The organism is Aeromonas sp. FDAARGOS 1414, assembly GCF_019047065.1.
GTDB classification, from domain to species: domain Bacteria; phylum Pseudomonadota; class Gammaproteobacteria; order Enterobacterales; family Aeromonadaceae; genus Aeromonas; species Aeromonas veronii_A.
In genome coordinates, this window is sequence record NZ_CP077210.1 from 2,357,806 (window position 1) to 2,588,491 (window position 230,686).

The 230,686-nt window shown below is 57.4% G+C and carries 202 protein-coding genes, 10 tRNA genes, 4 pseudogenes and 1 riboswitch (1 of these 217 cut by a window edge); of the genes and pseudogenes, 84 read left to right on the forward strand and 132 right to left on the reverse strand.

Annotated elements, in window-relative coordinates; all coding sequences use genetic code 11:
* Nucleotides 1–316: the beginning of a class I SAM-dependent DNA methyltransferase gene (locus I6L44_RS10345; protein WP_216951750.1), read on the reverse strand. 1,535 nt of this gene lie to the left of the window's left edge; 316 of the gene's 1,851 nt are visible here — the first part of the coding sequence; it begins with the start codon at nt 314–316; its stop codon lies beyond the left edge, outside the window.
* A gap of 712 nt (nt 317–1,028) precedes the next feature.
* Between I6L44_RS10345 and I6L44_RS10350 the strand changes: the two genes are divergently transcribed.
* Complete coding sequence (locus I6L44_RS10350) at nt 1,029–2,204, forward strand: hypothetical protein (protein ID WP_216951751.1); 1,176 nt, start codon at nt 1,029–1,031, stop codon at nt 2,202–2,204.
* A gap of 557 nt (nt 2,205–2,761) precedes the next feature.
* On the opposite strand, the gene I6L44_RS10355 is transcribed toward I6L44_RS10350, so the two are convergent.
* Together I6L44_RS10355 and I6L44_RS10360 are read right to left on the reverse strand one after the other, a co-directional pair.
* Entirely contained in the window at nt 2,762–3,823 is a 1,062-nt protein-coding gene (locus I6L44_RS10355; RefSeq protein WP_216951752.1) for an HNH endonuclease, read from the reverse strand.
* Nucleotides 3,807–4,397 (reverse strand): class I SAM-dependent methyltransferase, encoded by a 591-nt coding sequence (locus tag I6L44_RS10360; RefSeq protein WP_323912661.1) that lies wholly within the window; start codon nt 4,395–4,397, stop codon nt 3,807–3,809. Before I6L44_RS10360 ends, I6L44_RS10355 begins: the two co-directional genes overlap by 17 nt.
* Nucleotides 4,398–4,758: 361 nt before the next feature.
* Between I6L44_RS10360 and I6L44_RS10365 the strand changes: the two genes are divergently transcribed.
* Both I6L44_RS10365 and fdhF read left to right on the forward strand, forming a co-directional pair.
* Nucleotides 4,759–5,193 carry a hypothetical protein gene (locus I6L44_RS10365; protein ID WP_216951753.1) on the forward strand — a complete coding sequence of 145 codons (435 nt, stop codon included), beginning with the start codon at nt 4,759–4,761 and terminating at the stop codon, nt 5,191–5,193.
* A 480-nt stretch (nt 5,194–5,673) separates the two neighbouring features.
* A complete protein-coding gene (fdhF, locus tag I6L44_RS10370; protein WP_216951754.1) occupies nt 5,674–9,840 on the forward strand; it encodes a formate dehydrogenase subunit alpha in 4,167 nt (1,388 codons plus the stop codon).
* A 145-nt stretch (nt 9,841–9,985) separates the two neighbouring features.
* On the opposite strand, the gene I6L44_RS10375 is transcribed toward fdhF, so the two are convergent.
* From I6L44_RS10375 to kbaZ, 19 genes are all read right to left on the reverse strand, one after another.
* Entirely contained in the window at nt 9,986–12,442 is a 2,457-nt protein-coding gene (locus tag I6L44_RS10375; protein WP_216951755.1) for a polysaccharide lyase 8 family protein, read from the reverse strand.
* Between the two features lie 70 nt (nt 12,443–12,512).
* The gene (locus tag I6L44_RS10380) at nt 12,513–13,232 is read right to left on the reverse strand and encodes an oligogalacturonate-specific porin KdgM family protein (protein ID WP_101150273.1); all 720 of its coding nucleotides are present in this window, start codon (nt 13,230–13,232) and stop codon (nt 12,513–12,515) included.
* A 40-nt stretch (nt 13,233–13,272) separates the two neighbouring features.
* A complete protein-coding gene (locus I6L44_RS10385) occupies nt 13,273–14,826 on the reverse strand; it encodes a sulfatase-like hydrolase/transferase (RefSeq protein ID WP_216954427.1) in 1,554 nt (517 codons plus the stop codon).
* 324 nt (nt 14,827–15,150) lie between these two features.
* Complete coding sequence (locus I6L44_RS10390) at nt 15,151–15,747, reverse strand: DJ-1/PfpI family protein (protein WP_216951756.1); 597 nt, start codon at nt 15,745–15,747, stop codon at nt 15,151–15,153.
* Nucleotides 15,744–16,385, reverse strand: coding sequence for a bifunctional 4-hydroxy-2-oxoglutarate aldolase/2-dehydro-3-deoxy-phosphogluconate aldolase (locus I6L44_RS10395; RefSeq protein WP_254204212.1), 642 nt, complete (start codon nt 16,383–16,385; stop codon nt 15,744–15,746). The genes I6L44_RS10390 and I6L44_RS10395 overlap by 4 nt, the downstream gene beginning before the upstream one ends.
* The gene (locus I6L44_RS10400) at nt 16,382–17,335 is read right to left on the reverse strand and encodes a sugar kinase (RefSeq protein WP_216951757.1); all 954 of its coding nucleotides are present in this window, start codon (nt 17,333–17,335) and stop codon (nt 16,382–16,384) included. The genes I6L44_RS10395 and I6L44_RS10400 overlap by 4 nt, the downstream gene beginning before the upstream one ends.
* Before the next feature lie 254 nt (nt 17,336–17,589).
* Complete coding sequence (locus I6L44_RS10405; RefSeq protein ID WP_216951758.1) at nt 17,590–19,062, reverse strand: DUF2264 domain-containing protein; 1,473 nt, start codon at nt 19,060–19,062, stop codon at nt 17,590–17,592.
* A 97-nt stretch (nt 19,063–19,159) separates the two neighbouring features.
* The gene (locus I6L44_RS10410; protein WP_216951759.1) at nt 19,160–20,395 is read right to left on the reverse strand and encodes an anaerobic sulfatase maturase; all 1,236 of its coding nucleotides are present in this window, start codon (nt 20,393–20,395) and stop codon (nt 19,160–19,162) included.
* Between the two features lie 180 nt (nt 20,396–20,575).
* Complete coding sequence (locus tag I6L44_RS10415) at nt 20,576–21,622, reverse strand: glycoside hydrolase family 105 protein (RefSeq protein WP_216951760.1); 1,047 nt, start codon at nt 21,620–21,622, stop codon at nt 20,576–20,578.
* A 15-nt stretch (nt 21,623–21,637) separates the two neighbouring features.
* On the reverse strand, nt 21,638–22,393 hold the full coding sequence (kduD, locus tag I6L44_RS10420) for a 2-dehydro-3-deoxy-D-gluconate 5-dehydrogenase KduD (RefSeq protein ID WP_213393752.1): 756 nt from the start codon (nt 22,391–22,393) through the stop codon (nt 21,638–21,640).
* 65 nt (nt 22,394–22,458) lie between these two features.
* Nucleotides 22,459–23,289 (reverse strand): 5-dehydro-4-deoxy-D-glucuronate isomerase, encoded by an 831-nt coding sequence (kduI, locus tag I6L44_RS10425; RefSeq protein ID WP_216951761.1) that lies wholly within the window; start codon nt 23,287–23,289, stop codon nt 22,459–22,461.
* Between the two features lie 169 nt (nt 23,290–23,458).
* Nucleotides 23,459–23,899: a PTS galactosamine/N-acetylgalactosamine transporter subunit IIA gene (agaF, locus tag I6L44_RS10430; RefSeq protein ID WP_167566946.1), complete on the reverse strand. Its 441-nt coding sequence runs from the start codon at nt 23,897–23,899 to the stop codon at nt 23,459–23,461.
* 61 nt (nt 23,900–23,960) lie between these two features.
* Nucleotides 23,961–24,863, reverse strand: a complete 903-nt coding sequence (locus I6L44_RS10435) for a PTS system mannose/fructose/sorbose family transporter subunit IID (protein ID WP_216951762.1) — start codon at nt 24,861–24,863, stop codon at nt 23,961–23,963.
* Nucleotides 24,853–25,617, reverse strand: coding sequence for a PTS N-acetylgalactosamine transporter subunit IIC (gene agaW, locus I6L44_RS10440; protein WP_216951763.1), 765 nt, complete (start codon nt 25,615–25,617; stop codon nt 24,853–24,855). Before agaW ends, I6L44_RS10435 begins: the two co-directional genes overlap by 11 nt.
* Nucleotides 25,618–25,666: 49 nt before the next feature.
* Nucleotides 25,667–26,167, reverse strand: coding sequence for a PTS N-acetylgalactosamine transporter subunit IIB (gene agaV, locus I6L44_RS10445; protein ID WP_216951764.1), 501 nt, complete (start codon nt 26,165–26,167; stop codon nt 25,667–25,669).
* Between the two features lie 391 nt (nt 26,168–26,558).
* Nucleotides 26,559–27,413, reverse strand: a complete 855-nt coding sequence (locus I6L44_RS10450; protein WP_216951765.1) for a tagatose bisphosphate family class II aldolase — start codon at nt 27,411–27,413, stop codon at nt 26,559–26,561.
* Nucleotides 27,404–28,603 carry an N-acetylglucosamine-6-phosphate deacetylase gene (gene nagA / locus I6L44_RS10455; RefSeq protein ID WP_216951766.1) on the reverse strand — a complete coding sequence of 400 codons (1,200 nt, stop codon included), beginning with the start codon at nt 28,601–28,603 and terminating at the stop codon, nt 27,404–27,406. The genes I6L44_RS10450 and nagA overlap by 10 nt, the downstream gene beginning before the upstream one ends.
* 136 nt (nt 28,604–28,739) lie before the next feature.
* Nucleotides 28,740–29,933 (reverse strand): SIS domain-containing protein, encoded by a 1,194-nt coding sequence (locus tag I6L44_RS10460; protein WP_216951767.1) that lies wholly within the window; start codon nt 29,931–29,933, stop codon nt 28,740–28,742.
* Nucleotides 29,934–29,945: 12 nt separating this feature from the next.
* Complete coding sequence (gene kbaZ, locus I6L44_RS10465) at nt 29,946–31,241, reverse strand: tagatose-bisphosphate aldolase subunit KbaZ (protein WP_216951768.1); 1,296 nt, start codon at nt 31,239–31,241, stop codon at nt 29,946–29,948.
* A 279-nt stretch (nt 31,242–31,520) separates the two neighbouring features.
* Between kbaZ and I6L44_RS10470 the strand changes: the two genes are divergently transcribed.
* On the forward strand, nt 31,521–32,327 hold the full coding sequence (locus tag I6L44_RS10470; protein WP_216951769.1) for a DeoR family transcriptional regulator: 807 nt from the start codon (nt 31,521–31,523) through the stop codon (nt 32,325–32,327).
* A gap of 191 nt (nt 32,328–32,518) precedes the next feature.
* Here the strand turns inward: I6L44_RS10470 and I6L44_RS10475 are convergent.
* From I6L44_RS10475 to I6L44_RS10485, 3 genes and pseudogenes are all read right to left on the reverse strand, one after another.
* Nucleotides 32,519–33,670, reverse strand: a pseudogene (locus I6L44_RS10475) (IS3 family transposase).
* 526 nt (nt 33,671–34,196) lie between these two features.
* Nucleotides 34,197–34,272, reverse strand: a tRNA-Thr gene (locus I6L44_RS10480).
* An 89-nt stretch (nt 34,273–34,361) separates the two neighbouring features.
* Nucleotides 34,362–35,102, reverse strand: coding sequence for a phosphatase (locus I6L44_RS10485; RefSeq protein WP_216954431.1), 741 nt, complete (start codon nt 35,100–35,102; stop codon nt 34,362–34,364).
* A 469-nt stretch (nt 35,103–35,571) separates the two neighbouring features.
* Here I6L44_RS10485 and I6L44_RS10490 point away from each other — a divergent pair, with 469 nt between their 5' ends.
* From I6L44_RS10490 to ruvC, 5 genes are all read left to right on the forward strand, one after another.
* A complete protein-coding gene (locus I6L44_RS10490; protein ID WP_042020647.1) occupies nt 35,572–36,225 on the forward strand; it encodes a TetR/AcrR family transcriptional regulator in 654 nt (217 codons plus the stop codon).
* Nucleotides 36,226–36,273: 48 nt separating this feature from the next.
* Nucleotides 36,274–38,613 carry an acyl-CoA dehydrogenase gene (locus tag I6L44_RS10495; RefSeq protein ID WP_069528282.1) on the forward strand — a complete coding sequence of 780 codons (2,340 nt, stop codon included), beginning with the start codon at nt 36,274–36,276 and terminating at the stop codon, nt 38,611–38,613.
* A 167-nt stretch (nt 38,614–38,780) separates the two neighbouring features.
* The gene (locus I6L44_RS10500; RefSeq protein ID WP_216951770.1) at nt 38,781–41,843 is read left to right on the forward strand and encodes an efflux RND transporter permease subunit; all 3,063 of its coding nucleotides are present in this window, start codon (nt 38,781–38,783) and stop codon (nt 41,841–41,843) included.
* Between the two features lie 15 nt (nt 41,844–41,858).
* On the forward strand, nt 41,859–42,908 hold the full coding sequence (locus tag I6L44_RS10505) for an efflux RND transporter periplasmic adaptor subunit (protein ID WP_216951771.1): 1,050 nt from the start codon (nt 41,859–41,861) through the stop codon (nt 42,906–42,908).
* Nucleotides 42,909–43,023: 115 nt separating this feature from the next.
* Entirely contained in the window at nt 43,024–43,545 is a 522-nt protein-coding gene (ruvC, locus tag I6L44_RS10510; protein ID WP_005334512.1) for a crossover junction endodeoxyribonuclease RuvC, read from the forward strand.
* Nucleotides 43,546–43,640: 95 nt separating this feature from the next.
* Here the strand turns inward: ruvC and I6L44_RS10515 are convergent, their stop codons facing one another.
* Entirely contained in the window at nt 43,641–46,742 is a 3,102-nt protein-coding gene (locus I6L44_RS10515) for a hypothetical protein (protein ID WP_216954432.1), read from the reverse strand.
* A 520-nt stretch (nt 46,743–47,262) separates the two neighbouring features.
* On the opposite strand from I6L44_RS10515, the gene I6L44_RS10520 reads away from it, so the two are divergent.
* Nucleotides 47,263–48,195 (forward strand): LysR family transcriptional regulator, encoded by a 933-nt coding sequence (locus tag I6L44_RS10520; protein WP_216954434.1) that lies wholly within the window; start codon nt 47,263–47,265, stop codon nt 48,193–48,195.
* Nucleotides 48,196–48,278: 83 nt separating this feature from the next.
* Here I6L44_RS10520 and I6L44_RS10525 read toward each other — a convergent pair.
* Nucleotides 48,279–48,551: pseudogene (locus tag I6L44_RS10525) on the reverse strand (transcriptional regulator); the annotation flags it as partial.
* Nucleotides 48,552–48,825: 274 nt separating this feature from the next.
* Between I6L44_RS10525 and I6L44_RS10530 the strand changes: the two are divergent.
* From I6L44_RS10530 to I6L44_RS10600, 15 genes and pseudogenes are all read left to right on the forward strand, one after another.
* The gene (locus tag I6L44_RS10530; protein ID WP_216951772.1) at nt 48,826–49,089 is read left to right on the forward strand and encodes a hypothetical protein; all 264 of its coding nucleotides are present in this window, start codon (nt 48,826–48,828) and stop codon (nt 49,087–49,089) included.
* Nucleotides 49,090–49,154: 65 nt separating this feature from the next.
* Nucleotides 49,155–49,253: pseudogene (locus tag I6L44_RS10535) on the forward strand (GNAT family N-acetyltransferase); the annotation flags it as partial.
* Nucleotides 49,254–49,284: 31 nt separating this feature from the next.
* Complete coding sequence (locus I6L44_RS10540; protein ID WP_216951773.1) at nt 49,285–49,800, forward strand: AAA family ATPase; 516 nt, start codon at nt 49,285–49,287, stop codon at nt 49,798–49,800.
* 11 nt (nt 49,801–49,811) lie between these two features.
* The gene (locus tag I6L44_RS10545) at nt 49,812–50,588 is read left to right on the forward strand and encodes a phosphotransferase (protein WP_254204215.1); all 777 of its coding nucleotides are present in this window, start codon (nt 49,812–49,814) and stop codon (nt 50,586–50,588) included.
* A gap of 536 nt (nt 50,589–51,124) precedes the next feature.
* Complete coding sequence (locus I6L44_RS10550; protein WP_216951774.1) at nt 51,125–53,032, forward strand: fructose-specific PTS transporter subunit EIIC; 1,908 nt, start codon at nt 51,125–51,127, stop codon at nt 53,030–53,032.
* Between the two features lie 578 nt (nt 53,033–53,610).
* Nucleotides 53,611–55,017 carry a hexose-6-phosphate:phosphate antiporter gene (gene uhpT, locus I6L44_RS10555; protein ID WP_005353611.1) on the forward strand — a complete coding sequence of 469 codons (1,407 nt, stop codon included), beginning with the start codon at nt 53,611–53,613 and terminating at the stop codon, nt 55,015–55,017.
* Nucleotides 55,018–55,235: 218 nt separating this feature from the next.
* Complete coding sequence (locus I6L44_RS10560; RefSeq protein ID WP_005334611.1) at nt 55,236–55,541, forward strand: PTS fructose transporter subunit IIB; 306 nt, start codon at nt 55,236–55,238, stop codon at nt 55,539–55,541.
* Complete coding sequence (locus tag I6L44_RS10565; protein ID WP_216951775.1) at nt 55,541–56,308, forward strand: PTS sugar transporter subunit IIA; 768 nt, start codon at nt 55,541–55,543, stop codon at nt 56,306–56,308. Before I6L44_RS10560 ends, I6L44_RS10565 begins: the two co-directional genes overlap by 1 nt.
* A 111-nt stretch (nt 56,309–56,419) precedes the next feature.
* Nucleotides 56,420–57,343, forward strand: coding sequence for a 23S rRNA pseudouridine(2457) synthase RluE (rluE, locus tag I6L44_RS10570; protein ID WP_216951776.1), 924 nt, complete (start codon nt 56,420–56,422; stop codon nt 57,341–57,343).
* Nucleotides 57,343–57,834: an NUDIX hydrolase gene (locus I6L44_RS10575; RefSeq protein WP_021229916.1), complete on the forward strand. Its 492-nt coding sequence runs from the start codon at nt 57,343–57,345 to the stop codon at nt 57,832–57,834. Before rluE ends, I6L44_RS10575 begins: the two co-directional genes overlap by 1 nt.
* 259 nt (nt 57,835–58,093) lie before the next feature.
* Nucleotides 58,094–59,200: a tRNA 2-thiouridine(34) synthase MnmA gene (gene mnmA / locus I6L44_RS10580; protein ID WP_058052872.1), complete on the forward strand. Its 1,107-nt coding sequence runs from the start codon at nt 58,094–58,096 to the stop codon at nt 59,198–59,200.
* 23 nt (nt 59,201–59,223) lie between these two features.
* A complete protein-coding gene (gene hflD / locus I6L44_RS10585) occupies nt 59,224–59,838 on the forward strand; it encodes a high frequency lysogenization protein HflD (protein WP_005334622.1) in 615 nt (204 codons plus the stop codon).
* A 128-nt stretch (nt 59,839–59,966) separates the two neighbouring features.
* Nucleotides 59,967–61,337, forward strand: a complete 1,371-nt coding sequence (gene purB, locus I6L44_RS10590; protein WP_216951777.1) for an adenylosuccinate lyase — start codon at nt 59,967–59,969, stop codon at nt 61,335–61,337.
* 139 nt (nt 61,338–61,476) lie between these two features.
* Nucleotides 61,477–62,607 carry a cupin domain-containing protein gene (locus I6L44_RS10595; protein ID WP_005334626.1) on the forward strand — a complete coding sequence of 377 codons (1,131 nt, stop codon included), beginning with the start codon at nt 61,477–61,479 and terminating at the stop codon, nt 62,605–62,607.
* A 183-nt stretch (nt 62,608–62,790) separates the two neighbouring features.
* Nucleotides 62,791–63,204 carry a hypothetical protein gene (locus I6L44_RS10600; RefSeq protein WP_216951778.1) on the forward strand — a complete coding sequence of 138 codons (414 nt, stop codon included), beginning with the start codon at nt 62,791–62,793 and terminating at the stop codon, nt 63,202–63,204.
* A gap of 96 nt (nt 63,205–63,300) precedes the next feature.
* Here I6L44_RS10600 and I6L44_RS10605 read toward each other — a convergent pair whose 3' ends face one another.
* The 8 genes from I6L44_RS10605 to I6L44_RS10640 form a co-directional block, all read right to left on the reverse strand.
* Nucleotides 63,301–63,840: a GNAT family N-acetyltransferase gene (locus tag I6L44_RS10605; RefSeq protein WP_005344037.1), complete on the reverse strand. Its 540-nt coding sequence runs from the start codon at nt 63,838–63,840 to the stop codon at nt 63,301–63,303.
* 6 nt (nt 63,841–63,846) lie between these two features.
* On the reverse strand, nt 63,847–65,487 hold the full coding sequence (locus tag I6L44_RS10610; RefSeq protein WP_216951779.1) for a GNAT family N-acetyltransferase: 1,641 nt from the start codon (nt 65,485–65,487) through the stop codon (nt 63,847–63,849).
* Entirely contained in the window at nt 65,487–66,101 is a 615-nt protein-coding gene (locus I6L44_RS10615; protein WP_216951780.1) for a glutathione S-transferase family protein, read from the reverse strand. The genes I6L44_RS10610 and I6L44_RS10615 overlap by 1 nt, the downstream gene beginning before the upstream one ends.
* A 36-nt stretch (nt 66,102–66,137) precedes the next feature.
* Nucleotides 66,138–66,776, reverse strand: a complete 639-nt coding sequence (pdxH, locus tag I6L44_RS10620) for a pyridoxamine 5'-phosphate oxidase (RefSeq protein WP_013723557.1) — start codon at nt 66,774–66,776, stop codon at nt 66,138–66,140.
* A 151-nt stretch (nt 66,777–66,927) separates the two neighbouring features.
* Nucleotides 66,928–67,263, reverse strand: coding sequence for a hypothetical protein (locus I6L44_RS10625; protein WP_216951781.1), 336 nt, complete (start codon nt 67,261–67,263; stop codon nt 66,928–66,930).
* Nucleotides 67,242–69,203: a reprolysin-like metallopeptidase gene (locus I6L44_RS10630; protein ID WP_216951782.1), complete on the reverse strand. Its 1,962-nt coding sequence runs from the start codon at nt 69,201–69,203 to the stop codon at nt 67,242–67,244. Before I6L44_RS10630 ends, I6L44_RS10625 begins: the two co-directional genes overlap by 22 nt.
* 252 nt (nt 69,204–69,455) lie before the next feature.
* A complete protein-coding gene (locus I6L44_RS10635; RefSeq protein WP_216951783.1) occupies nt 69,456–69,785 on the reverse strand; it encodes a hypothetical protein in 330 nt (109 codons plus the stop codon).
* Complete coding sequence (locus tag I6L44_RS10640) at nt 69,782–71,788, reverse strand: reprolysin-like metallopeptidase (protein WP_216951784.1); 2,007 nt, start codon at nt 71,786–71,788, stop codon at nt 69,782–69,784. The genes I6L44_RS10635 and I6L44_RS10640 overlap by 4 nt, the downstream gene beginning before the upstream one ends.
* A 222-nt stretch (nt 71,789–72,010) precedes the next feature.
* Here I6L44_RS10640 and I6L44_RS10645 point away from each other — a divergent pair, with 222 nt between their 5' ends.
* A complete protein-coding gene (locus I6L44_RS10645) occupies nt 72,011–73,222 on the forward strand; it encodes an RsmB/NOP family class I SAM-dependent RNA methyltransferase (RefSeq protein WP_058052860.1) in 1,212 nt (403 codons plus the stop codon).
* An 80-nt stretch (nt 73,223–73,302) separates the two neighbouring features.
* Here I6L44_RS10645 and I6L44_RS10650 read toward each other — a convergent pair whose 3' ends face one another.
* The 6 genes from I6L44_RS10650 to I6L44_RS10675 all read right to left on the reverse strand — a co-directional run bounded on the left by I6L44_RS10650 (nt 73,303) and on the right by I6L44_RS10675 (nt 80,556).
* Complete coding sequence (locus tag I6L44_RS10650; RefSeq protein WP_216951785.1) at nt 73,303–73,686, reverse strand: RidA family protein; 384 nt, start codon at nt 73,684–73,686, stop codon at nt 73,303–73,305.
* 69 nt (nt 73,687–73,755) lie between these two features.
* The gene (gene pflB / locus I6L44_RS10655; protein ID WP_216951786.1) at nt 73,756–76,050 is read right to left on the reverse strand and encodes a formate C-acetyltransferase; all 2,295 of its coding nucleotides are present in this window, start codon (nt 76,048–76,050) and stop codon (nt 73,756–73,758) included.
* Between the two features lie 44 nt (nt 76,051–76,094).
* Nucleotides 76,095–77,303, reverse strand: coding sequence for a propionate kinase (tdcD, locus tag I6L44_RS10660; RefSeq protein WP_216951787.1), 1,209 nt, complete (start codon nt 77,301–77,303; stop codon nt 76,095–76,097).
* Between the two features lie 201 nt (nt 77,304–77,504).
* On the reverse strand, nt 77,505–78,836 hold the full coding sequence (gene tdcC, locus I6L44_RS10665) for a threonine/serine transporter TdcC (RefSeq protein ID WP_216951788.1): 1,332 nt from the start codon (nt 78,834–78,836) through the stop codon (nt 77,505–77,507).
* 11 nt (nt 78,837–78,847) lie between these two features.
* Nucleotides 78,848–79,852 carry a bifunctional threonine ammonia-lyase/L-serine ammonia-lyase TdcB gene (gene tdcB, locus I6L44_RS10670; protein ID WP_216951789.1) on the reverse strand — a complete coding sequence of 335 codons (1,005 nt, stop codon included), beginning with the start codon at nt 79,850–79,852 and terminating at the stop codon, nt 78,848–78,850.
* A 359-nt stretch (nt 79,853–80,211) separates the two neighbouring features.
* Nucleotides 80,212–80,556, reverse strand: a complete 345-nt coding sequence (locus tag I6L44_RS10675; RefSeq protein WP_005353650.1) for a Grx4 family monothiol glutaredoxin — start codon at nt 80,554–80,556, stop codon at nt 80,212–80,214.
* Nucleotides 80,557–80,844: 288 nt separating this feature from the next.
* Here I6L44_RS10675 and sodB point away from each other — a divergent pair, with 288 nt between their 5' ends.
* Nucleotides 80,845–81,429 (forward strand): superoxide dismutase [Fe], encoded by a 585-nt coding sequence (sodB, locus tag I6L44_RS10680; protein ID WP_005334664.1) that lies wholly within the window; start codon nt 80,845–80,847, stop codon nt 81,427–81,429.
* A gap of 112 nt (nt 81,430–81,541) precedes the next feature.
* Here the strand turns inward: sodB and I6L44_RS10685 are convergent, their stop codons facing one another.
* From I6L44_RS10685 to I6L44_RS10885, 41 genes are all read right to left on the reverse strand, one after another.
* Nucleotides 81,542–82,354 (reverse strand): VacJ family lipoprotein, encoded by an 813-nt coding sequence (locus I6L44_RS10685; protein ID WP_216951790.1) that lies wholly within the window; start codon nt 82,352–82,354, stop codon nt 81,542–81,544.
* An 86-nt stretch (nt 82,355–82,440) separates the two neighbouring features.
* Nucleotides 82,441–83,709, reverse strand: a complete 1,269-nt coding sequence (gene ccmI / locus I6L44_RS10690) for a c-type cytochrome biogenesis protein CcmI (RefSeq protein WP_216951791.1) — start codon at nt 83,707–83,709, stop codon at nt 82,441–82,443.
* Nucleotides 83,706–84,185, reverse strand: a complete 480-nt coding sequence (locus I6L44_RS10695) for a cytochrome c-type biogenesis protein (RefSeq protein ID WP_216951792.1) — start codon at nt 84,183–84,185, stop codon at nt 83,706–83,708. Before I6L44_RS10695 ends, ccmI begins: the two co-directional genes overlap by 4 nt.
* An 11-nt stretch (nt 84,186–84,196) precedes the next feature.
* A complete protein-coding gene (locus I6L44_RS10700; RefSeq protein WP_216951793.1) occupies nt 84,197–84,727 on the reverse strand; it encodes a DsbE family thiol:disulfide interchange protein in 531 nt (176 codons plus the stop codon).
* Nucleotides 84,724–86,679, reverse strand: coding sequence for a heme lyase CcmF/NrfE family subunit (locus tag I6L44_RS10705; RefSeq protein WP_216951794.1), 1,956 nt, complete (start codon nt 86,677–86,679; stop codon nt 84,724–84,726). Before I6L44_RS10705 ends, I6L44_RS10700 begins: the two co-directional genes overlap by 4 nt.
* Nucleotides 86,676–87,167: a cytochrome c maturation protein CcmE gene (gene ccmE / locus I6L44_RS10710; protein WP_005344003.1), complete on the reverse strand. Its 492-nt coding sequence runs from the start codon at nt 87,165–87,167 to the stop codon at nt 86,676–86,678. Before ccmE ends, I6L44_RS10705 begins: the two co-directional genes overlap by 4 nt.
* On the reverse strand, nt 87,164–87,370 hold the full coding sequence (gene ccmD, locus I6L44_RS10715) for a heme exporter protein CcmD (protein WP_216951795.1): 207 nt from the start codon (nt 87,368–87,370) through the stop codon (nt 87,164–87,166). The genes ccmE and ccmD overlap by 4 nt, the downstream gene beginning before the upstream one ends.
* A 2-nt stretch (nt 87,371–87,372) precedes the next feature.
* Nucleotides 87,373–88,113 (reverse strand): heme ABC transporter permease, encoded by a 741-nt coding sequence (locus I6L44_RS10720; RefSeq protein ID WP_216951796.1) that lies wholly within the window; start codon nt 88,111–88,113, stop codon nt 87,373–87,375.
* Nucleotides 88,114–88,284: 171 nt separating this feature from the next.
* Nucleotides 88,285–88,953, reverse strand: a complete 669-nt coding sequence (ccmB, locus tag I6L44_RS10725) for a heme exporter protein CcmB (protein WP_216951797.1) — start codon at nt 88,951–88,953, stop codon at nt 88,285–88,287.
* Between the two features lie 5 nt (nt 88,954–88,958).
* Nucleotides 88,959–89,594 (reverse strand): cytochrome c biogenesis heme-transporting ATPase CcmA, encoded by a 636-nt coding sequence (gene ccmA / locus I6L44_RS10730; protein WP_216951798.1) that lies wholly within the window; start codon nt 89,592–89,594, stop codon nt 88,959–88,961.
* A 293-nt stretch (nt 89,595–89,887) separates the two neighbouring features.
* Nucleotides 89,888–90,265, reverse strand: coding sequence for a DUF2802 domain-containing protein (locus tag I6L44_RS10735; RefSeq protein WP_168769852.1), 378 nt, complete (start codon nt 90,263–90,265; stop codon nt 89,888–89,890).
* Between the two features lie 28 nt (nt 90,266–90,293).
* The gene (locus tag I6L44_RS10740; protein ID WP_005343991.1) at nt 90,294–90,782 is read right to left on the reverse strand and encodes a chemotaxis protein CheW; all 489 of its coding nucleotides are present in this window, start codon (nt 90,780–90,782) and stop codon (nt 90,294–90,296) included.
* Nucleotides 90,783–90,851: 69 nt separating this feature from the next.
* Nucleotides 90,852–91,724: a chemotaxis protein CheW gene (locus tag I6L44_RS10745; RefSeq protein ID WP_216951799.1), complete on the reverse strand. Its 873-nt coding sequence runs from the start codon at nt 91,722–91,724 to the stop codon at nt 90,852–90,854.
* Nucleotides 91,721–92,515, reverse strand: a complete 795-nt coding sequence (locus I6L44_RS10750) for a ParA family protein (protein ID WP_005334696.1) — start codon at nt 92,513–92,515, stop codon at nt 91,721–91,723. The genes I6L44_RS10745 and I6L44_RS10750 overlap by 4 nt, the downstream gene beginning before the upstream one ends.
* 4 nt (nt 92,516–92,519) lie before the next feature.
* Entirely contained in the window at nt 92,520–93,440 is a 921-nt protein-coding gene (locus I6L44_RS10755) for a flagellar motor protein MotB (RefSeq protein WP_216951800.1), read from the reverse strand.
* 2 nt (nt 93,441–93,442) lie between these two features.
* Nucleotides 93,443–94,180: a flagellar motor protein gene (locus tag I6L44_RS10760; protein WP_216951801.1), complete on the reverse strand. Its 738-nt coding sequence runs from the start codon at nt 94,178–94,180 to the stop codon at nt 93,443–93,445.
* Nucleotides 94,181–94,182: 2 nt separating this feature from the next.
* Complete coding sequence (locus I6L44_RS10765) at nt 94,183–95,298, reverse strand: chemotaxis response regulator protein-glutamate methylesterase (RefSeq protein WP_139477251.1); 1,116 nt, start codon at nt 95,296–95,298, stop codon at nt 94,183–94,185.
* 32 nt (nt 95,299–95,330) lie between these two features.
* Nucleotides 95,331–97,559, reverse strand: a complete 2,229-nt coding sequence (locus I6L44_RS10770; protein ID WP_216951802.1) for a chemotaxis protein CheA — start codon at nt 97,557–97,559, stop codon at nt 95,331–95,333.
* 11 nt (nt 97,560–97,570) lie between these two features.
* Complete coding sequence (locus I6L44_RS10775; RefSeq protein WP_216951803.1) at nt 97,571–98,311, reverse strand: protein phosphatase CheZ; 741 nt, start codon at nt 98,309–98,311, stop codon at nt 97,571–97,573.
* A 12-nt stretch (nt 98,312–98,323) separates the two neighbouring features.
* The gene (gene cheY, locus I6L44_RS10780) at nt 98,324–98,707 is read right to left on the reverse strand and encodes a chemotaxis response regulator CheY (protein ID WP_041234108.1); all 384 of its coding nucleotides are present in this window, start codon (nt 98,705–98,707) and stop codon (nt 98,324–98,326) included.
* A gap of 111 nt (nt 98,708–98,818) precedes the next feature.
* Entirely contained in the window at nt 98,819–99,538 is a 720-nt protein-coding gene (locus I6L44_RS10785; protein WP_216951804.1) for an RNA polymerase sigma factor FliA, read from the reverse strand.
* On the reverse strand, nt 99,531–100,406 hold the full coding sequence (locus I6L44_RS10790; protein WP_187380375.1) for a MinD/ParA family protein: 876 nt from the start codon (nt 100,404–100,406) through the stop codon (nt 99,531–99,533). Before I6L44_RS10790 ends, I6L44_RS10785 begins: the two co-directional genes overlap by 8 nt.
* Nucleotide 100,407: 1 nt before the next feature.
* Nucleotides 100,408–101,832, reverse strand: coding sequence for a flagellar biosynthesis protein FlhF (flhF, locus tag I6L44_RS10795; protein WP_216951805.1), 1,425 nt, complete (start codon nt 101,830–101,832; stop codon nt 100,408–100,410).
* 16 nt (nt 101,833–101,848) lie between these two features.
* Complete coding sequence (gene flhA, locus I6L44_RS10800; RefSeq protein ID WP_216951806.1) at nt 101,849–103,954, reverse strand: flagellar biosynthesis protein FlhA; 2,106 nt, start codon at nt 103,952–103,954, stop codon at nt 101,849–101,851.
* Nucleotides 103,955–104,061: 107 nt separating this feature from the next.
* The gene (gene flhB / locus I6L44_RS10805) at nt 104,062–105,192 is read right to left on the reverse strand and encodes a flagellar biosynthesis protein FlhB (protein WP_216951807.1); all 1,131 of its coding nucleotides are present in this window, start codon (nt 105,190–105,192) and stop codon (nt 104,062–104,064) included.
* Complete coding sequence (gene fliR / locus I6L44_RS10810) at nt 105,185–105,982, reverse strand: flagellar biosynthetic protein FliR (protein WP_216951808.1); 798 nt, start codon at nt 105,980–105,982, stop codon at nt 105,185–105,187. Before fliR ends, flhB begins: the two co-directional genes overlap by 8 nt.
* Complete coding sequence (fliQ, locus tag I6L44_RS10815; protein ID WP_005334727.1) at nt 105,979–106,248, reverse strand: flagellar biosynthesis protein FliQ; 270 nt, start codon at nt 106,246–106,248, stop codon at nt 105,979–105,981. Before fliQ ends, fliR begins: the two co-directional genes overlap by 4 nt.
* A gap of 25 nt (nt 106,249–106,273) precedes the next feature.
* Nucleotides 106,274–107,047, reverse strand: coding sequence for a flagellar type III secretion system pore protein FliP (gene fliP / locus I6L44_RS10820; protein WP_216951809.1), 774 nt, complete (start codon nt 107,045–107,047; stop codon nt 106,274–106,276).
* Nucleotides 107,034–107,414 carry a flagellar biosynthetic protein FliO gene (fliO, locus tag I6L44_RS10825; protein WP_216951810.1) on the reverse strand — a complete coding sequence of 127 codons (381 nt, stop codon included), beginning with the start codon at nt 107,412–107,414 and terminating at the stop codon, nt 107,034–107,036. The genes fliP and fliO overlap by 14 nt, the downstream gene beginning before the upstream one ends.
* The gene (fliN, locus tag I6L44_RS10830) at nt 107,411–107,803 is read right to left on the reverse strand and encodes a flagellar motor switch protein FliN (RefSeq protein WP_005343964.1); all 393 of its coding nucleotides are present in this window, start codon (nt 107,801–107,803) and stop codon (nt 107,411–107,413) included. Before fliN ends, fliO begins: the two co-directional genes overlap by 4 nt.
* Before the next feature lie 49 nt (nt 107,804–107,852).
* Nucleotides 107,853–108,923: a flagellar motor switch protein FliM gene (gene fliM / locus I6L44_RS10835; RefSeq protein WP_216951811.1), complete on the reverse strand. Its 1,071-nt coding sequence runs from the start codon at nt 108,921–108,923 to the stop codon at nt 107,853–107,855.
* A gap of 7 nt (nt 108,924–108,930) precedes the next feature.
* Complete coding sequence (fliL, locus tag I6L44_RS10840) at nt 108,931–109,446, reverse strand: flagellar basal body-associated protein FliL (protein WP_005334744.1); 516 nt, start codon at nt 109,444–109,446, stop codon at nt 108,931–108,933.
* A 57-nt stretch (nt 109,447–109,503) separates the two neighbouring features.
* The gene (locus I6L44_RS10845; protein WP_216951812.1) at nt 109,504–111,441 is read right to left on the reverse strand and encodes a flagellar hook-length control protein FliK; all 1,938 of its coding nucleotides are present in this window, start codon (nt 111,439–111,441) and stop codon (nt 109,504–109,506) included.
* Nucleotides 111,442–111,508: 67 nt separating this feature from the next.
* Entirely contained in the window at nt 111,509–111,949 is a 441-nt protein-coding gene (gene fliJ / locus I6L44_RS10850; RefSeq protein ID WP_216951813.1) for a flagellar export protein FliJ, read from the reverse strand.
* A 27-nt stretch (nt 111,950–111,976) separates the two neighbouring features.
* Complete coding sequence (gene fliI, locus I6L44_RS10855) at nt 111,977–113,308, reverse strand: flagellar protein export ATPase FliI (RefSeq protein ID WP_216951814.1); 1,332 nt, start codon at nt 113,306–113,308, stop codon at nt 111,977–111,979.
* 52 nt (nt 113,309–113,360) lie between these two features.
* Nucleotides 113,361–114,179: a flagellar assembly protein FliH gene (fliH, locus tag I6L44_RS10860; RefSeq protein WP_216951815.1), complete on the reverse strand. Its 819-nt coding sequence runs from the start codon at nt 114,177–114,179 to the stop codon at nt 113,361–113,363.
* Nucleotides 114,180–114,247: 68 nt separating this feature from the next.
* Nucleotides 114,248–115,309, reverse strand: coding sequence for a flagellar motor switch protein FliG (fliG, locus tag I6L44_RS10865; RefSeq protein ID WP_216951816.1), 1,062 nt, complete (start codon nt 115,307–115,309; stop codon nt 114,248–114,250).
* Nucleotides 115,302–117,008, reverse strand: coding sequence for a flagellar basal-body MS-ring/collar protein FliF (gene fliF / locus I6L44_RS10870; RefSeq protein WP_216951817.1), 1,707 nt, complete (start codon nt 117,006–117,008; stop codon nt 115,302–115,304). Before fliF ends, fliG begins: the two co-directional genes overlap by 8 nt.
* Before the next feature lie 45 nt (nt 117,009–117,053).
* Nucleotides 117,054–117,371, reverse strand: a complete 318-nt coding sequence (fliE, locus tag I6L44_RS10875; protein WP_042011636.1) for a flagellar hook-basal body complex protein FliE — start codon at nt 117,369–117,371, stop codon at nt 117,054–117,056.
* Nucleotides 117,372–117,718: 347 nt separating this feature from the next.
* Nucleotides 117,719–120,823 (reverse strand): efflux RND transporter permease subunit, encoded by a 3,105-nt coding sequence (locus I6L44_RS10880; protein ID WP_216951818.1) that lies wholly within the window; start codon nt 120,821–120,823, stop codon nt 117,719–117,721.
* Entirely contained in the window at nt 120,823–121,872 is a 1,050-nt protein-coding gene (locus I6L44_RS10885) for an efflux RND transporter periplasmic adaptor subunit (protein ID WP_216951819.1), read from the reverse strand. Before I6L44_RS10885 ends, I6L44_RS10880 begins: the two co-directional genes overlap by 1 nt.
* A gap of 199 nt (nt 121,873–122,071) precedes the next feature.
* Between I6L44_RS10885 and I6L44_RS10890 the strand changes: the two genes are divergently transcribed.
* A complete protein-coding gene (locus I6L44_RS10890; RefSeq protein WP_216951820.1) occupies nt 122,072–123,610 on the forward strand; it encodes a diguanylate cyclase in 1,539 nt (512 codons plus the stop codon).
* A gap of 46 nt (nt 123,611–123,656) precedes the next feature.
* Nucleotides 123,657–124,532: a patatin-like phospholipase family protein gene (locus tag I6L44_RS10895; RefSeq protein ID WP_139459998.1), complete on the forward strand. Its 876-nt coding sequence runs from the start codon at nt 123,657–123,659 to the stop codon at nt 124,530–124,532.
* Between the two features lie 72 nt (nt 124,533–124,604).
* Here the strand turns inward: I6L44_RS10895 and I6L44_RS10900 are convergent, their stop codons facing one another.
* A complete protein-coding gene (locus I6L44_RS10900) occupies nt 124,605–125,945 on the reverse strand; it encodes an APC family permease (RefSeq protein WP_216951821.1) in 1,341 nt (446 codons plus the stop codon).
* A gap of 202 nt (nt 125,946–126,147) precedes the next feature.
* Nucleotides 126,148–126,414 (reverse strand): DNA-binding transcriptional regulator, encoded by a 267-nt coding sequence (locus I6L44_RS10905; RefSeq protein ID WP_005338367.1) that lies wholly within the window; start codon nt 126,412–126,414, stop codon nt 126,148–126,150.
* A gap of 258 nt (nt 126,415–126,672) precedes the next feature.
* Here I6L44_RS10905 and I6L44_RS10910 point away from each other — a divergent pair, with 258 nt between their 5' ends.
* From I6L44_RS10910 to I6L44_RS10925, 4 genes are all read left to right on the forward strand, one after another.
* On the forward strand, nt 126,673–127,269 hold the full coding sequence (locus I6L44_RS10910; RefSeq protein WP_216951822.1) for a hypothetical protein: 597 nt from the start codon (nt 126,673–126,675) through the stop codon (nt 127,267–127,269).
* Between the two features lie 308 nt (nt 127,270–127,577).
* Nucleotides 127,578–128,597, forward strand: a complete 1,020-nt coding sequence (ompA, locus tag I6L44_RS10915; protein WP_216951823.1) for a porin OmpA — start codon at nt 127,578–127,580, stop codon at nt 128,595–128,597.
* A 310-nt stretch (nt 128,598–128,907) separates the two neighbouring features.
* A complete protein-coding gene (gene ompA / locus I6L44_RS10920) occupies nt 128,908–129,906 on the forward strand; it encodes a porin OmpA (RefSeq protein ID WP_216951824.1) in 999 nt (332 codons plus the stop codon).
* A 229-nt stretch (nt 129,907–130,135) separates the two neighbouring features.
* The gene (locus tag I6L44_RS10925; RefSeq protein ID WP_216951825.1) at nt 130,136–131,173 is read left to right on the forward strand and encodes an OmpA family protein; all 1,038 of its coding nucleotides are present in this window, start codon (nt 130,136–130,138) and stop codon (nt 131,171–131,173) included.
* A gap of 92 nt (nt 131,174–131,265) precedes the next feature.
* Here the strand turns inward: I6L44_RS10925 and I6L44_RS10930 are convergent, their stop codons facing one another.
* Together I6L44_RS10930 and I6L44_RS10935 are read right to left on the reverse strand one after the other, a co-directional pair.
* The gene (locus I6L44_RS10930; RefSeq protein WP_216951826.1) at nt 131,266–132,960 is read right to left on the reverse strand and encodes an NAD-dependent malic enzyme; all 1,695 of its coding nucleotides are present in this window, start codon (nt 132,958–132,960) and stop codon (nt 131,266–131,268) included.
* 69 nt (nt 132,961–133,029) lie between these two features.
* On the reverse strand, nt 133,030–133,887 hold the full coding sequence (locus I6L44_RS10935; RefSeq protein WP_040066718.1) for an AraC family transcriptional regulator: 858 nt from the start codon (nt 133,885–133,887) through the stop codon (nt 133,030–133,032).
* A gap of 120 nt (nt 133,888–134,007) precedes the next feature.
* Between I6L44_RS10935 and I6L44_RS10940 the strand changes: the two genes are divergently transcribed.
* Both I6L44_RS10940 and I6L44_RS10945 read left to right on the forward strand, forming a co-directional pair.
* Nucleotides 134,008–135,387, forward strand: coding sequence for an MATE family efflux transporter (locus I6L44_RS10940; RefSeq protein ID WP_216951827.1), 1,380 nt, complete (start codon nt 134,008–134,010; stop codon nt 135,385–135,387).
* Nucleotides 135,388–135,510: 123 nt separating this feature from the next.
* Entirely contained in the window at nt 135,511–135,759 is a 249-nt protein-coding gene (locus tag I6L44_RS10945) for a YciN family protein (RefSeq protein ID WP_033115738.1), read from the forward strand.
* 33 nt (nt 135,760–135,792) lie between these two features.
* On the opposite strand, the gene I6L44_RS10950 is transcribed toward I6L44_RS10945, so the two are convergent.
* Nucleotides 135,793–136,914: a GGDEF domain-containing protein gene (locus tag I6L44_RS10950; protein WP_100654269.1), complete on the reverse strand. Its 1,122-nt coding sequence runs from the start codon at nt 136,912–136,914 to the stop codon at nt 135,793–135,795.
* A gap of 247 nt (nt 136,915–137,161) precedes the next feature.
* Here I6L44_RS10950 and I6L44_RS10955 point away from each other — a divergent pair, with 247 nt between their 5' ends.
* The 3 genes and pseudogenes from I6L44_RS10955 (at nt 137,162) to I6L44_RS10965 (ending at nt 140,743) form a co-directional block, all read left to right on the forward strand.
* Nucleotides 137,162–138,559: a nucleobase:cation symporter-2 family protein gene (locus I6L44_RS10955; protein WP_158112920.1), complete on the forward strand. Its 1,398-nt coding sequence runs from the start codon at nt 137,162–137,164 to the stop codon at nt 138,557–138,559.
* Between the two features lie 99 nt (nt 138,560–138,658).
* Nucleotides 138,659–139,375, forward strand: a complete 717-nt coding sequence (locus I6L44_RS10960; RefSeq protein ID WP_216951828.1) for a protein ligase — start codon at nt 138,659–138,661, stop codon at nt 139,373–139,375.
* A 148-nt stretch (nt 139,376–139,523) separates the two neighbouring features.
* Nucleotides 139,524–140,743, forward strand: a pseudogene (locus I6L44_RS10965) (IS3 family transposase).
* 73 nt (nt 140,744–140,816) lie between these two features.
* On the opposite strand, the gene I6L44_RS10970 reads toward I6L44_RS10965, so the two are convergent.
* A complete protein-coding gene (locus tag I6L44_RS10970; RefSeq protein WP_216951829.1) occupies nt 140,817–142,193 on the reverse strand; it encodes a sodium:alanine symporter family protein in 1,377 nt (458 codons plus the stop codon).
* Nucleotides 142,194–142,443: 250 nt separating this feature from the next.
* Nucleotides 142,444–142,559, reverse strand: a riboswitch (glycine riboswitch).
* Between the two features lie 507 nt (nt 142,560–143,066).
* Between I6L44_RS10970 and I6L44_RS10975 the strand changes: the two genes are divergently transcribed.
* Complete coding sequence (locus I6L44_RS10975) at nt 143,067–144,233, forward strand: type III PLP-dependent enzyme (RefSeq protein ID WP_058059164.1); 1,167 nt, start codon at nt 143,067–143,069, stop codon at nt 144,231–144,233.
* A 68-nt stretch (nt 144,234–144,301) separates the two neighbouring features.
* Here the strand turns inward: I6L44_RS10975 and I6L44_RS10980 are convergent, their stop codons facing one another.
* Together I6L44_RS10980 and I6L44_RS10985 are read right to left on the reverse strand one after the other, a co-directional pair.
* Entirely contained in the window at nt 144,302–145,270 is a 969-nt protein-coding gene (locus I6L44_RS10980) for a calcium/sodium antiporter (protein ID WP_216951830.1), read from the reverse strand.
* A 125-nt stretch (nt 145,271–145,395) separates the two neighbouring features.
* Nucleotides 145,396–145,869, reverse strand: a complete 474-nt coding sequence (locus I6L44_RS10985; RefSeq protein ID WP_100646526.1) for a peroxiredoxin — start codon at nt 145,867–145,869, stop codon at nt 145,396–145,398.
* 126 nt (nt 145,870–145,995) lie between these two features.
* Here I6L44_RS10985 and I6L44_RS10990 point away from each other — a divergent pair, with 126 nt between their 5' ends.
* The gene (locus I6L44_RS10990) at nt 145,996–146,922 is read left to right on the forward strand and encodes a phenylacetate--CoA ligase family protein (RefSeq protein WP_216951831.1); all 927 of its coding nucleotides are present in this window, start codon (nt 145,996–145,998) and stop codon (nt 146,920–146,922) included.
* A gap of 83 nt (nt 146,923–147,005) precedes the next feature.
* Here the strand turns inward: I6L44_RS10990 and yfcD are convergent, their stop codons facing one another.
* Nucleotides 147,006–147,488, reverse strand: a complete 483-nt coding sequence (gene yfcD / locus I6L44_RS10995; protein WP_047435956.1) for an NUDIX hydrolase YfcD — start codon at nt 147,486–147,488, stop codon at nt 147,006–147,008.
* A gap of 203 nt (nt 147,489–147,691) precedes the next feature.
* On the opposite strand from yfcD, the gene I6L44_RS11000 reads away from it, so the two are divergent.
* Nucleotides 147,692–147,910 carry a DUF1107 family protein gene (locus tag I6L44_RS11000; RefSeq protein WP_005338403.1) on the forward strand — a complete coding sequence of 73 codons (219 nt, stop codon included), beginning with the start codon at nt 147,692–147,694 and terminating at the stop codon, nt 147,908–147,910.
* Nucleotides 147,911–147,962: 52 nt separating this feature from the next.
* On the opposite strand, the gene I6L44_RS11005 is transcribed toward I6L44_RS11000, so the two are convergent.
* The 12 genes from I6L44_RS11005 to I6L44_RS11060 form a co-directional block, all read right to left on the reverse strand.
* On the reverse strand, nt 147,963–148,277 hold the full coding sequence (locus I6L44_RS11005) for a DUF2845 domain-containing protein (RefSeq protein WP_005338404.1): 315 nt from the start codon (nt 148,275–148,277) through the stop codon (nt 147,963–147,965).
* A 188-nt stretch (nt 148,278–148,465) separates the two neighbouring features.
* Nucleotides 148,466–149,077 (reverse strand): FKBP-type peptidyl-prolyl cis-trans isomerase, encoded by a 612-nt coding sequence (locus I6L44_RS11010; protein ID WP_005338405.1) that lies wholly within the window; start codon nt 149,075–149,077, stop codon nt 148,466–148,468.
* 150 nt (nt 149,078–149,227) lie between these two features.
* A complete protein-coding gene (locus tag I6L44_RS11015) occupies nt 149,228–149,953 on the reverse strand; it encodes a copper homeostasis protein CutC (RefSeq protein WP_216951832.1) in 726 nt (241 codons plus the stop codon).
* 41 nt (nt 149,954–149,994) lie between these two features.
* Nucleotides 149,995–150,897, reverse strand: coding sequence for an ROK family protein (locus tag I6L44_RS11020; protein ID WP_042079821.1), 903 nt, complete (start codon nt 150,895–150,897; stop codon nt 149,995–149,997).
* Between the two features lie 108 nt (nt 150,898–151,005).
* Nucleotides 151,006–151,512, reverse strand: coding sequence for a GNAT family N-acetyltransferase (locus I6L44_RS11025; RefSeq protein ID WP_216951833.1), 507 nt, complete (start codon nt 151,510–151,512; stop codon nt 151,006–151,008).
* The gene (locus tag I6L44_RS11030) at nt 151,500–152,306 is read right to left on the reverse strand and encodes a M48 family metallopeptidase (protein WP_216951834.1); all 807 of its coding nucleotides are present in this window, start codon (nt 152,304–152,306) and stop codon (nt 151,500–151,502) included. The genes I6L44_RS11025 and I6L44_RS11030 overlap by 13 nt, the downstream gene beginning before the upstream one ends.
* A gap of 181 nt (nt 152,307–152,487) precedes the next feature.
* Nucleotides 152,488–153,462, reverse strand: a complete 975-nt coding sequence (locus tag I6L44_RS11035; protein ID WP_216951835.1) for a PstS family phosphate ABC transporter substrate-binding protein — start codon at nt 153,460–153,462, stop codon at nt 152,488–152,490.
* A 177-nt stretch (nt 153,463–153,639) separates the two neighbouring features.
* Entirely contained in the window at nt 153,640–154,935 is a 1,296-nt protein-coding gene (gene phoR, locus I6L44_RS11040) for a phosphate regulon sensor histidine kinase PhoR (RefSeq protein ID WP_216951836.1), read from the reverse strand.
* A gap of 8 nt (nt 154,936–154,943) precedes the next feature.
* Complete coding sequence (gene phoB, locus I6L44_RS11045; protein WP_026457670.1) at nt 154,944–155,633, reverse strand: phosphate regulon transcriptional regulator PhoB; 690 nt, start codon at nt 155,631–155,633, stop codon at nt 154,944–154,946.
* A 101-nt stretch (nt 155,634–155,734) separates the two neighbouring features.
* Complete coding sequence (locus I6L44_RS11050; RefSeq protein ID WP_216951837.1) at nt 155,735–156,148, reverse strand: VOC family protein; 414 nt, start codon at nt 156,146–156,148, stop codon at nt 155,735–155,737.
* A gap of 35 nt (nt 156,149–156,183) precedes the next feature.
* Complete coding sequence (locus I6L44_RS11055; RefSeq protein WP_216951838.1) at nt 156,184–157,464, reverse strand: diguanylate cyclase; 1,281 nt, start codon at nt 157,462–157,464, stop codon at nt 156,184–156,186.
* Nucleotides 157,465–157,631: 167 nt separating this feature from the next.
* On the reverse strand, nt 157,632–158,426 hold the full coding sequence (locus I6L44_RS11060; protein WP_216951839.1) for a helix-turn-helix domain-containing protein: 795 nt from the start codon (nt 158,424–158,426) through the stop codon (nt 157,632–157,634).
* Nucleotides 158,427–158,659: 233 nt separating this feature from the next.
* Here I6L44_RS11060 and I6L44_RS11065 point away from each other — a divergent pair, with 233 nt between their 5' ends.
* A complete protein-coding gene (locus I6L44_RS11065; protein WP_139405952.1) occupies nt 158,660–159,559 on the forward strand; it encodes a DMT family transporter in 900 nt (299 codons plus the stop codon).
* A gap of 76 nt (nt 159,560–159,635) precedes the next feature.
* Here I6L44_RS11065 and I6L44_RS11070 read toward each other — a convergent pair whose 3' ends face one another.
* The 4 genes from I6L44_RS11070 to I6L44_RS11085 are packed head-to-tail and all read right to left on the reverse strand — an operon-like array spanning nt 159,636 to nt 164,811.
* A complete protein-coding gene (locus I6L44_RS11070) occupies nt 159,636–160,331 on the reverse strand; it encodes a response regulator (RefSeq protein WP_005338420.1) in 696 nt (231 codons plus the stop codon).
* A 3-nt stretch (nt 160,332–160,334) separates the two neighbouring features.
* Complete coding sequence (locus I6L44_RS11075) at nt 160,335–161,903, reverse strand: sensor histidine kinase (RefSeq protein WP_021229142.1); 1,569 nt, start codon at nt 161,901–161,903, stop codon at nt 160,335–160,337.
* Between the two features lie 17 nt (nt 161,904–161,920).
* Entirely contained in the window at nt 161,921–163,471 is a 1,551-nt protein-coding gene (locus tag I6L44_RS11080; RefSeq protein WP_216951840.1) for an NAD-dependent malic enzyme, read from the reverse strand.
* A gap of 23 nt (nt 163,472–163,494) precedes the next feature.
* A complete protein-coding gene (locus tag I6L44_RS11085; protein WP_216951841.1) occupies nt 163,495–164,811 on the reverse strand; it encodes a 2-hydroxycarboxylate transporter family protein in 1,317 nt (438 codons plus the stop codon).
* Nucleotides 164,812–165,798: 987 nt separating this feature from the next.
* On the opposite strand from I6L44_RS11085, the gene I6L44_RS11090 reads away from it, so the two are divergent.
* The 5 genes from I6L44_RS11090 to I6L44_RS11110 all read left to right on the forward strand — a co-directional run bounded on the left by I6L44_RS11090 (nt 165,799) and on the right by I6L44_RS11110 (nt 169,881).
* Complete coding sequence (locus I6L44_RS11090; protein ID WP_005349886.1) at nt 165,799–166,311, forward strand: MarR family transcriptional regulator; 513 nt, start codon at nt 165,799–165,801, stop codon at nt 166,309–166,311.
* Between the two features lies 1 nt (nt 166,312).
* On the forward strand, nt 166,313–167,368 hold the full coding sequence (locus tag I6L44_RS11095; protein ID WP_042079833.1) for an HlyD family secretion protein: 1,056 nt from the start codon (nt 166,313–166,315) through the stop codon (nt 167,366–167,368).
* The gene (locus I6L44_RS11100; RefSeq protein ID WP_216951842.1) at nt 167,358–168,455 is read left to right on the forward strand and encodes a DUF2955 domain-containing protein; all 1,098 of its coding nucleotides are present in this window, start codon (nt 167,358–167,360) and stop codon (nt 168,453–168,455) included. Before I6L44_RS11095 ends, I6L44_RS11100 begins: the two co-directional genes overlap by 11 nt.
* A 158-nt stretch (nt 168,456–168,613) precedes the next feature.
* A complete protein-coding gene (locus tag I6L44_RS11105; RefSeq protein WP_216951843.1) occupies nt 168,614–169,378 on the forward strand; it encodes an ABC transporter substrate-binding protein in 765 nt (254 codons plus the stop codon).
* A gap of 146 nt (nt 169,379–169,524) precedes the next feature.
* The gene (locus I6L44_RS11110) at nt 169,525–169,881 is read left to right on the forward strand and encodes an MliC family protein (protein ID WP_201972991.1); all 357 of its coding nucleotides are present in this window, start codon (nt 169,525–169,527) and stop codon (nt 169,879–169,881) included.
* A gap of 56 nt (nt 169,882–169,937) precedes the next feature.
* Here the strand turns inward: I6L44_RS11110 and I6L44_RS11115 are convergent, their stop codons facing one another.
* The 4 genes from I6L44_RS11115 to nrdD all read right to left on the reverse strand — a co-directional run bounded on the left by I6L44_RS11115 (nt 169,938) and on the right by nrdD (nt 173,462).
* Nucleotides 169,938–170,330, reverse strand: coding sequence for a TonB family protein (locus tag I6L44_RS11115; protein ID WP_005358848.1), 393 nt, complete (start codon nt 170,328–170,330; stop codon nt 169,938–169,940).
* A 169-nt stretch (nt 170,331–170,499) separates the two neighbouring features.
* Entirely contained in the window at nt 170,500–170,670 is a 171-nt protein-coding gene (locus I6L44_RS11120) for a YqaE/Pmp3 family membrane protein (protein ID WP_005338440.1), read from the reverse strand.
* Between the two features lie 64 nt (nt 170,671–170,734).
* Nucleotides 170,735–171,244 (reverse strand): anaerobic ribonucleoside-triphosphate reductase-activating protein, encoded by a 510-nt coding sequence (nrdG, locus tag I6L44_RS11125; RefSeq protein WP_164537487.1) that lies wholly within the window; start codon nt 171,242–171,244, stop codon nt 170,735–170,737.
* A gap of 100 nt (nt 171,245–171,344) precedes the next feature.
* Nucleotides 171,345–173,462, reverse strand: a complete 2,118-nt coding sequence (gene nrdD, locus I6L44_RS11130; protein WP_216951844.1) for an anaerobic ribonucleoside-triphosphate reductase — start codon at nt 173,460–173,462, stop codon at nt 171,345–171,347.
* A 445-nt stretch (nt 173,463–173,907) separates the two neighbouring features.
* Between nrdD and I6L44_RS11135 the strand changes: the two genes are divergently transcribed.
* The gene (locus I6L44_RS11135) at nt 173,908–174,882 is read left to right on the forward strand and encodes an ABC transporter substrate-binding protein (protein WP_216951845.1); all 975 of its coding nucleotides are present in this window, start codon (nt 173,908–173,910) and stop codon (nt 174,880–174,882) included.
* 73 nt (nt 174,883–174,955) lie between these two features.
* On the opposite strand, the gene I6L44_RS11140 is transcribed toward I6L44_RS11135, so the two are convergent.
* From I6L44_RS11140 to I6L44_RS11150, 3 genes are all read right to left on the reverse strand, one after another.
* Nucleotides 174,956–175,507, reverse strand: a complete 552-nt coding sequence (locus I6L44_RS11140) for a hemerythrin domain-containing protein (protein ID WP_216951846.1) — start codon at nt 175,505–175,507, stop codon at nt 174,956–174,958.
* Nucleotides 175,508–175,579: 72 nt separating this feature from the next.
* The gene (ung, locus tag I6L44_RS11145; protein ID WP_216951847.1) at nt 175,580–176,257 is read right to left on the reverse strand and encodes a uracil-DNA glycosylase; all 678 of its coding nucleotides are present in this window, start codon (nt 176,255–176,257) and stop codon (nt 175,580–175,582) included.
* A gap of 69 nt (nt 176,258–176,326) precedes the next feature.
* Entirely contained in the window at nt 176,327–176,974 is a 648-nt protein-coding gene (locus I6L44_RS11150) for an ABC transporter substrate-binding protein (RefSeq protein WP_254204216.1), read from the reverse strand.
* A gap of 459 nt (nt 176,975–177,433) precedes the next feature.
* Between I6L44_RS11150 and grcA the strand changes: the two genes are divergently transcribed.
* On the forward strand, nt 177,434–177,814 hold the full coding sequence (gene grcA / locus I6L44_RS11155) for an autonomous glycyl radical cofactor GrcA (RefSeq protein ID WP_216951849.1): 381 nt from the start codon (nt 177,434–177,436) through the stop codon (nt 177,812–177,814).
* A gap of 144 nt (nt 177,815–177,958) precedes the next feature.
* Here grcA and kdsA read toward each other — a convergent pair whose 3' ends face one another.
* The 6 genes from kdsA to hemA form a co-directional block, all read right to left on the reverse strand.
* The gene (kdsA, locus tag I6L44_RS11160) at nt 177,959–178,813 is read right to left on the reverse strand and encodes a 3-deoxy-8-phosphooctulonate synthase (protein WP_216951850.1); all 855 of its coding nucleotides are present in this window, start codon (nt 178,811–178,813) and stop codon (nt 177,959–177,961) included.
* Between the two features lie 97 nt (nt 178,814–178,910).
* On the reverse strand, nt 178,911–179,711 hold the full coding sequence (locus I6L44_RS11165; RefSeq protein ID WP_005334938.1) for a SirB1 family protein: 801 nt from the start codon (nt 179,709–179,711) through the stop codon (nt 178,911–178,913).
* A gap of 12 nt (nt 179,712–179,723) precedes the next feature.
* On the reverse strand, nt 179,724–180,107 hold the full coding sequence (locus I6L44_RS11170) for a SirB2 family protein (RefSeq protein WP_005334939.1): 384 nt from the start codon (nt 180,105–180,107) through the stop codon (nt 179,724–179,726).
* 56 nt (nt 180,108–180,163) lie between these two features.
* Entirely contained in the window at nt 180,164–181,015 is an 852-nt protein-coding gene (prmC, locus tag I6L44_RS11175; protein ID WP_216951851.1) for a peptide chain release factor N(5)-glutamine methyltransferase, read from the reverse strand.
* 61 nt (nt 181,016–181,076) lie between these two features.
* Nucleotides 181,077–182,165 carry a peptide chain release factor 1 gene (gene prfA / locus I6L44_RS11180; protein ID WP_042061304.1) on the reverse strand — a complete coding sequence of 363 codons (1,089 nt, stop codon included), beginning with the start codon at nt 182,163–182,165 and terminating at the stop codon, nt 181,077–181,079.
* A gap of 51 nt (nt 182,166–182,216) precedes the next feature.
* Nucleotides 182,217–183,476, reverse strand: coding sequence for a glutamyl-tRNA reductase (gene hemA, locus I6L44_RS11185; protein ID WP_216951852.1), 1,260 nt, complete (start codon nt 183,474–183,476; stop codon nt 182,217–182,219).
* A 126-nt stretch (nt 183,477–183,602) separates the two neighbouring features.
* On the opposite strand from hemA, the gene lolB reads away from it, so the two are divergent.
* From lolB to I6L44_RS11260, 15 genes are all read left to right on the forward strand, one after another.
* Complete coding sequence (gene lolB, locus I6L44_RS11190) at nt 183,603–184,181, forward strand: lipoprotein insertase outer membrane protein LolB (protein ID WP_216951853.1); 579 nt, start codon at nt 183,603–183,605, stop codon at nt 184,179–184,181.
* Complete coding sequence (gene ispE, locus I6L44_RS11195) at nt 184,181–185,029, forward strand: 4-(cytidine 5'-diphospho)-2-C-methyl-D-erythritol kinase (protein ID WP_040098804.1); 849 nt, start codon at nt 184,181–184,183, stop codon at nt 185,027–185,029. Before lolB ends, ispE begins: the two co-directional genes overlap by 1 nt.
* Nucleotide 185,030: 1 nt before the next feature.
* Nucleotides 185,031–185,105: transfer RNA gene (locus I6L44_RS11200), tRNA-Gln, on the forward strand.
* Nucleotides 185,106–185,300: 195 nt separating this feature from the next.
* On the forward strand, nt 185,301–186,248 hold the full coding sequence (locus I6L44_RS11205) for a ribose-phosphate pyrophosphokinase (protein ID WP_005343846.1): 948 nt from the start codon (nt 185,301–185,303) through the stop codon (nt 186,246–186,248).
* Between the two features lie 116 nt (nt 186,249–186,364).
* Complete coding sequence (locus tag I6L44_RS11210; RefSeq protein WP_216951854.1) at nt 186,365–188,353, forward strand: bifunctional UDP-sugar hydrolase/5'-nucleotidase; 1,989 nt, start codon at nt 186,365–186,367, stop codon at nt 188,351–188,353.
* A 218-nt stretch (nt 188,354–188,571) separates the two neighbouring features.
* The gene (gene pth / locus I6L44_RS11215) at nt 188,572–189,168 is read left to right on the forward strand and encodes an aminoacyl-tRNA hydrolase (protein ID WP_058059203.1); all 597 of its coding nucleotides are present in this window, start codon (nt 188,572–188,574) and stop codon (nt 189,166–189,168) included.
* Nucleotides 189,169–189,284: 116 nt separating this feature from the next.
* On the forward strand, nt 189,285–190,376 hold the full coding sequence (gene ychF, locus I6L44_RS11220; RefSeq protein WP_005353921.1) for a redox-regulated ATPase YchF: 1,092 nt from the start codon (nt 189,285–189,287) through the stop codon (nt 190,374–190,376).
* Between the two features lie 234 nt (nt 190,377–190,610).
* Nucleotides 190,611–190,687: transfer RNA gene (locus tag I6L44_RS11225), tRNA-Met, on the forward strand.
* A gap of 8 nt (nt 190,688–190,695) precedes the next feature.
* Nucleotides 190,696–190,770, forward strand: a tRNA-Gln gene (locus tag I6L44_RS11230).
* A gap of 41 nt (nt 190,771–190,811) precedes the next feature.
* A tRNA-Gln gene (locus I6L44_RS11235) sits at nt 190,812–190,886 on the forward strand.
* 41 nt (nt 190,887–190,927) lie between these two features.
* Nucleotides 190,928–191,002, forward strand: a tRNA-Gln gene (locus I6L44_RS11240).
* Between the two features lie 38 nt (nt 191,003–191,040).
* Nucleotides 191,041–191,117 (forward strand) — tRNA-Met (locus tag I6L44_RS11245).
* A 10-nt stretch (nt 191,118–191,127) separates the two neighbouring features.
* Nucleotides 191,128–191,202: transfer RNA gene (locus I6L44_RS11250), tRNA-Gln, on the forward strand.
* A 39-nt stretch (nt 191,203–191,241) separates the two neighbouring features.
* Nucleotides 191,242–191,318 (forward strand) — tRNA-Met (locus tag I6L44_RS11255).
* An 8-nt stretch (nt 191,319–191,326) separates the two neighbouring features.
* Nucleotides 191,327–191,410 (forward strand) — tRNA-Leu (locus I6L44_RS11260).
* A gap of 218 nt (nt 191,411–191,628) precedes the next feature.
* Here I6L44_RS11260 and I6L44_RS11265 read toward each other — a convergent pair.
* The gene (locus tag I6L44_RS11265) at nt 191,629–193,461 is read right to left on the reverse strand and encodes an SLC13 family permease (protein ID WP_157162129.1); all 1,833 of its coding nucleotides are present in this window, start codon (nt 193,459–193,461) and stop codon (nt 191,629–191,631) included.
* Nucleotides 193,462–193,724: 263 nt separating this feature from the next.
* Here I6L44_RS11265 and pnuC point away from each other — a divergent pair, with 263 nt between their 5' ends.
* The 7 genes from pnuC (at nt 193,725) to nifJ (ending at nt 202,375) form a co-directional block, all read left to right on the forward strand.
* The gene (gene pnuC / locus I6L44_RS11270) at nt 193,725–194,441 is read left to right on the forward strand and encodes a nicotinamide riboside transporter PnuC (RefSeq protein WP_216951855.1); all 717 of its coding nucleotides are present in this window, start codon (nt 193,725–193,727) and stop codon (nt 194,439–194,441) included.
* A gap of 3 nt (nt 194,442–194,444) precedes the next feature.
* The gene (locus I6L44_RS11275) at nt 194,445–195,170 is read left to right on the forward strand and encodes a nucleoside phosphorylase (protein WP_216951856.1); all 726 of its coding nucleotides are present in this window, start codon (nt 194,445–194,447) and stop codon (nt 195,168–195,170) included.
* Nucleotides 195,171–195,275: 105 nt separating this feature from the next.
* Complete coding sequence (locus tag I6L44_RS11280) at nt 195,276–195,947, forward strand: Crp/Fnr family transcriptional regulator (RefSeq protein ID WP_216951857.1); 672 nt, start codon at nt 195,276–195,278, stop codon at nt 195,945–195,947.
* A 42-nt stretch (nt 195,948–195,989) separates the two neighbouring features.
* Nucleotides 195,990–196,313 carry a N(4)-acetylcytidine aminohydrolase gene (yqfB, locus tag I6L44_RS11285; protein ID WP_216951858.1) on the forward strand — a complete coding sequence of 108 codons (324 nt, stop codon included), beginning with the start codon at nt 195,990–195,992 and terminating at the stop codon, nt 196,311–196,313.
* A gap of 67 nt (nt 196,314–196,380) precedes the next feature.
* Nucleotides 196,381–196,761, forward strand: coding sequence for a DUF1622 domain-containing protein (locus I6L44_RS11290; RefSeq protein ID WP_127005888.1), 381 nt, complete (start codon nt 196,381–196,383; stop codon nt 196,759–196,761).
* 199 nt (nt 196,762–196,960) lie between these two features.
* A complete protein-coding gene (locus I6L44_RS11295) occupies nt 196,961–198,601 on the forward strand; it encodes an alpha-glucosidase (RefSeq protein WP_216951859.1) in 1,641 nt (546 codons plus the stop codon).
* 228 nt (nt 198,602–198,829) lie between these two features.
* Nucleotides 198,830–202,375: a pyruvate:ferredoxin (flavodoxin) oxidoreductase gene (nifJ, locus tag I6L44_RS11300; protein ID WP_216951860.1), complete on the forward strand. Its 3,546-nt coding sequence runs from the start codon at nt 198,830–198,832 to the stop codon at nt 202,373–202,375.
* A gap of 111 nt (nt 202,376–202,486) precedes the next feature.
* Here the strand turns inward: nifJ and I6L44_RS11305 are convergent, their stop codons facing one another.
* Nucleotides 202,487–203,863, reverse strand: a complete 1,377-nt coding sequence (locus I6L44_RS11305) for an MDR family MFS transporter (protein ID WP_216951861.1) — start codon at nt 203,861–203,863, stop codon at nt 202,487–202,489.
* 173 nt (nt 203,864–204,036) lie between these two features.
* On the opposite strand from I6L44_RS11305, the gene I6L44_RS11310 reads away from it, so the two are divergent.
* A complete protein-coding gene (locus tag I6L44_RS11310) occupies nt 204,037–204,639 on the forward strand; it encodes an HAD family phosphatase (RefSeq protein WP_216951862.1) in 603 nt (200 codons plus the stop codon).
* Nucleotides 204,640–204,693: 54 nt separating this feature from the next.
* On the opposite strand, the gene I6L44_RS11315 is transcribed toward I6L44_RS11310, so the two are convergent.
* Nucleotides 204,694–205,041 (reverse strand): hypothetical protein, encoded by a 348-nt coding sequence (locus tag I6L44_RS11315; RefSeq protein ID WP_254204217.1) that lies wholly within the window; start codon nt 205,039–205,041, stop codon nt 204,694–204,696.
* 867 nt (nt 205,042–205,908) lie between these two features.
* Here I6L44_RS11315 and I6L44_RS11325 point away from each other — a divergent pair.
* Nucleotides 205,909–207,174, forward strand: coding sequence for a RidA family protein (locus I6L44_RS11325; protein ID WP_216951864.1), 1,266 nt, complete (start codon nt 205,909–205,911; stop codon nt 207,172–207,174).
* 72 nt (nt 207,175–207,246) lie between these two features.
* Here the strand turns inward: I6L44_RS11325 and I6L44_RS11330 are convergent, their stop codons facing one another.
* The 3 genes from I6L44_RS11330 to I6L44_RS11340 all read right to left on the reverse strand — a co-directional run bounded on the left by I6L44_RS11330 (nt 207,247) and on the right by I6L44_RS11340 (nt 209,847).
* Entirely contained in the window at nt 207,247–207,969 is a 723-nt protein-coding gene (locus I6L44_RS11330; RefSeq protein WP_216951865.1) for a PA1136 family autoinducer-binding transcriptional regulator, read from the reverse strand.
* Entirely contained in the window at nt 207,966–208,829 is an 864-nt protein-coding gene (hchA, locus tag I6L44_RS11335; RefSeq protein ID WP_216951866.1) for a glyoxalase III HchA, read from the reverse strand. Before hchA ends, I6L44_RS11330 begins: the two co-directional genes overlap by 4 nt.
* A 145-nt stretch (nt 208,830–208,974) precedes the next feature.
* Nucleotides 208,975–209,847 (reverse strand): LysR family transcriptional regulator, encoded by an 873-nt coding sequence (locus tag I6L44_RS11340; RefSeq protein WP_042055160.1) that lies wholly within the window; start codon nt 209,845–209,847, stop codon nt 208,975–208,977.
* 135 nt (nt 209,848–209,982) lie between these two features.
* On the opposite strand from I6L44_RS11340, the gene I6L44_RS11345 reads away from it, so the two are divergent.
* The gene (locus tag I6L44_RS11345) at nt 209,983–211,011 is read left to right on the forward strand and encodes an NAD(P)H-quinone oxidoreductase (RefSeq protein WP_216951867.1); all 1,029 of its coding nucleotides are present in this window, start codon (nt 209,983–209,985) and stop codon (nt 211,009–211,011) included.
* 218 nt (nt 211,012–211,229) lie between these two features.
* Here I6L44_RS11345 and I6L44_RS11350 read toward each other — a convergent pair whose 3' ends face one another.
* The gene (locus tag I6L44_RS11350; RefSeq protein WP_216951868.1) at nt 211,230–211,481 is read right to left on the reverse strand and encodes a hypothetical protein; all 252 of its coding nucleotides are present in this window, start codon (nt 211,479–211,481) and stop codon (nt 211,230–211,232) included.
* Nucleotides 211,482–212,037: 556 nt separating this feature from the next.
* Complete coding sequence (gene tkt / locus I6L44_RS11355) at nt 212,038–214,029, reverse strand: transketolase (protein WP_005338517.1); 1,992 nt, start codon at nt 214,027–214,029, stop codon at nt 212,038–212,040.
* Between the two features lie 349 nt (nt 214,030–214,378).
* On the opposite strand from tkt, the gene metK reads away from it, so the two are divergent.
* The 7 genes from metK (at nt 214,379) to ruvX (ending at nt 220,054) form a co-directional block, all read left to right on the forward strand.
* Nucleotides 214,379–215,530, forward strand: a complete 1,152-nt coding sequence (gene metK / locus I6L44_RS11360; RefSeq protein ID WP_005338519.1) for a methionine adenosyltransferase — start codon at nt 214,379–214,381, stop codon at nt 215,528–215,530.
* 68 nt (nt 215,531–215,598) lie between these two features.
* Nucleotides 215,599–216,126, forward strand: coding sequence for a SprT family zinc-dependent metalloprotease (locus I6L44_RS11365; protein ID WP_216951869.1), 528 nt, complete (start codon nt 215,599–215,601; stop codon nt 216,124–216,126).
* A gap of 74 nt (nt 216,127–216,200) precedes the next feature.
* Nucleotides 216,201–216,905, forward strand: a complete 705-nt coding sequence (locus tag I6L44_RS11370; RefSeq protein WP_216951870.1) for an endonuclease — start codon at nt 216,201–216,203, stop codon at nt 216,903–216,905.
* A 127-nt stretch (nt 216,906–217,032) separates the two neighbouring features.
* Complete coding sequence (gene rsmE, locus I6L44_RS11375) at nt 217,033–217,764, forward strand: 16S rRNA (uracil(1498)-N(3))-methyltransferase (RefSeq protein ID WP_216951871.1); 732 nt, start codon at nt 217,033–217,035, stop codon at nt 217,762–217,764.
* 114 nt (nt 217,765–217,878) lie between these two features.
* A complete protein-coding gene (gene gshB / locus I6L44_RS11380) occupies nt 217,879–218,829 on the forward strand; it encodes a glutathione synthase (RefSeq protein ID WP_021229197.1) in 951 nt (316 codons plus the stop codon).
* Nucleotides 218,830–219,033: 204 nt separating this feature from the next.
* Nucleotides 219,034–219,588 carry a YqgE/AlgH family protein gene (locus I6L44_RS11385; protein WP_042010750.1) on the forward strand — a complete coding sequence of 185 codons (555 nt, stop codon included), beginning with the start codon at nt 219,034–219,036 and terminating at the stop codon, nt 219,586–219,588.
* Between the two features lie 43 nt (nt 219,589–219,631).
* Entirely contained in the window at nt 219,632–220,054 is a 423-nt protein-coding gene (gene ruvX, locus I6L44_RS11390; RefSeq protein WP_005343821.1) for a Holliday junction resolvase RuvX, read from the forward strand.
* Between the two features lie 57 nt (nt 220,055–220,111).
* Here the strand turns inward: ruvX and dtpB are convergent, their stop codons facing one another.
* The 3 genes from dtpB to I6L44_RS11405 form a co-directional block, all read right to left on the reverse strand.
* Nucleotides 220,112–221,617, reverse strand: a complete 1,506-nt coding sequence (dtpB, locus tag I6L44_RS11395; protein WP_216951872.1) for a dipeptide/tripeptide permease DtpB — start codon at nt 221,615–221,617, stop codon at nt 220,112–220,114.
* A 712-nt stretch (nt 221,618–222,329) separates the two neighbouring features.
* On the reverse strand, nt 222,330–223,292 hold the full coding sequence (yidZ, locus tag I6L44_RS11400; RefSeq protein WP_216954440.1) for an HTH-type transcriptional regulator YidZ: 963 nt from the start codon (nt 223,290–223,292) through the stop codon (nt 222,330–222,332).
* Nucleotides 223,293–223,310: 18 nt separating this feature from the next.
* Nucleotides 223,311–224,483 (reverse strand): MFS transporter, encoded by a 1,173-nt coding sequence (locus I6L44_RS11405; RefSeq protein WP_216951873.1) that lies wholly within the window; start codon nt 224,481–224,483, stop codon nt 223,311–223,313.
* Nucleotides 224,484–224,847: 364 nt separating this feature from the next.
* Here I6L44_RS11405 and I6L44_RS11410 point away from each other — a divergent pair, with 364 nt between their 5' ends.
* Genes I6L44_RS11410 through I6L44_RS11420 form a run of 3 tightly spaced genes read left to right on the forward strand, consistent with a single transcriptional unit; the run spans nt 224,848 to nt 228,765 of the window.
* The gene (locus tag I6L44_RS11410) at nt 224,848–225,768 is read left to right on the forward strand and encodes a MoxR family ATPase (RefSeq protein WP_216954442.1); all 921 of its coding nucleotides are present in this window, start codon (nt 224,848–224,850) and stop codon (nt 225,766–225,768) included.
* Complete coding sequence (locus tag I6L44_RS11415) at nt 225,768–226,763, forward strand: DUF58 domain-containing protein (protein WP_216951874.1); 996 nt, start codon at nt 225,768–225,770, stop codon at nt 226,761–226,763. Before I6L44_RS11410 ends, I6L44_RS11415 begins: the two co-directional genes overlap by 1 nt.
* A complete protein-coding gene (locus I6L44_RS11420) occupies nt 226,750–228,765 on the forward strand; it encodes a DUF3488 and transglutaminase-like domain-containing protein (protein WP_216951875.1) in 2,016 nt (671 codons plus the stop codon). Before I6L44_RS11415 ends, I6L44_RS11420 begins: the two co-directional genes overlap by 14 nt.
* Before the next feature lie 62 nt (nt 228,766–228,827).
* Here I6L44_RS11420 and I6L44_RS11425 read toward each other — a convergent pair whose 3' ends face one another.
* Nucleotides 228,828–230,258, reverse strand: a complete 1,431-nt coding sequence (locus I6L44_RS11425; protein ID WP_042055130.1) for a sodium:alanine symporter family protein — start codon at nt 230,256–230,258, stop codon at nt 228,828–228,830.
* Nucleotides 230,259–230,686 lie beyond the last annotated feature (428 nt).

Here is a 230,686-nt window from a genome sequence, read left to right on the forward strand (position 1 = left end):
TCTTCTTCAGCCCCTCGATACCGGTAACTTGCGGCTCATCCTTGGCCTGCTTGCCCTTTCCACTGGCTGTCGCTTTGCGTGGTGCTGCAGCGGCTGCTTCGCCTTCCAACACCCGAAGCACAGCACCGCCCCGCCCGCGCCCCTTGCGCAGTACGCCCTGTTCCAGCAGGGCCTCGCGTGCGGCGGTAAATACCTCATCGGTCAGGTCGCTGAATTGGGTTTTCAAGGTTTCCATCAAGGCTTGGTTACCGATGCTGCTGCCATCTTCAGGAACGGCGGCCAGCAGCGCCTGGCTGAGCTCGTTGGGGTCGGTCATGGGGTTCTCCGGTTATGCATGTTGCCGTCACAGCTCACCTGCGCGAAAGCCAAGGTGAGGATGCGGGCCAAGTCGTCAGACTGACGGGGCGGCACATGCCGAGCCTTGCGGGTGCAGCAGGGACCTATCCAGGGTGGTGGGTCAACAGAAGGTGATGCAGCCAAGGTGATGCATCGGCGAGAAAAAGTCCGGCCCATCAGTCGTCTATCCATTATCTGGCGGGCAGTTTATACAAATGAACCCCGCAGCACTATGCGTAATGTCACGCTGGATGCAGTCATCGCAGGCGAGGTAGCTCAAGTGGTCAGAAGGCAAGCAGATCAGCCAAACACAATAAAAAAAGGGCCTGATAACAGGCCCGACTAACGCACGAACATCTCACGGAGGAACGAAAGCAATGGGATCGTCAATACCAAACTCACACGGACTCTCACCCGAAACAGCATAGACAAATGATAATTAAATCAATACTGAGATGACCATACAAACGTCGTTATTGTTAAGTGGATCAACAATGCGGGATTTTGTTTCAACGTCACTTGCCCAAGACTGCGCAGTTAGCTACCGTGCTTGGGTGCGGCCCGCACGACTTGCACACGAGTCAAACCGGCATTGAATACCCCTTACCCTTAATGATCTGATACCCAGCATCCACCTTCTGGTTGCTTAAACGTGTGCGCCTGACCCGAAGCGTGGACTCGGAGATTGGATCATGACCATCAAGCAATTCGTGCACGACACGCGCCAGCAACTCGCTGACTCAAGCGCACTGTCACTCAAGACCAGCCACCTCTACGAACTGATCGCCGCCGCTTTCGGCTACCGCAGCTACGCAGCGCTTCAAGCCGAGGCTATCGTGCTGCACCAGACACCTTGGCCCTCTCAGCCTGACCTCGCCCTACTCGAGCAGCGAGGACGTGAGCTCGCGTTACCCCAACCCCAGACCCTGTCGCTGCTGGTTGGCCAGCATCTACAGCGTGCTGGTGTGGTGAGCATCCAAGTCGAGGCTCTCGGCCTGACTAGAGAAGACGATTGGGATGACACATGGGAAGATGGCTGGCTCGATGATGAGGTCGAGGATGACGACGCGCAGCTCCAACCAGCCCCATCCAGCACGACGCAACTCGATGCGGCGCAGGCACTACTAGCGCAACTTGATGCCTACCATCAGCCCCCCATAGCCCTACAGGCACTGCAGCAACTGGAGGCCTTCGCAGAACGAGGTCATCCACAGGTGCACTGGTGGCTGGCACAGCGATTCGACGTGGGTGGTCGGTACATTGAGGACGTTAACGTTGCCTCTGGCTATTGGTATCGCAAGCAACAGCAGGGCGCGATATTGAGCGGCCCAGAACTGGAGTTTGCAGAAGCGTTCGCCAAGCGGTTGCAACGTCAAGAACGGTGGCTTACCCACGCACTCAAGGCCGCCCGCAGTGGTATCGTCGAGGCACGCTATGCACTGGCAGAGGCAAAGTTGGATAGCAGCATCTTTGACACTGACCCGGCTGCAGTGAGTGACCCGGCCGCCATCGCATGGCTCGCGATGGAACACGACAACCAACAAGCTGCCCACCACTGGTTGACGCAAGCAGCGCAGAGAGGCGATACACAGGCCATGCTCGCCCTCATTGAAGAGTACGACCGGGACAACCTCTACCAGTCTTGGGTATGGCTGCGTTTAGCCCAGTTGCTTGGCGACGACTTCACTCAGGACGACTTGAGGGCCATCCATGAGAATGGCGATGACTACGATGATGATGTGGGTGGACCACTCTATGTCGCAGGACGGGAAGGCATCGAGCTGCCGCCACTCGCCCCCGAGCTTGCCAGCAAGGCAGAAGAGGAAGCACAGCGCTTGTTCGCCCAGATCGCCTCAGAGGCTCTATAGCGCAATCAAAGAACAAGGGGGCACCTGCCCCCTTATCACTTGGCCAGCAAGCGTTCAGGAGGTCTGAGCTGCGCCAGAGCAGGGGGTAAGAGATGGCATGCAACAAGGACCACTTGTCACCACATGACACTCTGACTGCCTCTCATTCAGGACCTGTGTCACTCGCATCACGACCCCAAACTCCAGCAGCTCAACCACTAAAAAGCACTACCCTTGATAATCAACAACTTAACCAGTAATGCGCAACGTGGCCTACACTTCGACGACGATTTACTGGAAGGCTGTGACAGAATGACACCGTGACACAAACATAAACGGTCTGATACTTGCCCCGTCCAGTATTGGGATGCCATTTTCGATAACTGGCGTCCAAAAAACACATCCCAAATCGGTACCAACCACCGTACCAAGTTAAAATTTAACAATTAAAAACGCCCTATATAATCAATGAATTGCAAATCCAATTCAGATGTCCCCAGCCCAAACGTTTGGAAAGGGCCCTCTCGCAAGAGGTGGCCTTTTTTATCGAGTTTATCTAGCGTGAAAGCCTCAACGTCTCACAGAAAGCGCAGGGGAATATTCACACTGGGGGCTGTGACGTCAACAAACTGGTCAATACCACGCCACAACCTAGCATGCTCACGGAGTGCTTGCTGATAGGCCCAAGTGGCGATTGCGGTAGAACGCTCGGCGTCGATGCTCACCAGAGGGGACAGCTCGTCCGTGAGGTACGCCCCATGGGTCAGGATATTCTGCTCGTACCAGGCATCCCTGTGCTCGGGAGCGGCGAGAAAATCCCGTTTGCTCCGGTTACAGTTGGCGTGTGCCAGTACGAAGTTGTGGCCCAAATCGATTGGATAACGACGCCAGGGGATGAAATGGTCTACCTCACCACTCCCGTGTATCGCCTTGTTACAGTAAAAACAGGTTCCCCCCTGCAAGTCCCTCAAAACCTCCCCCACCCGTCCCAGCGCCTGACGGCTTGAACCAAATAGAAAATTCTCCAGCCCTACACTTGGGCCAATCAGTGGCTGATTCCCCTTGATGTCGCAGATAAGCTGCAACCAATGCTGTCGGGAGAGGGAGACCACCAGATCGTAAAAGCGGTGGAGACAGTAGAGAATTCCGGGGTTCAGGCAGATATGATCCGCGCCCCTTTGATGAGGATAGAGGTGGCACTCCTCTCGCCCACCCAGGATCTGCAGACGCCACAGGGGCCCCTCAACAAGGATGCGCCGAACTCGGGCAAGAAGAGGCCGCCAGGCGTCGTGCCGACGCAGTGCAGTTACCGAGCGGACCCCCTCTGCACGCAGCCGGGACAACTCCGTCAGCATGATGGCCTGACGACCGCTGCTCTGTTTGAGCAAGGTAGCCGTTTCTCCCGTCGCCGAGTAGGGCAGACTGTGCTGCCAATAAAGCTCCACAGACTTGGTGGCCAGTTCGTCCAGCGTAATAGTGCGCGCCGCGGTCAGATCATGGGTCTCGGTACTGCGCTCAATCGCGATATCTGCAATCCCGTGGAGCAAGGCGCACTTGTAAGTGGCCACAAAATCGCCTTCGGTAAAGATGCGTTGCAGATAGGCAATAAAAGCGAGTTGTTGCTCAGGGGAGGCGTGCATGTTCACCCCCAAGGATCAGACTCTGCCAACTCAAGCCGCTACGCGCCAAGGCATCCTCCTGTGGTTCTGACACATGGAGCAGTGTCATCCCCTCCTCCAATGCAAGCCGCTCCACCTCATCGACAGCTACCGGATACATGGCTCGCTCCCGCATCTCCTGCTCCGAGATAACCAGACGAAGACTCAGTACCAGATAACCATCTGGTGAGAGCAGCTCATGAAGACGTGCCAGCGCCAAGGGACGAGACTCCGGGGGTAGATGCATCCAGACAGCACTGAGCAAAATCAGATCAAAAGTACCGGTCACGCGAGAGAGAGCCGGCATAGCGTCATTGACCCACGCAACTGCAGCCTCACAGGTATGACATTGACCTTGTAGAGCGAGTGCCTGACAGGGCTCGGCAGCGACCACAGTGTTGCCCTGATGGAGCCCCGCTAAAAACGCGGCATCCCGGCCACTGCCAGCCCCCACATCAAACACCCTGCGCGGTGCAGCCAAAAGCCAAGGCTCCAGCAGAGTGAGCCAGTCGCAATGAACAGTGCGCGCAGATACCTGCTGGTAACGGGTCGCCAATTCGGTGGCGTGGCGCTGCTAGTAATCGAGGGACACTATGCGTTCCGATCGGAGAAGTAAGAGAAATAGTCCAACAAGATCAGTGGGTTGACCATGACAAGGACGACACTTTCCACACATGAACGATTAAGGGGGCAGAGGCATTTACATAAACGGGATGCCAGCCAAAAGAAGCGCGGCCAGAGGGCTCTGAATGATGCCACCGCTCAACATTTCGGGTAATATTTGTCCAACTCACTGATCTCTTGGCACTTATTATCGCCATGAGAGGTCAACGCCAGATGGAGATGGCTATTAATGAACTCGACTGATGTCGTGGCCCTGTTTGGGGATGACTCGTGCTATCGAAAGGCTGGTTCTCATGGCTCGCCACGATCAACGTAACCCCCATATTCCACTGATCGCCTCCCACTGCTACGTGCAGAGACCTAACGCAACCCGACCGGACAGACTACGCCGCTTCGCCATGATGGGTATGTCGCAACTGGTGTTGGGCTATGCCGGACGCAGTAGCGAGACTCATCCTATCCACCGCCTGCTCAGTCAGATAAAGGTTGGCGATGCCGTGCGTATCGCTCCCGATAAAAACAACAAGCTTCATGTGTATCACCAGAATCACGAAATAGCTCGCCTCTCCCTGCTCGGCGAAGAGACCTGGAAATTCGACATGAATAGCATCCGTGAAGCCCGAGTGATTGCTCTGGTGGAACGACGTAAAGAACAGGAGAAAGAAGAGTATCAACCCCAGATATGCATCGAGCGCTGGGAGATCCCAATCATTGAGTTGGAGTTGTAACATCAGGTCTCAGTACAGCAAAACGGTGACCAGCGGCAATTTTCATCAGATGGCCCATCCAGAGCCATATCTGTATTCATTTTGCCGATCGCAAGGTGCAGCCAGTTCGGCTATTTCCAATGTCGCTTGCCCTGCGCCACAAACCGAAACAAAAGTTGCATATTTTAGGATATCCCTCATCGTGCCATCATGAGTAATCTCCATATCACATACAGCTTACGGTTGCTTTAATGGCCATAAAAGTGCAGGAAATGCGATGTTTTAACTCAACATAGGTAGTCAAAGTCCAGAGCGTCCTCCACGGATATCACCACCATTGAAATCGTTTTCTTTTTAGGCAAAGAACCTGAGTTAAATCAAATAAAGTTGAATGCCGTCTTTGGTATGGTGAGGAGATACCAAGCGATCCTCTCTGTCGCTTCCCCTGCTGGCTCCGCCAGATGCAGCATTTTCTGCGCCTTGAAAGCGAGTTATGACGCCATGATCACCATCACCCTCGATGGGGCTCAGTTGACGGTTGACCCGACCAGAACCCTGCTCCAGATAGCAAAACAGCACCAGATCGATATCCCCTCCCTGTGCAGTGACAACACCAGCGCTCCCAAAACGCCGTGCGATCTCTGCGTGGTCGAGATTGCCGGGCTCGGCATCCGGCGCGCCTGCGAGACGCGCCCCGAGGCAGGGATGGTGATCACGACCCAAAGCGATGTCCTGCACGAGCACCGCCAGCAGGAGCTCGGCCGCATCCTCGCAGATCACTACGCCGATTGCGAAGCCCCCTGCCAGCGCGCCTGTCCGGCCGGGGTGGACATTCAATCCTATCTGCATCACATCGCCATGGGGGAGCACGAGGCGGCGATGGCCGTCATCAAACAGACCCTGCCAATGCCTCTTTCCATCGGCCGGGTCTGCCCCGCATTCTGCGAGGCCGAGTGCCGCCGCGCGCTGGTGGATGAACCGCTGGCCATTCGCCACCTCAAGCGCCATGCCGCCGATCTCGATCTGGCCGAGATTGCCCCCTATCAACCAGCCAAGAAGCCCGCCAAGGGCAAGCGGGTGGCCATCATCGGCAGCGGCCCGGGCGGCCTCACCTGCGGTTATTATCTGGGTTACGAAGGGTTCGAGGTCGACCTGTTCGAGGCGATGCCCGAAGCAGGTGGCTGGCTGCGCTACGGCATCCCTGAATACCGGCTGCCCAAGGCGATCCTCAATCAGGAGATCGACCTGATGTGCCAAAGCGGCATGCGGATCCACACCAGGCAGCGACTGGGCCATCAGATCACCCTCTCGGCGCTGTGCCGCGACTATGATGCGGTCTGTCTGGCGGTTGGCGCTTCCAAGGCGGTGCCGATGGATTACCCGGGCAGCACCCTGGCCGGTTGCTATCTCGGGGTCGATTACCTCAAGGATCGGATGCTGGCCAAGCGGCTCACCACCGGCAAGAAAGTCGCGGTGATCGGCGGCGGTAATACCGCTATCGACTGCGCCCGCACAGCGGTACGCCTCGGCGCCGAAACCACCCTTATCTATCGCCGCACCCGCGCCGAGATGCCCGCCGAAGCGTACGAGATCGACGAGGCGGAGCACGAAGGGGTGCGCTTCATGATGCTGACCAATCCGGTGGAGAATCTGCCGGACAACCGTGGTCGCGTCTGTCAGGTGCGCCTCGAGAAGATGGCCCTCGGCGAGCCGGACGCCTCCGGTCGCCGCCGCCCGGAGCCAACCGGCGAGTACCTCATTGAAGAGTTTGATACCGTGATTGCGGCAGTGTCACAGCAGCCGGATCTCAGCTTTATGGAAGGGGAGCCCCTCACCCTCCCCTTCACCCGCTGGCAGACGCTGGAGTCCCACCCCGAGACCATGCACAGCGGCCACGGCAACCTGTTCGCCATCGGTGATCTGCGCCGCGGGCCCGCCACCGCCATCGAGGCGGTCGCCGATGGTCGCAAGGCCGCGCTGGCCATCGATCAGTTCCTCCACGGTGACATGATCGATCCGGTTCGTCCTTTCAACGCCTGCAAGGCTCCCAAACTCAAGCAGGTCGATCCCGCCCAGTTTGCCCATCTCAAGCAGGTCGCCCGTAGCATCATGCCTCATCTGGCAGATGCCGAGCGGGAGGGAAGCTTTGCCGAGGTGGAACGCGGTTTGAGTGATGCCGATGCCCGCAGCGAAGCCAGCCGCTGCCTCGAGTGCGGCTGTCAGGCCAACACCGATTGTGCACTGCGCGACTACGCCACCGAATACAAGGTCGAGCAGAGCGCTCTCGATACCAGCCAGTGCCAGAAGTTTGCAGTGGATAGCAGCAGCGAATTTATTGTGTTTGATGCCAACCGCTGCATCGGCTGCGGCCAGTGCGTGCAGACCTGTGGTGAGCAAGCGGTGCAGGGTGTGCTGCGCTTTGCCAAGAACAGCGATGGTACCCTCTCGAACCGGCCGCAGTTCGACACGGGACTCTCGATGGGCGACTCCCACTGCGTGCAGTGCGGCGCCTGCGTACAGGTCTGCCCCACCGGCGCCCTGGTGGATGCCCGCGACAAATCACAGGGGCGCACCGAACTGCTCACGCCGGTCAATACCATCTGCACCTACTGCGGGGTCGGCTGCGGCGTCACCCTCTATGTCGATGAGGCGCGCAACCGCATCCGCTATGTGGAGGGAAATCGCAACTCGCCGGTCAACCAGGGGCTGCTCTGCGTCAAGGGACGCTTCGGCTTTGACTTTATCCAGAGCGAGGAGCGCCTCACCACACCGCTTGTCCGCAAGGATGGCAAGCTGGTGCCCGCCAGCTGGCAGGAGGCCATCGCTCTGGTGGCCGAGCGCTTCACAGCCCTGCGCAAACGCTATGGCAGCGATGCACTGGCGGGTTTTTCGTCAGCCAAAACCACCAACGAAGAGAACTACCTGTTCCAGAAGTTCATGCGCCGGGAGCTGGGCACCAACAACGTGGATCACTGCGCGCGGCTCTGCCACGCCTCCACCGTCACCGGGCTGGAGGCGTCACTCGGCAGCGGCGCCATGACCAACGACATCCCGAGCATTGATCACTCGGATCTCATCTTCATCATCGGCTCCGACACCTCGGCGGCCCACCCCATCATCGGCTCCCATATCAAGCGGGCAGTCACCACGGGCAAGGCGCAGCTAGTGGTGGCCGATCCCAAGCGGATCGAGATGGCGGACCATGCCAGCCTCTATCTGGCTCACCGACCCGGCACCGACGTGATGCTGCTCAACGGCCTGATGCAGCAGATCATCCAGCACGACTGGCACGACAAGGCCTATATCGCCGCACGAGTAGAAGGGTTCGAAGCGCTGCAAGCGGAGGTGCTCTCCCCCGCCTATGCACCGGACAAGGTCGCCCTCGTCACCGGCGTACCGGCCGAGCAGGTGATCGAGCTCGCGCGCCTTATCGGCACCGCCGAACGCACCGCCATCTACTACTCGATGGGGATCACCCAGCACACTACCGGCCACGACAACGTGCGGGCCATCGCCAACCTGCAACTGCTGTGCGGCAACATCGGCATCGAAGGGGGTGGCATCAACCCGCTGCGGGGCCAATCCAACGTGCAGGGCGCCTGTGACATGGGGGCGCTGCCCAACTGCCTGCCCGGCTATCAGAAGGTGGCCAGCCCCGAGGTGCATGCCCGCTTCGTGGCAGCCTGGCAGCAGCCAGACTTGCCGCGCACGCCCGGCCTTACCCTCACCGAGACCATCGATGCCGCCTGCGCGGGCAGCATCAAGGGGCTCTATGTGATGGGTGAAAACCCGGTGCTGAGCGATCCGGATCAGCATCACGTCATCGAGGGGCTCAAGCAGCTGGAGTTTCTGGTGGTGCAGGATATCTTCCTCTCGGAAACTGCCCAGCTAGCCGATGTGGTGCTCCCCTCCTGCTCCTTTGCCGAGAAGAGCGGCCACTTCACCAATACCGAGCGGCGGGTACAGCGCATCTCCCCCGCCCTCAAGGCGCCGGGGGAAGCACGGGAGGATTGGTGGATCATCCAGCAGATTGCCAATGCAATGGGCGGCGACTGGCGCTATCAACACCCGCAGGAGATCACCGCCGAGATCTGCCAAGTCACCCCGCAATACGCCGGCATCCAGTGGGACAAGGTGGGAGCACAAGGGCTACAGTGGCCCTGCAACGACGCGGCGCCCGAAGGCACTCGCCTGCTCCACGGCAAGCAGTTCACCCGTGGCAAGGGGGAGATGGTCGCGACCCCGTTCCGCTATGCCGCCGAACTGCCCGATGAGACCTATCCCATAGTGCTCACCACCGGCCGCCTGCTGGAGCAGTTCCACACCGGCACCATGACCCGCAAGACCAAGGGGCTCGACAAGCTGGCTGGGCCACGGGTGATGATGAGCGTGGTGGATGCGCAGCGGTTGGGGATCAGCAACAGCGAGCGGGTGAAGGTCACCAGCCGCCGCGGCCATATCGAACTGCCCGCCTTCGTCACCAAGCGGATGCAACCGGGCGTGGTCTTTATCCCGTTCCACTTTGCCGAAGCCCCGGCCAACCGGCTCACCATCAATGCCACCGACCCCCACGCCAAAATCCCCGAGTTCAAGGTCGCAGCGGTGCGCATCGACAAGGTAAAGTGCCACCTGTCCTCAGCAGACAAACATGAGATGGAGACCATCTGACCGGAATAAACTACGCAATCAGCTGGATAAATCACAATAAAAAGAGCCACCCAAAGGGTGGCTCTCTACATAAATCAAGATCCATTTACACTCACATAACTAATTGTTCCTAGTGCATACTCCATAATCCAAATATGCCAAGGAACTACTTGGTGAGAGCATCGACGGTTGCACCACCACTCTTATCATCACTTCGATAGCTGTCAATATAGGTACTATTATCACGCTCAAGTGCAAAATGGTAAGTGCTTCCGCTTAACGACTCAAGATTAACAGTCACAGCATCACCTTTAACACTAATTCGTCCTTCCGGATCAACTTTAACATTAAAGTTAGCATCTGTGATTAATTCAACTTGTGTTAATGTTCTTGTTGGATCACTAAGGCTTAGTGTCAATGTATCAAAGTCTTTATTTAATATAATAGATACTGGAGATGATATTTTAAGACCTCCAACAGAAACCTCATCATTACCCCACAAATTGGCTAATATGTTTTCCCCATTGGTATCCTCTACAATATGTGCTTTATTATCTGAGCGAGTCACTCTAATATCTGGATTATTGGCATACTCATTTAACTCATGGCTATTGACTCCATTTAAAATAACATACTGGTAGCCAGACACATGCTCGTCCTGTGGAATAAATGACGCTAACGTATACCCATTGACCGCTTTTTTTGTTGTACCTATATCCGACCAATTAGCAGAGACGCGTTTTTTCTCCATTACAATGTCTGTCCCTTTCGGGAACCAATAACCTACATTAGCCCCATGAACATTCCCTTCAACAAGAAATGAAGTTACATTGTTATACTCTTCCTTTACATCAGGCGAAATAGAAACACCATTTACCTCTACTTTATTAGTTCCATTTGCATTTAATTTCCTACTGTCAATTATCGTTCCCATCTCGACATTCTCATTGCTGCGAATATCTGAGCCAACAGCTATAATTTTGTTATTAAGAACAAACCAAGACTTCAATGCACTGATACTATCATTATGATTATGGAAGTCAGCACCAATAGCAGCTAATGTTTTGTATGCAGCACCACCAACTCTCTGCATATTAACCTGCTTGTTTTTACCAACTCTCGATGCGACTTTATTATTATTTGTGCAATCACCCAACGATTCGGTTAAATCAATGGTAGTACCAGAAACCCGGTATGGGTTAATCAAAGGCCAATAGTCAGTATATTGCAGAAGATCTGCATTATATAGATAGGTCGCACCATCACCAGTAAACCAACCTTTTCTATTCTCATTATTCATACACTCAAAATTTCCGACTCTGGCAGAATGCAATGCCAAGGCAAAAGTATAACCGTTTCCTTGATAAACAAATCGGTCCATGTCTGGAAAATAAGATGCCTGAGGAGATTGAACTACAGGATGTATGCTTGTATCTTCAATTAATTTTTTTGCTTTATTATAAATAACGAAATCTTGCTGCCCTTGCAAAAAACCCTTTGTATTATCTGAAATGATTTGCCCTTTTATAAATTCTGATATTTTATTTCTATCATTTATGGTTGCTGCATCAATGAATCTAAACATAGATGCCAAAACTGCATGACCTTCTACATGATTTTGCCGCTCACCTCTGGCAATAGCTCGACCATTTTGCATATCCAGCATTTGTCCAGAATACATAAAAGGGAAAAAACTTTTATACAGAATATTATACACTCTTAATAGCTTTGGATCGTCTGCAGGCCATTTTGAATTAGCCATTAGATTCATCACCTTACCAACACCTTCAAGTAAAACATTACCATAAGTACCAGTGTATGGAATATCACCATGCTGGATAAAGGATCCATCATGATAAAATCCATCATCCGTTGTTACAGGATCCAGAACTTGAGGTAATACATTTAGTGCGTTTTTAATCTCGTCTTCTCTTTCCGAAATTATTCCACGCACAAGTACAATTTGTACCATATCAGTACGGTTGCCACCTGTAGCTTCACGATTAACAGGATTGCTGGAAGCGCTAGCCCCTTCACTAACACCATTCCGGTCTGGCAATGGCGAAAAATATCTACTGGCCTCTGTATAATTTTTAATTTGTTCAGATGTAAGATCAGGATAAATCAAGGTCAATATATCATTTGTCGTTTTTGGTATACCAATCTCCCAATCCCACCAGTTGCCATATTCCAACGCTCCAACTTTATAGTGTTCCTTAACCAAATAATCCAAGGAACTGATAATGCTTGATAGCAAAATACTATTTCCTTGTAATTCACCTGGGAAGTGATATGCCTTTGCCATAGTGAGCAATCTGAGCATTGATGCTCTAATATTCGGGCCAACAACCTTGCCACCATTAGCATAATCGAATGGAAGATCGCTCCAAAGCGAATTCCTAGTATCAGTTACAATCAAGGAATTGAGGTACTTTACTGCATCCTGATTAACTTTATTGATCATGCCAAGTTGATAGCTATCATACTCTTGACCTGACACACCAATAATGGCCTCAGTCCATTTATCAGCCAAAACCTTATAATCCGGTGCCAACTCATGAGCTGCGGTTAGATTACTCATAAAAAATGTAAGCAGTGCAATTTTTTTTATAGAACCCATCATCTTACTCCTTTCAATTAAAAATAAAGCTGAAGAAATTAACCACCAGCTTTATTTATGCATATTAATCACCTTACCATGTATATTTTATACCAATACGATAGCGAGTTTGCCGGTTATCTGAATAACGATCTTCTCTAAGATTGCCAACCTCAAAAAATGGTTTCCAATTTTTATCTATTGCATAACTAACTTTAATATTATGCTGAGTATCATACTCCTTCCCATTAAATTCTGGCATTGCACCACTCGCCATTTGCTTAAACAAATCGAGCTGATATTCAAAGTCAAAATCATTATATTTATAACCAACCCATGCATCAAATTCTTGTATTTTAGAACGATACCCATAATTTGTGACTGGATTTATCGTTTCATAATCCCAAAACTTCCATTTATAACGACCTTGAACTCTAAAACCATTATCGAAGCTATAATTCAACCTTACAAATGGAATATGAACAGCACCATTTGATGATACATCGAATGAAGAGCCAACCAAGCCCGTCAAATTTTTATTTAAAGCTTTATAATAAAATGCACATAACTCAGAGCCGTCAAGATATGTAGAATCAAAAACTTGGGATGGATTACTGTTACCATATCGAGCATCAAGCTCAAATCCTATATTTTTCCCCGTATCAACATAAACCTTAAACCTATCGTCATGTTTTTTCGAGCCATCAGCATAACCATGACGATATTCCACCGTTGTCTTATAATCATTTGCCCATGCCTGACTAATCGAAAGAGAAAGCAAAGCAATAGGTAAAAATTTGACATAGCCTTTCATTTAAATAACTCCTGTTTCCAATTATTATTTTTACAATATGTTATGAATATGTTTTCAATACGCCAACAGGCACCTCTGTTGGACGCCATGGATCACCAGTATGCTCTAACCATGGGATTAGTTCGTTTTCTGTTAATTGATTAATCAAATCCATGTTATTACTAGCAATATTATGCAATTGATAAGGATCGTTATGATTATCATGCAAAATATATGTCAACGACTTACCTATCTTCCGATCGATAACCATCGTATAGCGTTCAGTTCTAATTCCACGTCGGCCATATGATTGCGCACCATATGGCATGAAAGTATAAAACTGTGATGTCGGCACAACATCACCAGCTTCCCCCCTCAGGGTTTTAACATAATTATTCCCTTCTACCGTATCGGGTATTAATGCTTCAAAATCGAGTAACCCGAATATTGTTGGATATATGTCAGGAGCAGAAAAAAGTAAGTCATCTTGTTTTGGTTTTAGTTTCCCTGGCAACCTAAAAATCATTGGAATCCTCATCGATTCCTCATAATGAACATTTTTTGTCGGTTCACCATTTGAACCCATACAACTACCGTGATCTGAAAAAAATACAACTAATGTATCATTTTTCAACCCTAGGCTATCCAACTCATCCAATATTCTTCCGAATTGTTCATCAACACCATGAACCATAGCCATGTATTCTTTGAAATACTGGGGACCATATCCTTCTAGATACTCTTTATTCCATTGAACATTTGGCCTACTATTCAATTCTTTCGATGTCTTCCCATCAAACTTATCTAGATATTTTTTGGGTATCTCATCGTATGGGGAGTGGGGGGGATTCATTGATACTACAAGTGCAAATGGCTTATCTTTATCGCGATAAGACCCATTTTCATTACGGAGATATTTTATCGCAATATCGGCCTCATGTTCAGGACTCCACTGATTTACTTTTATCGGATTATCACGAGGAGTATTATTGGCCCAATACATAGGTGACATATGCTTATCATACGTACCATATGAATACCAAAAATCAAAACCATGTCGACGATCCGGTGCCGTCCAATCATTCCAATAACGTCCCTCCATTGGGTTATTATAACTTGGAATAAAAGGCGCACTGGGGGCATCGAGGTGCCATTTACCAATATACCCCATTGAGTAGCCTTGCTGGCTCAGAATATCTGACCAAGTCACCGAGCCTTTTTTCAATTCAATACCAAAGTCTTTTCCGCCAAACTGGCCAGGCATACCAGTATGGCTGTTACCTTGTATACCATTACGATATGGATATTGCCCCGTCATCAACATACCACGAAATGGGGTACAAAGCGGAAAATTGGATACAGCTTGCCGAAGAACAACACTCTCTTTCGCAAATCTATTTATATTAGGGGTATATGATGGGTCTTGCCCCATAAATCCAAGAGCATGAGCTCTCATCTCATCTGGAAATACAACTAATAGATTTGTTTTTCCATTGATACGCCCAGTGGATGCGCCTCCACTTAGTGATGTTTGACACCCTGAAATTGATGAAGTCATAGCGACCGCGCCGGTTGCCGCTAGTCCCTTCAGCAAATCACGCCGAGAGATGGACATGTTTCACTCCAGAAATGATAGAGAATTTCGATACCTTTGCTTTCAACTCTTGCCAACAGTTGAATGATAACAAAAAGAAAGAAAAGGCATAGTGCCCAAGATCACACAAACAAAATGAAAGCTCGAGTGTGTGCTTTTTATTTCAAAAAAAGACAGTGGCAGATCAGGTGAAGTGAAGTGAAGTGAAGTGAAGTGAAGTGAAGTGAAGTGAAGTGAAGTGAAGTGAAGTGAAGTGAAGTGAAGTGAAGTGAGAATAGATGTAAAAAATCATCCCCGAAGAGATGACTTTTACATTCCCAATAAACCATCAGCACCTTGCCAAAACTAACCATTATCCAATTCAGACAGCGGCCAATGTTCAAAATAGATATGTTGTGCTTGCCAATCTACCTTAGCTTGATTGTCACTTAATAAGTGATGGGCAACAGTAAATGCAAATTCAAAACTGACACCGAGGCCCTTGCCTGTGATGAACTGCCCATCCACAACAACTTTTTTATCAACATATGCACCATCAGAAAACTTCTTCTCCAATCCGCTGCCACAGGTATATTGATGATGTTGTAACAAGTTATGTGCAGCAAGAACCTTTGCACCTGAAGAACAAAGCGCACAAATTAATTTATTGTTAGCAATATGATTTGTAATGAACTTGTGAACATATAAAGAACCAAAAAGATTGTCGGTTCCTTTGGGGCCACCAGGCATCATAATGGCGTCATACAGAAAATCTACCCTTTCATCCAGAAGAGCATCAGCCTCAATTCTGGTACCGAAATATGTTGATATTTTTGTTATTGCCATGCATGAGAGTACATCTACTTTAATATCCAGCCTTCGCATTATATCGATAAATACGACCGCTTCAGCCTCTTCGAATCCATCAGCCAATAGCACCGCCACATGTTTAAAACCATTCATACGGAACCCTTAGAAATCAAACTGATAGTATTTTTCACATTAAGACCAATAGAGTCCCAATCATGACCATTAATAGCTGACGGAGTGGCAATCCAAGTACCACCGCAGGCTAATACTTGCGGCAATGCCAGATAGCTCAGCAAATTACTCAAGTTAATTCCTCCGGTAGGCATAAATCTAACTTGGGGATATGGTCCTGCCAGCGACTTCAGCATAGCTACACCACCAGAGGCTTCTGCGGGAAAGAATTTCAATAGTTGAAGTCCCAGCTCCAACCCCTGTTCTATTTGGCTAGGATTATTTACACCTGGAATAATCCCGATCTCTGCATCCTGACAGTATTTAACAATATTTGGATTCAATCCGGGACTGATCACAAAGTCAGCACCGGCACTAATAGCTTGATCCGCTTGCTCCCGTGTCAATACTGTTCCAGCGCAAAGAATAATATCAGGGATTGTTGCCTTTATTTGACGAATAGCTTCTGCTGCTGCTGGAGTGCGAAAGGTGATCTCGGCAGCAGGCAAACCATTTTCAACCAAAGTTGAACCCAACATGGCTGCATCCATGGCATTGTCGATCTGAATCACTGGGGCTACTTTTAATTTCCCCAACCGCTCTTGCCACCTGCTCATCATGATTTCAACTCCTTCGTTAACGTCTCAATATAGTGGCGGCCAATGATGGCGCCTCGATGCTGTATAACTTCTGCAGCGACCTTGTTACCCCATCGGCAACACTCCGCTACCGATAGCTTATGATGTCGAGCAGCCAAAAACCCCGCGTTAAACGAATCACCAGCAGCTGTCGTATCGATCACATTCTGGACCTGTTCACCTCGACTCAATCCACAGCCAACATTCAGTACGGACCACATAGCACCTTCTTTACCCAATTTGATAATAACTTGGCTAACACCAAGATGGTGCAAACGCTCAATAATCATCTCTGAACTCTGAGGTTCATCCAGCAGCAAACTTTCATCATCTGCAGTTACCAACGCAATATCACACAGTTGATATAACCGATTAATCCACATTGCCGCATGAGCATGATTATTCCAGAGACGAGGACGATAATTTGAGTCAAATACAATCGTGACACCAGCGGCTTTAAGTGACTGTAAAGCCAAAATCAATATCTCCTTATCCTCTTCAGGTAAAATAGCGATACTGATCCCAGAGAGGTAAAGCAACTCTAAACTATGTAGTTTATCCATACATGATGTAAATTTCTCATGCTGACAGAGAAAACGTGCTGCAGATTCATTACGCCAATAATGGAAACAACGCTCCCCCTGCTTATCTATCTCGATGGCATACAGGCCAGGAAGCCGCTTCTGATCTCGCAATATCATAGAGCAATCTATCTGCTCTTCTTTCCAACGTTCCAACATACCATTGCTGTAATGATCATGGCCCAGTACAGTAACATAACGAGGAAATAGATCTGGTAATAATCTAGAGAGATAAATAGCGGTATTCAGGGTATCGCCCCCAAACGCTTGCTGCTGAATGCCGAATGCAGGTCCGCTCAATTCAACCATGCACTCACCGAGAAGCGCGATACCATCAGGTTGTTTATCCATTTGAGTTATTCACCTTAATCGTAAGGTACATATGAGTCACCATTCACTATCAGTGAAAGAGTTGACGCATTCCCGCATACCCAGTTCATAAGTTTGCAACGAGCAAACACGTTCCATGTTGCAAGTATCTTACTGGCACTGGAACACATCATGCCCCAATAGTTTCGATTTAAACTACAATGGAAGAATAACGAAATGAAATGACAATCACAAAGATCTTGATCACATAAAATAAAAAAGAATCGTAAGTTACACTAGAAAAAATGAAACATTTTTGAGGTGTAACAGGTAACTCCCTTTCGAAGCAGATTGTTTTTCGGTCTTTCTGCCCTTCCTATGACCCATTCTTTACAACGATTCCACCAGCGTTGCTGCTCCAAACGTCGCGTCAAAGGACTCTGCTGCGCGGTATAATCAAAACGAAACAGCGCAACCACTTCATTTGTTTCCCTTACACCCTGCAGCTGGAGTCCAATAGCAGGTATCGCAAGAGTAAAATCACCTTGCTCGACCGGTAGTGGTAATGGTTTCGCCTCCCAGAGACCACTTCGATCCCCGCAATAGAGAGCCATATTCAAGGCCCGCAAAGACCAGAGGCTACTTGCTGGGCCACTGTAGTTATCTATTAACCTATCATCACACCCAAATACTCCTTGGGTTGGAAGGCCTGCTTCCAATGCCCCATTCGAAATAAAATAAGAAAGCGAAGAACTAAAAGCATGCTTCACTTCACCTGGTGGCAAGATGCCGTGATCTGCAGCTGCAATCAGAGGGGCTGCTGCAGCTAGTCGATAGCAAGCACTACGGCCAAAAAAGGGTAATCCCTGCGTAGTGAAAAAATAACGATAGGAAGCAACAAATTCAGCTAGAGTGCCACGAATAAACTCAGGGTCAAAATCAGGAAGGATTTGGTCTAGCCAATAAAATGAGTAATGAAAACCCCACGCATTATAATAGTCATAGTTACCTAATGCACCATCGCGAAACCACCCAGCGCCAACATGAAACTCTTTAATCCTTTCGTATTTATCATGGTCTACATGATCCACACCAGCTAACGATTTCAGGACAAACTGAACGGTCAGTGGAAATAAATGCCAATTATTATCAACAGTAATTAATGTATTTACCTGACTAAACCAAGCTACTATTCTAGCTTGTTCATCATGATTAAATCTTATCCAAACATGTTCCCTGCTCAACCATAGAGTCAATGCTAAATCCGCACTTTCACAGATACGTTGATCGCAGTCATGCATCACTCCCCAAAAGCCTGGGTGATTGGGGTCTGTTCCAGCAAGAAAAGCTGCATGAATGATATCTGCCGGCGATAACTGCCGACCATCAGCCAAGGCTAAATTGCTTTCATTTGGCCCCTTTGAATATAACCAGGCAGCCAAAGTAGGTAACAACCGACTAGCCCCCTCCATGGCATCAGTTCGAGCACTCTGCTGGCTTGGTCGTCCGGGATAATAAGCATGGGTATAATCCCAAACAGCATAATGATCAAACGCCTCAGCCACATATTTTACTAACTCATTACACTGATATTTTAATCCAGCCTGAGGTATCGAGAAAACCTTTGCTATATGATTATCATTGTGTGTATATGAACGTTTTTTGTGAAAAAATCTTAGTAAGTTTTCTTGAAAAAGATGAAAATACATGGCCCAGTCCGGATTTTCATACGGGACAATTGGTCGTTTAGTTATTTTAATGTCAGTCATTTAAACCTTCTCATATTCAAATAATTACATGGCTATCTAACAGATAAAATATTATGTATACTCATATTATCAATGCTGAGGTAAAGCAATGCTTTAATTATGTCTCTAGCATTACCCAATGCCTATGCATAACATTCGCTGCAATTCCACCATTTTGTATCTCCTCAGCCATCATCTGCATTTTGGGAGCAGTATGATCAAATATTTTGCGATATGATGTGCAGAGATAATTATGACGATACCGCTCTCCGGATATCGATAACACTCGATGTTTTGGACATCCACCATAACAAAGTGAATAGACCTCACATCGCTTGCATTGCTCGGTCAATTTCTGTGACTTTGCGGTACCAAATCTTTTTTGCATCTTGCCCGTAGCCATACTGACAAGTGAATGTAGATGGATATTGCCCAGTTTGTTGGCCGGATATACATAATGATCACAAGAATAAAGATCACCATTGGCCTCAATGACGATTGCCTGCCCACACTCTTTTGAGTGAATGCATAGAGAAGCGGGATATCCCATCCATACAGCTAATATACTGTCAAATATGCGAATAAAAACTTTACCAATATCAGCCCTACACCACTCATCAAATACATCATTCATAAAGCGACCATATCCATGTGCAGGCACAGAGAAATCCATTAATTTTGGATTTGGCATAGGTGTATAATGGCCATTATTATCAGCCTGACTAGCAGGTGACAACTCAACCAAAGGAATAAATTGCATGAAATTTGCCCCCAGTTTTTTCAGCGCAAGATAGGTGTCACGCCCCTTATCCCAATTTTTATCATTAATTACAGTCAGGGTGTTAAACTCTACGCCAAACTCCGTCAGTAATTCTATCGCATGCTGTACCCGCTCAAATGTTGGGTTACCATTCACTGAAACACGATATGCGTCGTGCACACTTTGTAGTCCATCTACTGACACACCAACCAAGAAATTATGCTTGGCAAAAAAATCGGCCCATTGGCGATTAATCCCGATCGCATTGGTTTGAAAGCTGTTGGTAATATGCTTTCCATCCGCATATTGCTGTTGATACGCAACCACATTGCGATAAAAATCCAAGCCTGCGAGAGTCGGTTCTCCCCCCTGCCATGAGAAGTCTATCTGCTGGCTATGTTGAGAGCGGATATATTCCCGGATGTAACGCTTCAGGGTCGCATCTGACATAGTCTGTGATGCAGTGGGACTATCCTGATGAATGGTGTGTTCTTTCTCCAGATAAAAACAGTACTCACACTTGAGATTACAGCGATAGCCTGTTGGCTTCGCCATCATATGAAATGCTGTTTGACTCTTTTGAATAATGCTCATTGATACCGATACTTTAAAAATTGAAGCTGTAACCGTAGTATACGAAACCATATGAAAGTATTTGTTGTGTCGACTCACAATTAACACAACGGGCAAAAAGAAAATGAAAACACATAAAAGAAAAAACCCAGCCAACTGAACTGGGTTTTCATATCATTGCGACTTATGTACGCCACGACACTATACGAGTTGCATCACCTCTGTGGCAGCAAGCAAAAATACGCCGGCACCATAGTCAATATTATGGTCTCGCTGAACATCACGGGGATTAAATGCAGGCAACTGCACCCAACCCATCATGCCATTTTCATGAATGCAACCGAGTAATGCTTGCCAGGATGAAAGTACAGATGGGAGGTACTCATCACGAGCCAGAATCCCCTGATTGATCCCCCAGGCCAAACCATAACAAAACAATGACGTTGCACTGCTTTCTGGAGCGGGGAAATGCTCCGGATCAAGCAAACTGGTACGCCAAAATCCATCCGGCTGTTGATAACGACATATTGTCTTGGCCAAGCCGCAAAACAGTGTCAAGTAACGTTCCCGTGAGGGATGGTCATCAGGCATTCGTGCTAGCAAGCGAGGGATACTGGCCAGTACCCAACCCACCCCTCGACTCCAGAAAACCAGCTCTCCATTTGCTTCACGCAACTCCCCCCCTTTTCCATCAGGGATATAGCGATGATCACGAAAGAAAAGGCCGGTTTGTGGATCAAATAAATGATCCACCGCATCCCAAAATGCAGGCTCCATATAATCCAGATACTTGTGATCACCTGTCAGTTGGGAGAGCCCAGCAAACACGGGGGGGGCCATAAATAAAGAGTCACACCACCACCAATCCTGACGGCCAGGAGCAGGTGACTCCAGCATCAAATCGAGGGCCTTGATGGTCGGCTCCAGCGCTTCAATCTGGTTGACCAATGGATAGACATCCAGGTAGGCCTGGCAGCACACGTGATCATCAGCAAATCGTGGGTTGGGGCCGGCCCGAAAGCCGGTATGCAGGGTGTAGTTCATCACCCCGTCCAGGTACTCCGTGTCATCCGTTGCTTGCCATGCATTCGCAACACAAGACCAAAATACCCCCCGCTCCCAATCTGTATCTTTAATAAATCGAACCTTGCCACTACGACGAATCACACTACGGGTCTGATGGGCCGCTTGATAGCGATATACACGCTTCATCGCTGCCAGCACCTCAGCTCTAGCTACTGATGACATAGTCAGCTCTCCTTATCAACGAGCCAGCCAGCCGCCATCAACGGCCAATGTGTAGCCGTTCACATAGTCACTGGCAGCAGATGCCAAGAATACCGCAGGGCCAGCCAGATCAGATGGTGCACCCCAACGATTCGCTGGGATCCGTTCCAATATTGCGTTGTTACGAGCCTCGTCTGCACGTAAAGCAGCTGTGTTATCTGTTGCCATATAGCCTGGCGCAATGGCATTAACATTAATGCCGTGATGAGCAAGTTCAGTGGCCAGAGCTCTCGTCAGACCCATTACCGCAGACTTACTGGCTGTATAGGAAGGAACTCTCACACCGCCCTGGAACGAGAGCATTGAGGCAATATTGATGATCTTGCCACCCCGACCTTGTTTAACAAATTGCTTGGCTACCGCCTGTGACAAGAAAAATACCGTCTTTTGGTTGATATTAATCACGTCATCCCAATCCTTATTTGTAAACTCGAGAATATCCTGACGGCGAATAATACCAGCATTATTCACTAGAATATCTACACCACCCATTACTTCGACAGCTTCTGAGACAATTGCACCCAGCAAGTCCTGTTGCATCAAATTTGCTGTGATGTAGTGAAATTTCCGGCCCATTGCTTCAATGGCTGCCTGTGTCTCAGCAGCAGGTTCGTAACCGACACCAACGATATCAGCCCCAGCCTGCGCAAGACCCAATGCCATGCCCTGTCCAAGACCGGTATTACAGCCGGTCACCATAGCGACTTTACCCATGAGATCAAACATGTTCATATTTCTTCCTGCGACAAGGCGGATTGGCTTGCGTCAAGCAACCCGCATAAATTAATTGGTAGGGTTTACTTCAAATCACTCATGGCAACATGATCCATATCGTGGAAAGTCTGGTTTTCACCGACCATGCCCCAAATGAAGGTGTAAGCCGAAGTACCGACACCAGAGTGGATAGACCAACTCGGACTGATTACCGCCTGTTCATTACGTACCACCAGATGCCGAGTCTCCTGAGGTTCCCCCATGTAGTGGAAAACTAGGTTGTTCTCACTCATATCAAAATAGAGATAAACCTCCATGCGGCGTTCGTGGGTATGACAAGGCATGGTATTCCACAGATTGCCTGGAGCGAGTTCTGTCATTCCCATCAGCAACTGGCAAGTCGGCAGTACCGAAGGATGCAAGTATTTATAGATGGTGCGAACGTTACAATTTCCCTGACTTCCCAAAGATTCCGGAGCAGCCTCTTCACGAGAAATTTTGCGTGTCGGATAAGCATGATGAGCCGGAGCACAATTAAGATAAAAACGTGCAGGATGCTCCGGTTTTACGCTAGAAAATACAATTTCACGCGCCCCCATGCCAACATAGAGAGCCTCACGAGCACCAATCTCAAAAGTCTTACCATCAACAGTCACCAAACCTGGCTCACCGATGTTGATCACACCCAACTCACGACGTTGTAGAAAGAACTCAACCCCGATCTCCTTCCCACCTTCCAGGGAAAGAGGCTCACCAAGCGGTACAGCGGCACCAACGATGATACGGTCTATGTGACTATAGGTAAGATTGATTTTATTCTGCTGGAACATCTCTTCGATCAGAAAATAGCGACGCAGGCCACTTGTATCTAAGTGTTTCGCATGTTCACTGTGTATGGGTTGACGATTTTCCATTTTAAAACCTCAAGTTATAACCACAGCCACTGACATCGATGAAAATAACTAGCCATCAGTGCATTACTGACTGTTCATTCATGACAAAGAAGTCGTGAAAACTAATTCCTTATAATGCAGGGGCAAACACCTTATAAGACTCCCACGTAATAATGAATGAAGAGCATTATTAAAGACCCTCTTCCTCACTAATGCACTCCTCAACAATGGCAGCCTCCAGTGCCTTTCTCATATCCTGAATTGTACTTTTACCAATATCTTGAAGAATATCGACCAGCTCATGCAATGATGCACCGTCACGTTCAAATGCGGCATTTGCAATCATTGGTAAGTTAACCCCAGACAATACCTCTACCTGATCAGAATCCATTAAAATGACGGATGCTCGATTTGCTGGTGAACCGCCAGGAATATCTGTTAAAAACAGTACGCCATCGTCAGAGTTAACTTCCTGAGCTGCATTTCTCAGAGCAGTCTCCAAATCATCCGTCGACATGGACTCGACAAAGTCTACGAAGCGCATCTGCTCCGGCTCCCCCACAATCGCTTTCATTGCAGACTGCATTCCGGATGCAAAGTTGATATGTCCAGACACTACAATACCGATCATGTAATTTATCCCTCTTAAATAGGTGGGGGATATCCCACCCCATTAGTATTTATCAGCGTATTTAAATAATCCCAAGGTAATGCCCGACTACCCCAGCGGCCAAGGTTGAGAAAATAAGCACTGGTGGCTTCGCCCAGAACCCGGTCCCCTTAACCATCTTGAACATAAAAAATACCAATGCTAACGGCAATAGATTAGGCATGATTTTGTCAAACAACGAAGCTTGAAGCTCTACCGTTTTACCACCGAGCTCTAAGGATGCTGTCGTCTGTAACTTGATAAATGTTGCCGATAGTGCGCCGATTACGAAAATACCCATGATATTGGCAGCTTTTGCCAACTTTTCTGTTGCATCACTCATGTTTACCATCGCTGCAGTACCAGCACGGTATCCCATGAACATCAAACCAAAATAAACAAAAAAGTGCACAATCTGATACAGCAGGAAGAAAACAAACGGACCAGCAATCGATCCTTCAATGGCAATCGACGCCCCCAGTGCTAATGTCAATGGCATCAACGTCATGTGGTCGATCGCATCGCCAATACCACCGGTAGGGCCCATACCAGCCACTTTCATTACGTTGACAGTAGACGGTTTTTCTTTATTCTCTTCCATTGCGATAGCTGTACCTAGCAGGAAGGTAAATAATTTCGGACTTGCATTGAAGAACTGCAGATGATTTTTCAATGCTTTGGCTAGATCATTTCTATTATTACCATGAATCTTTTTTAAAGCAGGAATAATGGAGTACGCAAAACCACCACCCTGCATTCGTTCAAAGTTGAAGTTGCCCTCCATAAACAAGCCACGTAAAGAACAGATCCACAAATCTTTCTTGGTGATGACTTTACGTACAGCGGTATCTTCATAAGCATCGATATTATCTACCAATGAATGATTTTTTACTTGAGATGCCTCGACATTGTTCCTCAGTGGAGACATTGTAATATCAGATGCCATCTTCAAATTCCTCTGCTTGCTTGTTTGAGTTGGTATTTCCACTAAAGAAGTAATAAAGTGCTGCGGCAGATGCGCCCAAGATTGCAACAGCCATGATTGGCAACTTCAAGTAGGTTGTCATTACAAAACCGATAAAAAACACCCCTGCAACTTCTTTGGACCACATGATTTTTAGCAGCATGGCGAAACCAATCGCCGGCACCATTTTGGCACCGATGCCCAACCCTTCAAGTAATACTGTTGGTGCATTTTCATCTATCCAGGCGGCACCGTGCTCCCCAAAATAGACTGTCATAAATGCAATGACAGCGTAGAGCATGGAGCGTAGTGAGATTGTCGCTATCAATAATCGATCGATACCAGATGCATCAGCCTGTTCAGCGTAACGATCCACCTTGCCCATAGTGAAAGAAGTCAATGCAAAGAAACCAATCACTAGCATCTGCATCAGGACTGCGATGGGCATCCCGACACCCATAGCCACTTCTGCGGATTGACCAGTCATCACAGCAAATGCGACTGCTGCGATGGTGCCCATTGTGACATCAGGTGGCTGAGCACCTGCGTTAGGTACCAATCCTAACCAAGCTAACTCCAGAGTAGCCCCCGCAACCAAGCCAATTTGCATATCCCCCATAATCAATCCAACTACCGGACCGGTTATAATCGGGCGGTGGATATTTAGTGCGACATCATATTTATCGATACCACAAAAAAATGCCCATATTGCGACAAGCATAGCTTCGAAAAACATGCTTAATTCCTTTTTTAAAGTAAATGTAAATATATCTTATTTTTTAATGTCAGGCGGCGCCGTTAACCAGTTCAAAGATATCCAATGCGTTTTGATCAGGTGTATTTTGAACCGTGCAACATACCCCCTTTTGGGTCATACTCTCAAATGCTTTAATATCATTATCATCAACAGACACTGTTTTTGCGATTTGCTTCTTGCCTTCATGATAATGCATATTCCCGATATTGCAGTGGGTGATCGGAACCCCTCCCTCTACCAAACGAGCAACATCTGTCGGGTTATTACAAAGAATAAATATTCGCTGTTTATCTGATGCATTATGAATCACATCAATTGTCTTTTTAATAGTAAAAAATCTAACTGCATATTCTCCACCTGCGGAAGCTTTCATACCAGCTTGCATAAAGGCAGCATTGGGGCCTTCTGCTGCATCATCATTAGCAACAAGAATCAGATTCGCCTCTGTGTGTTTACCCCATGTGATACGAATTTGTCCGTGTAACAAACGTTCATCAATCCTAGTCCATACAATATTTGGAGTTGTCATATATTTCATTCCTATGTTATAGGCATACCGGCATATATGCAGGCAACACACTAAGCCATCTGATTAAATTAACTAGCAACATCATTATGCTTGCAGGCACATACCTGATGTCGTTATTCGTCCCCGCCGCACTAACTGTGTTTTACTTAGCTTAACGCCAGTCCAGACATTAATAAATTGAAAGAAAACGAAAATGAGATCGCTTTCACGAAGTTAATAAAAAGACATCGAAAGAAGGAAGCCTCCCCAATGCTTTTTCTAACTGGTTAATTTCTTCTATAAGAATGCATCTCACTTGCGGCTAGTAAACAGATGAATCCAGCTCATTGCAGTACGTTAATAGACGTCAACAAACGGATATACATCGCAGGCAATAGATAACCTATCCAAATCAAATACGGTTCTCACTCATACACATACGGATTTTCGCCTCGACTACTTCCTCCATGGCGGCCATGGCGGGCACCAGATACTGGCGCGGGTCGCTGGCATCCGGATGGGAGCCAAGGAAGGCTTTCATCGCATCGGCGAAGGCGATCTTCAGTTCGGTCGCAACGTTGACCTTGCAGATCCCGAGTTCGATGCAGCGGCGCACATCGGCCTCCGGTACGCCGGAGGCGCCGTGCAGCACCAGCGGAATATCTACCTGCTCGCGAATGGCGGCGAGGCGTGCAAAGTCCAGACGGGGCTCCTCCTTGTAGAGGCCGTGTGCGGTACCGATGGCCACGGCCAGCGAGTCGATACCGGTACGGCGGACAAACTCGGCCGCCTTCAGCGGATCGGTAAATTTGGCATTTGCGGCATCGACAATGAGGTCATCTTCCTGACCACCCAGCTGGCCCAGTTCCGCTTCAACGCTGGCGCCCATGCGATGGCAGAAAGTGACCACACTGCGTACTTTCTCGATGTTCTCTTCAAACGGAAAGTGCGAGGCATCGATCATGGCCGAGCGAATGCCCGCTTCGACCTTGTTGTGGATGTCCTGCTCGTCTTCGTGGTGATCCAGATGCAGCACCAGCGGGATGCGGTACTCATGAGCAGCTGCCTGACAGATGGAGACCAGATATTCGACCCCGGCATGGCGATAGGTGCCCGGGGTGCCAGCCAAGATCACCGGAGAGCGCATGCGAGCGGCGGTGCGAGCCACCACCTGCACGGTTTCCAGGTTGTGGATGTTGAAAGCCGGTACGGCGTAGCCACGGCGCTGGGCATCTTTGAGCATTTCATGGGAAGAGATCAGATACATAGTGACTCCTGAGCGTCCTGATTGACGCGAGATCCTGAGAAAAGGGAGGAAAAGTTGGTCGGATTTATCTCCCGGCCAGCCACCCAGATGTGTTGTTGATTGAGTTCAGTGGTGAGGGCGAGCAGGTTGGCCTGTTTGCCAACTGCCAGTGAACCGAGACGATCGGCAATGCCGAGCATCTTTGCTGGTGCCAGCGAGGCCATTGCGATGGCTTCATCGAGCGGCACATCCGCCAGCTGCACCATGTTGCGTACGGCGCCAAGCAGGGTGAGGGTGCTGCCCGCCAGACCGCCGGTTTCAGTGCGTACCACGCCGTTTTTCATCTCGACCCGATAGTTGCCAAGCAGATAGTGACCGTCGGGCATACCGGCAGCGCGCATCGCATCGGTGACCAAGAGCAGGCGCTGGCCAGCGCAGCAGTGACAGAGCTTGAGCACGCTCGGGTGTAGATGATGGCCATCGGCGATCAGCTCCAGCCAGGCTGCGGGATGGACAAGGCCCGCACCGACCATGCCGGGTTCGCGGTGGTGCAGGCCGCGCATGCCGTTAAAGCAGTGCACCAGCCCGGAGGCGCCTGCCGCCAGTGCCGCCATAGTGGTGTCGTGATCCGCCGCCGAGTGACCCAGCATTACCCGCACGCCGTTTGCGGCAAGATGGTGAATGGCCGCGATGGCGTTGGGCTTTTCCGGTGCCAGCGCGACCACCTTCAGGCTGCCGCGCGCCAGCTGTTGCAGGTGGGTCAGTTCGGCAATATCCAGCTCCCGAAACAGCGCCTGATCGTGGGCGCCCTTGTTGTCCGGAGTGAAGTAGGGCCCTTCGAGATAGCAGCCGAGCAGCTCGGCGCCCGGCATGCCGCGGGCAACGCTATCGGCAATGCGAGCAAGGGCTTGCTCTATCTCGGGGAGTGGGGCGGTGACCGTGGTGGCAAGAAAAGCACCGACTCCTTCTGCCGCCTTGGCCATCGACAAGGTAGCCAAGGCATTGCCATCGCTATCCATGACATCGACGCCAGCTCCGCCGTGGACATGACCGTCGATCAGCGCAGGCACCAGCAGCTCGACATCAAACCCCATATTTTCTTGAGAGAGAGAGCCTATCGCCGTTATCCAGCCATTCTCATGCTCTAGCCAGCAGGCCTCTCGCCAACCTGTTTCGGTTAACAGATGGCGCGCCCTGATCCGCTCGACCATTAAAGATCCTCCCCTGTCGGGTAATTAATGCCATCATTCCTGACACCGCCTGAATAAAGCTTTCCCAACTCTGAACGCATAGAGTGGGTCCATGCTCCTGTGAATTGGAACCAGTTCACAGATGGATAACTTTGCTTCAGTAAACTGTTGCACATGACGGTTTACTCAAGTTCTGCTCGGGATACGGATAGATTGTGACCCCCTGCACGACTCGATTAACACGACCGCTCGGGCATGGATTATCCGGATTGATACCAAGCATCATGGATGTATGGAATGCGTAGAACTGGGCATAAAGCAGGTAACAAAATGCCAGCTCTGCATCATCGCCGCGCTGAGTCTGTGGAAGGTAAATATATTCACCAGCCTCAATCCGATTGTCAGGAATATCGGCCAGGGCAACAACTCGTGCAGCAACACCATCACGACGCAGCTCATTTAACAAATCAAGGTCATATTGTCGTGTATAGGGATCATTGGAGATCATCTGCACGATTAAAGTATTGCTATCGACCACTGATTTTGGTCCGTGACGAAATCCGGTAGGAGAATCGAACATGGCAATCAACCGCCCACTGGTCAGCTCCAGCAACTTAAGCGCTGCTTCTTGTGCAACACCCTGCAGACTGCCACTACCAAGATAGATAACTCGTTGTGGGAGTGGTTCATTCCATGCAGGCACCGTTTGAACGACCTGTTTCAGGATGGCCTCACTGACGCCTGCCAGTGAAGTGCAAGCATGCTGGTTGAACCGTTTCGGCAAAAATACAGTCAAGCAGGTCAACATCATGCTGGTGAGACTACTTGTCATGGCAAAACTACGATCATTGGTCTGAGGCGGCATCAACAGTGCCAGTGATCGACCCTCCTTCTGACAACGCTGATATAGTTTCCCTTCAGCATTGCAAGTGAGAACCAAGTGGTAACATTTGCTTACCAAACTGCTAGCCAAATCAACAGCTGCCACACTTTCAGGACTGTTTCCCGAACGGGCAAACGAAACAAGTAACGTCGGGGTATCTTGGTCCAGATACTCTTTTGGATCAGTAACAATATCTGTGCTGGGGATCGACTCCACTCTACCGTTAAGACGTGCCGATAAATAAGGGGCCAACGCACGCCCCGCAAAAGCAGATGTCCCTGCGCCGGTCAGAATAATTCGCAGATTACCTTGCATTAGTAAGGGAGTAATAAACTGATCTATGGCGTTTCTTTCCTTATCGACCATGCCTAATGTTTCTAACCATGTCGCAGGCTGTTGTTGAATTTCACTCGCAGTAGCAATTCCTTTGGCTGCGATTAATGTTTCTTTTTCATAACCAAGAATCATGACTGTAATACCTCACATAGCCATTTCAGGCTGGGGACAGCAAGCCCGAGAATAGTGCCGCAGCACTTCCTGAACCTGATCAAGAATCAGACTGTGGGGATCTGCAGAAAGCAGCCCCTCACGCACTTTTTGATATTGGATTGGTAGATACTGACTCAGCAGTGGCAATGGAATTTGCTCTTGTTCAAGATTGGCCAACAGACAGGCATACGCTTCATCTACCCGCTGCTCAGGCCAGTAGTAACGAATCCGATCCGAATAGCTGTAACCTCGAGCCAGACGTCTGTCATTAGGACTCCCCTGATAGTGGCTTTGCCAATATCCAGGCTGCTCCAACATGGTCTGCTCGAGCACATCACGTAGTCTTGAACAAGCACTAGCAGTCACTAATTCCGATTCAATAGCAGCCAATGAGAACAACGCTTCACGCAAAGCAAACGTGAGTGCAGGCCCGACCTTGAGAATTGCAAAGTGATCACGTACTAACTGCTGGTAAGCCTGAGGTGTTTGATAATCCGTCGAGTGGGCTTCAAACACCATGTGGGGGTATTCCTTGATCATCAGACTCAAGCCAATAGCCTTGCCACTTTGATAATCAACCACTCTCGTATGATCAAATTCAACGCCCGGCTGCACGACTAACGCAATGACCCGTGACCATACATCCCCCAAACCTTGACGAGTAAAGGCCGCTCGATGTGCTTCCAATGTATAACGCGCAGCCTGAGGTGTTGTTACCGCAAGTTCTGAGAGATCTTCATGCGCCCCACCAGGAACGGGGACTTCGGTGCCAATTACATAAATCAGGTCGCAGCGCCCAAACTTCTCGTAACAAGTACGCTCAGCGACTACCGCAAGCCTAGCTGCACGTTCGGCAACCACTTCATCACTGAGTGATAAAGGGTCATCGGAACAAGCCATACTGCAGTCAAGATGGATTTTTTTGAAACCTGCCGCCACATATGTGGCAATAAGCGTTTCTGCATGTGCCATGGCTTCGGAAGCAGAAAGTCCCTGCCATCGATTTGGACCCAAGTGATCGCCACCAAGGATCACCATCTCACGCTCAACACCACAGCGATCTGCCAACTGGTATAAACGTTCGCGAAAATCTGCAGGTGTCATACCGGTATAGCCACCAAATTGATCCACTTGATTAGAGGTGGCCTCTACCAGCAGAACGTTTCCTTCTATCTTAGCCAGCGTTAATGCAGCTTCCAGCACTAACGGGTGAGCAGAACATACCGAGGTGATGCCAACTGCTTCCCCATTCTTGTTTCTTTCTATTAACTGAGCGATACCTTTCACTTCTCCTCCAAGGCCATCGAAAAACTAGCAGTGACATTTCATTTCTTTTCTAAAAAGATAAACCTGACGAAAACGAAATGAAATGAAATGACATGTTTTTTATGAGCCAGATCACGAAAAACAAAAGGAAAAGAAAGGGCTTTGACAGAAGTGATTTTTTTGTCACAAAGCGCAAGGCCAAGACTTGATTTGGATTGTCCACTAAGCGTTAATACGCAAAATGCAATAAAGTGAAAGTCCATGTGCAGACAGGACAACTAATACGGACAGAGCGGAATAATGCAAATTACCGAGAAAAGTACTATCGGCACCAGTGAACGCCGTGAGCGTATCATCCAGCAACTACGTAGCCATGGCAGCGTACAAGTCAATGACTTATCAGCACAGTTTCAGGTATCTACCGTCACCATTCGCAACGATCTGGCATTCTTGGAAAAACAAGGGATTGCTGTACGCGCCTACGGGGGCGCTCTGTTGTGTGAACCCAATCAGGCCGTCCCCGAGCGAACCATTGCCGACAAAAGTGTGCTCAACACGCCGGTCAAACAGCGGATCGGCGCGCTGGCAGCCACACTGGTACAACCCGGGAGTCGACTTATCCTCGACTCGGGCACCACGACGCTGGAGGTGGCTCGTCATCTGCGCGAACATCAGGAGATCCTGGTGATGACCAACGGCATGAACGTGGCCAATGAACTGCTAGAGGCGGATGGGATCGAGCTGCTGATGACCGGCGGCCACCTGCGCCGCAAATCACTCTCGTTCTATGGGGCACAGGCCGAGCAATCCCTGCAAAACTATCATTTTGACCTGCTGTTTCTCGGGGTGGATGGCATCGACCTAGAACGCGGTGTTAGTACCCATCACGAGGATGAGGCGCGCCTTAACCGTTGCATGTGCCAGGTTGCAAAAAAAATCATTGTAGTCACCGACTCCAGCAAATTTTTCCGCTCCAGCCTACACAGGATCATTAATATTCAGCGAATTCATACTCTAATCACCGATGATGCCCTGCCACCAGAACTACTAACAGGTTTGCATGATGCCGGGATCGAGGTTCTGCTGGTACCGGCGGATCCCCACTGATCAAAGCAGCATTACTTTAGCCTCCAAACACCACGGTCAGGGTCATACCGATACTCATACGGTCACCTCTGGCGAGTAACCGTAAACCGGGATAGCCGGCTAGGTGATGGCCATTTGCGACTTGGCTCTGGGGCTTCAGACAGACGAAGCAACTCCCCTCATCGGGCTGGTAAAGCATCAGGATGTAGTGGTCAACTAAATCCGGACACTTGGTTAGGCCGTTCTTCGGCTTTTGCTGGCGGTATCCCATTATTGTGGTGATGTGGACGCCGCCAGTTGTAGTAATCCATCAGGTAATAACTGATATCCCGCTTTGCCTCCCGCACGCTCATGTATCCCATAGCCGGGAGCCACTCTGACTTCAGGCTTCTGAACAATCGCTCCATCGGGGCGTTATCCCAGCAGTTTCCACGCCGACTCATGCTCTGGGTCATGCGATAGCGCCACAGTCGTTGCCGAAATGACCGACTGCCATATTGGCTGCCCTGGTCGGAGTGAAACAGCACGCCAGATGGGCAACCTCGTTGCTGATATGCCATTTCCAGTGCTTTTATTGCCAATTCTGCATCAGGTTTATCAGACATCGCCCATCCCACGACTCGCCGGGTATGCAGATCAAGAACCGCTGCCAGGTAATACCAACGGCCACCTGCCAAGACGTAGGTGACACACCTGATTGGGTTGATGGACCTCAAATTCGCGGGCCAGCAGATTGGGAATGTCCGGTCGTTCAGACCGAGCGACCTGATAGCGATGAGTGCCCGGTTGCTTGGATACCAGACCGGCTTCCTTCATCAGGTTACGTACTTTGAATCGACCAATCTGATACCCCAACTCCCGCATCATCGACATCAAGGCACGGCTGCCTGCCGAGTTCCGGCTCACTTTGAACAAACGGCGCAACTCAGAGCGATGCTGCATGCGCTCACGGTTAATCGTCCGCCTGCGAGCCAGATAGTCGTAAAAACAGGATGTTGGAACATCGAAAGCGCAGCAGACCAGGGTGATGGGGGCTTGCTCCCTTAATCGGTCTATCAGCGCGTACGTGTGAAGTCGTCCGACATCAAGAGAGCCGTAGCCTTTTTTAGAATGACCTTTTCACGTTCGAGTCGGTTGATACGGGCTTCCAGCTCCTGGATTTTCTGCTGCTCAGGAGTTAGCGCTTTGCTGATTGGGGTTGTGCCACTGCGTTCGGATTGAAGCTGCTGAACCCAGCGACGGAGCACGGTTTCACCGACGTCCAGTGAACGGCTGGCTTCGGGGACTGAATATCCCTGGTCGAGCACCAGGGATGCGGCTTCGAGTTTGAATGCGGCAGTAAATGAGCGACGTAATCTTGTCATTGAACACCTCAGGTCATGGTGGCGACTGTACCACCTAAAATGGTGTCCGGGATGATTAGACCACTACACCCTTATGCGCTCGATACTCCCACTATTCCTACTATGAAGCCGTGAAAGATGAAGTAATCCGGTGATAGAGAAGAGGTACTTTACCCCTCACGCCTCTCAAGACATGCAGCCCCCATCTGATTACTATCCCCTATAGCCAGTATGCTCATGGGGTTGTATTGACTCTTGCAGAGGGGGCCATTTGTCATATTTTCTGTGAGATTTTTTCAAGCCTCATTGCATATATAAGAAGACCTCCCTTACCCCCTGCTCCCCTCCATGCAATTTTCCCCCATAATCGAACAGACCTATCCTATCCCCCCTCGATTCTTTTATTTTCCTCTGGTGTTCTCTCTTGCGTACAAGACAAGTTAGCCGCCCGTCATGGGCAGCCTATACACTGTGAAGTGTTGGGCATGGTGTTGGGCAAATGCGCTAAAGAGCTAGCTTTACCAAGAAGCCAACCCTTTGTTTTATATGGTGCCGATAAGGGGAATCGAACTCCTGACCTTCGCATTACGAATGCGCTGCTCTACCAACTGAGCTATACCGGCTTGTTGCTCTCCACATTCATAAAAAATGACCGGCAAGTCAATTGAGCCAGCTCGATTTTATGAGTTGGCTCATGGTGTTAGAGCCCGATTTACAGATCGACAAACTCGGGGATATGGGCCCGGCCGCGGCTTTCGAGAAATTCGAGCAGGGCGCGGGGGGAGCGCGCCAGGATCCGCTCTTGCGGGAAGCCCGCTTCGGTCACCAGACGGTGGCAGTGGTCAAAATCGCCAAGAGTAAATGCCACGTGGGAATCGGAGCCGAAAGTGAGATAGGCCCCCAGATCTCGCGCTGCTTCAACGATGGCGCGGCAGTTGCCTTCACTACCCGGGCGCGAGTGAATGAAGGAGGAGTTGTTGATCTCCAGCGCCACCCGATAGTCCGCAGCCGCCTTGACCACAGCCTGAATGTCGATGGGAAATGAGGGGTTGCCCGGGTGGCTGATCATGTCGACCCGACCGCTCTTGATGGCGTTGATCATCGCCTGGGTATGGGTAGCCTGATCGCAGGGAGGGAATACCTGCTCATGAAAGCCCGCCATGATCATGTCCAGACGCGACTCATAGCGCTCGGGAAAATCGATCTCCCCGTCGAGGTTTTTGATGTTGGCCTCGATACCCCGCAGGATCCCTACCCCATCCACCACTCTTGGCAAGATCGGCAAGTTGGCAAAGTGCCAGACATGAGGGGCGTCGGCCATCTCGGGGCCATGATCCGTGGTGGCGAACAGCTTGATCCCCTTGGCCCTGGCTATCGGCAGATAGTCGTGGATGGTGCTGTAGGCATGGGTGCTGGCAATGGTGTGAGTATGGGTATCGACCGGGTACTTCATCTTCTCTCCCCTCATATTTTGAAAGGGCAGCATAGCAAAGAGCGGCAGCTTGGGCCACGCCAGTGCTTGCCACACTTTGTCACAAAATACCGCGAAGCTGACATAGTCTGAGGGGCTCTGGCTGGCATACTGCCCCCGTCGATACATGCCTGAACTCGCATCGACAGTTTGCCGTCAGGATGACGCGAACTCACTTTCCCCACCGTCGCGCCCTGCGGCGGTTTTTTTTGCCTGCCAACCGCAAACCGGTAACAGACGCGCAAAAAAAAGGCCCAACTAGCATGGTGCAGGTTGGGCGAGACTTAATGTTTAATTGCAGTGGCATAGATATAGAGTCCTGCTTTTTGACTAAGTTCCGCCCACTTTGCTTTTTTCATCGAAAAACATTCCGCTAACACTCATTCACATTCTCTTGACACTTCACGTTATGAAACGTACTTTTTAAACATTCGTTTAAGTGAGGTGTCCAGTGAGTAAAATCGATACCAAAAACCGTATTCTCGACGCCGCTGAAGTGCTGTTTGCCGAGCGGGGATTCGCCGATACCTCTTTGCGTCTGATCACCAGCGAGGCCGACGTCAATCTGGCTTCCGTGAACTATCACTTCGGCTCCAAAAAGGAGCTGATCCAGGCAGTACTCGACCGTTACCTGAGCCTGTTCATGCCGGATCTTGATGCCCGCCTGCGGGTACTGATGGAGCAGGAGCAGCTGACCCTGCTGCAACTCTTTGAAAGCTTCGTCGAGCCGCTGATGAAGCTCTCGGCGGTGCGGGCCAACGGCCCGGCCATCTTCATGCAGTTGCTGGGGCGCGGCTATATCGACAGCCAGGGCCACCTGCGCCGCTTCATTACCGCCCACTACGGCCCCATTCTGATGCGGATCACCCAGGCCATCTCCAAGGCCAATCCGGCCCTGTCGCCAGCGGATCTCTTCTGGCGCCTGCACTTCACCCTGGGCACCGTCGTATTCACCATGGCCTCTGCCGATGCCCTGCGCGACATCGCCCTGGCCGACTTTGGCCAGCAGCTCGATGTGGAAGGGCTGGTGCGCAACGTTATTCCTTATCTGGCGTCCGGAGTCGGGGCGCCCGTGGAGTCGACCAGGCTCTCCCTGGCCGTGTAACAACCAACTATAAATCAACGGAAACAGTGAAATAGAAGGAACTTCGGTATGATCACATTGCTTGTCCTGCTGGTGCTGGCGATAGCCGTTGTGCTCGGCGTACCCTCCATCCGTAAAAAGGTGGTAACCCGTCCGGTGTTCGGCATCTTCAAAAAGATACTGCCGCCCTTGTCAGCTACCGAGCGGGAGGCCATGGAAGCTGGCTCCGTCTGGTGGGATGGCGAGTTGTTTCGCGGCAACCCCGACTGGAAAAAACTGCACGGCTACGGCAAGGCCGAGCTGACCGCAGAGGAGCAGGCCTTTATCGACAATCAGGTCGAAACCCTGCTCGCCATGGTTGATGACTTCAAGATCGTCAACGAAACCAAAGACCTGCCAGAGCCGGTGTGGGACTATCTGAAGAAGGAAGGCTTCTTCTCCCTGATCATCCCGAAATCCTACGGCGGCCGCGAATTCTCGGCGATTGCCAACTCCACCATCGTCACCCGCATTGCCACCAAGAGCCTGAGCGTGGCGGTCACCGTCATGGTGCCGAACTCCCTAGGCCCAGGCGAGCTGTTGATGCACTACGGCACCCAGGCCCAGAAAGATTTCTGGCTGCCGGGGCTGGCCAATGGCAAAGAGGTGCCCTGCTTCGCCCTGACCGGGCCGGAAGCGGGCTCCGATGCAGGTGCCATTCCTGACAAGGGGATCGTCTGCAAAGGGATGCACAAGGGTGAAGAGGTGCTGGGTATTCGCCTCAACTGGAACAAGCGTTACATCACCCTGGCGCCGCGCGCCACCGTGCTGGGGCTGGCGTTCAAACTCTATGACCCGGAAAAACTGCTGGGTGACAAGGAAGAGCTCGGCATCACCTGTGCCCTCATCCCCACCAGCCACCCCGGCGTGCGCGTCGGCGATCGCCACTACCCCATGGGTCTGGCGTTCATGAACGGCCCGACTTTCGGCAAGGATGTGTTCATTCCGCTCGACTGGATCATCGGCGGCCCGGATTACGCCGGTCGCGGCTGGCGCATGCTGGTCGAATGCCTCTCCGCCGGTCGCGGCATCTCGCTGCCTGCCCTGGGCACCGCTTGCGGTCACATGGCGAGCCGCACCGTGGGCGCCTACTCCTATGTACGCAAGCAGTTCGGCATGTCCATCGGCAAGTTTGAAGGGGTGCAAGAGGCGCTGGCACGCATCGGTGGCCTCACCTATCAGCTGGAAGGGGCCCGTCGCATGACCGCCGGTTCGCTGGATTTGGGTCAGGCACCGGCCATCGTCACCGCGATTTCCAAGTACCACATGACCGAAATGGCGCGTCAGATCATGGATGACTCCATGGACATCCACGCCGGTCGTGCCATCCAGCTGGGCCCGAAAAACTACACCGGCTACGCCTACATGGGTATTCCGGTCGCCATCACGGTGGAAGGGGCCAACATCCTGACCCGCAACCTGATGATCTTCGGGCAGGGTGCCACCCGCTGCCACCCGTACGTCTTTGCCGAGCTGGAAGCGGCGGCCGATACCGATGTGGAGCGCGGTCTCGAGAAGTTTGACGCCCTGCTGATGAAGCACATCGCCTTCGGCGCCGGCAACTTCTTCGGCTCCCTGTTCCAGGGGCTGACTCTGGGCCAGTTCAACAGCGCGCCGGTAGCCGGTGAAACGGCTCGCTACTACAAGCAGCTCTCCCGCATGAGTAAAGGGCTGGCCCTGTGCGCCGACGTCTCCATGCTGATGCTGGGTGGCGATCTCAAGCGCAAGGAGATGATCTCCGCCCGTCTGGGTGACGTGTTGAGCCACCTCTATCTGGCCTCCGCCACCCTCAAGCACTACGAGGATCAGGGCCGCATGGTCTCCGACCTGCCGTTCGTGCAGTACGCAGTGGAGCGTAACCTCTACCTGATTGGCAAGGCGTTCGAGGGCTTCTTCCAGAACTTCCCGAACAAGGTGGTGGGTGCCGTACTCAAGCGCGTGGTGTTCCCGTTTGGCGTCGGTTACAAGATGCCGGCCGACGATCGCTGCCACGCCATCTGTCTGGCCATGATGAAACCGGGCGAGTTCCGCGACCGTCTGACCGCCCTCTGCTATGTGGGCAAAGACGAGGCGGATCCGGTCGGCCTGATGGAGCGCGCCTTCCAGGCCATGGTCGCTGTGCAGCCCTACGAGAAGAAGCTGGTGCAGGCCCAGAAAGAGGGCAAACTGCCCCGCAAACTGGCGCTGCCGGAGCTGGTTGCCGCCGCGCTGGCCGGTTCCATCCTGAGCAAGGACGAAGCGGACAAGCTGCTGGCCGCCGATGCCCTGCGCTACGAAGCGATTCAGGTAGATAACTTCGCCCCGGGCGAGCTGGAAGGCTTCTCCCAGCAAGCAAACAAGCAGCCAAACAAGGTCGAGCACGCCGCCTGATCCCCTAGCAAACCTGTACCAAACCGGCCCTCGTGGCCGGTTTTTTTGTTTGTTAACCATGCATTTACAAGCCGGGAGAATTCCAGTTAAATGCTTGAGTCCCTGTTGCAGGGGCTTTGGAAGCAAGGCCAGCGGAATGGCCGATAACAACAACTCAGGAAGAGTGAATGAACCTCGCCAAAACGGCGATCGAACGCCCCATCTGGGTGGCGGTCTCGATCGTGCTGATTTTCCTGCTGGGCCTGCTCAGCATCCGGGGACTGCCGATCCAGCTGTTCCCCGACATCGACCGTCCACACCTCAACATCTCGGTGAGCTGGCGTTCCGCCTCGCCCCAGGAGATGGAGTCGGAGATCACCGACCCCATCGAGCAGGAGATGCAGGGGGTTCAGGGGCTCAAGAGCCTTGTCAGCAACAGCTATCCCGGCTTTACCGAAATCGACATGGAGTTTGCCCTCGGCACCGACATGCAGCGGGCCCAGCTCGACGTGATTTCGCGGCTGAACCGGGTTTCGGGATTGCCGGACAAGATCGGCGGCCCCTACGTCAACAACTACAGCAGCAACGATACCCTTACCTTCTTCTTCATCCAGCAGCTGCCCGGCGCCAAGGGGGTGATCGATGATCATCAGGCGTTGATCGAGGCGCGGGTCAAACCCGAGCTGGAGCGCATTGAAGGGGTCTCGACGGTCGCAGTCGAGGGGATCAACGAGCGCCAGATCCAGATCCGCTTCGACCCCTATCGCGCCGCCGAGCTGGGGGTGGAGATCCCGGTGCTGGCCAGCCGGGCCACCACCGGCTGGGACGTGTCGGCCGGTACCCTCGACATTGGTCGCTGGGAGTACAAGCTGCGCTTCGCCGGTCGTTACGATGTCGAGACGCTGGGGGACAAGGTGGTGGACTGGCGCAATGGCCTACCCATCTATCTGCGGGATGTGGCGGAGGTAAGGGTGGCCAGGGAAGAGAACCCGGTGCTGCGGATCCAGAACGGCAATACCGCCATCGCCGCCCAGATCTTCAAGGAGAGCGGTGCCAATGCCCTGGCCTCCCTTGAGGCGATCAAGGCCCGGGTGAACGAGCTCAACCGCGAGGTGCTGGAGCCGGTCGGGCTGCACATGGAGCAGTCGTTCGATGCCTCCCTCTACATCAATCGCGCCGTCAGCATGGTCACTGCCAACCTGGGTCTCGGGGTGCTGCTCTCCTGTGCCATCCTCTGGCTCTTTCTGCGCCAACTCAAGGCGACCTTGATGATTGCCCTCGCCATCCCCATCAGCATCATGCTCACCTTCTGCCTGCTCAAGGTGATGGATCGCACCCTCAACATCATCTCGCTGGCGGGCATCGCCTTTGCCGTCGGCATGGTACTCGACGCCGCCATCGTGGTGCTGGAGAGCATCTACCGGCGCCACGAGCGGGGGGATTTGAGCAAGGCGGAGGCGGCGCTCGAAGGCACCCGTCAGGTGTGGACGGCGCTGGTCGCCTCCACCCTCACCACGGTTGCTATCTTCCTGCCGGTGTTGCTGCTCAACGATGTGGAGGGTCAGCTGTTTGCCGATCTGGCGCTCACCATCGCCTGCGCCGTGACGGTCTCCATGCTGGTCGCCGTCATCGCGCTGCCTGCGGTGGCGGCGCGCTGGATGGGACATGAAACGCTGACCGATCCCTATGAGTCGCTGTGGCAGCGCACCACTCGTCATGTGATCCGCTGGACCTCGACCTCACGCCAGCGCTGGACGGTCATCACCCTGATGATGAGCCTGCCGGCCCTAGCCACCTGGGCGCTGCTGCCCAAGATGGACTATCTGCCGGACGTGAAACGGGACGCGGTGGATGTCTGGATGAACTTCACCCCCGGGGTCAACCTCAAGGCCCAGCGCGAAGAGGTGATCGATACCCTGATAGCCCGCCTCGCCCCCTACATGAAGGGGGAGAAAGAGCCTGCCCTCAAGAACTACTACATCTTGCGCTACCCGGGGGGCGCCCAGATTGGCGTGCGCCCCAAAGACGAAAACCGCATCAAGGAGCTGGAGAGCCTGTTGATGAAGCAGCTGCTGGTGGGTATTCCCGACACACGGGTGTTCGGCGGTCAGGGGTCGCTGTTTGGCGGCTTTGACAGCGAGAACGGCGTCTCCCTGCTGCTGCAGGGGGGTAACCTGCCCGAGCTCTATCAGGCGGCCCGTGCCAGCATGGGGATCCTCAGCAAGGACCTGCCGGGAGCACAGATCCGGCCCGAACCGAGTCTCGACTTCACCGCCCCCGAGCTCAAACTGGTGCCGCAAGATCGGCGCCTCGCCGAAGTGGGCTGGGATCGCACGCCCCTGCCCACCATCATCCAGACCTTTGGCGACGGCTTGCGGGTTGGCGAGTATTTCGATGGCGAGGATCGGCTCGACATCATGCTGATGGGGCAGAGCTCCGCCAATCCGGACGAGCTGAAGGCAGTGCCGCTGGCCACCCCCTCCGGGCGCATCGTTCCCCTTGGCGAGCTGTTGCGGGTGGAGCATGACATGGGCCCGGCCAGCATCTTCCGGGCCGATGGGCGGCGCAGCATCATCCTGCAGATAGCCCCCCCGGCAGGCATGACCATGGAGCAGGTGATCGACACCCTGAAAAACCGCAGTTTTGCTGCCATCCGGCCCCTGCTGCCCGCTGGCGGTGAGTTGCAGATCGCAGGCAACGCCGACAGCCTGCAACAGGCGCTCGACAATCTGGGGACCATCTTCCTGTTCGCCGTGGTGATCCTGCTGGTGCTGCTGTGGGGGGTGTTTGCCTCCCTCAAGGATGCCCTGCTGGTATTGCTCACCCTGCCCCTTGCCTCGGTTGGCGGCGTGCTGGCGCTGCAACTGAGCGGGCTGCTGGTGCCGCTGCCGATGGACCTGCTCACCATCATCGGCTTTGTCATCCTGCTGGGACTGGTGGTCAACAACGCCATCCTGCTGGTGCATCAGACCCGCACCGCCGAGCGGGACGGCATGAGCCGCCAGCTGGCGGTGGCCGATGCCCTGCAAAGCCGGATGCGTCCCATCGCCATGACCAGTCTCACCAGCATCTTCGGCATGCTGCCGCTGATGCTGAGCCCGAGCGAGGGGAGCGAAATTTACCGCGGGCTCGCCACCGTCATTGTTGGCGGCATGAGCTGCAGCACTCTGTTTACCCTGATCCTGTTGCCTGCCTTCCTGCGTCTCGGGGAGCAGGTGGCGATCCCACAACCCCTGCGCCAGCGGGCCTGAGCAAGGAGCTCATCGATGACACATATGATTACCCGAATGTTGGCTGGCGCTGTGCTGATTGCAGGCAGTGCGCTACCGGTATTGGCCGATCAGGGCAAGATGGTGACCCTGGCGGATGTGACCCAAGGGGATGCGGCCGCCAATATCTGGGTCAGCGGCACGGTGGCGAGTCGCCAGCAGGCGGCGCTCAGCGCCGAAGTAAGCGGCCGGGTGGAGTGGATCGCCGAATTTGGCAGCCGGGTCAAAAAAGGGGCTGAGCTGCTGCGCCTCGACAGCGCAGCGCTGCGCCTCTCGCTGGAGCAAGCTCGCGCCGAGCAGGCGAAATGGCAGAGCAACCTGCGCTTCGCCCGCGCCGAATCCCAGCGGATCACCCGGCTGCATCAGCAAAAGAGCGCCTCCCAGAGCCAGTACGACAAGGCCAGCTACGATGTGGAGCAGGCCGCGCTGGCCGAGCGACTGGCCGCCATACAGGTAAACCAGATTGAAGAACAGCTGCGCCGCAGCCACATCTATGCCCCGTTCGACGGGGTGGTGAACAACCACTTCATCCAGCCCGGAGAGCATGTGGACGCGGGCGAGCAGGCGCTGGAGCTGGTCAACCCGGATCAGCCGGATATCCGCCTGCAGGCCCCCATTCTATGGGCCCAGCAGCTGGCACCACAAACCCGGCTGCGGGTGGAGGGGGAGCAGTTGAGCGGTCACGGCGTCTATTACCAGCGAGCCGCCAGCGCCGATCCCAAGTCGCGCCTCATCGAGCTGCGCCTCAAACCGGAAGCGGGCACCTTCATCATCGGCTCGCCGGTACGGGTTGCCCTGCCACTGGGGGAGCAGCAGAGCATGCTACTGCCCCGGGACGCCCTGGTGCTCGGCACCGATGGCAGCGTGGTCTATCAGGTGGCGCGAAGCGGCAAGTCGCTCAAGGTTAATCGGGTGCCGGTCACCGTGCTGTTTGGCGACAGCCAGCAGGTCGCGGTGAGCGGCGCCCTCAAGCAGGGGGATCAGGTGGTGGTGCGCGGCGCGGGCAGCTTGCAGGATGGCGACACCATAGAATTGTTCAAGGGGTAGCCACGCCCGACGCAGGCTGGCCAATCTTTGCCCGCTTGACCCGGGACATACAGCCAAACGGGCCACAGTTTGCTATCTTGGCGGCCATCACTCGCGTTTAGAGCAATCAACACCCATGAGCATTATTTTGGGCATCGATCCGGGTTCGCGGATCACCGGATACGGGGTTATCCGGGTCGTGGGCGGCAAGGCCGAATACTTGGGCTCTGGCTGCATCCGCACCGATTGCGGCGAGCTGCCGGAGCGCCTCAAGCAGGTCTATGACGGGGTATGCGAGATCATCACCCAGTTCAAACCCACCGAGTTTGCCATCGAACGGGTCTTTATGGCCCGCAACGCCGACTCGGCCCTGAAACTGGGACAGGCCCGGGGCAGCGCCATCGTCGCCGCAGTCAACGCCTATCTGCCGGTGAGCGAATACTCTGCCACCCAGATCAAGCAGGCGGTGGTCGGCACCGGCGGCGCAGCCAAGGAGCAGGTGCAGCATATGGTGACCCATCTGCTGAAACTCTCCGCCACCCCGCAGGCGGATGCAGCAGATGCCCTCGGCGTCGCGCTCTGCCACCTGCACACCCGCCAGAGCCTGATCAAGATGGCCGGCCGCGCCAGCAGCTCGGTACGTGGCCGCTATCGCTGAGCCCTTGTGTTGACCGCGGCTCATCTCGGTATCGCTAAATAAAAAACCGCCCCGGCTATCCGGGGCGGTTTTGTTTGGCCGTTTTGTTTGAGCGCTTAGCGAGCCGAAATGGTGATGCTGGCGAGATCGATCAGATTGACCGCCCCCTTTTGACCGCCTGCATCGTTGTAGGTGTCGTTTGCCTTCAGGTAACTCATGTTGTAAAAATCGCTCACCCGGATGTCATACTCCCCGGCAGGCAGATCCACCACGAACGGCGTCGAGTCACGCAGCGGTTTGAGGTCGCCCTCTTTCATCACATGGGGCATCTGCACCATACCGCTGGCGGCCACCTGGCCACCACTCACTACCGAGATCCGTTTCACCCCGTTGGTCACCCCCAGATTGATGGCATGCTGGGCATTGCTGTATTGCAGGCGAATAGCGTGCTTGCCATCGAGCTTGACCCCCTGCACCAGCAAGCTGTCGTCGGGGCGACCCCAATCCTTGAGGTAAGGGACGGGAATGGCCCCATCGGCGGCGCTCACACTGCCGGTATGGGAGACGTTGGCCGCATCGATGGCGATATGTTGCAGCGCAGGCTGATAGCAAACCGGCTTGGCATGATGGGAGCGGTTGCCGGACTCCGGATAGACCGCCTCGGCACTGTAGCAATAGGCCTGGCCCGGCTGTAACACCATGTCGTCGACCCAGCTGGTCGCACGATCCAGCCCGGAGGCCACCTGCTTGCCATCCCGATAGATGTTGTAGCTGAGCGCCCCCTTGTTGACACTATCCTGCAGGGCAACAACCAGCTTGCCACTCTGCTCGCTAACCCCGAGCAGGGTCGGCTCGGTCGGTGCAAACACCTGCCGGTTCTCGACATCCAGCGGCGCCACATCCTTGATCAGGCGGATATCCTGATCATCAGCCACGGCGGCACCGAGCGTCACCTCAATCCGGTTGCCAGGGGCCAGCATATTTTCACTTATCTGCTCCCCCACCGGAACGCCATTGAGCGTCACGCTCTGCACCGGATAGTAACTGCCCTCCCCGCCCAGCTCCGGCAGTTGCAGCACTATGTCAATCTGCTTGCCACGATAGTTCAATCCCTTGAGTGCAGCCTCGGGCTTGGCCCCCATCAGCTTGTGCAAGTGAGCGGTGACAAACGGCTTGATCCGGATCCCCCCCTCTTCCACCTTGTAGCCGAAGGTGGTGTCGGTCACCATGCCAAGGTAGCCCCCGACAGACCAGAGCTGGCGCTGGGAGTTGATCACCGGTCCCGTCAAATCGGGATGGGTCAGATCCATCAGGGAGGGCTGGCCGGAGAGCCACTCGAGGTTCTCCATGTTGGAGAGGTTCAGCGCGGCACCGCGCATCAGGGAGTCGATATGGTGATCGACCACGGCAACGTTCTGCACCATGGCCGCCGCCTTCAGCCCGTAGGCGGAGACAAAGGGCCAGATGGCGCGGTTATGGTAAACCGGCATATCGGGTTGCTGCGGGAAGTAGACCGGCGCGCCATAAGGGCCCATGGGATAGCGACTGATGATCTCTTTGGCCTGCGCCTCATCGGCAACACCGGCCAGAATGGCGAGGGATTCCCCCAGCAGATCGAACTTGTAGGCCGGGCTCTGATCGGTAGTGGTGTTGATCAGGCTGGCATACATCTTCTCGTCCGCCAGCCAGAAAGCGCGATTAATCGCCAGTTTCAGATCCCCCGCCCACTGGTTATAGCGGATCGCCAGCTCATCGTGCCCCAGCTCGCCCGCCACCCGCGCGGCCAGCAGCAACCCCTGATAGTGGGTCACGTTGGTGGAGAGAGATTTGCTCATGCCGATGTGGGCGATATCGGCGGTGATCCACTTGGCATAGGTCTGGTCGCGCCAATCGAGGAAGGATTGCTCGCCGACATAGAGACCATCTGCGCTATCGAAGGCGGCCAGACGATCACTCTCTATGGTGTTGCTCAGTCCTTCAAACACCTCGGGCAAGAACGCACTGCGCTCGGCATTAGGCAGGGCGGCCAGCACCCGCTCGGCCCCCAGGGCCCAGCTCATGCGGTCGGTACTGATGGGCCAGCTGCCCCCGGTACCGGTATCCTGGATGATCTGGCGTCCTTGCGGGATCAAGCTGTCCAGATCGCTTGTCAGCTCGGCTCTGAAATCAGAGAGCTTGAAGCGCAAGGAGTTGCGCGCACGCATGGGATCAAGCGCCCCCAGCCCCAGATCGGTGGCATAGGAGAGATCCCGCGTCCAGACGTAATGCCACTTGGCGCCGGTTTCAAAACAGTCGCACGGGATCGCCTGCCCCCCGTTGTAACTGCCATCTTTGACCTGAGCCACGCTGTTCTGGCGCATCTCGTGAGCGGCCAGAGCAAACAGGGCATCAAATACCATATTGCCGGAGCGCAGGCGGGGCAGATCGGACTGCTCCTGATAGGTGGTAAAGTTCTCGCCCGGATCACGCAACTCCTGAGTGGTCGACTGCGCATAGCTGCGATACTCATCACTGGCCTGCTTGACCGAGAAGGTGGCCGTTTCCGTCACCCCGGGTTTATAGGTCTCATACTCGCGCTTCTCGAGCAGCTCATGCCCTTCATGGGGATTGATCATGCCCAAATCACTATCGCCTGCAACGCTGACCTGCAACAGAGGAGCATTCTCATCCTGGCTGGCATCCAGCAGGAACTTGTAATACCCCTCCTGCTCCACCCGCACTGTTGCCAGCGGGCACTGGGCATCACAGCGCTGCATCTTGAGCGGGTTGTTCAATGCAATAACGCCGTTGAGCCCAAATCCAATCCCCTCCTGTGCGGAGGCAATCTTTATCTTGTGCTCACCCGCCGTCAGCTTGGCCACCATCACATACTGCCTGTCCCCCTGATAGACCATCTTCAGGGCGGGCTCCAGATTGCCATCAATCCCTTTCAGATAGAGACTCTCGCTGTAATTGGGGTCATCACGCACCATGGAAAACTCGATGGCCGGTGCAGCCAGATCGGCATTAGTCACCTTGACCTGAATGTCCAGCAGCCCCTTTTCCGTCACCACCAGACGGTTGTTCTGCCCGTTGTTCTGGTAGTACATGGGATAGACCTGACCGGGGAAGATGCTGGTCTCCTTGCGGGAATCTGCAGAAAAATCGGGATATTTGGTCCATTCGGGACCGGCCACTTTGAACGGGGACATACCCGAGTTCATTTTCAGGTTGTCCAGACGATAGACGCCCTCCTTGAAGGTCAGTTTGAACTTATCCTCACGACCCCAGCCGCTAAATTCACCGACCATATAGAGATCAAAATTCCAGGGCGCCTTCACCTCGGGTTTGGCTCCGTTATCGTTGCCGCTGGATGAGCTGTCGTTACAACCGGACAAAAGAACCCCGCCGCAGCATAACGCCACAGATAATGCCAATGGACGAATTTTCATATATTCCCTTCGTTACTTTTTTGTTTTGTTATTGAAACAGCATTGAGTAAAACTGTTTTTGCCAGTCTACGTGGTCAGTATTCGCCAGAAAAATAGACCACGTCACCATCGGCATAGATAACATCTATAACCAGATGAAATTACGTGATCCACCGCACCAAACCGGCTATCAAGCGGTAAAAATGATTTGAATACAACGTGAAGGGAGCCACATAAAAATAGCCAGTCAGTAAAGGGGAATAATTGACAGCCCCGAGTGATTACACTAGCTTGGCGCACCACCCGCCCATAACCGGACGCCATGTTCGTGGACAAGCATCTAAGACAATTTATTGAAGTGGCCACCCACAAAAATGTCAGTCTGGCAGCCAGGCAAATGGGGCTCAGCCAACCGACGCTGACGCACAACATGAGAAAACTTGAGGAAAGTCTGGCGACGACCTTGCTGGTCAGGCACGCGGGCGGGGTGACGCTCACCGCTGCCGGAGAGCTGCTGCTGGAGCAGGCTCGCGTAATGCAGCGGATCTACGATGATACCCTCAGGCAGCTTGCTACCCTGCGCGAACGCACCGCTCGGCCGCTAAGCGTGGGCACCGGACATGCGTGGTGGCAACCGGTATTGCAACCTGTCACCGCCCGCTATCAGCAAGCCAACCCATCCTGCGCCATCAATATTGAAGTCGGCAACCATCTGCGCCTGCTCGATCTGCTATTGGGCAATCATATCGACCTGTTTCTCGGACATGAAATTCACGGGCTGGCCAAAAATTACAGCCTGATATTTATTCCGCTATTTATTTCTCACGATGGGGTATTTGTCAGAGCGGGCCATCCCCTCACAGGGAAAATATGCAGCAAGCAGGATCTGGTCGATTATCCGAGCCTGCTGGTGACGCCGGATGAGGATAAATATCTTCATCTGGTCGATGATTTGGCGCGAAAAAAACAGGAACGCGCCGCAATGAAGTTGAATGACAAAATCATTTATAGTAGCAACTCCATACTCACCAGCATTGACATTGTCAATAATAGCAATGCTGTCATGCCTTATCCGGTGAGCATGGCCGGTTATTTTTCCCGATTCGGTATTGGCCAGCTGAATATGGGCGAAGAGTACAACAAGGGGACTATCGGTATTTATATCCCTCGCGAGAAGATCGATGAGCCCCACATTCAGATGTTGTGCCAAGACATTCAAGCTCAGGTCACTTACAACAGCCCCTTAATCGCCATCTTCTGAGCCAGCAATAACTGAGCCCAACGCCTCCATCAAGGTCTCGGGCTGGATGAGTCAACGCCTCATCCAGCCAGATATCCCAACCCTTACCCCACCTCCCCCAGCGCACCGATCAGGGCGTCGAGCCCTTGGTCTACCTTCGAGCGCGGGCAGCCGACGTTGAGGCGGATATAACCTGTGCCTTCCGGGCCGTAGGTGTCGCCGCGCATGATGGCGACCCGGTATTTCTCCACCAGCAAGGCTTGCAGCGCATCCATCCGTTCGGTGGTGTCGATGCCAAGGCCGTTCAAATCAATCCTGGCGAGATAGGTTCCCTCGGGCACCCGATAGTCGATGGCGGGGAAAGCCGCGTTGAGCCGCTGCAGATAGGCGGCCCGTGGAATCGGTCGTCAGACGGCAAGGCGGCTGCTGACCCAGATGCAGCAACCCGAGCTCGCCCCACCCGCCATATCATCACCACTCACCAGCAAACCGCAAAAGCGGGCATCGACCAGAGGCACACGACTGCGGCGCGCGGGCAAATAACAAAGAGGGGGCGCAAAATGTGAGCCTGCTCACTGCGCTGGCAAGGAGAGATTGAGAGCCAAGTGGAGAGGGATATGATGGGCGTCCACTCTCTTCACGAGCCTCTTTATGAGCAACCCGCACGACCAGAACCCACCGAGTGAAATCCATCGCTGTGACAAATGTGGCGAGCGTACCCGCCATATCGTGGTGCTGGTCGCCCGCGATCATAGCCAGGACATCATGCCCAAGGATCCGCGCAAAGCCTTCTGGCAAGCCTTTACTTCCAGCAGCATTACCAACTGGGCGTTTGGCGAAACGCTGGCTTACCAGGCCACCCATGTAAAGCACCTGATCTGCGAGCGCTGCGGCGAGAAGTTTCTGGAATATTGAGTGACCATCAGGCCCAGAGGACGGCGCACCACGGACCGTCAGAGCGGGATAAAAGAGAAATAAAGATGACGTTTGTCGAGACGAACACCGACCAACTGCCGCTAGCGCTGCTGCTGGAGGCCGATCCCGCAGAGCTGCGCATTGCCCCCTACTTTCCAGCCTCCAGATATCTGTTCCAGAAAAGAGCGCTCATAGATGAAACGAATTCTGATTATTGGCAACTCTGGATCGGGCAAGAGCTGGTTGGCAGCTCGATTGGCTGAGGGGTTAACTATCCGCGAGGTCAATCTGGACACCATTGTCTGGCAACCGGGCGGCTTTAACCAAAAACGGCCCCAGCATGAGATTGATCATGCCATTCAAACCCTTGCTCAAGAGCCCTCATGGGTGGTCGAAGGGGTATTTGGTGCCCTGGCCGAGCAACTGCTTGATGCCGCCGATACCCTGCTTTTTCTGGATCTTGACTGGTCTGTATGCCGTGATTCACTGCTATCGCGCGGATCACAAAGTGCCAGGCAACGGGATGCCGTAGCAGCCGAAGAGAGCTTTCAACAACTGCTGGTGTGGGCATCGGAATATGGGCAGCGAGCCGGCAAAAGCTCCCGCCAATTCCATCACGAGCTGTTTGATCGATTCCCAAACGACAAGCACCGTTTCACGACTCGCACAGAGGTACATAGCTATCTCACGCAACTGACCACTCATAGCTAACGGGGTAGAGGATGACGCAACAGGAGCTGGCGAAAATGGGGGGCGCTTCGGTAAGTATCCAGCTGCTGGATGGCAAACCCTGTATCAGAAAAAGCGGCGCATCGCCTGTCGAGCGCCATTTCTACCAACGCGCCGCACTGCATTTGAGCGGGCTCAACACTCCTGCCCTGCTCAAGGTCGAAGGGGAGACCCTGTTCCTTGAGCAGATCCCTCATCCGGTCACGCTCACGCAGCTGCACCACAACGAACAGACCTTTGCTCAGCTGGCCAGCCTGCATAACGCCAACTATCAGCCCAACTTTGCGGTGAAAACTCACGGCTGGTCGCTCGTCGACACCAACGAGGCGCTCTCTGTACTCTGCCTGCCGGAAGCGGTAAACGAGAAGATCCGCCATATCCAGCAAGTCGGCCACGAACTATTCGAGGAGTCATGCCTGATTTCGGGAGATAGCAATGAGGGCAACTGGGGCACCCGCGACAATGGTGAGCTGGTGTTGTTTGACTGGGAGCGATTTGGTTATGGCAGCCCGGCCATCGATCTGGCCCCGCTGGTGCCGCGGATGGGTTCGCTGGCTGAGTATGAAACCATCATTGAACGCTATCTGCGCCACAGCTCGCAGCTCTCTGGCGACCGGTTGCTGCGCCATCTCGTCATGGCCAAGTGCTGGCTGATTATTGAGGTCACCAATCTGCTGACCAGAAGGGAGAAGCCGCAAGCACAGCAATATCTGGAGTGGTATCGGCAACAAGTTCCCAACTGGCTGGGGTCGGTGGCGCATATTGTGTAGTCCGTAGGTTCGAATAGCGGAGCGTATTCGGACGTTCGCGTTATCACCTCTATCTTTTCGGCCATCCCCTCTCTTGCTACCACACTTTCTTCCCAAACAACGCCCCTCTGCGCTCGCCCAGCCAATGCAATTGGCCTCCGCCATGAGGCGCATAAAAATCCTAACCCGCCCGATGAAACTGCGACTTTTTGTGAGAAAGGTCACATCTGATAACGCCTTAAAACCACATATAAATCCAGACCCCGCTGGTGATTAATTTATTGATATGACGCATTACAAACCTGATTTCGAGGCAAACCATAATCCATTCATCTGTTTTTAAAGACAAAATCAGAAATGACCTGAAAATGGCGAGTCCTGCCTGAAAACGGGATCTTCATCACATCGCGTTTTAATGCGCACAAAAATCCAGTGATTAGCACATTTGTCCGATAGGGAGGGGGCGGGCGAGCCGCGATAATGATCAGGTCATTTTTATCCAGTACGTCGATACGTACTCACGCATAGCTTCCGTCACCGGAAGCGGGGAGAGCGCCATGATCACCACCTTGATCAATGAACATCTGATCAATCTCGATTTGAAAGCGACGCGTAAGGAAGAGGTCTTCACCGAGATGGCCCGCCTGCTGGCGTCGCAAGGCAAGGTCAGCGACGAGCAGGCCTTTCTCAAGGATCTGTGGGCCCGCGAAGAGCTGGGTAACACCGGCTTTGAAGAGGGCGTGGCCCTGCCCCACGCCAAGAGTGCGGCGGTATGCAATCCGGCGGTCGCCATCGGCATCAGCCGCAACGGCATCGAGTACGGCGCCGAAGATGGCAAGCCGTCCCACATTTTCTTTATGATCGCCTCCCCCGATGGCGGCGCCAACCACCATATCGAAGTGCTGGCCGAGCTCTCCGGCAAGCTGATCGAAGAGGGGTTTATCGCCAAACTGCTGGCAGCCAACACCCCGGCCGATGCGCTGGCGCTGCTGCTGGCCAAGAAAGAGGAGCAGAGCGCGGCCCCGACCACCAGCAAAGGCTTTATCATCGGTGTCACCGGTTGCCCAGCCGGTATCGCCCACACCTATCTGGCTGCCGAGTCGCTGGAGCGCGCCGCCAAGGAGCTGGGTTATGAGGTGAAGGTGGAGACCAACGGCTCCATCGGCGTCAAGAACAGCCCGACCGCGGACGAGATCGCCCGCGCCAGCGCCATCGTGGTGGCTTGTGACAAGCAGGTGGACATGGCCCGCTTCGCTGGCAAGCCGCTCATCAAAACCGGCGTCAAGGCCCCCATCAAGGATGGCAAGGGTCTGATCGAGCAGGCCCTGAAAGCCCCCGCCTACGTGGCTGGCAAAGAAGATAAAAAAGGTGAGGAGAAGAGCGCGGGTGGCAGTTCCGATCTCTATCGCTACCTGATGAACGGTGTCTCTCACATGATCCCGTTCGTGGTGACCGGCGGTCTGTTGATTGCGCTGGCACTCGCCATCGGCGGCAACCCGACCCCGAGCGGCATGCAGATCCCGGAAGGGAGCATGTGGAACCAGATCCTCAACGTCGGCGTGGCCGCCTTCACCCTGATGATCCCCATTCTGGCGGGCTATATCGCCTACGCAATCGGTGACCGTCCGGCACTGGCACCGGGCTTTATCGGCGGCTGGATCGCCAACAACGGCAGCTTCTACGGCGCTGACGCCGGTACCGGCTTTATCGGTGCCATCATCGCGGGCCTGTTGGTCGGCTATCTGGTGCGCTGGATTGCGACCCGTCAGTACCACAAGATGGTGCAACCGCTGGTGCCGATCCTGATCGCCCCCATCGTCGGTTCGCTCTTTATCGCTGCGGTATTCATCTTCATCATCGGCGCCCCGATTGCCGACATGATGACTGGCCTCAACGCCATGCTGCTCTCCATGAGTGGTGGCAGTCTGGTGCTGCTGGGTATCGTGCTGGGTGGTATGGCCGGCTTTGATATGGGTGGCCCGGTCAACAAGGTGGCCTTCCTGTTCTCGGTCGGCATGATCGCCTCCGGTCAGACCCAGTTTATGGGTGCCATGGCCTGCGCCATCCCGGCTGCGCCCCTTGGCATGTCGCTGGCTACCGTACTCGGTCGCAAGCTCGGCATCTTTGACGAGTCCGAGATCGAAGCGGGCAAAGCCGCCGGTGCCATGGGTCTGGTGGGGATCTCCGAAGGGGCGATTCCGTTCGCCGCCCGTGACCCGCTGGCCGTCATTCCGGCCAACGTGCTGGGCAGCATGACCGCCGCTGTGATGGCTTTCCTGTTTGGCATCACCAACAGCGTCGCCCACGGTGGCCCCATCGTAGCCCTGCTGGGTGCGGTCAACAAGCCGCTGCTGGCCCTGCTCTGCATGATCTGCGGTGCCATCGTCACCGGCGTGGTGGCGGTTGCCCTGAAAAAACTGCGGGTCAAAAAGAGTGATGAGGTAACTCTGGCCAAGGCGGCCTGAGTCCCTCTCGCCATCGCGGCTCATAGAGCATAAAAAGAGGCCACCCCACGGGGTGGCCTCTTGTTTTTTGGGATGGCTGGCGAGCCGTATTTCCCAAAATCGCCCCCCGAGAAATAGTGGTCGATAAGCACTCTTCCCTTATCTCTGCTTTCACCTCTCCCCTTGCCTTTCCCTAGCTCCCTTCTAGCCTCTCCCCTCCTCAGCCCAGCACTCACACAGAGCGCCAAACTGGCTGAAATGGCAGCAATCCGGCGTCAGCGGTGTGATGTTTCTCACGCTTTGTCCGCGAAAGCGCAAAAACTAGGAAAATTTCCTAGCCCCACTAGGGATGGCTCTCAAGCCATTTTTTGCCCCTCTTATTAGAGTCACCCCACCTGATGTCGTGACCCGCACCGCGATGGGCAATGTGCCCCGTTATCCCGTGTCGGGCCCGGGTTTATATGGATGGAGCGTCGAGCGCAGCAACGGCTGACAGCCCCGACGTTCCGTTCCCCCTTCCGTGGCGTGACCTCGAACAACCTATCTACAAATGAGGGGCGCGGCGGAAATACCGTCTATCTCGCAGAGGATGAACGAAGATGTTGAAATTGCTCCAACAGGTCCGGGTTCCCACCCTCGACCTGCCGGTCGAAGCCCGGCGCAAGCTCTGGTTCAAGCCGTTTATGCAATCTTATCTGGTTGTATTTATTGGCTATTTGACCATGTATCTGATCCGCAAGAACTTCAACATTGCGCAAAATGACATGATCCAGGAGTACGGTCTCTCCATGACCGAGCTTGGCATGATCGGTCTTGGCTTCTCCATCACCTACGGGGTGGGCAAGACCATCGTCTCCTACTACGCCGATGGCAAGAACACCAAGCAGTTCCTGCCGCTGATGCTGATCCTCTCCGCGCTGTGCATGCTGGGCTTCAGTGCCAGCATGGGTGGCACAGGTTTCAGCCTCTACTTCATGATCTTCTTCTATGCCCTGAGCGGTTTCTTCCAGAGCTGTGGCGGCTCCTGCAGCTACTCCACCATCACCAAGTGGACCCCTCGCAACAAGCGCGGCACCTATCTGGGTATGTGGAACCTCTCCCACAACGTGGGCGGTGCCGGTGCGGCCGGTGTGGCGCTGTTCGGTGCCAACTACCTGTTCGATGGCAACGTGCTCGGCATGTTTATCTTCCCCTCCATCATCGCGCTGATCGTCGGTTTTATCGGCCTGCGCTTTGGTAGCGATTCGCCGGAAGCCTATGGCCTGGGCAAGGTGGAAGAGCTGTTTGACGAAGTGGCGAGCGAAGAGGATATCGCCACCGAAGAGCAGCAGCTGACCAAGTGGCAGATCTTCGTGAAGTACGTGCTGCTCAACAAAGTGATCTGGCTGCTCTGCTTTGCCAACATCTTCCTCTACGTAGTGCGTATCGGTATCGACCAGTGGTCTACCGTCTATGCCCACCAGGAGCTGGGCTTCTCCAAAGACGTGGCCATTCAGGGCTTTACCTTCTTCGAAGTGGGCGCACTGGTCGGTACCCTGATGTGGGGTTACCTCTCCGATCTGGCCAATGGCCGTCGTGGTCTGGTTGCCTGTGTGGCACTGGCGCTGATCATCGCGACTCTGGGTCTCTACCAGCATGCGACTACCCAGTTCATGTTCCTGGGCTCCCTGTTCACCCTGGGCTTCCTGGTGTTTGGTCCGCAGTTGCTGATCGGCGTCGCCGCCGTGGGCTTCGTCCCCAAGCAGGGCATCAGCGTAGCCGATGGCGTCAAGGGCACCTTCGCTTACCTGATTGGTGACAGCTTCGCCAAGCTGGGTCTGGGCATGATCGCCGATGGCACCCCCATCTTCGGTCTGACCGGCTGGACCGGCACCTTCGCGGCGCTGGATATCGCAGCCGCCGCCTGTCTGGTGCTGATGGGTTGTGTCGCGGTCGCCGAAGAGCGCAAGATCCGCCGCATCAAGCGCGAACTGAAAGCCGCCGAGCTGGCTGCCCAGACCGCCTGATAGCCATAACAACAGACGCAGATTGTTCAGGGCCACCCACAGGGGTGGCCCTTGTTGTTTGGAGCAATCAGACACCCGACTGGCCGGCATGAGCCTGCACTACCGTTCAAGGGACGGGCATATCCCCATCAAGATCCCACTTTTCATATGGACTTTTGGTAAAAGCCCCCCGCTGGCGCTATCTTGTTGCTCCCCCTTGTCAGCATCACAGAGAGCAGATGAAGATCGTCGCCGTCACCGCTTGCCCGACCGGTATTGCCCATACCTATATGGCTGCCGATGCCCTGCAAAAAGCCGCCACTGGGCTGGGACTCAAGATCAAGGTCGAAACTCAGGGCGCCATGGGCATGGAGAACATGCTGACCGCCCGCGATATTGCCAGCGCCGACCTGGTGCTGATTGCCTCCGATATCGAGATTGAGCAGAAAGAGCGCTTCCTCGGCTGCACTATCCATCAGGTGAGACTGGAAACCGTGCTGCTGGATGCCAACGCCGTACTCAAGGCCCTGCCGATCCCGGCCTGATGCTGACTCGCGAAATCACCTTCTACTGCCAGCAGGGGTTGAGCATCACCCAGGCCAAGCAGTTGAACCGGCTGGCGGGAATGTTCAAATCCACCATCCGCTGCGCCAACCTCACCCGGCGCCAGACCGTTGCCGCCAGCAACCAGCTATCCCTGTTGACCCTCGCCACCCAGCCCGGCGATCTCTGCCAGTTGCAGATCGAGGGCAACGACGCCGAGCTGGCCCATATGGCCTTCACCTGCTGGTGTGGCGAGCTGGGTCAACCGCTGGTGCGCCCGCATACCGCCGCGCTGGCGGAGTTGCGACTGGCCAACGCCCTGCCCGACTACCATTTTGCCCTGCGCCAGCTGGCCCACAGCCCCGAACCGCTGACCAAGGCCGAAGCCCTCGAGCATCTGATCGATCTGCTGCCCACCGAGCTGATCACCAACCGCGCCACACTGACCGCTGCGGTAGAGCGGCGCGAGCAGGTATCGGCCACCATCATCCGCCCCGGCCTTGCCATGCCTCATGTATTGAGCGAAGGGATCAGCCGGCCAGCGCTGACCCTGCTTAGCTGCAAGGAGCCCATCGAGTGGGGCTCTCAAATCGGGCAGGTGCAGACCATTATTCTGCTGGCGGTGCCGGTCGGTAGCGGACGGGAGACCCTGCGCCCCCTCACCCGACTGGCGCAGGCGATGATCGACGATGTGGTCAGCCACGCCCTGCTGCTGGCGGGCTCGGCCCCCGCCCGTCAGGCTATCGTGATCGAGAGCCTGCTGAGCTAGGCGAATTGGCTCTGGGCACTGCTTGTTGAAACCCCAGCCATTCATCCAGCCCTCAGCCCCCTGTGGTACACTCGCTGCCATCGTCTGTCGTCTGTCTGAAGTGTGTATCCGATGAAATCTCCCCGCTCCCGTCTCTCTGTCAGCCGCGCGCCGCGCGATAACGCCCCGCGCACGGCGGCCAAACCAGCCGCCCCCCGCCATGCATCCCCCCGCAAACCGGAGCTGGCTCCAGAGGATCGCAAATTGCTCCTGCTGAACAAGCCCTACATGGTGCTCTGCCAGTTCACCGACGAGGCGGGCCGCGAGACCCTCAAGGATTACATCAAAGAGCCCGGCATCTACGCCGCAGGCCGGCTTGACCGCGACAGCGAGGGGCTATTGCTGCTCACCAACGATGGCAAATTGCAGGCGCGCCTCACCCAGCCAGGGGAGAAGACCCCCAAGACCTACTGGGTGCAGGTGGAAGGGATCCCGAGCGAAGAGCAACTGGCCGCTCTGCGCGCCGGTGTCGAGCTCAATGACGGCATGACCCTGCCCGCCGGGGCGCGCATCATGGATGAACCTGCGGTGTGGCCGCGCAATCCGCCGATCCGCGAGCGCAAGGAGATCCCCACCCGCTGGCTGGAGATCAAGATCATCGAGGGACGCAACCGGCAGGTGCGGCGGATGACCGCCCATATCGGCCACCCCACCTTGCGCCTTATTCGCTACGCCATCGGTGACTGGACCCTCGATGGTCTGGCACCCGGCGAGAGCCGCAGCCTGCCCGTCCCCGAGCTGGTGCCGAGCTCCAGCAGCCGCCCGCGTCCCTCCTCATCCCGTTCAGGCGCTCATACCGCCAAACCGGCCAAACCGGCAGGGGAGGCACCACGGCGGGCCAGCCAGCCGAGACGGGACGAGCGTCCCCGCACCACTCACCCAACCGAGCGTTCAACTTCAAACCCGACAGGCGGCAAACCCCGCAGCAGCGGGCGAGGAACGGCACGCAGACCCGCCCGTGCGGGCAATCCCAATAGCAACGACAAGGAGTCATGATGAGCAATCAGGCAGAGCAATCGGCCACCAGCCACGCCCGCATGGAGGCGCGCCTGACGGTCGCCGCCCTGGTGCAGTGGCAGGGGCGCTTTCTGGTGGTGGAAGAGGAGATAAAAGGCCAGCGCCGTTTCAACCAACCCGCCGGCCATGTGGAGCCGGGGGAAAACCTGCTTGAAGCGGCTTGCCGTGAGCTGAAAGAGGAGACGGGTCTGACCGCCACGCCGACCGCCTGGCTTGGTACCTATCTCTTCAAACCGGCCGACAGCGAGGCCACCTATGTGCGCACCGCCATCATCTTCGACCTTGAAAAAGCGCCGGGTCAGCACCACCCAGAGGATCCTGACGGTGATGTGCTGGCTTGCCACTGGCTCACTCTGGAAGAAATTGCGGAATGCAAACCGGCCCTGAGAAGCCCCTTGGTGTGGCAGTGCATTCAGGACTATCTGGCGGGGACACGGCTGCCACTGTCGGCACTCAAGGCCTTTATTTGAGAACCTGTCCACGCTCTTACTGCGAGGCCGTGATCAAGGCTCATGTGCTGCTCTTTACCTTGCTGACGGCCTCTCGTGACAGATCGTGAACAGGCTATCCGATATCGTTTGGCACCATTTTTTCATCATGGTGCTGACAAACAGAAAAACGATTTCCTGCTATCAGGCTCCTGATGGGAACTGCGGCATGGATATGTGACCGGGGGCGCAAAACTCTGGTAGAATACGCCCCGTTTAAACGAACTGGTAACTTCGACTAATGACAGACAACAGCCAAATCAAGGTGATCGTCGGCATGTCCGGCGGCGTGGATTCTTCCGTCTCGGCCTACCTGCTCCAGCAGCAGGGCTATCAGGTCGAAGGCTTGTTCATGAAGAACTGGGAAGAAGACGACACGGACGAGTACTGCTCTGCCGCCCAGGATTTGGCTGATGCCAAGGCCGTCTGCGACAAGCTGGGGATGAAACTCCACACCATCAACTTCGCGGCCGAGTACTGGGACAATGTGTTCGAGCACTTCCTCGAAGAGTACAAGGCTGGCCGCACGCCGAACCCGGATATCCTGTGCAACAAGGAGATCAAGTTCAAGGCGTTCCTCGAATTTGCCGCCGAAGAGCTGGGTGCCACCTACATCGCCACCGGCCACTATGTGCGCCGTGACGACAGCACCGGCCGCCCGCGCCTGCTGCGCGGTCTCGACAACAACAAGGATCAGAGCTACTTCCTCTACACCCTGAGCGAGAAGCAAGTGGGTCAGAGCCTGTTCCCGGTTGGCGATCTGGAGAAGCCCGAGGTGCGCCGCATCGCCGAGCAGCTGGATCTCATCACCGCCAAGAAGAAAGACTCCACCGGCATCTGCTTTATCGGCGAGCGCAAGTTCAAGGACTTCCTGGCCAAGTTCCTGCCCGCCCAGCCCGGCAAAATCGAGACCGTGGATGGCAAGGTGATCGGCGAGCATCAGGGTCTGATGTATCACACCCTGGGTCAGCGCAAGGGGCTCGGTATCGGTGGTCGCAAGGATGCCACCGAAGAGGCTTGGTATGTGGTCGACAAAGAGGTTGAGCGCAACGTGCTGGTGGTGGCGCAGGGCGAACATCCCCGCCTCTACTCCGATGGCCTCATCGCCAGCCAGCTGCACTGGGTGGATCGCACTCCCATTCGCGAGCCGCGTCGTTGCACCGTCAAGACCCGCTACCGTCAGCAGGATATCCCCTGCCTGATCCAGCCCATCGACGACGAGACCATCCGGGTCATCTTCGACGAGAAACAGGCTGCAGTGACCCCGGGCCAGTCCGCCGTCTTCTACGACGGGGAAGTGTGTCTGGGCGGCGGCATCATCGAACAACGTTTCAGCCATCCGGTTTGAATCCTTAACAGAAGGCAGCAGACGTGAGCGATAAATTCCAAGACAGAACAATGGCCTTTGCCGGCATCTGCCAGGCAGCGTATCTGGTGCAGAAGGTGGCCCGAGACGGCAGCTGTGACGAGGCCGCCCTGCGCGAGAGCCTCTCCAGCATTCTGGTGACCAACCCGAGCCAGCCGCTCGAGGTGTTCAACAACACCCATCTTGCCATTCGCGACGGCTACCGTGCGCTGGTCGAGCAGCTGGGTGCCGACGGCAGCCAGAAGAATGCCGAGCTGACCCGCTACGTGGTGAGCCTGATTGCGCTGGAGCGCAAGCTGGCCAAGCGCAAGGACATTCTCAATATGCTGGGTGAGCGGATCAGCCAGATTGGCCGCCAGCAACAGCACTTCGATCTGCTCGACGAGCAGATTTTGGCCAACATGGCGAGCATCTACAGCGATCTTATCAGCCCCATCGGGCCGCGCATCCAGGTGGCAGGCACTCCGCTGTTCCTGCAGCAACCGCTGGTGCAGCACAAGGTGCGCGCCCTGCTGCTGGCAGGCATTCGTGCCTGCGTGCTGTGGCGTCAGCTCGGTGGCAGCCGCACCCAGATCATCTTCGCTCGCAAGAAGATGGTGGAGCTGGCCAAACGTTACTAATCATCGGCTCGCGTACGGGCAAGGAGGTCGAAATCAGGGCAAATAGCCGCACATCCGCCTTGATGACGACTCAGCCCCACGCGCGAGTGGATACGGATCCCCCACACAAATCATCAGGAGTTCACCCCATGGAGCTGTCCGCGCTGACTGCTGTTTCCCCGATAGACGGTCGTTATGGCGACAAGGCCGATGCCCTGCGCCCTATCTTCTCCGAATTCGGCCTGCTGCGTTTTCGCGTCGAAGTCGAGGTGCGCTGGTTGCAAAAACTGGCCAGCCACGCCGGGATCCCGGAAGTCCCTGCCCTGAGCGCGGCCGCCAACGCCCTGCTCGACGGCATCGTCAGCAACTTCAACGAGAGTGACGCCGCCCGTATCAAACAGATCGAGCGCACCACCAACCATGATGTGAAAGCGGTGGAGTACTTCCTCAAAGAGAAGGTTGAAGTGAACCCGGAGCTGGCGGCTGTCAGCGAGTTCATCCACTTCGCCTGTACCTCGGAAGACATCAACAACAACTCCCACGGTCTGATGCTGAAAACCGCCCGCGAAGAGGTCATCAAACCTTATTGCGAAAAGCTGATCGGCGAGATCAAGCGTCTGGCTCACGAGTACCGTGACATGCCGCTGCTCTCCCGCACCCACGGCCAGCCGGCGACCCCGAGCACCATGGGCAAGGAGATGGCCAACGTCGCCTACCGTCTGGAGCGCCAGTTCAAGCAGATCATGGCGGTGGAGATCCTCGGCAAGATCAACGGTGCGGTCGGCAACTACAACGCCCACCTCAGCGCCTACCCGGATGTGGACTGGCACCAGTTCTCCGAGGAGTTCGTTACCTCCTTGGGCCTTTCCTGGAACCCCTACACCACCCAGATCGAACCGCACGACTACATTGCCGAGCTGTTCGACGCCATGGCCCGCTTCAACACCATCCTGATCGACTTCGACCGCGATGTGTGGGGCTACATCTCCCTGGGCCACTTCAAGCAGCGCACCATCGCCGGCGAAATCGGCTCCTCCACCATGCCGCACAAGGTCAACCCCATCGACTTCGAGAACTCCGAAGGCAATCTGGGTCTGGCCAACGCCGTGTTCCAGCATCTGGCGAGCAAGCTGCCCATCTCCCGCTGGCAGCGTGATCTGACCGACTCTACCGTACTGCGCAACCTGGGTGTGGCGGTGGGTTACTCCCTGATTGCCTATCAGGCGACCCTGAAGGGTATCTCCAAGCTGGAAGCCAACGACGCCGCCATGGCCGCCGATCTGGATGCCAACTGGGAAGTGCTGGCCGAGCCGATCCAGACCGTGATGCGCCGCTACGGTATCGAGAAGCCTTACGAGAAGCTCAAGGAGCTGACCCGTGGTCGCCGCGTCGATGCCGAAGGGATGCGTACCTTTATCGACACCCTGGAGCTGCCGGAAGCGGTCAAGGTTGAGCTGAAGAAGCTGACCCCGGCCAACTACATCGGTGACGCCCAGCGTCTGGTTGATCTGCTGAAGTAAGCCAACCGGCAGTGACGAAGGGGCCCTGTGCACGATACGCCACAGGGCCCCTGTTATTTTCCCTGCCACGGCAGGATCCCGAGTGGCTTTTCCCAAGCCTGCTTTGGGCAAAACCTCTTTGCGAGACACGAGAAACAGCATGTACGAACTCAATCTGGATATCGCTCACTTCCTCGAGCACTACTGGCAGAAGCGCCCGCTCCTTATCAAGGGTGGCTTCACCGACTTTCAGGATCCCATCAGCCCGGATGAGCTGGCGGGTCTGGCCATGGAAGAGGTGGTAGAGTCCCGCCTCGTCACCCGTTTCGACGGCAAGTGGGATGCGGCCCACGGTCCCTTCGAATCCTATGACCATCTGGGCGAAGAGAACTGGACCATTCTGGTACAGGCTTGCAACCACTGGGCTCCCGAGGTGAACGAGCTGGCCGTGCCGTTCCAGTTCATCCCGGGCTGGCGCTTTGACGATGTGATGGTGAGCTTCTCCACCCCTCACGCGGGTGTCGGCCCCCACATCGACAACTACGATGTATTCATCACCCAGGGTCTGGGCAAGCGCCACTGGCGAGTCGGCGATGCCAAGCCCCTCAACGAGTTCGCCGCCCACGCCGCACTGCTGCACTGCGAACCGTTCGAGGCGATCATCGACGTCATCATGGAGCCGGGCGATATACTCTACATTCCGCCCGGATTCCCCCACGAAGGCTACGCCATCGAGCCCTCCATGAACTTCTCGGTGGGTTTCCGCGCGCCGGATGCCAAAGCGCTTATCTCCTCCTTTGCCGATCACCTGATCGACAACGAGGTGCGTACCGAGCGTTACGGCGATGCCGATCTCAAGCCCCGCGCCCGCCACGGCGAGATCCAGCCCCACGAACTGCACCGTCTGCGCGAGCTGATGCAGCAGGCCCTTGATGACGAGACCCTGTTCAAGGAGTGGTTCGGCACCATGATCTCCGAGGCCAAACACGATCTGGACGTCAATCCGGTCGAGCCGGACTATAGCGCCGAGGAGGTTGCCGACCTGCTGACCCAGGGCGAGCCCGCCATCAAGGTACCAGGCCTGCGCACCGTCTGGTTTAGCGGCGAGAGCCAGCAGTGCTTCATCGATGGCGAAGCCTGGACCCTGCAGAGCGAAGACGCGGCAGCCATTTCGCTCTTGTGTGACAAGGACATCATCACTCAGGCCGATATGGTGGAGCTGGCCGATCAGGCTGGTTTCCTGCAACTGCTGACCCGTCTGGTCAACCGTGGTTACTGGTTCTTTAACTGATCCGGCAGTAACCGAAGGATAAAAAGGCGCCTTATGGCGCCTTTTTTGTCACTCAGAGGCGGTTCAATTAACAATCGATGCGCGAAGCTGAACCCACTCTTGATGAACCGACAGGTGGTGATTTATTGAACTAAAATGGATCGGTATCATGCGCCCGTCCCTGTTCAAAAGAGAAGCACCACCATGCAAATCACCTCCCGGCCCATGCCGCTGCCCGATTACGGCAAATATCCCTCCTCTCCCGCTGTCACACCCGAGCAGGTCAGTCAGGCCCGTAACGAAGCACTGGCCAAGAAGGATGACTTGCAGGCACAGAGCGAAGAGAGAGCAACGGCTCGCAGAACCATGGCGGTCTCTTATACGGCTAACCAGCAAGATAAAGCCGTGGTGGAGCGCTACCTGGAGGCCAGCGGTCAGGAGAGCGACAGCAAGTCGGGCCCGAGCACGGCTGAACTCTATCAGGCGACCAATCGCTACCAGCGCCAGCAGAATCTGAGCGACTACATGCAATTCCAGCAGAGTCCACTCGCCCAGCAGATGGGTGACATGGTGGGCGAAGATAATCGCAAGGGCACCCAGCTCGATATCATTGCCTGAGCCAATTTGCTCGAATAAGCCCGGCAGGGACCAATACAAGATGAAAAAGCCCTTGATGAGGGCTTTTTCGTTATGGCTTGTCGCTGCGACGTCTCGCTATAAATGGGACACTTCTGCCTGCGCGTCCGGCAGCTCGTCGGGGAGTTCATCAAACAGGGGGTGATAGAGCACCTCACCCTGCACACCCGCAAAACCGCGCTCCTGTAGCTCCATCGCCATAAAGCAGTCGGCAGGCACCTCATAGATGCAGTGCAGGCCAAACTCGCTGGCCGGGCGGAAACCGAAACGGCTGTAATAGGCCGGATCCCCGAGTACCACCACCCCTTTCCAGTCCATCTCGAGCGCCGTATCAAGCCCTTCACGGATGAGATCAGAACCAATCCCCTGACCTTGCCAGTCGGGATGAACCGCGACCGGCGCCAGACCAAGCCAGGGCCCTTCCATGCCGTTAATGGTGATCGGGCTTAGCATCAGGTGCCCCATGAACTCGTACTCTTCCTCTTCGACCATGGTCACTACGGCAGCACCACATTCGCGCAGGCGGTTGACCAGTTCGGCCTCATCGGAACGACCGAAGGCGGCACTCAGCAGCTCATAGACCGGCAGCATGTCACCGGGGCGCTCGGTTCTCAACATCAGGTATTACTCCTCGTACAGCAGAGCGGGCATTATTCCACACAACGGCTGGTCATTCTGAGTACCTTTGTCCAAAAATGGGAGGGTGCACTCAGGAAAACGAGCGGCAAACTGTTGCTGCAAAGCGGTTAGCGTAGCCGGGGTGGCCCTGTTCATCGCCTCGCGGTAGGCAAGCCAGAGGGCGGGAGCCTCCCGCGCCAACCGCTCAAAGGTCAGTTCGGGCGTTTGATGCCAACAGCCATCCAGCTCATCGACCAGCTCCGGCAGCTCCACCAGCAGCCGTAACTGCTGATAGCGTATCTGCGAAGAATCACCGTTGCCGCCCAGCGCCTGCGCCATCAATTGGTTGAACCAGTGGAGCCGTGATACGCGCTCCTCGCGGCTGAGCAGATCGAGCCCCTGATGCTGCAGCGCGGCCAGTTGCAGCAACCACGCCAGCCCCTGTTCATCCCTGTCTTTCAGCAATACGCCGCCAAGATGGGACAACTGCTCCGGTTCGGCCTGCTCCAGCAGATCGACGGGGTAACAGTGCAGCGCCAGCAACCTCTCAAGATGCGGCGGGCAACGCAGAAAACAGGGCTCCTCCCCCACGCCCTTCTCATCCACAAAAAGCGAGATGGCCAGCTTGCCATTGGCACTCTGCCGATTGGTCGTGGCGGGATCCCACAGGATCACCACGGCGATCCGCTCATCTGCCAGCCAGCGGGCAATTTCCTCGGGCAAGGGGCTGGGCAAGGAGGGTGCGCGATCCAGTCGCCAGTAACTCACCTCACACGGCTGGCGACCGCTGATATGGCGCCGCCCGCGATAGTGCATGCCCACTTTTGCCATCACCCGGCCGGAGGCAAGATTGTCTGGCATATGGCGAGCCGTCAGCGCAGGCAGTTGCAGTTGGTCAAAGGCGAACCCCTTGACCAAACCAGCGGCCCGGGTCGCCAGACCGCGATTTTGCCAGGGCACGCCCACCCACCAGGCGAGCTCGCCATTCCAGTGCAGGGAGATCACCCCAAACAACGCCGCACCTTGCTTCTCTGGCAAGGTGATGGCCCAGCTCCAGCCAAGGCCAAGCGCCGCCTTGCGCCAGCTGAGCGCCAGCCAGTCGCGGGCCCCCTCTGGCGGATAGGGGTGAGGAATATTGAGGGTGTAGCGGGCCAGCGCCTCGTCGCTGCAATAGCGCACTATCTCGCGCTCATCGTCGGCCTGCAGTGGTCGCAATACGACACCTGATAGCGAATGCCCCTCAGCCAGGGTCGGCACCGTCACGCGGCGCGCCAGCAGGCGATTGAGCACGGCGCCCAAATCGGCCTCGGGGGTGAGCGGCAAATCGGCCCCCACAGGGCCAAGGGTGAGCAGTCCCTGCTCCCTGGCGAGGGTCAATAGGGAAGTAGAGGCGCTGATCAGAACCTGGCGGCTGGGATCAACATGAAAATCCGTCAGCAGATCCCCATCGAGCCAGGCAGCCAGCAGGGCCCCCGGGCAGAGCACCCCGTCAGGAGGGCTGCTCGCCCAGGGAGCATCGGTTTGATCGAGGGCGGCCGCCGCCTCTTTGCCCAGCAGCAGCTGCCAGCGATGACCCTGCTGCTGCCAGTACTGCAACAGCGCAGTCCACTGCGGTTGCCACAGACTGGCCTCGATCAGCAATTCCATCAGCTGGCCTGACAGGCCGCTGGCAGCGTCAGATGGCGGGGATGGGCTTCGATACGGGCGATCCAGCTACGGATAGCGGGCCACCCCTGCAGAGAGAAGCTCCCCTCCTCTGCCACATGGGTGTAGGCATAAAGGGCGATATCGGCGATGGTCGGCGCATCACCGCACAGGTAGGGGCTCTGTTTCAGCTGCTGCTCCATTACCGCCAGCGCCTTCTCGCCACCGGCTTTCAGCCCGTCGAGCCGCGCCTCCTGCGACTCGGGTCGGCCGAGATAGTGAACGATAAAGCGGGCCACCGCGATGTAGGGCTCATGGCTGTACTGCTCAAAGAACATCCATTTGAGCACCTCGGCCTGCTGGCGCGGATCGGTTGGCCACAAAGACGAGCCCTGCGCCAGATAGAAGAGGATGGCATTGGATTCCGCCAGCGTATCGCCCTGGCCAATCTCCAGCACCGGGATCTTGCCGTTGGGGTTCTTGGCCAGAAATGCGGGGGTACGGGTATCCCCCGCCTGAATATCCACCTCAACCCACTCAAGGGGCAGCTTCAGCCAGCGGGCCAGCAGCCACACCTTGTAACAGTTGCCAGAACGCAGATCACCATACAGACGCATACACACTCCTTGTGAAAACAGATTTGAACAGCGCGATCAGGGAGCCAGACGCTCGATATGCCAGCCATCCCCTTCGCGGGTGTAGTAGAAGCGGTCGTGCAGTCGGTGCTCGCCCCCCTGCCAGAACTCCACTGTCTCGATCACTACCCGGAATCCGCCCCAGAAGCTCGGCAGCGGCACTTCGCCATTGGCGAACTTCTGCTTGAGCTCGAGGAACTTGGCCTCCAGCACGCCGCGGGCTGAGATGCGGGTCGACTGCTTGGAGACCCAGGCAGCGATCTGGCTATCCTTGGGACGGCTGTGGAAATACTTCATCACCTCGAAAGTGCTCATCTTCTCCACCCGACCGGTCACATGCACCTGACGGTCGAGCGTATGCCAGGGAAAGAGCAGGCTGATACGGGGATTGCCTTCCAGCTGCTGCGCCTTGCGGCTGCCCATGTTGGTGTAAAAGACCATCCCCTGGGCGTCGTAGTGCTTGAGCAGCACGGTGCGCTGCCAGGGCTGACCATCGGCATCCACCGTCGCCACCACCATGGCGGTGGGATCGGTCAGTTTGGCCTCACAAGCCTGCGCCAACCACTTCTCGAACAGCGCCAGCGGCTCGGCCGGCAGATCGGCCCGGTGCAGCCCGCCACGGGAGTATTCACGACGCAGATCAGCAACATCCATCATCTTGATTTTCCTTCAAATAAATAATGGTTCCACGACCATCAAGAGAGTGACGCAGGCATTGTGCTCCGCTCATCTGCCAGTGACAAGCCATAACACAGCGGGGAGGCAACTGCCTCCCCGCTGTGCTTACCTGCGCACTATTACCTCTCAATTATCTCTCAATCGCCTCCGGCATGCACTTTTCCAGCATCCGCCGGTTATATCGTGTGGCATAGTCAATCCGCTGCTCAAACTCCGCCTCCTTGCCCATCTCAATCACATCGCCGAACCCTTTCAGATAACGGACTCCGCACCGGGTTCTCGCTTCTGCTTGCAATGACTCCACAACCCCCGGGGCCATGCCGCCACGCCCGCCGCGCACGATGAGCCGATAATCCTGAGCAGCAAGACTCTCATCTATTGCCTCGGTCAGTGATGCGGCCACAACAGGCGCTGCGCAGATATGCAGAAACAGCAAACTGACGGCTAACCGTAATACCTGCGCCATCCGGCTGCCCCTCCCATCAGGATGATCACAATGATACTCACCGCACCACCACCGCCGCCACCCGTATTGTTGTCGGTAATGACAGTTGCACTTTCCGTAGTGGCCGACGCATTACCTCTTATCCCATTGATAGAGAAAAAAATATTATTGCTGCATGCCAGCTTCAGCCTAGCCGTGCTGATCAACGGTGCAGGCAACACCACACTGGCCGAACCGTTATTGACAAGCCCGCTTGCCAGCGTAGTCCAGCTAGAACCGCCATTCTGTGTCAGTGCCAAATCCACGCTGGGACAGTTGATAGGAGGCTGATCGGTCCCAGCAACATTCCATGTCACTAGCTGAGTGCTACCCGCCACCATGGCGCCAATCTGCGGGGCTGTGATGGCAAATGCCGCGCCGGTATTGATCACCTGCACCACCATCTCATCACTGCTGACCGCCCCCTGACCATCACGTACGGTAAGGCGGAACTGGAGATTGCGATTGGTCGCTGGCCACGCCTCCCCTTTGGCCAGCACACCCGTGATCAGCGAGCTCATGGCAGGCAAGGTTCGGCGGGGATCCGAAGTTGGCGAGACAAAGCGAAACAGCGGGCGTGACCCATCATCCACCATGGTGGCCAAACTGCTGGATGCGTTGCCCAGATCCACCTGCTCCCAGGTGTAACTCAAGGCATCTCCATCCAGATCCAGCGCGCTGCCGCCAAGGGTGAAAGGGGTATTGGCCGGGATCACGCGATCAACACCCGCATCTACGACCGGCGCATTATTGGCAAGTGCTAGGTCGGTGCCGCAGGAGGGTAAATAGGCCATCAAGGTACGCATCTGCTCGATCGACTTGCTGTGCAAGAAAGGTGCGCTGTTAACCTGCAGATTCTCCTCACCACAGATCCCGGCATAGGCCATGATGGTCGAGCCACTGCCCGGCTCCCAGGCTGAGCTAGCCTTGCGACCTGTCGCACAACTGTCGGCCATGCCATTGAAGGAGTGCTCGGCCCCCAGCTGGTGCCCCAATTCGTGAGCCACATAATCAATAAAGAATGCATCGCCGATAGGCTGTGACCCTCCGGTCATGCCCCGTGAACGGCTAAACGGGTTACAGAGGGATCTCAGGGTCGCCACCCCGCCGCCTGATGTCGCCAGCAGATGGCCCAAATCAAAGGATGGATTCAACAGCAAATCCTGTTGGACCTGATTGATGGCAATATCCTGAGTCGAGTTGGTGAAAGGATCCGTCGCCGGATCAGTGAAAATCACCTTGTCTGTATCGGCTGCAAGCTGAAACTCGGCCCCCACATCACGGCGATAGATTTCATTGACCCGATTAAGCAGTGTTGCAATAGCAGAGAGTGCAGCAACCTTGGTACCACCATGATACTGGGTATATTCTCCGGTTGCCGAGATGGCGATGGTATAGCGCTTGCGCAAATTGCCATCGACCAGCACAGCTCGCTCACGCTCGATACCATGAGGATCAATCACCTGATCCACATCCTGTCGCCGCCAGGCATCTTGCTGTTCATAAACGGCATAGGAGAAACCATTCTGAAGCGGATCGACATAAAAGGTACGCCCCTGATGGGTAAACATACCGTGAAAACCATGTATGGTGACATCAAATCGGCCTGTATCCGCCGCCCGATCGATAGCCTTCCCACTGTAAGTATTGATAGATGGATAACGCTGGGCCAAAGGCTCCGGGAGCAAGGCATTGGGATGAACATCAAACTGCACCGTAGTGCCATCCGGCAGTGGCAAAGTCAACACACTGGCGAGATGCCCGGGTTCAAAAGGCTTGTCAGGAACCACCACTCTGACCTTTTCAGCTCGCACATCATAGATCCCTCCCCTTTCCAAGTTTTCATCCATGAAGGTCCACTGTGGTTCTGCTGCAACCTGAACAGACAAACTGGTGATAATCACCGCAATGCCATGCTTCATAGAGCCTCCTTGCCCTACCTTGGTGACAACAAGTATGGTGCAGCGTCAATTGACGATCTGCGTGACAGACAGAAAAGAAAATTCGCACAAAACTTCTGTCACGCTGAGACATCGTGCTACACCCACGCTCCCCATCTCAGGCGATACAGACTGACCCCATTCAACAACGGAAAAAAGTGAAGGCGCCATTGGCGCCTTCACGGATAGATAGGGGGCTGAATATCCCCCCATTTGGATTGGTTCGTTGGCGTATTACTGCTTATCCGCGCCCGATGCTATCGGGCAATGAATCACCATGCGCCGGTTAAACTCGCTGGCGTAGGCACTCAGTTTGGCATGCGTTTCGTGCTGGCCGGGCCTGATGACATCACCCAGCCCATCAAGATAACGCACCCCACAGCGTCCCTTAGCCTCCTCCTGCTGCTCGGCTGCAATACCGGGGGCGAACTCTCCCCGCCCCGCGATCACGATGAGGCGGTAATCCTGCCTGGCAAGGTTTGCACTCAGCTCCTGCTCCAGGGTGCTGGCATCGACCCGACAACCGCCGAGCATGGCAAGCAGCAACAGGGGGATTCCCCTCATGTGCGCCTCCGTTGCCAGCCAAGCAGCGCCAGTGCTAGCGTCCACAATCCGAGCACCCCGCCACCACCACCGCCACCTGAATTAGAGCCACCTTGCACCAGAGGCAATTTGAGGGGACTGATGGCAAAGAAGATATTGTCGCTGCATGCCACTTTCAGCCTGACGCTGCTGGTGAGATCGGCAGGCAACGTTACCGTTGCTGCGCCGTTATTGGGTTGTCCGGCGGCGAGCATTGTCCAGCTTACGCCCTCATCCTGGGTCACCGAGATATCCACCTTGCTGCAACTGATCGGCGCCAGAGTTGTGCCCGCCACATCCCATGCCACTGCCTGACTGGCCCCCGGAGTGAGAGTCACCCCGTAAAACGGGTTGGTGATGCGAAATGCTGTGCCGGTATTGACCACCTGCACCTTCATGTCATCGCTGGCAACGCCACCCTGACCATCTCGCACCGTCAGTCTGAAATTGAGATCCCGGTTGGTGGTCGGCCAGGCCTCTCCTTTGGCAAGCGTGCCGGAGAGCAGGGATGGCAAACTCGGCAGGATCCGCTCCGGCGATGCCGTGGGAGAGACAAAACGAAACAGCGGCCGGGAGCCATCGTCAACCATGGTAGCGACGCTGCTCGATTCGGTGCCTTTGTCGATCTGCTCCCAGTTGAAGAGCAGAGGGTTACCATCCAGATCCGCCCCCGCCCCCTTCAGGGCAAAGGGCGTATTGGCCGGGATCACATAATCGTTGCCGGCCGCAACCTGCGGAGCATTATTGCTCAACGCGAGCGTGGTTCCGCAGGTCGATACGCTCGCCATATGAGCTCGCATCTGCTCGATGGACTTGCTATGGAAATAGGGATCGCTGTGTGGCTGGATATTCTCCTCACCGCAGATGCCGGCATAGGCCATGATGGAGCTGCCACTGCCCGGCTCCCAAGCTTGCTCCTCAGCACGGTTACCCGCACCACAATTGCCGGTCGTGCCGTTGAAGGTATGCTCGGCACCAAACTGGTGGCCAATTTCATGGGCCACATAGTCTATAAAGAAAGCATCACCGACTGGTTCTTTTGAACCCGTCATGCCAGATGACTTGGCGCCATAGGCGTAATAGGGTGGCAGGGTATCAACACATAACACCCCCAAACTCGCCAAACCACCGCCTCCAGTATTGAGGACATGGCCGATATCAAATGCCCCCACATCCCCGGCAGCAAACGCCTGAGCCTGCACATCTACGTTCAGATCAGCATCCGCATTGGTGTTATCAAAGGGATCGCTGGCCGGATCGGTAAAGACCAGGTTGTCATTGCCACTGGCCAATACAAACTCGGCCCCCACATCCTGTTGATAGACCTGATTCACCCGGTTGAGCAGGGTTGTGATGGCCGCCATGGTCAGAACCCTGGAGCCTCCGTGGTATCGGGTATATTCCCCCGTCGCCGAAATGGCGATGGTGTAGCGCTTACGCACATTACCATCCACCTGCACCCTTTGCTGCAACGCCCTGTCGGCATCATGGCCAAGCACCTTGTCCGCCTCATCCTCCAAGCGACTATGGGCATCCTGCTGGTAATAGACGGCATACCCTTCGGCATTGCGCAGCGGATCGACAAACACCATCTTGCCCTGATGGCTGAACATGGCATGGAAACCCTGTGGCCCCAGATCGAAGCGCCCCGTCTCTATCGGATGCGCCGGGTTGTACCCCTTGAAGGTGCGGATCTGCGGATACTTGGCGGCAAGATCTGCAGGCAGCAAGTCGTAGGCTTCCAGAGCAAAGGTGACCTCCCCCCCATCGGGTAGCGGCAAGGTCAGCTTGTTGGCTCCCGCTTGCAACCCGGCAAAATAGTCGAGAGGCACCTTGGCGACCCGGAACTGATGGGCCCGCACCTCATAGCCCTCATCTGCTGTTGCTCTGGCGGCAACCGTGCCCCATTCGCTGGCCATCAGGCTGGTTGAGCCCAGCATACTGGCCATCAGCAAGGCAACCGTAGAGTATTTCGTCACATGCATTGTTTTTAGTCCTTGTATTAATGCAATCGCCTGAATTGCGGCCTGTACTTTATTTTTATTCGGCCACATCAATACAAAGCTGAAGCAACCCTTTCCACCATTCCCGAGTGGGAGTGTTGCGCCAACCCCGTCTAACCCCTATCATTGCGCGGATTTGTCAATTTTAGAACTGCCCCTCTTCACAAAGGTGCGGTTCATCTTTATCTGGCCAAGGTTAATCTCATGCTCAAATCCCCACTGTTGCCCCGTTTCGGGGATCTGGTCGTTGCCATTGTTGACGATGTGCTCGGTCAGGGTCTTACCCTCGACCGCGCTTATGCCCGTCACTTCTCCGGCATCGAACTCAAACCGCAAGAACAGGCAAGGATTGCCCTGGTCACCGGCGACCTGCTGCGTCGTCTCAGCCTCTATTGCTTCCTGACCGGCATCCAGGTCCGTCAGGCCGAAAAGAATGTCTGGCCGCTGCTACACAGCTGGCACGCCTTCCACAAAATTGCCCAGCCCAACAACCCGACCCTGGATCGCTTCAATGAAGAAGCATTCCGCCGCCGTCTGACCGAGGCGAAGAAGAACCCGGTATTGATGGATGGCTGCCCTTCCTGGCTGGAGAAACTGGGCAGCGAACAGCTGGGTGAAGCCTGGCCTGCCGAGCGTGCCGCTCTGGCCTGGATGCCCAAGCGCTACCTGCGGGTCAACACCCTCAAGTGCACCCGTGATGAGCTGCAAGCCATTCTGGCCAAAGAGCAGGTCACCACCATTCCGGTTGATGGTGTGGAGACTGCCCTGCAGGTCACCTCGGACGCCGCCCTGTTCCGTACCAAGGCCTTTGCCGATGGTTGCTTCGAGCAGCAGGACGCAGGCTCCCAGCTGGTTGCTGCGGCTCTGGAGGTCACCCCGGGCATGCGCGTTATCGACGCCTGCGCCGGGGCCGGTGGCAAGACTCTGCACATCGCCGCCATGATGCAGGGCAAAGGCCGTCTGCTGGCGATGGATGTGGAAGAGTGGAAGCTGGAGAACCTCAAGCAGCGCGCCCGTCGCGCCGGTGCCCACAACGTGGAGACCCGGGTCATCACCAGCAGCAAGACCGTCAAGCGCCTCAAAGAGAGCGCCGACCGCGTACTGCTGGACGTGCCCTGCTCCGGTCTGGGCGTACTCAAGCGCAATCCGGATGCCAAGTGGCGTGATACCGCCGAGCGTCTGCCGGTGCTGGTCGCGCTGCAAGAAGAAATCCTGCAGCGTTACAGCCAGATGGTGAAGGTGGGTGGTCTGCTGGTCTATGCAACCTGCTCCATCTTGCCGCAGGAGAACCGCCAGCAGGTGGACAAGTTCCTCGCGGCCAACGAGAACTTCCGTCTGCGTGACGATCACACCGTAAGCCCGTCCGAGACCGGCTTCGACGGTTTCTACATGGCTCGTATCGAGCGGATCGCCTGATCTGCCCGATGACCAGATAGAAAAAGCGGCTGCCAATGGCAGCCGCTTTGTTTTGGCTTGCTGACCCACACCCGATGGGGTTACAGCGCAGCAATCGCCTCAATCTCGATCTTTACATCCTTCGGCAAGCGGGCCACTTCCACACAGGATCGCGCCGGATACATGGCATCGTGCTTGGTGAAAAAGTCGTTGTAGACCTGATTCACCACAGCAAAGTCGTTCAGATCAGAGACAAACACCGTGGTCTTGATGATGTTGCGCACCTGACCGCCTGCCGCCTCGACAATCGCCTGTACGTTTTGCAGGGAGCGCAGGGTCTGCGCTTCGATCCCCTCCGCAACGTCGCCGCTCACCGGGTCCAGCGGGATCTGACCGGAGGTGTATAGGATGTTGCCAATCCGGGTGGCCTGCACATAGGGGCCGATGGCGCCCGGCGCCGCCTTGGTAGTGATAACCTGTCGCATCTGTTACTTCCTCGTGCTGACAAACAAAAAGTAGGCCCGGAGCAAGCCTGCTCACCCCGGGCATGAGAGTTACATCATGTTGGTGAAGGTTCTGGAGATGACGTCCTGCTGCTGCTCGCGGGTCAGGGCGTTGAAGCGCACCGCATAACCGGAGACCCGGATGGTCAGGCTGGGGTACTTGTCCGGATTGTCGATGGCATCCAGCAGCATCTCGCGGTTCATCACGTTGACGTTGAGGTGCTGACCCCCTTCCACATCCCGCTCATGATGGAAGTAGCCATCCATCAGCCCCACCAGATTGCTCTCGCGATTGGCCGGCTCCTTGCCGAGCGCCCCCGGCACGATGGAGAAGGTGTAGGAGATCCCGTCCTTGGCGTATTTGAACGGCAGCTTGGCCACCGAGGCGAGCGAAGCGACCGCCCCATTGCGATCCCGACCGTGCATCGGGTTGGCTCCCGGTGCAAACGGGGCACCGGCACGGCGGCCATCCGGGGTGTTGCCAGTCTTCTGGCCATAGACCACGTTGGAGGTGATGGTCAGGATCGACTGAGTTGGCACCGCATTGCGGTAGGTCGGCAGCGCCTGGATCTTCTTCATGAAGCGCTCGACCAGATCGCAGGCGATGGAGTCGGCCCGCTCGTCGTTGTTGCCGTACTGGGGATACTCCCCCTCAATCACGAAATCGACCGCCAGCCCGTCAGCATCGCGCACCGGCTTGACCCTGGCGTACTTGATGGCCGCCAGCGAATCGACCGCCACCGACAGACCGGCAATGCCGCAGGCCATGGTGCGATAGACGTCGCGATCGTGCAGCGCCATCAGCGAGGCCTCATAGCTGTACTTGTCGTGCATGTAGTGAATAAGGTTGAGCGCGCTGATGTACTGCACCGCCAACCAATCCATAAAGCTGTCGAGGCTGGCCATGACGGTGTCGTATTCCAGCACCTCGTCCATGATGGGGGCCACTTTCGGGCCAACCTGGATCTTCAGCTTCTCGTCCACGCCACCGTTGATGCAATAGAGCAGGGTTTTGGCGAGGTTGGCGCGGGCACCAAAGAACTGCATCTGCTTGCCGATCACCATCGGGCTCACGCAGCAGGCGATGGCGTAGTCATCGCTCTCGAAATCGGTGCGCATCAGGTCATCATTCTCATACTGCAGGGATGAGGTATCGATGGAGACGCGGGCCGCATAGGTCTTGAAGGCACGTGGCAACCCTTCCGCCCAGAGGATGGTGAGGTTAGGCTCGGGCGCCGGCCCCATGGTCTTGAGGGTATGGAGATAACGGAAGGAGTTCCTGGTCACCAGGGTGCGACCATCCAGCCCCATGCCGCCGATCACCTCGGTGGCCCAGATGGGATCGCCGGAGAAGAGGGAGTCAAACTCGGGAGTACGCAGGAAGCGCACCATGCGGATCTTCATGATGAAGTGATCGACCAGCTCCTGGGCATCCTGCTCGTTGATAAGCCCCGCCTTCAGATCCCGCTCGATATAGATGTCGAGGAAGGTAGCGGTACGACCGAGGGACATGGCCCCACCATTTTGCGACTTCACCGCCGCCAGATAAGCAAAGTAGAGCCACTGCACCGCCTGCTGGGCAGTGCGTGCCGGCCCGGAGATGTCAAAGCCATAGCTGGCCGCCATCTGCTTGATCTGCACCAGTGCCCGCTTGTGCTCGGCCAGCTCCTCGCGCTGGCGGATCACCTGCTCCAGCTGCTCTCCCCGCTCGAGAGCCGGTTGCAGATCGGCAAACTGCAGCTCCCGTTCACGGATTAGATAATCTATGCCATAGAGCGCCACCCGACGATAATCTCCGATAATGCGACCACGGCCGTAACCATCCGGCAAACCGGTCAATACCCCTGATTTTCGGCAGCGCAACATCTCGGGAGAGTAGACGTCGAACACCCCCTGATTGTGGGTTTTACGCAATTCGCTGAAGGTATATTCAAAATCGGGATCCATCTCCCGGCCATACGCTTCAAACGAGCTGCGGATCATATTTACGCCGCCAAACGGGTGCAGAGCTCTTTTAAGGGGCTTGTCGGTTTGCAGGCCAACGATTTTTTCCAGCCCCTGCTCGATATAACCCGGCCCATGGGCGGTGATTGTGGTGGCAATATTGGTATCAAAATCGACCGGTGCGTGGGTGGCATTCTCGATACGGATCCCCTCCATCACCTTATTCCACAAAGTGGTGGTCGCTTCGGTCGCATCTGCTAAAAACTGTTCGTCACCTTCATAGGGGGTGTAGTTCTGCTGGATAAAATCACGGACGTTGATCTCGTGCTTCCAGTTTTCACCGGCAAACCCTTGCCATGCCTGACGGAATTTATCCTGATCCAATTGCATATCAACTTTCATCAAATAAACCTCATTCACTACTCATGACACTACAGTGGAAGATGTCAGACGCACTCGGCCTGACGAACCAGCTGCCCCAGACGAATGGCATCCAGTGCGATCATTTTCTCTTCATTGGTGGGAATAACCGCCGCCAGCACCATGGACTCTGCCGCCGAAATCACCCGGCAGCCCTCGCTATTGGGACGCTGGTTAAACGGCTCACTGATCGCTACGCCAAATACCTGAAGTCGTTCGCATACCAGCTTTCTGATAAAGGCCGAGTTCTCGCCGATCCCGCCGGTGAAAATAACGGCATCCAGCCGGCGCAATGAGGTGGCATGGCCGCCGATATGGCGGGCAATACGATGGACAAAAGCGTGAATGGCCAATTTTGCCCCGGGATGTCCTTCGTGATAGGCAGCTTCCAATACCCGCATATCGGAGGAGAGCCCCGAAATACCCAGCAGGCCGGACTGCTTGTTCAATACCCGCTCGATATCCTCGATGGATTGCCCCGTCTTGCTGGCGATATAGGCCAGCGCGCCAAAATCGATATCACCGCTGCGGCTGCCCATGATCAGCCCCTCCAGCGGCGTCATCCCCATCGAGGTATCGACGCTCTTGCCATCCTGTACTGCGCAAACAGAGGCGCCATTACCCAGATGAGCAATGACCAGACCGGCATCGTGGCCATTCAACCCAAGGAAGGAGACCGCCTGCTCGGCGACATAGCGATGGGAGGTGCCATGGAAGCCATAGCGGCGCACGCCATAATCCTGCAGATATTGGTAAGGCAGCCCATAGATATAGGCTTCCGGCTTCAGGGTCTGGTGAAAACCGGTATCAAATACCGCAATTTGGGGTTGTGTGGGAAATAGCTGACGAGCCGCCATCACACCACTCAAATTGGCGTGATTGTGCAGGGGAGCCAAGGGTGACACCTGCTTTATTTTGGCCAATACATGTTCATCAATGATCACGGCTTCGCTAAATTCACTGCCACCATGAGCAATTCGATGACCCACCAGTGCAATGGCATCCAGCAGATCCCGTTTTTTCAATTCCGCCGCGATGGCAGCCAATGCACAGGTGTGGTTATTTTCAGCTAATGACATTGCGGGCTCTTTACCCACTTGCAATTGGGGATGGGCCGTCTCAATACCATCCGCCATACCGGATATCACCACCTCGCAGGTTTTACTATCCAGTACCGAGAATTTGACCGACGAAGAGCCGCAATTGATAACCAGAACCAACGAATCAAACTTCATTACATCGCCTCGATATTTATGCTGTCGAGTCACTGCTGTCAGAACATATTTACCACTGTGTTTAGTGGCCAAATAACGGATAGCCTTGCCCTCGGCCCAAATAATTGGGCCAACCAAGAACCGGTTATTGCGCGCTTCTGACTACGCCATGCAGACCCCGCCAAGGGGATCTGAATGGCTGATGACTTGCAGAAAAGGTTTTCAGAACAGCTTGGAAACAATATTCAGGATGGTCAGCACACCTATGATGGTGACAAACAGGTTGCTGGCCTGACCTTTATATTTTGCCAGTGCCGGTGTCTTGTTGACGGCATACATCGGCAGCAGACAGAGCAGGGAAGCGATGATCGGCGCCCCCATTGCCTCAATCAGGTCGAGGATGTTGGGGTTCACATAAGCGACCAGCCAGGTGGAGCCCATGATGAACAACATACTGACCATATTGAGTTTTTTACTGGAAACCTTGCTCTTGTCGCCCTGGTAGCCAAAGCGGAGGATAAGGCCGTTCAACCCTTCCAGCGTCCCCAGATAGTGGCCGAAGAAGGATTTGAAGATAGCAACCAGCGCGATAATGGACGCCGCATACTCCAGAGTGGTGGCAAACGCAGACTTGCTGCCCGTCATCGAGGAGAAGTGGTTGGCCAGATAGGAGAGCACCGGAATATTCTGGGCCTTGGCTTCCGCCATATTTTGCGGCGACAGGGTAAACAGGCAGCTGAAGGCAAAGAACATCACCACGGCCACCATCAGCATGCTGGCACCGGAGATAATCTTCGAGCAGCGCTTCTCGGTAAAATCACGACCGAACTCCTGCTCATACTCTTCCCGCTTGGAGACGATGAAAGAGGAGACAATCGGCGAGAAGTTGAAGGAGAAAACCATGATGGAGATCCCCAGCCAGACGGTGACCAGAATACCATCGTGACCGAACATGGATATCTCGCTAAGGTTGACCTGATCAAAGACGGCACTATTCCAGTACGGAACGAGGGAGAGAGAGATGACCACTAGGCTGGCGATGAAAGGAAATACCAGATAGCTCATTACGCGAACCATCAGATCCTTACCAAAATAGATCACAAATGCCATCAATAGCAGCAGCCCAAAGGCGACAACACCCCGATTAAGCGGCGCCATTTGCAGTTGATGCTCCCAGAATGCCATAAAGGTATTGGTGATCGTCACACCATATATCCACAGCAGTGGGCAGATGGCAAAGAAATAGAGGAAGGTAATCACTACCCCACCCATTTTGCCAAAATGTTCTTCAACGGTCTCGGTAATATTTGCCGATGGATTGCTGCCAGAAAGACATAATCTGGCCAACGCCCTGTGGCAATAAAATGCAATAGGGTAAGCCAGCACCAACATGATTAATATAGGTATCAGGCCACCATATCCGGCCCGAATAGGGAAAAATAGAACACCTGCACCGATCGCTGTACCAAACAGACCTAATCCCCATGTGGTATCCGATTTACGCCATGCACGTGTATTCTCTTTACTGCCGGTGACAACACTGTCTAATATCATGACTGCATTCCTTACAGGCTAAATTGACGAATATTGTTCTGTTCGATAATTTCGGTGATCCGGGTCAGGTCAATATTGCCACCAGAAATAATACTGACGGTTTTTTTGCCTTCGACATAATGTTTGAGTTTGCCGCTCAGCAGCGCTGCCGAGGCCAGAGCTCCCGCCCCTTCGGTAATCACCTTGTTGCGCTGAATAAGGTCAACCATGCTGTGACGAATATCATCCTCGGTGACCAGTACAATATCATCCACCAATTGTTTGACGATTTCGAAGGTCAGGGTGCCGGGTCTTGCCACGTCACAGCCATCGGCCAGCGTACTGCTGGTTCTGTGATTGGTAATGGTGCCTGCGTAGTATGAAGCCGCCATGCCGTGGACATTCTCCGACTGCACGCCAATCACCCGGATAGTCGGGTTGATGGATTTGATGGCCATGGCGACACCGGCAATCAGACCACCACCGCCAATCGGCACTATGATGTTATCGACATCATACAAATCTTCGATAATTTCTAGGCCGATGGTTCCCTGGCCGGCAATCACTTTTGCATCGTCAAAGGGGGGGATAAATACGCGGCCTTCCATCTCCACGATTTCGCTGACTTTGGCAATGGTGTCATTGAAACTATTGCCATGCAGAATAACTTCCGCCGAATAATCGCTGGTTGCAGCAATTTTTGATTTGGGTGCGCAGCAAGGCATGACCACCTTGGCATCAATTCCCAGCATGGCACTGGACAAAGATACCCCCTGCGCGTGATTACCGGCAGAGCAGGCGACAACACCTTTTTGACGATCCTCCAGACTTAATGAACTGAGTTTGTTGAAGGCACCGCGAATTTTAAAAGAGCCTGTACGTTGCATGTTTTCAAGCTTGAGGTAAACCTCGCCATGGCAACGTTCGCTGATGTAGTTAGAGGGTAATTGCGCGGTCTTGTATATATGGTTGGTCAGTCTTTTTTTGGCTTCGGTAATATCATGAAGACCAATGGGCAGATTGCTATACATCTTCATCGCAAATCTCTTTTTATTTATTAATTTGTAGGGTTTTATTTCACTGGGCGAAGCGATACTAGGTTCTATCACTTGCAATTAATGTGAGCATAAACACAAAAAAATCTACAAAGAGACTGCGTTACGGTGAAATTATCAAAAAATGTGATGGCAGCAACACTTGAATCCAAAATGATTAAAAAAAGTAATCGCAGATTGGGAAATCAATATGGTTAACAACTCCAAAACAAAGCGGCAAAGATTAGATTTTTCAGGGCGAACGCGTTGCTTTTTGCAACCGACAATCAGTTGCTTGCCTGCCAGAACCGGGATAATAAAAAAGGAGCCGATGTGGCTCCCTATCGACAACACAGGACCGATTACTCGGCTGCTGCATCATCTTTCTTGTACTTGGCAGCAGTCTCTTTGATCAGAGCCTGCAACTCGCCAGCCTGGAACATCTCGATCATGATGTCACAGCCACCGATCAGCTCACCTTCAACCCACAGTTGCGGGAAGGTCGGCCAGTTGGCGAATTTTGGCAATTCGGCGCGGATATCCGGATTCTGCAGGATATCAACGTAGGCAAACGGCTCGCCGCAGGACATCAGAGCCTGGGAGGCCTGGGCAGAGAAGCCACAGCTGGGTAGCTTGGGGGAGCCCTTCATGTAGATGATGATGGGGTTGTCAGCCAGCTGCTGCTTAATCTTTTCAATAGTTTCCATAGGTGCCTCACTAGAGCGATTTCGGCGGCCATTCTACTGCAATCTTGCCCGAGCACAAACTGACAAAGGGGTGACCCGGCTCGAATTGTGCAAAGAACCCACACAGGATTGATCGCGATCATGGCGCCAATCAAGAGTTGTTAGGCCATCTTTGATACTGCTACAATCCCTTGGCTTTGGGCTACCCAGCCCCATCATTTTAAAAACAACTCTTTTCACATATAGAAAAGAGTACGCAATGTCTTGCAACCGTCGCCTTCGCACGGTCCAGCCAATGGAGAGTAGAAAATGGCATTCGAACTTCCCGCTCTGCCCTATGCAATCAACGCTCTGGAACCGCACATCTCCCAGGAAACTCTGGAATATCACCACGGCAAGCACCACAACACCTACGTGGTCAACCTGAACAATCTGGTGCCGGGTACCGAGTTTGAAGGCAAGTCTCTGGAAGAGATCATCAAGACCTCCAACGGCGGCATCTTCAACAACGCCGCCCAGATCTGGAACCACACCTTCTACTGGCACTGCCTCTCCCCGAATGGCGGTGGCGAGCCGACTGGCGCCCTGGCTGATGCTATCAACAAGGCATTCGGCTCCTTCGCCGAGTTCAAAGATGCCTTCACCAAATCAGCCATCGGCAACTTCGGTTCCAGCTGGACTTGGCTGGTGAAAAAAGCTGACGGCTCTCTGGCTATCGTCAACACCTCCAACGCTGGCTGCCCGCTGACTGAAGCCGGTACCACCCCGCTGCTGACCGTTGACCTGTGGGAGCACGCCTACTACATCGACTTCCGCAACCTGCGTCCGAAGTACATGGAAACCTTCTGGGCTCTGGTTAACTGGGAATTCGTGGCCAAGAACTTGGCTGCCTAATCAGCCTCGCTTGCCAAAACGCCCCGCACTGCGGGGCGTTTTTTTATATCTAGATGGCTGCGTAAATGAAAGAGGCGCCCGCAGGCGCCTTTTACATATCGAGATAGCCAGTTTACTGGTCCAGCTCGTCCATGTATTCATCCAGATTGGCATCGTCGGCCTGCTCTTGCTGAGACGCTTTCAGCTCGGTCTGCTTGCCCGTCACCTTGCCCTGGTTATATTGCAGGTAGAAGTCCTTGGTTAGCGCATAGGGGTCGAGGGAGTTGTCGATGATCCGCTCCTGATCGATCAGCTTGGCGCGATTGCCCAAGCCATCCAGAACCCAATGAGTAACCCTTAACGGGATAGTCAGCAAGGCATAGGGGAAGTAGATGGTGTCAATGGTGTCACCAACCAGCTCCCGAGTGGTGGTCGGGCCGTAGACAGGCACCATGATGTAGGCACCATTACCGATATCGGCCCTGCCCAGCACTGTGTCCATCTCCAGCTTGTTGCGCTCGAGACCGGCATGTTTGGCCACATCGAAGATACCCAGCAGACCAACGGTGGTGTTGAGGGTAAAGCGCCCCAGGTTGGTCCCCGCCCCCTTCAAATCACCGGTGATCAGGTGGTTCACCATGCTGCTCGGTTCATCAAAGTTGGCAACAAAGTTGGCAATACCATCCTTCACCCCCACCGGAATATAGCGAGCGTAAGCATGTACCACAGGACGTGCTACATAGGGCTCCAGCACATCATAATTGACCGCCCACATGGCACGGTTTGCTCCCTGGAAGGGATCACGCGGGTCGGCCGCCGTACTGGTGGCGCCCGGACGATTCATACCGGGATTGAGATCCAGACTCTCTGGGCCAGGCTTGGGCGGGCCACCGGCACAACCAGCCAGCAAGAGGGCTGCCAGTATGGCCCCTGAACGAAGATACATATGATTGTCCTGACGTTTTATTTTGATTTATCAGAAGTATAGATAACCCGGCCCCTATCAAGGAGCCGGGTTATTCAAAGGACATATTAGAGGGCGTGATCGATACGGATGTCAATCGGAGCAGTAGGGGTCTCGGCCGTCTTGACCGGCACGGATACCCCTTCGAAGGCTCCTTCCTTGTTCATCACATTGCCACCGCGGGAGAGACGTGCCTTGAACTGCAGTTCTGGATACGCTTCCAGCTTGCTGCCCTCCATCATGGCGTCACCATCCCCCAGTGAAAGGGTGACAGGCAGGGTTGGCCCAGCGATACGTTTCACCGCGATGGGCATGGGTGGTCCGTTGGGCACCACGGCAAAGACGAAGAGGTGAGCATCTTCCGGCATCTGGATGCCCGCAGCCAGCGTGATGTGGATGGGGAACTCTCCCTCATTAACGTCAGACTGCTTTACCTGCTCTGTTCCCGTTTTGGCTGCGCCTGAATTCGTCACCTCTATGCCACGCTGCTTGAGCTGCGTGCGGGCATACTCCATGGAGCGCTCAACCATCACATAACGGGGAGAGCCTTTTTCCATCAAGGGCAACATCGCCTGCCAGCGAGACAGCGCGGTCTGGAAGTCCTCTTTCTGCAGCGCCATAAAGGCATAGACGGAGCGCGCCTCGATATTATCAGGCTCCTGCGCGATGGCTGCACGCAGCAGTGCATCGGCCTGCACCTCCTCCCCCGTCATCATCAGCGCTTGGGCATAGGGCACCGCCACCAGCGATTTCTGGGGAGCAAGCTTGTAGGCACGCGACAGCGCATCGTTGGCCATCTCGGGATCATTGCCATCCAGCGCCAAGCGTCCCAGCAGCAACCAGCCGCGGTAGTCGTTCGGTTCATCCTTGAGGCGGGTACGCAGTGCCAGCGTGAAGTCCAGCAGATCCTGCTCGGTTACCTGGGCATCCCGCTCCACCAGAATGCGGTTGCTGAGCTCGCCAAGACGGCTGCTGGCATCTTGCCAGCGACTCACCTCTTGCCAGGAGCCCAACTTGTAGTAGAGCCCCAGACTCACCACCAACAGCACCAGCACACCCGGGATCCAGATCAGACTCTTGCCACTGCGGGCAGTCTGCTCCACATCCGGGATATCATCCAAGAGGCTTCGTTGCAGCTCGACCAGCGAGTCGGACTCCTCAGCCAGGACACCCTGCTCGCGCTCTTCGCCAATCTCCAGCAGCCGCTGGCGATAGAGCTGTTTGTTGAGCGCCGAGCGACTGATGCTCTGGTTTCCCTCACTGCGCCACAACGGTAACACCAGAGCCAGACTCACCAGCACCAGCAGGGCCGCAATCACAATCCAAAAGGCGGTCATTGTTTCTCTTCCTCTTTGAGCAGCTCGGCCAGGCGACGCTGCTCTTCATCGCTCAGGGTGCTTTCCACAGGCTCTGACGTTGCCGCAGAGCGTCGGCTACGTATTACCACCACGCCGATGCCGATAACGATCACTAACAGCGGGCCAAGCCAGAGGATCAGGGTCGATGCCATCAAGGGCGGGTTATAGAGGATAAAGTTGCCGTAGCGGGCTACCATGTAATCCACGATCTCCTCTTTATCCTTACCCTCGCGCACCATCTGGTAGGTCTTGTCACGCAAGTCCTTGGCCAGCCCCGCATTGGAATCGGCGATATCCTGGTTCTGGCACTTGGGGCAGCGCAGCTCTTTGGTCAGTTCGCGAAAGACCTGCTCCTGATTGTCGTTGTCGAAGGTGTAGACATCGATAGCAGCCATGACCGGCGTTTGTGCCACCCATCCCAGCAACAGCAGCAGGGAAGCAATAAATACTCTCATCAGGACTCCCCTCACTTCATGGCATCAAAGATGGGTTTGAGGGTCGACGCCCAGTTCTCGGGGTTGATGTCCCCCACGTGGCGATAACGGATGATCCCCTTGCTGTCGATAAAGAAGGTCTCCGGCGCGCCATATACCCCGAGATCCAGCCCCAGCATGCCGTCCGGATCATAGATGTTGACCTGATAGGGGTTGCCCAGCTCCGCCAGCCATTTGATCGCCTTGTCGCGCTCATCCTTGTAGTTCATGCCGATGATGGGAATGCCCTGCCCCGCCAGCTGTTTGAGGTAGGTGTGCTCGCCATAGCAGGTGGGACACCAGGTAGCCCAGACGTTGAGCAACATGGGCCGGCCGGTCAGGATGGTGCGATCGTGCTGTTTGTTCAGATCGTAAATGTCCTGCAGGGTAAACACCGGTACCTCCTTGCCCACCATCACAGATTCGAGCTTGGTGGGATCGGAGTAGAGCCCCTTGAACAGGAACACAGCCCCCAGCAAAAAGACGATAAAGGGAATTAAAAACAACCAGACCTTTTTGTTCATGCCTTGGCTTCCTCCTCACGACGGCCGAAACGGTAACGCTTGTCGAGCATCGCCAGCACGCCACCGATAGCCATAAAGACGCCGCCGAACCAGATCCAGCGCACGAAAGGCTTGTAGTAGATCCTCACTGCCCAGGCATTGTTGTCTAGCTGCTCGCCAAGGGCCGCATAAAGATCTCGCGTGAAACCGGCATCGATGGCCGCTTCGGTCATCGGCATCCGGGTCACTGTGTACATCCGCTTCTCGGGCTTGAGCAGGGCGACCTGCTTGCCATTTTTGTGCACTTCCAGCACGCCCTTGAAGCCATCGTAGTTGGGGCCGTTCTTCTCTTTGATCCCGGCAAAAACGAACTCGTAATCGGCAAAGTGCACCCGATCACCCGCCTGCATCCGCAGATCCTTCTCGATGCTGTAGTTCTGGGTGCAGGCGATACCTATGATGCTGACTGCCAGCCCCACATGGCCAAGGATCATAGCCCAGTGACTGTTGCCAAGCTTGCGCACACCGACCGCAAAGCTGTGCTTGTGGGTCGCGCGCACCCAGGTCTCCTGCAGGCTGGTAACGATGACCCAGGCCCCAAGACCAATCCCCACCGCAGCCCACGGCTTGAAGGTTTCGGCAAAGATCAGCGGCAACAGCAGGGCTGCTGCCAGGCTCAGCACCAGCGCAAGAATCACCTTGCCCTTGAGCTCGCCAAGCTCCTGGCGGCGCCAGCGAAACAGCGGACCAACCCCCAGCAGCAGGGCAAACGGAATGATCAGCCAACTGTAGATATGGTTGAAGAAGGGAGTACCGATAGAGATGCTCCCCAGCCCCAGCTCCTTGTGCACCAGCGGCAGCAAGGTGCCGAGCAGCACAGTCAGCAGGCCAGCCACCAGCATGATGTTGTTGCAAAGCAGCAGGGTTTCGCGACTCCACAGCTCATGCTTGCCGTGGCTTTTCACCTGCGAACCTTTAAAGGCAAACAGCAGCAAGGATGAACCGATCACCGCCAGCAGGAAGCCGAGAATAAACAGGCCGCGGGTCGGGTCGGAGGCAAACGCATGCACCGACACCAGCACGCCGGAGCGCACTAGGAAGGTACCGAGCAGGCTCAGCGAGAAGGCCGAAAGGGCCAGCAGCACGGTCCACGCCTTGAAGGTGGCGCGCTTCTCGCTCACCGCCAGCGAATGCAGCAGAGCGGTACCCGCCAACCAGGGCATGAAGGAGGCATTTTCTACCGGATCCCAGAACCACCAGCCGCCCCAACCGAGCTCGTAGTAGGCCCACCAGGAGCCCAGCACTATGCCGAGGGTCAGGAATACCCAGGCCGCCATGGTCCAGGGGCGCGACCAGCGGGCCCAGGTTGCATCAAGACGACCGGTCATCAATGAGGCTATGGCGAAGGCAAATGCCACCGAGAATCCTACATAACCCATGTAGAGCATCGGCGGATGGAAGATCAGACCCGGATCCTGCAGCAGCGGATTGAGGTCACGGCCATCGACCGGAAAATAGGGCAAGGTGCGGGTGAAGGGATCAGAGGTGAACAGCACGAACGCGGTGAAACCGACCGAGATCAGCCCCAACACGCCGAGCACCCGCGCCACCGCATCGAGCGGCAGACGGCGGCTGAACATGGCTACCGCCGCAGTCCAGCCACCTAGGGTCAGTACCCACAGCAGCAGGGAACCTTCGTGGGCCCCCCACACCGCCGAGATACGATAGGCGAGCGGCAGCAGGCTGTTGGAGTTAGTGGCCACATACTGCACGGTAAAGTCGTTATCGATAAAGGCCCAGGTCAGGCAGAGAAACGACAGCAGCAGCAACAAAAACTGGGCATAGGCGAGCGGACGAGCCGCCGACATCATGCCAAGACGCCCCCGACTTGCGCCAAGCAGCGGATAGCTACCCAGCAACAGGGAGGTGGCAAAGGCCAGGATCAGCGCAAACTGTCCTAATTCCGGGATCATGGCTTATTCCCCTTCAACTGCGCATCGGTGTATTCAGGTTTGAAGTGCATGCCACTGGTGGCATCGGCCACTTCTGGCGGCATGTAGTTTTCATCGTGTTTGGCCAGTACCTCGAACGCTTCGACCGTGGTGGCATCCTTGAGAGTTCCTTGCGCCACAATCCCCTGCCCCTCGCGGAACAGATCCGGCAGGATGCCATCAAATTGCACCATCACCTGATGACCACCATTGTCGATCAGGTTGAAGCTAACCTTGAGGCTGTTCGGATCGCGCTTGACAGTGCCGGGGACCACCAGACCACCAATGCGCAGGCGCTGCCCCTCTTCCGGTTTGATCTTGTCCGGCCCCTTCCCTTCCACCAGCTCGCTCGGGGTATAGAAGAGGTCGATATTCTGACTGAGGGCGTAAAGCACCAGGCCGCTCACGGTGGCGAGGCCCAGGGTGATGGCCAGAATGATGGTGAGGCGTTTTTTGCGTCTCGGGTTCATAGGGTGTTCTCCATCTGCCGGGCCGCCTTGCGACGGCTCTCGCGTGCCTGCTTGCTGCGTAACTCATTAAACAGACGACGGGTTTTCATGCGGGTAGAAATGATGATACCGACCAGACAGAGCAGGGTCAGACCGAAGGAGAGCCAGACGTAGAAGGCGTAACCGCCCATCGCCAAAAAGTCACTGAATGAGGCAAAGTGCATGCTTACTTCTCCTGTTCGGCAATCTCTTGAACCCAGGGACGATGCCACTCCCGCATCAAGAGCTCGTTTCGAAAACGCATCAGGGTAAGGGCCCCGAGAAAGGCAACAAACGCCAAGATCATGATGAGCAGTGGCCAAAGCATCTCGGGAGAGATGGAGGGTTTGTCAAACTTGGTGATAGTGGCCCCCTGGTGCAAGGTGTTCCACCACTCCACCGAGTAGTGAATGATGGGGAGGTTGATCACCCCCACCAGTGCCAGAATGCCGGCAGCACGGCCAGCAACCACCTTGTCACTGAAGGCGTTGTAGAGGGCAATCACGCCGAGATAGAGAAACAGCAGGATCAGCTCAGAGGTGAGCCGTGCATCCCACACCCACCAGGTTCCCCACATGGGCTTGCCCCAGGCGGCACCGGTAAACAGTGCAATAAAAGTGAACACAGCGCCGACAGGTGCGATAGCCGCCACCGTCATGTCCGCCATCCGCAGTTGCCATACCAGCCCGATAAAGGCGGCAACTGCCATGGTGGAGTAGGCCCCCATCGAAAGAATGGCGGAAGGAACATGGATATAGATGATCCGGAAGGAGTCACCCTGCTGATAATCGGCGGGTGCAAAAGCCAGTCCCCAGACAGTGCCGATGATGAACGATAGCAGACTTATCACAGCAAACCAGGGCAACAGGGTCCCAGCCAGCCGATAGGCCCGTTCGGGTTTAGCGTAAGGGTGCAACCATTTCCACATAACTCACAAACCTTTTTGTTATTAATTGTTTGGCGAGGCCTAACATACTGACCTCGGGATAACATCAAATACCTCGAAAGCAATAAGCGGCAATCCGCTTGATCCATCGCAACTTTATTTCTGGAAAAGAATGCCCCATGCGAAACCATGTTGCGTTCTACCAATAGATCATCAGTTAAGACTGACCCTCAATGCGGCCGAAACGGCCAACGGCGTCAGCGTCAGGGCACCAACCAGCATGGCGGCCAGAATGGCAAGCTGTCCGCCATAGGGCAAGCCCATCCCCGCCGCATCAATTGCAGAGGTGGCAAAAATCAGTACCGGAATATAGAGCGGCAGGATAAGCAGACTGAGCAGCACTCCGCCCTTGCGCAACCCGACCGTCAGGGCAACCCCGACTGCACCGAGCAGGCTCAGCACCGGTGTGCCGAGTGCCAGAGTGGCGACTACCGCCAGATAACTGTTCATATCCAGCGATAGCAAAATTGCCAGCAAGGGCGAAATCAGCAGCAGCGGCAATCCAGTCAGTAACCAGTGAGCAATCACTTTGGCCAGCGCCAGCAACCCGAGTGAATGGGGCATCAACATGATCTGCTCCAACGAACCGTCGCCAAAGTCGTCGCGAAACAGTCGCTCCAGCGACAGCATGGCCGCCAGCAAGGCTGCCACCCAGATGATGCCGGGAGCAATGCGAGCCAACAACTTGGGCTCAGGGCCGATACCGAGTGGGAACAGGGTGATGACAATAAGGAAAAACCAGAGCGGGTTAAGAATATCTGCACGCTGGCGCAGGGCCATCAATAACTCGCGGTGGATCAAATACATGACGGCACGCAACATCGAAACTACTCCTGCAGCAAGGGCGTAAGCGAGAGTGTTTTCAGTCGACCCTGCATCAGCGTCATATCCTGATGAGTGGTGAGGATCACCATCCCCCCCCGCTCGGCATGAGCCAGAAACAACCTCTCCAGCACCTTGACCCCCTGCTTATCAATGGCGGTAAAAGGCTCATCCAGGATCCAGAGAGCCGGTTTGTCACTGAGCCAGAGCCTGGCCAGAGCCACCCGACGCTGTTGACCTGCCGAGAGCTGTCCGGTCGGGTTCTCTTCAAAACCGGCCAACCCAACCTGGGCAAGCACCTGCCACAAATCCACTGTCTGCCGGGATACATGATGCAGCTTCTGATAAAAGGCGAGATTTTCGAGCGGAGTCAAGGCAGCTTTGACCCCGGGCTGATGACCGAGATAGAGCAGATTGGCATGGTACTCATCACGGCAATGGCGAATATTTTCACCATTCCAGCACACTTCACCGGAAAACGGCTGAGACAGGCCAGTCAGCAGACGCAGCAGGCTGGTCTTGCCAACCCCGTTGGGACCTTCAATTTGCACCAGATCACCGGGAACTACCGCAAAGGAGAGATGTTCAAACAGAGTGCGATCTTCACGCACGCAGCTCAGATTGTTAACTTGAAGCAGCATGGAGATTTTTTCAGAGAAAATGAAGCGGCTTGCATCTTAACACAGTATTGGAATACGTCTTTTCCAAGATGCCCTTCATCCACTGTTTTTGTGGAGAAGATCGCGCACAAGGAAAAATAGGCGTGGAAAATGATGACAATCAAAGGCATCCAAATAGATCAAACTGGAAACCTCATAACAAACCAGTATTAGCAAATAACTATTCTTCTCGATCACTGTACATGGCGCTCCATGAAAGAGCGCCATACATGCAACAGAAAAAATTCAGGAAGGCAAGTTGCCTTCCTGAATCATCAAGAGCGGCCTTTTCGCAACGATATCAAGAGCTCGGCTTCTGCCTTTGGCAACTCGCACTCACTCATGACCTCATCAAGGTCGGCGCCCAGTTCGACCATCTTGGCCGCTCGACTGTAAAGCCGTCGCTCGGGATCCTGCATGGTCAATTCTTGCTGGCGTTCATTGACCTGCTGCATCGCCCCTTCTACCGACTGTAACCGCTGTCCCATGCCGATGGCGCCGGTATGAAGCTCCATCATCTGCTTGCGCAAGCTTTCCAACTGACCTTGCAGCGTTGCCACACTAGCCTCGGACTCCTGCTTGCTACGCTTGCTCTTGAACCAGATATAAGAGGCAAACGCCAAGGCAATCAGGGACAACCCCAAGGCAACCATCTCGATTATCAAAACATCACCTTACTTATCAGAGGGAACCGATATCTTCCCACTCTTCATCGGAGAGCAGCTTGTTCAAGTCAACTAGGATCAGCAGTTGCCCATCACGGTTGCTGACCCCCTGAATGAACTTGGCGCTCTCTTCGGTACCTACAGCTGGAGCAGCATCGATTTCGGAAGATTTCAGATATACCACTTCTGCCACGCTGTCGACCATGATGCCAATCACCTGCTTCTCGGCTTCGATGATCACAATCCGGGAATTTTCGCTCACATCGCCGGAAGGCAGACCGAAACGGGAACGGGTATCGATGACAGTCACCACATTGCCACGCAGGTTGATGATCCCCAGTACGTACTCAGGCGCACCCGGCACCGGTGCAATTTCGGTGTAGCGCAACACCTCCTGAACCTGCATCACATTGATGCCGTAGGTTTCGTTTTCCAGCTGGAAGGTTACCCATTGCAGCACTTCATCTTCGGCCAGATTCTGTGCGATATTGCGCTTTTCTGTCATGTTTTTATTCCTTTTATGAAAACGTCTACTGCTAAAACTAGCAATAAAACAGCTCGATTGCAGAAGTTATCAGCGACCTTCTATGTTAACCCCACGCTCCAGCAACAAGAGCAGTTCACGAACGTGTAACAGGGCACACATTTTTTCTTTGACCATGCCCGCCAACCAAGGGCGCTTGCCCTCCTGATGGCGCCATTTAACCTGGTCACGGTGTAACAATTCAGTCCCTTTGAGATGGTGGCAGGCTAATCCCCACGGCGATTCACCAAGCATAATCAGATACTTGTAATCATCCATCTCGAGATGCTGACCCGGCATGACCCACTGGGCGGTATCGACCACATTCATCTTCTGCTCGCGAGAGGTCATGATCCCCTTGTACCAGCCCGGCTGGCCAAACAGGGAGGTGATCTCGCCCAACTGGTGAATACCACCAAGCTCGGTCAACGGCACCGCAAACGTCACGCCCGCGACTTCAAAAAAGAGGGCCTGAAACTCTTTACCAGTATCGATATTCTCCCAAGTGACAGGTTCAGTGGCTTCTACCGGAGCAACCTCCAGCGCAGTTTCAGTCAAGATGGTGGTGTGGGGCTCTGCAACTTCGGGCAGCAGCACCTCCTCAGGCCATTCAGGCTCTACCGGCAACAATGACTCCTCGGCCACAATCTCCAATGGAGCCGTCAGTGTCACCTCCTGGGTGAAGGCATCATTTTCAAACTGAACTTGTCCCACCTGAGCCAACAGTTCGCCAAGCTGGGCAAGGCGTGGATCACTTTCCAAATAAGGTGCAGCAACCACCTCGGGGACGCTTTGGGGCTGACGTTGCAACTGTAAAACAGGGGCGGATTGAACCTCTTCCACCTCATCCAGCACCAGCGGCTCATCGAGCAGCAGGGAGTGGAAATAGTCATCCATCGCCCGTACTTGAATGGTATCTCTCATGCCGTCACCTCATGAACCCGTTGCCGCTCAAGGGCATCAAGATGGTTGAGCAGCGTCTCATAGGCATAGGTTCCACGACTTCCGGGAGAATAGATAGACGGGGGGATATGCAGCAAGCTGGCATCCCGAAACTTGGTATCAATAGGGATCACCGCATTCCACACTGAATCTCCATATTGATCCTTGATCGACTTCAAGGTCATCAGAGAGGCACGGGTGCGCTTGTCGAACATAGTCGGGATCACGGTATAACGGAATTTGTCACGCTTGGAACGCTGCATGATCTCGAATGTCTTCATCATCCGCTCCAATCCTTTGAGAGCGAGAAACTCGGTCTGAACCGGCACAAGAATACGATCGCAGGCAGCCAGCGCATTGACCATCATCACCCCAAGCACAGGCGGGCAGTCGATCAGCACATAATCATATTGATCCTGAATGCGCAGCAGCGCCCGCTTCAGCACCAGCCCCATTCCCTCACGATTTCCCATTACCCGATCAAGAGTCGCCAGGGTAATAGATGCGGGTAGTAAATTGATATTCTCGAACTTGGTCTTGAGCGTCAGTTTATTGACAAGCTCGGCTGTCGGTTTGACAGCTTGAAACAACTCATAGAGGGTTCCATCCAGACGATCTGAATCAAAATCAAGATATGCAGTCAGCGAGGCGTGAGGATCGGTGTCAATCAACAGCACTCGCTGACCACGCTGGGCCAGGATCCCGGCAAGCGAGACCACTGTGGTGGTTTTACCCACACCACCTTTCTGGTTGGCAACCGTCCAAACAATCACTGTATCAATCCTGCCTTGTTGTTATACGTATGCCGCCACCGGGCAAAGAGATAACCTTTATCTCTCCAGCATCCACCGCCTGCTGCACCACAGGAACCGGTTCGGCAACCACCGGGGGCTTTACCGCCACAGGAGCTGGCGGCACCCAGGCGAATTTGGAAATTGCGACCACAACCTTGCGATTTTGCAGCCGGCCTTGCTCAGTGCTGTTATCGGCAAAAGGGGAAAACTCGCCATATGCCTCAAAGGCCAGACGCTGGGGTGCGATGCCATCAGCAATCAAGCCATTGAGCACCGCTTCGGCCCTCGCAGCAGAAAGCGCCCAATTAGAACGATAAATTTCATTATTTATCTGTTGGTTATCTGTATATCCTCGGACCCTTATATAGTTATCGACCGGTTTGAGAATACTTGAAAGAGTATTGATTACCGGTGCAGCATTCGGTCCCATAAAGGCGCTGCCACTGCCAAACAGCAGACCTGAACTGAGTTCCACAGTCAGCCAGTTCTCGTCTTGCGTCATTTTGACTATCCCGGCATCCACCAGTGACCCCATGCTCTCTTGCAACTGCATATCAAGTTTGGCAAGTGTCGTGCCATCTTGCAGCACAGGGACACCAGAAATGGGGGCAAGTGAAGGAGAGGGGGACGTTGCGCTTTCCAGCAACGAGGGGGAGGCAGAAACAGCATTCTCCAACAGTGAATTGCCCTGCCCCTCCAGCAGACCATCACTGCGAGACTGCATGACACTGAACGCCTGACTCATGCCATCTATCACCGCACGATATTTGTCCTTGTTCACCAGCGCAACAGAGTAGAGCACCACAAACAGAGCAAATATCAGCGTCATGTAATCGGCATAGGAGACCAGCCAACGGTCAAGGTGTTCACGCCCCTGCAAGTGCAAACGATAGCGCTTGCGCATGGCTACTCTCCTTTCAAATAGGCCCTGAGCCGGCGTTCAACCTGTAAACCATTCTCACCATGGGCAATGGCTAACAGCCCTTCCAGGGTCATCTCCTGAAACAGTGCATAGTGATAGTGAAACGCTCGCAACCGGTTGGCTATCGGTAGATAGATCAGGTTGGCAAACCCGACACCATAGATGGTTGCCACAAATGCCACTGCGATGCCAGCCCCCAGAGCAGATGGCTCTTCAAGATGAAACATGGCCTGGATAAGGCCCAAGACAGCGCCGATAATCCCGATAGTCGGACTATATCCCCCCATGGCTTCGAACACCCGGGCCGCATGTTCATTACGCTCCTGCTCGATATCGATATCGGCTTCGAGCAACATGCGAATATCCTCCGTGGAGACACCATCGACAATCATGTTCAACCCTTGGCGGGTAAAATGGTCCTCCTCCTGCTCAGCCTGATTTTCGAGGGCCAGCAGCCCCTGCTGGCGTGCAAAGGCAGCCCAGGATTGTAGCCGTTCAGCCTGGGCAGAGAGATCCTGCCGTGGCGGATTGAAAATCCATAGACACTGGCGCAATGCCAGCAAAACAAACTTGGCAGGGGTCTGCAACGTGACGGCACCAACGGTACCACCCAGCACGATCAAAAAAGCGGGGCCGTCCACCAGCGTCAACAGGGAGCCGCCATGCCACAGTTGGGCAATGGCAATAGCCCCCAATGCCAGGAGCAGACCGAGCAAGCCCATGATTAGCGCCCCAACTCAACCAGAATACGCTGGGCCACCTTGTCCAGAGGGAGTGATTCGCTGGCAATCCCCGCTTTGGCTACCGCTTGGGGCATACCATATACCACGCAGGAAGCCTCATCCTGAGCCCAGATGGTTGATCCCTGCTCTTTCAGCAGTCTGGCGCCATCACGGCCATCAGCCCCCATACCGGTCAGCACAATCGCCAATACCTTGTCGGCATAGGTTTTGGCCGCAGAGGCAAAGGTGATGTCCACACAAGGCTTGTAATTTACCTTGTCGTTGCCATCCACGATGCGAATGCGGGCCCCTGCACCACGACCTTCCAGCAGCATCTGCTTACCACCGGGAGCAAGATAGGCATGCCCGGGTTTAAGCACATCGCCATCTTCCGCTTCCTTGACGCCAATCTGGCATAACCCGTTGAGACGGGCAGCAAACGCGGCGGTAAAAGTGGCTGGCATATGCTGGATAAGCAGGATGGGATGGGGAAAATCCCCCGGCAACTTGGTCAGCACATTTTGCAAAGCAACAGGTCCGCCGGTAGAAGTGCCGATCGCCACCAACTGATAACTCTTGCCACTGCGCTTGAATGAAGCACTTGGCACAGTACGTTGCAGGTCAGGCTGACGATCTGAAGTTCTGGGCGCTGTGCTGCCCAGCGGAGCACGAGCAACCGGTTCAGGTGCTTTGGGGCGAGCAGCTGATGTCATCAGGAAGCGCTTGCGGGAGATCTCCTTTACCCGCTGTTGCAACAGTCTGACCGCTTCATCTTTGTCTCTGGCAATGTCCTCAAACTTCTTGGGCAAGAAGTCGAGTGCACCGGCGTCCAGCGCATCAAGCGTTGCCTTGGCGCCTTCATGAGTCAGGGAGGAGAACATCAGAATGGGAGTTGGACACTTGGCCATGATCTCCCGCACTGCACTGATGCCATCCATCACGGGCATCTCGATGTCCATGGTGATCACATCAGGGCGCAGCGACATGGCCTTGTCTACGGCTTCACGCCCATTCTGAGCAGTATCTATCACCGTCAGCATGGGATCCTGATTGATTATCTCGCTCACCCGGCGGCGAAAGAAGCTCGAATCGTCGACAACTAATACCTTGACTGCCATTGTTATTTTTCTAACTCCTTGGGCCTGAGCGATTAATGTCTACGCGCATATGCTTTGAGCAGACTCGGTACATCCAGAATAAGGGCAATACCGCCATCGCTGGTAATGGTTGCACCAGCCATCCCCGGGGTGCCTTGCAGCAGATTATCGAGCGGCTTGATCACCACCTCTTCTTGACCAATCAAGCTGTCGACCACAAACCCGATTTGCTGAGTGCCAATCTGCACGATCACCACATGCCCGGTATCCTGACGTGAGCGCTTGTTGGTACCACGGATCAACCACTTGTGTAGATAAAAGAGGGGAATCGCCTTATCACGCACAATGATGGTGAGCTGACCATCGACCATATTGGCCTTCTTCAGATCCAGATGGAAAATCTCGTTCACACAACCAAGGGGAAGCGCGAAGGTCTGCTCACCCACTTCAACCATCAGGGTCGGCAGAATGGCTAGCGTCAACGGAACCTTGATTTCGAGACGGGTGCCTTTACCCCAGGTAGAATCGATGTGCACTGACCCATTGAGGCTGACAATACTGGTTTTGACCACATCCATTCCGACACCACGGCCAGAGATATCGGAGATCTCGGACTTGGTCGAAAATCCGGGGGCAAAGATCAGGTTATAGGCATCGTTATCACTCATGCGCGCGGCAGTATCTGCATCCAGCACACCGCGGCTGATCGCAATAGACTTGAGTTTTTCCGGGTCCATCCCGGCGCCATCATCCTCAATGCAAAGCAGGATATGATCGCCTTGCTGGGAGGCGCTAAGGGTGATCGTCCCTTGCCGCGGCTTGCCCGCTTTCTCTCGCACATCCGGCATTTCGACCCCGTGATCGCAGGAGTTGCGAACAAGGTGAACAAGAGGATCGGCGAGCGCCTCCACCAGGTTTTTGTCGAGGTCGGTCTCTTCCCCAACCATCACCAGCTCAATCTCTTTTTTGAGGGTTCTGGCCAGATCACGCACCACGCGCGGGAAACGACCAAATACCTTCTTGATTGGCTGCATGCGGGTTTTCATCACCGCACCTTGCAGGTCAGCCGTTACCACATCCAGATTGGCAACCGCCTTTGACATCTCTTCATCATTACTGGCAATACCCAGACTCACCAGCCGGTTACGAACCAGTACCAACTCACCTACCATGTTCATAATGACATCAAGGGTCTTGGTATCCACCCGCACCGTCGTATCGCTTTGCACTGCACTGTTTTCGGCAGGAGCTGGCGTAGCCTTGGCGGCAGGCGCTGATGCCTTGGCTGCTTCGGCAGGTTTTGCGGGGTCAGCCTGTACAGGTTTGGCTACAGGTGTTGTCGGTTTGGGCGCAGTCACCGCGGCAGGCGCGGCAGGTGCGGCAGGTGCGGCAGGTGCGGCAGGTGCGGCAGGTGCGGCAGGTGCGGCAGGTGCGGCAGGTGCCATACTACTCTGAGGACCTTGGCCACGACCATGCAATTCATCAAGCAGGCGTTCAAACTCATCATCATCGATAAGCTCGTCCACCTCTTTTTGCACCGACTTCAGAGGATTCACCTCTGGCGCCCCCATGTGCTGTCCCTGACCATGGAGTTGATCCAGCAAGGCCTCAAACTCATCATCGGTTATATCGCCAGATTCGCCAGCAACAGTCGCTCCTGCCGCACTCTTGGTTGGTGTGCCCCCCACGCCATGCAGCTCATCCAGCAGACGCTCGAATTCATCAGCTGAAATCTCGTCTATGGATCCGCCCCCGTTAACAGGAGCAGGATCGCTGGCCTGGTTTATCGGTTCAACAACCTCGGGGTCGGAGACAACCTCAACAACAGGAGTGACAGCCTCCTGCTCCATGGCAATAGCGCCACTTGTCGCGGTTCGGAGTTGCTCTTCTCCTTCAGGCTTGCACAACTCGTGGAGGTCATGGAGCAGATCATCAGACGCAGGACTTGGCGCTTCACGGTTTTGTACTTGGGCGAACATGACGTTTATGGCGTCCAGCGCTTGCAGGATCACGTCCATCAGTTCGGCAGTCACGGTTCGCTTGCCATTACGCAAGATATCAAATACGTTTTCAGCGCCGTGGCATACGTCAACCAACTCCCCCAAAGACAGGAAACCGGCACCACCTTTTACGGTATGGAAACCGCGAAAGATGGCATTTAACAGATTCTTGTCATCAGGCCGCTTTTCCAAGTCGACCAGTTGCTCAGACAACTGTTCCAATATTTCGGATGCTTCGACCAGAAAGTCTTGCAGTATGTCTTCATCAACTTCGAAGGCCATGCGTCACTCCATTAGAATCCCAAGCTAGACAGCAGATCGTCCACATCATCCTGACCATTGACTACATCGGCACGCGCCTCTGGATTCATGATTGGGCCTTCGGCTTCAATCCCGTTCACAGGGAGAGTACGAGTTGAATGCTCAGCTGCAGCCTCACCAAACATAGTCAGCATTTCTATTAATTTTGTTTCAACTTCCTGAACCAGTTTTATGACCTTGCGGATCATCTGGCCTGTCAAATCCTGAAAGTCTTGTGCCATCAGAATTTCTGTCAGCAGTTGTCGTAACTTATCGGCATCTGACTCAGAAGCCTTAATGAAATCATCAAGTTGATGGCATAAGGACTTAAACTGCCCCACGCTCATATCTCTGGACATCAGTGCATTCCAGTTGGGCATCACCAGCTGGATATTATCATTCAGGCGATCCGCTATTGGCAGACTGGCCTCTACCGCATCCATGGTGCGATTAGCAGCCTTGTCGGTCATATCTATGACGTAATTGAGGCGCTCCCTCGCATCGGGAATGTCATGGGTGGCCAAATCGGGAATTCGGGGGTCGAGACGAAATTCTTGAAGTGAGTTATGCAGTTGTCGGGTCAGCTGACCAACTTTTTCAAACAGATCGGCTGCGTTGGGGGCACATACATTGGCAAGCAGTTCATCGGCCAGCTCGAATTCACCTTGCTCCAGATGAGCAACAAGCATCCTTGCCTGGTCGAGCGAAATCATTGCTTTCGTTTTGGCCATCATCCCTGCTGCTCCTTAGCCAAGGCGTTCAAAAATTTTGTCGAGTTTTTCTTTGAGCGTTGCTGCAGTGAAAGGCTTGACGATATAACCGTTAACGCCGGCTTGCGCGGCTTCGATGATCTGCTCGCGTTTGGCTTCTGCCGTCACCATCAGTACCGGCAGATGCTTGAGCTTTTCATCGACACGAATGGCTTTCAGCAGGTCGATACCTTGCATGCCTGGCATGTTCCAGTCGGTAACCACAAACTGGAAATCACCATTTTTCAGCATCGGCAATGCTGTGTTGCCGTCATCCGCTTCATGGGTATTGTTGAACCCAAGGTCGCGAAGCAAGTTCTTGATAATCCGGCGCATCGTTGAAAAATCGTCAACAATGAGGATTTTCATGTTCTTGTCCAAAATTCCCTCCTCAATAGCCACCTCAGTGGCTCACTTACATGATGCTAAAAACGGGTTGTGTCATGCGGATTATGCCTTAGAGTTTCATCTCAGTGTAGCCAGTACAAACACTTATAGATGCCAATCTCTCAAACGAGCGCGTAGTCTGTGCATTGCCTGACTATGTATCTGACTCACGCGCGACTCACTCACATTCAAAACCTCGCCAATTTCACGTAAATTCAGCTCTTCATCGTAGTAAAGAGAGAGAACCAGGGCTTCTCTCTCCGGTAAGCGACCAATTTGCTCCGACAGTTGAATTTGAAATCGTTCTGTGGCCAGTTCATCAAACCCCGAGCCTGACGGAGCTTCATCAGGGTTACCGATCACATCCTCACTGACCCCCAGATCCTCGATACCGATGATCTTGCCACAGGAGACATCCTGCAGCATGACATGATAATCAGCGAGAGAGACCCCCATTTGCGCTGCGACTTCCGCGTCGCGAGCATCCCGTCCATTGGCTTGCTCCACATTTTCGATCGCTTCGGCAATCGCTCTGCTGTTTCGATGCACGGAACGGGGCACCCAGTCACCACGCCGGATCTCATCCAGCATGGCACCACGGATACGAATCCCGGCATAAGTCTCGAAACTGGCCCCCTTGCTACCATCAAAGTTCCGCGACGCTTCGAGAAGCCCAATCATACCTGCCTGGATCAGGTCATCCAGCAAGACACTGCTTGGCAGGCGAGCCAGCAAATGCTGGGCAATCCGCTTGACCAGTGGAGCATGGCGCTCTACCAGCAGATAGGAATCCTGATGACGCAAGTACGCTTGGGCTTTATTCACGGGAACCTTCCTGTGTGGTGGCCTGAGTCTGTAACAGATTCTCCAGGAAAAACTCCAGATGACCGCCAGGCTGGTTGGGTACCGGCCAGCTAGCCGCTTTGTTGGCCAATGCGCGGAAAGCCAAAGCCGCCGGCGACTTGGGAAACGCCTCGACAATCAGTTTCTGCTTGCGTACTGCTGCGCGTAAATTGGTGTCATAAGGCACGCAGGCAACCAGTTCCAGTGACGTATCGAGGAAACGATCCGTTACCCGGGTCAGCTTGGCAAAAAGCTCCTGCCCTTCGCGCAGGCTGCGTACCATGTTTGCCACTACCTTGAAGCGAAATACACCGTGCTCTTTGGAGAGGATCTTGATGAGGGCATAGGCATCGGTAATGGAAGTCGGCTCGTCACACACCACCACCATGATGTCCTGCGCGGCGCGGGTGAAACTCAGCACCATGTCCGAGATCCCCGCCGCCGTATCCACCATCAGAATATCAACCTGGGTCTTCATCTCGCTGAAGGCGCGGATCAGTCCGGCATGTTGTACCGGCGAAAGCTCGACCATAGACTGGGTCCCCGAGGTTGCAGGCACAATCATCATGCCGTACGGTCCCTCAACGATAATGTCGTCGATCGTGCACTCGCCTGCCAGCACGTGAGAGAGATTGCGATGAACCCGCAACCCAAGCATGACGTCAACATTTGCCAGACCAAGGTCAGCATCCAGCACCATCACCCGTTTGCCTTGGGCCGCCATGGCTCCCGCCACGTTCAGGGTCACGTTGGTCTTGCCTACGCCACCTTTACCACCGGAAACGGCGATCACTTTTACTCGATTGTTTTGACGCATTTTGCGCAGACCACTCGCCTGATCCATATACATGTTACTCATAAAACTCCGAATCTTCGGCCTCGCCAAAGCCTGTGCCCCAGAAATAGGGCTCCTCTGTTTCTCGCTCCAGCGAGCCCATGGCCGCTCCGACGAGCTGCGCCGCATTGGCAACCTGAATATCTTCCGGAACCCGCTGCCCATCTGTGATGTAACTGATAGGCAAGGCATTCTGGATACACACGTTAATTACTTCGCCCAGATTCAGACTCTCATCCAACTTTGTAAGTATGCAGCCGCTCAAGGGAATGCGCCGGAAATGGTCAACCGCTTCCTGCATTACCCGACGCTGGGAAGTTGCCGACATCACCAGATAGCTGCGGATCCTCACCTTGGCATTTTTGACCAGGGTATCGAGCTGCTCGGTCAGCCGGATATCCCGTTGCCCCACGCCTGCCGTATCGATCAATACCAGCCGGCGGTGGCGGAACTGATAGAGGGCATTGGCCAGCTCTTCGGCATCACGCACCTGACGTACCGGACAGCCCATGATCCGGCCATAAGTCTGTAATTGCTCATGAGCCCCGATCCGGTAGTTGTCAGTGGTGATAAGGGCCACCTGCTCGGCGCCATACTTCATGGCAAAACGGGCGGCCAATTTGGCGATGGTGGTCGTCTTGCCCACCCCTGTTGGCCCCAGCAGAGCAACCGCGCCCCCCTGACGTAAAATTTCGTCTTCACTGATCTTGAGCTGAGCCGTCAACACTTCAGCCAACTGGGCCATCGCCTGATGGATAGGCATGTCTTCAGGGATCAGCCCCGCCAGTTGATCGGAAAAGGCATCGTCAAAGCCCATCTTCTTGAGCTCTTTGATGAGCAGGGCACGCATCGGCTCGCGTCGTTCAACCTCCTGCCACATCAGACCGGAGATCTGGTGCTCCAGCAGTTTACGGATGCTGGCCATCTCCTTGCGCATCCCCTCCATCTCCTGATCCCGCTGGGCAGGTTGATGGGCCCGTTGGCCGGATACGACACGCGCCTTGGGTTTGGCAGGTTCCGGGACTGTGCCCCACTGTCCCTGCTCGGCCAGCGTTCTGGGCACTGCATTGGCAGCAGCCAGACCAGCCGATTGGGTGTTGCCCATGGGAGCCCCATTGCCAGGCTTCAGTTTCTGCTGACGCGCGAGGAGGGCGGCCAGGGTATCAGCATAATGTTCGTTCTGTTCCTGAACCTTTGCGGGCTCGGGACGGGTCATCTGCCGAGCAGCAGACGAAATATTGACGCTCTCATCGTTCAGCTGACGGCGAACCGGCGCATCTTTGGGGCTCGGAACCTGGGATTGATAATCAACAGCGGCGACTATCTCTACCCCCCCGGTAACCTTCTTGTTGGACATGATGACGGCATCGGGCCCGAGCGTCTCCTTGACCTCGGCCAGAGCCGTTCGCATGTCCTTGGCAAAAAACCGCTTAATCTTCACCCGTCGTCTCCGCTAACTAGTTCTGCCCTACCGCACTGACGATGCGAATCTGCTTGTCGTCCGGCACTTCCTGATAGGACAGCACACGTAATCCAGGAATGGCATTCTTGACAAATTTCGCCAGGGTATTGCGCAGGATCCCCGATGTCAGAAGCACAGCCGGTTGGCCTTCCAATTCTTGTCGTTGAGTGGCTTCCACCAGCGAGCGCTGCATTCGCTCCGCCAGACCCGGCTCAATACCGGCACCATCACCTCCACCCGCCTGCAGGGATTGATGCAATATACGTTCCAATTCAGGTGCCAATGTTATCACCGGTAGCTCTGGGTCTGGGCCGGCAATCTCCTGCACAATCAGACGACGCAGGGCAATCCGGCAAGCCGCGGTGAGCACTTCCGGATCCGGACTGCGCGGCGCGTATTCAACCAGGGTCTGCAGGATAGTGCGCATATCGCGGATTGGCACCCCTTCATTGAGCAAATTCTGCAATACCTTCACAAGGTTACCCATGCTGATCACTTCCGGTACCAACCCTTCGACCAACTTGCTCTGGTGTTTGCCAATCATGTCGAGCAGTTGTTGTACCTCGTCATGGCCGAGCAACAGTGAGGCATGGTTGGTCAAGATCTGACTCAAATGGGTGGCAACTACGGTCGCAGTATCCACCACTGTATACCCCAGGGTCTGCGCCTGTGACACCTGCTCCTTGGCTACCCACACTGCTTCAAGTCCAAACGCGGGATCCCGGGTAGCAATCCCCTGAATTTGGCCGAATACCTGCCCCGGGTTGATGGCCATCTCTTTATCATGGTAGACGCTGGCCTCGCCGGTACTGACTCCCATCAAGGTGATGCGATATTGATTTGGTGCCAGATCCAGGTTGTCGCGGATGTGGACGGCAGGCACCAGAAAGCCCAGTTCTTGCGAGAGTTTCTTGCGCACCCCTTTGATCCGGTTGAGCAGTTCGCCCCCCTGATTGCGATCCACCAGCGGGATTAGCTGGTAACCCACTTCCAGCCCGATGATGTCTACCGGCATCACATCGTCCCAGCTCAACTCTTTCTGTTCATGCGATGGCTGGTCAGTACTGGTCGGCATCAACTCGCCGCTGGCTGCTTTGGCTACCGCCAGCTTCTCGCGGCGCAGCAGCCACCAGGCTCCAGCGGCAGCGATCGCCCCCAGACTCAGGAAGGCGAAGTGCGGCATCCCCGGCACCAGTCCCATCATCAGCAGGATACCGGCAGAGATGATCAAGGCCTTGGGATTGTCGAACAGTTGGCCCAATACCGCCGTGCCCATATCCTGATCGGTATTCTGACGGGTCACTATGATGGCGGCGGCGATAGAGAGCAACAGGGAGGGGATCTGCGCCACCAGACCGTCACCTATCGCCAGCAGGGTATAGATCTCGGCAGACTCCCTGAAGGTAAGATGATGCTGCATCATCCCGATGATAAAGCCGCCGATGATGTTGATGAAGAGGATCATGATGCCCGCAATGGCATCCCCTTTGACGAACTTGGAAGCACCATCCATAGAGCCATAGAAGTCCGCTTCCTGGGTCACATCCTGGCGACGCTTCTTCGCCTCTTCCTGGTTGATGAGGCCGGCATTCAAATCGGCATCGATGGCCATCTGTTTGCCCGGCATCGCATCCAGAGTAAAACGGGCGCTCACTTCCGCGATCCGCCCGGCCCCCTTGGTGATAACCACAAAGTTGATGATCATCAGGATAGTAAAGACGATGATGCCGACTGCATAGTTACCGCCGATCACCACATTACCGAATGCCTCGATCACATGGCCTGCCGCTGCACTGCCATTGTGACCTTCCAGCAACACCACTCGGGTCGAGGCCACGTTCAATGCCAACCGCAGCAAGGTGGCCAGCAGCAATACGGTCGGGAAAGCAGCAAATTCGAGGGGGCGCCGGGTATAGACGGATACCAGCAGCACCACGATAGAGAGCGCAATGTTGAAGGAGAAGAGCACATCCAGCATCAGTGGCGGGATGGGCAACACCACCATGCCGAGCGCGGCCAATACCAGCAGAGGGGTACCAAGGCCTTTGCTCAATACTCCCCGAGACTGTTTTAACTGGCCCAATACTGCCTTGAATTCCATCGCTCTTCTCAATGTCAACCTGCTGGTGCCAGATTAAAGCAAACATTAAGCCAACAATGCAACACATTGAAATGCAATGAATTTATTTTGACAACGTCAGAACTTTGTCATTTGCGATATTCGGTCGGAATGGGCAGATCTTTAGCCAGCGGCTGAGGACGGCGCCCCTGGCCACGGCGGAATTTCTTGAGCTGGAAGACATAGGCCAGAACCTGGGCAACCGCCGCAAACAACCCTTCCGGGATCTCGTGGCCCAACTCGGTAGAGTGGTAGATAGCCCGGGTCAAGGCCGGTGACGGCATGATGGGTATCTCGTATTCTCTAGCTATCTCCCTGATCTTCATTGCAATTTCATCAGTTCCCTTGGCCAAGACCTTGGGCGCAGCACCGGGTTTGCCCGCATCATACTTGAGCGCTACCGAGTAGTGAGTCGGGTTGGTGATCACCACATCAGCCTTGGGTACATCCCCCATCATCCGGCGCATCGCCATCTGCATCTGCAACTGGCGGATCTTGCCCTTTACCTCGGGTTTACCCTCGCTATCCTTGAACTCGTCCTTCACCTCCTGCTTGGTCATCTTGAGCTGACGCATATGGTTCCATTTTTGGAACGGCACATCGATGGCAACAATAGGCAACAGGGCACAGCAAAGAATGATCAGCATCCACAAAAAAAGGTCGAGGGCATCTATAATCCCACCGGGGAATCCCTCCATGGAGAGGTTGAGCAGATGATCAAACTGGCTGGAGAGCATCCACCAGGCAAACAGGGTGATGAACACCACCTTGGCGATGGACTTGACCAGCTCAATCAGCGACTGCACCCCAAACATCCGCTTGAACCCGCTGATGGGGCTCATCTTGCTGAATTTCGGCATCATTGCTTCAGTGGAGAAGTTCATCCCCCCCATCAGGATATTGCCGATAAAAGCTGCAATAGCGACCAGAGCGAATAGCAATCCGAGCGGAAACACCAGTTCCCCCAGCAGCGCCGGCACCATGGCAACCATGGCATTGGGATCGAAAGCCTGCTCTCTGTTCAGCGTGAAGCCCATGGTCACCACCTTGAGCATGGCGTTCGCCAGGTAACCCTTGATAAACAGCAGGCCAAATACGGCTGACAACAGCACACTGGCTGTTCCCAGCTCCTTTGAACGTGCAATCTGCCCTTTTTCACGGGCCTGTTGCAGTCGTTTGCCCGTGGGTTGTTCGGTACGTTCCTGGTCGGTATCAGCCATTGACACCTCCGAAACATTGGGTGTCAATCAGCTCGCAACTGACCTCCTGCACCCGCTCCCACAAGGTGTCGAAATGGCCGAGGAACCCGCCGATCGTAAGCCAGAGGATAAGCAAACCCGACATCATGCTGACGGCAAAACCGATACTGAAAATATTGAGCTGGGGGGCTGCCCGGGTCATCACGCCAAAAGCGAAGTTGATGAGCAACAGCGCCACGATGGCAGAGAGGGCCATCACCAGCGAGGCCTGATACATGACCCCCAGGAACGCGCTCAGGGTTTGCATAGAAGAGAGTGACAGACCGCTATCGGAGATGGGTAGCGTCTCAAAACTGAGGATAACCAGGCGTAGCATCACCAGATGACCATCAAGCGCCAGAAATACCAGAGTCGCCAGCATCAGATAAAACTGACCGACCACAGGGGCCGACTGGCCATTCATCGGATCCACCAGGGTGGCAAAACCCAGACTGGTTTGCATGGCTATCACCTGCCCCGCCATCACGAAGCTTTCCATCAGAAACTGGGTCATCAACCCCAGCGCAATACCGATCAGCAGCTGCTGGCCCAAGACCAGAAAACTGCCGGCAGAGAAGAGCTCCACTGGGGGCATGGGAGGGAGCAGAGGAGCAACCAGAAACGTCACGGCTACCGCCAGCCCCAACCTGATCCGAGCGGCGACCAGCCGGCTGCCAAATACCGCCATCACCATGAAAAGGCTGCTTATTCTAGCCAGTGGCCAGAGAATGGACGACAACCACTCCATGATCAGAGCGGTGGTATAGGTCACCCCACCACCTCGGGAATTTGATTGACCATCAGGATGAAGAAGTCCATCAGACTCTGCATTCCCCAGTGAGCACCAATCCCTAGGGCCAAAAGGGTCACGATGAGACGGGGCAGAAAGCTCAAGGTCTGTTCGTTGATGGAGGTGGCGGCCTGAAAGATGGCTACCACCAACCCGATAGCAAGGCTGGGCAGGATCACGGCGCTGACCATGATATTGACCAGCCAGAGCGCCTCACGAAATACATCGACAAAGGTTTCTGGACTCATGTTCGGGCTCCTTGCATGGGACCGGTTAACCGGCACCCAGTCCGAAACTGTTGGCCAGCGAACCCAGGATCAGGTTCCAGCCATCCACCATCACAAACAGCATCAGTTTGAAAGGCAACGAGACGATCATCGGCGAGAGCATCATCATCCCCATCGCCATCAAGATACTGGCGACCACCAGATCGATGACCAGAAACGGCAAGAACAGCATAAAGCCAATCTGGAAGGCTGTTTTCAGTTCGCTGGTGACAAAGGCCGGGATCAGCACCCGCAGCGGCACATCGGCAGGCTTCTCCACCTGCACGTTGGCGATCTCCATAAAAGTATTGAGATCCTTGATCCGGGTCTGGGCCAGCATGAACTGGTGGATGGGCAATTCAGCCCGTTCCAGCGCCTCCTTGGCCTCAATGGTTTCGGCCAGATAGGGCTGCAGTGCCTCGTCATTTATGCGATCCAGCACAGGCGACATGATGAAGAACGACATGAACAGGGCGATGCCGATCAACACCTGATTGGAGGGGCTCTGTTGCAGACCGATCGCCTGACGCAAGATACCCAACACTATGATGATACGGGTAAACGAGGTCATCATGATGACCATTGCCGGCAGGAATGAAAGTGCCGTCATCAACGCCAGCACCTGCAGGGTCAGGCTGTACTCCTGAGAGCCATCCCCCATGGTCTTGACGGTCACTGCCGACATGCCGTCCTGCGCCAGCGCAGGCCAGGCGCAAAACAGCGAAATCAACAGGCTGGCCAGCAATCCGCTTTGCCACAACAAGCCGTTAGTTTTTTTCATGTTTGCCCATCAACTTACCCAGCTGCTGGGAAAACGCCTGCGGCTGCTGTTCGTCCAGCGGCTCCTCCAGCCGATAGAGAAAGTTGACCTGCTGCGGCGTTACGCCGACCAGCAGCTGCTGCTCACCCACCTTGACCACCAGCAACTTCTCCTTGTAGCCCACAGGCAGCGTAGCAATCACTCTCATCTGCCCGCCCCCCATGGCGGTGGCAATTTTGCTCTTCTTGAGCAAGAAACCCAGCACCAGAATAAGCCCGATCACCATCAGGCTGGAGAGCAGCCAGGAGCTCAGGCTGGGAGGGTTGGCGGCCCCCCCCACCTCGGCAAACACCGGCAATGGCAGCCACAACAGCAGCAGACGCATCATTTGAGTTTCTTAATCCGTTCAATCTGGCTGATGACGTCGGTCAGGCGAATACCGAACTTGTCGTTCACCACCACCACCTCGCCGTGAGCGATCAGGGTACCGTTAACCAGCACGTCGAGGGGCTCGCCCGCCACCCTATCCAGCTCCACGACCGAGCCCTGGTTGAGCTGCAGCAGGTTACGAATGCTAATCTGGCTGCGACCGACCTCCATCGAGATGGTGACCGGAATATCCAGAATGGTGTCAAGCTTGCGCCGCTCCTCGGCACTGATGGGGGCATCGTCCTTGAGCTCTTCCAGCGGGGCCGGTTTGGCTTCCGCCGTCACCTGCTCCTCCAGTGCTGCCGCCCAGGCATCAGCCATCAGATCCTCTTCCTCTGTTCCGCTCATCTTGTTTCCTTATACCACTTCGTGACGATCAATAACTGCAAACCGTCGATTAACGCTGTTGTTCTTCGATGCTGCGCTCAAGCTCTTCAAGCTCGGCCTCACCATCGATACGTACACCACCCCGGGTCACCAGATGCATCTCGGTCTTGACCCCTTCCGGGCGCTTGAGCTTGTCGGTGATCTTGAGTGCCACATTCTCCTTGGTCCGCCCCATCTTGGCATGGAAGGTGGGCAAGTCCTCCACAAAAACCAGCAGATTTTCCGGCATATCGACCGGAATGATATCGCCAGGTCGCAGCTCCATCAGTTCACGCAGGGTGAGTTCGGTCTCCAGCAGTTTGGCCCTCAACTCGACCTTTACATCCATGATCTCGTCACGAAGTGCCTTGCTCCAGCGCACGTCTGTGTCACCCTTGTCACTCTGCACACCGGCATCGAGCAGTTCACGGATCGGCTCCAGCATGGAGTAGGGCATGGCCACGTGGAAATCGCCGCCGCCACCATCGAGTTCGATGTGAAACGAGCTCACCACAATCACTTCGGTCGGGCTGACGATGTTGGCCATCGCCGGGTTCACTTCAGAGTCGAGATACTCGAACCCTACGTCCATCACCGGCGCCCAGGCATCCTTGTAATCCTCAAACACCAGTTTGAGCAGCATCTGGATAATGCGCCGTTCGGTCGGCGTGAACTCGCGCCCTTCAATCTTGGCGTGATAACGGCCATCGCCACCGAAGAAGTTCTCCACCAGGATGAAGACCAGTCGGGCCTCCATGGTGATGAGTGCCGTCCCCTTGAGCGGGCGGAAGCGCACCATGTTGAGACTGGTCGGCACAAACAGGGTATGAACATACTCGCCAAACTTGAGCATCTGCACCCCGTTGATGGAGACCTCGGCGGTACGACGCATCATGTTGAACAGGCTGATCCGCATATGGCGGGCGAAACGCTCATTCACCAGCTCCAGCGTCGGCATGCGACCACGGACGATGCGGTCCTGGGAGGAGAAGTCAAACTGGGCTACGCCGGGGTCTCCAGCGCCGCCTATCTCTTCCTCTTCGACATCATCGACACCGTGCAAGAGGGCATCAATTTCGTCCTGACTTAACAGATCGCTCACGCTTCACCTACTGCATTACAAAGCCGGTAAACAGCACTTGTTCGATAACGGGGGAAGAGACCAGGTCCTTGAGCACCCGACGGCACTCTTCCAGTGAATCCTTGCGCAGCTTCTCCTTGCCTTCAAAGGTCATCAGCTGTTCGGCACTGGCTGCGCTGAATACCCGCAGCAAGGTGCCTTCAATCAGGGGGATATTCTGTTTGGCCAGCGTCTCGTCGGCGGTACCGCGCACCATCAGCTGGATCTTGATCTGCACCAGTCGATCTCGCTGGGCTCCTGCGACGTTGAAGACAAAGGGACGCGGCATACCGACATAGAGGGAAGGTTTAGGCGCTTCCTCCTTGGGTGCGGCCTCGGCACCTTCCGCCGCTTCAGCGGGCGGTTTATCGGAGCCGGAGAGCATCAGGAAGGCGCCAGCACCACCACCGCCCAGCAAAATTACCGCCAGGGCAATGATAATGATCAGCTTCTTTTTCTTGCCCGCAGCCGGGTCTTTTAGCGTCAACTCGTTATCGTCAGCCATCCCTTGTCCACCCTAGTCTCAAACTTGTTCGATATCATAAACTTACTCGGGATTGCATCAAGCATAGAAATCAATTCCGGAACCGTTTGTCGATTCCACCAGCAAACTGGGGTTGGAAGTGGTGAGTTCCCCTTCAACCAGCCCGTTACCGGACCGCGGCTGACCACTACTCTGACCTTGCTGCCCCTGCCCGTTAAAGGTGGGCTGGCCCTGTTGCTGCTGTTGTTGCGACTGCTGCTGCACCTGCGTCTGACCAAGCTGGATCCCCTGCCCTGCCAGCATGTCACGCAGCCGGGGCATCGCCTGCTCCAGCATCTCGCGGGTCTGTCCATGTTGTACCACAAAATGGACGTTGGCCTGGCTGTCAGCTCCCATCTGGATCTGGATCTTCATCTTGCCAAGGCCGAGGGGGTCGAGCTGAATTTCCGCCTGTTGCAGTTTCTCGGCCAGCATCACATTGACCTTCTGGTGCAATTCGGCAGGCGCTTCCTGACTGGCCAGTTTCAAATGGGGTAAATTCTGCGGCTCACGGCGCAACGTGCCCTCAGCGGCGGGCGCCCGGCTGTCGGCCACCTGGGGCTGAGGCTGGCTGTTCTGGCCATGCTGTACAGTCTGGCTCTGGCTGCTCTCGCTGCTCGATGTCGTAGCGACAAGACTCTTCTCAGACTCACCGGCCTTCGGTTTTACCTCAAGCGAAACCGCTTTGCGCACCTCGTCGGTGCCCGTCACTTCCATCTGCCTGATCCCGGCTGAAATGCTCGACAGCGGTGCTTGCGGCCCCTGAGATTCGGCCTGCGCCAACACCTGCTGCGGCGCCACCATCACGGGTGCGGCAGCGCTATCGGTCTGAGTCGTCACATTTGGCGTCACGCTGCTCTGGGCTGTGGCACTTTGCACTGTCGTCACTTGCGCCGCACCTGGATTGGAGGATGTGGTTGTCGCTGCCTGCTGTCCCCCCTCGGCGCTACTCTTATCAGCTCCCTTGCCAGCCCCATTAGCGATGCTCTCTACGGCAGTAGAAGTGGTTGAGCTACCCGCATCTGGTTGTTTGCCCCCCTCACCGAATGCCTTGAGCACCGCCCCCTGAGTCGCGGCTTGAGCAGCTTGTCCCTTGCCGGTCACGACGCTGCTGGCAGCGGGGTCGGATTTGCTGTCATCTCCCTCTTTCACTGCGGGTGACTCACCACTATTTGCCGCATTGGCGGACGCCTCAACCGGCAACACCCTGGCCAGTTGGGCCATCCGCTCAGCCCCCGTAAGGGGCTTGGTGAGCTTGCCATCTGCCCCGAGAGTTTCACCCTTGGCAGAGACTTTCTCCCCGGGCTGACCATCTTGGGTGGCGGCGGCATCCTTCCCCTCAGAAGTGTTGGGAGCGGAGGACAGTACGGCGGTCGAGGCGTCGCCCTGCTCAATCACTCCTCCTGCAGAGAGTGAAACCGGAGTTTCAAGGGATGATTTACCAGTCGTAGCCAGAAGCGACTGCGCCCCGGACTGATCGGCAAGTTGGCGTACAGTCCTGTCAGTTGCAGGGGACTGCTCGCTTTCATCAAGCGCAATCCCCTCCAGCGCACCCTCTTGCGGCAACGGATTGCCGTCTGCCGCAGTGGCGCTCTGTTGGGCCGCCACCGCCAGTTGGGGTGTCACTAGCGAGGTATCGAGCTTGAGGGAGTCTTGCAGACGGAGCAGAAAGTCGGTGGCAGGGAGCTCCTCCGCCTTGTTGTCGGCGCCAGGCTCCTGCTCCTTGCTGGCCTCCTCTTTGGGAGAGGCGCCCTCGGTCGCCAAAGATTTGGCTGATCGGACATTTTTATCGCCCTGAGTAGCCTCGGCGGCGCCCTGTTCGCTGTTCCGGGCCTTGGCAATCAGAGTGGCGAAATCACCCTTGCTGTCGCGCCCCCCCAGATCGATGCCATTGCTCTCGACTGAGCTGCTCAGAGGCGCTTTGTCCAATCCGTTGGCCGCAGCCGAAGGCGTTTGTGTCAACACTGTCTGCATCATGATGGCATCCCTGAATTCTGGCGGCCCCCTACGAGATGGCCGCCGACAATGTCCAGATCAAAGCAAGTTACAGGCCAGATTGATGAAAACGCCGCAACATGGCGTACTCATCCAGCATCTTCTGCTCCTGACGCAGAGCTTTCTGCTGCTCGCGGCTCGCCTGCTTCTCCAGCAACAGCTCTACCGCCTTGCGTCGCTGCTGGGCAGCCAGCCACTCTCCACGACGTTGCTCCAGCGCCTGACGCACCTGCAGCACCCCTTCGTATTGCTGGGTCGCCGCCTGCTCAAGCTTGTTGATAAAGGCGTGATACTGGCTGTTTTGCTGGGGCGAAATCCCTTGTAAACCGCGATCGGTCCACTGCTGGTGGTAGATCTGGCGGTACTGGTTGAGGGCATTTTGCTGATCCATAAACAGCTTGAGATCCTGCTGCGCCTTCACCAGCGCCAGCGCACACTGCTGCTCTGCCTCAGCCAGCCGCTCTGCCAACAATAGCAACCCTTTACTCATAGTCGCACCCTCTCTTCCCAACCGTCATCAACGCATCAAGGGCATCGCCACCATCTGCAAGGCTTGCAGGCCATCATCGTAGTGAATGACCTCGCGCATCCCCTGCTGCAAGAACTGATCCAGGTAGGGTTTTTGAATGATGGCGCGGTCGATGCGGGGGTCGGAACCCTGACTGTAGGCACCGATGGTGATGAGATCCCGGTTCTGCTGATAGAGGGAGTAAAACTGCTTGAGGGTGCGCGCCAACTCCATGTGCTCAGGTGAAGTGACCATGGGCATGACCCGGCTGATGGATTTCTCGATGTCAATGGCCGGATAGTGGCCCGCATCGGCCAGCTCGCGCGACAGCACTATGTGGCCATCGAGGATCGCCCGCGCCGCATCGGCAATGGGATCTTGCAGGTCATCCCCCTCGGTCAATACGGTGAAGAATGCCGTGATGGAGCCCTGGCCGTCACTGCCGTTGCCTGCCCGCTCCACCAGCGCCGGTAATTTGGCAAATACCGACGGTGGATAGCCCTTGGTCGCTGGCGGCTCGCCCACCGCCAGCGCGATCTCACGCTGGGCCTGAGCGTAACGGGTAAGAGAGTCCATCAAGAGCAGCACATTAAGCCCCTGATCGCGGAAATACTCGGCGATGGCCAGCGCCGTTTCACACCCCTTGAGCCGCATCAGCGGCGAGGCATCGGCGGGAGCCGCTACCACCACGGAGCGGGCACGGCCCTCCTCTCCCAGAATGTCTTCAATAAACTCTTTAACTTCCCGGCCCCGTTCACCGATGAGGCCGACCACCACCACATCCGCCACCGAGCCGCGGGTCATCATGCCCAGCAGCACCGATTTACCGACACCGGAACCGGCAAACAGCCCCATCCGCTGGCCCTGCCCCACCGTCAGCACGGCGTTAATGGCGCGTACCCCGACATCCATCGGTTGATGGATCGGGCGGCGAGAGAGCGGGTTGATGCGGTGCTGGGCAAACTGCACCGTCCGGGACGAGATAATGGGGCCGAGGCCATCAAGCGGCTGGCCGATGCCGTCGATGACCCGACCAAGCAGGTTCATGCCAACAGGAATACCGTGCTCTTCGGTGATGGGCACCACACGGGCACCAGGGATAACCCCCTTGAGCTGTTCACTCGGCATAAGATAGAGGCGATCGCCCGAGAACCCCACCACTTCGGCCTCCAGCGTCCCATCCAGGGTATCGATGCGACACAAGGCTCCGATGGCAGCACGGCAGCCGATGGCTTCGAGGGTCAGCCCCACCACCCGGGTCAATTTGCCGGCAACCGACGGTTTGGGGGCGCTGTCGCGTACCTTGTACCCTTGCAACCGGTTCAGTAGCGAGCCGCTCATCTGGCCTCCTGGAAGCTAAAAAGTGCAGCCGGACGGTAACGTCCGGCATCGGTTATGGGCGTGGATCCTGCGAGGCCGGTTTCTGCGACGCATTGTCCCGCAAGAAGTTGCGCAGCAGCTGATCGATGCGCCCGGAGAGGGTCAGATCGATGCTGGAGAGCTCGGTGACCAGTTGCAGATCGCCGGGGGAGAGGGTGGGATCGCTCTGCAGTCGCCAGTGCCGCTTGGCGCACTCGTCGGCGCCAAATGCCTGCTCGATTCGCGTGATGTCATCGGGATGCAGCATCAGAGTCACCCCCTGCTCGGCGGCAGGCAGCAACGCCAGCCCCTCCTTGAGCGCCTCCAGCAGGATGCGGGGCGAGGTCTCTGCTTCATGGCGAATGAGCGCGCGGGCCAGTTGCATCACCAGCGAGACCAGTTGCTGCTCTACCGCCAGATCCAGCGCGCTCAGGGGATTGGCAAGGCGTGCGGCGAGACCCTGCCAGTGGGCGATCTCCTGCTCCACCAGATCGCGCCCCATGGCCAGCCCCTCCTCGCGCCCCTGTTCGAGACCTGCAGCATGACCCTGTTGCAATCCTTCCAGTTTGCCCTCTTCGAGCCCCTTGGCAAAACCGGCCTCGCGCCCTTCGGTCAGTCCCTCTTCCCAGGCGGCCTGACGGATCGCTTCGAGCTCTTCGGCGGTGATGCTGGGGGTCGGCTCCTGCTCGGGTTCCGGCTCCACCACCTCCTCTTCCTGCTGATACCAGTCAGGTGCAAGACCGAGCGCATTGGTCTCGGCCTCAGCCACCACGTCCATTTCGGGCCAGCCCCAGGCCTCTACCCGGGTCTCTTCCCCTTCAGGCCGCACATAACCACGCAGCTTGTTGTTCATCTATTCGCGCCGCTCCTTGCCAAGACAACATACTGGGCGGCAGACAGGTTACATGAGTTGGCCATGGTTTAGAGGAACTCCTCGCCACCGCCGGAACCCAGCATGATCTCGCCGGCATCCGCCAGACGGCGGGCGATGGAGAGGATCTCCTTCTGGGCAGCCTCCACCTCGGAGACCCGGATCGGCCCCATGGCCTCCAGATCGTCTGCCAGCATTTCTGCCGCCCGTTTCGACATGTTCTTGAAGATCTTCTCGCGCATCTGATCGTCGGACCCCTTGAGGGCGCGCTGCAACAGATCCCCAGGCACTTCCCGCAGCAGAGTCTGGATACCGCGATCGTCCACATCGATGAGGTTTTCGAACACGAACATCAAATCCTGGATCTGCTGGCTCATCTCTTCGTCCGACTCGCGGATGGAGTCCATCAACTGGCCTTCGATATTGGTATCCAGATAGTTCATGATGTTGGCGGCTGCCTTCAGGCCGCCCATCTTGGCTGCCTGGGCACCGGCCGCACCGGCGAACTGTTTCTCCATGATGTCGTTCAACTCTTGCAGTGCCGCCGGTTGTACCTCTTCGAGGTTGGCGATACGCATCACCAGATCGAGGCGCACCTGCTCCGGGAACTGGCTCAGGATCTCGGCGGACTGCTCCGGCTCCAGATAGGAGAGCACTATGGTCTGGATCTGCGGGTGTTCGTTCTGGATGATGCTGGCCACCTGACGGGCATCCATCCACTTGAGCGAATCGAGGCCACGGGCGCCGGAACCGAGAATGATCTGGTCCACCAGGTTGCTCGCCTTGTCCTCGCCAAGGGCCGCCACCAACGCCTTGCGCACAAAGTCTTCACTACCGATACCTATGTTGGTGTACTTCTGGATATCGTCGATGAATTGACGGTGCACCGCCGCCACCCGATCGTGACTGAAATCGGACATGGAGGCCATCGACATACCGAGTCGCTGCACCTGCTTGGGTTCGAGATGGCGGAAGATCTGGGCGGCATCCTCTTCGTTGAGGCTCAACATCAATACAGCCGCCATCTCCATACCGGACATCTGATCCAGCAACTGGCGCTGGCTGTCGGTAATGTCGTTGCCGGTCACCTGGCTTTTAGTTTCTTCAGGCATCTTTGGTTACCCACTCTTTAATGACCTGAGCGGCCAGATCCGGTTCGTTCGCCACCAGCGCACGCACCGCCTTGAGCAAATCTTCATCACGGTGCAGATCCGGCAGTTTCAGCTGACCATCGCGCACCCCGAATACCTGCTCTCCCTCAACCTGGGCTGCCAGCAAGCTGAGCTCGTCGTCACCCCCCAATACGGTGTGGTTGTCAAAGTCCACTTCCCCTTCCGGCTTGGCATCCGGATAGAGCAGCCGCTTGAGCATGGGGCGAACCACGGTGACGATCAAGACAATAATCACCAGTACCGAAGCGGCAATCCGTACCGCACGCCAGAACCAGGGCTGATCGTAGAGCGGCACCTCGGCCACGGTATCAAGCTCGGGACGATTGAACGGAATGGCGACCACCTCGAGGGTATCACCACGGGTCACATCAAAGCCAAGGCCACCGCTCAGCAAACGGCGCAGGGTATCGAGTTCCGCCTGGGTGCGCGCTTCGCGGGTCACAGCCCCGTCGGCACCGGGCACCGCCTTGTAATCCACCGCGACCGAGACGGTCATGCGGCGAATGCCCCCCATCTGGCGCCGGGTATGGCTGACGGTGGTATCCAGTTCGAAGTTGCGGGTCGCCTCTTTGCGAGAACGCCCCGAGGCAGCAACGCTGGCCCCATCACCGCCAGTGGCCTGTTCAGGAATATTGGACGCGGCAGGGGGCTGGTTGCTGAGAGCCCCCGGCACACCGCCATTGCTGCCGCCGGAGCTGTTCTCTTCCAACGTCATCTCGGAGCGCACTGCAGGCAGATCCGGGTTGTAGGTTTTGCGGGTCTGCTCCTGCTGGGAGAAGTCGAGGGAGAGATCCACTTCCGCCGTATAATTGTCGGCGCCAAGCACCGGGATCAGAATGGCGTCAATTTTTTGCTTGTACTCCAGCTCCTGCTTCTGCTGCATCGCAAATTCCTTGCGCGTCTGGGCAGAGACGGGATCCTGGGAGCCGGAATTAAGCAGGCGGCCATTCTGGTCGGTGACGGTGACACGAGTCGGCTCCAGGCCATGTACCGCAGAGGCCACCATATCGACGATGGAGTCCACCTCCCCCTGCCCCAGTGCCGCCCCTTTCAGGTTGAGTACCACGGTAGCACTGGGCTTGCGCTCGTTGCGGGCAAAGACGTTATCTTTGGGGATGGCCAGCAGCACCTGGGCCTTGGCCACATTCTGGAACTGTTCAATGGCGCTCGCCAACTGGCGCTCGCGACTCAACTTGAGGCGCTCGGCCTCCATCCGCTGGCTGACACCGAAACTGGAGTCCTTGAGCAGAATATCCTCTCCACCATTGGCTACATCGGCCGCATTGGTGAGGCCGGCCCGGGTCAGTGCCAACCGGATACTGGCAAAGTTCTCGGCACTAACCAGCACGCTCTTGCCATCGACCTCATAGGGGATCTTCTGCTGATCGAGGAAGTCGAGGGTCTTCACCAGCTCCTGAGTGGTATAGGTGCCAAGAGGGCGCATATCCGGCTCCTTGCCCCACAGCAGGATGAAGACGGCGATGGCCAGGCAGATGGCAAGCCCCAGGATCAGAGTGATCTGGCGCAGTACATCGGTATTGGACAAGAATCCCAGTGCCGAGCTCTTCTGCTCGTTGGCATCGAGGGCGGCGGTGCCCTCATCGTTTATCAGCAGATCGCCATTTTGGTCAGTAGCCACGATTTATGTCCTTATTGCTGACATGTCATGATGCACGGTCATCGCTCAGACCGGCATATTCATGATGGTTTTGTAGGCATCAACCATCTTGTTGCGCACCTGCACCGTCGCCTCGAAGGCGATGGAGGATTTCTGGCCCGCGATCATCACCTCGGCCAGATCCACCGACTTGTCGCCCATATCGAAACGGGTGCGCAGATCATTGGCTGCGCCCTGCAACTCGTTGACGTTACCGAGCGCCTGCTGCAACAGCAGGCCAAAATCGGAGGTCACCTGACGGCCAGGCTGTGACAGCGGGGTTGCACCGGCCTCTACCTTGAGAGCCTGCATCTCTTGCATCAGGCTGCTTGCACTAATTTCCATTTTCTGTCCCCAGACAAATCATTGACGCTGACGGACCAAAAGCAATAAAAGTGCCAATTAGGTAAAAACGATCTCAAGCCGCAGAAATGGAGGGGAAAAAGAGATGATGAGGGGGATCGGGGAATAGGCCGCTTCACGCACGGCACGGCTCCGTAACCGGCCACACCGTAGAACCGTGATGTTTGTCGAGCCACTTGACCAGTGGTTTGTTGTGAAGATTAACCACTCGACGGGCTATCAGTCCGGGGGGATGGCGCGTGCAGAGCCGGCTATCGGGCTCTGCACGCTTGTGGGTGCGGACTGATGCGCTCCACGGCCCCAGTCAAAGCTGGCATCGGACACTGCCGTTATGGCTCAGAAGTGTCCCCCCTGGCGGCCAGCGCCTCATCTACCTGCTGATCCCGCTGCCCGGTCATGCCGGCGTGACGGGCGATCAGGTGGTAGGTGGCGGGCACCACCAGCAGGGTAACCAGGGTCGCCAAGGAGAGACCGAAGAAGACCACGGTCCCCACCGCCATCCGGCTCTCGTAGCCAGCCCCCATGGAGAGCATCAGCGGCACAGCGCCGATGATGGCGGTGAGCGAGGTCATCAGGATCGGCCGAAGACGGCGCACCGAACCCGCGATGATCGCCTCTTCGAATCCTTCACCGCGCTGACGCAACTGGTTGATGAACTCGACGATGAGAATACCGTTCTTGGTCACCATGCCGATCAGCATGATCATCCCGATCTGGCTGTAGATGCTCATCTCCTGCCCCGTCAGCCAGAGGCCAAGCAGACCGCCGAAGATGCCGAGCGGCACCGTCATCATCACCACGGTCGGGGTGAGGGTGCTCTCGAACTGGGCCACCAGCACCAGATAGACCACCAGCAGGGCGAGGCCGAAGACCATCGCCATCTCCCCCTGATTGTCGCGGTAATCCTTGGAGTCACCGGCGTAATCGACCGTCATGCCGCTCGGCAGATGCTCGTTGGCCCAGCCGTCGAGGAAGTCGAGCGCCTCGCCCAGGGTGTGATCCGGTGCCACATCGGCGGTCAGGGTCACCGCCTTCTGGCGCTGATAGTGGTTGAGGCGATTGGCGGTCGCCACCTGCTTGACGGTCGCCAGGGTCGAGAGGCTCACCATCTCGCCATTGGCCGCTTTCAGGTAGATGCGGCCGAGATCCGAGATGCCGTTGAACTCCTTCTGGTTGGCGCGCAGATAGACGTCATACTCCTCGCCCCTGTCCACATAGGTGGTCTTGCTCACCCCGCCCAACATCGCCTGCAGGGTGCTGGCAACGGTGGAGACCGGTATGCCGAGCTGGCTGGCGCTGTCGCGCGAGACGGTCACCTGCAGCTCCGGCGTTTTCTCGGCGTAGTCGAGATCCGGGCTTATCATCAGGCCACTGGCCTGCGCTGCTTTTTGCAGCTCTAGCCCCTGCTGGTAGAGCTCGGCATAGTCGTTGCCCTGCAGCACGAACTGCACCGCAGCGGTAGAGCCGCCACGGAAGCCTGGCTGGAAGGTGCGGATCATCACATCGGGAATAACCGACAGCTTGGCCCCGAGCGAGCGGGAAAACTCGGTGGCGGTCACATCACGCTCGGCCCAGTCGGTGAGCTGGATGATCACCATGCCGGTCTGATCGCCGCCACGGCCAAAGGCGGGGGTACTGAAGCTCATCGCCTTGACCACCCCCTGGCCCAGCATCGGCATGATGGTCGATTCCACCTGCTGCATGTTGCGCTTCATCCGCTCGATGCTGGTCCCCTCCGCCCCCTTGACGAAGACGAAGACCACACCGCGATCCTCCGTCGGGGTGAGACTGCTAGGCAGCTGGGTAAAGAGGGCACCGATACCGGCCAGACAGAGCAGCAGCGCCAGCGGCATCCAGCGCGAGCGACGCAGCAGCCCCTGCAGCAGATGACGATAGTGCCCCTCCATCCGGCCCAAAGCACGATCGAGGGCCGCCGTCAGCCGGTTCGGCTTGTCGAGCGGGCGCATCAGCCAGGAGCCCATGGCTGGCGTGAGGGTCAGCGCCACCAGCGAGGAGCAGAGCACCGCCAACGAAAGCAACATCGCAAACTCGGTAAAGAGCCTGCCCACCATACCATCCATAAAAGCGATGGGAATAAAGACCATTACCAGCACGGCGGTGGTAGCGATGACCGCAAAGCCCACCTCGCGGGTGCCGTGCCAGGCCGCCAGCAGGGGGGGCTCACCCCGCTGCAGATGGTGGTGAATGTTCTCCACCACCACGATGGCATCATCCACCACCAGACCGATGGCGAGAATAAGCGCCAGCAGGGTGATGAGGTTGATGGAAAAACCGAGATACCAGGCGCCGATAAAGGCGGAGATGAGCGACACCGGGACCGTGATGGCCGGAATGAGTGTGGTGCGCCCCTGCCCGAGGAACAGATAGAGCACTGCCACCACCAGCACGGCACAGATGGCCAGTGTCTCATATACCTCGTCGATGGCCTGCTTGATAAAGATGGTGGAGTCGTAGTCAACCTCAAGGGTGGCCCCCTCCGGCAGGAAGCGCTGCATCTCCACCAGCTTCTTCTCCACCCCCTGTGCCACCGCCAGCGGGTTGGCGGTGGACTGGGCGACGATGCCGATACCCAGACTCTCGCGGCCATTGCGCTGGTAGGCGCTGTCTTCGTTCTTGGCTCCCACCTCCACATCGGCAATATCGGCCAGATAGACACTCTGACCGTTGGTCGCGGTACGGACCTGCAACTGCTGGAAATCTTCGGCGGTGTGGTAGAGCCGGGCAATCTGCACCGACATGGTCATGGAGTTGTTGCGGATCTCCCCCCCCGGCAGCTCTATGTTCTCGCGCTTGAGGGCATCCTGCACATCCGCTACCGTCACGCCGCGGGCCGCCATATCGGCCGGCCTCAACCGCACATACATCACCTGGGTCAGATCGCCGGAGAGCGCCACTTCACTCACCCCATCCACCAGGCTCAAGGGGTCGACCAGCACCCGGTTGGCGTAGTCGGTCATGGCGGTGCGATCCATCTGGCTGCTGCTGAAGTTGAGCCAGACCGCCACGTCACCGCTACCGCTATCCTTGGTCACCAGCGGTTCGTCGGCATCCTCCGGCAGCTTGCTCTTGGCGCGAGTCAGGGCGTCGCGCACATCGGAGACCCCCTCCACCATGTTCCAGCCAAGCTTGAACTCCACCGTGATCATCGAGCGCCCCTTGCGAGTCACCGAGTTGATATTCTTGATACCGCTGATGCCGGAGAGCTGATCCTCGATGGGCTTGGTGACCTGACTCTCCATCACTGCGGGAGCCGCTCCCTCATAGGTGGTGGTGATGGAGACCGACGGGATCTGCACGTCCGGCATCTCCCGCACCGTCAATTTGCTAAAAGCGACCAGACCGAACACGCTGAGCAGGGCGCTGAGCACCACCGCCACCAGCGGTCGGCGTACTGAGATATCGGAGAGCCACATCAGCCATTTACCTCCGCCAGATCGTGCACCTTGGCACCATCACGCAAGTTGACCAGCCCCTCGACCACGATGCGATCGCCGACTTTCAGCCCCTCGGTAACCCAGACAGTCTCACCCTCGGTCTCGCCGAGCACCACTGGCACCCGCTTGACCCGGCCATCGGCCTCAAGGCGATAGACGAAACGCTGCTCGCCGGCGTACTCCACCGACTGGGCAGGGATCAGAGTGAGCTGGCGGGAGGGGAGCAAGAGCTCCACGTTGAGCAGCATTCCCGGGCGCAACTGGCCGTTATTATTGGGTAACTCGACCCTCGCCTTGATGTTCTGGGTCTCGTTGGAGATACGGCTATCGAGGGTGGTGAGGGTGCCGTTAAAGCGCTGATCCGGCCAGGCTGCGCTGGTCGCTGTCACCGCCATGCCGGGGCGCAGCAGGGAAAGGTAGCGCTCCGGCACTGCCAGATCGAGGCGCAGGGTGTCGATATCGTCGAGGTGCAACAGGGTATCGCCGCTATTGACCAGGGCCCCTTCGCTCAAATCAATCAGGCTCACGGTACCGGCAAAGGGAGCGGTGAGAGTGCGCTGGGAGAGTTCGTAACGGGCGGCATCGACCCGCGCCTGCACCTGATCAACGGTGGCCTCCTGCCCCTCCAACACCGACTGGGTGACGGCTCCACGGGCGACCAGCTTGCGCATCTCGGTCAGCTTGCGATTCTCGTCGCGCAGACTGGCACTCTGCTCGGCCAGCTCCGCCTGTTGCTTGCCCGCATCCAGCGCGACCAGCGTATCGCCCTTGTTGACCTGCTGACCCGACTGCACCGCAATCTTGACCAGGCGCCCGGTCACCTCGGGAGTGATCACCACCGAGTGGTTGGCCGCCAGTTTACCTACCAGCTTGAGAGTCGGCTCGGCCAGACTCTGCTTGACGGTCTGGGTACGAATATTTATCTCGCGGGAAGGGGCTTTGGCTGCTGGTTGCAAGTGGCCAACCGCCCACCAGATGGCCGCTACCAGAGAGAGCAGGCCGAGGCCAATCCAGATACGCATTTTCATCAAACAATCCATGAAGTGTTAAGAAGGGGAAATCTGAGTGGGGGCCATTTTAGCCCCAGACTATGCCGTGACTATGTATAAATGTGACAAAACGTAACAGGTGCATGGTGAACTCACCCGGTTTCAGGTAGTTCAGTTTGTTTTCACACCACATCGCATACACTAACGACAATTTCCTTCGCAACCCGACTGACTGCCTATGCCCAACATGTCTGGCCACCGTTTTCTCACACGCCTGACCTGGCTCCTGTTCGCCGTGGTCATCCTGCTGATTGGTTTGACTTTGTGGCAAAGCCTGAAACAGATTGAACGCCTCTATCAAAGCGATACCCTCAACAGTGCCATCTACCTGCGGGATCGGTTCAAACGGACCGAAGTATTTCTGGAGGCGATGCGCGGGCAGGCTGAGGAGCGACTGCGCAGCGACCCCCAGTCGGTGCTCACCCGCCAGCTCTATCGCCATATCGAGACGCTGCCAGAGGGGCTGGCTCTCGACAAGCTCCCCGGTGATTTGCCGGCCGGACTGGCAGGCAACCTCACCGGTGATGGCCCGCTGCCGCCCCCCGGCAGCGAGCGTGAGGCACGCATTCATCTGGCCCTGAGCCTCTCCCCCTTGCTTGCCACCGCCAGCCAGCGCCTTGGCAACGAGATCGCCTGGGTCTACTTCACCGGTGTGGACAACTTTATCTATCTCTACCCTTGGCAACCCTCCAGCCGGTTTCGCTTTTATCCCACCATCTACCAGAAGAGCTTCTGGCAAGATGCGCTGCACAGCACCAATCCGGACAAGAAGACCGTTCTCTCGCGCCCCTATGAGGACTTTATCGGGCGCGGCCCCATGGTCACCATGTCCCAGCCCCTCTACAAAGAGGGAACTCTGGTGGGAATGATCAACATGGATGTGCTGCTCGCCCGCCTGCAGCAGCAGCTCGATCAGATGACCCCGGCGCTGGGGGAATATCTGCTGCTCAATCAGTACCACCAGGTGCTGGCCAGCAGCGCGCGCCAACCCGTGGCGCCGCAAAACACCGAACCGACCGGCGAATATCAATGGCGGCAAGGCACATTGCAGCTGACCATGGCGATACCTGATACCCCGTTGCGGCTGGTGCACAGCGTGACCCTGCTACCGCTGGTGTGGGCCATGCTCTGCCAGTCCGCGCCGACCCTGCTCGCCATCCTCTTTATGCTGCTGGCCGTCCTCTCCAACCTGAGATCCCATCGCCTCAACGAGCGGCTCAACTACCTCTCCTGCCACGATGCCCTTACCGGCGCTTTCAACCGCCACTATGTGGTGCTACTGGAGCAGGCGGGAGAGCTGGCCCGGCTGCAAGCGGGGATCCTGATGTTCGATGCGGATCACTTCAAACGGGTCAATGACAACTTCGGCCATGCCGTCGGCGATATCGTGCTGATCCGGCTGGTGCAGATCTGCCAGCAGCAGCTTGGGCCCACTGATCGCCTGATCCGCTGGGGGGGTGAAGAGTTTCTGCTGCTGATTGGCCGCAGTAACGCCGCACAGATCGGCGAACTGGCGGAGCGGCTGAGAAAGGCGGTGGCAGATCACGACTGGGCCGCCATCGAGCCCGAGCTGGAGGTCACCATCAGTCTCGGCTATCTGCCCCACCAGGAGAACCTTCCCCTGCACGAAGCGGTACGCCGCGCCGATGTGGCGCTCTATCAGGCCAAGGCCAACGGTCGCAACCGCAGCGAAAGATGGCAGGATGACGCCTCCTGACTCTCGGAGTAAGCTGAGCCCTCAACCCCTTTTTTGGAGGACTGTCGTGCCACGTAAACCCCGCGTAGGGCTCGCTCTCGGGAGCGGCGCAGCCAGAGGATGGGCCCATATCGGCGTCATCCGCGCCCTTGAACGTCTCGGCATCAAACCGGATTTGATCGCTGGCTGCTCCATCGGCAGCTTTGTCGGTGCCGCCTATGCCGCCGGAGAACTGGATCGGCTGGAAACCTGGGTGCGCGGCTTTACCCGCCTGCAGGTGGTCAGCCTGCTCGACCCGGCCCTCTCCGGCGGTCTGTTTCGCGGCGAAAAGGTGTTTGGTCTTGCCGCCAGCCATCTGGGGGATCCCGATCTCGAGAGCCTGCCCATCCCCTTCGCCTGCATCGCCACCGAGCTCGATACCGGCCGCGAGATCTGGCTGCAACAAGGCCCGCTGCGCCAGTCGGTGCGCGCCTCCTGCGGTATGCCGGGGATCCTAACCCCGACCCGGATCAACGACCGCTGGCTGGTCGATGGCGCCGTGGTCAATCCGGTGCCCATCTCGCTGGCCCGCGCCATGGGGGCCGAGGTGGTGATTGCGGTCAACCTCAACACCGATATGCACCAACCCTGGACCGACGAGCCGGATCAACCCGGCAGCGGCGGTCTGCTCAGCCAGTGGCTCAATCGCGGAGAATCCGCGCCAGCCACCCCGGGTCTGTGGAGCGTGATGAGTGGCTCCATCAACATCATGCAGGAGCGGATCACCCGCGCCCGGATGGCCGGTGACCCACCGGAGATCCAGCTCTGCCCGCGCCTTGGCAGCTTCTCCATCATGGATTTTCATCGCGCCAGCGATGCCATCAACGAGGGGGAAGCCTGTGTCGAGCGCAACCTCGATCAGCTCAAGGATGAACTGGGCCGCCTCGGGTTGCTGGGCAATTAGTTGTCGACATGCTGCGGTTTACAAATGAAAAAAAGCGCCATTCGGCGCTTTTTTTTCAACTCACTTACCCGGTCACTCCTTACGGTAGAAGAGCAACCCGAGCAGAATCACCCCCACAGAGACCAGCAGATAGAGTCCCAGACTGGGATTGGTGATACCGCCATACAGAATGATGAGTGCCCCCAAAGTGGCGCAGGTCGGGATCACAAACCGCTTTATCCGGCCCAACTCGGTAAAGGTGCGCATGTACCAGACATAGAGGAACAGATAGAGGCCATAAATCAGCACGATCGGCATCTCGTCCAGGGCGATGTAACGACCGAATGTCTCGTTGATGCTGCAGTACCACAGCACTGAGTAGATCACCGACAACAACGCTGCCGCGAGGGCCGAGTTGATTGGCATGTGGTGATGCGGTTCGATACGGCTCATCCACTTGGGGGCTGGCCCCTGATTGCGGATCGCCAGCGAGTAGGGAATGCGCATGGTCGCCAACACCAGACCATTGAGGGTGCCGAGGCAGGAGATAATCACGAACACGGTCAAAATGGTCGAGGCAGTCCCGCCAAACAGGCTGGTTGTCGCGAGATTTACCGCGTTATCCCCTTGCACCACTATCTCGTCCGTCGGCAAGACGCTGGCGATCCCCAGAAAATAGGTGACATAGACCACAAAGACTATCAGGGTGCCAATCACCAGCGCTCTGGGCAGATTCTTCTTGGAATCGCGAATTTCGCTGTTGATGGTCACAGCGGCAATCCACCCCTCATAAGCGAAGGCGGTGGCAACCACGGCCGTGGCCAGCGTGCCTCCGGTGCTTCCTATCCCATCCATTGCCTGCACAAAGTTGGTCACGGTGACACCATTGAGCAAGCCTGAAATGGTGCCCACAATGGCAACCAGGATTAGCGGGATCAACTTGATCAGGGTAGAACCCACTTGCAGCTTGCCCGCCAGGACCGGGGTATAAAAGTTGATCAGATAGGTGACCGTCATATAGACAGCCGCCAGTATCCAGGTCGCACCAGAGTTGGTCGGATTATCACTACCGAGCAAGATCATGGTGTAAAGAGCGGCGACCCAGGCAAGGATGGCGGAAAGAGGGGCGTAATAGAGTACGCCTTTGAACCACCCCACCAGATAACCAAACATTTTGCCGTATGCCGCTTCGGCATAATCGACGATACCGTTGGACTTTTCGATCCGCTGGGCAAACTCGGCAAACACCAGCGCGCCGAAGATCATCGAAAATGCCCCCAGCGCCCATGCCAGCAGCGCAATGGCCAGATTACCGCCAGTCAGACGCAGTACATCATCGGCCTTGAAGAAGACACCGGAGCCGATCACCACGCCGACCACCATCGCAATGGCAGTCATCAGGCCATAGCGTTTATCCAACTCATTACTGCTCATACCCATACTCCATACCGATTGCTCATATCATCCTGAATGTAATAGTGTTCAGGTGGCCAGATACCACCAGGGGGCCCACTTTTCGGGGCCGCTTATTCTCGTTGGCCTGCATGGGTAATTCAAAGCGTGTTAGATCAAAATATCGATCGACAACCCAAAAAAAAATACCGCCCGAAGGCGGCATTTCTATTCACATCGATGATCACGCCTTGGCGAGGTCATCCGGGCCAATCTGGCCGATTTCGGCGACTTTCTTGTCTGCCAGCAGCCAGAGGGTGAACTTGTGCAGATCCGGGTGGTGCGCCAGGGCAACCAGGAAGGCGCCCCCAACTTCACGGTAACCCAGCTCGTAGTTTTTCAGGGTTGTGGGGGGAACACCGAGCAAATCAGCAAACTTCGGACGGCTCAAACCGACCGCTTCACGGATCTGACGGATCTTCTTGCCAACAGTGACGATATTTGAATTCATAATGTTCCATACTCCGTTTGACGGATTAAATCCGTCTTTATTTTTCGCGACGACTCGTAGTCAAGTGTATCAGTTTTGTACGGACTCGTTATGGTCGAGCCTCTATCTTTATGAGCGCCTTTCGGCGACAACCCTTATCTTCAACGGGGGATGGTAATCGCTCAGCCGCCTCAGGTAAACAGTCTCGAAAAGAAACCTTTATTGTGGCCCCCCCAATAACTCGTATAATCCGCCGGATACCCATTAAGAGGAATAAGTATGGCGTTTCCCGGCATTATCTCTCGCCTGCACCCCGTATCCAGCACAGAAGAACTGGCACAACAGCGCCTGCAAGGTGAACAATATCGCGCCGAAGCATTCTGGCTTCCGGCCTTGATGTCCAGCCACGCCAGCGAGCTGTTGGCCGCCCTGCCGGAGAGCTGCAGCCTGTTTCTTGAACAGGAATCGCATAACCTACCCTTGCGCAGCCACGATGGTGCCCTGCATAACAATGAAGAGCTCACCACGGTAAATGGCCAGTCTATTGCGCTGGCAACTACCCCGGGTGATGGTGGTCTGGTGCCCGAATCGGGCATGTGCGAGATGGCCGACTGGCTGGAGGCGGGACACCGCCACTTCATCTGTTCAGCTGCGGTTCAGCCTGTGGCTCGCGCCATCCTCAACATCTGGCCCCTGGATCCCTATCTGGCCCGCCACTACCTGATGGCGTTTACTCCCCTGCTGAAAAGTGCAACGGAAGCAGACTACCTCGAGGTGTTCACTGCCAGAGTAAATCCTGCCAACCCGCACTCCGACTGGGTTCAGGCCTATATGAAACTGGAAAAAAAACTGCACAGGGCCTATCTGGATCACTAATTAATCTGGATAAACAGCCATTTAAGGTCACGACACAATTTGCCACAAGGCTCATTTGTGAGCTTGATCATGTTTTAAAATCGGCATAGAGTGCGCCTCGTCATCGGAATGACATCAGTTGCCTGGCAGTGGTTTCTCACGCATTGCGTGCCATGCCAGCGCACTCGACACACCAGGAGAGTGTGCAACCCGGTTATACCGGGTCATCTGCCAGACTCGACGCCAGCCGTACGGCGGAGCCTGCAGCTTACATAAATTACAAAGTGTGAAGCACGTGAATAACGTGCGATCTCAACGAGGATTTTTTTATGATGAAAATGGCTCCTTCCATGATCGCCATCGCCATGGCTGCTCTGGGTGCTACCGCTGCTCACGCCGCTGACGACATCTACTTCGGTGCCGGTGTCGGTGCTACTCACTTCAACGGCCTGAACAAGCTGGAAAGCACCAATGTAGGCCAGGAAGACGCGGCTGCCGCCAACGCCTTCATGGGTTACAACTTCACCGAAAACTTCGGTACCGAACTGGGCTACCAGTACACCGGTCGTGGCAACACCGACGGCAACCGTTACGAGAGCCAGGGTGCCACCCTGTCCGGTATCGCCCGTATGCCGGTTGGCAACGACTTCTCCCTGTTCGCTGAAGGCGGCGCCTACTGGGGTCACACCGACGGCCTGGGCACCAGCGACACTAAAGTTTCCCCGCTGGCTGGCGCCGGTGTGACCTACAAGGTAAATGACGCGCTGGATCTGCAAGCTCGTTACCGCTACATGTGGGACGTGGCTGACCTGCACGCCAACGGTGAGCGTTACAAGGCCAACCAGAGCATCGCTACTCTGGAAGCGGTATACCACCCGTTCCGCAATTCCTACGTAGCTCCGGTAGCTGCCCCGGTTGTTGAAGAAGCACCGGCTCCTGCTCCGCAAGTTGTAGAGAAGAACTTCGCACTGAACTCAGACGTGCTGTTTGCCTTTGGCAAAGAGACTCTGAAGCCGGAAGGCGTTGCAGCCCTGAATGCGCTGTACCAGCAGATCGTTGAGTTCCAGCCGAAAGATGGCAACGCTGTTGTTGTTGGTTACACCGACCGTATCGGTTCCGACGCGTACAACCAGAAGCTGTCTGAAGCCCGTGCCCGTACCGTTGCCAACTTCCTGGTGAGCAAAGGTATGGCTGCCAGCAAGGTTGCCATCGAAGGTCGTGGCGAAGCCAACCCGGTTACCGGCACCAAGTGCAACGGTATCACCGCTAAAGCTCAGCTGATCTCCTGCCTGGCTCCGGATCGTCGCGTAGAAGTTCGCGTATCTGGCGTACAAGAAGTTCAGCAATAATCTGACCTCGTTCAGATAATGCAAAAGAAAGGGATGCTGCGGCATCCCTTTTTGTTTGCCTCATTCTCGCTTGCATCATCCCTCACTCCCGCCTCCCTACCCTTGCCTGCCCCGCCCCGAAAGCATAAAGTAGTTGCGCCTGTAAGGTATTGGATAAGCACTAAAAAGCGCTTCTTGTCCGGTCTGTTGTCCATGACGCCAATGCATCATGAGAGTCCAAAGCCTTCGCTATCCACTTTGCTGGCGATTTTTCGCAGCAATAAAAACAAGTGCATTGCCCGACATGGGCTAACACAACGAGGATAAACCGATGAAACTCAAAATGGCTCCTACCCTGATTGCACTGGCGCTGGCCGCCGCAGGCACCACAGCTCAGGCTGCCGATGACTGGTACACCGGTGTTGGTGCAGGCTGGGCATATGCCCACGGTCTGGATGATTTTGGCAAAGACACTGACAAAGACGCCACTGCGCTGAGCCTGTTCGGCGGTTACAACTTCAACGACTACTACGCAGCTGAACTGGGCTACCTCTACGCCGGTAAAGCGGGCGTTGACGGTGCCGATTTCAAAACCCAGGGGGCCACCCTGTCCGGTATCGCCCGCCTGCCGCTGGGCGACATCTTCTCGGTGTTTGCTGAAGGCGGTGCCTACTTCAATCACGTCAACGGCAATGGCAACAGCGACAACGGCACTGCGCCACTGGCCGGTCTGGGGGTGACAGCCAAGCTCTCCGACCTTATCGATGTGCAAGCCCGCTACCGCTACATGTGGAGTCTGGGTGACGAGCAGAAGACCTGGGAGAGCGACATGAGCGTCGCAACCCTGGAGCTGGTGATGCACCCGAACCGCACCACTTACGTGGCCCCCGCTCCGGCACCAGCACCCGAGCCAACCCCAGAGCCTGTGGTGGTTGACAAGAACTTCGCCCTGAGCTCTGACGTGCTGTTTGCCTTTGGCAAATCCACCCTCAAGCCAGAAGGTGTCGCAGCGCTCAACACCCTGTATCAGCAGATCGTCGACGTACAGCCAAAAGATGGCAGTGCCGTGGTCGTCGGTTACACCGACCGTATCGGCACTGACGCCTACAACCAGAAACTCTCCGAAGCACGCGCCCGTACCGTAGCCGACTTCCTGGTTGGCAAGGGCCTGCCGGCTGGCAAAGTTGCCATCGAAGGCCGCGGTGAAGCCAATCCGGTCACAGGCACCCAGTGCAACAGCGTCAAGGGCAAGGCTCAGCTGATCTCCTGCCTGGCGCCGGATCGCCGCGTTGAAGTGCGCGTCACCGGTGTGCAACAAGTCACACAATAATCCTGATCACCTGGATAAGCAGGAGGCCATATGGCCTCCTTTTTATTGTCTTCCATGCCGCCCACCTCAGGCTATCTTTCCTCTTCCCGCATGGTTTCAGTGACATAGGTTCACTTATGGCCGCAATCCACACCTCTTGAGTGGTTAAATACAACCTGTCACCTATACATAAGTGTGGGGTTTGACCAACAAGCAGCCCCACTAAACCACACATCGACGAGGATACGCGATGAACATAAGATTAAAACCTGTGTGGATTGCACTGGCATTGGCGAGCACAGGCGCACAAGCGGTACCGGTCCATGACTGGTATGCCGGGATAGGCGGTGGCTGGGCGATAGCCCACGATCTGAATGATTTCAGCCAGGATGTCAGCAAGGATGCGACTGCGCTCTCCCTGTTTGGCGGCTACAACTTCACGGAGAACCTGGGCGCCGAAATTGGTTACCTCTCCACAGGTGACTGGGATATCAGCGGTCATGAGTTCAACAGCAAGGGAGCTACCCTGTCTGTGATTGGTCGTTTGCCGCTCAGCGAGATGTTCTCGGTGTTTGCCGAGGGTGGTGGCTATATCTATCACGTTGAATCGATCAATGGCGGGGACGACAACCTGGCACCGTTGGCAGGTCTGGGAGTGACGGCCCGGCTCCATGACTGGGTCGATCTCCAGGCCAGGTATCGTTATCTGGTCAGGGTCGGCGATGATCCTGACAATGACAAGGCAAACAGCGGCACCCAGCGTTGGGTCAGCGACATCAGCACAGCAACCCTGGAAGTAGTGATCCATCCCAATCGCAGCCAGCCGACAGAGCCGGCTCCCACGCCCGCACCGGTCGTGGTCCCCCCGCCACCGGCCGAACCGGAGGTGGTAGATCAGACCTTCAACCTCAGTTCCGATGTGTTGTTCGCCTTTGGCAAAGCGGACCTAAAACCGGAGGGGATGAGCGCGCTGGACGCTCTCTACCAGCAGATCGTCGATGTACAACCCAAGGATGGCAGTGCGGTCGTGATGGGATATACCGACCATATCGGCTCGGATGCCAGCAATCAGAGGTTGTCAGAAGCTCGGGCCCAAACCGTTGCCGACTTTCTGATCAACAAAGGGCTGCCTGCCGACAAGGTAAGCATTCAGGGCAATGGCGAGAGCAATCCGGTCACCGGCAACCAGTGTGACGACATCAAAGCCAGAACCGCCCTCATAGACTGCCTTGGGCCGGATCGCCGGGTCGAGGTGCGCGTCACCGGCGTACAGGGCGCCAGCGAGTAGTTGATCTTGAGGCGATAACCATGTCAGACGTGCAGTAAAAAGGGATGCTTTCGCATCCCTTTTGCTTTGCCGTGGCATTCCCTTCTCCCCAATCAGAAGGAGGTGCGGCGGTAGCGGCGATACTCCGGATGCCAGAAGTTGGCTTCGATGGCCTGATCGATCACCTCGTCCGGGGTCTGCACCGCCTTGCCCTGCAGCATGGCGGTCTTGGCCACCATCTTGGCGATGTAGCGGGAGACCTGATGGATATCCGCCAGGTCCGGCAGCAGGGAGCCCTCCTCCCCTTTCACCAGCGGCGAGCACTCCGCCAGCGCGCGGCTGGCCGACATCAACATGGCGTCAGTCACCCGGGTGGCGCCGGAGGCGATGACGCCAAGGCCGATCCCCGGGAAGATGAAGGAGTTGTTACACTGGGCGATGACGTAGCGCTTGCCCTTGTACTCCACCGGTGCAAACGGACTGCCGGTTGCCACCAGCGCCTGACCGTCGGTCCAGCGGATGAGGTCTGCCGGCGTCGCCTCGACCCGGGAGGTGGGGTTGGAGAGCGGGAAGATGATGGGACGGGCACAGTGCTTGTGCATGGTCTTGACCACCTCTTCGGTAAACAGCCCAGGCTGGCCGGATACCCCGATCAGGATGTCCGGGCGACCGTGCTCCATCACCTCCAGCAGGGAGATATTGTCCCCCACTGGCCAGTCTTTGATCCGCTCCACCGGCTGGGAGAGACGGCGCTGGAAGTCGAGCTGGTTGGGGATCTTGTCGGTGATAAGACCAAAGCGGTCCACCATAAAGACCCGGCTGCGGGCCTGCGCATCGGTCAGCCCTTCGGCCTTCATCTGCGCCACGATCTGCTCGGCGATGCCGCAACCAGCGCTGCCCGCACCGAGGAAGGCAACCCGCTTCTCGGAGAGCTTGGCACCGGAGGCCTTGCAGGCGGCGATCAGGCTGCCCAGCGTCACAGCCGCGGTACCCTGAATATCGTCGTTGAAGCAGCAGAGCTCGTTCTTGTAGCGGTTGAGCAGCGGCATGGCGTTGTTCTGGGCGAAATCCTCGAACTGCAGCAGAATATCGGGCCAGCGGCGCTTGACCGCCTGAATGAAGGCATCGACAAACTCGGCGTACTCATCCCCCGAGATACGCGGATTGCGCCACCCCATATAGAAGGGGTCATTGAGCAGTTGCTGGTTGTTGGTGCCCACATCCAGCACCACCGGCAGGCAGTAGGCAGGCGAGATGCCGCCACAGGCGGTGTAAAGCGACAGCTTGCCGATGGGAATGCCCATGCCGCCGATCCCCTGATCACCCAGACCCAGGATCCGCTCGCCATCGGTCACCACGATCACCTTGACGTTCTGCTTGGTGGCGTTTTGCAGCATGTCATCGATCCTGTCCTTGTCCGGATAGGAGATAAACAGGCCACGGGCGCGGCGATAGATGTTGGAAAACTCCTCGCACGCCTTGCCCACCGTCGGGGTGTAGATGATGGGCAGCATCTCGGTCAGGTGGTTGTGCAGCAGACGGTAGAAGAGCGTCTCGTTGGTATCCTGGATGTTGCGCAGATAGATGTGCTTATCCATGTCGTTGCCAAACGCCATAAACTGGCGATAGGCGCGCTCGGCCTGCTCTTCGATGGTCTCGATATTCTGGGGCAACAGACCTTCGAGGTTGAAGTTGCTGCGCTCTTCGCTGGTGAAGGCGCTGCCCTTGTTGAGCAAGGGGGTCTCCAGCAGGGCGGGACCGGCGTAGGGAATGTAGAGAGGACGTTTCTGGTTATTATCTTCAAACATGGATCTTGGTACCTAAACGGTTAGCTAGACGCAGGGACCCGCCGATCCTAGGGGCTTGTCTCATTAATTTCAAAGAGTTTGCACATCCGTTGCAAAAGGTTTGCGACCCAGTCGACGAAAGGCGCCGGGGGTCTGACCAGTCAGACGACGAAAGCGGTTGGCAAAGTTGGCCCCATCGCTATAACCGACCCGGGCCGCCAGCTCGCCAAGTGGCCAGTTGGTATAGAGCAGCAGCTGGCGCGCCTTGTTCATTCTGAGCTCGGTCACCCTCGCCATCGGCCCCATACCGAACGCTTGCTGACAAAGCCGGTGCAGATGGGGTACAGAGCAAGCCATCTGTCGGGCCAGCAGGGCGACACTCCAGGGTTCGTCCAGGCGCGCCTCCACCCGGCGAAACAGTGCCTGCAATCTGAGTTCAGGGGTGCCGCGTACCTCCCCTTGCAGGGTGCGCTCAAGCAGCGCCAGCAACAGGCTGAGCAGTTGGGGTTGCAGCGGGGAGCGAACCCCTTCCCCCTGCATCAGGCTGAGCAGATGGTAGAGCTGATCGCCGCCATCCCCTTGCCAGATACGATGACCAAGGCGATGCAGGTGCTGCCAGCGCGGCACGTCATCGAGCAAAATCCAGCTGATCTGCCAGCTTTCGCCAATCAGCTTGAGACCGCCAGGCACGGCGGCGGGCAGGAAAATCAGCGACCCGGCCGGAATGGCTTGCTCCCCCTCGTCGGTGAGCAGCGCGCCCCCCTCATCGTGACTCACCATCAGGATGTGAAACTCGGGGCGATTGCGGCGGATCAGGTAGTGATCCCGAACCCGGGAGAGGCCGGTCAGGAAGATCCCTGCCTCGCCGAGCAGCGGCAGCCCTTCACGTCCCAACATCTGCTCTTCACAGGCTGGCGCTATCTCCAGACACTCGCTGGCAAATGGCATAACACCTCAACAGGATAGTTTTACACAAGAAAACCGAGAGCTACTCACAGTGAGAAGAGCCTCATCAGCCCCTATCATACCCCTGACAAACCTTGCTTTTCTCATACCCGGTTAACAACTATGAATTATTGGCAAGCGATTTTAAAACAAACCACCGATCGCGAGTTCATGACCCGATTGTGGCGACTGGCCCTGCCCGTCTCGCTGCAATCCATGATGTTCTCCCTGCTCGGCCTCATCGATATCATGATGGTGAGCCAGCTTGGAACCACAGCTGTGGCGGCGGTCGGCTTGGGTAACCGGGTCTTCTTCTTCAATCTGCTGGTGATAGCGGGCCTCGCGGGCGGGGTCTCGGTATTGGCAGCACAATACTTCGGGCACGGGGAGATGGCCGGGGTGCGCCGTTCCCTGGCACTGGCACTGGTGGGCGCCTTGCTGGTGAGCCTGCCGTTTGCCTTCGTCTACGTGCTCTCTCCGGGCAGTGTGCTCGGCTTTGCCAGTCAGGATCCGGCACTGCGGGCACTGGCGGATCAATTCTTGATGATCACCGGCGCCACCATCCTCTGTACCGCCATCGTAGTGCCGCTGGAATCAGCCCTGCGCTCGGTCGGCAATGCCGCCGCGCCGACCCGGATAGGCATTATCGCCATCATCGCCAACGTCATCCTCAACTACGCCCTCATCTTCGGTCACTTCGGCTTCGAGGCAATGGGGGTAGCCGGCTCGGCCTGGGGCACCACCATTTCCCGGCTGCTGCAGACAGCCCTGCTGCTGCTCTACGTAAAGCGTTATGAAGCGCGCCTGATCCCGCGCACACCAGACTGGCTGGCCGCCTTCAAGCGCAAGGAGGTGGTGCGCTTTACCCTGATCGCCCTGCCGCTGCTGTTCCACGACGGCCTCTGGGCCTTCGGCATGCTGATTTACGGCTTTCTCTATGCCCATCTTGGCACCGATTCGCTGGCCATCATGACCACACTCGGCACCCTGGAGAGCATCCTTATCTCCCTCTTCTTCGGACTGGCGGTGGCCTGCTCCACCCTGCTCGGTCACCGGCTCGGGGCCGAGGAGTACGAGGTCGCCTGGCAGCACTCCCAGCTGTTCCTGCTGCTGGCACCGATTGGCGCGCTACTGGTCGGGATCATCGTCTGGCTGCTGCAAGCCAACCTTCTGCAGTGGGTCGGCAACCTGCCCCTTGGGCTGATGACGGAGGCGGGTCAGGTGCTCGGCATCATGTGTCTCGGGATGCTGCTCAAGGTGTTCAACATGGTGGGGATCATCGGGGTGCTGCGCTCAGGCGGCGATGTGAACTACAGCATCTTCATCGATATTGTCGGCATGTGGTGCATCGGCATCCCGCTCGCCTGGGTGGCGGTCACGCTGCTCGGCTGGCCCCTATCCTGGGTGGTGGCGGTGGTCTTGCTGGAGGAGCTCAGCAAGGTGCTGCTGGTGCAGCGCCGTATTCGCCAGCGCTGCTGGTTGAAGAATCTGGTGATCGGATAAACAGCCACAAATCGGGGTCATATCAATGACAGAAAAACCCTGTTTGCAGTATGCTGGGCGCCTCTTCAATCAGAGACAGGGATCCACGGTTTCCCTGTCCAGTAGTCGTTTAAGGAGACGAGCATGCAACCACAGAAAGAGCTGATCACCGAGACGGCCCTGCTTGAGATGGCCAACAAGATCATCAAGGAACACGAAGATTTCATCCACGGCATGCGCGCCGACTCGGTGGAGCAGAAGGGGGATATTCTGGTGTTCAAGGGGGAGTTCTTCCTCGCCGAAGATGGCACCCCGACCGGCAAGACCATGGCAGTGTTCAACATGTTCAAGCTGCTGGCCCAGCAACTCTCCGGCAAATACAAGCTGAGCTGATTTCGTCAGCACCTTGCCAACAAGATGCCGCCCTCAGGCGGCATCTGTTTTTCCACTGTTCTGCCCCTCGACCACCACGCAGTTGCGCCCCGCCATCTTGGCCTGATAGAGACACTCGTCGGCGCGGTTGATCAGAATATCGATGGTATCGTCGGCACGAGCCATGGCAATCCCTATACTCACCGTCACCTCCAGCAACTCGTCCGAGGTGGGGCTCTTTACCAGCCGCGCCTCGACTGCAATACGCAGCCGCTCGGCCATTCTGGTCGCCTGTACCGGATCGGCGTGGTTGTGCATCAAGATGGCAAACTCCTCGCCGCCGTAGCGCCCCAGCACCATATCAGGTTCCAGCTGCTCGCCCAGCGTGGTGGCCACCTCCTTGAGCACCGCATCCCCTGCCAGATGACCGTAGATATCGTTGATCCGCTTGAAGCGATCGAGATCCAGCAGCATTACCGCAAAGGGCTTCTTCTTGGTCTGCAGTCGGACTCTCGCCTGTTCCAGCTGCTTCATCAGCAGGCGGCGGTTCATCATGCCGGTCAGCTCGTCGGTGGTGGACTCCCGATAGAGCCGCAGCAGCATATTGAGCTGACCACACTGCACCCAGCAGCTGGCCATGGTAAACATGCCGAGCACCCACACCTGATTCAGGGTGGCCTGACTCCAGATGCTCTGGCCCACCAGCAGCCAGTGGCCCAGCAGCATGGTCACCAGTACCACACCAGCCAGTTGCAAGCCGAGGGAGAGGGGGATGGGGAAGATGGCAAACAGGGTGATCAGCAGATAGGGAAAGGCCGCATAACCCGCCTGCAACTCCTGTCCGGCGCCAAAGCTGTTCAGGCAGAAGAGGGAGAAGAGCATCATCACGGCCATCAGGTAGCCAAGGGCCAGCTTCATCCGTTCCCGCTTGAAGTGGATGAGGTACGAGAGCGGAATAAGTGGCGAGAGCGCCAGGGTGCAGAAGATCCTGGCCTGAAACAGCTGCTCGAAATGAACGGCGGGCAAAGTCAGCCAATCCACCACGGCCCAGGCGGGCAAACCAATCATCAGCAGGCAGGTGAGCAGGCGCAGACGCACCGTCATAAACCCCATACGAGTACGGGTAAAGTCTTCGGAGTGAGCCCTGGCACTCCAGAACTCTGACAACTTGAGCATCCATCGCCTCCACTTCAAGGTCGAGTGGCTCATTCTACACCTACAAAGTGGTAAAAATGTCATTAGCGGGGGGAATAAAACGGAGAGGTCGATCACACAAACCGACAGATGATAATCGCAGCGCGCAAACGTTTCAACCCATCAAAAAATAAACCTTTTTTTGCATAATTAGCGCTGGTCAGCCTCATTTCAATCACTACAATAGCGCCCAATTTTCTCCCCCCTCCCCACACAATTCGAGGTACTTATGGAACAGGCTGCTGTCACACGCGCCAATCGAGAGGCACATCCCCCCAGGCGAGCCCATAGCGAACTGGTCTATGGCATAGAGGATGTCCCGCCTCTGCCCCAGACCCTGTTCGCCGCCCTGCAGCATATGCTCGCCATGTTTGTCGCCATCATCACTCCTCCTCTCATCATCGCCAATGCCCTCGGCCTCCCTGCCGCCGACACTCGCTATATCGTCTCCATGTCGCTGGTCATGTCCGGCATCGCCTCCTTCATCCAGACCCGCCGCTTCGGCCCCATCGGTTCCGGTCTGCTCTCGGTACAGGGCACCAGCTTCAACTTCCTCGGCCCCATCATCGCCTCCGGTCTCGCCCTCAAGCAGGCGGCCATGCCCACCGACGATCTGCTGGGCACCCTGTTCGGCACCATGCTGGCGGCCGCCCTCACCATAGTGGTGATGAGCCGCTTCCTCCATCTGGTGAAACGGATCATCACCCCGCTGGTGACCGGCATCGTCGTGCTGCTCATCGGCCTGACCCTTATCAAGGTGGGGCTCATCAGCATGGGTGGCGGCTACGGCGCGCTGGCGGACGGCAGCTTCGCCAGCCACACCAACCTCTTTCTCTCCCTGCTGGTACTCGGCCTTATCGTGTTGCTGCAGCGCAGCCGCAACCCCTGGTTGCGCCTATCCGCCATCATGATCGCCATGCTGGCGGGTTATGCCGTGGCACTGCTGCTGGGCAAAGTGAGCGCCCCCACCTTCGATGGCCCGCTGGTGATGGTGCCCATTCCGCTCCACTACGGCCTCGGCTTTGACTGGCAGCTGTTCGTACCGCTCGCCATCATCTTCGTGGTGACGGCGCTTGAGGCCATCGGTGACATGACCGCCACCTCCGACATCTCCGGCGAACCGCTGGAAGGGCCTGTCTATATGGAACGGATCAAGGGCGGCGTGCTGGCCGATGGCGCCAACTCCATGCTGGCAGCGCTCTTCTCCACCTTCCCCATGTCCACCTTCGCCCAGAACAACGGCGTTATACAGCTGACCGGTGTCGCCAGCCGCCATGTCGGCCTCTTTATCGCCGCCATGCTGGCCCTGCTCGGCCTGTTCCCGGCTGTCGCCAGTCTGGTACAGCAGATCCCCGAACCTGTGCTGGGCGGCGCCACCATCGTCATGTTCGGCACCATTGCCGCCGCGGGTGTGCGCATCATCTCCCGCGAGGAGCTGGATCGCCGCGCCCTGATGATCCTGGCGGTGTCGCTGGCCATGGGCCTCGGGGTAGCGCAGGTGCCGGAAGTGCTACAACACCTGCCTGAACTGGCCAGAAGCGTGCTCTCCTACGGCGTCGCCACCGGCGGCATCACCGCCATCGTGATGAACCTGCTGCTGCCCAAGCGCGAAGCGCGTCACTCCTGAGACACCGCCTACCTATAGCAAACAGCCCCGCACTGCGGGGCTTTACCTTGCCAGTCGCCACGGGTAGTGTGCTGGGCAGCCTTTTTTGAGGATGCCGCCATGCCCTATCGCTTGCTCTCCCCCCTCCCCGATACCGATTCACCCGCACAGATACTGGCGCAAGAGCAGCACTGGCTGCGCGACTGTGCCCATGACGGCCAGCCCCGCGCTCACCTGTGGCAGGCGCCCCAATGCCTGATTGTCACTCGCAAAGATACCCGCCTCCCCCGTTACGAAACCGCCTGCCAGCAACTTGCAGATGAAGGCTGGCCGGTACATGTGCGCGACAGCGGTGGCACCGCCGTGCCCCACGGGGCGGGCATTCTCAACCTCTCCTTACTGCTGCCTCGCACCACCACTGATCTCGCCCACTACTACCGGCTGCTGGGCGCGCCACTGCTTACCCTGTTGGCGGAGTACGGCCTTGAGGGAAGCTATGACTTCGTGCCCGGATCCTTTTGCGATGGTCAGTACAATCTGGTGATCGGGGGACGCAAGATCACCGGCACTGCCCAGCGCTGGCTGGCGCCGGGGCAGGATCACCAGGGCGCCGTACTGGCACAAGCCATGCTGCTGGTGGCGGGTGATGTGGATGAGGGAACCAGAATGGCGAGCCGCTTCTACGAGCTGGCGGGCGGGGAACTGCGTTTTATGGCGGGAACCTCCACCACGCTGGCAAGCTGCATCGGCTGGCGCGGTAGCGATCAGGCACTGGTAGAGAAAGTGCAAGCACGTCTGGATAGCCTGCTGAGCGAGGGGCTATCCCCCTCGTCCTGACCTTATCCCGAAGGGAGAGGGAAAGTCCCCATCCAGAGACACGGCGCACAAAAAAGCCACGACCGGAGTCGTGGCTTGTTCTTTTCAATGGACTGTCCCGTCCTGAATATGGTTTACACCTTTCCCCCCCCAATAAATGGAGAACCCGATGGGACAAGGTGTGAAACGGACACAGCGCGATTACTCGCTGACTTTTAAACTGGCACTGGTCGAGCAGATTGAAAAAGGCGAGCTCACCTACAAACAGGCTCAGGTGCGTTATGGCATTCAGGGCCGCTCCACAGTTCTGGTATGGTTACGTAAACATGGTCGGCAAGATTGGAGCCAGGGGGCTTCTGTGCGCGCCGGCAGGAGCATCACCATGCCTGACCCCGACAACCAGACGCCCGAACAGCGCATCAAGGAACTTGAGCAACAGCTGGCGCTGATGAGTCAGAAGGCCCAGTTCTTTGAGGCCGTCGTCGATGTACTGAAGAATGACTACGGCGTCTCCATCGTAAAAAAGCGACCCGGCAAGTCCTCTCGCAGCGGCAAGTCGAGAAGCTGACCATCGTCAGGGCTTGCCTGTTTCTGGGGATAAGCCGGCAGGCTTACTACAAGCGCAATCGAGTCGCCGACGAGCGCCATGCTCAAGGGCTGCAGGTGGTGCGCTTCGTGCGTCAGGTTCGACTGCGACAACCTCGGGTGGGCACTCGCAAGCTGCATTATCTGCTCCAGGGTCAGGATGATGGCGGGCTCAAGGTAGGGCGGGACAGGCTGTTTCGGATATTGGCCGAGCACCGCCTGCTAGTGCAACCTAAGCGGGCGTATCACAAGACCACCCACAGTTTTCACCGTTTCTACCGTCATCCCAACTTGCTCAAGGCGGGGCCAGGGCAGGTCACACCGGTGGCCCCGGAGCAGGTCTGGGTCGCTGATATCACCTATCTGCCAGCCAGGAGCGGACCGCTGTACCTGAGCCTGGTGACGGATGCCTACTCACGTAAGATAGTGGGCCATCACGTGCACGAAGGGATGCACGCCGAATCGGTGGCGATGGCGTTCAAGAAAGCGCTGAAGCAACGGTGTGGCAGCGGGGAGCTAATCCATCACTCAGACCGCGGCGTGCAGTATTGCTCGGGGCTGTATCAGTCATTACATGAACGGTACGGGGTGAAATGCTCGATGACGGATGGGTATGACTGTTATCAGAATGCGTTGGCGGAGCGGGTGAACGGGATTTTGAAAGGAGAGTTGTTGTTGCAAAGCCCGTAGGATTTGACGCAAGCGCGGGAAATGGTGCGTGAAGCTGTGAATATTTACAACATGGAGCGGCCGCATCATGCGTTGAAATACAGAACCCCCGATGCGGTACATAGAGGGTTCTGAGTAGAAAAATGCTAGTTGAAAATGTGTAAACCTATTTCAGGACTAGACAGACACGTGAAACGGGCCGAGGCGTTCAGGCCGTCTGCGGCTCCGGCTCGGCTTCGCTATCCAGATCCCGGCTAAAGTAGGCGCGGGTCTCGGCGAGCACCACATGGCGCAGACCAATCAGGCCGATGAGGTTGGGCACCGCCATCAGGCCGTTAACGATATCGGCCAGCAGCCAAATCATATCCAGATGGAGGAAAGCACCGCTCGCCACCAGCGCCAGATAGACCAGACGATAGGGCTTGATTGCCTTCACCCCGAACAGGTACTCGGTGCAGCGCTCGCCGTAGTAGTTCCAGCCAAGGATGGTGGTAAAGGCGAAGAACAGCAGGCCAATGCTCACCAGATACTGGCCAACATGGGCATCAAGCCCCTGGGCAAAGGCCAGACTGGTCATGGCAGCGCCGCTTGCATCGCCACTCCACACGCCGGTGACCACCAGGGTCAGGCCGGTCATGGTGCAGATGATGATGGTGTCGATGAAGGTACCTGTCATGGAGACCAGCCCCTGCTCCACGCAAGAGTCAGTCTTGGCCGCCGCCGCCGCGATGGGTGCAGAGCCCAGACCTGACTCGTTGGAGAAGACCCCGCGCGCCACCCCGGACTGGATTGCCAGCATGATGCTGGCACCGACGAAGCCGCCGGTCGCCGCATGGCCGGTGAAGGCACTCTCGATAACCAGCATGACGGCATCGGGCAGGGCGCTGGCGTTGTTCACCAGCACGCCCAGACAGGCGACGATGTAGAAGATAGCCATGAAGGGCACCACCTTGCTCGACACGCTGGAGATGGACTTGATCCCCCCCAGGGTCACCAGCGCCACGATCAGGGTCAGCACCACGGCGGTCGCTTCACGGGGCACCGAGAAGGAGAGGCTCATGGCATCGGAGATAGCATTGACCTGCGGGAAGGTACCGATCCCGAAGAAAGCCACGCCGATGCCGAACAGGGCAAACAGCTTGGCGAGCGACTTGGAACCGAGTCCCTTCTCCAGATAATACATGGGACCACCCGCCATCTGGCCGTTGGCATCCTGCTCACGATATTTCACCGCCAGCAGACACTCGGCGTACTTGGTGGCCATGCCGAACAGCGCCGCCATCCACATCCAGAACAGGGCACCGGGGCCGCCGAGCTTGATGGCGGTAGCCACCCCGACGATGTTACCGGTGCCAATGGTGGCAGAGAGGGCGGTACAGAGGGCGCCGAAGCTGGAGACATCCCCCTGCTTGCCCTGCCCCTGATCGCGGCCAAAGACCAGCCGCAGAGCGAGCGGCAAGCGCACGACCTGAAGCAGACCCAGACGCAGGGTGAGATAGATACCGGTCCCGACCAGCAGGATCAGCAGGGGCGGCCCCCAGATAAAACTATCGATGGCGGTTAACGCCGATTGAATTGATGACATGCATCCTCCTTAAGAAACATAAATTAAGGAGGAGAAGGATGATCTTCCCATAGGTGTCGCGATCAACCAGAGGCGATCGGATGCGGGCCAAAAACGTGTTCACACTCTTGCTGCGAGGTTGTGATCAAGGCTCATGCGCTGCTCGAAAGCCTCATGTATTCACATACACTCCGGTTCCTGCGCTGCTCTTTACCTTGCTGACGACCTCTCGTTACAGACCGTGAACAGTTTCAAGCTCAGGTACAACCATCCCATCCCCTCTGTCCTTTTGCCTGAGAGTTTCCGGCGCCAGCCTGCCCTTGCGGGTAGTCATGGTGCCTTGCTCCTTCGGCGCCCGATTTAACGGGTCTCTCCAGAGTATCGTCCAGTAGCAGTCCACACCGGTTGCCCGGTACCTGAAAGATTCACTTCTTCGGTGGATGGTTGCCCATCGCTCTCCTGCTACCTTCATCCGAACTAGTTTGGATTAGGAAGTCGGCATGTTAATCCAAAAAATGTGAGCTGTCTCGCACTTGGCCGCCCCCATTTATATTTTTTTAGTGACCACCAGAATCGCAGCAAGAATGTTAAATGTTAGTTAACTATCAACAAGTTAGGCTTTCACGGATCAAATGTGGCCCAAACGGGAAAAATGGCGGATAGAGAACAGTGATCCCTCTCGTTTCGCCAAGAAAATCTTGCCGACATATCCAATCAAAATGCTTGCACACAGAATCAATAAGCCGATAATCCGCTGCATAACCAAGCACTTTGTTATCAATTTATGCACTGTGTTCGGTTGGTCCCACCGGACCGCTCGCCTGACCCGGCCGTCGCCGGTTCAATCGCATATGGCTTGGGCATATCACGCCCCCTAAGGATGACCAAAAGAGAATGAACGAGACCCTGGTTGCAAAAGATGTGGTCGCACAAGATTACCGTCAGCTGGTTGAACAATTCGGCTCCCCCCTGCTGCTGCTCGACAAGGCAGCCGTCCGCAAACAGTATCGGGCCCTGGCCGCCGCCCTGCCCGATGTACGATTGCACTATGCACTCAAACCCCTGCCCCATGAGGCGGTGGTCTCTGTCTTGAAGGAAGAGGGGGCCTGTTTCGATCTGGCCACCAATGGCGAAGTGGATCTGGTGCGCAGTCAGGGGGTTCGCCCGGGACGTTGCATTCATACCCATCCCATCAAGCGCGACAGCGATATCCGTTATGCGCTGGAGTTCGGCTGCACTGTGTTTGTCTACGACAACCCGCTGGAGCTGGAGAAGTTCATTCCCTACAAGGACGAAGTGAAACTGCTGCTGCGGGTCAGCTTCCCGAACCCCGAGACCAAGGTCGATCTCTCCAAGAAGTTCGGCTGCACTCCGGAGCAGGCGCTGCCGCTGCTGCAACTGGCCCACGCCAAGGGGATCAAGGTGATGGGGCTGTCGTTCCACGTCGGCTCGCAAGTGCCTCATGCCCGTCGCCATGTGCAGGCCATCGACGCCTGCCGCGAGATCATGGAGCAAGCCTGGGCGCTCGGGCTCAAGCCCTGGGTGCTGGATATCGGCGGCGGTTTCCCGGTCGATTATGAGGGGGGCGAGTTCGATATCGACGGCTTCTGCGCCCCGATCCGCGAAGCGCTGGCCAAGCTGCCCGCTACAGTGCAGAAGATTGCCGAACCGGGCCGCTTTATCAGTGCGCCGGCCATGACTTCGGTATCCAGCGTGATGGGCAAGGCCCACCGTGGCGACAAGATCTGGTACTACCTGGATGATGGCCTCTACGGCAGCTACAACGGCCAGCTCTATGACCACGTCACCTATCCGGTGAGCACGCCTTATGCCAGTGGCGAGCTGCATAACTCGGTACTCTCAGGCCCCACCTGCGACAGCGTGGACGTGATCCGCGATGGCATCATGTTGCCGGATCTGGCTATCGGCGAGTTGGTGGTTGGCAAGGTGATGGGCGCCTACACCTGGGCCTCCGCCTCCACCTTCAACTTCTTCCCCAAGGCCAGCATCCTGATTCTGGACAGCAGTCAGAAGGGGCAGAAACTGGTGGCCGTCGCTTAAGACCGACACCCGAATGCAAAGAGGGGAAGCCAGGCTTCCCCTCTTTCGTTTTATCTTGCCAGATCTGGCTAGACGAACTGACTGGTCAGCAGCCAGCCGGTGTAGGCGACGAAGCAGGTGAGCAGCACGCCCCCCTCCAACCGGTTGATACGGCCCTGCCCCTTGCGGCCCAGACACATCACCAGCAGCAGCAGGGTCAACCCCATCATGATGCTCCAGTCGCGGGAGAGCACTTCCGGCGCCACATCCAACGGATGAATACCCGCCGCGATCCCCACCACCGCCAGGGTGTTGAACAGGTTGGAGCCCAGCACGTTGCCAAGGGCCAGATCATGCTCGTTCTTGCGAATGGCGATGAGAGACGAAGCCAGCTCCGGCAGGGAGGTTCCTATCGCGACTATGGTGAGACCAATCACCAGATCGCTGATACCAAGTGCCTGAGCGATGGTCACCGCCCCCCAGACCAACAGGCGGGAAGCGCCGATCAGCAGCACCAGCCCGACCACCAGCCAGAAAACGGCGCTCTTGAGGGACATCCCCTCACTCTCGATATCCTCGGCGGTCTCGGTATCCAGCGCATCTCCCTTGCCATTCATGCCAGCCCAGATAGACCAGCCCATCAGGGCAACGAAGACGGCCCCCAGAATGACCGCATCCATCCGGCCCAGATGACCATCGATCAGCAGGGCACCTGAGAGCAGGGTAATACCGAGCAGAATGGGGATCTCCTTGCGCACCACCTGAGAGGCCACCGCGATAGGGCTGATCAGTGCCGTCAGACCCAGGATCAGCGCGATATTGGTGATGTTGGAGCCATAGGCATTACCAAGCGCCAACCCGGGATTGCCCTGTGACGCCGCCAGCGCCGAGACCACCATCTCAGGGGCCGATGTACCAAAACCGATGATCACCATGCCGATCAGCAGCGGTGGCATCCCCGCATAACGGGCGGTCGCCGCAGCACCATCCACAAACTTGTCAGCACTCCAGACCAGCAGCGCCAGTCCGGCAATCAGGGCAACAACAGCCAGGGTCATAACATCTCCATCCCATCGCCAGTAAGCAACAGAGTCAGGACAAGCTCCTGACCCAATTCAAAAGTGGCGCCAGTGTAACGAGCCAGCCTCCCATTTCAAGGGAAAATCAAACTGCGATTAACATTTCACAGCACAGCCAGCAGACTCGCGGCATCGGAGACCTCAAACTTGCCAGGCGCCTCCACAAACAGCTGCTCGACCACGCCATCGTTGGCGATCAACGCAAAGCGCTGGGCGCGGATACCTCCAAAGGCGCCGGTATCCTTGGCCAGACCCAACGCCCGGGTCCAGCTGCCGTCGCCATCCGCCAGCATGGTGATCGCCTCGGCATTCTGGGCCGTCTGCCAGGCCCGCATCACGAAAGCATCGTTGACCGACAGACAGCAGATGGCATCCACCCCTTTGGCCATAAACTGATCGGCCAGCACCACATAACCGGGCAGGTGGGCATTGGAGCAGGTGGGAGTAAAAGCACCGGGCACGGCAAACAGCACTACTTTTTTACCGGCGAACAGCGTCTGGCTATCCCGCAGCTGCTTGCCCTCGGCGGTGATAAAGGTAAATTCGCCCGAAGGCAGAGTCTGACCCATCGCAATCATTGTGCTCGTCCTTAAGTGGAGGGAGGAGGCCCCAGTCTACCCCACTGCCGAGCTGTGACACAGACCTCCCTTTGCCTGGATCATTTGAACTAACCTTGAGCAGGATCAGCCGACCAAGGAGGCCTCATGCAGCACTATTACGATGGACTGGAAATTCGCCCCCCCGCCTTGCGCGAACAACAGCAGCTGGAGCAGCTCAATCATCAGCTTACCCATGTCAGTCAATATTGCGCCGGTTACTCCAGCGTCTATCGCCAGTGCCGCCTCGAGGGTCTGGCAGAGCTGGCCACCCTGCCACTGCTCGACAGCAAAGAGCTGTTTGCCGCCCAGCAGGCTCACCCTCCGTTCGCCGGACTCACCGGCCGCCCCGCCAGTCAGGCGTTGCGGGTCTTCTCCTGTCCGGGCCAGCTGGCCATCCCCGAGTATGCGGGAGCAGACTGGTGGGGGGCCGCTCGAGCACTGTTTGCCGCCGGTTTCAAGGCGGGGGAAGTGATGCTCAACGGCCACGACTATCATGCTGGCCCCACCGCCTTTATCTTCGATAACGGCGCCCGCCAGCTGGGGGCTCCCGTGGTACCCTGCGGCCCCCACGATACACAGCGCCAGCTGGAGGCACTGCTGCGCTATCAACCCACCGGCTATGTCGGCCCGCTGGTGACCCTGCTCGACCTGCTGGAAGCGGCCGAAGCGGCGGAGATCCCGAGCGACTCGCTGCGCCGCGCCCTATTGTGCGAAGCAACCCATCCCGAAACTGCACCGCTGCGCGCCATTCACGGCATTGCGGCCCTCAACTGTCTGGTGTGGCAGGATGTGGGGGTGGTGGCCTACGAGAGCCAGCCCGGTCATGGCTTTATCGTCAATGAGAGCTGCATCATCGAGATCATCGATCCCGCCAGCGGCAATCCCGTGAGTGGCGATGAAACAGGCCAGCTGGTGGTGACCCGACTCGATCTGGAGTATCCGCTGCTGCGGCTAGCCACCGACTGGCAAGGGAACTGGCTCGCCAAGCCGAGCGCTTGCGGGCGCACCAACCGACGCCTCAAGCTGGCGTAGCAGACCAAGTAAATGCACAAAGGCAGACGGGCAGCCATCAGGCTGCCCGTCTTGTCTCTGGAGAAGAGAATATATGAAGTTGGTCAGCGCCTTGCCTGCCAGGTGGCGATGGCGAGCAGGGAGTCGGGGGTAAATTCGCTGGCGCGCTCCGCGATCTCGGCCAGGCTCATCCAGTGCACCGCGCTCACCTCTTCGGCCTGCAACTGCAGCGGCCCCTGATAACGGCAACTGAAGAGGCCACCCCAGACCCGGTAGCCCTCCCCTTCCGCATAAAAGCTGCCAAAGCCCTGCAGAGGAACATCCATAATCCCCAGCTCTTCGGCCAGCTCGCGGCGGGCGGAGCGCTCCATCTCCTCACCGGTGGTGACCACGCCACCGGCGCAGGCATCCAGCATGCCGGGGCAGAAATCTTTGCTGAGGGTGCGTCGCTGCACCAGGATCCGATCCGCGTCGTCGAGCACCAGAATATAGCTGGCGCGATGGCAGAGATTCTCCCGTCGCACCTTGGCTCGCTCGGCCACGCCAATCACCCGGTTATCCTCGTCCACCACATCAACCCATTCCACGCACAGGCCCTTTTATTTGTTCCATTCAAGCCCGCAGTATATCGGTGCGGTGGTTTGTCATGGCACAACTTTTTCGATGATGCCGTCAATTTGCCGAGCTCACTGGCAAAATAAGGATTCATGCAAATCTTTATAAACCGTCATATCAGTGTCATCGACCGACACCATAGTGTGCCCTGTCCAGGCAATCAGGGAACCGTGTGATGAAGGTATTCAAGCAGTTATCCCCACGGCAGATCGCTCGCTACATCAAGAGCTTTCATCGAGGCTATTTTGCCATCGAGTCGCTGGGGACATTTGAATTCAACGCGGGCAGGATCAGCCTCCATGGCCTGACCTGCCGCCAGCGGCTAAGACTGGCTCGCCAGATCAATCTGGCGGTCAGACAACTTGGTCACCGCGACCCCTTGCCGGACATGTGAGTCAAAGGGTCTTGCCCTACTGTCTGTTGTGCATCCATGCTTTGCCCGCCGGCTACTGGCCGCGCGGGCCGTTTTCGATATCGGTAATGATGCCGTTGCGCACCGTCACAAAGCGCATGAACTCGTTCTTGCCGAAGTTGTAGGTCCAGCGTTCACCATATTTGACCTGCACCATGTTGCCAAACTGGTTCTCCTCGTTGCGGTTGAGCTCTTCACGCAACATCGGCTCACCGCACTTGAGCAGCATCTCGGCGGTGGTGTCTCCCTCGGTGATCAGGGCGTTCTTGCAGCGCATGGCATCAGCACTGGCCGGAATGCTCAGCAGCAACAGAGCAAGCCCCGCTACTTTCTTCATCTTCTTGCTCATCGGGTTCTCCTTATCCTCTCTAATGAGTCGCAGTATGCCTGTTCCCGTTTCTGAAAAAACCAGTAAAAAGCGCAAAAGTGCCGCCCTTTTCTGCTCTCCAGCCCGCTGGTCGCGACAAATGCTGTCTATCACATAGCCCAAAAACAAACGGCGACCCGAGGGTCGCCGTTTGCATCAAGCCAGCAGGATCACAGGATGTCCAGCAGCTCGACTTCAAATACCAGTGCAGAGTAAGGCGGGATGGAGCCCGCGCCACGGGCACCGTAGGCCAGATCGTGGGGGATGTAGAGCTTCCATTTGGAACCAACCGGCATCAGCTGCAGCGCTTCAACCCAGCCAGCGATCACGCCGGTCACCGGGAATTCAGCCGGCTGGCCGCGAGCGACGGAGCTGTCGAATACGCCACCGTGGGTGAAGGTACCGTGGTAGTGCACACGCACGGACTGACCGGCTACCGGAACGGCACCGTTGCCTTCTACCAGCACTTCGTACTGCAGACCGGAGTCGGTCACCTTCACTTCAGCGCGCTTGGCGTTATCAGCCAGGAAGGCTTCGCCGTCAGCAGCGGCGGCCTTGGCGGCGGCTTCCTGCTCTTCTTGCATACGCGCAGTGATGACCTGGAAGGCATCATTGATATCGTCACGGCTGACCGCGAACTCCAGACCATTCAGGGCATCTGCCAGACCTTGTTGCAGGGCCGGGATATCCAGACCGGCGAAAGCTTGCTGCGCCAGCTGATCACCCATGTTGCGGCCGATGCCATAGCTGGCCTTCTGTTCGATAGAGTCGTATTGGGACATTGAGATGTTGCTCCAGATCCATGTAGTAAAGAGGCGGGATAATATCAGACTTTTGGCCTGGGTGCTGCCGGGGGCGCCCCTGATTTCCCCGTCAGTGGGAGGAACTTCACACAAGATGCGGATGAACGCCGCCCAACGGCGGCGATCTGCTTAACCGCGATCCAGCAAGGCTCTGACCGCAGCCACCTTGGCGCCATCGGTGATATTGACCCGACCATCATCCGAAGTGCCCATATTCACTCCGTGCGGCACCATGCCGCCGCGCCAGCCCATGCCGGACATATGCACTTCGCTCACCCCGGTGAACTCGATGATGGTACGCACGTTGTCGGCATTGACCCCGGCGCCCGGCATCAGGCTGGCACGTCCCGCCAGCGCCTGCTGCATCTCCTGCAGGGTCTCCAGCCCCGCCAGCGCTGTCGGCGCATGGCCCGAGCTCAGAATGCGCTCGCAACCGGCAGCAACTATGGTCTCCAGATCGAGGCGCCAGTCGGAAGAGAGGTCGATGGCGCGATGGAAGGTGACCCCCAACGATCCTGCTGCATCCACCAGCTGTTTGAGCTTGGCGGCAGGCACCCGTCCCTCCTCATCCAGCAAACCGACCACCACCCCTTGCAGCCCCGCAGCACGTGCCGCCGCGATATCTTGCAGCATCATCTCGAACTCGCCGTCGTTGAAGCAAAAATCCCCGGCGCGCGGGCGGATCATGGCATAAACCGGCACGCTGGCATGGCGGGCCGCCTGCTGCATAAAACCGTAGGAGGGGGTCAGGCCGCCCAGACCCAGCGCAGAGCAGAGCTCGATGCGATCCGCCCCGGATTGCTGGGCGGTGAACAGGGATTCCAGGTTGTCGATACAGATTTCAAGACGGGTCATGAGGACTCCTTTTTCGGGGAGATCAGACCCCACATCTGATCTCATAGATTGAGCAAGGCTGCGCCGCGCACACCACCGGCGCCGCCGAAGCGGGCCTGGCGGATCTCGGGCAGGGCGACCCCGGGCAGCAAGTGACCGGGCAGACGCAGCGGCAGCTGTTCATAGAGGGCGGGCAGGCCGCTCAGGCCGCCCCCCAACACCACCACTTCGGGATCAATCACCGAAATGGCGGTGGCAAGCCCGGCGGCCATGATCTCCAGCCAGCATTCGACCGTCTCGACCGCATGGGGTTCATGGGCCTCGAAGCGTCCCACAATCTGGTGACCCGTGGCACGTTGGCCATGGAAATGGTGATAGAGACGCTCCAGACCGGTGCCGGAGGCATAGGTTTCAAAACAGACCAGACGGCCACAGCCGCAACGGGGACGCGGCAACTCGGGATACTTCATCAGCATGGTCGCGGGCAAGGGGTAGTGACCAATCTCGCCAGCCAGCCAGTTGCGCCCCTGAATAAGCTTGCCCGCCAGATAAACAGCGCCGCCGATGCCGGTGCCGATGGTGACGCCGAGCGCACTGCCTGCGCCGTCGGCTGCCCCTTGATGCACTTCGGACCAGAGGAAGCAGTTGGCGTCGTTATCCACCTTGACCGGCCGCTCCAGCAGTTCGGCCAGATCTGCGCCCAGATGGCGACCATTGATGGAGGGCAGATTGGCCGCCACTATGCTGTGATCTTGGCTGTTGATGACACCGGGAAAACCGATACCGACCGAGCCCCGTGCGCCGAAGCGGGCATCCGCCTGCTCGACCCGGGAGCGGATCAGCTGCTGCAACCCCTCGTAATCGTTGCCCGGGGTGCTCATGCGCTCCTCGTGGCAGAGGTTCAATGCACCGTCATAGACCGCAAAGGCGATCTTGGTGCCACCGATATCAAAGCCGTAATACATGCCAGCACTCCCTTGTCAGCCCGTGTTTATCCAACTCTGTTTCAAGGGGAACATTGTATTAATTCGCAAAAAAAATAAAGTGACCAAAGGCGAAAAACGGGAGAGTGATCAGAGCAAACGGCTCATTTGTCGCTGCAGGCAGGGCTGCCCGAGGCTTATCAGGGTGCGCTCTTCGCCATCAAAGACAAAGCCGCGGCGCAGGTAGAACCCCTCGCCAATGTGGTTGCCATCGAGCAGCCACAATTTGACGCTATGGCAACCGGCGCGGCGCATCTGCATCGCCACCGCCTGCCACAGCCGTTTGCCATAGCCTTGTCGCCAGTGGTCGGGATGGAGGTAAAAAGCGCGGATCAGGGCGCTGCTCTGCTCCGCTTCCTGCTGTGGTTGCCAGTAGAGCAGGCCTATCACTACCTCATCGAGACAAAGCAGCATGGGCCTTGGGCCCGGCTCGGCCAGACGGCTCTGCCAGATCTGCAGATGGGCGGTAACGTCCAGCTGCTCCAGCAGGTCGGCACCAAGCACCTGGCCATAGGCAGCGAGCCAACTGGCTCGCTGCATCACCGTCATGGCGGCGGCATCGTCGCTGCGCGCCATGCGCAGGCTTATGCCTTGCATTGGGGCACCAGACCGTTGGCGCGGGCCTGCTCATAGAGCGGCAGCACTTGCGCCTGTTGCGCCTGCAACTCGGCGATCCGGTTCTCGTTGCTCGGGTGGGTGGAGAGCAGTTGCGGCGGGGTGTTGCCACCGGCAGCGGCACTCATGTTTTGCCACAGGGGGATCGCCTCGGCCGGATTGAATCCGGCGCGCGCCATCAGCTCAAGCCCGAGCCGATCCGCTTCGCTCTCCTGAGTACGGCCATAGGGCAGCATCACTCCGACCTCAACCCCGAGGCCAAGGGCGGCCATGGTGGCGCCGCGATACTCGCTGGTGCCCATGGCAATGTCCGCAGCCGCCAGACCGATCCCCGCCAACTGGCTGCGTGAGAGTCGCTCGTTGGAGTGCTGGGCCAGCACGTGAGTCAACTCGTGACCGATGACGGTCGCCAGCTGATCCTGATTCTTGGCCACCTTGAGCAGGCCGCTGTAGACCCCGATCTTGCCGCCGGGCAGGGCGAAGGCGTTGACCTGCTTGGAGTCAAACACCACCACTTCCCAATTGGTGATGCCATAGCTGGCCGGCACCTGGGCGGTCACCGCCTTGGCGACACAGGAGACATAGGCGTTGAGTTTGGCATCCTTGCTCACCTTCTCCTGCTTTTTCATATGCTCGAAGGAGTCGGCACCAAGCTGGTTCATCTGCTGGGGGGAGTAGAGCAGCATCTGGCTGCGGCCAGTCGGCGACTGGGCGCAGGCGACCAGCAGGGAACTACAGAGGGCTACCAGGCCAAACTTGGAGAGGGACGCAATCATGAAGGGATCCTTTGCCATAACGTTGCCCTATTCTCGGAAATGCAGCCCTGCTACGCAAGGGAACCTGCCCCCGGCTGGCGGAAAAACATCCATCCAGCGCTATTAACAGAACTGACAGTCACCAAAAACAAAACGAGCCCGATTGGGGCTCGTTTTATCAGTAGATGCTGGCAGCAAGCGGTTACATGATGCCCAGCTTTTTCAGATCCGCCTGCACCACCTTGGCCGGTACTGGTACGTAGCCATCTTTGGCAACGATGTTCTGGCCCGCCTTGGAGAGCATCATCTTGACGAACTCCTGCTCCATCGGAGAGAGCGGCTTGTTCGGATGCTTGTTCACGTAAACGTACAGGAAGCGTGACAGCGGATATTTGCCGGTGATGGCATTATCGGCAGTAGCATCGACAAAGGTCTTGCCATCCTTGGAGAGCGGAATGGCACGAACGCCGGAGGTAACGTAACCAATACCGGAGTAACCGATACTGTTGAGGGAAGCGGAAACAGACTGCACCACGGAGGCGGAACCCGGCTGCTCGTTCACACCGCTCTTGAAGTCACCATTACAGAGCGCGTGCTCCTTGAAGTAACCGTAGGTGCCGGATACCGAGTTGCGACCGAACAGTTGCAGATCCTTGCCGGACCAGCTGCCATCCAGACCCAGATCAGACCACTTGGTAGCCGCCTTGGCTTCGCCGCACTTGAGTGTGCTGGAGAAAACGGCATCAACCTGCTGCATGGTCAGCCCCTTGATGGGGTTGTCCTTGTTGACGAATACCGCCAGGGCATCGACGGCAACGCGGATAGCGGTCGGCTTGTAGCCATAACGCTTCTCGAACGCTTCGATTTCACCGGCCTTCATGGCGCGGCTCATGGGACCAAACTGGGCAACCCCTTCGGTCAGGGCGGTCGGTGCGGTAGAAGAGCCGGCAGCCTGGATCTGGACATTGACGTTGGGGTAGACACGCTTAAATTCTTCTGCCCACAGGGTCATCATGTTGGCCAGAGTATCAGAGCCGACAGAGGACAGGTTGCCTGAGATACCGCTGGTCGGAGTGTAATCCGGCAGATCCTTGTCGACACCATAGGCCAGGGTGCTGGCAGAAAACAGGGTTGCTGCGGTAAATCCGATTACACCAGCCAGTTTGTTGAGTTTCATCCAATCTCTCCAAAGTTACAGAAGGTCCGTTCTTAAGACGGCGCCAGTATCTGACCTGGCAGTGACAAATTTATGGATTAAATGTGACACTTTAATGACATGACAACAAAGTTGCACAAATGCAGAGAGGGCCCGCATTGTGGCCCTCTCGAATTTACTAACCCATTGTCATAAAAGCTATTTTAACACCACCATACGAGCCGGTATCAGGAAGCTGAAGCGACTGCCAAGGCCGACACGACTTTCAATCTCGAGCTGACAGTCATGATGACTGAGGGCATGCTTGACGATGGCAAGGCCGAGTCCGGAGCCACCGGTGTGGCGGGAGCGGGCCTTGTCGACCCGATAGAACCGTTCGGTCAGCCGCGCCAGATGCTCGGGGGCAATCCCCTCCCCCTCATCCCTCACGGCAAACAGCGCCATTGCCCCCTGCTTGCGCCACTCCACGCTGATCTTGCGCCCTGCCGGTGTGTAGTGGATGGCGTTGTAGACCAGATTGGAGACGGCGCTGCGCAGCTGCTCCTTATCCCCGCGCACAAACAGGTCTGGCTGCACCATGAATTCGATCTGGTGGGCCCGTTCGCCCGAGAGCGCCCGCGCCTCCTGCTCCAGCAGTCCGAGCATGGCAGGCATGTCCACCAGATGGGAGAGATCAACGGTCGGTGCCGCCTCGATGCGCGACAGGGTGAGCAGCTGGTTGACCAGATTGTCCATCCGGATGGTCTGCTCCATCATCACCCGGTGCGCCTTGGCCCACATGGCAGGCGGGGGCGGATCTTCAGTCATCTCCAGATAGCCCTTGAGCACGGTGAGCGGAGTGCGCAGCTCGTGGGAGACATTTGAGACAAAGTGCTTGCGGGTCTTCTCCAGACTGCGCAGGCGGGTGACATCGCGTACCACCAGCATCGCCTGATCGGAGGCGTAGGGCATAATGCGAAACTCGAGAAACTTCTCTTCGTTGATCGGAGAAGTCATCTCCAGTGGTTCATCATAGCTCCCCTTCCCCAGATAGGCGGCAAAGGCAGGATGGCGGATCAAGTTGCCAATGTGCTGACCTGCATCTTCCGGCCAGCGGAAACCGAGCAGTTGCTCTGCCAGCCGGTTGCACCATAGGATGCTGCCATCTTCGCGAAACACCACGGCCGCATCGGGCAGCGCCTCGGCCCCCTCCCGAAAGCGGCGGATCAGCCCCGCCAGCTCGCGCCGCCGAGCCCGGTGACGCTGTTGCAATTTGTAGATCCCGTTGAAAATGTGCTCCCAGCTGCCACTGCCGTTAGGTGGTACCAGGCTGCGGTCGTGCCACAGCCAATCAGACAGCCGCTTCTGAAAACGGTAATGCCAGCCCAGATGCAACACTGCCGCCACCAACAGGCAGAGGGCAAGATGATCAATCAACCAGCCAACCAATGCGAAGGGGGCGTAGAAAAACGCCATTCGCCACAACTGTCGCCGCCAGGCGTAAGGTTGCAACATAACTGCCTCTAGAGACGGGTTGAGAAGCGGTATCCGGCTCCACGCACCGTCTGGATCAATCTGTCGTGCCCTGTCTCTTCAATCGCCTTGCGCAGGCGCCGAATATGCACATCCACGGTTCTGTCCTCGACGTACACATTGGTACCCCAGACATTGTTGAGCAACTGCTCACGGCTATAGACCCGCTCGGGGTGAGTCATGAAGAAATGCAGCAGCTTGAATTCGGTCGGCCCCATGTCGAGCGCCTTCTCCTCGGCACTGACCCGGTGGGAGACGGGGTCCAGCTTGAGCCCCTGCACCTCGATCACCTCGTCTACCGAGGTGGGGGAGACTCGGCGCATCACCGCATGGAGGCGAGCGGTGAGCTCCTTGGGCGAGAACGGCTTGGTGATATAGTCGTCGGCACCGGCCTCCAGACCACGCACCTTGTCCTCCTCCTCACCGCGGGCGGTGAGCATCACCACCGGGATCTGGCGGGTCACCTCATCCTGCTTGAGCTGTTTGATAAACTGGATGCCACTGCCGCCTGGCATCATCCAGTCCAGCACGATAAGTTCCGGGTAGGGTTCACGCACCTTCGCCAGTCCGTCGGCGAAATCTTCCGCTTCAATCGTCTCATACCCCTTCTGCTCCAGCACGAAACAGAGCATTTCGCGGATCGGTGCTTCGTCCTCGACCACCAGAATTCGCTTAGCCATTCCCTTCTCTCTCCTCTGTGAAGATGGGTGCGCCAATTATTAGAATTTTCTGTGACACTTTTATGACTTTATGACAGGCGGGATGATAAACGTTTTCAGATTCAGTTGGCAGCAGCGCGTTGCAGCAGGTCCCAGCGGTTGCCACTGATATCCTCGAACACTACCACGGTGCCGTAGGACTCCTGTCGAGGCTGTTCACAAAAATGGACACCATACTGCTGCATCCGCCGGTAATCCCGCCAGAAGTCATCGGTCTCGAGGAACAGAAATACCCGTCCGCCACCCTGTTTGCCAATGGCGGCCAGCTGCTCCGGGGTCGCAGCCCGCGCCAGCAGCAACGAGGAACCCGAGCTGCCAGCGGGAGCAACCCGCACCCAGCGTTTGCCCGGTTTGCCCAGTTCGTCGAGCCGGGTATCTTCCAGCAGCGCAAACCCCAGCCCCTCGGTGAAAAAGGCGATAGCCTCGTCATAGTCGGCCACCAGCAGGGTCAGGGCACCAATAGATTGTCTGGTCATCTTGCTCTCGTCTTTAACATGTCATGCTACCGCCCTCAATGCGCCACTACCCGGTTGCGTCCCTGCGTCTTGGCCTGATAGAGCGCCTCGTCGGCACGTTTGAGTACGCATTCCCATGGCTCTCCCCCCCGCTCGGCCACCCCGAACGAAGCGGTCACCCGCAAGGCCAGCGGCCAATGGGCAGATGCCTCCAGCAGGGTACGCAGCCGCTCGGCCAGGATACACGCCCGCAACTCATCGTAATCAAGGCAGACCAACACAAACTCCTCTCCCCCCCAGCGCACCAGATGGCAGAGGGGATCGCAGTGGCGCAGGATCTCGCTGACCAGCAGTTTGAGCACCTCGTCTCCCACCGGATGGCCATGGCTATCGTTGATCTGTTTGAAGTGATCCACATCGATATAGACAAGAGTGCAGGGCTGCTCACCTATCTCGAGCAGCAGTCGCTCACCGCCGAGCCGGTTGAGGGCGCCGGTCAGGGCATCATAACAGGCCTCCTCGCGGGAGCGGCGATTCTCTTCACTCAAGGTCCGGTTGAGCGCCTCGGCCTCCAGTTTGGCTTGATGGGCATGCTGCAAGCGCTGCTTCATCAAAAGGTGGTTGATCAGAAAAACGGTACAACCGTAAAGAAACCAGACAAACAGGATCAGCCGATAGAAGAGGGTGGCATCGAGCCAGCTACCGTGAAACTGCAGCGCTTCGATCACCACGCCATGCTTACCGGGCGGCATATCTGAACCAGCCATAACCTCGATGGCATAAACCCGATCCAGATTGGCCCCCTGCTGCTGCAACGGCACATTGTAACGGGTGATCCACCAGGTCGCCGGGGTAAACACATCCAGTGGCACCTCGTGATCCCGGCCGTAATCCGCCGGCCGAAAAATGATCTCGTTGAACTTGGATTGCTCAGGCTCATCAACCCGGTCATAGACCGGATTGTAGTTGCGCAGATACAAGCGCCAATCCTGCTCGCCAGCCCCGGTTACGCTCAAACGGATATGAAGTGTGCCAAAACGGGTCAGATTAATCCCCTTGTCACGGGGGGTCAGGGTGAGGATAAGGCCGCAACTTGGGTAGCTGGCCGGATTGGCGGTTAACGTACAGACCACTCCGGGATGATCATCCGCCGAGGGTTGATAGCGCACCGCCCCCGGCCCAGCATCCCGTGGCTGCTGCACTGTGATGGAGAGCGGCCACTCCTTGATATCGAGAACTCGCTCTGGCCCGAACTCGAACAGCAGGATGGCACAACCGGTGAGCGCCAGCAGATACCAGAATAGTGACTCGGCCAAACGGGAACCGGACGCGATCATGCTTACCCTAACCCCTGAATATGAAGGCACAGCCATTCACTCGGGCAGACAACCGATCGTTGCTGCCAGATGGCCCATGATAACAGGGCTCTATGATAATCCCTGTAACGACAAGAAACAGGCTACTTATCATGGCATTCACACTGCATCGCTCCCATTTTTTCCCATTAGAGCCCCCGTTCTGCCGATTGCTGGCGATAACGCTGAGGGGAGCAGCCCAGCTCCCGGTTGAACATGGCGATAAAGGCCGAGGTGGAGCCGTAACCGAGCCGCCAGCTGATCTCCTGAATCGGCATGTCCCCCTTGAGCCAGGCCAGCGCCTTGAGCAGCCGCAACCGCGCCCGCCACTGACCGAAACTCATCCCCAGCTCCCGCAGGCAGCGCCGCGCCAGGGTGCGCTCTGTGGTATGCTGTTGTCCGGCCCACTGGGCCAGAGTTCGGGGATCGGCAGGATCGCTGTGTAACGCCGCCAGCATGGGAGCCAGCAGCTTGTCCTGACTCATCGGCAGGTAGCTCTCCTGACAGCGGGTGCGCGCCAGTCGCTCCACCAGTAACTCGGCCTGACGCTGATCCCACTCATCCGCCATATGGCTCACCCGCCGTTCGCAAAAATCGCTCAGCAGGGCGCGGATCAGCGGGGTGAGCAGCAGCAATCTGGGCTCTGGCGGCAGCTTGGCCGCCAGCTCGTGGCTGACGTAGATGGAGGTGTAGTCGAGGGTCTGCTCGTTGTAGGAGGTGTGGTCGAGATCCGCCGGCACCCAGATCAGGTAGTCGGCAGGGGCCACCAGTCGCTGATCCCCCAGCTCTATCTCCATGATCCCCAGACTGATCATGTTGAGCTGGCCCCAGGGGTGGGAGTGCAGCACGGTCGCGCTGTCGGCCAGCATCTGCTGGTAACTGAAATAGAGCGGATTGGGAGCGGGCAGAACGACATCTATCGGCTGAAAGTGGTGAGTGGCCATCAGCGCCCCTTGTCAGCGAGAGAGAGGAGCAGGCGTGATGCAACGCCCTGTTGGCTCGGTCTCCGGCACAGGTCAAAAGCAGCCATCAGTTGCGGGCAAACGCAGCCCGTGTGGGCCGGAAAAAGGTGCATCAGAAAGAGTTGTCTTTTCTGCTGGGTCATCTGTCTGTTTTACGCTACTTGATAATATAAAGACAAGGGTAGACTTGGCCCCCTGTTAATAAGGAGCCTCTGATGCGAATCTTTTCCCCTCTTCTCTTTCCGCTGATGGCGGTGCTGATCTGGGCTACCAATACCGTGGTGTCCAAGGCGGCCGCCAGCGTGCTCGACCCCGCGGCTATCTCCTTCTATCGCTGGGTGATCGCCGCTCTGGCACTGACCCCCTTCTGCCTGCCGCAGCTGTGGCGCCGCCGTAGCGAGGTTCGCCCCTGGTTCGGCAAGCTGCTGGTGCTGGCGGCGCTCGGTATGGTGCTCTACCAGTGCCTCGCTTACTACGCTGCTCACAGCACTTCGGCCACCAATATGGGGGTGATCGGCTCCCTCATTCCACTGCTCACCCTGCTGCAAGGGGCGCTCTTCTTCGGCCAGCGTCCCGGCAAACAGGCACTGCTCGGCATGAGTATCTCCCTGTTCGGAGTGCTCTGGCTGCTTGGCAAGGGCGAACCGCTCGCCCTGCTCCATAACGGCATCAACCCGGGGGATGGCATGATGTTGCTCGGCTCCGCCAGCTACGCCCTTTACGGCCTCTTGATCCGCCGCTGGCAACTGCCGTTTGGCCCCTGGCTCAACCTCTACATGCAGATCCTGCTGGCCGTGCTACTGCTGGTGCCGCTCGCTCTCAGTGCCGACTCGATGGCGGTGCCGGCCGAAGGGTGGGGTCTGGTGCTCTTCGCCGGGCTCGCCTCCTCCCTGCTGGCGGCTTACTGCTGGATGCGCGGCCTCGCCTGTATGGGGGCAGAGCGCACCTCGGTCTTTATGAACCTGATGCCGCTCTGTACGGCACTGATCGCCGTCGTCAGCCTGGGTGAACCGATCCACGGCTATCACCTGCTGGGGGGCGGGCTGATCCTGGGCGGGGTGATGGCCTCCCAGCTGAAGGGGCGTGCACCGGTAGCAGAACGGGAAGCCGCCTGAGAACCAACATCGTCCGGAAACAACAAGGGAGCCATGGGCTCCCTTGTTGTTTCTGCAATGCACGTCAGTGAGCACCTCAACCGGCCCGGCGCCAGCGGTAGCGCCGCTCCGGCCGCCCCCGCTGACCGTAGTTGAGATCTACATCCACCCGATCTTCCGACTCCAGATACTCCAGATAGCGGCGCGCCGTGGTGCGGCTGAGGGAGAGTCGCAGCGCCACCGTGTCGGTGGAGAAGACGTTCTCCGGCTCACCCGCCAGCAGATCCAGCACCTGACGCAGGGTGATGCTGTCGATCCCCTTGGGAGTGACGCGCATCTCCTTGATCTGGGAGCGCCCTCCCTTGCCCAGCAGCTTGTCGAGATCTTCCTGCTCCAGCCGACCCCGCTCGCAGAGGCGGCTGTGCAGTTGCAGGATCTCGTCCAGGCTCTGCTGAATGCGAAACAGCCGTAATGGTTTGATGACGTAGTCATGAACCCCCAGATTGAGGGCCTGCTGGATGGTCTCCACATCCCGCGAGGCAGTCACCATGATGACGTAGGCTTCGCGGTTGTGGCTGCGCAGGCGGCTCACCCACTCAAGGCCGGAGCCATCGGGCAGGGAGACATCCACCAGCAGCAGTTGGGGCACCACACCGGCCATCATGGCATCGGCCTGGGCCAGGGTGCCGGCCCGCCCCAGCAGGGAGAAACCGGGTGTCGCCGCCACCAGTTCTGACAAGATGGCACCGATCCGATCGTCATCTTCAATAACAAGCGTGATTATTGGGTCCATGGCTCACATTAATTGGTTTTTATTCAAGTAGATACCAAACAGGGTGGTCTGCTCGGCGGTTCGCCGCCATTCTATCACACCCTCGTGCCGACCCACGGTCTCCTTGACCAGGAACAGACCCACCCCGTGATCGCCGCTCTGGCGACTCACCCCGTAATCGAACAGGTGATCGGCCAGCTCCTCGTCGACCCCCTCACCGCTATCCTCCACCTCGATCACCAGTCGCCGCCCCACATCGCACAGAGAGAGCAGCACCCGGGGCGGCCGCTGCTGGCGGTTGCGCCAGGCCGCCTGCAGGCCGTTGTCCAGCAGGTTGCCAATGAGGGTAATGAGATCGGCCGAGACCGAGGCCGGATACTCCGCCAGCGCCGAATCGGGATCGAGCTCCAGGGTCACCCCGAGCTCGCGGGCCCGGCTGAACTTGCCGAGAATAAGCCCCGCCACCGGCTTGTTGTCGATCAGCCGCAGCAGCTCCTGCAGCATGGTCTGGCACGCTTCGTTCTCCTGCTGGATCAGCTCCACCGCCTGATCCACATGGCCCAGCTGCAACAGGCCGGAGAGGCTGCTGAGCTTGTTGGCGAACTCGTGGCTCTGCATCCGCAGCATCTCGGCATACTGGCGCAAGTGGGTCACCTGCACCCCCAGACTGGCAGCTACCTCCGGACGGCTGAAGATCAGCAGCCGCCCCGGCGCCTTGCCCTGCACCGCCTGCCAGCGACCGACAAAGGACTCCCCCTGAATGGTGAAGCTCACTTCCCCACCCTCCTGCTCCAGACAGGGGGCAAGGGGCGGCACCAGCTCCGCCAGCGACTGCCCCTGCAGGGCATGGCGCCCGGTAACCGGCAGCCGCAGCTGATAGCTGGCGGTGCTGTTGATCATGTTGATGTTGCCGCGGCCATCGAGGGCAATCACCCCTTCGGTGATGTGCTCCAGCACCAGATCCTGCAGGGTGAAACGGCGCACGATCGCCTCCGGCTCCAGATCGAGCAGGGTCTTGCGCAGCAGATATTGCACCCAGAGTGCCAGCAGCAGACCACACCCCAGTACTGCAACGATGGCGCTGATGAGCAGGGCCACCCGCTCCATATAGATTCCCTCCACCTGCTGCATCAGGTAGCCCACCACCACGGCCCCCATGACGCGCCCATCCCCGCCCACCACCGGGGAAAAGCAGCGGATCGCCGGTCCCATGGTGCCCCGATCCTTGGAGCAGTAGCTGCGCCGCTCCTGCAGCGCGGGCCAGATATCCTCGCCGCGAAACTTCTGCCCCACCAGCTCGGGGTTGGGGTGGCTGAGGCGGCGACCATGCTCATCGGTCACCACCATATAGGTGGCGTCGGTGCGGTTGCAGACCGCCTCCACGTAGTCGCGCAGGGTAGGATCACTCCCCTGACGCAGAGCCTCGACCACCCGGGTGTCCGCCGCCATCACCCGTGCCAGATCGCTCCCTTTATCCTGCAGATTGCTCTCCAGCAGATGACGGATAAAGAGGGCCAGCAGGCTGCCCAGAATGAGGATCAGCAGCAGGGAGAGCCCAAGAGAGAGGGTGACCAACTGGTGGCGAAGTTTCATGCACATACCTTAAAACGTCAGGACGCTGCCCAATAGTGCGGATGCCACCAGGTCTGGTCAATCAAAGGTGCCGGATCGCCGACAAAATCGGCCAACCCCTCCTCGCGGGCACAGAGTGCCACCGCTCTGGCGACGGCGCGGGCCACCTCTCCCACCTGCTCGATGGGGGGCAACAGCCGACCCGCCACCAGTGGATAGGCGCCAACTGCCCGCACCGCGGCCAGCAACATGCCATCGCTGATGCGGCGCGCCTTGACGGCGCAGGCCCCGAGACCAATCCCCGGGAAGACATAGACGTTGTTGCACTGGGAGACTACCCGCCGCTCCCCCGCCACCGTCACCGGCGCAAAGGGGCTACCGGTGGCCAACAAGGCGCGGCCATCTGTGGCGGCCCACACCTGCTCAGGGGTAGCCTCGGCGCTGCGGGTCGGGTTGGAGAGCGGCAGGATCACCGGCTGATCGCACACCTCCCCCATCGCCTGCAACACCTCGCGGGTAAAGAGGCCCCCCTGACCACTGACGCCAATCAAGACCGCTGGTCGCACCTGGCGGATGGTCTCCAGCAGCGAACTGTTGCCCTCGTTCACGGCGCGAGCAAACGGCTGCTGGGCACGAGTCAGCGTGGAGCGATCGCTGCAGACCACCCCGTCCTGATCAAACAGCCAGACCCCCTCATTGCCACCCGCCAGCTGGGCCAGCATGGCGGCAATGCCACAACCGGCAGAACCGGCACCGACGATCAGCACAGGGGCATCACTGAGGGCGATACCCGACTGTTGCAAACCGGCCAGCACGCAGGCAGAGGCGACCGCCGCCGTGCCCTGAATGTCGTCGTTGAACATGCAGAGCTCGTCCCGATAGCGGGCCAGCAGATTGGCGGCGTGCTTGCCGGCAAAGTCTTCAAACTGCAGCACCACCTGTGGCCAACGCTTGCGAATGGCGGCCACCACCTTGTCCATGAAGTGGTAGTAGCTCTCGCCGTCGATGCGCGGGGATTGCCAGCCGAGGTAGGAGTCATCCTCCAGCAGCTCGGGATTGTTGGTGCCCACATCGACGCAGAGCGGTAGGGTGCGCGCCGGATTGATGCCGCCAGCAGCGGAGTAGAGCGCCAGCTTGCCGATACAGATCCCCATGCCGCCGATACCGAGATCGCCAAGCCCCAGCACCCGCTCGCCGTCGGAGATGACGATCACATCCACCTCCTGCTCCACCGACTCGAGAATATCGTCGAGATCGTCCCTGTCATGCCAGGAGAGATAGAGCCCGTGGCTGCGCAGATAGAGATCGCTGTGGCGCTGGCACGCCTCCCCCACCACCGGGGTGTAGATGATCGGCAGCAGCTCCGGCAGGTGGTGGCGCACCAGATCGTAGAAGAGAACAGGATTGTCCTCCTGCAGCTGACGCAGCAGCAGATGCTGGTCAAACGGACTCTGCATGGCGCTGACCAATCGGTAGATCCGGCGCCGCTGCTGGGAGAGGGACTCCTCCTTGTGGGGCATACGCCCCCGCACGCCCTGACGCTTGCGTTCTGCATAGGGCAGGCTGGTGCCCATCATGATGTCGTTCATCTTATGTGTTCCTCAATCCGGTATCAGGCAAGCAGGGAGATAAGGGCGGTGGCCAGGATCAGCATCACGGCGCCGCCGAGGCGAGAGGAGATCTGGGCAAAGGGCATCAGCTTCATCCGCTGGGCCGCCGAGAGCACGGCTACGTCACCGGTGCCGCCCATGTTGGCCATGCAGAGTCCGCCGGTGATGGCCGCCTCGATGGGGTAGAAGCCGATCATCCGGCCCACCAGCGCCGCGCCGAGGGCGCCACCGATTACGGTGACCATGACCAGCACGAAGTAGCTGACTGAGAAGGCGCTGATGAGCTCCGGAATACTGGTATAGGCGACGCCGATCCCCACCAGCAGCGAGGGGGTCAGGTTGCTCACCACAAACTGATACCAGTCGGCCGCCGCCTGCTCATAACGGCGCGGCAGCAGGCCGCTCACCTTGATAAAAGCGACCGCCAAAATCATCAGGGCAAAGGGGTGCATCGGGATAAAGTTGCCAAGCAGGGAGCCCAGCACAAACATGCTGGAGCTGATGAAAAGGCCCATACCCAGACTCTGAAGGGTCGGCGCTTCGGCCTGCTCGTCAGCAATGCTCTGGCTACTTTCCTTGATCATCAGCTTGCCGTTACCGGTCAGGGAGGGGTAACGACGACCGAGCCGCGCCAGCAGGGAGCCCACCAGAATGGCCAGGGTATTGGCGATCACCACCGCCGGCACCATGCGCGACAAGAGATCCGCACTGGACATCTGCATCGGGCCGGAGAGGATCTCCACCAGAGGCACAGCCCCCGCCCCCATGCCACCACCCATGATCGGCAAGCCGATCAGAAGCACCGCATTCTTGAAGCCATACCCCATCAGGGAGCCGACCAGCCCCACGCTCAGCAGTGCCAGCGCGACGCCGCCAAGAATGACCGGCAGATAGCGCATGGCGGCATTTTTCAGCAAAGCGCCGCTCATACCGAACACAGAACCGGTCACCAGACTGGCGATAAAGAAGTTGAGAAAGCCCCCCTCCTTCATGAAGTTGGTGATGACCTGCCCCGCCTGCACCGGCAGCAGCTGATATTCGAACAGGGCGGCGCCGCCAAAGATGGCGAGGATGGTGCCGCCCCCAAGATATTCACGGATTGGCATGATCCGCTCACCCAACTCGGTCAGCAGGGTGCCCAGCACAAACATCAGTGCCAGCGCACCGACCATGCCCAGCGGCAGCGAGCCATTCCAGCCGGAAAAGAGAACACAGGTTGCCAACCCCAGAAATATAAAGAGCGGCATACCGGCAATTTGTTGGCCGCCCATAAAGGCGGCCTTTTCTTGTGTGGTTTGTAGGGGAGAGAGGTTTTTCATTGTTATGTACTCTGCGTGTGATTGTGACCGCTACTTTATTGATCCCCCTCACTCCTGTCGGTTAGCCAGACTGCAAAGCCATATAAAAACATTAAAAACTTAAACATCATGGTGCCGCTAACGTGCGCAGCACAATAGAACACCAGACCATCGATGCCCTGCTCGACCAGGAAATTGGGCGATAAAACGAGCGAGCCCAATGGCGGATATTGGAATGATCAGCAGTAATAACGATGCGATGATCTCTCCCCCTTCGGGGAAATAACAGAGCCAGATGACAAGCTCTGCGACCATTTATCGCCACAGCTCCTGTGAGTGATAATCAGCGGGCAATGTCATCACCATGACGCGAGTGCCACGGCGTGCCACATCAGGGTTTGAGTCGGCGTGCAGGAAGCACGCACGATGAAAAAGGGTGAGAAGAAAGATGCAAAAAGGGGAGATTGAAATAGTGATGAGTCAAGCCAGCGAATACCAGAGCACTGGCTTGAACTCACAAGGATCACACACGGTCAGGTCTATTCTGCCAACAGCAATGGAATATTGGCGGGGTCAAAATCATGACTGATATCGGTACTTCTGATAGCGCCTTCCCGATTCACGCCATGGTGTGACTCTGCACCATATTCCCCATCACTCAACAGCGTTTCAATTGCCAGATACACACATCCACTGTCATATCCATCCACAACCCGTTTCCCCCTTATTTTATAACCCCATCAATATTAGCGGATAAAAAAAGAGCTGCTCGCTGAAGCTGAAAATTTCATGAAAATAACTACCGAATATCCTCCATTCACGGTGCAATATCCGAAGCGCCAAGAGAGCCTCGAGTGGATTAGCCCCGAAAATAATATCAGGGGCTCGAATGCTGCTAACTCACACCAGCGAAAGATCCGACCAGAAACATGATCCGCATCACACTATTTACTTAGCCTGCTAAACAAGTATGATGCTTAGCAGGCTAAGTACATTGAGGATGAGAAGATGACGGATCTGGAAAGGTTGCGCGAGCTGTCGCTCGCCGAGCAGATAGCGCGGATGCACCGGCTATGGCGTACTGCCGCCGATCTGGAGCTGGCCCCCCTTGGCCTCACCCATCCCCGCTGGACCGCGCTGTGGAAACTCTCCCGCATGGGGAACCATGTCAGCCAGAAGACCCTGGCCGAAGCCCTCGAAATAGAACTGCCATCCCTGATGCGCACCCTGGGCCAGTTGGAAGAGCAGGGACTGATTGAGCGCCACTGCTGCAGTCAGGACAAGCGGGCCCGCATCGTCTGTGTGACCCCGGCTGGCCAGACCCTGCTCGATCAGATCGCCGACCGCATCATGAATATCCGCCGGGAGCTGCTGGGGGGCATCGACGAGCAGACCCTGCAGCTGTTTGAAGCCACGGTGCAGCGGATCTCGGCCAACGCCCTCAGCAAAATTGAACAACACCACGACCGACAAGCCGGAGGCGATACAAGCCCTCCCGAGACCGACACAGAGAGAGAATAAGATGACTCCGGATCAACAATTTACCCGCTGGATCAAATGGTCCATGGCGGGCTTTGCCACCTTGTTTGCCTATTTTCTGATAGCCGACCTGCTGATGCCCCTCACCCCTCAGGCGATGGCGACCCGGGTGGTCACCAAGCTGGCCCCCCAGGTGAGCGGCAAGGTGATCGAGGTCGCCGTTCACAACAACCAGCAGGTCAAGAAGGGGGATCTGCTGTTCAGGCTGGATCCGGCCCCTTTTGAACTGGCTGTGGAGCAGGCCCGCCTTGCGCTGGCGCAGGCAGAGCAGCAGAACAGTGAACTGGATGCCGCCCTGACCGCCGCCGTTGCCGAGATCAACGCCAAGGAGACCCTGGCCAGCCAGAAGTGGCGCGAGGCTGAGCGGATCGATGCGCTCTACCAACGTCACATGGTTTCGCTGCAACAAAAAGATGAAGCTGACAGCGCCCTGCGCAGCGCCCAGGCCAACCTGCGCGCCAGTCAGGCCAAACTGGCCCAGATCAAGGCCAGTCGTGGCGTGACCGGTGAGGATAATCTGTTGCTGCGCCAGGCCCGCAACAAGCTGGCACAAGCGCAGCTGGCCCTCTCTTACAGCCAGGTCCACGCGGATCAGGATGGCACCATCACCAACCTGCAGCTCAAGCCGGGCAGTATCGCCAGCGCGGGCAGCCCGCTGCTGGCGCTGGTGTCGGAACAGGTGGACGTCATTGCCGATTTTCGGGAGAAAAGCCTGCGCCATGTCGGCGAGCAAACCCGCGCACTGGTCGCCTTCGATGGCGAGCCGGGTCAGCTCTATCCTGCTCGGGTAAGCAGTCTGGATGCCGGAGTGAGCGCCGGTCAGTTTGATGCCAATGGTCGACTGGCCGCGCCGGTGGAGTCTGATCGCTGGGTACGGGATGCCCAGCGGATGCGGCTGCACCTCGAGCTGGACCAACTCCCCGACCATCTGCCAGCCGGGGCGCGGGCCACGGTACAACTGCTGCCGGACAATGCCCTGACCGCCATGCTGGCACGGGGCCAGATCCACCTGCTCAGCCTGCTCCATTATGTCTACTAACCACGCCACTCACCCGTCGGCCAATACTGCCCCAGCCCACCTCGTCGGTGGTGCTGCCACTCACCTCTGGTATCGGCCCCTCACCGGCAACGAGCTGCGCCAGTGCCTGCGCATCGCCTTTGGCTGCACCACGGGCTTTCTGCTCTGCAAACTGTTTGGCTGGAATTACGGGGTCTTCTATACGGTCACGCCGGTGCTGCTGCTGGGGATGGTGCCTGTAATGAATGGCCATGCCGCACGCCAGCTGATCGCGGCGGCGATGGTCTGTGGGGTGGAGGTCGGGCTGCTGGGGGGGCTGTTTGGCAGCCATCCGGCACTGATGACTCCCATCGCCTTTCTGCTGTTTCTCTACCGTTTCGCCGCCATGTCGCGGGGCAGCCTGTTTCTGTTCGGGGCCAACGGGGTGCTGAGCCTCAGCATCATGCTGCACTTTGCCAGCTATCCGCAGACCGACCTCAACGACCTGATCCTCAACAATATCTGGGCGAGCCTGCTGTCGGTGCTGATCGCCTACCTGATGACCATGCTGATCCCGGATGTGGAGGCCAGACCCAAGCCCGCCTCGGCCCCCAAGGCACCGCACCGGATGCGCCATGAAGCCCTGCTGGGTGCCACTGTGGCCACCCTGTCGTTTCTGGTATTTCAGGTGTTTGACCTGCGCGACTCCATGTCTGCCCAGGCCACAACCCTGCTGGTGCTGTTCCCCATGCACTGGAACGGTGCGCTGAGTTATGCCCGTAAACGGGCGATGGGTACCTTGCTGGGGGTCACCTTCGGCCTGCTCGGCCAACTGCTGCTCTATGACTGGTCAGGGCAACTGCTGCTGGTCGCTCCACTGCTGTGGCTCGGCGCCATGCTGTTCAGCCATGCCCACGTCAAGGAGGCAGGCGGCTCCGGGGTCGGCTTTGGCGCCCTCACCACCCTCGGCATCCTGTTTGGCCAGTACCTCACCCCGGGCAACGATCTGGTGTTCAGCGCCCTCTACCGGGTGAGCAGCATCCTGTTTGCCATCGTGGTCACCCTGCTGGCCTGCTACCTCGTCCACCGGTTGCTCAACCGCTTCGAGGCGACCCGCTTCGGTTATTGATCTCCTGTTGTAAACACTGTTGTCAGCCCATGGATGAGCTCTCTTTCGCCCCGTCGCCTGCCGGGGCGTTTTTTTGCACCCTTGTCATCCTCCCGTCACCACAAGTCAGCACAGAAGTATGGCTATGCTTGTAAGGCTGCTGTCGATGAGGTGCACCTATGGTTTCGTTGTTTAAAAAATGGCTGGTGTGTCTGGTGCTGCTGGCCACCAGCCCGCTCGGGGCGGCTCCGCTTGTCATTGGCGCCGAAGATGACTGGGCTCCCTACTGCGAGCGCGGCAAGGACAATGAGGATGGCCAGCCCCGCGGACTGGCGCCTGAGTTGGTCAAGGCGGTGTTCGCCGCCGAAGGGATCGAGATTGTCTTTCGCACCCTCCCCTTCGCCCGCTGCATGCACGATGCAAAAAGCGGCAAACTTGCGGGGTGCTTCAACGCTACCATCACCGAAGAGAACCGCTACCAGTTCCATTGGCACGATACCCCCATGTTCGAGGAGGATCTCGCCATCTTCGCTCTTGCCAGCGACCCGCAACGGGATCTCAAGCTTACCTCGCTGGAGGGCAAGCGGGTGGGCATCACCCTCGGCTACACCTACCCCACCGATTTTATGGAGAACCCCAGGATCACCCGCTTTCAGGCCAAATCCGATGCCCAGATCCTCGAGATGCTGGTACGTGGCCGGGTCGACTACATCCTGATGAACGGTATGCCGGGCTACCTCAAGATCCAGCAGAAGCAGCTGACCGGCAAGGTGGTCAAGGTTGGCAAGATCTCCACCGATGGCTTCTGGCTCGCTTTCTCCCGCAACACACCGCAAGGGGAAGCGCTGGCCAAGCAGTTCGAGCAGGGATTGCAGAAGATCAAGAACAACGGCACCTATGAGACGCTGATCCGCCAGTTTGAAACCAGACTTGGCCTGCACTGATTGACACTACCTTGCTGATAGCGGCATCCCCCTCATACTCGCGCGGTATGCCGGACAGCCAGCGACGCACCGAATGGCCCCGCTGATTGCACAATAACGGCAACCTGTTAGGCTCACGCCCGTATGACACCAATGGAGCTGTAATCATGAATAAAGCACATATGATGGCCGCTGGTGCGCTGGCCCTCGGCCTGCTCGCTGGCTGCAATCAGGGCAATACCCTCTCAGTCACTGGTGGCGAACCGGTCAGTTACCAGTGCGAGCAGGGCAAGAAGGTGCAGGTGCGCTACTTCTCCCTCTCAGACGAGAGCCTCAACTTTATCAAGCTATCACTGCCGAACGGCAAGGATTACACCCTGCCCCAGGCCATTTCGGCCTCCGGCGCCCGCTATACGGACGAACATGAGGCCGTCTGGTGGAACAAAGGGGATGAGGGCTTTGTCGAGCTTCGGGATCAGGATGGCGAGTGGCAGACCGCCTACAACGACTGCAAACAGCAATAAACGTGACCCCGGCCTGGCCGGGGTCTCTCTTTCTCTGGCATCAGAGTGGTGGGGGATCAGTTGATCTCGATCTCGAAGCGGTTGGTCACCTCGACCGGAATGGCATCCGGGTTGCCCTCTGCCGGGCTGTAACGGATCCGCGAAAGGGTCGCCAGCGCGCTCTGCTCCAGCTCGCCGGGGGGCTCGGCCGCCACCACTTCCGGCTTGACCGGCGTGCCGCTGGCGTCGATTTGATAGCGTACTTCCACATACCCCTTGACCGGTTTGGCTGGCAGGGCTGGCTCGTCGTTGCCAAGCCATGACCACTGCTTCTCCTGAACCCAGTAGCTGGACAACTGCTCGAGAGGGATAGCGATCGGAGCGCGCTCGTGCGCCACCTCCTGACGGGATGAGCACCCCAGCAGCAGTGTCACTGCCAGACCTGACCATACTGCGACTTTCCACTTCATGTAACGCTCCTTGTTCACTGCTGGTGCTTGTTGCCGGACTGCGGGACGCTCAATGCGCCCCTTGGTCAGTGACCCATCCTAACGAAAAAGTATTCGTATGAACATGAACAAAAGGGCCAACCCCGAGAGGTTGGCCCTTTTATCATCAATAAACTCATTAACCAGCCAATCAGCCGCGCTTGTCGCTCACCACCAGCCAGAGCGCATGCACCATGCCCGGCAGACCGCCCATCAGGGTCAGCACAATGTTGATTAAAAAGTGCAGGCTAAAGCCCACCTGGATAAACGCGCACACCGGGGGCAGGAAAATGGCCAACAGGATCTTGAGCAGATTGTTCATCTCGGCTCTCCTTTTCAAAAATGTCGTCAGGATTGGAATGGGCTAACCATAAACATCCCGGACTTCAACTGCAAACCAGACAGGGAATTCGCTCACCCGCATCACGCCAGGCGTTGAGGTCGTGGATCTGCTGATTGCTGCTGCCACGCCAGAGCAGGCCGGGGTCTGCCAACGCCTTTTCAAACTTGCCATCCACCAGCACATCCAGCAAGGCCACCAGCTCGCGCTGGGCCTCTGACAGCTCGCCGAGCCGGTAGCCGGTCCAGCACCAGATATCCTTGCCCGGACACTCGGCGCGCACCCGTTTCACCAGCGCCAGCACGTGGGGCACGTTGGCAGGGTGGAGCGGATCGCCGCCGGAAAGCGACAGACCTCGCCGTTTGATGCGGCTGTCGTTGAGATCCGCAATGACGCGATCGCTCATCGCCTCATCGAACGGCTTGCCGCCATCGAGCCGCCAGGTGCTCTGGTTGTAGCAACCCGGGCACTGGTGCTCGCAGCCCGAGACAAACAGAGTGGCACGGGTGCCGGGGCCGTTAATCACATCAACCGGGTAGTATTGGTGGTAGTGCATCGTTTGTTTCCTGCCTCGTTCACGGGACAGCGGCATGGTTGCCGCCCTCCAATGAAAATGGCCCCTTGAGTCAGGGGCCAGCTCTTCATCGCCTGTGCGCTTACATATGTTTGACGCGGCGCTTCACCTCTTCCTGCTTGCCCGCATTGAAGGGGCGCGCATCCGGGCTGCCGAGGTAGCCGCAGACACGGCGGGTCACCGACACCTTGGCCGGGTCGTGGTTGCCGCAGCGCGGGCAGGTGAAGCCCTTGGAGGTGCACTCGAACTCGCCGGTGAAGCCGCAGTCGTAGCACTCGTCGATGGGAGTGTTGGTACCGTAGTAGGGCACCTTGTCATAGCTGTAATCCCAGACGTTTTCGAGCGCTTCCAGATTGTGCTGGATATTGGGGTACTCGCCGTAGCAGATGAAGCCGCCGCTGGCGATGGGCGGATAGGGCGCCTCGAAGTCCAGCTTGTCGTACGGGTTGACCTGCTTTTCCACATCGAGGTGGAAGCTGTTGGTGTAGTAACCCTTGTCGGTCACACCGGATACCACGCCAAACTCTTTGGCGTCGATGCGGCAGAAACGGGTGCAAAGGTTCTCGCTCGGGGTGGAGTAGAGGCTGAAGCCGTAGCCAGTCTCCTCTTTCCACTCGTCAATGGCTGCCCTGAGACGGGCGATGATGGCGATGGCCTTCTGTTGCAGCTCGGCGCTGTCAAACAGGTGCACCTTGTCACCAAACAGGGCGTTGATGGTCTCGTGTACCCCGATATACCCGAGGGAAATGGAGGCGCGACCGTTCTTGAAGATCTCGCTGACGTTGTCGTCCGCCTTCAGCCGCACACCGCAAGCCCCTTCCATATAGAGGATCGGAGCAACCCGCGCTTTCACCCCGTCCAGACGGGAGATGCGGTACATCAGCGCCTTCTTGGCGACCCTCAGAGAGGCATCCAGACGATCCCAGAAGTCCGCTTCGTCACGGGATTTCAGGGCAATGCGCGGCAGGTTGAGGCTCACCACCCCCAGGTTGTTGCGACCTTCGTGGATCAGCTCGCCATTCTCCTCGTAGGCACCGAGGAAGGAGCGGCAACCCATGGGGGTCTTGAAGGAGCCGGTCACCTTCACCACCTGGTCGTAGTTGAGGATGTCCGGATACATCCGCTTGGAGGCACACTCCAGCGCCAACTGCTTGATGTCGTAGTTGGGATCGCCCTGCTTGTGGTTGAGGCCATCCTTGATGGCGAACACCAGTTTCGGGAACACGGCGGTCTTCTTGTTCTTGCCAAGGCCTGCGATACGGTTGCTGAGGATGGCGCGCTGGATCATCCGCGACTCCCAGCTGTCCCCCAGACCAAAGCCGAAGGTGACAAACGGCGTCTGACCGTTGGCGGTGTGCAGAGTGTTGACTTCGTACTCCAGCGACTGGAAGGCGTCGTAGCACTCTTTCTCGGTGCGGGCCATGGCGTAGGCTTCCACGTCGGCAATGCCCCACTCTTCGGCCACTTCACGGTGTTTCTGCCAGCTGATGGTCACATAGGGGGCAAGCACTTCGTCGATGCGGTTGATGGTGGTGCCACCATAGATGTGGCTCGCCACCTGGGCGATGATCTGGGCGGTCACGGCCGTGGCGGTGCTGATGGATTTCGGGGTATCGATCTCCGCATTGCCCATCTTGAAGCCGTGGGTCAGCATCCCTTTCAGATCGATCAACATGCAGTTGAACATCGGGAAGAAAGGTGAGTAATCGAGATCGTGGAAGTGCAGATCACCGCTCTCGTGGGCCTGAACCACATCACGGGGCAGCATGTGGCTGGTGGCATAGTGCTTGGCGACAATACCGGCCAGCAGGTCGCGCTGGGTCGGGATCACCTTGGAGTCTTTGTTGGCGTTTTCGTTGAGCAGGGCGGCGTTGGTCTGCTCGACCAGACCACGGATCTCCTGCGCCAGACGGCCGCGCGCCTCGCGAGCCTGATCCCTGTCGTGGCGATATTCGATATAGGCACGGGCGATGGCCTTGTCGTCGGAAGCCATCAGGTGGTTTTCGACCCGGTTCTGGATCTCGTGGATATCAACTTCACCACGCCCTTCCAGCTCCTGACTCACTGCATTGGCAATGCGGGAGGCGAGTGCCGGATTGGCCTGATTGACCGCTTCCGCCGCTCGGCTGACCGCATCGCGAATCAGCTGGGCATTGAATGGTGCGCGACATCCGTCACGTTTGATCACAACCGGTTTCATGGATTTTCCCCGTTAAAAGGCCAGGCATTTGCCTCTGGCTCACCCTTGTTGGGCCCCCCTCCCGGCATCTCGTCCTGGACGCAAATAAATTCAGCCGAGGCTTGACAAGCCTGGGCTGAAGATAGGAGGGGAACAGCTTATACACAGCTTGATAACACAACATATAGGGATTAAAAACGAATGCGTCCCTATATGTGGTGTCTATTAGGCACCAAAGCGCAGCCTCATTTCTTGATCCAGAACAGGTTTTTCAGCGAGCGGGACAGTTCACGACCAACCAAAAAAAGACTCAATAAAACCCGATCCCAAGCAGAGTGCGGGCTGGCGTCCGATCCGCTCAACCGAAAAAAAATCGCGCCCTGCCATACCGGTTTCGAGATGACAGTAACGGCAAACACTGCCCATACTGAGCATGCATACACTATCACTCGACAGGGGCCTTCCCATGCGCACCTCCCTGCTGTTGCTACTGCTCTCCACCCTCTCCCTGCCGCTCTGGGCCGCAAACATTCTGGTGATCAGCAGCTACCATCCCGAATACCTTTGGGACCAGAGCTACAACGAAGGTTTGCGCAAAGGGTTGCAGGGGGAGCACAAGATCTCTCACTTCTATATGGACACCAAACGCCATCCACGGGAGGCGTTCGACGACATCGCTCAACGGGCTATCGCTTTTTATCTCAAGAGCAAACCGGATCTGGTGGTGCTGGGGGATGACAATGCCATCAACTATCTGGCCAACGAGATCGCCTCGCTGGGTACTCCCGTTGTTTTTCTCGGCATGAACGAAAACCCCCGCCTCAAGGGCTTTGTCGGCCACCCCAAGATCACCGGGGTGCTGGAACGCCCCCTGCTCAAGCGCAACATCAGCGAAATAAGTCAGATGATGGGAGGGCTTGACAAGGCGCTGGTACTGTTTGATTCCAGCAATGTGGCCCTCACCGCTATCGAGGATGAATTCAAGACCCAGACCGAATTGCGAGTCGGCCAGACCCGGGTCAACAGCCAGCTGATGGGGGATTACAGCCTCTGGCAGGAGGCGGTGCTCAACGCTAAGAAGAATGGCTATCAGGCAATCTTCCTCGGCCTCTACCACACGCTGGTCGACGATAATGGCAAGCATGTGAGCGAACAGACGGTGCTGGAGTGGACCAGCGCCAACACACCGGTTCCTCTCTTCTGTTTCTGGGAGTTTGCCGTCGGCAAGGGGATGGCCATCGGCGGGCTGGTACTGGACGGCCACGATCAGGGGTTGCAGGCAGCGTCCCTTATCAACACCATACTGGCGGGCACCCTGCCCCGTACTATCTCCCCGCGAGCGGCCCTGCGCGGCGAATATGTCTTCAGCAAGAGCGAGCTGGCCCGCTGGCAGCTCACTGTGCCCGACAAATGGCACAACAAGATCATGTGGCGTGAGTAACAATAAGTAACCCGGCACATTGGCCGGGTAACACCTGCACAGTCAGATGACTGATGACCGAAAGCCGCGTGCGTCAGCTGGCAGCAAAAGGCAGGGAGAGGCGCTTGGCAAGCGCCTGGAAGTGCTGGCTGATCTCGGCACCAAACAGAGGATCACCGATAGCTCGGTTCTGCCAGTTTTGCTCCAGATGACGCCAGTCATCCTCGGTCAGGGAGTCACGCAGATGGGGGAAGATCACCCCCTCTTCGTAGTTCATGTGTGCCTCTTGCAGCTCCACGAAGCGCTCCAGCTTGGCGGTGAACTGATCGAGCGGGATCACCGCATCCATCAGGATCATCTCCACCATCTCCTTGAGCTCGGTCCCTGCCTCCAGCAACTTGAGATGCTCTTCATGCAAGCGGTTCGCGACATCCCCCTCCACCACCCGGTATTTCAGGTAGTAGTCATAGACAAGATCTTCCTTGGGGTGGTGATACTTGTCAGAGACCTCCCGCAGATAATCGATGACATCGCGCACCAGAAAATAGCTGATGGGTTGCTCGGCACGAATGGCGGCCAGCTTCTGCTTCAGCAGATCCAGCAGTCGGGCGATATTGAGGTGATCCTTGTGCAGACTCGATAACATGGGCACTCCTTGGCGCTGAAATAAAATGTTACTTTCCTGAGTATACGGTCATTTGTCGCCCGAACTTTGCACTCAATCAAGTGGTTGGCAGACAGATTGCCATTCGATCGGGCTTTTACCCTGCAATTCCAGCAGGCGGTTGGTCTCGGAAAAGTGGCCGCAACCGATAAAACCACGGTGGGCAGAAAGGGGGCTGGGATGGGGCGCCGTCAACACGTGGTGGCGTTGCCGGTCGATAAAACGCCCTTTCTTCTGGGCATGGGAGCCCCACAACAGAAATACCACCCCCTGACAACTGGCATTGATCTGCTCAATGACCCGATCGGTGAAGGTTTCCCACCCCAGATGGGCATGAGAGTGTGCCTGACCGGCCTGCACTGTCAGCACTGTGTTGAGCAGCAGAACCCCCTGTCTGGCCCAGGACTCCAGAAAACCGTGATTGGGTGTGACGAAACCAGGCAGATCCCGCTGCATCTCCTTATAGATGTTGACCAGTGAGGGGGGAGTACGCACCCCGGGCAGGACGGAGAAGCAGAGACCATGTGCCTGATTCGGGCCATGGTAGGGATCCTGCCCCAGGATCACCACCTTGACCTGATCCAGTTCGGTCAGTTTGAAAGCATTGAACACATCGGCCGGGGGGGGGTAGATCACCTTGCCCGCTTCCCGCTCTGCCCTGACGGTCGCCAGCGTACACTTGAAATAGTCCTGCTCTTTTTCAGAGCCAATCACATCACTCCAGGTCAGCACCCCGGCCTCCTCACTTGATACGGCGAAGGAGTCAGGATAGGGGGGCAGCCCGCAAGACGCAACCGTGACTCACACTTTCCAGAGCCTGGCGAGCCGGCCGGAGCGCTCCAGTTTGTGCAGACCGGCGTTAAACAGCAACATCAAGCGGCGGGCATCGGGATCGGCCTTGCGCATCAGCAGATAGCCCGGCTGGGACCAGATGGGATCGGGGGCACCACTCAATGCTGCCGCTTGGGGATGACGAGAGAGAACCTGCTGAAACAGAACCTGTGCCACCTGTTCATCCATGACCAGATAACGAATGCGTCCGGTGAGCAGTTTCTCCATGCTCTCCTCATCGGAGTCGGACCACTCAAGAGACAGCTCGGATTGTCTTGCTGCAAACCCTTCACCATAAAAATAGCCACGGGTAACCCCGACAGGCTCGTTTTTCAGCTCACCCAAACTGACCAATGGCGAACCATTAAGTGCAAGCAGACGGGTCGTAAATTTGCCTAGCGATGCAGAGAGATAGAAGTGCTGCTCGCGCTCGCGAGAGCGAAACCAGGGCATGGTAATCATATAACGCCCTTCAAGAGTCAGGCTGTATGCCTCAGACCAGGGGTAGAAATGAAAGCTGACATCGACCCCCTGCTCGGCAAAGGCCTCACGTACCACCTGACAGAGAAACCCCTGATTGGGCAGCGACTCACTGATATAAGGCGGCCATTCGCCCACCGCTATGCGTACTGTTTCGGCCCGGACCACAGCTGTGATTGCCCAGCAACAGAACAGGGCCAACCATCCCCACATTCGCCACCTGATATTCACCCGACACTCTCCTTGCTTTCTGCTGAGTGTAGCCAACTCCTCAATCCACCACAGAAAAGCCGAAAAAGATGTAGTTAAATTACTAGATTAAAAAGGTAAAAGATGCATAATTTTGATATCTTACAAAATCAGAAAAATGACCTATTTTTGATTAAACTCAAGAATTTAATCCCATTTAAATGGCACTTTATTGATTTTTATTGATCTAGATCAATTTTAGTAATATTACCAACATGGTATATATGACCCCATCAAAGCAAAGGTGTAAGGCAAGGGCCCTTTAAGCAACCGCAATTAACGGTAGCTTAAATACATCAGGGTAATTTCCTTACAGTTGGATTCGCGTTCCCATTGAGGAGTCATACCATGATCAAAGGCATTCAAATCACCCAGGCTGCCAACACCGCCCTGCTGAACTCTTTCTGGCTGCTGGACGAAGAGAAGCAACAGGCTCGCTGCATCTGTGTCAAAGGCGATGCCTTTGCTGCCGATCAGGAAGTCGCACTCTCTGATCTGGGTCAGTTCGAATACCGCGAACTGCCTGTTCAGGCCGAACCGGCTGTTGAAGGTGGTCAGCACCTGAACGTCAACGTGCTGCGTCGCGAAACCCTGGAAGATGCTATCGCGAATCCGGAGAAGTACCCGCAGCTGACCATCCGCGTATCTGGCTACGCAGTGCGTTTCAACGCCCTGACCCCGGAACAGCAGCGTGACGTGGTTACCCGTACTTTCACCCAGAGCCTGTAATCAGCGTCCTGCAGTGAACCGCTGATACTTGCTGTATCAGCACAAAAAACGGCCTGTCGGCCGTTTTTTTATACGTGCTTTCACTGGGCAAGCGCAAAAAACAAGGCCTCGCATTGCGAGGCCTTGTGATAAGTGCTTGTCCCATCAAGCAGAGGTATCCAGGGGCTCAAAACCCTTGATCAGGTCATCGATGGCCTTCATCTGTTTGAGGAAGCCTTCCAGCTTGTCGAGCGGCAGGGCGCTCGGGCCATCACAGCGGGCAATTTTCGGATCCGGGTGTGATTCGATAAAGAGACCGGCCAGACCGACCGCCATGCCGGCGCGCGCCAGCTCGGTCACTTGCTCGCGACGGCCACCGGAGGCGGCACCCAGCGGATCACGGCACTGCAGGGAGTGGGTCACGTCGAAGATCACCGGATAGCCACCGGTGCTCTTCTTCATCACGCCCAGACCCAGCATGTCCACCACCAGGTTGTCGTAGCCGAAGTTGGCACCGCGCTCGCACAGGATCAGCTGATCGTTGCCGCACTCCTCAAACTTGTCGGTGATGTTCTTCATCTGGCTTGGGCTGAGGAACTGCGGCTTCTTGATGTTGATGACGTTGCCGGTGCGGGCCATGGCTTCCACCAGATCAGTCTGGCGCGCCAGGAAGGCGGGCAGCTGGATAACGTCCACCACCTCGGCGACCGGCTTGGCCTGATGGGGTTCGTGCAGATCGGAGATGACCGGCATGCCGAAGGTCGCTTTCAGCTCCTGGAAAATCTTCATACCCTCTTCCAGACCCGGACCGCGGTAGGAGTGGATGGAGGAGCGGTTGGCCTTGTCCCAGCTCGCCTTGAAGACAAACGGGATGCCCAGCTTGCTTGTCACTTCCACGTACTTCTCGCACACCGCCATCGCCATGTCGCGGGATTCCAACACGTTCATGCCACCAAACAGCACGAACGGTTTGTCGTTGGCAACGTCGATCTGGTTGATCTTGATATTCTTCTGTTCCATCTAAGACATCCTTAATAAAAGGGCTTGAAGCCTAGTTACTCCGTTGCGACCGGACGCAGCGGCCTTGATATTCTTCTGTTTCAGTTTCAAGCCGCCCTTAATGGAGGGGCTTGGGGCTCAGATCCAGCGCGGCCAGCTGTACTTTCAGCACATCGGCGACCGGATCGTCCGGGCATTGTTCAATAAAATATTCAAAATCGTCGGCGGCCTGGCGCGGGCAATCGAGCTGCTCGTAGATAAAGCCGCGATCCCGCGTCTCCAGCGGATCGCCGGGCTTCATCCGCAGCAACAGCTCGCTGCAACGCAGCGCCTCGGGCATGCGATCTTCCCGCAGCAGGGCCCCCTTGCTGACGTTGAGCAGCCGTTCGATGATCTCCCACTGGCCGGAGGGCTGCAGGTAGTCGGGAGTGAGGGTCGCCAAGTCCCCCAACGCACCGCGCAGCAGCAGCTCGATGCGGGCCAGACTCAGCTCGTCGCCGGTAAAGGGGTCGACATAGACCTCCCCCTCGCCACCGGCAAAGCTCACCAGGAAGTGGCCGGGGAAGCAGATCCCCTCCACATCGAGCCCGAGCTTGCGCCCCAGCTGGATAATGAGAATGCCGAGGCTGACCGGGATCCCCTTGCGCTGAACCAGCACCTGATTGAGATCGCAGTTGTTGGCAGAGAAATAATCCTGCCAGTCGCCATGAAAACCGAGGCTGTGGTAGAAACCCTGCAGCAACTGCTGGCGCACTTCGTCGCAGGTGCCCTCTTCGATCTGCTCATCCAGCCACTCGTCCAGCAGGTTCAACTCGCGCATCCCCTCCTCGACCGAGCCATAAATCTCGTCACTGACTGACAACGCCAGCTCGGTGATGTCGTGGGCTTCGAAATCGGTCCATTCGTCTATGTGTAACATTCTCTTCATGCCTTAGCCGAACACACTCGTCTGTTTGAGCACTGCCAACTTGGCAATAAAGTAGATCCAGCCGAGCGCCCCCAGAAAGGAGCACCAGCGCACCAGATTGCTTTTGGCCAGCCGCAGCGCCATCGCCGCCAGAAATACCAGCACCAGAATGGCCATCAGCTTCTCGCTGAGCCAGGGCGTTCCGTTATTGAGCGGGTTGAGATCCAGCACCATGCAGAGCAATACGCCGGAGAGTACCACCAGACCGTTGAGCCAGCCGCTGACCTTCATCACCGGCGCGCTATAGGCTCGGCCAGTGGCGGTCTGTACCCAGTAGAAGCGGAGCATAAACATCAGCACGGCCCCGGCAATCAGGGTGAGGTGCAGGTGTTTGAGCACAAAAACCATATTCAATCCTTGCATGGGGGCGCACAGGCAACCCGCCGTGTAACAGTAAGGGGCTGTCAGCGCAGCGGGCAGAGGCCCAGCGTCACCCTGTCGTTATCCCCGTAATCGCGCACCGTGGCTACCCCGCGGTAACCGCCATCGCGCAGCAACTGACGCACCGCCTCCCCCTGATCCCAGCCATGCTCCAGCAGCAACCAGCCATCGGTCAGCAGATAAGCGGGAGCATGGGCCACGATGTGGCGGATATCGGCCAGCCCGGCGTCATCGGCAACCAGCGCCGAGCGGGGTTCAAAGCGCACGTCACCCTGCTCGAGATGGGGATCGGCGCCATCAATATAGGGGGGATTGGAAACAATCACCGCAAAACGTGGCGTATTGTCGCGATCCGGCTCGCCAAGGGGCTCGAACCAGCTGCCGTCGCGCACCTCGATGGGTAACCCCAGCGCGGCGCTGTTCTCGCGGGCCAGCGCCGCGGCATCGGCCATCCGATCCACCGCCCACACATCGATTTCGGGCCGCTCGGACTTGAGCGCCAGCGCGATGGCGCCGGTGCCAGTGCCCAGATCCAGCACGGCGCACGGCCCCTGCGGGATTCTGGTCAGCGCCTGCTCGACCAGCACCTCGGTATCGGGGCGCGGGATCAGGGTCGCCGGACTCACCTTGAGGGGCAGCGACCAGAACTCCCGCTCGCCCACCAGATGGGCGATGGGTTCGCCGTTGAGACGACGGACCAGCCACCCCTGCAGGGTGGCCTGCTGGGCGGCATCCAGCGCACGCTCGGGCCAGGTCATCAGATAACTGCGCCGACACCCGAGCAGATGGCAGAGCAGTACATCGGCGTCGGCGCGGGGGGACTCCCCCTCAGCCAACACAGTCATGATATGGGCGCGGGCCTGCTGGATCTGCATCAGTGCCACTCCACCTTATGGGCACGACACTTAATGCGAGCTTGCCGGATCACCATTTGCATCAGTTGTTCTCGGCCAGCGAGGCGAGCTGATCGGCCTGATACTCCTGCACCAGCGGGGTGATGACGCAGTCCAGATCCCCTTCCAAAATTTCGGAGAGGCGATAGAGGGTCAGGTTGATGCGGTGTTCGGAGAGGCGGCCCTGCGGGTAGTTGTAGGTGCGAATGCGCTCGGAACGATCGCCGGAGCCCACCAGATTGCGGCGGGTGCTCTGCTCGGCGGCGCGATGGCGCTCATCCTCGGCCGCTTGCAGGCGGGCGGAGAGCACCGACATCGCCTTGGCGCGGTTCTTGTGCTGGGAGCGCTCGTCCTGGCACTCCACCACCAGACCGGTCGGCAGGTGGGTGATGCGGATGGCCGAGTCGGTCTTGTTGACGTGCTGACCACCGGCACCGGAGGCGCGGAAGGTGTCGATCTTCAAGTCGGAAGGATTGATCTCGATCTGCTCGGCTTCCGGCACTTCCGGCAGCACGGCGACGGTACAGGCGGAGGTGTGCACCCGGCCCTGAGATTCGGTCTCCGGCACCCGCTGTACCCGGTGACCACCGGATTCAAACTTGAGGCGGCCATAGACGCGCTCACCGTCGATCTTGGCGATCACCTCCTTGTAGCCACCGTACTCACCGTCATTGCAGCTGACGATGGAGACGCGCCAGCCCTGACGCTCGGCAAAGCGGGAGTACATGCGGAACAGGTCACCGGCAAAGATGGCCGCCTCGTCGCCACCGGCACCGGCGCGGATCTCCAGATAGCAGTTGTTGTCATCCTTGGGATCCTTGGGCAGCAACATCAGTTGCAGCTCCTGCTCCAGCGCCTCCAGATTGGCCTTGGCCAGCGGCAGCTCCTCCTGCGCCATCTCGCGCAGGTCGGCATCCTCCTCCTCCAGCATCATCTGGGTGGTCTCAAGATCATCCTGCGCCTGACGGTAACGCTGGAAGGCGTGAACGATATCTTCCAGCTGGGCATATTCGCGGGTCAGGGCTCGGTAGCGATCCTGATCCGAGACCACATCCGGCTCGCCGAGCATGGCCTGTACTTCTTCGTGGCGCTCGATGAGGCCTTCCAGCTTTCTGATCAGTGACGGATTCATAACTCTTGCATTCTCAATGGAGGACGGGACAACCGGCAGGTTGCCCGAAAATTATGGCTCTTGTGACAACCCCAGCGCCTGCCGCAAGCGGGAGAGCTCGCTCTGATCCCCCTGGGAGGCAGCCTGGCGCAACGCCTGGGTCGGCGCGTGGATCAATTTGTTGGTGAGGCGATGGGCCATCGCCTTGAGCGCCTGTTCGGCACTCTCGCCCTGCGCCAATGCCAGCAGGGCCCGTTGCAACTCTTCATCAGCCACTTGCTGTGACTGATGGCGGTAATCGCGAATGAGGTCGACCGAGCGCAGGCCGCGATACCAGCCCATAAACTCGTCGCGCTCTTCCTGCACGATCACCTCGGCCTGTGCGGCGGCCCGTTTACGGGTTTCGAGGTTCTGCTCGATGATCCCCTGCAAATCATCCACCGTGTAGAGATAGGCATCGGAGAGTTCATCGACTTCGGCTTCGATGTCGCGCGGCACGGCAATATCCACCAGAAACATGGGCTTGAAGCGGCGGGCCTTCAGCGCGCGCTCCACCATTCCCTTGCCGATGATGGGCAGGGGGCTGGCGGTCGAGCTGATGACGATATCCGCCTCATGCAAATAATCGGGGATCTCTTCGAGCGTCATCACCTGGGCACCGAATTCGGCTGCCAGGGTCTGGGCACGCTGCAGAGTCCGGTTGGCCACCATCATCTTGGTGACGTTCTGCTCGCGCAGATGACGGGCCACCAGTTCGATGGTCTCCCCCGCCCCGACCAGCAGCACCTTGGTCTGGGAGAGATCGGAGAAGATCCGCCGACCCAAGCTGACGGCGGCAAACGCCACCGATACGGCACTGGCGCCAATCTCGGTATCGGTACGCACCCGTTTGGCCACCGAGAAGGATTTCTGGAACAGCCGCTCCAGCGCCCCCTTCACCGACTCCGCCTGCTGAGCATGGGCGTAGGATTGCTTGATCTGGCCGAGGATCTGCGGCTCTCCCAGCACCAGCGAGTCGAGCCCGCACGCCACCCGCATCAGGTGGCGCACCGCCTCTTCATCGTGATGCTGATAGATGGCAGTGACCAGTTCGGCAGCGTCCAGCCCGTGGAACTGTTGCAGCCAGCGCAGCACTTGTTCCTGCCGCTGCTCCTCCAGATTGCAATAGAGTTCGGTCCGGTTGCAGGTGGAGACGATCACCGCCTCGCTGACACCGGGTTGGCTCACCAGCTCACGCAAGGCGCGATCGATGCAGTCCGGGCCAAAGGCGACCCGTTCCCGCAAGGCGACACTGGCGGTGTTGTGGTTGATTCCGAGGGCAAGCAAACTCATGAGTGGGCGACGATCATTTCATACGCTGGGTGCAAAGGCTGCCAATTGTACGAGAAAGGGTAAGTCTTTAAAAGCAATACGGCCGCCCCGTATACTGTGGCAAATTCCTCTCTCTGGAGCCGTCTCTTGCTGCTACGTATTTTTACCCTCACCTGCCTGCTGTTGCTGGCCGGTTGTGCCACCACCCAGCCCCAGCGTGACCAAGTGAACTGGAACCAGGAGCGGACCCGTCTCGAGCAACTGGCCCACTGGCAGCTATCCGGCAAGATGGCCATCATCACGCCACAGCAAAAGGGCAGCGCCCGTCTCAACTGGCAGCAGGATGGGGAGGATTATCGCCTCAACCTCACCAGCCTGATTGGCACCAGCATTCTGGAGCTCTCCCGCAGCAAGGGCGAAATCACCCTGCTCGACAGCGACGGCAATCGCCACCAGAGCCAGGATGCCGAAGCGCTCATCTATCAACTGACCGGCTGGAATATTCCGGTTGCGGGATTACCGGAGTGGATCAAGGGGCTGCCGGGTCAGGCGGAGTTTGAACTCAACCCCGACAGCAGTCTGGCCAGCGTGCGCGACGGCCAGTGGCAGATCGTCTATGGCGATTATCGGGATCAGGATGGCTACCGCCTGCCACACCAGCTGACCATGACCGGCCAGAACAGCCGCCTCAAGCTTCAGATCAACCAATGGACTCTTGCACGTTAATGGCTTCCACACGCTGGCCGGCACCGGCCAAACTCAACCTGTTTCTACACGTCAATGGCCGTCGTCCCGATGGCTATCACGAGCTGCAGACCCTGTTTATCTTCCTCAACCACAGCGACTGGCTCGAGTTCGAGGTGATACCGAATAGCGACACACTCACCTTGAGCCCGGCCATTCCCGGGGTGCCGGATGAGCAGAATCTGATTATCCGCGCGGCGCGCCTGCTGCAGGCAACCCTGCCGAGCCCGCAGGGAGCCCATATCCGGCTGGAAAAGGTGCTACCCATGGGCGGCGGCATCGGCGGCGGCTCATCCGATGCAGCAACCACGCTGGTGGCGCTTAACCACCTCTGGCAAGCGGGTTTGAGTGAAGATGAACTGGCAGCGCTTGGCGTCCAGTTGGGGGCCGATGTGCCGGTGTTTGTCCGTGGCAAGGCGGCCTTTGCCGAAGGAGTGGGCGAGCGGCTGCAACCAGTCGAACTGCCCGATGCCTGGTATCTGGTACTCAAGCCCGATTGCCATGTGGCGACCGCAGCCGTATTCCAGGATCCGGAGCTGCCGAGAGCTACGCCGAAAATGGCGCTGGACAACCTGCTGGAAGGCGAGTGGAAAAACGATTGCGAATCACTGGTGAAAAAGCGCCACCCCGAGGTTGCCAATGCGCTCGGCTGGTTGCTAGAATACGCGCCGTCAAGAATGACGGGCACAGGAGCCTGCGTCTTTGCTCAATTTGAAGACGAAGTGACTGCTCGGGAAGTGTTGGCCTGCGTGCCGAAGGGACTTGATGGGTTTGTCGCCAAGGGCGAGAACATATCACCTCTCTTCTCCACATTGCAACAGTTCAAATGATTGGGGTATCGCCAAGCGGTAAGGCAGCGGGTTTTGATCTCGCCATTCCTAGGTTCGAATCCTAGTACCCCAGCCAATTTTACCGAACGGTATTGATGATGATTAACGTGGCCGGTTTTGCACTCGGCCACGGATTCGGGTTACCGGTATCATCACGATCATTGGGCAGCAGACACCTTGTACGTTATCTTGATAAATCGTTTGCCCCAAAACGATAGGGTCTGATTTCAGACTCCCCCACATACTGGATGCAACCCCGAGGTTTCAAACCGTGCCTGACATGAAGCTGTTTGCTGGTAACGCAACGCCGGAACTAGCCCAGAAGATCGCAGATCGCCTGTTTATCAAACTCGGCAATGCTGCCGTAGGTCGCTTTAGCGACGGCGAGATCAGCGTACAGATCAATGAGAATGTACGTGGTGGCGATATCTTCATCATTCAATCCACCTGTGCCCCGACCAACGACAATTTGATGGAATTGATCGTCATGGTGGATGCTCTGCGTCGTGCTTCAGCTGGCCGTATCACTGCCGTTATCCCCTACTTTGGTTATGCCCGTCAGGACCGTCGCGTCCGCTCCGCCCGTGTACCCATCACCGCCAAGGTTGTCGCTGACTTCCTCTCCAGCGTCGGTGTGGATCGCGTGCTGACCGTTGACCTGCATGCCGAGCAAATTCAAGGTTTCTTCGACGTTCCGGTAGACAACGTGTTCGGTAGCCCGGTGCTGCTGGAAGACATGAAGTCCAAGAACCTCGAGTCTCCTGTCGTCGTCTCCCCGGACATCGGTGGCGTCGTGCGTGCCCGCGCCATCGCCAAGCTGCTGGATGACACCGACATCGCCATCATCGACAAGCGCCGTCCCCGCCCGAACGTCTCCCAGGTCATGCACCTGATCGGTGACGTTGCCGGCCGCGACTGCATCATCGTTGATGACATGATCGACACCGGCGGCACCCTGTGCAAAGCCGCAGAGGCCCTGAAAGAGCGCGGTGCCAAGCGTGTATTCGCCTACGCTACCCACCCGGTCTTCTCCGGTTCCGCCGTCGAGAACATCAAGAACTCCGTGATCGATGAACTGATCATCACCGACTCCATCCCGCTCACTGCGGAGATGAAAGCGGTCGGCAAGGTCAAGCAGCTGACGCTGTCAACTGTACTGGCCGAAGCCATTCGTCGCATCAGCAACGAAGAGTCCATCTCTGCCATGTTTGAGCATTGATAGATTCAGCAATAACGAAAACCGCCATCAGGCGGTTTTCGTCTTTCTGGACCTTCTCTTTCCAACTTTCTGCTATCTGGTACGACCCTGCCCCTGGCAGGCTTAAGGATTTACCCATGAATTGCTTGCGTCCCCTCCTGCTCGCTACCCTCACCTCCGCCCTGTTCGCCTGTCAGCCCGCCAAAGAGAACCCGCCCTTTGTGCTGACCCTGGCTCACATGAACGACACCCACTCCCAGTTTGATCCGGTCAATGCGGAGATCAAAGGGCAGATCTTTGCCCAGCAGGGGGAGACGGACACCCTCTATACCCGCTTTGGCGGTTATCCGCGCCTGCTGACCATGGCGAAAGCCTATCAGGCCGATGCGCTGGCCAAGAACCAGCCCTTGCTGCTGCTGCACGGCGGCGATGCCTGGCAGGGCAGTGGCTACTTCAAACTCAACGAGGGGATGGCCAACGCCGAGTTGCTGAGCCAGTTCGGCCTCGATGCCATGGCGCTGGGCAACCACGAGTTCGATCTGGATAACCAGAAGCTGGCCCGCTTCATCGAGGGGGTCAACTTCCCGGTGCTGGCCGCCAACCTCGACACCAAGGCCGATCCGGCCCTCAGCAAGGCTGACAACCTCAAGCCCTTCGTGGTCTACGCCTTTGACGGCAACCAGAAGAGTCCGGTCACCGCTCTCGACAACCTGCCGCAAGGCAAGCAACTGGTCGCCGTCATCGGTCTGGTGCTGGAAGACATGGGCAATATCGCCCCCAACGTCGGCAAGCTGCGCTTTGGCAAGGAGGTCGCCTCGGCTCAGGCCACGGTCGACATGCTGCAAGCCAAGGGGATCCATCAGATCGTGGCGCTCACCCACATCGGCAACGAGCGGGATCTGGCACTGGCCGCCAAGGTAAACGGCCTCGATGCCATCGTCGGCGGCCACTCCCACAGCCTGCTCGGCGATTTTCGCAATATTGGCTGGGGCAAGACCGGCGATTACGCCAAGCTGGTGACCAATCCGGATGGCATCGGCAAAACCTGCGTGGTGCAGGCGGGCTCCTATGCCCAGGCCATCGGTCTGGCACAGGTGACCTTTGACAGCCAGGGTCAGGTGACCGACTGCCAGGGCCACAACAGCCTGCTGGCCAGCCGCGACTTCTTCGCCGATGCGGCGCGCAAGCAGGCGCTCGACGACGCCCGTAGCAAAGAGGCAAGCCAGTTTGTCGACAACCAGCCCAATCTGGTGACCGTGGATGAAGATCCGCGCCTGCGCGGCATCATCGACAGCCACTACAAACCGGCGCTGGAGAAAGCCTACGGCCCGGTGATCGGCACCATCCCCGAGCAGCTGCAAAATGCCCGTCGTCCCGGTGACAACGGCAGCGACAGCCACGGCTCAGATGTAGCGCCGCTGGTTGCCGAAGGGGAGTTCTACTGGGCCAATACTCCGGCCGTCCAGGCCCTGACCGGTGGCCCGGTCGATTTTTCTCTGGTGGCGGTTGGGGGCGTGCGCGCCGACCTGCCTGCTGGCGAATGGCGTGAGGGGGATAGTGCCCTCACCCTGTTGCCATTCAAGAACCAGCTCGCGGTGCTGACCCTGACTGGCGCCGAGGTACGCGCCCTGCTGACCGAGACCATCACCGCGACCCTGCCCGCCAGCGCCCATGCCGGCAAGTTCCCCTATGGCGGCCACCTGCGTTACACCTTCCAGGAGACCGACGCAGGCAAAGCGGGCACCCTGACCCAATTGCAGCGCAAGACCGCAAGCGGCGAATGGCAGGATCTGGTGGATAGTCAGCGCTATCGGGTGGTGATGAACGCCTACAGCGCCAACGGTAACGATGGCTGGCAGGCACTGGCCAATGCCCAGCGCCACCAGAGCGAGCGGGTCGATATCGCCAGCGTCAATGGCAAGTTGACCGCCTTCCCGGTGCTGAAGGTGGCACAAAACGGTGAACTGCTCGGCGCCGTCTATGCCCCGGGCCAGCCCCTCGATTGCAAAGCCAGCGGCGTGGATTGCGGCACCGATGCAGCGTCTTTCGTGGAGTATGTGCGCGATGCCCGTCCCACCCTGACCGCACTGGATGAAGAGACCGTCACCCTGCTGCGTGCCAAATAACGACGGTAGTCAACCGGGCACAATCCATCGCTCAACTGAAACGGGCCTCTTGCAAGAGGCCCGTTTGCCCACCGTTAGCCACCCATTGGCCGCAATAATGCTGCAAATCCCGCCATAACATGCGCATTGGTTGAGTGATCGCCACTCGGCGGCTAGAATATTGCGTCCTATTGCCCTGGGTAGTGTGCCCACGGCAGCTGCGAGTGAAGACATCAAGCGTGACAAGCGAAATCAAACTGATCGTCGGACTGGGCAACCCCGGCCCGGAATATGCCAAGACCCGCCACAACGCGGGCGCCTGGTATGTGGAGCAACTGGCCCGCTGGCACAATGTCAGCCTGCGTGAAGAACCCAAGTTCTTCGGCCATACTGCCCGCATCCTGGTCGAGGGGCAGGATGTGCGGCTGCTCATCCCGAACACTTATATGAACCTCTCCGGCAAGGCGGTGGCCGCACTGGCGCGTTTTTATCAGATTGAGCCGGAAGCGATTCTGGTGGCCCATGACGAACTGGATCTGCCGCCGGGCATCGCCAAGTTCAAGCAGGGTGGTGGTCACGGTGGCCATAACGGCCTCAAGGACATCATCGCCAAGATGGGCAACAACAATAACTTCTTCCGGCTGCGTCTCGGGATCGGCCATCCCGGCAGCAAAGAGCAGGTGGCTGGCTTCGTCCTGACCAAGGCCCCCAGCAGTGAACAGAACCTGATCGACGCCGCGCTGGACGAGTCCCTGCGTGCCACCGACATCCTGTTCAAACAAGATATGACCAAGGCCATGAATCGCTTGCACAGCTTCAAGGCTGAAAAGGGTTAGGTCGGTTTGACCCTGTACGGGCATTGTGCCGGTACATGAGCAACGACCAGAACAAGCATGACATGGGCCGCCTGCGGGCGACCCCCAACAGCATCCATCAAGTAAGGTAACAATCCATGGGTTTTAAATGCGGTATCGTGGGCCTGCCCAATGTAGGCAAATCCACCCTGTTCAACGCGCTGACCAAGGCCGGTATCGAAGCCGCCAACTTCCCGTTCTGCACCATCGAGCCGAACACAGGTGTGGTGCCGATGCCGGATCCCCGCCTCGATCAGCTGGCTGCCATCATCAATCCGCAGCGCGTTGTGCCGACCACCATGGAATTCGTCGACATAGCCGGTCTGGTTGCCGGAGCCTCCAAGGGTGAAGGTCTGGGTAACCAGTTCCTGGCCAACATCCGTGAAACCGAAGCGATCGGCCACGTTGTGCGCTGCTTCGATGACGAGAACATCATTCACGTTGCCGGCAAGGTCTCTCCCGCTGACGATATCGAAGTGATCAACACCGAGCTGGCCCTGTCGGATCTGGACGCCTGCGAGCGCGCCATTCACCGTCAGTCCAAGCGCGCCAAAGGCGGCGACAAGGATGCCAAGCTGGAAGTGGAAGTGCTTGAGAAGATCAAGGTTGCGCTGGAAAACGGCCAGATGATCCGCGGCATGAAGCTGGATAAGGAAGAGCTGGCCGCCGTGAGCCACCTCAACTTCCTGACCCTGAAACCCACCATGTATATCGCCAACGTGGCGGAAGATGGCTTCGAGAACAACCCCTATCTGGACAAGGTGCGTGAAATCGCCGCCGCCGAGAACGCGGTCGTGGTCGTGGTCTGCTGCGCCATCGAAGCCGACATCGCCGAACTGGACGATGAAGATCGCGCCGAGTTCATGGCTGACCTTGGCATCGAAGAGCCGGGCCTGAACCGCGTTATCCGCTCCGGCTACCAGCTGCTCAACCTGCAGACCTACTTCACCGCCGGTGTGAAAGAGGTACGCGCCTGGACTATTCCGGTCGGTGCCACTGCCCCGCAAGCGGCTGGCAAGATCCACACTGACTTTGAAAAAGGCTTTATTCGCGCCCAAACCATCGCCTTTGAAGACTTTATCAACTACAAGGGTGAGCAAGGCGCCAAGGAAGCGGGCAAGATGCGCGCTGAAGGGAAAGATTACATCGTCAAAGATGGCGATATCATGAATTTCCTGTTCAACGTCTAATCCCATGACAGGCCAGCATTTGCTGGCCTGTTTTTTATCTGCCATTGCCCGGGCAATCATGGCAATGTCGTAAAAAAAAGCAGATTGTTGGGCTTTTGCGCAACAGAGACCAATAACTGGTCAAACGCACTCAAATTGCGTTTTTCTGGCAAAAAAAGGGTTGACGCCCCAGAGCCAGATACGCATAATTCGGCCCGCACGGTGACGAGGTAACGACTCACCGGAAGCAAGGTTGGCTATGTAGCTCAGTTGGTTAGAGCATCGCACTCATAATGCGGGGGTCACAGGTTCGAATCCCGTCATAGCCACCATCTCTAGTTGGGGTATCGCCAAGCGGTAAGGCAGCGGGTTTTGATCTCGCCATCCCTAGGTTCGAATCCTAGTACCCCAGCCATTTTTGAAAGGTGTTTGATAGTTTCTGTCAGGCATCACTGTTGGGGTATCGCCAAGCGGTAAGGCAGCGGGTTTTGATCTCGCCATCCCTAGGTTCGAATCCTAGTACCCCAGCCATTTTTGAAAGGTGTTTGATAGTTTCTGTCAGGCATCACTGTTGGGGTATCGCCAAGCGGTAAGGCAGCGGGTTTTGATCTCGCCATCCCTAGGTTCGAATCCTAGTACCCCAGCCATTTTCTGTTCTCTTCCACATCTGTGGTTGATAACAAACGGCTATGTAGCTCAGTTGGTTAGAGCATCGCACTCATAATGCGGGGGTCACAGGTTCGAATCCCGTCATAGCCACCATTATTTCTGTTGGGGTATCGCCAAGCGGTAAGGCAGCGGGTTTTGATCTCGCCATCCCTAGGTTCGAATCCTAGTACCCCAGCCATTTTTCTGTTCTCTTCCACATCTGTGGTCGATAACAAACGGCTATGTAGCTCAGTTGGTTAGAGCATCGCACTCATAATGCGGGGGTCACAGGTTCGAATCCCGTCATAGCCACCATTAATATTGCGGAAGTGGCGAAATTGGTAGACGCACCAGATTTAGGTTCTGGCGCCCTAGGCGTGAGAGTTCGAGTCTCTCCTTCCGCACCATTAATAGCAGTACCAAACAGACCAGCTCACGCTGGTTTTTTTGTATCTGAAATTTGCCTCTCCCCAGTTTTTCTCTCGCTCCTCTATTAACCCATCTCCACGTTAATTCCAGTCCACATCACTCTTCACTGATTCCGAGCACGCCTTGCCACTCTTGTCTCCCTGCCATAAAAAAGCGGCCCGCAGGCCGCTGGTGCACACATTCATCATCCCGGTTATCAGAACGGGAAGAACCAGGGGATCGCTACCACGCTCACCGCCATCACCAACAGGGTGAATGGCACCCCGATACGGATAAAATCGGCAAACTTGTAGTTGCCCGGCCCCAGCACCAGGGTATTCACCGGTGACGAGACCGGCGTCATAAAAGCGGCCGAGGCGGCGATGGCAATGGTCATGGCAAACGGATAGGGCGATACCCCCATCTGCTGGGCCGTGCCCAGCGCAATAGGCGCCATCAATACCGCCGTCGCCGTGTTGGAGATAAAGAGCCCGATCACCGCGCAGAGGGCAAACAGGCTGGCCAGCATGACCCGCGGCCCCATCTCCCCTACCGCATTGATCAGACCACCGACGATCAGATCCACCCCGCCGGTTTTTTGCAACGCCAGCGCGAAGGGGAGCATGCCGACGATGAGGATCAGGGTCGGCCAGTGGATCGACTTGTAGGCACTCTCCATGTCGATGCAGCGAAACTTGCCCATCAGCAGACAGGCGATCAGCGCGGCAATCACGTTGGGCACCGGATCGGTCACCATCAGCAGGATCATCACTCCAAGACAGAAGAGGGCATGAATGGCCTGACTGCGGGCGGGGGCCATCTCGTCCACTTCGGCGGGCAGCCCCATCAGCAGAAAGTCGCGGCTATGGGTCTGCAACTGTCTGATGTGGCTCCAATTCCCTACCACCAGCAGGGTGTCGCCCATCTGCAACGGCTCGTCTACCAGCTTGCCTGCCAGTGCCTCACCGTCGCGGCGCAGCCCCACCACGCTCAGGCCATAGCTGGAGCGGAAGGTCACCTCACGCACGCTTTTACCCAGCAGCTTGGACTCGGGGATCAGCGACACCTCGGCCATCCCCACCTCCCGCGCCTGATCGGAGAAGTACTCCCCGCGCAGGATCATGGGTTCGAGCCGCGCCTCGCTGCAAAACGCCCGCACATCCACCTCGGGGTCTGACATGTCGATCAGCAGCACATCCTTGGCCTGAAATTCACTGATCCCCGACACCGGCACCATCACCCGGCGAAACTTGCGCCAGCGCTCCACCCCGATGACGTGGGCACCATAACGGGCACGCAGTTGCAGCTCGTCCAGGGTGTGACCAATCAGCGGGGAGTCCGGCCGCAGCGCCAGACGACGAGCCCGACCGGCCAATCGGTAGTCTCGGATCAGATCGCGCAGGGTGCGGCGCCCGGTCGGCTTGCCTTTGCCCTCTTCTCCCTCGCCCACCAAGGAGCCGCGCACCAGCAGCATGTAGAGGATGCCCAGCCCCAGGATCAGCAGGCCCATGGGGGTGAAATCGAAGAACCCGAAACCGTGAATGCCGTGACGCATCAGCTCGCTGTTGACCACCATGTTGGGGGGCGTGGCCACCAGCGTCATCATGCCGCTGATCAGCCCGGCAAAACCGAGGGGCATCATCAGGCGACCGGCCGGGATCCCCATCCGGTTCGCCACGCTCAGCACCACCGGGATAAAGATGGCCACCACCCCGGTGCTGCTCATCACAGCCCCAAGACTTGCCACCGCCACCATCAGCAGTACCAGCAGCTTGGTCTCGCTGCTACCCGCCACCTTCACCAGCGCATCCCCCACCTGATAGGCGATGCCGGTGCGCACCAGCCCCTCACCCACCACAAACAGGGCGGCAATCAGAATGACGTTGGGATCGCTAAAGCCCGCCAGCGCCTCCGGCAGGGTGAGGGTGCCGCTCAGCACAAAGAGGATAATGATCAACAGGGCGACCACATCCATGCGCACCTTGTTGGTCATGAAGAGATAGATGGCGCCAGCCAGCAGACAGAGCACCCAGACAAGCTCGGAATTCAATACAACCTCCTTTTATCATGTGATTCTCCTCCCGGAGAGTGGACTCTATCAGACCACAGCCACGGCGCTATCATCTTGCTACATATCAATAAAGTCCGGCCCGCCGGGGCCCCATAACCCATCACTGCTGGAATAACCGGGCAGCAGCGGCGATTTCTTTGATATGGGCCAAGTACGGGGCGGACAAAAGTCCTGCCCCTCCTCCCCCTCACCCCTTAGAATGGCACCCTCGCATACTAACCCTCATGCCCAAGGATCAGAAAATGAGCATATTCGAGCTGTTCAGCATCAATAACACGCTAGTGACCATACCGCTGGGTGGCGGCTATGCCATGTCATGGATTGAAGCCATCGGTACCCTGTTCGGGCTAGCCTGTATCTGGTTCGCCAGTCAGGAGAAAACCATCAACTACCTTTTTGGCCTTATCAACGTCAGCCTGTTTGCCATCATCTTCTTCCAGATCCAGCTCTACGGGCTGTTGATGCTGCAGCTGTTCTTCTTCTGCGCCAACGTCTACGGCTGGTACGCCTGGACCCGCCCCGCCAACGATCAGGGGGATACCCTGCAGATCCGCTGGCTCAGCAAATCCAAGCTTATCGTCACTGCCGTAGTGAGCGTGCTGGCCATCGCCCTGCTGACCCGCTATATCGACCCGGTATTCGCTGCGCTGGCGCGTACCTCGGTCGCTTTGCTCAACCTGTTTGGTGCCGGACTTGCCACTCCCGAGCCCTCCCCTGATGCCTTCCCCTTCTGGGATGCCACCATGACGGTGCTCTCGGTGGTCGCGCAGATCCTGATGACCCGCAAATACGTGGAGAACTGGATCCTCTGGGTCGTCATCAACATCATCAGCATCGGTGTCTATGCCGCGCAGGGCGTCTACGCCATGTCGCTGGAGTACCTGATCCTGCTGTTTATCGCCGCCAACGGCACTCGCCTCTGGGTGATTGCCGCCAAGCGCCAGCCACAAGGTCTGTAAGCCATGAGTCTGTTACCCCATCTGCAGTGCCGCCCCGACCAGATTGCCGAGCGGGTGGTACTGTGCGGCGACCCGGCCCGGGTCGATCGCATCGCCAGCCAGCTCGAACAGTGTGAAGTGCTGGGGCAAAACCGGGAGTTTCGCCTCATCAACGGCCGCTATCATGGGCTGCCCATCACGGTCTGCAGCACCGGCATCGGCGGCGCCTCGGCCATCATCGCGCTGGAGGAGCTGGTGCAAGCCGGCGCCACATCGCTTATACGGGTCGGCTCCGCCGGTGCCCTGCAACACGACATCGGGCTCGGCGATCTCATCGTGGTGGAAGCGGCGGTACGCAATGAGGGGGCCTCGCAGGCCTATCTGCCCGCCGAGTACCCCGCCTGCGCCGATATCTGGCTGCAAGCCGCCCTGCTCAATCAGGTGGCGGCCAGTGGCCAACCTCATTGGCACGGGCTGATACGCTCCCACGACAGCTTCTATCGAGATGACGAGCAGGAGGTGTGCCGCTACTGGCATGCCCGTGGCGTGCTCGGCGCCGATATGGAGACTGCCTCACTGCTCGCCGTGGGGCGCCTGCGCAAGGTGCGGGTCGCCGCCGTGCTCTGCAACGTGGTGCTGTTCGAGCAGGATGTGCAACAAGGGGTGGCGGATTACGCCAGCGCCGAACAGGCGATGATGGCCGGTGAGCAGCAAGCCATCGCCGCCGCCCTCCACGCCCTGGTGCAATAAACCGCAAACCGTTAACTCCCGCACATCCGCTACCGTGCGGGCTGGTATCCGGCCCGCACTCTTGCTAGCCTCATGGCCCTCGTCATCCGGTGCGACAGGCAAGTCATGCAGCAACAGCCCTACCCTCTCGGCCGTTTTCACGCCGAACTCCAGCAGCTTGAACCCCGCTTTGCCGCGGCGCTCGACGCCTGCACCCTGTTTCTGCGCCGTTACCTGCCGGGCGAATTGATCATGCGGCAGGGGGAACAGAGCGAGCAGCTCTATCTGGTCGAACATGGCCGGGTCTCCCTCAACAGCACGGTACACTCTGGCCGCCGCTTCCAGCTTGGCGAAATTGAGTGTCACAGCCAGATCTTCGGCGAGATGGAGTTCTTCAGCGCCACCCCGGTGCAGTGGAACGTGGTGGCTGAGACCGAGCTGGATGCCCGGGTCATCTGCGCCCACAAACTGGCCCAGCGCCTGCTGGCCGAGCCTGAGCTGACCCTCTTTTTCGCCGCCGCACTCGCCAGCGACTATCTCGACACCCTGGAGATCACCACCAGCCGCCTGCTCCACCCCATCGCCTACAACATCGCCTACGAGTTGTGGCGAGAACGCCAGCGCACCCCCATGCTGGGATCGCGCAAGCGGGCTCACGAGGCGGCCCACTTCGGCACCACCGAGCGGGTTTACCGCCGCGCCCTCAAGGAGCTGGTCGAACAGGGCATAGTGGCTGACGGCAGCAATGGCCCCGTTATCGCCGATCTGGCCAAGCTGCGCGCCTATCTCGATCTTTGATTTCCATTCACCTCATTTCGATTCACCCTGTCAGGAGTCACCATGTCTGCCCATCCCTATCCCGAATTCACCTTCTTCAGCCGCTTCGTTGCCGATATTCAGGCGGGCCGCAAGACCATCACCATCCGCGACGAAAACGAGGCCAACTGGCAACCCGGCCAGCGGCTGGCCCTCTTTACCAACCCGGAGCACCAGCCCTTTGGCACCATAGAGGTGCTCTCGGTCAAGGCGGTCGCCTTCGATGAGCTCAATAACGAGCATGCCCGTCAGGAGAACATGACCCTCCCCGAGCTCAAACAGGTGATCCGCGATATCTACCCCGATCTACCGCCGCTCTATGTGATTGAATTCAAAATGATTGCCTGAACCGGATTTGGCCTTTGCCGAGCGATGTGTTAATAGTGTCCTCTTTTGAATCAGGGAGGTGACCCGAGTGTTTGAGATAGCGAGCCTGAAAGAGGGGATGATGCACGGGGTCGAGCTGTTCCAGCTGCTACTGGAGATCATCTCCATCGCCTGTGTGGTCATTGGCCTTGGCAAGACCCTCTGGCTGGCGGCAAGAGTGCGGGATCACCAACCCGGCTTTCCGCGCATTCGCCTCTGTTTTGGCAGCTGGCTCATTCTGGCGCTGGAGTTCCAGCTAGCTGCAGACATCCTGGCCACCACGGTCGCGCCGAGCAAGGAAGAGCTGATCCGCCTCGCCATCATCGCGGTGATCCGCACCTTCCTGAACTACTTCCTCGGCAAGGAGCTGGAAGCCCAAACCGAGCGCCAGCAGGAGCAGCGCAGCGAGCAGGCCAAGGCTGCTCAATAACCGGTATTCCCGTATAGCATCAACGCTAAGTGCCGCGCCATCCCGACCACAGCCGTGGCTCTGGATGGCCCAGTTGTGACCCTTCCCGCACTTTTGGCAATCAGCTAACTATGGAACCCTTTTCAAACCTTCCCTCGCCCTGTCGAGGGCCCGCGCATCTGCGTAAGATGGAAAGCCTCCTCCCCAACCGGCCACGCTGATGAACCCGCATCCCCTCCACACGCCCGATATCGACCTCAATAGCTGCGTCATCTACCAGATCTACCCCATGAGCTTTCAGGACAGCGATGGCGACGGCATGGGCGACATCAACGGCATTCGTCAGCGCCTCGACTATCTGGCCACCCTCGGGGTCGATATGCTCTGGCTCACCCCCATCTATCGCTCCCCCAAGCGGGACAACGGCTATGACGTGGCGGACTACCGTGCCATCGACCCCGCCTTCGGTACCCTGACCGAGATGGAGCAGCTGATAGCCGAAGCGGCCGCTCACGGCATCGGCATCATGATGGATATCGTCGCCAACCATACCTCCACCGAGCACGAGTGGTTTGTGAAAGCGCTGGCGGGGGATCCCCGCTATCAGGACTACTACGTATTTCGCGACCAAGCCTTCGTTGACGCTCACCCCATCACCTCGATTTTTGGCGGCAGCGGCTGGCAGTATGTGCCGGAGCTTGATCGCTACTATCTGCACAACTTCGATCCCAGTCAGGCCGATCTGGACTGGGATAACCCGGCGGTGCGTGCCGAGATGGCAGAGGTGATCAACTTCTGGCTGGGCAAAGGGATCAAGGGATTTCGCTTCGATGTGATCGATATGGTGAGCAAGGAGTGGGACCGACTGGCCATGAGCAACGGCCCGCGCCTGCACGACTATATCCGTGAACTCAATGAGGCCAGCTTTGGTAGCAAGGGGATCATCACTGTCGGTGAGACCTGGGGAGCCGATCTTGCCCATATGCAGAACTATTCGAACCACGATGGCAGTGAGTTCAGCATGGTGTTCAACTTCGAGCATCTGGGGCTGGGCAGTGACAAGTGGTCATCCCGCTTCGATCCCCTCGCCTTCAAACGGGCCATGGCCCGCCACCAGCAAGGGCTGCACGGTCAGGGCTGGAACAGCCTGTTTCTCGGCAACCACGACCTGCCCCGCGCCGTATCACACTTTGGCGATGACAGGCCAGAGTGGCGTGAAACCAGCGCCAGGCTGTGGGCCATGGTGCTGCATATGATGCAGGGCACTCCCTTCATCTATCAGGGGGAGGAGCTCGCCATGACCAACCGCCATTGGCAGCCGGGCGAGCTGCGCGATGTGGAGGCGCTCAACTACCGCGCCAGCCACTCAGGGCTGGATCCTGCCGAGCTGAGTCGGCGGATCGATGCCATCGGCCGCGACAACGCCCGTACCCCGATGCAGTGGGACGCCGGCTCCCACGCCGGTTTCAGCGCCACCACACCCTGGATTGCCCTCAACGCCAATCACATCGAGATTAATGCCGCCGAGCAGCTGGCCCGCCCCGACTCGCCGTTTCACTGCTATCGCCAGCTTATCGCCCTGCGCAAGGCCCACCCTGTCGTTCGCCACGGCAATTTCGATCTGCTGGATGGGGATGACCCCGAGCGCATCAGCTATCGCCGCCACTGGCAGGATCCGGCCAGCGGCGAGCAACACACCCTGCTGCTGCTCGCCAATCTCACGGCGAACCCCTTGCCGATGCCCCACTTCGACAAGGTGACAGACAAGATGCGGTTGCTGCTGGCCAATTACCCAAGCGAACCATTGCCACTCTTCGCCCCTTATCAGTGCGCCATCTGGCTGCAAGTGGATCAGGGTTAACCCCGTGCTGACGGGCCATGTCAATGGCCCGTCAGCCACCTCCCGTTGGCTGTTAGCATAAAATCATGCCCCCACGCTGTGGGATTAAATTAACCACTATTACTGACTTATTAATTGATTATTTATCCCGTTTGATACGCTCTCATTGCCCCTCTTACTATGCCTGCGACCTATCCATTGCCGATGCAACTATCGGCCTTCAAACTGGCATAGCAAAGTGGAAAACAGATGATCACCACAGACGGGAATAACGCAGTCGCCTCGGTGGCGTACCGCACCAGCGAAGTCATCGCCATCTACCCCATCACCCCCAGCTCGGCCATGGCTGAGCAGTCGTCGGCCTGGTCGAGCGAGCGGGGCAAGAACCTGTGGGGGGATGTGCCTCGGGTTGTCGAAATGCAGTCGGAAGGGGGCGCCATCGCTGCCGTCCACGGCGCCCTGCAGACCGGCGCGCTGGCGACCTCGTTTACCTCGTCGCAGGGTTTGCTGCTGATGATCCCCAACCTCTACAAGCTGGCGGGTCAGCTTATCCCCTTCGTGCTGCATGTGGCGGCGCGCACCGTGGCGACCCACGCGCTATCGATTTTTGGTGATCATTCGGACGTGATGGCGGTGCGCCAGACCGGCTGCGCCATGCTCTGTGCCAGCAATGTGCAGGAGGCGCAGGACTTTGCCCTGATCTCCCAGATAGCGAGCCTCAACAGCCGCCTCCCCTTTATCCACTTCTTCGACGGCTTTCGTACCTCTCACGAGATCGCCAAGATAGCGCCGCTCGCTGACGACACCCTGCGTGCCCTGCTGCCCGCAGATGCCATCCGTGCCCATCGTGACCGGGCGCTCACCCCCGACAAACCGGTCATTCGCGGCACCGCCGCCAACCCGGACACCTACTTCCAGTGCCGGGAGGCGAGCAACCCCTGGTATGACGCCGCCTATAGTCATGTGAGCGAGGCGATGCAGGCATTTGGCGAACAGACCGGCCGCCACTACCGGCCGTTTGAATATGTCGGCCACCCGCAGGCGGAGCGGATAGTGGTGCTGATGGGCTCGGCCATCGGCACCTGTGAAGAGGTGATCGAGCGCCTGCTGGCCCAAGGAGAGAAGGTAGGTCTGGTGAAGGTGCGGCTGTTCCGTCCCTTCTCGGCCGGACACCTGTTGGCCGCGATTCCGGAGAGTGCCCGCACCATCGCCGTGCTGGATCGCACCAAGGAGCCGGGCGCACAGGCCGAGCCCCTCTATCTCGACGTGATGACGGCGCTGGCCGAGGCGGTCAGCCGGGGCGAGCGGGCAAGCCTGCCGCGGGTGATCGGCGGCCGCTACGGCCTCTCCTCCAAAGAGTTCGGCCCCACCTGCGCGCTGGCGGTGTTTGCCGAACTGGCACAGGAGAACCCGCGCCCGCGCTTTACCGTCGGCATCTTCGATGACATCACAGGTCTCTCGCTGCCGCTGGCAGCGCTGGATTCGCACAGCCTCATTCACAGCCATCAACACAAGCTGGAGGCGCTCTTCTACGGCCTTGGCAGCGATGGCACCGTCTCGGCGGCCAAGAACAGCATCAAGATCCTCGGCAACCACACCGACCTCTATCCGCAGGGCTATTTCGTCTACGACTCCAAGAAGGCGGGCGGCCTCACCGTCTCTCACCTGCGAGTGGGCGAGCGGCCGCTGCAATCGGCCTATCTGGTGGAAGAGGCGGACTTTATCGGCTGCCATCAGTGGCAGTTTGTCGACAAGTACCGGATGGCGGAGCGCTTGAAGGCGGGCGGTATCTTCCTGCTCAACACCCCCTACAGCGAAGCGGAGATCTGGCAGCGCCTCCCCAGCGAGGTGCAGCACGCCCTACGCGAAAAAGAGGCGCGCTTCTACATCATCAACGCCGCCAAGATTGCCCGCGACTGCCAGCTCGGCAACCGCATCAATACCGTGATGCAGATGGCCTTCTTCCAGCTCAGCGCCATCATTCCCCCCGAGGAGGCTACCAGCCTGCTGAAACAAGCCATCGCCACCAGCTATGGCAGCAAGGGACAAGCGCTGGTCGAACGCAACTGGCAGGCTCTGGAGGCAACCTGCGACGCCCTGACCCGGGTGTCGCTGGGCGAGCTGGATCCCGCCAGCCGCCCCCGCCCGCCGGTGGTTTCGTCCAAGGCACCCGACTTTGTCCAGACCGTCACCGCCGCCATGCTGGCGGGACTGGGTGACAGCCTGCCGGTCTCCGCCTTCCCGCCGGATGGCACCTGGCCAGTCGGTACCACCCGCTGGGAGAAGCGCAATATCGCCAAGGAGATCCCCATCTGGGAGGCGGAGCTCTGTACCCAGTGCAACTACTGCGTCGCCGCCTGTCCCCACTCGGCCATTCGCGCCAAGGTGGTGGAACCGGATGCGCTGGCCGCAGCTCCCGCCACTCTCGACGCGCTGGATGTGAAATCCCGTGACATGCGCGGCCAGCAGTACGTGCTGCAGGTGGCGCCGGAGGATTGCACCGGCTGCAACCTCTGCGTCGAGGTGTGCCCGGCCAAGGATCGCAACAACCCGGATCGCAAGGCGATCAATATGGCTTCACGGCTCGATCACCTCGACGAGCAGAAGGCCAACTATGATTTCTTCCTCGACCTGCCTGAACGCAGCGCCGAACAGCTGGAGCGCATCGACATCCGCACCTCCCAGCTCATCTCGCCGCTGTTTGAATACTCGGGCGCCTGCTCCGGCTGTGGCGAGACCCCCTACATCAAGCTGCTGACCCAGCTCTATGGCGATCGGCTACTGATTGCCAACGCCACCGGCTGCTCGTCCATTTATGGCGGCAACCTGCCTACCACCCCCTACACCACCAACGCCGATGGGCGCGGGCCAGCCTGGGCCAACTCGTTGTTTGAAGACAACGCCGAGTTCGGACTGGGGTTCCGCCTCACCGTCGATCAGCACAGGGAGCGGGTGCGCCGTCTGCTGGCGAGCCTGGGCGACACCATTCCGGCAGCACTGCGCGAGGAGCTCGGCGATGCCACCCTGCCGGTTTCCGAGCAGCGGGCCCATATCCAGCAGTTGCGAGCGCTTCTGCAGGAGAGCCAGACCCCGGCAGCCCAAGAGCTGGCTCGCGATGCAGACTATCTGGTGGAAAAATCGGTCTGGCTCATCGGTGGCGATGGCTGGGCCTACGACATCGGCTTTGGCGGACTCGACCATGTGCTGAGTCTGGGGGAGAACATCAATGTGCTGGTGCTCGATACCCAGTGCTACTCCAACACCGGCGGCCAGCAATCGAAGGCGACGCCACTCGGGGCCATCACCAAGTTTGGCGAGCAGGGCAAACGCAAGGCGCGCAAGGATCTCGGGGCCAGCGTGATGATGTATGGCCACGTCTATGTGGCGCAGATCTCCCTCGGCGCCCAGATGAACCAGACGGTGAAGGCGATTCAGGAGGCGGAGGCCTATCCGGGGCCCTCGCTCATCATCGCCTACAGCCCCTGCGAGGAGCATGGCTACGACATGGCCGAGAGCCACGAGCAGATGAAGCAGCTGACAGCCACCGGCTTCTGGCCCCTCTACCGCTTCGATCCGCGCCGCGCTGATGAGGGTAAATTGCCGCTGGCGCTCGACTCGCGGGCCCCCAATGCCTCGCTAGCCGAGACCTTGCGCCACGAGCCCCGCTTCCAGCGGTTGGAGCGCCAGCTGCCGGAGGTGGCCAGCCAGCTCTATGAAGAAGCGGAGCAGGAGGCCAACCGCCGCTTCGCCTGGTTGAGTCAACTTGCAGGCAAGGAGAGTCCAGCGCAGGAGTAAGCCACGTATGGCTTGATGGCAACAGCCAGGCTATTCGCCAAATAACAATCAGGGCTCCCCGCGGGGAGCCCTGATGCTAGCTATGGTGAGCCAATATCGGCGCAGGCCAAATCAGGCGCTGATGGAGGCCAGCTCGTGGCGCTTCAACGCCAGCAAGGTGATGAGCAGCGCCAGTGTGGCGATCAGCGCCATGCCGATATAGGTCGCGCTGAAGCCCGGGGCCAGCAGATCGGGGGCAAGCCGACTCAGATCGCCACCGCTGCCGGCTGGCAGGCGGAAATGAAACAGCATGGAGCAGATAGCCACGCCGACGGCACCGCCAAGCTCCCGCCCGAAGTTGAACAGCGACATGCCGATGCCGCGATCTTCCCGTGGCAGGGCATTCTGTACCACCACCGAGAGGGCGGGCAGCACCAGACCGAGACCAATACCGGCAAACCCGAGGGCCAGTCTGACCCAGGCATCGAAGTGGATCTGCCACAGAGCCACTGCCGCGAGGCCAAAGCCCACCGCGACAAAGCTCTTGTAGTGACCGGTACGGCCAATCAGCTTGCCGCCGACAAAGGCGCCGGCAGTGATGCAGATCATGAAGATGACCATGATGGCGCCGCTCTCGCTGGCGCTCAACCCCTTCTGCCACTGCATCTGCAACGGCAGATAGACCAGCACGGCAAACATCAGCAGCTGGGAGAGCATCACCAGCAGCACGCTCACCAGATAGCCGGGCAACCGTGCCAGATGGGCAGGCAATATGGGGTCGTGGGCGCGCCGCTCAATCAGAATCAGCAGCAGCAATGCAACGCCCAGCGCCGCCGAGAGCCAGACGGCGGGCAGCGCCGCCTCCGGCGAGAGCAGCAACAGGGTGAGCGTGGTGACGGTAATCAGCAGAGCCGCCCCCTTCCAGTCGAAGCGACTGTGGCGACGCACGTTGAGTTGCTTGAGGTTGCGGTTGATGAGAAAGACTGCCAGCGCCCCGAGCGGCAGATTGATCCAGAAGATCCAGCGCCAGCTGAGCTGCTCGGTGAAGTAGCCGCCGAGCAAGGGGCCAGCGATGCTGGAGACCGCATAGACCGCCGAAATGTAGCCCTGATATTTGCCCACCTCCCGCGGCGGAATGGTGTCGGCAATCACGGTAAACGCGAGGGCAATCAGACCGCCGCCCCCCAGCCCTTGCAGCACCCGCGCTGCCAGCAGGGTCTGCAGATCCTGGGAGAGGGCGCAGGCCACCGAGCCCGCCAGAAACAGGCCGATGCCGATATTGAGCATCCGCACCCGGCCAAAGAGATCGCTCAACTTGCCGTAGAGGGGCAGCACGGCGGTGGCCGCCAGCAGGTAGGCGGTGACCACCCAGGTGAGGGCGGCACCGGCATGCAGCTCGGCGCCAATCATGGGCAGCGGGGTGGTGACTATGCTCTTTTCCAGTGAACCGAGCGCAATCACCAGCGCCACACTGGAGAAGATGGTTTTAGGGGATATTTTCGAGGTCATAAGCGGACTCGCTGATCTGATATGCCAAAGTATCCGGCAATGAACGGATTATTGTCTCACAAATCAGCAAGAGATAGAAAAAACGGCGGCCACAATCTACCCAACCATGAAGCCGATCCCACAAAGTGCCGACCGTTTCTGCTAGCCTGCTCTATTTGATTCGAGGAGCCCCCATGAGCGAGCGTGAGCAGTACGGGTTTGATCACTACGATGCCCTGATTTTCGATATGGATGGCACTTTGGTAGATTCCATGCCCCTTCATCTGGATGCCTGGGAGCTCACCTGCGCCGAATTCGGCATCCCCTTCGAGCGGGATCAGCTCTATCAGTACGGCGGCATTCCCACCCGCAAGATCATCGCCATGCTGGCCGAGCAGCAGGGGCTGACGGTGGATGTCGAGGCTTTTACCCGTCGCAAGATTGCCCTCTACATGGCCCATATCGACAAGGTCAGCGTCTTTCCCAAGATGTGGGAGCTGGTCAGGCACTATCACGGCAAGGTCAAGATGGGGATTGGCACCGGCTCACCGCGCAATCAGGCGGAGGCCATCCTCAAAAGCACCGGACTCGATGCCTATATCTCTGTGGTGGTGAGCGCCGATGATGTCACCAACCACAAACCGCATCCCGACACCTTTTTGCGGGTGGCCGAGCTGCTCGGCGCCAATCCCGCCAACTGTCTGGTATTTGAAGATACCCGGATCGGGCTTGAGGCTGGCAAGGCGGCGGGGATGGATACTCTACTGGTAATGGAAGGCGAACTGCACCAGAGGTAGATCGCAAGCGGACAGCGGCAACATGGCGCCACCTCAATGGTGCCATGATGCTGTTCAACTCGCGGATAAAGGGTTCTCCTGCAAACAGGAGACGAGCGTCGGCCCGGTGGCAACTGTCAAGGAGAGTGCATCGACCATGGCTTCCTCCTTCCATGCCTGATGCTGGCGCAGCAACGCCAGAGCTTCAACCGGCGTATCTGCAAAGATGGGGGCCGCCATGGCGGCAAATCCCTGCTCAACCAGTTGACGACGCTCATCGCTATAGCGCGGGGCATTGGCATCGAGATAGGTAAGCGCCTGGCCCAGCGTGAAAAAGTGATAGTTGGGCATCGAATGACCCTCAAAAATAAAGTGCCATTCTACTCCTTTCTGCTCCATTTCCAGCCTTAAACCCTTGTCCATCCGGTGATCTCGTTCACATTTTTGTTAACAATCCCCCAGACAACCATGCCACGGCAGCTGGCCTCGCCCGCGACCCTTTCATCCCTGGCAGGCTGTAGACTACAACCGGCGCAGAGAGCCCGATCTACAGCGCTGCGTCGAGCCAAGGTCATCCTCTTGTTTGATGCCTTGACCATGCCGCACCTGGTCAGCCGATATATTGCCAACCCTGGTCACCTCGATATGGGACTACTGCGCTGGTCACGCATATTTCACCAGATATATAAAAAGATAAAAACGCTCCAAATCTGGGCCAACCGTCAGCCTACCGATAATTAACAAGCATCCCCCATGCAAATATTTGAATTATATTCCAGCCACATCTTTAACTACTGTTACAGTAATCTCTGCTAGCATATTTTTTCGCGGCAAGATAGATGACTAAAAAAACATAAAGTACATATCTATGCACAATAAAATCGTTTGATGGCAGCTTGATGCATCGCATTAACCCTTTCTTTACACTCCTTCACTGCCAAGGTATCTGCCCCAACCCCCGCCTGGACTGGACTATTGCTCGATGCATGGCCATTGGCGGACAAACAGGTGACTATTCAGCATGAATTGAATAGCAATCACATTAAATTTGCACCCATTGAGCCATCTCATAGAAATGCAATCAGCGGTTTGCAACCCCTGATAGCCACTCATAGAATCGCAGCGTCTGAAATATCTACCCTGTCCTCTTCTCCCTTATTCCTCTCAGTAATTGAGTGGATCACAAATAATAACCGGGGATGCCGCCGCTGGCGCAGTGGCCGTGGCGTACAACAAGATGGGGTAAACCTGTACCTGAATGAACAACAAATATTAAAAAGAGGCATATCTATGAGTGGCACCATCATCAAGTCGGCAAGAAATACCCCCCATGCCCCCCAGGATCTGGGCCCCAGCACCCAAACGGTGGCGTTTTCTCATTACAACAATATCTCCGCCCAACTGCCGGTCGATCCCGCCACCGGCAAGATGGTGAGTGGCGATGTCACCGCGCAGGCCAGACAGTGCCTGAGCAACCTCAAGGCGATCATCGAGAGCATCGGCCATGTGATGGACGATATGGTCAAAGCGACCATCTTCCTGAAAGAGATGGCGGATCTGGAGGCGGTCAACGCCGTCTATCGCGAATTCTTCCCGGGCTATCTGCCGACCCGCACCACCCTCGCCGTCGCCGCCCTGCCGCTGGGCGCACTGGTGCAGATCGATGCCATCATCTCCAACGGCGAAGGTACCTTCCCACAAGATCCTTGCCCGCTGGTTAAACTGGCCCGCAACAGTGACAAGGCGCCGCACAATCCGCTCTCCACCCATACCGTGGCCTTCTCCCACTACAACAATATCGGCGCCCAGCTGCCGGTCGATGCAGCCTCTGGCCAGCTGGTTGCCGGTGGCATCAAGGAGCAGGCGGGCCAGTGTCTGCACAACATCAAGGCAGTGCTGGAGAGCATCGACGTGCCGTTTGACGATATCGTCAAGGTCACCGTCTATCTGACCGATCTGGCAGATCTGGAGGCCGTCAACGAGGTCTACACCACCTTCTTCCCCGACTCTGCCATTGCCCGCGCCGTCGCTTATCTGCCCGCCCGCTCGGTAGTCAGTGCCGCAGCTCTGCCCATGGGGGCACGGGTGCAGATGGATGCGGTCATCTCCCACGGTGACGGCACCCCGCCACAACTGGTGGAAGACAGACACAATCTGGTGATCCGCGCCCGCAATACCGACAAGGCACCGCGCAGCCCGCTCCATTGCCAGACCGTCGCATTCTCCCACTACAACCATCTCTCTGCGCAGTTACCGATTGACCCCGCCACTGGCAAGATCCTGGCTGGCTGCATCAAGGAGCAGACCGCCCAGTGCCTGAGCAATATCAAGGCGATTGTGGAGAGCATCGGCCATGTGATGGACGATATCGTCAAGGTCAATATCCAGCTCGGCAATATCGCGGATCTGGATGCGGTCAACGCTATCTACACCAAATATTTCCCGGGTTATCTGCCTGCCCGCACCGTATTCGGGGTGAGCGAGTTGCCCGCTGGCGCCCTGGTGCAAATTGATGCGGTGATGTCCAACGCCGAAAGCACCCCGCCGCAGGTGTAATGTTGCGGGAAATAAAAAAGAGACCGGCTGATGGCCGGTCTCTTTTTACATGCTAGACAAAGGGATGGCCCCTCAGCCCTCGATATCGCGGTTCCTGAGCGCCACTCTGACCGCCTCTGCGGTAGTGGCCACCCCCAGTCGACGGCGGGCACTGCGCAGATGGTTCTCGACCGTGCGCACCGAAAGCTTCAGGGTGGTGGCGATATCGGCATGGCGCCAACCCCGGGAGACCCACTCCAGCACTTCGCGCTCGCGCCCAGTGAGGCCACGCTCGTGACCCGCTACCGGCATCTCCATCAGGCGACGAGCTGCATGAAAAGCCGCCGCCGCGATCAGCGCAAGGCCAACCCGAGTGTGGGCACTGTCATCGATCTGATCGCCGCCAAAGCTCATCGCCCCCTCCAGTCCCAACGGCCTATAGACGGGTACCTGCAAGCCATGTCGGCCCGGCCCCTCAGGCTGGCGCACGATACGGTACTGCTCGCCAGCAGCGCCAACCGTTTTGCTCCAGAAGAAGGGCTGGTCTCGCTCCCTGATATGCATCGCCATCGGGCACTCGCGCATATAGGCATGCAGGTCGACCGCCTCGCCGCTTTCCAGCCACTCCCCCTCCAGCCAGTAGAGATGCTCGACCACCCCCTCCTCGCTGGCACTGATGGAGAAGAGCGCAAAGCGGTGATACCCCAGCGGGGTGGCAAAGGCGCGCACCAGTTGCTGGATCTCCTCCAGCCGCTGGCACCCTTCCAGCGCCACCGCGACCTGCAACGCATTCGCTGGCGATGACGACAACCTCATCGCTTGGCAACCGCCTCCAGCAAGGTGGTGGCGGCCAGCTTGCCGAGGTTATTACCAGCCAGCGGGCTGTCACCGGTCAGCAGATTGCGATCCCGGCACACCTCTCCCGAGATGCCGTTGTTGACGATCTCGAAGCCAATCTCTTTGAGCTTCTCGCCAAACTTCCAGGTGAGGTGGCCAGGCATATAGCCAATTGCCGGGGTCTGGGCATCCAGCTCATCGGGAAAAGCGCAGATCTTGTAGCCCGCGAAGGTCTCTGGATTGGCCACCGCCAGCAGCGCAGCAGGCCCGTGACAGAGGGAGATGATGAAGCGATCGTTAGCCATCGCCCACTCCAGCAGCGCTTTCACCTCGGCACTCTCCGGCAGCCCCATCAGGGCGCCGTGGCCGCCGGGAATAAAGACGCCGATATAGTCCGAGTCAGTGGCCAGCGCCTCTTTCAGCAGATCGGCCAGCTTGGCCGGTTGGCGGAACTGCGCCTGATATTTGGCATAGAGCCCCAACACCTCTTCGTCTTCGCCGGGCATTGCCCACCACTCGAACTTGACCGGATTGCCGGAAAGGGTGGCCACGTCAAAGGCAAAGCCCGCCTTGTCGAGGTGATACATGGGCAGCAGGGTTTCGACCGGATGGTTACCGGTGGAAAACAGGGTGCCGTTGTCGGTGGGCAGATAACGCTCATCGGCACCGATCAGCAGGATCTTCCAGCGCCCCTCCCGATAGGGAGCGGGATAGTCAGCCCCGGCAAGGTCAGATTTGCGAGAGGTGAACTGGCTCAGGGAGTAGGGCGACGGAAAGAAGGCATTCTGCTCTGCCGGATCCGGGGTCGGTTGTGTATCGTCAACAAGCATATCGGTCATGGCTCAGGCTCCAGTAGTGGTGGACTCGGTCTCACAGTATTGACTGTCAGAGACCAAGTAAATGAGGGTTTTCCCTCAACCGCCATGACTATGGCAAGGGATGTGACCACGCTGCGACAAAACCTGAACAGAATCCCCGCCAGACTTAGGCCATCGCGGCAAATGCCCTGACGATGGCATCCATGACCGCCCTGACCCGCGCGGCATGCTGCACATCCTGATGGGTCACCAGCCACACATCGTAGGATTGCTGTAACTGCCGCTCGGGCCAGACCCGCACCAACCCGGCTTGCTCGGCAAGCGGAACCGCTACCTCGCCAAGTCCCAGCCCCATCAACAGGGCCTGACGCAGCATCAGGCTGGTATTGACTCCCGCGGCGACCGTGGCCCCCTCGGCCGCCTCTTCGAGCATCATTGGCGAGCGAGCGCTCTGCCAGTGGGGCTCATACACCACCAGCGAATGGCCCGCAAAACCGGTGCCCGCTTCGGGAATGCCATGGCGAGCCAGATAGTCGGCGGAGGCATACAACCCGACCGGCCAGGAGGCCAGCTTGCGAATAATCAGGTCGGGATTGTCCGGCTTCACCGTCCGGATCGCGATATCCGCTTCCCGCAGGGACAGATTGACCACCTGGGTCGAGGTATTGAGGATGACCCTGATATCGGGATAACGCTGATGCAGCTCGGTCAGGGCCGGTATCAGAAAATCCATCCCCAGGGTGTCTGTGGTCGCCACACTGACCTCCCCAACCAGGCGGTTGTCGACCCCTTGCGCCGCCCGCACAAAATCAATGGCTGCCAGCTCCATCTGCTGGGCGCTGGCCAGCACTATCTCTCCGACATGAGTCAGCACATACCCTTTGGATGTGCGGAGAAACAGCGTGGCCGCCAGACGATGCTCCAGTGCGGCAATCCGCCTGCCAATGGTGGCCTGATCGACCCCGACCACACGGGCTGCGCCCCTCAGGCTCCCCTCGCGATGCAACGCCAGAAAAATTTTCGCATCATCCCAGTTCATCACGACTCCCGGTTGAAATGCATTTTTGCATTACAGGTGAGGGATAATACTGCGTTTATTCATCAGTAATCTCCACTATCTTGGTGCTCATCCCATCCGGGGAACCTCATATCACCTCGTTACAAGGAGCCGCTGATGCATAACGCCTATTCCATTCCCGCCACCATGAGCGCGGTAGAAATTACCCAGCCCGGTGGCCCCGATGTCTTGCAACTGACCACCCGCGCCACACCAGCGCCCAAGCCCGATGAGGTTTTGATCCGGCACTATGCGACCGGCATCAATGGGCCGGATGTGATGCAGCGCAAAGGACTCTACCCGCCTCCGGCAGGGGCATCGGATATTCCCGGGCTGGAGGTCGCCGGGGTCGTAGTCGCCAAGGGGGAGCAGGTGACCCATCTCAAGATTGGCGACAAGGTCGCCGCGCTGATTTCGGGTGGCGGCTATGCCGAGTACAGCGTCGCCCACCAGAGCAATGTCCTGCCCCTGCCGCCCGGATTGAGCTTTGTTGAAGCGGCGGCGCTGCCGGAAACCTTTATGACGGTCTGGTCAAATATGTTTGAACGGGGTCAGTTCAAAAAAGGGGACATTATCTTGATCCATGGCGGTGCCTCTGGCATCGGCACGACCGCCACCATGCTGGCCAAGGCATTTGGCGCCGCCAAAATCATCACCACGGTCGGCTCCCCCGAGCAGCAGGCCGCCAGCACCAAGCTGGGCGCGGATGTGGCCGTGCTCTACAAGGAGGAGGATTTTGTCGAGGCAGTACATGCAGCCACCGATGGCCATGGCGCCGACATCATTCTCGATATCATTGGCGGAGAGTATGTCGCGCGCAACTATGCTGCAGCCGCCATCAATGGTCGCATAGTCCAGATCGGCATTATTGCGGGCGCCGCCCCCAATCTGGATCTGTTTCCCATGCTGCAAAAGCGGCTGACCCATATCGGCTCCACCCTGCGCTCGCGTACTCCGCAGGAAAAAGCCGAGCTGATTGCCCAGCTGCAAACTCATGTCTGGCCATTTATCGAACGCGGCGAGGTCAAACCGCAGGTTTACCAGACCTTCCCGCTGCATGAGGCCGCCGCAGCCCACCATTTGCTGGACTCAGGCCGCCATATCGGCAAGCTGGTATTAACCATGGCACCCTTGTCGTCAGATTGATAAGGCCCATAGTGGAGCAGGCCGAGGTGGATGCGGTGATATCCAACGCGGAAAGTACCCCGCCGCAGGTGTAAGGATTGCGATAAATAAAAAGAGACCGGCTATATGCCGGTCTCTTTTTGGTAACAGGGTGGGATATTATTTTTATGGCATCGTCTTAAAAACGCGAACGTCCGATTACGCTTCGCTAATCGAACCTACGAGCTATTTAGATAGCTCTACTGCAATTTTTGGTTAAAAACATATGTAAAACCGCTTTTCCCATCAGTACGACAAAAATGCAAATTATCCAAAGCTACACATATTTCAACGCTGAGTAATGCAACTAGTTTTTGCTTTGAAGAGGCCAATGTCACTTTAAATGATGAGTCATCAACCGCAGATAGTCCTATTAATACAGGGTATATAGCTGCCCATATATCAAGTGCCTGTGGCATTACTTTATGAATATCAATGGAAATATTCTTCATATCCATTGAACATAAATTTTCAGGGCTACAAAACATAAATTTCTCGTGAAGTACAGCCCTCAATGGCACATTACTGACCAGTGATTCATCAAGAATATTAGATAACTGCGATGCATAAAACTCGATATCTTCTCGTGCTTGCTACAAATAATACTGGTCATTCATCTGTTTCTGTAAAGAAAGCTGACGAATCAAAACTATTAACGTAATAAATCCGAGTATTGGTGCATAGACACCTCCAATTGCCGAGCCAAATTCAGCCCATCGAGAGTGGTCTTGTGACAACTCTCCGCCAAATGTATTTACATAAAAAGCAATAGGGGAAAATAAAAGTACCAAAACAACAATTATAATAAACCAGCCTCTTGCAACCATAATTTAGCCTTTGTTCAAACAATGAAAATCAATCATCCAGAGAAAGTACTATCAACTCTCAGGTATTGAAATATATTTTTAATTTATTATTTTTCTTTGCCAATAAAAACGCCCCCCATCTTGCGATGGGGGGCGTTTTCTTATTCCGGATATTGGGCCAGAGCGGCCCAATAGTCAGCGATCACAGGGACTCTGCGGTCGCAACCACGTTTTCCACGGTAAAGCCGAATTCCTTGAACAGCAGTTCGGCCGGGGCGGACTCACCGAAGGTGGTCATACCGATGATCTTGCCGCCGAAACCGACGTACTTGTACCAGTAGTCAGCGATGCCGGCTTCGATGGCCACACGCTTGGTGACGGAGGACGGCAGGACGGACTCTTTGTACTCGGCAGACTGGGCGTCGAACACGTCGGTAGACGGCAGAGAGACCACGCGCACGGCACGGCCCTTGGCAGTCAGCTGCTCATAGGCGGCAACGGCCAGTTCCACTTCGGAACCGGTGGCGATCAGGATCAGCTCCGGAGTACCGGCGCAATCCTTCAGCACGTAACCACCCTTGGCGGTGTCGGCCAGCTGCTGGGCAGTACGGTCCATCTGGGCCAGGTTCTGACGAGAGAAGATCAGAGAGGTCGGGCCGTCGGTACGCTCGATGGCGTGTTTCCAGGCGATGGCGGATTCAACCTGGTCACACGGACGCCAGGTGCTCATGTTCGGAGTCAGACGCAGGGAGGCGATCTGCTCAACCGGCTGGTGAGTCGGGCCATCTTCACCCAGACCGATGGAGTCGTGGGTGTAAACGAAGATAGCGCGCTGCTTCATCAGGGCGGCCATACGCAGGGCGTTGCGGGCATACTCCATAAACATCAGGAAGGTAGCGCCGTAGGGGATGAAACCACCGTGCAGGGCGATACCGTTCATGATGGCGGACATGCCGAACTCGCGTACACCGTAGTGGATGTAGTTGCCGGAGGCATCGTCGTTGGTCAGGGACTTGGAGCCGGACCACATGGTCAGGTTGGACGGAGCCAGGTCAGCAGAGCCGCCCATGAACTCCGGCAGCAGCTTGCCGAAGGCTTCCAGAGAGTTCTGGGACGCTTTACGGGTCGCAATCTTGGCCGGGTTGGCTTGCAGGGTTTCGATGATCTTGGCGGATTCGGCAGCCCAGTTGGCCGGCAGTTCGCCAGCGGTGCGGCGCTTGAATTCGGCAGCCAGCGTCGGGTGAGCGGCTTCATAGGCGGCGAACTTGGCAGCCCAGTCGGCTTCCAGTGCAGCGCCCTTCTCCTGAGCGTTCCACTCGGCAGCGATATCGGCCGGGATAACGAACGGCGCGTGGTCCCACTTCAGGAAGGCGCGAGCAGCGGCGATCTCGTCGTTGCCCAGCGGTGAGCCGTGGCAGTCGTGAGAACCGGATTTGTTCGGGGAGCCGTAACCGATGATGGTGCGGCAGCAGATCAGGGTCGGCTTGCCGGTCTCGGCCTTGGCGGCTTCGATGGCGGCATTGATGGCTTCCGGGCTGTGACCGTCAACAGCCGGGATAACGTGCCAGCCGTAAGCTTCGAAACGCTTGACGGTGTCGTCGGTGAACCAGCCTTCTACGTGACCGTCGATGGAGATACCGTTGTCATCCCAGAACGCGATCAGTTTGCCCAGTTGCAGGGTACCTGCCAGGGAGCACGCTTCGTGGGAGATACCTTCCATCAGGCAGCCGTCGCCCATAAAGGCGTAGGTGTAGTGGTCAACGATGTCGTGGCCCGGCTGGTTGAACTGCTCAGCCATGGCTTTCTCGGCGATCGCCATACCAACGGCGTTGGTGATGCCCTGACCCAGCGGGCCAGTGGTGGTTTCCACGCCCGGTGCATAGCCGTACTCCGGGTGACCCGGGGTGCGAGAGTGCAGTTGGCGGAAGTTTTTCAGATCGTCGATGGAGAGGTCATAACCGGAGAGGTGCAGCAGGGAGTACAGCAGCATGGAGCCGTGGCCGTTGGAGAGAATGAAACGGTCGCGGTCGGCCCACTTGGGGTTGTTCGGGTTATGTCTGAGGTGGCTACGCCACAGCACTTCGGCGATATCCGCCATTCCCATGGGGGCGCCCGGGTGACCGGAGTTGGCTTTTTGAACGGCATCCATACTCAATGCACGAATGGCATTGGCAAGCTCTTTACGAGAAGGCATCTGAATCTCCTGCGATTGCTTCATTTGATGGCCAAGATTAAGGCGCGTTATTGTCCCAGCAGGGCGCGCGGCGTGCAAATATTATCTGGATGAATAAAGTGGCTTTGGGAGGACAATCGCTTTTCTTGCCCTCTATTGGCCAAAGCAACCAGAGAAAAACGTTTGATTCCCATCCCTTTCGGGATAGGAGAGCACCGCTTGTGACCCATTGGACACTGCGCGACAAAATAGTGCTGGCAATCGCGGGGGGCGCTAATTAATATAGACGTCCAGATGTAGATACCTCTACACCATCCCATTCACCCGGTTATTGCTGTGGCGATAACCCAGACAAGCTGAGATTCATATCATGGCAAAGCTGTTTACTTCCGAGTCGGTCTCCGAAGGCCATCCAGACAAGATTGCGGACCAGATCTCCGATGCGGTACTGGACGCCATCCTCAAGCAAGATACCAAGGCCCGTGTCGCCTGCGAGACCCTGGTCAAGACCGGTATGGTCATGGTGGCCGGCGAAGTAACCACCTCTGCCTGGGTTGATATCGAAGAGATCGTGCGTGATACCGTGCGTGAAATCGGCTACACCCACTCCGACATGGGCTTCGACGCTGACTCCTGCGCCGTGCTGAACGCCATCGGCAAGCAGTCCCCGGACATCAACCAAGGTGTTGACCGCAGCGATCCGCTGGAGCAGGGCGCTGGCGACCAGGGCCTGATGTTCGGCTACGCCACCAACGAAACCGACGTGCTGATGCCGGCCCCCATCACCTACTCTCACCTGCTGGTGAAGCGTCAGGCTGAAGTGCGCAAGAACGGCACCCTGCCGTGGCTGCGTCCGGATGCCAAGAGCCAGCTGACCTTTGCCTACGACGACGCAGGCAAGATCATCGGTGTCGATGCCGTTGTACTGTCTACCCAGCACGCTGAATCCATCAGCCACAAGGATCTGGTTGAAGCGGTACGCGAAGAGATCATCAAGCCGGTGCTGCCGGCCGAGTGGGTCAACAAGGACACCAAATACTTCATCAACCCGACCGGCCGTTTCGTTATCGGCGGCCCGATGGGTGACTGCGGTCTTACCGGTCGCAAGATCATCGTCGACACCTACGGCGGCATGGCCCGTCACGGTGGTGGCGCCTTCTCCGGTAAGGATCCGTCCAAGGTTGACCGTTCTGCAGCCTACGCCGCCCGCTACGTTGCCAAAAACATCGTTGCCGCCGGTCTGGCCGATCGCTGTGAAATCCAGATCTCCTACGCCATCGGCGTGGCCGAGCCGACCTCCATCAGCGTCGAGACCTTCGGTACCGCCAAGGTCGCCGAGGAGCTGCTGGTCAAGCTGGTGCGCGAGCACTTCGAACTGCGCCCGTATGGCCTGATCGAAATGCTGGATCTGAAGCGCCCGATCTACCAGGCTACCGCTGCCTACGGTCACTTCGGTCGCGACGAGTTCCCGTGGGAGCAGACCGACAAGGCCGAACTGCTGCGTTCTGCCGCTGGCCTGTAAGGCTCGCTGTTGTGATAAAAGGGGAGCCTGGCTCCCCTTTTGCTTATCCGCTATCTGACGAGATGTTGATGTCTGCCACCCCTTCCCAGCTTGTCGCCCTGCTGCAACAACGCGTAGAGGCCTGCTTTGTGCAGGCCGAGGCGCGCCTTGGCCGCACCTTCCCACGCCCGCGGATCTACTGCAATATGCGGGGCCGGGCGGCAGGATCGGCGCGGCTGCAAACCTGGGAGCTGCGCTTCAATCCCGCCCTCTATCAGGCCAACCAGCAGGCGTTTCTGGATGAGGTGGTGCCCCACGAGGTGGCCCATCTGCTGGTCTATGCACTGTGGGGGGAAGGACGCGGCAAAAACAGGGTCTTACCCCACGGCAAGCAGTGGCAGTCGGTGATGCGGGAGGTGTTCGGCCTTGAGCCCAGAACCACCCACAGCTTCGATCTGGCGGTATTGGCCCAGCGCACCGTGCCCTATCGCTGTCACTGCCAGCAGCATCAGCTCTCTATTCGCCGCCACAACAAGGTGGTGCGCGGCGAGGCCCGCTATCACTGCCGCCGCTGCAAGCAACCGCTGGAGCGGGAACGGCCGGAGCCAGAGCAGTAAGCCAGCGTGTGTCGCGCCCCTGTGGTAGGGTGCCCGCCATCGTTCGTCAATCACCCCGTTTTGCAAGGAATCCCATGCGTTTCATCTCCTCCCTCGCCCTGACCCTGCTGGCCGGTTTGCCGCTGCTCAGCGCCCCCCTGCACGCCCAGACCTTTCGCGAAGCCAAGCAGGATCTGGTGAAGCTCTATCGCAGCCAGCCAGACGCGACCACCTTCTACTGCGGCTGTGACATCGACTATCAGGGCAAGAAAATGAGCCCAGATCTCGCCAGTTGCGGCTATGAGCCGCGCAAGCAGGCCAAGCGCGCCGCCCGCATCGAGTGGGAACACGTGGTCCCGGCCTGGGAGTTCGGCCACCAGCTGCAGTGCTGGCAGGATGGCGGTCGCAAGAACTGCGAGAAGGTGAGCCCCGAGTTCAACAAGATGGAGGGGGACATGCACAACCTCTTCCCCGCCATTGGCGAGGTGAACGGCGATCGGGCCAACTACCGCTTCTCCGACTGGAACGGCAAGCCGGATCAGTACGGCCAGTGCCAGATGCTGGTGGATTTCAAGGATCGTCGGGTGCAGCCGCCCAAGGGGCCGGTACGGGGCCAGATTGCCCGCGCCTACCTCTACATGAGCCAGCAGTATGGGCTGCGTCTGGCAGCGCAACAGCGTAAACTGTTTGAAGCCTGGGATCGCCAGTACCCGGCAGAGGGCTGGGAGTGCGAGCGCAACCGCCGCATCGGCAAGCTGCAGGGCAATACCAATCCCTTTATTGAAAAGCAGTGCCAATAACCCCATTTGACCAGGGAGGGGGATCGCCCCTCCTATCATGAAACCCTTCCCTTCTGCCGCGTGAGCCTTGCTTGCCGCCTCGCAGCAGGATATGAAGGGTTTCCAAGCAAGAGACTGACAAGCAGCCATGCGCATTCCACGTATCTATGAACCGGCCACCCTGCAAGTTGGCCAGACCATCGCCCTGTCGGAAGACGGCGCCAACCATATCGGCCGGGTACTGCGCATGCAGCCGGGCCAGCAGCTCGAGCTGTTCAACGGCGATGGCAATCAATATCCCGCCACCATCACCAGCGTCGGCAAAAAGTCGGTGGAAGTGACCATCGACAGCTGCGACGTCCAATCAGTGGAGTCACCGCTGGCCATTCATCTGGGTCAGGTGATCAGCCGTGGCGACAAGATGGACTTCACCATCCAGAAATCGGTGGAGCTGGGCGTCACCAGCATCACCCCGCTCTTCTCCGAGCGCTGCGGCGTCAAGCTGCCGGCAGACCGGCTGGAGAAGAAGCGCGAACAGTGGCAAAAGGTGGTGATCAGCGCCTGCGAGCAATGCGGCCGCAACGTGGTGCCCGAGGTGCGCATGCCGATGGAGCTGGACGCCTGGCTGGCGGAAGAGACCAAAGAGCTCAAGCTCAACCTGCACCCGCGCGCCGAGTACAGCATCAACACCCTGCCCGTTCCCGAGCACGGCGTGCGCCTGCTGATTGGCCCGGAAGGGGGCTTGTCGAGCGACGAGATCGCCCGTACCGTGCAGGAAGATTTCAAAGAGATGCTGCTGGGGCCGCGGGTGCTGCGCACCGAAACCGCCGCCCTGACTGCGATCACTGCGCTGCAGTGCCGCTTTGGCGATCTCGCTTGATACTATCGGCCGCATCAATCAGCCCTATGGCTGCATCGACGCAGCCTCAAGCGGACGATTACGCTGCGCTAATCGACCCTACAACCCTATCGAGCCATTAAAAAGGAACAGCGGATGACCATTAAACTCGGCATCGTGATGGACCCCATCTCGGCCATCAACATCAAGAAAGATTCCAGCTTTGCCATGCTCGAAGAGGCGCAAAAGCGCGGCTATGAGCTCTTCTATCTGGAGATGAAGGATCTCTACATGGAAGCTGGTCGCGCCTTTGGCACCATGCGCCCGCTCACCGTCAAATATGACTATGCCGACTGGTACACGCTGGGCGAGGTGGTGGATCAGCCCCTCTCCAACCTCGATGTGATCCTGATGCGCAAGGATCCGCCGTTCGACACCGAATTTATCTATGCCACCTACATGCTGGAGCGGGCAGAGGATGAGGGTTGCCTTATCGTCAACAAGCCGCAGAGCCTGCGTGACGCCAACGAGAAGCTCTACACCGCCTGGTTTGCCGAGCACACCCCGACCACGCTGGTAACCCGCCGCGCCGACAAGCTGCGCGCCTTCCACGCGAAACACAAGGACGTCATCCTCAAGCCGCTGGACGGCATGGGCGGCGCCTCCATCTTCCGCATGAAGGAAGATGACGCCAACGTCGGCGTGATTATCGAGACCCTGACCGCCCACGGCAGCCAGTACTGCATGGCGCAGACCTATCTGCCCGCCATCAAGGAGGGCGACAAGCGGGTGCTGGTGGTGGACGGTGAACCTGTTCCCTACTGCCTCGCCCGTATTCCGGCGCAAGGGGAGACCCGTGGCAATCTGGCGGCCGGTGGCCGTGGTGAAGCCCGTCCCCTGAGCGAAGCGGACTGGGCCATCGCCCGCGCGGTAGGCCCGACCCTCAAAGAGAAAGGCCTCATCTTCGTCGGCCTAGACATCATCGGCGATCGGCTGACCGAGATTAACGTCACCAGCCCGACCTGCATTCGCGAGATTGAAGCGGCCTTCGATGTGCACATCACCGGCATGTTGATGGATGCCATCGAGCGTCGGCTGGGCAAATAATCGCTGGGCAGGCTAACCGGCCTGTTCAGGGGGTAACCCGCCCCTGACAAGCCCGGAAACAGAGAGGGAGGGCTGGCGCCCCCCCTCTCTGTTTCAAGGCAATCCGGCAAGGGGCGGGATCTCACCCAGCCCCAAAAAGCGGTTTTTCCCATGGGGATCAACTGCCATAATTGACCTCAAATACCTTTGCACTATTTGGCCTCTATGCAAACACTGCAAAATCACTTCCTGCTTGCCATGCCAAGCCTGACGGATCCCTATTTCGAGCGCTCGCTGGTCTATCTGTGCGAGCACAACGAAGAGGGCGCCATGGGCTTGGTCGTCAACATTCCGGTCGAGATGTCGCTGGAAACCATGCTGACCCAGCTCAAGCTCAACCCGCCCAACAACCCGGAACTCAAGCAGCCGGTGCTGCAAGGGGGGCCGGTTCACGCCGATCGCGGCTTCGTGCTGCACAGCTTCCGCCCCGGCTTCAACTCCACCCTGCAGGTGGGGGATGAGATGATGGTGACCACCTCCAAGGATATTCTGGAAACTCTGGGTACGAGCGAGGCTCCTGCCCATTGGCTGGTGGCCCTTGGCTATGCCGGCTGGAGCGCCGGGCAGCTGGAACAGGAGCTGGTGGATGGCGCCTGGCTGGTGATCCCCCCCAATCCGGCTCTGGTGTTCAAGACGCCCATTCACAAACGTTGGCAGCAAGCTGCCGCCAGCATAGGGGTGAACCCGGTTCACCTCTCCAGCGATATCGGCCACAGCTGATCGGCTGGCCCGCTCCGCTCTCTATTTCGAGGATTTATCAGTTATGTCATCACGCAGCATCATGGGCTTTGACTATGGCACCAAGAGCATTGGCGTCGCCATCGGTCAGGAGCTGACTGGCACAGCCCAGCCTCTGCGCGCCCTCAAGGCCAACGACGGCATCCCCAACTGGGACGAGATTGAGAAGCTGCTCAAGGAGTGGCAACCGGACCTGCTGGTGGTCGGTCTGCCGCTGAACATGGATGGCACCGATCAGGAGATCACGGTACGGGCCCGCAAATTCGGCAACCGGCTGCATGGCCGTTTCGGCAAGCCCGTAGAGTTCAAGGATGAACGACTCACCACCACCGATGCCCGCGCCCGGCTGTTTGAGCGAGGCGGCTATCGCGCACTGGAAAAAGGCAGTGTGGACGGGGTATCGGCGCAGCTGATCGTCGAAGCCTGGATGGAAGAGCAGTACAACTAAGCCATCAACAGCAAGGCAAGGGTCGCCGCCCTTGCCTAGTCTCGCACAATCCCCTCATTACGCCTGTGATTGTCCCGCGACCAGCCCTTCGGCCTCTGTCGGGTTCGCATTCATCATCCGGTTGAGCCAGGGCACCATCAGCCCCATCACCACCGCAATCAGCAGGGTCGCCATCCCGATCTTGCCAAATACGCCGGTGTAAATGGGCAAGGTTTGCAGCGGATCCGTCATCCCTTGCGGCACGGCGGTAAAGGTCGCCACATAGCCACCCAGCAGGGACGCCATCGCCTGAGTCAGGAACCACATTCCCAGAATGAAGCCCATCAGGCGTTGTGGCACCAGCGCGGCGACCATCGCCAGTCCCAGCGCACTGATCATCAGCTCTCCCAGACTCTGGAACAGGTAGATAAGCACCATAAACCAGGGGGAGGTCAGCCCCTGCTCATCGGCAAACCACCAGCCGGATGCCGCCGCCGTCAGAAATCCCAGCGAGCAGAAGAACATCCCGAGGGTGAACTTGAGCGGCATGGTGAGATCCCGCCCCTTGCTGCCCATCCGGGTATAAATCATCGCGAGTACCGGACTCCCCACCACCACCCAGAAGGGGTTGAGCGCCTGGAAGCTGACGGGGTTGACGCTCATGCCCAGCATCTCGTGGTGCATGTTGTTGATGGCAAAGAAGTTTAGAGACGTCGGCATCTGGGCGTACAGCACATAGAAGAGCACCGCCTCCAGCATCAGCACAAAGGCCACATACATCTTGTTGCGGCCCACTGTGTCAAGCCTGAATGCCTCGCGAAAGAAGAAGATCACCACGGCGATGGTCACCGTCATCAACACCATGTTGGCGATCACCACGTGGTGCATCAGCCAGGCGCAAAAGAAGACCATGGCTACCGAGCCCAATATAACCAGCAGCAGCTTGCTGTAATTCAGTGGCAGGTGATCCGGCTCGGAGCCAATATCCTTGACCATATTGCGGCAGGCAAAGAAGGTGAGCAGCGCAATAATCAGCCCCACCCCGCACAGGTTATAGGTCACGGTATAGCCGTAGTGATCGGCAATCACCGGCGCGAGCGAGAGGGAAATAAGGGAGCCAATATTGATCGACATATAGAACAGGGTAAACGCCCCATCCAGCCGCGGATCTTTTGGCTGGTAGCATTTTGACAGCAGGCTTGCCGGATTGGCCTTGAACAGGCAGTTACCGACTGCAATGGTGCCCAGCGCATAGAAAATCAGGTCGGGATTGTAGATAGAGAGGCCGGTCATAAAGTAGCCTATCACCAGCACCACGGCCCCCAGCACCATGGTGCGCTTGGTGCCGAGTACATGGTCGCCGACATAGCCACCGACCGAGATCAGACCATATACCAGCGCCGAGAAGGCACCGAAGGTAATAAAGGATTGCTCTTGGGAAAACCCCAGTTGCTGCACAAAGAAAACCGCCAATATCCCCTGCACGCCGTAATAACCGAAGCGCTCCCAGAGTTCGACGAAAAATATCATAAAGAAGGGTTTGGGCTGTTGTAACAACCCTGTGGGTGCTGTTGCTGGACGCATATCAACCTGCCTTTGCTGAGATTTATTTTTATTAATCTGGTGGTAGCTGCCGCACTATTTTCTCTTCCGTCATTGCCATAACGGGGAGCACAGTCAGCCTGCCAATCTGGCTATTTTCGGGTGCACGGGCCCCGTTCGATGAAAGGTGTTTTTTCATCTAGCCGGTTTCAATTAGGTGTTATCGGGGGATGGTGAGTGGCGTCTCCCGGTACAGTTACTGGCTCCGGGTTCTACCTTTGCTGCATCCCTTTACTCAAGCCAGTTTATCAACCTTGATACTTATTCCCCTCTGCTCCGTCACTCATGGCTGGTGGCCAGATAGCCGGGGCATGGCACGGCCACAGACGACCTGTGGGGCTGGCTCACGCTGCGCTCTACTGGCAGTCACCTACGCAGGCGCTATCTAACCCCGCCATTCCAAGGGGAGTCATGCTATATCACTGCAAATACAGGAACTTAATGGTCGATCACACTTTAAAAGTGACCATCGGTGAAGTTTTCTAATGAAACCACATGAATTTTTTTCGTGAAAAGAGCTTCACTCGAGACGTGCAACCAAGGCCAATCTGTGCATAAAGAGAGTTGAATGGCACACAGCTTGAACCCGAACTCGGCACTTAAGTCGTGCAAAAGCCCACTCATCCGGGCGATACGACAACAAAAAGCCGGAGCAGATGGCTCCGGCTGATCGATGGGCACAGTCACGGCCACATTAGCGTGGCGATTCATCGTTGTAGAGTCGCCGGATCTCGTTGCGCAGCCACATCACCTTGGCATCCTGATTATGCCGCTTGTGCCACAGCAAGATGAAGGCGATCTCCAGCTGGGCGTAGAGCTTCTCGGGGAGCGGCAGCGGCATGGCGATCAGATTGCCGTGATGCCGACTGGCATAACCACCGCAGTAGGAAGGAGCCACCGCAATCAGTTCGTGGCTCGACTGGGAGGCAATATGCAGCGCCTGCTCGAAGCTTGAGACCATGATGGGCACCTCCCGCTTCAGCCCCTCGTCCTCCAGCAGACTGTCGAGGGCCCAGGTATCGTTCGCCTCCCACACCATGCTGATCTGGGGGCAGGCCAAAAAATTCTCCAGCGACCACTTCTGCTCGAGCAAGGGGTGATCCTTGCGCAGAAAAACCACCGGGCGATCAGTGAACAGCACCTCGTGATCGATGTAGTAGGGCAAGCGGTTGACCTTGGCTTGGGAGCGGCCATGGGTTTCGCGGGCGCAGAAGCCGAGATCTGCATCGCCATTGACGATGTCGTTGAGGGAGTGGTGATCCCACCCCAGCATCCTGACCACCGAGTTGGGGTACTTCTGGTAGATGGTCATGGGCAGATCGCTCAGGAAGCTGATGTAGAAGGGGGACTCCATCACCAGCGTGAAACGGGCACCGTCGGGGATCGCCTCGCTATTGAGCGAGGTGATGCTGTCGGTGAGCTGGAACCAGACCTTCAGCTCATCCTCCAGAGTCAGGGAAAGGTTGGTGGGCTGCAACCCCTGCCGTACCCGCACAAACAGGGGATCGTCAAACCACTCCCGCAATTTGGCCAGAGACTTGCTCACCGCCGACGGAGTGACACAGAGCTTTTTGGCTGCCCCTGCCACACTGCGCTCCTGCATCAGGTACTTGAAGACCACCAGCAGGTTCAAATCGAGTTCACCCAGATTGCGCAAATTCCCTCTCATCTTCCATCAGCCCTGCGACCGCGCTTCACGAAGCGCGAGCCATGGTAACAGCCCTTTGACAGCCAGGTAACTGAGCAATGCCAGCAGCAGGGCGCAGATCAGCATCTCGGACGGAGTAAAGCCAAGTTGACCCAGCAGCCAGATATAGAGGCCGGAGAGGCTGATCTGCATGATGCAGAGCACCGCGCTGGCAAAGGCCACGTTATGCTGACAACCATCGAGCGCCTCCCCCATCGCCACCCCGAAGCCACAGGAGAAGCCGACACAGACCAGCGCAAACCCCGGCAGCAGCAGATGGATATCGCCCCCCGTCTGCCAGCTGCCGATCAGTGAGCACGCCGCCAGCAGATAGGAGAGATGAGACACCGCCAGCACCTTCTGTTTGCCCAGCCAGCGCAGCAGCAGCGGCGTCAGGAAGGAGGTGGACATACTCACGCCGGCCATCACCATCATCACGATGGAGTACTGCTCTGTGGTGAAGCCAAACTCCTTCATCAGGATCAGCGGCGAGACGCTGACATAGACCAGAATGGCGGTCACGCTGGCACTGGTCAGCAGGGAGAGCAGCATAAAGCGCGGGGAGCGCAGCAGGGCAAAGGGAAGCGCCGCGTCACTCCCCGGTTGCCGGGCCGGACGGGTCTCCTTAAGCAGCAACAGGTTGACCAGACCGCTGGCGGCCGCCACCAGCGCCATCGCCACGAAGATCCCGCGCCAGTCAAAATGGGACAGGATGAGGTAACCGAGCACCGGCGCCAGCACCGGGATCACGCAGATGACCCCGTTGATCATCGAGAGCGCCATCGCCAGCCGCTCCTGACTCAGCACATCCCGCAGCACGGTAAAGGTCATGATATAGAGCGCCCCTGCCCCGACTCCCTGCCAGAAACGGCCGAAATAGAACTGGCCAATCCCCTCCGCATTGCCTGCCACCAGCGAGGCGAGGACAAAAATCAGGGCGCCCCCGAGCACCACCCAGCGCCGCCCGTAGCGATCGGCAATCATCCCCCCCAGTAGCACGGTCGCTGCCATGCCAAACAGATAGATAGAGAAGGCGGTGTGGATCTGCGCCTCGCTCGCCTGCAGGGTATCGGCAATCTGGGGCACAGCGACCAGATAGAGATCGATCCCGACCGGATAGAGAATGATCATCAGAAAAGTGCACAACAGGAATACAGGCATGAACGCTCCATAACAGATTGGCGTGCCGATGCCTGCCAGATCACAGTGACAGGCGAACAATGGCGGGGCCAAGGTGGTGACAAAGCTAGCAACGCAGCGCGTCGCAATGGGGCAACTATATGGGCGCCCACCGCTCTCACCTAGTGAAGAGATGGCGATCGGTACATTCCAATCAGGAAATATTGTATTGAGTTACGTGCCATAGCGGCCATATTGAATCAAGCAGACTCAGCAATAAACCGGGTCACCTCCCGCTCATTACCATCCCTGCGCTGCACTTTACCGCCCGTCTGTTATCTGCCTTCGCCCTTGCGGGCGTATAAGCTGTAGGTGCGACGCAATACAGGGAATGTGTATGAAGGGAATGAAGAGAGAAGAGCAGATTGCCGGGCTGCTGGCGGCACTGGAGCAAGTCATTCTGGGCAAGCCGCTACAGCTGAAAATCGCGCTGGTGACCCTGCTGGCGCGCGGTCATTTGCTGATCGAAGATCTGCCCGGCATGGGCAAAACCACCCTGGCCCACGCCCTGGCGCAGGTGCTGGGGCTGGCATGCAGGCGGATGCAGTTCACCGCCGATCTGCTCCCCGCCGACCTGCTGGGGCTTCAGATTTTTGACCCCCAGCAACAAACATTTCGCTTTCACCCCGGCCCCATCTTCACCCAGGTGTTGCTGGCGGACGAGATCAACCGCGCCAGCCCCAAAGTACAGAGCGCCCTGCTGGAGGCGATGGCCGAAGGCAAGGTGAGCATCGAGGGCCACACGCACCCACTCCCCGATCCGTTTTTCGTCATCGCCACCCAGAATCCGGCGGATCAGGCGGGCACCTATCCACTGCCGGAATCCCAACTCGACCGCTTCGCCGTGCGACTCTCTTTGGGTTTTCCGCCGCGAGAGGCGGAACGCCAGCTACTGCGCGGCCACCAGCCGACGGGCCCTTTGCCCGCCATGCTGGATGCTGCCGGACTCGCCACCTTGCAAAGCGAAGGGGATGCCATCCATGTTTCCGATGCCACCCTCGACTACCTGCTGGCGCTAGTGCACCAGAGCCGCTTTGATGGGGATCTGCCACAGCCCCTCTCCCCTCGGGCAGCCCAGACCTTGCTGGCGGTGAGCCGGGCCTGGGCGATGGTAGCCGGGCGGCGCTTTGTCACGGTAGAGGATGTGCAGGCGGTCTTCCCCTATGTGGCCGAGCATCGGCTGCGGGGCAGCTTTGGCGTACAGCACGGCGAAGCCTGTCCCCTGAGCCAGCGGCTGCTGGCCCGGGTCGATCCGGACAATCCCTGATGAGCGCCTTGCTCACCCGCTGGCGGCAAAAGAGAGAAAAGTGGCAGCGGCGCTGGCTCGATCGCCGTATACCCCCGGCGCGCCAGATCACGCTGGGTACCCGCAGCCTCTTTATTCTCCCTACCCGCATGGGGCTGCTCTATCTGCTGGTGCTGCTCGTCATCTATCTGCTCGGCACCAACTACCAGAACAATCTGGTACTGCTGCTGGCCTACTGCCTCGGCAGCCTGTTTATGGCCGCCATGTGGCTTACCCACCGCAACCTGCTGGGGCTGGAACTGCTGGGTGGCCAGCTGGTACTGGGGGAAGCGGGTAGCCAGCTGCCGATCCGTATCTTGGTGCAGAGCCCTCGCCCGGTGCAGGCGCTCCGGTTTAGCCTCAACGAAGGCACCCTCTGGCTGGCACAGGCCGACGCTGTGCCCAGCACAGTTATCCTGCCAGTATCGGGCTCGCGCCGTGGGCCACTGCCCCTTGGCCGATTGCGGGTCGAGAGCCGCTACCCCCTCGGTCTGTTTCGCTGCTGGTCCCTGCTGGACTTGCAGTTGGAGGGCTGGCTCGCCCCCAAACCGGCGTTCGGGGCGCTAAGAGGGGAACATGCGACCGAAAGCGAGGGGCATCAGGGCCAGCCCGCTCCGGCCACTCTCGGTGACTTTGATACCCTGCGGACACATCAGGCCGGTGAACCACTGAGCCGGGTCGCCTGGAAGCAACTTGCCCAAGGGCGCGGCCTGCTGACCAAGCAGTTCCATGAACCGCAGCAGGATGACACTCACCTCACCTTGCAGCGGGTCGCGGGCGGGGATCTGGAACAGCGGTTAGCTGTGCTGGCCTGGTGGTGCGCCGATTACGGCAAGCGGGGCATCCCCTTTACCCTGACACTGGCAAACCAGACGCTGGGGCCCGATAGCGGTGCCGCCTTTGTGCAGCGCTGCCTGCTGGCACTGGCCCAATTCGATGCAACACCACCGAAGATCACGCCAGATGCTGCTCGATAACCGCCGCCTGCTGCCACTCATCGCCCTGCAACAGCTGCTGCTGGTCGCGGCGCTCTGGCCCCAGTTGCAACTCTGGGTAGTGGCAGTGGGCGCCATCACTCTCGGCGTCCGGGCCATGATGCTGTGGCGCGGCTTGCCGCCCCTGCCTGCCCGCTGGTTGGCGCTGCTGGCCATCACAACCGTGGTGTTGCTGGGGTTGCAGTGGCGCACATTGGGCACCCTGCCCGCCCTGATCAATCTGCTCTGGCTCGGCTATAGCCTCAAGATGATCGAGGTACGGCGCGAGCGGGATATCGAGCAGGTGCTGCTGCTCGCCTTCTTCCTCATCGCGCTGGCGCTGGTACAACGCCAAAGCATCGGCTGGACAGCCGGGATGGCAGTGGCACTCTGGCTGGCAGTGACCGCGCTGGTGACCGCCGTCGTCCCCGAGCAGAAACGGCCTTGGCGCAGTGCGGGGAGCGCCCTGCTGCTGGCGCTGCCCTTGCTTATCACCCTGTTTATACTACTGCCAAGGCTGCCGCCCCTCTGGCAGATGCCCACCACCAGCCGTGCCCTGTCCGGCCTCTCGGAAGAGCTGGCCCCCGGCGATATCAGCGAACTGGTCAACTCCTCGGAACTGGCGTTTCGGGTCAGCTTTGCCGATGGCCAGCTCCCTGTCCGCGAGCGCTATTTTCCGGTGATGCGCCAAGAAGTTTTCGATGGTCAGCGCTGGTTGCTGAGCCCCGAGGTCAAAGCATGGCAGCAGACAGTGCCGGTGCAGACCGGGCTGACCCTTCTGGCATCATCTTCACGGGCAAGCAATCAGCTGGCAGATAGTCCATTACCCGCCGGGAGCTACGAGGTGATCGCCGAGCCCCAGCGCCACCGCTGGGCCTTTGCCCAAAGTGAACCGACTATTCTGACTGGACCAGTGCTGCTCACCCCCATTCACACCCTCTATCGGCAGGGGAGCGGCGAGGTGGCAATCCGCTATCGCATTGGCCGCGGCGAAGCACAGATCGAGGACGACCACCAAGCCGCTCAGCGCAACCTGCAACTGCCAGCCGGAGGCAACCCGAGAGCGCGCGTCCATGGCCAAGTGCTGGCTGTGCGCTATCCGGATCGCGCAGAGCTGGTCGCCGCCCTGCTCGCGCAGTTTCGCAGCCAATCCTATTACTACACCCTGACACCGCCACGACTTGGCGGTGACGGGGTGGATGAGTTCCTGTTCGATACCAGGCAGGGCTTTTGCGGCCACTACGCCATGGCGACCGCTTTCGTGCTGCGCGCCGCCGGTATTCCGGCACGGCTGGTCACCGGTTATCTCGGCGGTGAGTGGAATCCCACGGGCAACTATCTGGCGGTACACCAGTTCGATGCTCACGCCTGGGTGGAGTATCTCGATGAAGGAGGAACATGGCGGCGAATCGACCCCACTGCGGCAGTGGCACCGGAGCGCATTGAAGGCGGCGTGAGGGAGGCCCTGAGCGACGAGTTTACCGCCGCCGACCCTCTCGCTCTGCAGCGTTATCGCAACTGGGCCCTGCTCAATCAGCTGCGCTGGTGGGGGAACAATATCGACTACCAGTGGAGTCGCTGGGTGATTGGTTACGATGCGGGCCAGCTCTGGCAGCAAATCGGTCTGCGCTGGCCTGCACTGGCGGGATACACTCCCTGGTTGATCCTCGCCAGCCTGATGCTGGTCGCCCTGCTGGTGAGCTTGCCCCTGCTGTTGCCCGCCCGTCTGCCGCCAGAGCGGCGCATCTGGCAACCCCTGCTCAAACGGGGCAAACGCAGCGGCTATTCCCCAGAGCCTGCCGAGAGCATGGGAGCATGGTGCGAGCGGCTGGCGCGGCTGCGCCCCGACCTTGCCCATCCCCTGCTAAAGAGTGCGTGGCTCTATCGCCGCTGGCGTTATGCCCTCCTCAACGACCGGCAACAAGGGCGCTGCTGGCGCCAGTTGCAACGGCGTATCAGACAGCTCGCCCAGCGCTGGGATCAGCCGCCGAAGAGCGGCTCATAAAAGAAGGGGGAGCCACCGGCTCCCCCTTCAGGTTTTAATCAAGAGGTTTGACTCACCGCTTGTTATTTTTTGGTCGGATTGTCCCAGATCCCCTCTTCCAGCTGGGAGCGGATCTCGGGGTACTTGTTGGCATCAAAGGTGGGCACCTTGCCCAGCCTGAGCTGGTCGTTGTAATCCTTGGCCAGCTTGATGGCGACGCCGGAGAGCAGCAGGATAGCCACCAGGTTGACGATGGCCATCAACCCCATGGAGACATCAGCCATTGCCCAGACGGTCGGCAACTCGCCCACAGAGCCGAACATCACCATGCCCAGCACAAACATCCGGAACAGCATCAGGCCGCCCTTGTGGTTGTGCTCGAGGAACACCAGATTCGTTTCGGCATAGGAGTAGTTCGCCACGATAGAGGTGAAGGCGAAGAAGAAGATGGCCGCCGCGATAAAGATGTTGCCACCGCTGCCAATCTGGGAAGAGAGCGCCCGCTGGGTCAGCTCGACACCGGTCACGCCGGAGCCCGGCTCAAACTGACCTGACATCAGGATGATGGCGGCGGTACAGCTGCAGATGACGATAGTGTCCATAAAGACGCCCAGCATCTGCACATAACCCTGGGAGGCCGGGTGCGGCGGATAGGGAGTGGCAGTCGCCGCAGCGTTGGGCGCAGAGCCCATGCCCGCTTCGTTGGAGAAGAGACCGCGCTTGATACCGTTGATCATCGCCTGGGAGATGGCATAACCCAGCGCACCCGAGCCTGCCTGCTCAATCCCGAAGGCGGACTTGATGATCAGCATGAAGACATGAGGCAACTCGGTGATGTTCATCGCCACGATCACCAGCGCCAGCAGGATGTAGGCCAGCGCCATAAAGGGCACCACCAGCTCGGCAAAACGGGCGATGCCACGAATGCCGCCGAAGATAATCAGGCCAGAGAGCGCCACCAGCGCCAGACCGCTGACCCAGTCAGGAATGCCAAACGCCACCTTCATCGCCAGACTGATGGAGTTGGCCTGCACCGCGTTGAACACCAGACCAAATGCCAGGATCAGGCAGAGCGAGAAGACCACCCCCATCCAGCGCATGCCAAGGCCTTTCTCCATGTAGTAGGCCGGGCCACCACGGTAGTTGCCATCCTCATCCTTGACCTTGTAGAGCTGGGCCAGGGTGCTTTCGACGAAGGCGGTCGCCATGCCGATAAAGGCAATCAGCCACATCCAGAAGATGGCGCCGGGGCCACCCAGATAGATGGCGACAGCCACACCGGCCAGGTTGCCGGTGCCGACACGGGCGGCAAGGCTGGTACAGAGGGCCTGGAAGGAGGAGATGCCCGCGTTGTCCGATTTACGGCTGTTTTTCAGCACGGAAAACATGTGGCCAAAGTGACGGATCTGGATAAAACCCAGGCGGAAGGTGAAAAAGATACCGACCCCGATGAGCAGGTAGATGAGCACGGCTCCCCACATCAGGTCGTTTAGCATCGCAATCAAGGTGTCCATAATTCTCTCGTTGTTATTCACATCCATGGTCAGTCTGCGCTGACCGTTTTCTGTCTGTCGTTTAATTAGCGTTTCGCTAAAGGGGCGGAATCTAGCACAGCGGGAGAGCCCGGAATAGTGATCCCGGTCACGCGAGACACAAAAAACGAACGGTAAAAGCCCATAAAGCTCCATTTAAATCGCAAACTTTCAACAAACTCAATAATTCAATCAGACAGGCCACTATTAAGCCCCATAAGAGAACCATTTTGATATATCCCTGATGAGCTATCCGAAAACGCAAACGCTTGCATGAAATGGCTTTCAAACGGAGACATTTCGCCAAACGTTTTCGCTGTAATTAAATTTCAAGTACGTAGTGAGATAATTTATGTGATCGACGACACAAATATGGATATTGGCTAAAAAAGTTCAGCTGAAAGCAAACC

Coding starts and splice junctions, on each gene's coding strand:
- I6L44_RS10350 (WP_216951751.1), top strand. CDS start 1,029: ATGACCATCAAGCAATTCGTGCACGACACGCGCCAGCAACTCGCTGAC.
- I6L44_RS10355 (WP_216951752.1), bottom strand. CDS start 3,823: ATGCACGCCTCCCCTGAGCAACAACTCGCTTTTATTGCCTATCTGCAA.
- I6L44_RS10365 (WP_216951753.1), top strand. CDS start 4,759: ATGGCTCGCCACGATCAACGTAACCCCCATATTCCACTGATCGCCTCC.
- fdhF (WP_216951754.1), top strand. CDS start 5,674: ATGATCACCATCACCCTCGATGGGGCTCAGTTGACGGTTGACCCGACC.
- I6L44_RS10375 (WP_216951755.1), bottom strand. CDS start 12,442: ATGATGGGTTCTATAAAAAAAATTGCACTGCTTACATTTTTTATGAGT.
- I6L44_RS10380 (WP_101150273.1), bottom strand. CDS start 13,232: ATGAAAGGCTATGTCAAATTTTTACCTATTGCTTTGCTTTCTCTTTCG.
- I6L44_RS10385 (WP_216954427.1), bottom strand. CDS start 14,826: ATGTCCATCTCTCGGCGTGATTTGCTGAAGGGACTAGCGGCAACCGGC.
- I6L44_RS10390 (WP_216951756.1), bottom strand. CDS start 15,747: ATGAATGGTTTTAAACATGTGGCGGTGCTATTGGCTGATGGATTCGAA.
- I6L44_RS10395 (WP_254204212.1), bottom strand. CDS start 16,385: ATGATGAGCAGGTGGCAAGAGCGGTTGGGGAAATTAAAAGTAGCCCCA.
- I6L44_RS10400 (WP_216951757.1), bottom strand. CDS start 17,335: ATGGATAAACAACCTGATGGTATCGCGCTTCTCGGTGAGTGCATGGTT.
- I6L44_RS10405 (WP_216951758.1), bottom strand. CDS start 19,062: ATGACTGACATTAAAATAACTAAACGACCAATTGTCCCGTATGAAAAT.
- I6L44_RS10410 (WP_216951759.1), bottom strand. CDS start 20,395: ATGAGCATTATTCAAAAGAGTCAAACAGCATTTCATATGATGGCGAAG.
- I6L44_RS10415 (WP_216951760.1), bottom strand. CDS start 21,622: ATGTCATCAGTAGCTAGAGCTGAGGTGCTGGCAGCGATGAAGCGTGTA.
- kduD (WP_213393752.1), bottom strand. CDS start 22,393: ATGAACATGTTTGATCTCATGGGTAAAGTCGCTATGGTGACCGGCTGT.
- kduI (WP_216951761.1), bottom strand. CDS start 23,289: ATGGAAAATCGTCAACCCATACACAGTGAACATGCGAAACACTTAGAT.
- agaF (WP_167566946.1), bottom strand. CDS start 23,899: ATGATCGGTATTGTAGTGTCTGGACATATCAACTTTGCATCCGGAATG.
- I6L44_RS10435 (WP_216951762.1), bottom strand. CDS start 24,863: ATGGCATCTGATATTACAATGTCTCCACTGAGGAACAATGTCGAGGCA.
- agaW (WP_216951763.1), bottom strand. CDS start 25,617: ATGTTTTTCGAAGCTATGCTTGTCGCAATATGGGCATTTTTTTGTGGT.
- agaV (WP_216951764.1), bottom strand. CDS start 26,167: ATGACAACTCCAAATATTGTATGGACTAGGATTGATGAACGTTTGTTA.
- I6L44_RS10450 (WP_216951765.1), bottom strand. CDS start 27,413: ATGTATCTGATCTCTTCCCATGAAATGCTCAAAGATGCCCAGCGCCGT.
- nagA (WP_216951766.1), bottom strand. CDS start 28,603: ATGGTCGAGCGGATCAGGGCGCGCCATCTGTTAACCGAAACAGGTTGG.
- I6L44_RS10460 (WP_216951767.1), bottom strand. CDS start 29,933: ATGATTCTTGGTTATGAAAAAGAAACATTAATCGCAGCCAAAGGAATT.
- I6L44_RS10470 (WP_216951769.1), top strand. CDS start 31,521: ATGCAAATTACCGAGAAAAGTACTATCGGCACCAGTGAACGCCGTGAG.
- I6L44_RS10485 (WP_216954431.1), bottom strand. CDS start 35,102: ATGAAGTACCCGGTCGATACCCATACTCACACCATTGCCAGCACCCAT.
- I6L44_RS10495 (WP_069528282.1), top strand. CDS start 36,274: ATGATCACATTGCTTGTCCTGCTGGTGCTGGCGATAGCCGTTGTGCTC.
- I6L44_RS10500 (WP_216951770.1), top strand. CDS start 38,781: ATGAACCTCGCCAAAACGGCGATCGAACGCCCCATCTGGGTGGCGGTC.
- I6L44_RS10505 (WP_216951771.1), top strand. CDS start 41,859: ATGACACATATGATTACCCGAATGTTGGCTGGCGCTGTGCTGATTGCA.
- ruvC (WP_005334512.1), top strand. CDS start 43,024: ATGAGCATTATTTTGGGCATCGATCCGGGTTCGCGGATCACCGGATAC.
- I6L44_RS10530 (WP_216951772.1), top strand. CDS start 48,826: ATGAGCAACCCGCACGACCAGAACCCACCGAGTGAAATCCATCGCTGT.
- I6L44_RS10540 (WP_216951773.1), top strand. CDS start 49,285: ATGAAACGAATTCTGATTATTGGCAACTCTGGATCGGGCAAGAGCTGG.
- I6L44_RS10545 (WP_254204215.1), top strand. CDS start 49,812: ATGACGCAACAGGAGCTGGCGAAAATGGGGGGCGCTTCGGTAAGTATC.
- I6L44_RS10550 (WP_216951774.1), top strand. CDS start 51,125: ATGATCACCACCTTGATCAATGAACATCTGATCAATCTCGATTTGAAA.
- uhpT (WP_005353611.1), top strand. CDS start 53,611: ATGTTGAAATTGCTCCAACAGGTCCGGGTTCCCACCCTCGACCTGCCG.
- I6L44_RS10560 (WP_005334611.1), top strand. CDS start 55,236: ATGAAGATCGTCGCCGTCACCGCTTGCCCGACCGGTATTGCCCATACC.
- I6L44_RS10565 (WP_216951775.1), top strand. CDS start 55,541: ATGCTGACTCGCGAAATCACCTTCTACTGCCAGCAGGGGTTGAGCATC.
- rluE (WP_216951776.1), top strand. CDS start 56,420: ATGAAATCTCCCCGCTCCCGTCTCTCTGTCAGCCGCGCGCCGCGCGAT.
- I6L44_RS10575 (WP_021229916.1), top strand. CDS start 57,343: ATGAGCAATCAGGCAGAGCAATCGGCCACCAGCCACGCCCGCATGGAG.
- mnmA (WP_058052872.1), top strand. CDS start 58,094: ATGACAGACAACAGCCAAATCAAGGTGATCGTCGGCATGTCCGGCGGC.
- purB (WP_216951777.1), top strand. CDS start 59,967: ATGGAGCTGTCCGCGCTGACTGCTGTTTCCCCGATAGACGGTCGTTAT.
- I6L44_RS10595 (WP_005334626.1), top strand. CDS start 61,477: ATGTACGAACTCAATCTGGATATCGCTCACTTCCTCGAGCACTACTGG.
- I6L44_RS10600 (WP_216951778.1), top strand. CDS start 62,791: ATGCAAATCACCTCCCGGCCCATGCCGCTGCCCGATTACGGCAAATAT.
- I6L44_RS10605 (WP_005344037.1), bottom strand. CDS start 63,840: ATGTTGAGAACCGAGCGCCCCGGTGACATGCTGCCGGTCTATGAGCTG.
- I6L44_RS10610 (WP_216951779.1), bottom strand. CDS start 65,487: ATGGAATTGCTGATCGAGGCCAGTCTGTGGCAACCGCAGTGGACTGCG.
- I6L44_RS10615 (WP_216951780.1), bottom strand. CDS start 66,101: ATGCGTCTGTATGGTGATCTGCGTTCTGGCAACTGTTACAAGGTGTGG.
- pdxH (WP_013723557.1), bottom strand. CDS start 66,776: ATGATGGATGTTGCTGATCTGCGTCGTGAATACTCCCGTGGCGGGCTG.
- I6L44_RS10625 (WP_216951781.1), bottom strand. CDS start 67,263: ATGGCGCAGGTATTACGGTTAGCCGTCAGTTTGCTGTTTCTGCATATC.
- I6L44_RS10630 (WP_216951782.1), bottom strand. CDS start 69,203: ATGAAGCATGGCATTGCGGTGATTATCACCAGTTTGTCTGTTCAGGTT.
- I6L44_RS10635 (WP_216951783.1), bottom strand. CDS start 69,785: ATGAGGGGAATCCCCCTGTTGCTGCTTGCCATGCTCGGCGGTTGTCGG.
- I6L44_RS10640 (WP_216951784.1), bottom strand. CDS start 71,788: ATGCATGTGACGAAATACTCTACGGTTGCCTTGCTGATGGCCAGTATG.
- I6L44_RS10645 (WP_058052860.1), top strand. CDS start 72,011: ATGCTCAAATCCCCACTGTTGCCCCGTTTCGGGGATCTGGTCGTTGCC.
- I6L44_RS10650 (WP_216951785.1), bottom strand. CDS start 73,686: ATGCGACAGGTTATCACTACCAAGGCGGCGCCGGGCGCCATCGGCCCC.
- pflB (WP_216951786.1), bottom strand. CDS start 76,050: ATGAAAGTTGATATGCAATTGGATCAGGATAAATTCCGTCAGGCATGG.
- tdcD (WP_216951787.1), bottom strand. CDS start 77,303: ATGAAGTTTGATTCGTTGGTTCTGGTTATCAATTGCGGCTCTTCGTCG.
- tdcC (WP_216951788.1), bottom strand. CDS start 78,836: ATGATATTAGACAGTGTTGTCACCGGCAGTAAAGAGAATACACGTGCA.
- tdcB (WP_216951789.1), bottom strand. CDS start 79,852: ATGAAGATGTATAGCAATCTGCCCATTGGTCTTCATGATATTACCGAA.
- I6L44_RS10675 (WP_005353650.1), bottom strand. CDS start 80,556: ATGGAAACTATTGAAAAGATTAAGCAGCAGCTGGCTGACAACCCCATC.
- sodB (WP_005334664.1), top strand. CDS start 80,845: ATGGCATTCGAACTTCCCGCTCTGCCCTATGCAATCAACGCTCTGGAA.
- I6L44_RS10685 (WP_216951790.1), bottom strand. CDS start 82,354: ATGTATCTTCGTTCAGGGGCCATACTGGCAGCCCTCTTGCTGGCTGGT.
- ccmI (WP_216951791.1), bottom strand. CDS start 83,709: ATGACCGCCTTTTGGATTGTGATTGCGGCCCTGCTGGTGCTGGTGAGT.
- I6L44_RS10695 (WP_216951792.1), bottom strand. CDS start 84,185: ATGAGAGTATTTATTGCTTCCCTGCTGCTGTTGCTGGGATGGGTGGCA.
- I6L44_RS10700 (WP_216951793.1), bottom strand. CDS start 84,727: ATGAACAAAAAGGTCTGGTTGTTTTTAATTCCCTTTATCGTCTTTTTG.
- I6L44_RS10705 (WP_216951794.1), bottom strand. CDS start 86,679: ATGATCCCGGAATTAGGACAGTTTGCGCTGATCCTGGCCTTTGCCACC.
- ccmE (WP_005344003.1), bottom strand. CDS start 87,167: ATGAACCCGAGACGCAAAAAACGCCTCACCATCATTCTGGCCATCACC.
- ccmD (WP_216951795.1), bottom strand. CDS start 87,370: ATGCACTTTGCCTCATTCAGTGACTTTTTGGCGATGGGCGGTTACGCC.
- I6L44_RS10720 (WP_216951796.1), bottom strand. CDS start 88,113: ATGTGGAAATGGTTGCACCCTTACGCTAAACCCGAACGGGCCTATCGG.
- ccmB (WP_216951797.1), bottom strand. CDS start 88,953: ATGTTGCGTGCCGTCATGTATTTGATCCACCGCGAGTTATTGATGGCC.
- ccmA (WP_216951798.1), bottom strand. CDS start 89,594: ATGCTGCTTCAAGTTAACAATCTGAGCTGCGTGCGTGAAGATCGCACT.
- I6L44_RS10735 (WP_168769852.1), bottom strand. CDS start 90,265: ATGGTTGCCTTGGGGTTGTCCCTGATTGCCTTGGCGTTTGCCTCTTAT.
- I6L44_RS10740 (WP_005343991.1), bottom strand. CDS start 90,782: ATGACAGAAAAGCGCAATATCGCACAGAATCTGGCCGAAGATGAAGTG.
- I6L44_RS10745 (WP_216951799.1), bottom strand. CDS start 91,724: ATGAGAGATACCATTCAAGTACGGGCGATGGATGACTATTTCCACTCC.
- I6L44_RS10755 (WP_216951800.1), bottom strand. CDS start 93,440: ATGCGCAAGCGCTATCGTTTGCACTTGCAGGGGCGTGAACACCTTGAC.
- I6L44_RS10760 (WP_216951801.1), bottom strand. CDS start 94,180: ATGGGCTTGCTCGGTCTGCTCCTGGCATTGGGGGCTATTGCCATTGCC.
- I6L44_RS10765 (WP_139477251.1), bottom strand. CDS start 95,298: ATGGCAGTCAAGGTATTAGTTGTCGACGATTCGAGCTTCTTTCGCCGC.
- I6L44_RS10770 (WP_216951802.1), bottom strand. CDS start 97,559: ATGGCCTTCGAAGTTGATGAAGACATACTGCAAGACTTTCTGGTCGAA.
- I6L44_RS10775 (WP_216951803.1), bottom strand. CDS start 98,311: ATGATGGCCAAAACGAAAGCAATGATTTCGCTCGACCAGGCAAGGATG.
- I6L44_RS10790 (WP_187380375.1), bottom strand. CDS start 100,406: ATGTATATGGATCAGGCGAGTGGTCTGCGCAAAATGCGTCAAAACAAT.
- flhA (WP_216951806.1), bottom strand. CDS start 103,954: ATGGAATTCAAGGCAGTATTGGGCCAGTTAAAACAGTCTCGGGGAGTA.
- flhB (WP_216951807.1), bottom strand. CDS start 105,192: ATGGCTGATACCGACCAGGAACGTACCGAACAACCCACGGGCAAACGA.
- fliQ (WP_005334727.1), bottom strand. CDS start 106,248: ATGAGTCCAGAAACCTTTGTCGATGTATTTCGTGAGGCGCTCTGGCTG.
- fliP (WP_216951809.1), bottom strand. CDS start 107,047: ATGAAAAAAACTAACGGCTTGTTGTGGCAAAGCGGATTGCTGGCCAGC.
- fliO (WP_216951810.1), bottom strand. CDS start 107,414: ATGATGCGTCTGCTGCTGTTGTGGCTGCCATTGCCGGTGTTTGCCGAG.
- fliN (WP_005343964.1), bottom strand. CDS start 107,803: ATGAGCGGAACAGAGGAAGAGGATCTGATGGCTGATGCCTGGGCGGCA.
- fliL (WP_005334744.1), bottom strand. CDS start 109,446: ATGGCTGACGATAACGAGTTGACGCTAAAAGACCCGGCTGCGGGCAAG.
- I6L44_RS10845 (WP_216951812.1), bottom strand. CDS start 111,441: ATGATGCAGACAGTGTTGACACAAACGCCTTCGGCTGCGGCCAACGGA.
- fliJ (WP_216951813.1), bottom strand. CDS start 111,949: ATGAGTAAAGGGTTGCTATTGTTGGCAGAGCGGCTGGCTGAGGCAGAG.
- fliI (WP_216951814.1), bottom strand. CDS start 113,308: ATGAGCGGCTCGCTACTGAACCGGTTGCAAGGGTACAAGGTACGCGAC.
- fliH (WP_216951815.1), bottom strand. CDS start 114,179: ATGAACAACAAGCTGCGTGGTTATGTGCGGCCTGAAGGGGAAGAGACC.
- fliG (WP_216951816.1), bottom strand. CDS start 115,309: ATGCCTGAAGAAACTAAAAGCCAGGTGACCGGCAACGACATTACCGAC.
- fliE (WP_042011636.1), bottom strand. CDS start 117,371: ATGGAAATTAGTGCAAGCAGCCTGATGCAAGAGATGCAGGCTCTCAAG.
- I6L44_RS10880 (WP_216951818.1), bottom strand. CDS start 120,823: ATGTGGCTCTCCGATATCTCAGTACGCCGACCGCTGGTGGCGGTGGTG.
- I6L44_RS10885 (WP_216951819.1), bottom strand. CDS start 121,872: ATGAAAATGCGTATCTGGATTGGCCTCGGCCTGCTCTCTCTGGTAGCG.
- I6L44_RS10890 (WP_216951820.1), top strand. CDS start 122,072: ATGCCCAACATGTCTGGCCACCGTTTTCTCACACGCCTGACCTGGCTC.
- I6L44_RS10900 (WP_216951821.1), bottom strand. CDS start 125,945: ATGAGCAGTAATGAGTTGGATAAACGCTATGGCCTGATGACTGCCATT.
- I6L44_RS10905 (WP_005338367.1), bottom strand. CDS start 126,414: ATGAATTCAAATATCGTCACTGTTGGCAAGAAGATCCGTCAGATCCGT.
- I6L44_RS10910 (WP_216951822.1), top strand. CDS start 126,673: ATGGCGTTTCCCGGCATTATCTCTCGCCTGCACCCCGTATCCAGCACA.
- ompA (WP_216951823.1), top strand. CDS start 127,578: ATGATGAAAATGGCTCCTTCCATGATCGCCATCGCCATGGCTGCTCTG.
- ompA (WP_216951824.1), top strand. CDS start 128,908: ATGAAACTCAAAATGGCTCCTACCCTGATTGCACTGGCGCTGGCCGCC.
- I6L44_RS10925 (WP_216951825.1), top strand. CDS start 130,136: ATGAACATAAGATTAAAACCTGTGTGGATTGCACTGGCATTGGCGAGC.
- I6L44_RS10930 (WP_216951826.1), bottom strand. CDS start 132,960: ATGTTTGAAGATAATAACCAGAAACGTCCTCTCTACATTCCCTACGCC.
- I6L44_RS10935 (WP_040066718.1), bottom strand. CDS start 133,887: ATGCCATTTGCCAGCGAGTGTCTGGAGATAGCGCCAGCCTGTGAAGAG.
- I6L44_RS10940 (WP_216951827.1), top strand. CDS start 134,008: ATGAATTATTGGCAAGCGATTTTAAAACAAACCACCGATCGCGAGTTC.
- I6L44_RS10945 (WP_033115738.1), top strand. CDS start 135,511: ATGCAACCACAGAAAGAGCTGATCACCGAGACGGCCCTGCTTGAGATG.
- I6L44_RS10950 (WP_100654269.1), bottom strand. CDS start 136,914: ATGCTCAAGTTGTCAGAGTTCTGGAGTGCCAGGGCTCACTCCGAAGAC.
- I6L44_RS10955 (WP_158112920.1), top strand. CDS start 137,162: ATGGAACAGGCTGCTGTCACACGCGCCAATCGAGAGGCACATCCCCCC.
- I6L44_RS10960 (WP_216951828.1), top strand. CDS start 138,659: ATGCCCTATCGCTTGCTCTCCCCCCTCCCCGATACCGATTCACCCGCA.
- I6L44_RS10970 (WP_216951829.1), bottom strand. CDS start 142,193: ATGTCATCAATTCAATCGGCGTTAACCGCCATCGATAGTTTTATCTGG.
- I6L44_RS10975 (WP_058059164.1), top strand. CDS start 143,067: ATGAACGAGACCCTGGTTGCAAAAGATGTGGTCGCACAAGATTACCGT.
- I6L44_RS10980 (WP_216951830.1), bottom strand. CDS start 145,270: ATGACCCTGGCTGTTGTTGCCCTGATTGCCGGACTGGCGCTGCTGGTC.
- I6L44_RS10985 (WP_100646526.1), bottom strand. CDS start 145,869: ATGATTGCGATGGGTCAGACTCTGCCTTCGGGCGAATTTACCTTTATC.
- I6L44_RS10990 (WP_216951831.1), top strand. CDS start 145,996: ATGCAGCACTATTACGATGGACTGGAAATTCGCCCCCCCGCCTTGCGC.
- I6L44_RS11000 (WP_005338403.1), top strand. CDS start 147,692: ATGAAGGTATTCAAGCAGTTATCCCCACGGCAGATCGCTCGCTACATC.
- I6L44_RS11005 (WP_005338404.1), bottom strand. CDS start 148,277: ATGAGCAAGAAGATGAAGAAAGTAGCGGGGCTTGCTCTGTTGCTGCTG.
- I6L44_RS11010 (WP_005338405.1), bottom strand. CDS start 149,077: ATGTCCCAATACGACTCTATCGAACAGAAGGCCAGCTATGGCATCGGC.
- I6L44_RS11015 (WP_216951832.1), bottom strand. CDS start 149,953: ATGACCCGTCTTGAAATCTGTATCGACAACCTGGAATCCCTGTTCACC.
- I6L44_RS11020 (WP_042079821.1), bottom strand. CDS start 150,897: ATGTATTACGGCTTTGATATCGGTGGCACCAAGATCGCCTTTGCGGTC.
- I6L44_RS11025 (WP_216951833.1), bottom strand. CDS start 151,512: ATGCAAGGCATAAGCCTGCGCATGGCGCGCAGCGACGATGCCGCCGCC.
- I6L44_RS11030 (WP_216951834.1), bottom strand. CDS start 152,306: ATGATTGCGTCCCTCTCCAAGTTTGGCCTGGTAGCCCTCTGTAGTTCC.
- I6L44_RS11035 (WP_216951835.1), bottom strand. CDS start 153,462: ATGAAACTCAACAAACTGGCTGGTGTAATCGGATTTACCGCAGCAACC.
- phoR (WP_216951836.1), bottom strand. CDS start 154,935: ATGTTGCAACCTTACGCCTGGCGGCGACAGTTGTGGCGAATGGCGTTT.
- phoB (WP_026457670.1), bottom strand. CDS start 155,633: ATGGCTAAGCGAATTCTGGTGGTCGAGGACGAAGCACCGATCCGCGAA.
- I6L44_RS11050 (WP_216951837.1), bottom strand. CDS start 156,148: ATGACCAGACAATCTATTGGTGCCCTGACCCTGCTGGTGGCCGACTAT.
- I6L44_RS11055 (WP_216951838.1), bottom strand. CDS start 157,464: ATGATCGCGTCCGGTTCCCGTTTGGCCGAGTCACTATTCTGGTATCTG.
- I6L44_RS11060 (WP_216951839.1), bottom strand. CDS start 158,426: ATGGCCACTCACCACTTTCAGCCGATAGATGTCGTTCTGCCCGCTCCC.
- I6L44_RS11065 (WP_139405952.1), top strand. CDS start 158,660: ATGCGAATCTTTTCCCCTCTTCTCTTTCCGCTGATGGCGGTGCTGATC.
- I6L44_RS11070 (WP_005338420.1), bottom strand. CDS start 160,331: ATGGACCCAATAATCACGCTTGTTATTGAAGATGACGATCGGATCGGT.
- I6L44_RS11075 (WP_021229142.1), bottom strand. CDS start 161,903: ATGAAACTTCGCCACCAGTTGGTCACCCTCTCTCTTGGGCTCTCCCTG.
- I6L44_RS11080 (WP_216951840.1), bottom strand. CDS start 163,471: ATGAACGACATCATGATGGGCACCAGCCTGCCCTATGCAGAACGCAAG.
- I6L44_RS11085 (WP_216951841.1), bottom strand. CDS start 164,811: ATGAAAAACCTCTCTCCCCTACAAACCACACAAGAAAAGGCCGCCTTT.
- I6L44_RS11090 (WP_005349886.1), top strand. CDS start 165,799: ATGACGGATCTGGAAAGGTTGCGCGAGCTGTCGCTCGCCGAGCAGATA.
- I6L44_RS11095 (WP_042079833.1), top strand. CDS start 166,313: ATGACTCCGGATCAACAATTTACCCGCTGGATCAAATGGTCCATGGCG.
- I6L44_RS11100 (WP_216951842.1), top strand. CDS start 167,358: ATGTCTACTAACCACGCCACTCACCCGTCGGCCAATACTGCCCCAGCC.
- I6L44_RS11105 (WP_216951843.1), top strand. CDS start 168,614: ATGGTTTCGTTGTTTAAAAAATGGCTGGTGTGTCTGGTGCTGCTGGCC.
- I6L44_RS11110 (WP_201972991.1), top strand. CDS start 169,525: ATGAATAAAGCACATATGATGGCCGCTGGTGCGCTGGCCCTCGGCCTG.
- I6L44_RS11115 (WP_005358848.1), bottom strand. CDS start 170,330: ATGAAGTGGAAAGTCGCAGTATGGTCAGGTCTGGCAGTGACACTGCTG.
- I6L44_RS11120 (WP_005338440.1), bottom strand. CDS start 170,670: ATGAACAATCTGCTCAAGATCCTGTTGGCCATTTTCCTGCCCCCGGTG.
- nrdG (WP_164537487.1), bottom strand. CDS start 171,244: ATGCACTACCACCAATACTACCCGGTTGATGTGATTAACGGCCCCGGC.
- nrdD (WP_216951844.1), bottom strand. CDS start 173,462: ATGAAACCGGTTGTGATCAAACGTGACGGATGTCGCGCACCATTCAAT.
- I6L44_RS11135 (WP_216951845.1), top strand. CDS start 173,908: ATGCGCACCTCCCTGCTGTTGCTACTGCTCTCCACCCTCTCCCTGCCG.
- I6L44_RS11140 (WP_216951846.1), bottom strand. CDS start 175,507: ATGTTATCGAGTCTGCACAAGGATCACCTCAATATCGCCCGACTGCTG.
- grcA (WP_216951849.1), top strand. CDS start 177,434: ATGATCAAAGGCATTCAAATCACCCAGGCTGCCAACACCGCCCTGCTG.
- kdsA (WP_216951850.1), bottom strand. CDS start 178,813: ATGGAACAGAAGAATATCAAGATCAACCAGATCGACGTTGCCAACGAC.
- I6L44_RS11165 (WP_005334938.1), bottom strand. CDS start 179,711: ATGTTACACATAGACGAATGGACCGATTTCGAAGCCCACGACATCACC.
- I6L44_RS11170 (WP_005334939.1), bottom strand. CDS start 180,107: ATGGTTTTTGTGCTCAAACACCTGCACCTCACCCTGATTGCCGGGGCC.
- prmC (WP_216951851.1), bottom strand. CDS start 181,015: ATGCAGATCCAGCAGGCCCGCGCCCATATCATGACTGTGTTGGCTGAG.
- prfA (WP_042061304.1), bottom strand. CDS start 182,165: ATGAATCCGTCACTGATCAGAAAGCTGGAAGGCCTCATCGAGCGCCAC.
- hemA (WP_216951852.1), bottom strand. CDS start 183,476: ATGAGTTTGCTTGCCCTCGGAATCAACCACAACACCGCCAGTGTCGCC.
- ispE (WP_040098804.1), top strand. CDS start 184,181: ATGGCTTCCACACGCTGGCCGGCACCGGCCAAACTCAACCTGTTTCTA.
- I6L44_RS11210 (WP_216951854.1), top strand. CDS start 186,365: ATGAATTGCTTGCGTCCCCTCCTGCTCGCTACCCTCACCTCCGCCCTG.
- ychF (WP_005353921.1), top strand. CDS start 189,285: ATGGGTTTTAAATGCGGTATCGTGGGCCTGCCCAATGTAGGCAAATCC.
- pnuC (WP_216951855.1), top strand. CDS start 193,725: ATGAGCATATTCGAGCTGTTCAGCATCAATAACACGCTAGTGACCATA.
- I6L44_RS11275 (WP_216951856.1), top strand. CDS start 194,445: ATGAGTCTGTTACCCCATCTGCAGTGCCGCCCCGACCAGATTGCCGAG.
- I6L44_RS11280 (WP_216951857.1), top strand. CDS start 195,276: ATGCAGCAACAGCCCTACCCTCTCGGCCGTTTTCACGCCGAACTCCAG.
- yqfB (WP_216951858.1), top strand. CDS start 195,990: ATGTCTGCCCATCCCTATCCCGAATTCACCTTCTTCAGCCGCTTCGTT.
- I6L44_RS11295 (WP_216951859.1), top strand. CDS start 196,961: ATGAACCCGCATCCCCTCCACACGCCCGATATCGACCTCAATAGCTGC.
- nifJ (WP_216951860.1), top strand. CDS start 198,830: ATGATCACCACAGACGGGAATAACGCAGTCGCCTCGGTGGCGTACCGC.
- I6L44_RS11305 (WP_216951861.1), bottom strand. CDS start 203,863: ATGACCTCGAAAATATCCCCTAAAACCATCTTCTCCAGTGTGGCGCTG.
- I6L44_RS11310 (WP_216951862.1), top strand. CDS start 204,037: ATGAGCGAGCGTGAGCAGTACGGGTTTGATCACTACGATGCCCTGATT.
- I6L44_RS11315 (WP_254204217.1), bottom strand. CDS start 205,041: ATGGACAAGGGTTTAAGGCTGGAAATGGAGCAGAAAGGAGTAGAATGG.
- I6L44_RS11325 (WP_216951864.1), top strand. CDS start 205,909: ATGAGTGGCACCATCATCAAGTCGGCAAGAAATACCCCCCATGCCCCC.
- I6L44_RS11330 (WP_216951865.1), bottom strand. CDS start 207,969: ATGAGGTTGTCGTCATCGCCAGCGAATGCGTTGCAGGTCGCGGTGGCG.
- hchA (WP_216951866.1), bottom strand. CDS start 208,829: ATGACCGATATGCTTGTTGACGATACACAACCGACCCCGGATCCGGCA.
- I6L44_RS11340 (WP_042055160.1), bottom strand. CDS start 209,847: ATGAACTGGGATGATGCGAAAATTTTTCTGGCGTTGCATCGCGAGGGG.
- I6L44_RS11345 (WP_216951867.1), top strand. CDS start 209,983: ATGCATAACGCCTATTCCATTCCCGCCACCATGAGCGCGGTAGAAATT.
- I6L44_RS11350 (WP_216951868.1), bottom strand. CDS start 211,481: ATGAAGAATATTTCCATTGATATTCATAAAGTAATGCCACAGGCACTT.
- tkt (WP_005338517.1), bottom strand. CDS start 214,029: ATGCCTTCTCGTAAAGAGCTTGCCAATGCCATTCGTGCATTGAGTATG.
- metK (WP_005338519.1), top strand. CDS start 214,379: ATGGCAAAGCTGTTTACTTCCGAGTCGGTCTCCGAAGGCCATCCAGAC.
- I6L44_RS11365 (WP_216951869.1), top strand. CDS start 215,599: ATGTCTGCCACCCCTTCCCAGCTTGTCGCCCTGCTGCAACAACGCGTA.
- I6L44_RS11370 (WP_216951870.1), top strand. CDS start 216,201: ATGCGTTTCATCTCCTCCCTCGCCCTGACCCTGCTGGCCGGTTTGCCG.
- rsmE (WP_216951871.1), top strand. CDS start 217,033: ATGCGCATTCCACGTATCTATGAACCGGCCACCCTGCAAGTTGGCCAG.
- gshB (WP_021229197.1), top strand. CDS start 217,879: ATGACCATTAAACTCGGCATCGTGATGGACCCCATCTCGGCCATCAAC.
- I6L44_RS11385 (WP_042010750.1), top strand. CDS start 219,034: ATGCAAACACTGCAAAATCACTTCCTGCTTGCCATGCCAAGCCTGACG.
- ruvX (WP_005343821.1), top strand. CDS start 219,632: ATGTCATCACGCAGCATCATGGGCTTTGACTATGGCACCAAGAGCATT.
- dtpB (WP_216951872.1), bottom strand. CDS start 221,617: ATGCGTCCAGCAACAGCACCCACAGGGTTGTTACAACAGCCCAAACCC.
- I6L44_RS11405 (WP_216951873.1), bottom strand. CDS start 224,483: ATGCCTGTATTCCTGTTGTGCACTTTTCTGATGATCATTCTCTATCCG.
- I6L44_RS11410 (WP_216954442.1), top strand. CDS start 224,848: ATGAAGAGAGAAGAGCAGATTGCCGGGCTGCTGGCGGCACTGGAGCAA.
- I6L44_RS11415 (WP_216951874.1), top strand. CDS start 225,768: ATGAGCGCCTTGCTCACCCGCTGGCGGCAAAAGAGAGAAAAGTGGCAG.
- I6L44_RS11420 (WP_216951875.1), top strand. CDS start 226,750: ATGCTGCTCGATAACCGCCGCCTGCTGCCACTCATCGCCCTGCAACAG.
- I6L44_RS11425 (WP_042055130.1), bottom strand. CDS start 230,258: ATGGACACCTTGATTGCGATGCTAAACGACCTGATGTGGGGAGCCGTG.